The following is a 207,967-nucleotide window of genomic DNA, read 5'->3' as shown; positions in this document are numbered from 1 at the left end:
TGCTTTTACGGAGATCATAGCGCAGACGGAATGAGAGCGATGACTCGCTACCTTTGGGGACGGTAACCCATACATCGGATGCAGGCCTGAGCCAGACATGATCTTCGGTGCCCTCAAAGACCTCCACCTGACGACGAATTTCCCGCTCGGCAGGTCTTTTGGTGACAAAGTGGTTGAAACCGAAACGCAGCAGCGTGCGGGTCTCCTGTGCGCGGGCACGGTCGGACTTGGTGCCGAATACAGCAGCTACAAAGCGGGTGTTCGCTTTTTCTGCTGATCCGACCAGACAGTAGCCGGCCTCCTGGGTATGTCCGGTTTTAATGCCATCGGCCTCGGACATGGTCCACAGCAGGCGATTGCGGTTGGGCTGGGTGCGTCCGTCATAGGTGAAATCTCTTTCGTCGAACAGCTTGTAGCGTTCGGGGAAATCGCGCCACAGGGCTGCACCCAGAATGGCCATATCTCCGGCTGATGAGTAATGCCCTTCAGTTGGGAAGCCGGTGGCATTGACAAAGTGGCTGTGCAACATGCCCAGTTCCCTGGCTTTGGCATTCATGCGTTCGGCAAACGTACTTTCGCTGCCCTCCATATGTTCGGCCAGTGCAATGCAGGCATCATTGCCGGAGTAGGTGGCGATGCCGTGTATCAACTGGCCCACAGTCGGATGCATGCGGGGGTCAAGAAACATCGTGCTGCCACCGATTTTCCATGCTTTCTGGCTGACTGAAACAGGCGTGTCCAGCGACAGTCGCCCCTGTTTCAACGCTTCAAATGCCAGATAGAGGGTCATCATTTTGGTCAGACTGGCCGGTGGCAGTTGTTCATCGGCGTTGTGGCTGGCGATGATCTGACCGGAGCGGGCGTCGATCATGGCCCATGCTTTTGCATCCAGTCTGGGGGATTCCGGCCAGGCGGCAGCGTGTACTGCGAGCGGCATCATCAACAACAGCACGGCCAGTGCGTGCAAGAGCTGTTTTGCCGGTTTGCCGGTTCGGATTGTCATTACCATTGCCAGTTCTCCTCAGGGGGTTGATTCCATTGTTTTGTTTCCGGCAGGGCCGGTGGCCTGATGCACAGGCTAACAGCATGCAGCATCAGACGCGGGTGAGGTTTGCCGCCATAGCGGCTGTCACCAAGAATGGGACACCCTAATGCAGAAAGGTGTACACGCAATTGGTGACTTCGCCCGGTATGCGGGACAAGTTCCACCAGGGCCCGGTTATCGCGCCGCTCGACTACGTGCGCCTCACTGTCGCAGGCGCGCCCGTCGGGCGAGAGATGATATCGGCCATGGGCATCACGATTGCGATCTATGGCCAGGCGGATGCGCTGATCATCCCAGTCCGGTGCCGGTGATACGACAGCCAGATAACGTTTTTCGACAGCATCATGCCAGTGGGCCTGCAGGTGTTGCAACATTGCAGCGCTGGCGGAAAACAGCATCAGGCCGGAGGTGTCACGATCCAGCCGGTGCACAGGCCGCAACTCACTGGCCTGTGCAGGGGTCAGTTCAAGGTGGCGCGCCAGCTCATCCGGCAGCGTGCCACGGCTGCGATGCAATGCTTCCTGAGCATATTGCCCGCTTTTCTTATGTATCAGATACAACGGCGGTTGTTGCCAGACCAGTTGCGCCGGAGTGAATGGGATTAGCCGTTCACCTTCGAGCATGACGACCCGGATGTTGTCATGGCAACTGAGTTTCCGGCCGGCTGTCCGACAGCGCTTGCCGTTGAGGTAAACGCCGCCCTCATCAATGGCGCGACGGCTGCGTCGGCGCGAGAGCGTGAAAACCTCTGCCAACCCCTGATCCAGCCGTTGTCCGGCCAGAGCAGTCGTGACGCGACCCTTGAGGTCGATAAATTCACCCGGTTTACTCATGCGAACCCGAGAGCGCCTGCAGTACCTCGGCATGCGAATGGCATATCCGTATGCTGTCGAATGCCCGGTCGGCGGAGAGAATCAGTTGCTCACGCAAAATCTCGACTACCGGCTCCCACATCCCACCGTAGAGCAGTAGCGGGCGCGGTTCCAGTACGCGAATGGCAATCAAATCCCAGGTCATGGCCAGCTCCGCCAGTGTGCCCAGTCCACCGGGCAGCACCAGCCATGCATCCGATTGCTCGATCATGCGTCCCATGCGGTCAAAAAAATCGGCTGCGCGCACCTCCTCGCTGAAGGTGTTATTCGGCGGAGTGGGAAAGCGCTCCAGTGTAATGCCGCGAATGTGACCGCCGCCGGCGTGAATGCCTTCGGAAAAAGCAGCCATCATGCCCTGATGTCCGCCGGTCATCCCGTTCCAGCCGGATTGGGCAATGCTTTTGGAGAGAGCGGCTACATCCCTGTAGACCGGGTCACCCTCTCCGATGCGCGATGAGCCGAAGGCGGCCAGACGAGGTCGTGCGGTGCTCTCTGTTTTCATTCAATAATGACCATGGGCTTGGAGAAACCCTCCTGTTGCAGTGTGACTACGGTTTTTTCGACCTGACTTACCTGACTGAACGGGCCGATACGCACCCGATAGAGTAGCAGGCCATCAATATGTACCGTTACCAGATGGGCATCGGGGTGATGCGGCAGCAGTTGTGTCTGTTGTCTGAGTGCATTCTGTTGCGAACGGAATGCGCCCAGCTGAACAAACAGATGGCCGCCGGCGGTCGGTGTGGCGGCAGGTGCATACGGGGGCTTAACGTTGACCATGCTCGTCTGAACCGGCGCCCTGATTGCTTCTGCGACCGTTGGAGTGGTATTGGCAGGTACTTCATCAAGTGTCTGTACGCGTACGTGTGCCGTGCCCTGATTGGCATAGCCCAGTTCTTTGGCGGCGGCGTAGGAGAGATCGATCAGGCGCTCCTTAACGAACGGGCCACGATCGTTAACCCGCACGATGACCGCACGCCCGTTGTCCAGGTTGGTGACCCGAACCAGTGTCGGCAGTGGCAGTGTCTTGTGAGCGGCAGAGAGTGCATGCATATCGTAGCGTTCGCCATTGGCCGTGCGTTTGCCGTGAAAATCCTTGCCATACCATGATGCAATGCCGGTTTTGTCATAGTGCGTTGCAAACGGCATCGGAGTGTACCAACGCCCGGCTATCTTATAGGGGTTGCCTGTTTTTCGGACGCCATCCTTGCCATCGGGTAGTTGCGGATGATCCGCAGGCAGATGCGTTGTTACCGGTCTGGCGCAGGCGCTCAGCAGCAGTGCGATCAGTAGCCCCGCATTCAGGAGACGGCGAATATCTTGCCTCCGAGCATGGCGGCCACTTCACTGGCTGCCATCGCATAATTATAAGAGCGATTCCAGCGCGTAATGACATAGAAGTTATAATGCACCAGTGCAAACCGTCGTCCCTGAGCCGGTTGCATGTCGATAATGGCAACCTTGTCATCATCATGCCAGCTGGAGGGAAGAGGCGGCAGTTGTTGCCTGATCTCTGCCAGTTCTCCCCACTCTCTGAAGCCGGCTTTGGCACGGGCAGCCAGAGCCGGTGTGACCGGTAACCAGTGAGCGCATGGCCGCCCGGCTTCCCATCCATGCCGGTGAAAATAGTTGCCGACGCTGGCAATAATGTCGCTGGGGGAGTCCCACACATTGCGCCGGCCATCGCCATCGGCATCCACGGCATAGGCGCGGAACGATGAGGGGATAAACTGGGTGGTGCCGAAGGCACCGGCATAGGAGCCCAGTGCAGTGGTCGCATCGAGTTTCTCCTCCCGGGCCATTAACAGGAATTCGCCAAGTTCATGACGAAAGAAGTCGGCACGGCGCGGGAAACCGGTGGAGAGGGTGTACAGGGCATCAATGATGCGGTCGCTACCACGGTGGCGGCCATAGCGGGTCTCCATCCCCAGAATAGCGGCAATCAACTCAGCCTCGACCTGATACTCTTTCTCCACAGTCTTGAATATTGTTGCTTGCTCGCTCAGGTAGCGTTTTCCCGCCTGTTGCATGCTGTCGGTCAGAAACAGTGGTCTGTATTCGGCATACGGGCGCGACTCATAGGGTGTGGTGATGCGTGTGATGATGCTGGGTATAAAACGGGCGCCTTTTAGCGTCTGTGCAATCTGTTTTTCCGGCAGGCCGGTTTCAGCAGCAATCAACTGTGCCAGGTAGGCCTTGCTGAAGTGTTGCTTCGGATGTTTGATGACGGCTGCGAGCAGAGATGGCGACAAACAGAGTGACAGGCCGGCCAGGCCGATGCCGCGTAACAGAGTGCGCCGTAAGGGGCTGGCAGGTGATCTGTTATCCGCTGAGAGATCAGTGGCATCGGATGGCGGGTGATTCAATGGGTAGCGCAAAGGCATGTGCGGTATGCTAGCGGCGAATATCACTGACTGGTAGGGGCTATTCTACCACCTTTTTGCGCAGCACCTTGATATGACCACGTTTGCTCTTGTTCTCCGGACGTTGCTTGATGGAGCCACATGATTTGCGGTCGGTTTTACGCTTTCTTGTGACGGCCATGGCTGGGGATATCAGGCGGGGTGAACGATTGAGCAGGTTGCTTACTTTAGCGCATCATTGTCGGCATCAATACCGAAATAAAAGGCTCTGTCAGCCATGCGTCGGGCGCGTTGGGCTTCGCGCGCCTGTTGTGCGGCTCTGGCAACGGCCGGAGTAAGCAAGGGGGGATGCCACCTGCCAGCCGGCACCTGATCGATAGTAATCCATAGTGGCGCACGCATGCTGAGCGGGCCGGGTATGGATGTGGTGGTCACCGGTAGAGTTTCTGATCCGTTAGTATAAGGCTGAACCTGCCAGGGCAGGGTGTTAAAAAAGAGCAGGCGGGGCGCAACCGGCTCTGCATCTGTCATTGCTGTCTGAGCCAGCAGCACAGGCAGGACGAAGAGCAGTGTGTAATATCGCAGTGGACGATTCATCAGGGCTGCGCCTTTGTCAGCTCAACGGATGCGCGGCATCGTTAAAAGATGAACTGACGTTTCTCCGGCAACCCTTCCATATCCAGCAGCAGCGTCTCGAAGAGGCCTATCTGCTGCCATGTTTGGCCGTTTTTTGTTTTCAGAATCAATGAAACAACGGGGTTCTGACCGACAAAGGCGATGAGTTTGCCGCCATTGGTGAGCATAGCTTCGATATGGGCGGGAATCTCCCGAAGGGCAGCCGCGAGAACAATGACATCAAAGGGTTGCTGCATCTCAGGGCAGGCGGCTACGGCGGCGGGATCCATGGCATTGATGGTGACTACCTGTGCATTGGTGATGCCATGTTGTTGCAGGTGCCCGCGCGCCGATTCGGCCAGCGGTTCATGGATTTCGCAGCTGACGACTTCACCACTCTGCATGGCCAGCATGGTGGTGAGAAAACCGGTGCCGGTGCCGATTTCCAGCACACGTTCACTGCCTGTCAGAGCCAGGTGTGAGATAATCGTTGCTTCCTGAAGCGGGCTGAGCATCTCCTGGTTGCAGGGCAGGGGCACATGCCCTTCCATATAGGCCAGGCTCTTGACATGCTCGGGTACGAAATTTTCTCTGGGCATGGATTCAACCAGATCCAGTGTTGAGGCATCCAGCACCTTGCAGCAGCGAATCTGTTGATCCACCATGTTTTTACGCGCAAATTGAAAGTCGGTAACAGTCATGTGAATGGCTCCCTCTCCAAAGGTGATTCTGCAAAAACGTCGTGCATGCAACGGCCGTCAGATGCCCGTTCATCTGATGCGGCGACACGGCTTGAAACAGTGTTGATTTCAAGGCACAGCAATATGCAGAGGTTGCTGTGAAATTGCAAGCCTGAGCCTGCGGCTGTACAGTGGGGCTACTACTGGCCCCGGTTACTGCTGATGCGCTGATCCCGCAATACTTTTTTGCCTGCGCCCAGGCTGCCGGTATCAGCCAGCAACTTGCCATCTACCAGGATGCGCAGGGACGGGGCGTTGCCGCAGGTGATCCATAGTGCATCAACCGGCTGTTTCAGGCTGATGTGATGCCCCTGCTGCAATAGCGCTTCCTTGATTAGTCGACCCTTGCCGTCGCCGGCAGGGTTCGGCATGGATATCTGGATCCAGACCGAGGAACCGACAGCTTCGAAACGATAGGTGTGGGTTGTCGGTGGCTGTGGCGTAACGGTTTTTCTTGCCGGTTTCGGGATGGCCTGCGTTGTACTCCGGGTTGTGGCGACGGTCGGAGCAGTCTGCGTCGTCTGTTCTGTGACGATGCCGACGGTTTCGCCCGGAGTCTTGTCATCAGGCTTTGAGGCAGGTTCTGCAGGGGGCGAGATCGGTGCGGTCGTCTGAGCCGGAGGTGAGCTTTCGACAACAGGGGCTTCGGCTGTGTTCGGTGCACTCATCGTCACGACAGCCGGCGAGTGGTTTTCCGGCGCCTGCTGATAGAGGACATTGAATGCGATCAGCAGAATGATGAACAGGGCGGATGCGATCCAGGCCCATTGCCGTGACGGGGCTACCGGCGGATCCGGGAAAGTAAGCGGGCGTGTGAGTGTGTAGGCGCTGTTTTTCAGCCGTTCAACCTCATCGGTCAGATCCAGTCGGAGATAGGCACTGTACTGCCGCAGAAAGCCCATGGCATACACATCGTCCGGCATCGAGTCCCAATTGCCGGACTCAAGTGCTTCCAGATGTTTGCGGCGCAACTTCAGTTTTCGGGCCGGTTCGTCCAGTCCCTCCTGCAGTGCCAGACGCGCTGCGGTAAGTTTATTGCCGATATCCGTGAGTAATGTCTGTCGCACATCGGGGTTGCCGGCAGGCTGCGTCACCTGATCTGCCTCATTGTGCTCGTCAGTCATTTCGTCGGCAGGCTGATGACTCATGGCTGCTGCCCCGCCTTCTCCATGGTGCTGATTGCCCAGGCACGATCAGTGTCGGATGATGTCACCCGGCTAAAGGCGCTGAGTGCATTACGTGCAGCGTTGGGTCGATGTTGCTGGATAAGTACCCTGACCAGTCCCTCTACAGCAGCACGGTTTTGCGGTTGTGAGCTGATAATGTTTTCGTAGAGAGCCTGTGCCTGTAACGGTTTTCCTGAGAGGGCATAGGTGTCAGCCAGCCTGAGTGCGGCCAGTGTATTGTCGGGATTGAACGTACGTGCCTGCTGAAAAGCTTGAATAGCGGCGGTATATTTTTTCTGTCCTGACAGGGCATTGCCGAGGTTGATGAAGGCGAGATCCTGATTGGGATAACGGGGATCATTCAGGGATGCGCGGGCTGCTTTTTCGGCTTCCGGATATCGCTGCATACGGTTGAGCAGGTTGGCGTAATTGTTCTGTGTCGCCGCGCCTGCACCGTTACGCAACGCTCTGAGATAGAAGGTCTCGGATTTTTTCAGGTCGCCGCGTAATAGCCAGGCGTAGCCCAGTGCATCGAGTACCGCCGGCTGATCGGGAACCATGCTATCTGACTCCATCAGCTCCTCGAATGCTTTGGGTAGCATGTTTTTGCCCAGCGCATCCACGCCAATCTGATAGTGCAGGCTGGCCAGCTTGTGCTGACGTTCAACCTCTTTGCTGTTGTTCGTGGCGCAGGCTGACAGGGTCAGCAGGATGGCAATGGCCAGCAGAAGGGGAGGGCGCGATCGCATAATAATCACAGCAGCCGTTCTACCAGTGCATGGACAGGAAGGATGGCACTGTCATCGGCTGTTTTAAGGTCGGCGAAAATACCCTGCTCAAGCGCCTGACGGCAGCCGCTGCTGCATGCGGCGTCATGCCCGCTGGCGAAGAATGCCTGCAGCATACGCTGAGTATTGGCGACATTGGCCTGCATAACCTCAAGAATTGACTGTACAGAAACGTCCTCTTCCTGTCCGTGCCAGCAGTCGTAATCGGTGCACATGGCTACCGTTGCATAGCAAATTTCCGCCTCACGGGCGAGTTTGGCTTCGGGCATATTGGTCATGCCGATGACATCCATGCCCCAGCTGCGATAGAGCTCGGATTCGGCGCGGGAGGAGAACTGTGGTCCCTGCATCACCAGATAGCGGCCACCGTTATGGGTGGTGATGCCCGATGCCAGACAAGCCTGTTCCAGAGCGCTTCTCAGTTGATTACATACCGGGTCTGCGATTGAAACATGCGCGACGATCGGCCCGTCGAAGAAGGTGTTTTCCCGGCTGTGAGTGCGATCAACAAACTGATCGACCAGCACGAACTCGCCGGGGTGAATATGTTTGCGCAGCGAACCGACAGCGGAAATTGAAATGATGCGATTTACACCGGCCAGTTTCATGGCATAGACATTGGCACGATAGTTTATTTTGTGCGGCGGGATGCTGTGGTTGCGCCCATGTCTGGGTAGGAAGACTACTTCCTGATCTCCGATGCGGGCCAGCACCAGCTCATCCGAGGGCGCTCCGTAGGGGGTGTCGATCGTCAGGGTGTCGATGATTTCGACACCGGCAATATTGTAGAGGCCGCTGCCGCCGATAATGCCGGTACGTTGATGGGTGAGCTGACTCATGAAACCCCTTTTGTGTCTGCCTTGAGTTGTCCGCATGCGGCCATGATATCCTGTCCGCGCGAGCGCCTTACCGTGGCACGAATACCTTTTGAAATCAAGTGTTGCGCAAATTGATTCATGCTCTCCTTTGCTGTTCCCCGGTATGAAGTGCCGGGATAGGGGTTGAACTGGATCAGGTTAACCCACTCCCGTTCAGGGTTCACAAAGCGAGCCAGTGCAGCCAGATCCTCGGCCTGATCATTGACGCCATCGAGCAGTACATATTCCAGTGTGATATGACGCTGCGTCGCCAGCGGGTAGGCATCCAGACACTCGCGCAACTGTGCCAGTGGGTGTTTACGATTAATCGGCACCAGCAGATCGCGTTTCTCATCGATGGCCGAATGCAGCGAGATGGCCAGATTGACCGGGTGGACCGCACCCAGTCGCTCGATCTGCGGTGTCAGGCCGGAGGTGGAGACCGTGATGCGGCGGCGTGAAAGCTTCAAGCCATCCTCATCCATCAATATGGCCAGACTGCCATGGACTCCCTCTTCATTGGCCAGTGGCTCGCCCATACCCATGTAGACAATATGAGTAACATCGTTGTGCAGATCATCTGTCATCGGCTCATGGCGCAGGTCGGCCTTGATCGCCAGTACCTGGGCGACAATTTCGCCGGCGCTGAGGTTGCCTTCAAACCCTTGTGTGCCGGTATGACAGAAGGGGCAATCCAGCACGCAGCCGACCTGTGATGAGATGCAGACGGTTCCGCGTTTTTCCTCGGGAATAAAGACAGCCTCGATCATCTTGCCTGCCAGACGCGGACGGTTGAGGGCAAATACATATTTGCGCGTGCCATCAGTCGAGCATTCCCGCCGAATCAGACGCAGCGGTTCGCACATCAGCGATGTGAGGAGGCGATCACGCAGCGCATCCGGTATGTTTTTCATCAGTGCCGGGTTCAATATGCCCTTGTTACACCAGTCGAGCACCTGTTTGGCGCGGAATTTCGGTTGCATCCATGCTTCCATCAATCCTTGCAGATCGCTGAGATTGAGCGCGCTGAGCTGGGCAAGATCTGCTGTGGCGGTTTTTCTTGTCTGTGTCATGCGCGGTATTGTGACAGGGCATATGCATCCGGCAAGCGGAGGGGCAACCGGTCGCCCGGAGGATGACTGGTAGCGTTGTCCATGTGATTGTGATGATGGAAATCGCGACGGCAGTGCGTAAACTGTGATCTAAGCATATACGATGTGGAGTGCTACGGAGGAGGGGGTGATGGAGATCAGTCTGACAACAGAGGAGCTGGCACTGTTATTGCGACTGGCCTGTATAGGGGAATGGGTCAAACACGGCCATCTCGAGGGCGATGAGCGCAATGATGCGGATGTGCAGGCGCACAGGCATGTGCTGCGCAAGCTGCTGGCTGCCGCGTACAAGGCGAAAATGACCGCTCTGGTCGAATATGATGGAAAAGTGGATGAATACTTTGAGACAAAGGCGTTCGAAGCCGATTATCTTCAATGTATTGATGAGTATGTGGAAGAGGCTTTCTGGGAAGAGTTGGCAGACCGGCTTGCCGCGCGCGACCTTATCAATGAACTGGGAGAAGCAGGCTTTGAGGCGCTGCCGCAAGTCGAGAGAATCGAAAAAATTACAGACCTGACCGAGTGGTACCTCCATGAATGGGCGACACACGGTATCCGGCGGCTGAAAGTGGAGGCCATGCCGGGCGATTTAACAGCGGAAACGCTAAACTGACTATTATGGAAGATTCGATTGCATTTACCAGCTGGACAAGCTGTCGCGTGTCCATCGTTATCCGGCTCCTGCTGACGACCATCTCGTGTGCCTGGCCTTTGAAATGAAAAATGCAATTGATAACAGGGTTCGAACCTGCGTCATTCACCGCCAGGTAATATTATGCCGTGAGCATGTATGTAATCGGAGTCTTATTGATTGATGCCCGGCCCGGCGCCAGACCGTGAAGGTGCTGACCTGACCTCTTGCAGGCAGGTTGATCGGATGGGGATATGCTCCGTCCTGCATCGCAGGCAAGAGGAGTGTAGGTATTGTTGCATACTTGTTAGTGCGTGTGTGATTAAATAATAATCAGTTGGCCACTCTGATTGGGATAAAACAGGGCTTATCCAGCTGTAATCGGGGCGGCTCTGAAGTGGCAGTAAATGTGCTAGCTGAATTCTGATGATACAAACGGGCCAACAAGAGAAGTCAGGGGAAAGGGTTTGCTGAGCAAGCCAGCGACATCCCTGTTGCGCCGACTGATCGGCTGGACGGTCGTTATCGCCCTGTCCGGGTTTCTCATCTCCCGTCTGAACCCTGACTGGCGCTGGGAGCAGGTTCCGTTTCACTCGCTGATTGAGGGTGTCGGCGGTTTTGTTGCCCTGGTTGTTGCATATTTGCTGCTGAAATCACCAGTGCTATCCCGGAGCTTGCCCGAATATATATGGGTGGCTTGTGCGTTGGTAGGCATGGGGACGCTTGACCTGTTTCATGCCGGCCTCTACCCCGGACGTCAATTTATCTGGTTTCATAGCCTGTCAAACTTTGTCGGCGGTCTGCTCTTTGCACTGGTCTGGCTTCCAGCGCGCTTTAGCAATATAGCTGTTACCATCCGGTTGCCGCTGGTTGTGTTTTGCGGGGCGGCTGCTATTGCAATATTTACCCTGTCGCTACCGCAAGCGCTACCGGCTATGAAGGATAGCGTAGACTTTAGCGATATTGCCCGGTTTCTTAATGTGACCGGAGGCGTCGGTTTTATTGTTGCTGCGATCCATTTTATGCGCGTGGCGACCAGCAATACATTTCGGTTTGCCCCGGTACTTGCCAACCACTGCCTGTTGTTCGGTCTTTCGGGGTTATTGTTTGAATTCTCGGTGCTATGGGACGCAGTATGGTGGGAGTGGCATCTGCTCCGTCTGGCCGCGTACGGTTTTATCCTCTACTTTTTTTACCTCTCTTATATCTGCGAGCGCAATCGTTATGAGGGTGAATTGAGAAAATTATCGCAGGCGGTAGAGGCTAATGGCGAAGGCGTGATGATTACCGATATGAATGGCACCATCGAATATGTGAATCCGGCATTTACCGATATTACTGGATATTCGGTGGCAGAGCTGATCGGCAATAATCCGCGTCTGCTCAAAAGCGATGCACAGGATCCGAAGTTTTACGAGCAGCTGTGGAGTACCATCAGTAGCGGCAGGATGTGGAACGGTCTGCTGATCGACCGCAAAAAGGACGGCTCCTTCTATCCGGCTCGAATAGCTATTTCGCCGATTACGGGCGAATCTGGTGAGATTACTCATTACGTTGCCATGCAAAGCGATATGACCGAATACCGCAAACTGGAAGATCAGTTCAGGCAGGCGCAGAAGATGGAATCGCTTGGTACGCTGGTTGGCGGTATCGCCCATGACTTTAACAATATGCTCGCTGCGATCGACGGCAATCTCTTCCTGGCATCACGGTATGTGGAAGATCCTGTGGCTCTGCAGGATCGATTGAGCAATATTCAACAACTCAGTGGCAAGGCTGCGAATATGGTGCAGCAATTGCTGACCTATGCACGCAAGGATGTTGTACGGATGCAGCCGGTGTCACTCAGGGATGTTTTGCAAAGCGGCAGCAAGTTGGCCGACAGCCTGATTCCGGACAATATTGTTTACGATTTTCAGGTGTGTACGGAGGAGTTGGTAGTCAATGCCGATGCAACACAACTGCAACAGTTGTTTATTAACCTGATCAATAATGCCTGCCATGCCGTAAGCAGGGTTGCAGAACCAAAGCTGGTCTGTTCGCTGGAGTCAGTTACGGCCGATGAAGTATGGCTGTCCAAGCACCCGAATTTGCAAACCAGGCAGCTGGCTCATTTCTCAATTGAAGATAACGGTTGTGGTATCAGTCGGTCAAATCTGGATAAAATTATCGAGCCATTTTTCACCACCAAAAGTGCTGGAGAGGGAACCGGCCTGGGATTGTCGATGGTCTACGGGTCGGTGCAGCGGCACGGGGGTGTTTTTGAGGTGGAGAGTGAGCAGGGGGCGGGTTCTACGTTTCATGTTTATCTGCCGTTAATGGCGGTCCCGGTATCAGGTCAGGGAGAAGATGAGGCGGCGGTGCTGTCGGATGTGTGCGGGAATGGAGAGCTTATCCTGCTGGTGGATGATCAGGAAGAGCTGCTGGAGACCAACGCATATGTGCTGGAGAGTATGAACTATAGGGTATTGACGGCCCGTAATGGCGAAGAGGCATTGCAATGCTATTGCCGGGAGAAAGATCGTATTGCATTGGTGCTGACCGATATCGTTATGCCGAAGATGAGTGGCGTCAAGCTGATGGAGGCCATTTGGGAGATGGATAACCGCGTGCCTGCCATTTTAGTGTCCGGCTATGACAAATTGAATGATCCGTTGCCAATGGGGCAACAGGCCCGGGTACGGGTGATCGGTAAAACCAATATGGTCATGGAGTTGGGAGGGGTGATACATATACTGCTGGCCGACGGGAAGTATGATAAGCCTTTATAGGCCATTGATGAGGGGATGAAGCCGGTTATCTCTCTATAAACCCCATTTCTTTTTGCTCAGGGAGAAGAGGAACTGCCGGCGTTTGTTTGTCGGCATGCTGCGCAGTGCCGCTACGTAGACAGCTTCATCTTCCGGCAACGATTCGGCCAGCGTTAATGCTTCTCTCTGTACGTCGGCAGAGAGGGTGTTGAACAGCCTCAGCGCCTGGGCACTCATGTTTTCAGGATTCAATGCTCTGCCTTATCATTCGCATGCGACGAACTATCCGGATAACTACAGCAGGGTCTATGGTTATGTCATGCGGTTGTCACGAGGGACAATCAGTCTGCAGGTGAGTTGATCTGGCGCCCGTGTTGTTCTGCTGTCAGGGTGGTACGGATGTCAGCGATGTTTTGCCCCTGTGCGGTGAGCGAATGGCAGTGGATCAGTGAGGAAAGGCGTATGCGCTATGAAGTGATGGATACGATTATTGAGCCGTATGGCCGTTTGGAGGTACTCTCCAAGCTGGAGGTCGTCCAGTTACTGAATAACAGCTCGGGCGGCTTGTACCAGTTATTTCGCAGCTGCTCACTGGCGGTGCTTAATTGTGATGCGGATCTGGATGACGGTCGGCTGCTGCTGGAGCGTTACAGGGATTTCGAGATTCATGTGCGTCAGGTGGAGCGCGGTATCAAGCTGGAGTTGCTCAATGCGCCTGCCGGCGCGTTTGTCGACGGGCAGATGATCAGGGGTATTCACGAACATCTGTTTTCGGTACTCAGGGATATTGTGTTTACCCATGATGAAATCAATCACAACCCGAATATAGATCTGGAGAGCTCCGGCGGCATTACCAATGCGGTGTTTTACATCCTGCGTAATGCCAAGGTGCTCGATCTGATTCGGGAGCCCCGAATGGTGGTGTGCTGGGGCGGCCATGCAATCAGCCGAAATGAATATGATTACAGTAAGCAGGTTGGCTATGAAATGGGCCTGCGCGGGCTGGATATCTGTACCGGCTGCGGACCGGGCGCGATGAAGGGGCCGATGAAAGGGGCCACGATCGGCCATGCCAAACAGCGTAATCATAACGGCCTCTACCTCGGCATTACCGAGCCCGGTATTATTGCGGCCGAGGCGCCCAATCCGATTGTGAATAACCTGACGATTTTTCCCGACATCGAAAAACGGCTGGAGGCCTTCGTGCGTGCCGGGCACGGTGTTGTGGTCTTTGCCGGCGGCGTCGGTACAGCCGAAGAGATATTGTATCTGCTGGGTATTCTGCTGCATCCGGATAACAGTGAGATGCCGTTTCCCCTTGTAATGACAGGTCCGGAATCAGCCAGAGCCTATTTTGCCCAGATTGACGACTTTATCGGCAAAACACTGGGTGTTGAGGCGCAACAGAAATATCAGGTGATCATTAATGACCCGGTGCTGGTGGCGCAAAGGATGCGGGCGGGCGTGAAGCAGGTGAAAGAGCATCGTAAACAACTGGGCGATGCCTATTATTTTAACTGGTCGCTAACCATTGCGCACGCCTTCCAGCAGCCGTTTGCGCCTGTGCATGAGAATGTACGGAATCTGGCCCTGCATAAAAACCAGCAGCCCTGGCTGTTGGCCGCAAACCTGCGTCGTGTGTTTTCGGCTCTGGTGGCAGGCAATGTGAAAGACGAAGGTATCCGTGCTATAGAAGAGTATGGCGATTTTGAGATCCATGGTGATGCTGAGATTATGGAGCCGGTTGATGCGCTGTTGACGGCATTTGTAGCCCAGGGGCGGATGAAGATGAGCGCCGAGAGCTACAGGCCCTGTTACAGAATCGTGTGAGCTTCGGTTATGGTTGTGACACTCCCGCCCGGCATGATTGTGTTTCGTGCCTTTTGCCATGGTTTGAGTTATACTGCGCCGCCAGAGGGGGCTGCACATGGCGTGTGGCCCTTTATCTTTAGGTAAACAGGGTTCATCAAACACCCTGTTGAACAGGTGTGTAATGACGACAGATGTACTGTTTAATGAGCTGGGCTTATCCGAGCCGGTTCTCAAATCAATTAAAGACCAGGGCTATGAAAACGCTACGCCGATTCAGGCGGCAACCATTCCGCTGCTGCTGGAGGGTCGCGACGTACTCGGCCAGGCGCAGACGGGAACGGGCAAGACCGCAGCCTTCGCGCTGCCGTTGCTGTCCATGATCGATATCGATCAGCGTGATCCGCAGGTGCTGGTGCTGGCGCCGACGCGTGAGCTGGCGATTCAGGTGGCCGAGGCATTCCAGCAATATGCCCACCATATCAAGGGATTCCATGTGCTGCCGATTTACGGCGGTCAGTCCTACGACATCCAGTTGCGCCAGCTTAAAAGAGGCGCGCATGTCGTGGTCGGCACACCCGGGCGTGTGATGGATCATATCCGCCGCAAGACATTGAACCTGTCCGGGTTGAAGACCCTGGTTCTGGACGAAGCCGACGAAATGTTGCGCATGGGTTTTATTGATGATGTGAAATGGGTGCTCGAGCAGCTGCCTGAGCAGCGTCAGATTGCCCTGTTCTCGGCAACCATGCCTGCGGTAATCCGCAAGATCGCGCAATCGCATCTGAAAAATCCGCAGCATGTGACAATCAAGGATAAAACCACGACAGCGCCTACCATTCGTCAGCGTTTCTGGATGGTTAGCGGCCGTAATAAGATTGATGCACTGACTCGCATTCTCGAATTTGAACCGTTTGACGGCATGATCATCTTTGTGCGCACCAAAACGGCAACCGATGAAGTGGCAGAGCGCCTGGAAGCGCGCGGTTATGCCGCATCAGCGCTGAATGGCGATGTTAAACAGTCGCAGCGAGAACAGATCGTCAACCGACTGAAGAGCGGCAAGATTGATATTGTCGTGGCCACCGATGTGGCGGCACGCGGGCTGGATGTGGAGCGCATTTCACATGTGATCAACTACGATATCCCGCATGATACCGAATCCTATGTCCATCGTATCGGTCGTACCGGCCGTGCAGGCCGCAAGGGCGATGCGATCCTGTTTGTGGCGCCGCGCGAAAAGCGCATGCTCTACTCGATTGAGAAGGCCACCAACCAGCGCGTTGAGCAGCTGGAGATGCCGACCACCGAGGATATCAACAACCTGCGTATTGCCGACTTCAAGCAGCGCATCAGTGATACGCTGGCAGCCGATGGTCTGGAGCTGTTTGCCGGTATCGTCGAGCAGTATGAGCAGGAGCATAATGTGCCGGCTCAGGAGATAGCTGCAGCGCTGGCCTTTCTGGCACAGGGCGACAAGCCGTTGCTGATCAAGGATGTACCGGGTACCCGGCCTCAGCGCGAGGCGCGTCCGGCCCGTTTTGAAGAGCCGGAAGACAAGCGCCGCAGCATGCGCAACCTGCGCAGTGAACGCGTTGAGGATTTCACCGCCGCTGATGATAAACCGCGTCGCGAGAAACCGCGTCGTGAAATCGGAGCGCCGGAGCGCGGCAAGGATCGTTACCGTCTGGAAGTAGGCAGTAACCATGGTGCCGAGGCGCGCAATATCGTTGGTGCGATTGCCAATGAAGTCGGTCTGGAATCGGAATTTATCGGCCAGATTCATATTGCGGATACCTATAGTACCGTTGATCTGCCTGAAGGGATGCCCAGCGCTATTTTTCAGCAGCTCAAGCAACTTTATGTCTGTGGTCAGCAGCTTAATGCTTCCCTGGAAGAGACAGGCGGTGCAGGTTTTAAACGACCGGTCAAACGCAAGCAGTTCCGTCCCGGCGATGCCGACAGAGGCGCTAAACGTGGTCCGGCGGGTGGCAAACGTGCCGGCGGACATGCAGGACCTCATAAGCGTACGGACGGCGGTTCCAGAAAGCCGGTGCGCAAAAAAAAGTAATAGGTTCTCTCAGATAAAGTAGTATAGTGTGAGCGAAAGAATAATAATAATGTCACAAGCAATACAGGGAGCTCGCCCGCCGGGCTCCCTTTACTGGATTACAGCTGCTTTGTAATGCTGCACCGGCAACACTTATGGAGTTGGTTGTATCTGACAGTCAATGAGGATATGTCATGACTTCTCCTGAACACACAGAACTGCAACCATGGTTGAACTTTAAAGGTACTCAATGGCAAGATCGCATTGATGTCCGGGATTTTATTCAGCAAAATTATTCTCCCTACACAGGCGGTGACGGTTTTCTCGCTGCCGCCACTACGCGCACCAAAGAGCTGTGGGTGGAGATATCAAAACTGATCGAGCAGGAGCGTATCAAGGGTGTGCTGGATGTATCCAGCGATATCGGCTCTTCGATTACCGCGCATGAACCGGGTTATATTAACAGACAGCTTGAACTGATTGTCGGTTTACAGACCGATGCACCGCTTAAGCGCGCGATTGTTCCGAACGGCGGCCTGCGTATGGTTGAAGCCGGTCTGCAAGCTTACGGTTTTGAGCTTGATCCGGTCGTTAAACAGGCCTACCAACTCTACCGCAAGGATCACAATCAGGGTGTGTTTGACGTATACAGTCCGGATATCCTGGCTTGCCGTCGCTCCGGTATTATCACCGGCCTGCCCGATGCCTATGGTCGTGGCCGCATTGTCGGTGATTATCGTCGCGTGGCACTCTACGGTGTCGACTTCCTGATTACCGATAAGAAACGTGAAAAAACCGAGCTGGACAACGTGGTATTCAGCGAAGAGATCCTGCGTACCCGCGAAGAGCTCTCCGAGCAGATCAGGGCACTCGATGAGCTCAAGCAGATGGCAGCCGCCTACGGCTTCGATATCAGCCGTCCTGCGGCGACGGCGCAAGAGGCCGTGCAATGGACCTACTTCGGTTATCTGGCTGCAATCAAGGAGCAGAATGGCGCAGCCATGTCGATCGGTCGCATCTCCACATTTTTGGATATCTATATCCAGCGCGATATTGATGCGGGTCTGCTGGATGAGTCTGCAGCACAGGAATTGATTGATGATCTGGTGATGAAGCTGCGTATCGTGCGCTTTCTGCGTACGCCGGAATATGATCTGCTCTTCTCGGGTGATCCTGCCTGGGTGACTGAAGCCATCGGCGGCATGGGTGAAGACGGGCGTACGCTGGTAACCAGAAGCAGCTTCCGCTTCCTGCACTCACTGTACAATCTCGGCCCGGCGCCTGAGCCCAATCTGACGGTACTCTGGTCGAATGCGATGCCCAGAGGATTCAAGGAGTTCTGTTCACGTATCTCAATTGAAACCAGCGCCATCCAGTATGAGTCGGATGATCTGATGCGCGAGCACTGGGGTGATGATTATGCCATTGCCTGCTGTGTTTCGGCCATGCGTATTGGCAAGCAGATGCAGTTTTTCGGTGCACGCTGCAATCTGGCCAAAACCATGCTCTATGCGATCAATGGTGGCGTGGACGAAAAAACCGGCGTGAAGATTGTCGACGGTTTTGAGCCCATTACCGCTGAATACCTCGATTATGACGAGGTTGTGACGAAGCTTGAGCAGATGATGGAGTGGTTGGCCACGACCTATATCAAGGCACTCAATGCCATCCATTTCATGCACGATAAATATCATTACGAGCGTATTGAGATGGCGCTGCACGATCGCGATGTGCTGCGCACGATGGCATGTGGTATAGCCGGCCTGTCGGTTGCTGCTGACTCGCTCTCTGCGATCAAATACGCCAAGGTACGTGTGCTGCGGAATGAGCAGGGCATCGCTACCGACTTTGCCATTGAAGGCGCATATCCGGCGTATGGTAACAACGATGACCGCGTGGATCAGATTGCAGTATGGCTGGTCGAAACATTTATGGAGAAGATTCGTAAACACAAGACCTATCGCGACAGCACTCCTACCCAGTCCGTGCTAACGATCACCTCCAATGTCGTTTACGGCAAGAAGACCGGCAATACGCCGGATGGCCGTCGTGCAGGTGAGCCGTTTGCGCCCGGAGCCAATGCGATGAACGGACGCGATACAAAAGGTTTTATCGCCTCCGGAGCATCGGTCGCCAAGCTGCCTTACCATGCGGCACTCGACGGTATTTCATGGACGGCAACCTGTACCGAAAGCGCGTTGGGGCACACATTGGCAGATCAGGTGAATAATCTGAGCAACTGTGTTGATGTCTTCTGCAATGCCAGCGGCTTTCACGTGAATGTGAATGTACTCAATCGGGATACGCTGCTTGATGCGATGGAGCACCCGGAGAACTATCCGCAGCTGACGCTGCGCGTTTCGGGTTATGCGGTGAACTTCATCAAACTGACCCGTGAGCAGCAGCTCGACGTGATCAACCGTACCTTCCACCTCCATTTTTGATACTGCGTGCTGCCTTGTCGTTATGGCAGGGCGGCCATCCACAGGACCTGCTGATTAATGACAGAGAATAGCGAGGGTAAACCGCCGGGGGTGATAGCACCTGCCTGTATCGATGAGCGGGGCAGACTTTGCGGCTTTGTGCACTCCAGCGAAATGGGTAGCGCTGTGGACGGGCCGGGCATGCGTTTTGTGTTGTTTGTCTCAGGCTGCCAGTTCCGTTGTCTCTATTGCCATAATCCGGATACGATCAAGATGCATAACGGTACGTTGAGAACCGTCGATCACGTGCTCGAAGAGATCGCCGAATTCGCAGCCTTTCTGCGCTTTGCCGGCGGCCTGACGATCAGCGGTGGTGAGCCGTTGATGCAGGCGGATTTTGTCCGTGAGGTCTTTTATCTGGCCAAACATGATTATCATCTGCACACAGCGCTCGATACGCAGGGTTTTCTGGCCGCTCATCTGGAGGATGAATGGTTCGACGATATCGATCTGGTACTGCTTGATATCAAGCATATTGATCCGGATAAATATCTGGCGCTGACCTCACAACCGCTGCAGCCGACGCTTGATTTTGCCCGGCGCCTCTCCGATATGGGCAAGAAGATGTGGATTCGTTATGTACTGGTGCCGGGTTACACCGATGACTTCGATGACGTCGAGGCTCTGGCCGACTTCGTGTTGACGCTCGATGGCGTTGAGCGGGTGGAGGTGCTGCCATTCCACAAGATGGGTGAGCATAAATGGGAAGAGCTGGGGTTTCCCTACCATTTGAAAGATGTTCGAGCCCCATCGGTTGAGCTGGTTAAACGTGTCATCACCCAGTTCCGCACGCGTGGGCTGACTGCCTGCTAGGGGGCCTATAATCATTCCGGTCAAACGGGCGGGCAGGGGAGAAGGTGCGCAAAACGAGCTCTCTCCCTAATCGTTATGCCTCTGTTTGTACCACGTCTTGAATGAGGCTGCATCCAGTGGTCGGCTGTAGAAGTAACCCTGCACTATTTCGCAGTTCATCTCTTTTAACATGAGCATCACATCCTCTGTCTCCACGCCTTCGGCAACGATGGATAGCTTCAGGTCATGGGCCAGGTCAATCACACCACGAGCCAGGCGTTCGTCTCTGCTGTCACTGCATATATTGGCCACAAAACTCTGATCCAGTTTTAATTCATGGGCCGGAATGTTTTTCAGGTATGAGAGCGATGAATAACCGGTACCAAAATCATCGAGTGAGATCCGGAATCCGGCATCACGTAATACCTGTAGCCGTTCGATGGCCAGTTCAGGATGTGCCATTACCGAACTTTCCGTTACCTCGATCGTAATAGATGATGGATCCAGTTTGTGCTCACGACATGTGTCCACAAATAACTCGATCAGCTGGGAATCATGGAGGTCTCTGGCCGAGATATTGACGGCAATATTGATTTTAATGCCATCAGATTCCCATAGTTTGCACTGTTCCACAGCCTCTTTGATCACCCATGTCGTGATTTTGCCGATTAATCCCTGTGATTCGGCAATGGGAATAAACTCGGCAGGCGATAAGCCATCTTCACCCAACCAGCGAATCAGTGCCTCAACAGCACAGACCCTGTTTGTCTCCAGACTGACCTTGGGCTGATAAAATAGTGTGAACCGGTTTGAGGCAATGGCTTGCCTGATGCGCGAAGAGATCTCAATGCGCCGTGATGCGGCAGAGCTTCTCGCCTCTTTGTAAGTGACCGATGATAGTTGCTCCTGCTTGGCTGTTTCGAGTGCCGCATTCGCACATCGGAGAAGTTCCTCAGCGTTATCTGCATGATCAGGATAAATCGCAATACCGGTGGTGCTGATAATATTGATCGTAACGCCACCAACCTCAAAAGGAGTATCTGCTGCCTGACGAATCTTCTTTTCTACAACCTTGCTGCCTGCCATGTCGGTATGGGCAGCCAGTATGGCAAAGCGATCTCCGTTCAGGCGGGCCACTGAACTTTCATTCAGAGAGGCGATCATATCAGAATCCCTGCATACACCCTGTATTGCCTTGGCGATATGAACCAGTACATCGTCACCAACCTGAAAGCCCATCTCCTGATTAATATCGGAAATGCCCTGAGGGTCGATCACAATGAGGCTGATACGACTTAAATCGCGGATCGCTTCGTGTATCTCATGATTGATTACCTCGTGAAAGAGGGGGCCGCAGGGCAGCCCTGTGAGATTGTCATGCAGCAACAGGCGATCTTCCTGTTCAATGATAGTCTGCCTGCGCACAGGTTGAATCAAAAGGTAATAGAACGTCGGCAGAATTAGCAGTCCAAGCAGCAGGCCATCTGTGATCGCCATACCAATATTACCGAGATTCGGATGAGGGATGTAGAGAAAGAACAGCATGATAGCAATCTCTGCAATCACAGAGATTGCTATTACCTTTATTGCAATCAGCCAGAGGTTGACAGGTCTGCGTGCTGTTATTTTGCCACCTCGATTCATTAACAGTGCCTCTTCTGAACCTGAAAAAGTATACCGATATTAATATGATAGCGGCAACCCCGGCATTCTTCAACGCGAGCAGTCCAAATACCCTGTTTATATTCTAACCGGGCCTCGTGCGCATGACTACCTGTCAGGTACTGATTTGACCAAAAAGATATAGTCTGTAGAGAATTTTGTGTTTCTGTTAACGGTGATTATTTTACAATAACCTTGTTGCGTCCTGATTCTTTGGCCAAATAGAGGGCTTCATCGGCGCACTTGACCAGATCCTGTTCACCTGCCACTTCGAGCTCAGGGTAAGAGGTGACCCCTATACTGATGGTGACGTGGATGACCTGATCACCGTCTGTTACCGACGTTTCCTCCACCATATGACGCATCCGCTCTCCGATATCGCGGGAGTTCTCCTTTGAAGCGACGGGGAGGATAACCAGAAACTCCTCGCCGCCGTAGCGCATCAGGATGTCGCCCTCGCGAAGGGCCGCACGCGCTGTTTTCGTGACTTGAATGAGAACCCGGTCTCCCACCAGGTGGCCATAGGTATCGTTTACCTTCTTGAAATGATCGATATCGAACATCATCACACCGAGGTGCCCGGTCGTTCTGACCGCACGGCTGAACTCCTCATTGAGTCTCGCCAGTCCAAAACGACGGTTGTAGATAGCGGTCAAAGGGTCAAGGGCTGCGAGCTTTTGCAGTCTGTCGTGCGTAAGGGCGTTATTCATCGCAAGCGCCATGCCCTGGCCGAACAGGTCCAGGCTTGACCTGACTTTGTCAGTAAATCCGACAGCACTGGCCAGAATGATGACGCCGAGCGGAACGCCCTTGTAGAGCACCGGATCTACAATCACCTCGCGCGGACGAAAATCCGTCAGCACGCCTTCAACAGCTACGTCCTCGGGCAGCATCACACTCATACGTTTCTGGCTTTGCAGGGCTCGCCGGATGTGGTCGCTGTCTGTCAGGGCGTCAGCAGAGCGAATCCCCTGGGATGCGACTGTTTTCATCTGACCTTCTGTTGCGATCAATATAGCGCCGGCATTCGCATCGGTATGCTGCAGCAGCTGCTGAAGGGCTTCCTCCACCAGCAGGTCCAGATCCAGTTGACTTGCCAGCATCGCGCTGAAGGCGCGGACATCGGCATCACTCTTATGCGAGGCAGCCAGGGCCTCGACAAGGTAATTGAAGGCCTTTCCGCTTTCGCCTATCTCGTCCTCTGAATCTACCGTAATGAAACAGGCTTCAGGCGTGCATTTATTCATATCCCCGGTCTGGGACATCTCTCTCAGATTGGTTTCAACGAATCTCATCCGGTCAGCCAGCATGTGCAGTCTGCTGCCGACGATGGTGCGGGCCAGCCAGATGTTGGCCCCGCCAACAATGAAGCCTGCGGCCATCGTCGCCGCAAAAAACGAGGGGGTCAGCACAGCATCTGCCGGCAGACCCATCATCACTACAAAAAATGGAAAAACCAGCCCCATAACAAGGCCGAGGCCTGTCATCCAGATGGCTAGATCGGTAAATACTTTACGCGTCAGACGAACCATGGAATTCCTCCTGTTGAACGGAACTTTTAAGGCAAAGGTCACCTTGCTCTTCAGATGCGCTCCACTTATAGATCAATGGGCTATTCACCGATATCCTCGTTCCATAGTGCGTGGTTGGCGGCGATGAATTGTGCCATCAGCTCGCGGCATTCGGCGTCATCGACGACAACCACCTCCACACCGCGCGAGCGCACGTAACCTTCCGGCCCCTGGAAGGTGCTGTTTTCGCCGACGACAACACGGGGGATGCCGTAGAGCAGTACAGCACCGCTGCACATATCACACGGGGAAAGCGTGGAATAAAGTGTGGCGCGGCGGTAATCGGCGGCGGTTAAGCGTCCCGCCTGTTCCAGACAATCCATCTCGGCGTGCAGCACGGCGCTGCCCTGTTGCACGCGCCTGTTATGGCCGCGCCCGACGATTTCGCCGTCGATAACCAGTACCGAACCGATCGGGATGCCGCCCTCGGCCATGCCCTGTCGTGCCTCATCGATTGCCGCTCGCAGAAATTTGTCCATGTTTCTCTCCATGTTAGATGCAAAGTAAGGTTGAAGGTCACTTCACCTTCTGTAGTGCGTGTGGTTCCGGAGCATACGGAAACCAAGGGGCTGAAAAACTGTTTCGGTATTGCATCTGTCTGCTTCGTTGGCGTATCCGGCCAAGAGTTCTCATGACGCTGCTGCCTGCTTATGGGCTTTGAAATAATCACGATACTTCATATCTTCCGTGATCAGATGCTCCACCAGAAGCTGTTTCACTTTCAGTCCGGCCTCTATCCATTCGGATTCCGTGTGTTTGTCTGAAAGTCTGGCCATAATCTCCTGGAATGCCGCAGTTGCCTGACGATGATATTTGGCATGCTCATCGGCATCGGGATAGTGCCATGCAGCAAAAAGGGCTTCCTCGTGAGCGAAATGCTGTGCCGCGTCGTCCAGGATCAGCTGCATGCGACGTCTTATCTCGCTTATATCCATGCGGTCGAGAATGGCCCGGTTCAGACCGTTGATCAGTTCGATGAAATGCCGGTGTTCGACATCGATGTCGTCAATGCCGACGCTCAGTTTGTCATTCCACTCCAGTTGCCATACCTGGTCTTGCATAGTCCACCTCCTTTAATTTGGCATTTTGTAATCATGTTCGCGAAACAGACGGGTGCAGGCATCCACCGCTGCGGGGTCGAACAGCGTGCCGCGTTTGTCGTTGATCTCCGCCAGTGCCGCTTCCAACCCGAGACTCGGACGGAAGGGACGATGCGATGAAATGGCCTCGACCACATCGGCCACACAGAGGATGCGTGCCTCAAGCAGGATGGCATCGCCTTTTAGTCCGTGCGGGTAACCCGAGCCATCCAGTTTTTCGTGATGCTGGAGAATGATGTCGGCGATCGGCCATGGGAATATCACATCTTTCAGAATGTCGTATCCGGATTGTGGGTGCTGTTTGATGAATTGGTACTCCAGTTCGGTGAGTTTGCCCGGCTTGGCAAGGATTTCTGCCGGAATCTGGATTTTTCCCAGATCGTGAATGGAGGCCGCAAGATGGATGCCTTGGGTTTGATCTTTCGTCAAGCCCATCTCACCGGCGATGGCCGTTGCCAGTTCGGCAACGCGCCGCTGATGGCCGGAAGTGTAGGGGTCGCGGGCGGCTACGGTATCAGCAATGGCCTGGATAGATTGTTCCAGACTCTCATGGAGCAGTCTTGTGTGTTGTTCGTGTGCAACCTGAGTGCGCTGGGCGTTGATGCCAAAACCAAGGTCCCCGGCGATCTCCTCCAGCAAGGCGATCTCATCGACATTGAAGGCGTCGGCTTCTGCAGCATAGATGGTCAGGACGCCGAAGACTTGGCCCCTGTCGAACAGGGGCAGTGCGATACTGGCCTGATATCCGTAGGCCAGTGCTTTCTTACACCATGGATGCATGGTCGCATCATGTGCAATGTTCTGAGCATACTGTGCTTTGCCACTACGCAGTGCAGTGCCAATCGGCCCCCGGCCTTCCGGCACATCCGCCCAACTCACCTGAATGCTTTCGACATAGCCGGGCTTGACCGCATAGGAGGCCATCGGTTTGACGCTCCTGACCTCGTCCTGCTGCATATAGCCAACCCATGCCAGCAGATATTGACCTTGCTCGACAATGGCCCGGCACACCTGCTGCCACAATTGCTCTTCGCTTTCGGCATGCACCAGAGCCCGGTTGCATGCCGAAAGCGATAGCAGTGCCCGGTTAAGACGGCGCAGCGAATCCTGCGCCCGTTTCTCATCGGTGATGTCCTCGTAGAGCCCAAGAATGCCGATGACCTCATTGTCCGCATCTCGCAGAGGTACCTTGGAGGTGCGCAGCCAGATCGTGTTGCCATCCGGCGTGGTCTGCGGCTCTTCAAAACCCAATTGGGGTTTGCCCGACTCCATCACGGCGTGGTCTGCGGCACGGTATAACTCGGCCTGATCCTTCCAGCCCATGTCGAAATCTGTTTTACCTGTTAATTCGTCCGGAGAGGAGAGACCGGCATCCTGAGCGAAACGATTGTTGCAGCCCAGATAGCACAGCTCTTTATCCTTCCAGAAGATGCGGACCGGAGCGGTTTCCACGACGGACTGGAGCAGATCCCTGGACGTTTTGAGCGACTTCTCGCTCTGTTTGCGTTCGGTAATGTCCTCGCCTGAAGAGATGATGCCTGTGGGTACGCCTTCGTCGATAACAGGCGCATTGTGAAACGCAATAGTGCGCTCCGTGCCGCTTTTGGTAAGGACTACGTTTTCATGATATTCAACAACTTCGATATTTCCGGCCATGATCTGATGGAATACATCCTGAACCTCTTGCCGCATATCTTCGCGGATACACAACTCGAACCAGTTCCGGCCAATCATCTCCTGTTCTGTATAGCCCAGAGTCTGGCAGCCTTTCTTGTTGATAAGCGTGATATGTCCCTTTGTATCAAGCACAACCATCATGACTTCGGCAATATCAAAATATTGTTGGGCCTGTCTTTTCTCTTTCAGAAGCTCTTTCTCGGTCTGCTTGCGTTCGGTGATGTCGGTGCCAATGCCAATAATACTCGGCCCGTGCGGGGTTTCGATCCGGAAACCGTTAAAATCATAAAGTCGAACACCTTCCTTCAAGAGCAAACGTGCCTCGACCGAGGCATGACCTGTTTCTAAAGCTTCTCTGATCTTGCTGACGATCAGCGGCTTGTCCTCTTCATGGGTGAAATCCAGTGCGCTGGCTGAAGCCATCTCTTCTGCAGTGCGGCCACTCAACTCCATCAGGTTCCGGTTCCACCGTATAAGGCTGCCTTGCTGATCCAGCAGAAAGAAGACACCCGGCATGCTACGAATCAGCATGTCGGAAAAATGCTGTTCATCGCGGATGACCTGTTCGGTCTGCTTGCGACTGCGGATGGCTTTCTCCTCGGATAACGCATGTTCGATCGCGGGTGCAAGTCGAACCAGTCCGCTCTTGAGCACATAGTCCCTTGCCCCAAGCTTGAGTAGTTCCACGGCTGCTTCATCGCCCACCGCCCCGGTCACGATAATCACGGGAGTCTGAGGCTGTGTGCTGCGCACATATTTCAGCGCTTCACGGCCGCTATAGGTCGGCAGGCTGTAGTCGGTGAGAACAACATCGGGCTTGAAGGCATCGAGCGCCTGCTCAAAGTCCGCACGGTTATCGACCCGTAGCGTGGTGCATGCCATGCCGGTGTTGCGTAACATATTCTCTGCCAGCTCCGCATCGGATGGGAGATCCTCAAGCATCAGTATGCGCAGTGGTTCGTTCGTCTTATCCATGCTTGTGTGTCCTCAGTTGGCGGTAAAAAGGCAACAGACCCGTATTACTGCACTGCTCGGCAGCTGTTGTTGCGCAGTTTTCCCGGCAAGAGTCCTTTTTCATGACTGTTGGAGAATAGCCGAACTAATCCCCGGATGAAAGGAAGGGGGTATTTACAGTGCAACACTGCTCAGTGGTAAATTTGTCGTTTCTCATGATTTAGAGGATTTAGAGCAATATTGAAGACCTGCTATACTGGCCGCATGATAGAGGGCAGAGGAGGACAGGGATGCGTGGTGAATGTATTTGCGGGGCGATAGTTTTTGAAGTTACAGGCAGCCTGCCCGGACTCTATCAGTGCCACTGCTCAATCTGCCGCAAACAGGGCGGTAGCGCCTCCAATACCGGTATGATTGTAGCCAAAGGTAACTTTTCCTGGTTAAGCGGGCAGAAAAATATCTCTTCCTACGTGAAAGAGTCAGGTTTTCGTTCCGACTTCTGTTCGGTGTGCGGTGCGGTTGTTCCCAACCGGTTCAGGGATCGGCCCTACGTCTGGGTGCCGGCCGGTGCACTGGATGATTCCGAACCGCTGGAGATCATTGCCCATATATGTGTCGGCTCGAAAGCATCGTGGGATAAACTGATCCCTAAAGAACTCGCACAATATGATTCCATGCCAACCCTGACCGAACTCATAGACTTGGTGCATCTAAATACCGGCAGCTGACAACGTTGCGGGCGTTATTCAAGAGGCGGACGGGGACAAAGGTTTGGCACCATCTCCAGCGCAGTTCTCCGGCGGCTACTCAGTCACTGATAAATCCGCATGCCGTGAATGTGGACTAGCGGGGTCAATCTGCGCAGGCTTGGGGCCATTCTGAACCCGGAGCGTGATGTGCCGCAGTTTTTGGCCCGAAATGATGTCTGATCCACTGATTCACATACTCTCGCCACAGGTGGCGAACCAGATTGCCGCCGGTGAAGTGGTCGAGCGGCCGGCATCGGCCATGAAAGAGCTGATCGAAAACAGTATCGATGCCGGTGCCACGCGCGTTGTCGTGCGTATTGCCGGTGCCGGCAAGAAGCGCATTGAGGTGGATGATAACGGCTACGGCATGAGTGCGGCCGATGCCGAACTCTCCCTGCAGCGCCATGCCACCAGCAAGATCGCATCATCGGAAGATCTGCACCGGATCGCCAGCCATGGTTTTCGTGGTGAGGCGCTGCCATCAATCGCCTCGGTATCCCGCTTCCGCATGCAGACTGCAAGCGATGGCGAGGGGGTTGAGGTGCGTGTGGACGGCGGTGGGGAAACGGTGGTGAAGCCTGCCGCTCCGCGCAAGGGCACGCGCATTGAAGTGCTGGACCTGTTCCTCAATACCCCGGCCCGATTGCATTTCATGCGCACCGATAAGACCGAAGAATCAGCCATTGTTGATACGTTCCGTGAGCTGGCACTGGCCAATCCGGGTGTTGCCATGCGACTGGAGCTGGACGCACGCACGCGCTTTGAGTTTGCCCTGCAGGATGAGCAGGCGCGGGTGCAGGCGGTGATGGGGCAGGGCTTTGCCGATAACAGTGTCGAACAGCGTATCGAACATGAGGGGATGCAGATTAGCGCCTGGCTGGGGCTGCCGACCTTTCATCATCGCGATTCAACCCGCATGATGTTTCTGGTCAATGGCCGGGTGATCCGCGACAAACAGCTGATTGCCGCATTGCGAGCCGGCTACCGGGATGTCATGTTCCACGACCGCTATCCGGTGGCTGTGGTGCGGCTGGAGATCGATCCGGCCGATGTCGATGTGAATGTGCATCCTGCCAAGCGCGAGGTCCGCTTCAAATCGCCGCAAACCGTGCGTGCAGGCATTGTGGCCTGTGTACGTGCCGGTATTGAGCGCATGGGTCATTCGGTGTCATCTACGACAGGAGAGCCTGCCCTGCAGGCCATGCAACGCTCAACGGGTCTGCCCGCTTTTAACGGCGGACAGGATGGCGGCGGTATGCCGCGTTTTTCTTCCGGCGACTATCGGGCAACAGGTCAGCAGCGGATGCCTGCGGAAATGACGCGCATGTTGTTTTCTCCGCCTGAGGTGCGTGAGTCCGGGCAGGTTTATGATGCAACAGCACGGCTCGATCTGGGGTATCCGCTGGCCCAGATTCACCGCTGTTATATTCTCGCCCAGACCGATAGCGGTGTGGTGCTGATTGATCAGCATGCAGCGCATGAGCGGATGACCTATGAAAAACTGAAGGCGCAGTTGGCCGGTGGCGATATCGCCACACAGATGCTGCTGACGCCTGAGGCGCTGACGCTGGACGGCGAGGCTGCTGCCTGGCTGCATGACCATGCCGTTGCCCTGCACCATTTTGGCGTGGATATTGAGGCGGCGGGTGATCAATCGTTTCTGATTCGTTCGGTGCCGGCCATGCTGGGGGGCGAGGCGCTGGTAGAGATGGTAACCGAACTCGTCGAGAGTTGCAGACTGATCGGTGTCGATCATGAGGCAGGCAGTAGTGGCGGAGCGCGGGTACTGGAGCGCTGGCTGGGTAATCGTGCCTGCAAGGGCTCGATCAAGTCCGGCCGCCGGCTCTCGCATGAGGAGCAGCTGTCGCTGCTGAGAGAGATGGAGCGCACACCCAATATTGCCCAGTGTAACCACGGACGACCGACCTATGTGCGGCTCTCGCTCAATGAGCTGGACCGTCTGTTCGGCAGGCAGGATTGATGGTTTGGGTATGAACTCGGTGCTGCTGGCCCTGGTCGCCGTGATCGGTTGCGCGCTGTTGTTTGCTTTTGTGCTGCGCTCGTTACGTATTCCGGCTGCCGTGGCCTATATCATCACCGGTATTATTGCCGGTCCTTCCGGCTTCGGGCTGATCAGCGACCGCACATTGCTGACCCATATGGGCGAGCTGGGTGTGATCATGTTGCTCTTCTTTGTCGGAATGGAGGTATCACTGCCGCGGCTGATTGCCGGCTGGCGCATAGCCGTACTTGGCACGCTTGCCCAGATTATGCTCAGTGTGGGCGTCTGCATGGCGGTGGCATGGCTGTTCGGCTGGTCGTGGAAGGCCGGGCTGTTGTTCGGATTTCTGATCAGTATGAGCTCCACTGCTGTGGTGCTGACCCTGCTCAAGGATGCCGATGAGCTGGAGATGCCCTTCGGCCAGAATGCGCTGGGTATTCTGCTGGTGCAGGATATGGCGATTGTGCCGATGATGATTGTGCTCGGTATAGTCGGCGGGGAAGAGCAGTTTAACCCGATGCATGTCGGTATTCAGGTGACCGGTGGCGTGCTGTTGCTGGCGCTGGTGGTCTGGCTGATGCGCAGACCCAAGCTGCGCTTTCCGGTGGCATTGAAGCAGTCGCTGGACAAGAAGATCATGCTCGGCCTGCTGCTCTGTTTTTCCGGTGCCGCGCTGACCGCCGAGATCGGCCTGTCGGCGCCATTCGGCGCTTTTCTGGCCGGCATGATCCTGCATGCATCCGAACAATCCGAATGGGTTGAGGAGCATCTTCGCTCGCTTTATGTCGTGTTTGTTGCTATCTTTTTTATGTCGGTCGGTATGCTGGTCAGCCTGGATTTTGTCGGTGACCATCTCGGTCTTTTGGTGATGATGACGCTGGTGGTGTTTATCGTTAACTCCGGTATCAATGCCGTGATTCTGCGTATGCTGGGCGAAACATGGGCCATGGCCCTGTTGACCGGTGGTCTGCTTAGCCAGATTGGTGAGTTCTCCTTTCTGCTCGCCTCGATGGGACTGGGACTGGGGCTGTTGGACTCGGAAGGACATCAGATGGCGATGGCCGTGATTGCCATGAGTCTGATGTTCAGTCCGTTGTGGATGCTGGCCGTACGGCTGTTGCTGCATAATGAGACACGAATCATGGAGGATGCGGGCCAGGAGGAAACGATGCGCGAGATGCTGTTGCAGGCGCAACTGGAGAGGGAGATGGGGCGACAGCGGGAAATAAACAGCGACGGGCCGCGTCAGTCATGAGTGGTTTGCATGCCGTCGCCCTGATGGGCGCAACCGGCACGGGTAAATCGGCGCTGGCACTATCGCTGGCTGCAGAGCATGACTGCATGATTATCTCCTGTGACTCCATGCAGGTCTATCGCGGTCTGGATATCGGTACAGCCAAACCGACTGCGGCCGAGATGGCCATGGTGCCGCACGCCATGCTCAACTGCTGCGATCTGCCCGATCACTATTCGGCCGCCCGCTGGGCTCGGGAAACGGCAGACTGCATCCGTGAGCAGAACGCGACGGGTAAAACGCCGCTGATAGTCGGTGGGACCGGATTATACCTGCGTGCGTTACTGGAAGGTTTCGCGGATATTCCGCCGGAAGATCCGCTGGTGCGCGCCCGCTTCGAATCACTGCAGCGGGAAGCGGGAACGGCGGTACTGTACCAGTTGCTGCTGCACAAGGATCCGGCCATTGCCGCTGTACTCAAACCGGGTGACAGCCAGCGCATCATGCGTGCACTGTGTGTTAACGAGAGTACCGGAACTCCGCTGAGCGTCTGGCAGCAACGACCCTCCGGCGTGGAGTCGGTTGCTTGCCCGGTCTTTGTGCTGGATGTGGAACGTGAGCGTTTGCGCCAGCGCATTGGCGATCGCTTTCAGAGCATGATGGATATGGGTTGGCTGGATGAAGTTCGCTGGTTGGCATCGCTGGAGTTGCCTGATACGCACCCGGCCATGCGGGCGGTTGGTTATCGCCAGCTGCTTAACCACCTTCAGGGCGACTGCTCGCTGGAAGAAGCGGTGCAACAGGGGATTACTGCCACGCGTCGTTATGCCAAGCGACAGGTAACATGGTTTTCCCATCAGACGGCAACGGCCGTGCATGCCGATGCGGCATCGATGGCGCCGCTGTTGCGGCAGGCGTTGCAGTCGTGATGGATGCGGGCAATCGGATGGTGACAAGTATGGATGTTGAGAGCACAAACAGAAGCAGGGCGGCGCAATGAGTGGCGAATGGGAGCTGGCGGAAGAGCCGGATCGGGTGATCAGCGTGCATCCGGAGCTGGTCAGTCGCAGGCTTGGTGAACAGTTGTGGAAGGCCCGCGCGGAAGAGTTCGACCTGCTGGTAGGTGCGGCAGCCTGTGAGATTGTCGCCTCACAGCGGCTCTCTGTGCGTAAAGCCGCCGCTGCGACCCTGCTGGGTCAGGGGCAGGTCGAGGAGATTGCGCGGCAGGTCGAGATACTTGAGGCGGATGTGGTGTTTGTTGACCACCCGTTGTCACCTGTGCAGCAGCGTAATCTGGAAACGGCATGGAATGCCAAGGTGGTCGATCGGACCGGCTTGATTCTGGAGATATTCGCGGCGCGTGCCCGCACTCGTGAAGGTGTGCTGCAGGTGGAGTTAGCCAGCCTGAACTATCAACTGGGACGACTGGTGCGCAGCTGGACGCATCTGGAGCGGCAGCGTGGTGGCTTCGGTTTTATGGGCGGTCCGGGCGAGCGCCAGATCGAACTGGATCGGCGCATGATCCGCAACAGTATCGGCGCACTGGAACGGGACCTGGCGAAAGTGAAGCGTATGCGCGCCACGCAGCGATCGGGCAGGCAGCGCAAGGATATTCCGACCGTGGCGCTGGTCGGCTATACCAATGCAGGTAAATCGACGCTGTTTAACCGGCTGACCACCTCCGATGTTTTTGTGGCGAATCAGTTGTTTGCCACGCTTGATCCGACGCTGCGTTTGCTGGAGCTGCCGGGGGGACTGCGTCTGATGCTCTCTGATACCGTGGGTTTTGTGCAGGAGTTGCCGCATGAGCTGGTGGATGCTTTCCGGGCGACACTGGAAGAGGTGATAGAGGCTGATCTGATACTGCATGTTCGGGATGCATCCGATCCGATGCAGGCGGAACATGCCAAAGTAGTACATGACACATTACAACAGCTCGGTGTGGTGGGTGATGGGGCGCCACAGGTGGTTGAGATTCTGAACAAAAAAGACCGTGTGCCGGAGCTTGCCTCGTTCCATGGCGAGGGCATCACGACATCAAGACTGGCCATATCGGCACTGACCGGTGAAGGGTTGGATGAGCTGACTGATTTGCTCGGCTCCTGGCTGCAGCGGGATATGCATGAGCTGCATTTGCGGCTGGCGATCAGTGATGGACGCTCTCTGGCCTACTGTCATGCGCATGGTTCTATTCTGTCGAGCCGGGCCGATGATGATGTACTTGATCTGGTTGTACGTATGGGGCCTGCCGATGCATCCCGCTTTAACATAGAGAGTGATGTACACTTTTTGAACTAAATGGCAGATCATGGATGACGCGGGCATCTGCTTTCGACATAATGCGCACCTCCGATGACCGGTAAAGGCCGGCGGAGTATAGAGTGGGATTGAAAAAGCTATCCATTCCCGTTTTTTTATCGTTTTTTCAGGAGAATCCATGTCCGATCGCAGTCAATTTTTTAATGCACCATTGAGTGATACTGTCGTAGCTGAGGCGATTGATGCCGAGCTGGGCCGTCAACAGCATACGCTGGAGCTGATTGCCAGTGAAAATATCGTATCCAAAGCCGTGATGCAGGCTCAGGGATCGGTGATGACAAACAAGTATGCCGAGGGTTATCCCGGACGCCGTTATTACGGTGGTTGTGAGCATGTGGACAAGGTGGAGCGCCTGGCGCAGGAGCGCGCATGTGAGCTCTTCGGCGTGAAGCATGCCAATGTCCAGCCGCATTCCGGTTCACAGGCCAATATGGCTGTGTTTATGGCTACACTGAAGACCGGTGACACGATCATGGGAATGGACCTGGCGCACGGCGGTCATTTGACGCACGGCTCACCAGTGAATTTTTCCGGTCGCTTGTATGAGGTTGTGGCTTACGGTGTACGCAAGGATAATGAACAGATCGATTATGATGTGATGCAGAAGCAGGCTGAAATTCAGCGGCCGAAGCTGATTATCGGCGGTGCTTCCGCCTATGAACGTCCGATCGATTTTGCTCGCATGCGCAAGATTGCCGATTCTGTCGGTGCTCTGCTGATGGTGGATATGGCGCACTATGCGGGCCTGATCGCTGCCGGTTCCTATCCGTCGCCGGTTGGCCACGCGCATGTGATCACCACGACCACTCACAAAACGTTGCGCGGACCGCGTGGCGGCATGATTCTCACCGACGATGATGAGCTGGCCAAGAAGATCAACTCGCGCATCTTCCCCGGCATTCAGGGCGGTCCGCTGATGCATGTGATTGCAGCCAAGGCTGTTGCCTTTGGCGAGGCTCTGGGCGATCAGTTCAAGGCGGATCAGAAACAGGTGGTTGTCAATGCACGGGCTCTGGCGGAAACGTTGGCGGCCGGCGGACTGAGAATTGTATCCGGCGGTACCGATTGCCATATGTTCCGTGTTGATGTGCGCCCGCAGGGCATCACCGGCAAGCAAGCTGAAGAGGCTCTGGAAGCGGCAGGCATTACCGTCAACAAGAATACGATTCCGTTTGATCCTGAATCACCGTTTGTGACTTCCGGCGTGCGTATCGGCGCGTCGGTGATCACTTCACGCGGAATGATGGAAGCAGAATCCAGGCAGATTGGTGAGATGATTCTTAATGTGTTGAAAGCACCGGAAGATGCCTCGGTGCATCAGGCTGTTGCCGCTGAAGTGCGTGAACTGACGGACCGTTTTCCGATCTACGAAAGCTGATAAGGGCTTTCGATGTACTGTCCCTTTTGCACCAATGACGATACGCGCGTGGTTGACTCCCGCGTGGTCGAAGAGGGGACGGCTGTGCGTCGCCGGCGCGAATGCGAAGGCTGCGGCAAGCGCTTTTCAACTTATGAGCGGGCCGAACTGAGACTGCCGCTGGTGGTAAAAAAGGACGGTACACGTCAGTCCTTTGATCTGGAAAAGATTCGTTCAGGCATGCAAAAAGCGCTGGAAAAACGGCCTGTTTCAGTAGCAAGTTTAGAACATGGTTTAAATGCAGTGGTGCGTGCCGTGCAGGAAACGGGCGTGGCCGAAATTGCAGCGGATAAGCTCGGTGAATTTGTCATGGAGCAGTTGCGCGATCTCGATGGCGTGGCCTATGTGCGTTTTGCCTCGGTCTATCGTGAGTTCAAGGATGTGGATGATTTTTTGACAGCGGTCAGGGCTGCTGTCGGCAAGAAGGAGTAGTTATGGCTGTCAGTATTGCGGTATTACCAGGTGATGGCATCGGGCCTGAAATTGTGCGCGAAGCCGTCAAGGTGCTTGAGGTGTTAAACAAGCGCTTTGATCTGGACGCAACATGGAAGGAGGCCGGAATCGGCGGAGCAGGCTTTGATGCGTCGGGCGACCCGTATCCGAAAGCGACGCGTGAGCTCGTGCATGCATCTGATGCCGTGTTGCTTGGCGCTGTCGGCGGGCCACAGTGGGAAGCGCTGGACAAGCCACTGCGTCCGGAAGCGGGGCTGCTGGGCATCCGTGCCGATCTCGGTCTGTTTGCCAACTATCGTCCGACCAAGGTGCACTCGCAGTTGCTTGATGCGTCCACGCTGAAACCGGATGTGATCGATGGTGTTGATATTCTGGTGGTGCGTGAGCTGGTTTCCGGCATCTATTTCGGTCAGCCGCGCGGAATTGAAACGGTGGACGGCGAGCGTCGTGGTTATAACACGATGGCCTACCGCGAGAGCGAGGTGCGCCGGATTGCTCGCAAGGCATTCGAGGCTGCCCGTCTGCGCTCCAACAAGGTATGCAGCGTCGAAAAAGCCAATGTGCTGGAGGTCTCCGAGCTCTGGCGCAGTGTGGTTATTGAGCTGCATCAGGCGGAATTTTCCGATGTGGAACTCTCACACATGTATGTTGATAACGCCGCGATGCAGTTAATCCGTAATCCGAAACAGTTTGATGTGATTGTCACCGGTAATCTGTTTGGTGATATACTCTCCGATGAGGCATCGATGCTGACCGGCTCGATCGGCATGCTGCCGTCTGCCTCTATTGGTGAGCAGTTTGCCATGTATGAACCGATTCACGGTTCCGCACCCGATATTGCAGGCAAGGATATGGCCAATCCGCTGGCGACGATTCTCTCTGTGGCCATGATGCTGCGTTTTTCACTGAACAGAATCGATCTGGCCGAAAAGGTGGAGCAGGCTGTGGAACATACGCTGGATGCCGGTATACGTACGACGGATCTGGCTTATGCCGGTGAGCAGGCAGTCAGTTGTTCGGCCATGGGTGATGCAGTTTGTAGTGCGCTGGAGGCGCTGGCATGATGAATGAGAGATTTTTGCCCGAGAAAAAAGAGGGTTATGTTGTTGCCGTTGTTGGTGCAACCGGCGCTGTCGGGCAAACCATGCTCGAAATTCTGGCCGAGCGCGACTTTCCTGTCGCCACATTGATTCCGCTGGCTTCCAGTCGCAGTGCCGGTTCTGCAGTCACCTTTAAGGGTAGCGAATACATTGTTCAGGATCTGGAGCAGTTTGACCCGAGCGGTGTGGATATCGCACTCTTCTCAGCCGGTGGTGATACATCGCTCAGGCATGCCCCGCGCTTTGCCGAGGCCGGTTGCTATGTGGTGGATAACTCCAGTGCATGGCGTATGGATCCGGAGGTTGCGCTGGTGGTTCCGGAAGTGAATCCGGAAGCTCTCGAGATGGCCAGGCACAATCGTATTATTGCCAACCCGAATTGTTCGACCATTCAGATGGTTGTTGCACTCAAGCCGTTGCATGATGCCGTGCCGATTCAACGTGTGGTCGTTTCCACCTATCAGGCTGTATCCGGCGCAGGCGCTCGTGCGATCAATGAGCTGGCCAAGCAAACCGGGCAACTGCTCAGCTCTCAGGATGCGACAGTGGAAGTGTTCTCATCCCGAATCGCGTTCAATGTGATTCCGCATATCGATCTGTTCATGGATGACGGCTATACCAAAGAAGAGCGCAAGATGATCAATGAAACGGTCAAGATTATGGGGGCGGATATTGCCGTAACGGCAACAACCGTGCGCGTACCTGTCTTCTACGGTCATTCTGAATCGGTGAATATTACCTTCAGCGCTCCGCTTGATGCTGAGAGGGCACGTTCACTCTTGTCCGAGGCAGAAGGGGTCTGCGTAGTGGATGATCCGTCCACAGAAGATTACCCTATGCCAAGTGAAGCAGCGGGCAGCGACCCTGTCTGGGTGGGGCGTATCCGTAACGATCTCTCCTGTCCGAATTCGCTGCACCTGTGGGTGGTTGCCGACAATATACGTAAAGGGGCTGCGCTAAATGCTGTGCAGATAGCGGAAATTTTGATTTCCTGAAAATATTCACTTATGCTGCGCAGCATGGATGATGGAGGGTTTTCATGAGAGATAGGCTGAAGCGTGCCGTGTTTACTGCTTGTCTGGGTATGCTGTCGCTGCTGATTGCAGACAGCGCCTGCGCAGCATCTCTCGGAAAGATAGAGGTGGCCAGTCATATTGGCGAGCCGTTTTATGCGGAAGTGCCACTTACACTGGATTCTGATGAGCTGATTTCCCAGGTTTTTGTCCAGATCGCAGATAAGGGCGATTACAGGATTTTTGAGGTTTACCGTGATCCGGTGTTGAGCGCAATTCGTGCCGATCTGGTCAGTGACAAGCGCGGTGCGCGTGTCCAACTCTCATCCCGCACAACTATCTCAACCCCTTATTTCAATCTGGTGCTGAAAATACGCACAGGTCGTGTCTCCTATTTCCGTAAATACCCGGTATTTCTGGATGCAGGTAAAGCTATGCAGGCGGCTGCCAGCAAAAAACCGCAACCTACCGTTAAAGCCGTTTCCGACAGCGCTAACGACGCAGCTACAACCCCTGTTACAAACACATCCGGTCAGGTTGTTGCACCGACGAAGGCGCCTGTAGCTGCTGCTCAGGATGATAACTGGGCCAGAACCGATAAGTATGGGCCGATTGTGCGAGGAGACAGCCTTTCCACGATAGCCAGACGCTTGCGTGTTGATCATCGCTACAGTCTGAACCAGACGATGGTTGCCCTGTTTGACAAGAATCGGGACAGCTTTGACAAGCAGAATATGAATCTGCTCAAGGCCGGCAGCGTATTAAAAGTGCCGAGTGCGGCTGAAGTGGAAGTTCACTCGAAGCAGGAAGCCTTGCAGATCATGCGCCAGCATCAGCAGGCGTGGAAAAAACTGACCGAGCAGCCGCATTATGCGGCTGTGGCTGAAGCGCAGCGTAGCCGTTACGCCCCTCGCGTCAGTGTCGGTAGACAGGCTGATGTGGAAGCGGTGCATGCGCCGGCTACAACTCAGATGACAGTGGCAGAGAGCAAGTCTGCAGCAGCGCCAGCTGAGCCGACTGTGAGCGCGATCTCGCCATCAGGCGAAGGTCAGGCTACAGCGCCTTCAGAGCAAGCTGCTCAGAGCGCAGCAAACAACGCAGTTCTGGCCGAGACCAATAAGTTGCTGGCCAGTATGCAGCAAAAAAATGAGCAGTTGCAGGAGCAGCTGGGCCAAAATAGCCAAACGATGAAAGCGCTACAGGACAAAATCGATACGCTGGCCATTGAATCATCCAAAGCGCGTATTGATAAGCTGGAAATCCTGATTGCCCGCCTGCAGGATCAGCAGGAGAAGGAGCGTCGCCAACAAACATCTGTCGGGCAGGTCGCGGCTACTGCTGACTGGATTGTCTGGCTGTTGACCGCCCTTGTACTGGTGCTGATTGCTGTTGTGGTTATCCTGCTACGCAGGGAGCCGGCTCATCCGGGCGCATCTGTTAATCTGGATATTGAACAACCGGTCACCGCACCTGTTGCGCCTGCCAAGGCTGCACCGGTTGAGTCTGCACCGGTTGAGCCTGCCGAAGCCGCTGTTCCGTCAGCCTCAGATGCACTGGCTGAGACTATCGAAAGTGAAGTTTCCGAGATCGAAGAGAGTGTCGACAGTGATCATCAGGGGACGGATAACCTTGTTGATGCATTGAGTGATACTGCTACAGCTGAACTCGAACCTTTTGACTCCACAGCCGCGGCACTGGACCCTGAGATTGATTATGTATCGGAAGCCGATGTGTACATACGTTACGGTATGTATGAAGAGGCACTACAGCAGCTGGAGATGGCGCTGCGCCTGCAGCCGGATAATGTCCAGGCCCATATCAAGAAAGCTGAAATCCTGTTGAATAAGAGTGATGCCAAGGGCTTCGATGAAACCATTGCCGTTGCTACAATGGCGCTGGCACCGACTGATCTGGCCCGATTCAGGGCCTCGGTTACCGAGCTTGGCGGGGACGTGGATGAGAAGGCCCCCCTGGTGGCAGACGAAGAACCCGTTATCGGGGAAGCTGTGGGCAGTGGCGACACCCTGCAGATTGATGAAGAAGACCTCGATGAACTGAATTTTAAACTGACCGACTTCGTTAACGAGAAGAAGAAGGACGAAGAAGCTCCGCAGCCTGAGCAGCAGAATGACCAGGCGGCCGGGGAGCTGGACTGGTTGTTTGATGATGCGTTTGATAACGAAGAAGAATCTGCTGATACCGACCAGAAGGATACTTCTGCCGATCATGCCGCAACGGTTGATCAGGTGGGTGATCAGGAAGCTGGCGCCACCCAGGAGCTGGATAATCTGTTGCAGGAGTTTTCCGAAGAGCGCTCAGTCGAAGCGACAGATAAGCAGGATTCTCCTTCACAGCCTGAGACATCGGCAACGCAGGCGGATTCGATGCAGCAGACCGGCGAAGTCGCCTCGACCGATGCCGATATGGGTGCAACCATGCGCCTGGATCAACTCTTCGGCGAATTTTATGGCGATGATGATGAAGAGCCGATCAACTTTGAAAGCCATGATACTGAAGCAGCTAAACCAGCAGAAAAGAGTCCGGTAGTCGCTGATTCCGAAGCGGATGTGGCCGACAGCAGTAACGATGATGCAAGTGCAACTACGCGCCTGGATCAGTTGCTCGGTGAGTTCGATAACGATGATGATTTCATCAACTTTGATGATGCTGGCGAGCTCGGCAAATCGGTGTTTGACGTGCCTGCGAAAGAGCGTTCACTCTCCGGTTCGGCTGCGGATATCGACCATGGTGCGACGCAGGAGCTGGACTCTCTGCTGGGTGCATTTGCCGATAATGATGATGAGAGCAGCCAGGCTTCTGATGAGCTTGACGCCTCCTTCTTCGAGTCCGGCGAGGCAGATCGGCAAGATGATGAGATGGATGCATTTGATATCGATCATGGTGCAACCCAGGAGCTGGATGTCCTGCTGGGCGCATTTGCCGATGATGATGCATCGTTCAACATGGATGAGAGCACTGATTCTCAGGGTATCGATGGCATCGACAAGGCCCGGAGAGAAGATGACGATAATATCTCTGATGAAGGGGCAACCCAGGTGCTCGGTCATCTGCTGGATGAATTCACCAAGCCGGATAAAGACGAAAACAAGAGTTGATTTCCGGCTTGCTGGCTCCTTCCTGCACAGCAGCGTTGGTGCCACCCCGGATGAACTACCTTGCTGTCGTCTGTTGTTGTATACCTGAATGAACGCCGCATTTCTGTTTGAGTGTCACCCGATGGCCCGCTTTCTGGCGGGCAGCGGTTTGATTGGTATGGCAATCGGCAGCCGGAGTATCCTGTTGAGCCTGTTTCTGGCCGCATTGGCAGCACTCCTTATCCGTTTTATTGAATCCAACTGGTTGACCATGTTGCGCCTGTCGAAATTGCTGGTCTGGTTTATTGTCCCGATCCTGATATTGCACGCGCTGTTTTCTCCCGGTCAGTTGCTGCTTCCCGGTACAGGTATTCCGGTGACTGAGGAGGGGTTGCATCTGGGTCTGCTTCTCAGTGCGCGGCTGGCGGCGATGTTTACGGCTGCCATGCTGATGTTTCGTATGCTCTCTCAGGCTGAGTGGATGCACGTCATAGTTGCTGTTCCTATGATCGGTAAGCGGATGCTGCCTTTTGTCTGGATGATTCGACCCATGCAGCAGCAGGTCGGTTTTCGTCTACGCTTGATTCAGCGACAGTACGGTTTGCGCCGGCACTGGCGCATGCTGCCGCAAGTGCTGCTCAGTGCTTGTGCTCAGGCGCTTGCCACAGCCACACCTGTCTCCCGGACCTTGTGGCTGCGCTGGCCGGCGCAGGTGGAATTGCATTCAGCATACAGATATACAGGTATGCCTGCACGGCTCTCCAGTCTGCTGCTTGGCATCATCGGATTAACCTGCATGATGCTGGCATGGATATGAGCACAGGTATGGATCATCAGCGTATTGCACTGGCACTGGAGTTCGACGGGCGTCCGTTTCACGGCTGGCAACAACAGGAGAATGCGACCTCGGTTCAGGCCTGCCTGCAGGATGCGTTGCAGGCTGTTGAGGGCGAGCCGCTTACGGTGGTGGCGGCAGGGCGTACGGATGCCGGTGTGCATGCCGAAGCACTGCTGGTACATGCGGATGTCTCTGCAGCCCGCTGGCAGCGCTCACCGCGGGCTTATCTGCATGGTTGTAACAGCCATTTGCCCGATGAGATACGGGTGGTCGGCGTACGGGCTGTGGCAGCCGATTTTCATGCCCGTTTTGCCTGTCGGGGCAGGTCATACCGTTATCAGATATGGAACCGTAATACCGCCTCGGCCCTGCAGCGTTGGCGTCACTGGTGGATGCCCAGAAGTCTGAATATTGAGGCGATGCAGGGGGCGGCCGTGCATTGTCTGGGCCGTCATGACTTCAGCGCGTTGCGCGCTGCAGGCTGTCAGGCGGCGCATGCGGAGAAGCATATCCGCTCACTGGAAATCGTGCAGCATGGCCACTGTATCCATATTCATGTGTCTGCCGATGCTTTTCTCTATCATATGGTGCGCAACCTGGTGGGTAATCTGGTTGAAGTGGGGGCAGGCAAGCGTAGTCCGGATGATTTCGCTGCCCTGCTGGCCAGTCGCGACCGCCAGCTGGGTGCAGCGACCGCACCGGCTCACGGTCTCTACTTTACCGATGCATGGTATGATGATTTTTACTCACGGGATCTGATTGGCACCTGTTAACGCGCCGTTGCCCGGCGGTATATAAATTCACAACTGCGATTTATCGGTGTACGGTAGCATATGTAATGCCTGTTCAGGTACCGCGATAAATGAGGCGAAGACCGTTCACGCGATCAGGCCGGGTATTTTTTGCAGCTCATTTTGGCAAGAGCGTAGCAACCTTGCTATATATAAGCCATGGCTGAATCGTGACCGGGGGGGGCGTAATGGTAGCATTTCAGTGGGACAGTAATTTTATTACCGGCGTGGCTGATGTGGATCAGCAGCATATGCATCTGGTGGATCTGATTAACAGGCTGGGAGAGCACCTGGCCGGCAACGATATCGCGCTGGATTATATCGAGGAGATATACCAGGAGCTTGCTGCCTATGCACATTACCATTTTCAATGTGAAGAAGAGTTGATGCAGGAGGTGGGGCTGGATCAACGTCATCAGGATTTCCACCGTAAAGAGCACCTCGACTTCCTGCATGAAGTAACCTCAATGCATGATGGTATCTCTGCCGACAGCCCTGATACAAGCTCTTACCTGATGGAGTTTCTGACCCACTGGCTTGCCTACCATATCCTCGGCGCAGATCAGAATATGGCGCGCCAGATGAAGGCTGTTGCATCCGGTTTAACGCCTGCCGATGCCTACAGGGCGGAGGAGCGCAAGAGTGACAGTGCGACCGAGCCGTTGCTTGCCGCACTCAACGGTCTGTTTCGTCAGGTTTCAGCCCGAAACAAGCAGCTGGTTCAACTGAATCAGTCGCTTGAAGCACGGGTTGCCGAGCGCACCCGCGCCCTGTCTGAAGCCAATCTGCAGCTTGAAAAACTATCACTTTCGGATGTGCTGACCGGCCTGCCCAACCGGCGGCATGCCATGCGCACCCTGGCTGCCCTGTGGGATGAATCACTGCAGTCGGACAAGCCGCTGGCCTGCATGATGGTTGATGCCGACCATTTTAAAGTGGTGAATGATACCTACGGCCACGATGCCGGTGATCTGGTACTGTGCGAGTTGGCAAATACACTCCAGAAAGCGGCGCGAAGTGGTGATATTGTCTGCCGTCTGGGGGGTGATGAGTTCTTTATTATCTGTCCGGATACAGATCGGGATGCAGGCCTCTCTATTGCAGAGTCGGTGCGAAAAAAAGTGTCTGAACTGAGTGTGCCAACAGGTGACGGGGCCTGGCATGGGAGCGTCAGCATTGGTCTGAGTGCACGCAGTGTGGATATGGCCGATTATGAAGCATTGATAAAATGTGCTGATCTGGCTGTCTATGAAGCCAAGCGTGCCGGAAAAAATTGTGTAAGAACAGCGGCAGCGGAAGCTGCTGCATAATCAGCGTCAGCGCACATGTATCATTGCCTTGCCCCGGAAACAGGGTTGACGATTTTCGCTGTGCCTCATCATCCCGTTGTAGGCTGCATCACATGAATGGCGAGGCAGGCTCTTTATCATCACGATCTTCAGGCCCGGCGTTAGTGATAGCCGGCCTGAATAAAGGAGAATGTATGAAAAGATGTCTGAATAATGTCATGGTCTCGTTGATGGCTACGCTCATGATGGTTATGAGTATTCAGTTGCCGTATGCGCATGCTGCAATGGTCTCCACGGAACAGATTCTGGAGAAGCAGCAGACAGACCGGCAGCGTGATACGGTAATCGCTTTTCTCAATCGAGCCGAAGTGCAGCAAGAGCTGCAACAGCAGGGGGTTTCACCCGATGAAGCGAAGCTGCGTGTTGCCAGCCTCAACAATGATGAGGTAGAGATGCTGGCAGGGAAGATCGATGCATTACCCGCCGGTGGCTTCGTAGGCACGCTGATCGGTGCGGCTGTTTTTCTGTTTGTAGTGTTGCTGATTACCGATATCCTCGGATTTACCGACGTCTTTCCGTTTGTTCATCCTGCCCGTTAACAGATGGAGAGAGGGCTGCATCTCGGCAGCCCTCTCTCTTGTTGTTCTGCTCTCTGGCGGCTGTGCAGCCATGCAAACTGCCAGCCTGATGCAGACAAAGCCCATGGATATAAGCGAGTCAGCCCATGTCGAAGGGGTGCCGTTTTTTCCGCAACAGGATCACCAGTGCGGCCCGGCATCTCTTGCTATGGCTCTCAACCATGCCGGAGCGTCACTTTCGCCGGATCTGTTACGCTCCGGACTGTTTGTTCCCGGCAGGGAAGGGAGCCTGCAGGTTGAGATGCTGGCGCTGCCACGCCGATACGGATATGTAGCCTACCCGCTGATTCCACAGCTGGGCAGTATCCTGCGAGCGGTAGAAGCGGGTCATCCTGTGGTTGTGCTGCAGAATCTTGGTTTGAGTGTTGCACCGCAATGGCATTATGCGGTGGTTACCGGTTTTGATCTTGCAAAGGGGAGCATAAGGCTGCACTCCGGTGAAACTCCGGACTATCAGCTTGCCTTGAGCACATTTGAGCGTACCTGGAAGCGTGCCGGCTCCTGGGCGATGGTGGCCCATCGTGCAGGCGAGTTGCCGGTCGCGGTCACAGAGAACGCATATTTTCGCGCGGTGACAGTACTGGAGCATAGCCGGAAAAGAGAGGCGCTGCTTGCCTATGTGGCGGCAACCAGACGCTGGCCAAGAAGTCTTGCTGCATGGATGGGTGTCGGTAACAGCCGTTATGCTCTGGCTGATCTCAAGGGGGCAGCCGAAGCTTTTATCAAGGCAAGCAAAGCTGACCCACTTGCTGCCGAACCGCTGAATAATCTTGCCCAAATTCGAATGGAACAGGGCGATCTGGATGCAGCTATGGCGCTGGCAGACCAGGCGATAGAGCGGGATAAGCAGAGCGTGTTATACCTGCAGACTCGGGATGAGGTGATACGGGCAAGGGCGAATGCAGCACGCTCCGGTTTGCATTAGCCGATTGTTTTGCTCCCGGCGAAGGGGAAGCTTTTCGATCGTTGATTGCGCTGCGGGGCTGCCTGACTCAGGCTTGGGAGTATAGATCAACCCGTTGTGAGGACTCGTGAAAAAAACATTTCAGTTAAGCCATCCGAAAATCAAGCCCGCCAGACTGATTGATGCTGTCAGGTCCGATGTTAAAAAGTACCTGAAGCGGGAGAGACGCAGAGAGCTGCCGGAAGGCGCTGCATTCTGGAGCTTCGACTGCAAATTCGGTCCTACGGCTGAAGAGGCGAAGGTGGTTCACGTGGCGGACATCGGCAAATGCATTGATGCGGCCGAAGCGCAGCAGCTGGATTCATTCTACGTGGAAATTCTGGCCAGACCGGATTATCGGGCGACAACGACGAATTAGGTCATATCGTTTGTCCGTAGACTCTGTTAGGTGAAGGCGTTAAACGCTCTTTACCTGTTACCGCCCAACCTTTGACGTACAACCTGCAAGCGGGCAAGACTGACTTCCAGTGCCAGCATGGTGCGCTCGGTATGGCCCGTAGTTTGCGCCTCACTTTGTGCCTGATGTAGTGCTTTTTGGGCGCGTGCCTCATCAATATCATGGGCTCGCTCGATAGCATCGGCCAATATTGTGACGTTATTGGCATGTACCTCCAAAAATCCGCCGATAACGACGACATGCAGACACCGCTGCTCCTGCTTTTCATGGCAACAATCAATGCGTAAAACGCCGGCCCGTATGGTTGCCAGCAACGGCGCATGATTGGGGAGAATGGCGAGTGAACCGGCAGTGCCGGGTGCGACCACCCTCAGCGCATCGCCCCGATAGACCTCTTCCTCGGCAGTTGCGACAAGCACATGCATCATGTGTCTGTTAACAATATTTCCGTTATCGAGTGTACTCATGGTTTACGTCGTATGAGCATGGTTTTTACTGAGATATATGCGTCGTCCATGATCCATCCCTTGATTGCGTCGTGCGTTGCAATGGCTCAGATGAACAGTGTAGTTCCCGATTCGCCTGCTTCGCCCAGGAATGCTGCTACACCACCGATTTCCACGCCGTCGATCAACTCTTCGGCCTGAATGCCCATCACATCCATCGACATCTGGCAGGCGATCAGTTGTGCGCCGCCATCGACCAAACTCTGCAGCAGGTGGCCCGGCGTTTCCACACCCTTGTCGTGCATCACCTTGCGAATCATTTTGGCACCGAGTCCGTGCATATCCATTTTTGAAATCGTATTGAGGTGATCCGCATCAGAAGGCAACATGGTGCTGAACATGCGATCCATCATCGGTTTGTTCAAATGCGGTGCATCTACCCGGCGGATGACATCCAGTCCCCAGAAGGTAAAGAACAGACTGACCGGTTTACCCATGGAGAGCGCGCCGTTGGCAATGATCATGCTGGCCATCACCTTGTCGAGGTCATCGGAGAAGACAACCAGCGTCAACTTGTCGAGGCTCTCTGCTGCTGCCGGAGCAGCTACAGCCGCCACCTTACGCAGCAGGACTGTTACCAGCCCTTTCTCGGCTTTGACCGATAAGACATCGTTACCGGTTTTTTTGGCCCATGCGCGGATATCGCGACCAAAAGCGGGATCGGAAGCGGTGACTTCAAGCAGCTCTCCGTCATCCAGTGCCTGCATGGCTTTATAGGTTTTCATGATCGGCCCGGGGCACTGCAGACCGACGGCGCTGAGTGTATGCAACTCACCCGTGCTGCCGGAGGCGATCAGGGCAGCACTGACAGCACAGCTGCCGCTGCGTTCAGCCTCAATCTCTTCCGGATCGCGTCGTTTGATATCTTCGTAGTCGAAAATATCCGGATTGGCCTGTTTATCGACAGCCCAGGCATAGCTCTTGTAACCGCCGGAGAGGTTTCTCACCTGAGTAAAGCCATGCTGTGTGAGTATTCTATAGGCCAGATAACCGCGCAGGCCGATCTGGCAGAAGAGGACGACCGGTTTGTTCACATCCAGTTCATCCAGATGTTCCCTGAGCTGATTGACATCGATATTGCGTGCGGTCGGGATCGAGCCGAAACCGAACTCTTCAGCCGTGCGTACATCAATCAGCTGCATATCGGATTCTTTGGTCTCCAGAGCAGCACGCAGCTCTTTCCACTCAATCAACTCGTGCGATTTATTGAGCACATTGGTGGCCACATAGCCGGCAATATTGACCGGATCCTTGGCCGAGCCGTAGGGCGGCGCATAGGCCAGCTCCAGCTCGGTCAGGTCCTCGACATTGAGTTTGCCGTGAATGGCTGTGGCAATCACATCAATACGTTTATCGGCACCATCAGCACCGACAGCCTGAGCGCCGAGAATCTCCCCTTTATCGGTGAACAGCAGTTTAAGGCTGATCTGTTTGGCACCCGGATAGTAACTGGCATGCGAGCCGCTGTGTGTGATGCAGCTTAAGAACGGAATGTCGGCAGCAACCAGTTGCTTCTCATTCAGGCCGGTAGTGGCGGCAGCCAGATCGAAAGCCTTGAGTATCGATGTGCCCTGTGTACCGCGATAGGTTTTGCTGTTGCCGAACACCATGTTATCGGCAGCCATGCGTCCCTGACGGTTAGCCGGGCCTGCCAGTGGAATCAGTACCTGTTGACCACTGATGGTCTGGGTTACTTCGATAGCGTCGCCGACTGCATAAATATCCGGGTCGGAGGTCTGCAGATGGCTGTTGACCCGTATGCCGCCAGTAGAGCCCAGATCGATACCGGCTGCGCGGGCCAGCGTGGTTTCCGGACGCACGCCGATGGCCAGTACCACCAGATCCGCTTGCAGACGGCGTCCGCTGCTCAGGTAAACCACGGTATGACTATCCTTGTCTTCAAACTGTTCTACCTTGTCTTCCAGATAGAGCTCAATGTTCTTGTCACGCATGTGGGAATGAACGATGGCGGCCATCTCATAGTCGAGCGGGGTCAGTATCTGGTCGCATCCCTCCACGATGGTAGTGAAAACAGCTTTTTCATGCAGATTTTCCGCCACTTCAATGCCGATAAAACCGCCACCGATGACAACGGCGCGGCGCGGATTGTGCTGCGCCAGGTGCGTCATGATACGATCCATATCGGCGATGTTGCGCAGTCCGAAGACACGCGGGGAGTCTATACCGGGCAGCTTCGGACGTACCGGCTCAGCCCCCGGAGAGAGCAGCAGTTTGTCATAGGATTCATCGTATTCATCACCGCTGGTCACGTTCCGTAACCGCACAACCTTGTTTTTCCGGTCAATAGCGATGGCTTCAGTATGGCTGCGTACATCAACCCGATAACGCTCTGTGAATGCCGGCTCCGAGGTGACCAGCAACTGCTCACGCTCTTCGATCATGCCGGAAATATGGTAGGGCAGGCCGCAGTTGGCGAAGCTGATATATTGACCGCGTTCAATCATGAGGATTTCTGCTGTTTCATCGTTGCGCCTGATGCGTGCAGCTGCAGTGGCTCCGCCGGCGACGCCACCGACTATAATGATTTTCATTGTATCTCCATTTAAATGCCGTTTTGGACTACATAACGGCCTGTGAAACGTATATTAGAATATACTAATTGAGATGGCAATATTTATATTGGGCGGTAAAGATGAAGCCCCATGTTCAGGTGCTCAAATCGTTGAAGTTGGCTGTAACGGGCGCATGGTCCGAGAACCATGCATCGGTGAATACGCTCACTTCGCAGGCTGTTGCCGCTGTTTTTTGCGTGCACAGATGATAATCGATACGCCAGCCAACATTGTTGGCGCGTGCCTGACCACGGTTGGACCACCAGCTGTATTGTTCCCGTTCAGGATATAGCTGGCGAAACAGGTCAACGAAGCCGGCGTTCAGACACTGATCAAACCAGGCACGCTCTTCCGGCAGAAAACCGGAATTCTTACGATTACCGCGCCAGTTCTTCAAATCGATGTTCCGGTGCGCGATATTGATATCACCGCAGATGATCAGTTCGCGCCCCTGATCCTTCAGTCGTGTGATCAGCGGCAGAAACTGCTCGAGAAATACCATCTTGCCAGCCTGACGCTCCGGCGTACCGGAGCCGGATGGGAAGTAGGCGGAAATGACGGAGAGGGTGCCGAAATCGGTCATGACAAAACGGCCCTCTGCATCAAAGCGCGACCAGTCGGTAGCAGGATCGATTGAGCCCAGGCCGACATGCACCGTATCCGGTTGCTTGCGGCTATATAGCGCGACACCGGAGTAGCCGGGTTTTTGCGCAAAGTGATAGTGGCGGTGATAATCCTTAAGCAGTGATTCCGGTGGCAGCTGATGTATGTGTGCCTTCAACTCCTGCAGGCAGAGGATGTCGGCATCCTGTGCGGCGAACCACTCCCAGAAGCCTTTACGGGTAGCCGATCGAATACCGTTGAGATTTGCGGTGATAATTTTCATCCGGCCATTATGCAGCCGGTCGAAACAAGTGCAAAAATTATAACTGCCAAACAGTCACTGCGATTCGGTTTTGACTGGTCTATAATCTCTGCGGCGATGGGAGTTGAAAATCGAGCAAGGAGAGATGTATGAGTATTACCCGACATGGCCTTTTCATTGGCATCGAAAGAGTGGGCGGTGATTTTTTTCTGTCGCTGAAAGCTGTAGGGAAACTGACGCATGAGGATTATGAAAAAATCAATCCGATGATTGATTCGGCACTGGAGGGCGTTACAGATCCGAAGGTAAAAGTCTTTATCGACGGATCAGAGCTGGAAGGGTGGGAGCTCCGGGCGGCATGGGATGATTTCAGGCTCGGTCTGAAGCATGGCAGTGAATTCGACAGGATCGCTATTTTCGGCAATAAAAAATGGCAATCGTATGCCGCCAAAATGGGTTCGTGGTTTATTGCCGGTGAAGTGAAATATTTTGAAGATGCCAATGCAGCCATAGGCTGGCTTCAAACATGAGTATCGCAATGCATGATCGGTTTAAGCCGCCGATATGCGGGTGCTTCTTGATCCCCGGTAAGCGATAGATGCATTTAAAGCTACATACTACTCTGCTAAAGCAGAGCATCCCCCTTTCTTTTGCGGCACAAAAAGGCAGGAGCCGTTTGGACGAGCTTTAGCTTGCCCGCAGGGTGAGGCACATGGATGTGCTGAATCACAAAAAGGCAGGAGCCGTTTGGACGAGCTCTAGCTCGCCCGGAGGGTGAAAGCCATGAGGCTTGAATCAAAAAAAGGGGTGAAAGACAAATCTGCAGGAGAGCTGATTTGGACGAGCTAAAAGCTCGCCCGCAAGGGTGAGACACATGGATGTGCCGAATCACAGCGTCCAACTTATAGCCTATCGCGCGGCGGGGTAACGCCGCTTGCTCCTCATACGAGCCATTCACTACAGCCGCTGCATCCGCAGCTATTTCCTGTAGTGAATAACTCTATTCGGCAAATCTATAAGGGGGAATCCAAAGCAATCACTTTTCAACTATCGCGCGGCAGGACAGTGCCGCTTGCTTTCCCCGCTAGCAGTCTGCCGAGACCAATATTCAAAATCGGATAAGAGTGGCGGAGCCGTGGCCGATTTTGAGTATGCAGGATCGGGAACCCGTATAGGGCAGGCTGCTTTTCGGGGCGTTTTCTTGGTTCGTTCTTGTACGCACAAGAATGAACAAATATCTGTCACGCAAGGATAATTATTTGACGTAAGTGTTTACTAGTGCTCGTGCTGCCAGTGATGGATGGCGTCGAGATAGTCGGACTCTTCCTTGAGCTTTTCAATATCCGGTACAAAGACATTCATATTCGATGATTTCAGATGATCCAGCCAGCCGCCGAGGAACTGGCGCCACGTATTGTCCATCAGCACCTCATTGGTGACGGCCTGCGGGCCGACATAGTCGGGGCTGGAGGCAATTTCACCCCGCACGGCAATATCAAGATTACCGATGATAGGTTCATGCTCGCTATCGAGAGAGCGGAAGCGTGCATCCGGATCCAGATAGAGCAGCCACGGTGTGCCCGGAGTCTGGGCTGCGATGCATGCTTCCATGTCGCTACGCTCAGGCAGCGGTGTTTCCTGCAGGTGATGGATAACCGCATGGGCAAAGATGCCGCGCATCAGGAAATCGAATCTGCCGGCCTTTTGCTGAGGCATCAGCATGCCCTGTTTGTCTTTTTTCAGGCGCCGGCCTACCCAGTATTCAGCTTTTGCATTATCGGTGATGCGGGCATCGTGGGGTTGCAACGCTTCGCCATAGGTGCACGGACGCCAGCTCTCGTCATCCTGCAAACGCCAGGCCTTGTCGCCGGAGACCGACAGGGCATCAACGGAGTAGCAGCGGATCACTGCGCCTGCTCATAGGGGGAGATTTCAGGCATCCCTGTCTGACTGTTCAGGTGCAGGCAGATTTCTCCGCGCAGCAAACGGATCAGATCATGACCGACCAGCTCATAACGCCAGCCATGCAGGCAGGCAACCTCGGGGGGCTCCCCCTTGCAGCGGTAACCCCAGGAGGCCAGGGCGGAGAGGTCCGATTTGCTGGCCAGAATGGTGCCTGATATCTCACCCTCTTCAGCCTTCAGGCGAACCAGCGTATCAAGCATCTCCAGACGCAGATCGGTGCCGTGCGTATTACTTCTGCGCGCCTCCATCGATGGCCATGATTCTTCAGTCCTCTCCATACCACGCTGCCAGCAGGCGATGATTTCATCACCGAAGCGTTTGATAAAACCGGCATTGATGCCCCGGATACGCTGCATGGTTTCAATGTCCAGCAGATCCCTGCGTGCCAGCTCCAGTAACGGCTCGTCGGCGATCATGCGCCGCCGTGGGATATCCCTCTGCTGGGCGCTGCGTTCCCGCCATGCCGCCATCTCCTGCAATACCGCCAGATGCCGGCCCTTGAGACGGTTAAAGCCTTTAACGCGCCAGAAGGCATCCGCATCGTTCGGCTGATAGGTCTCGGGCGAGCAGAGCGTCTGCTGCTCCTCCTGCAGCCACTGCGTACGTTTTGCCGCCTCCAGTCGCTCTTTCAGATGTTGGAATACCGGCATCAGCCATATGACATCGTCAGCCGCATAGGCCATCTGTTTTTTTGTTAACGGACGCGCTTTCCAGTCGGTAAAGGATTCACCCTTGGGCAACAGCTTTTTGGTGATGCGCTGAACCAGATTGCCGAAGCCGACCTGCTGGCCATAGCCGAGCAGGGCTGCGGCGACTTGGGTATCAAACAGCGGCAGCGGCAGGCCGCCTGCTTCGTTGAAGATGATTTCAATATCCTGACGGGCAGCATGGAAGACCTTCAGAATGGCCGGATTGAGCATAATATCCCAGACAGGTGCCAGATCCTTGATCGTGATCGGGTCGATGACCCAGCATTGTCCGTTGCCATAGATCTGCAGTAGTGCAAATTCCGGATAAAAGGTGGATTCACGATGAAATTCGGTATCCACGCACAGTACCTGACATTCCGCCATGGTTGCTGCCGCTTGCCGGAGTTGATCCGGTGTGTTGATAAATTCAATAGGAGTAGTTGACATGGCGCCAGACTATCAATCTGATGCAAAGAGTGCATGAGAAAATCAACAACGACAGCTGACAGATTGACGAACATCATAACAGTGTGGTCGGTTTATTGAACATTGACCCATCGCAGACCACCTATAGAGTGCCCACGCACTCCGGCAGAGGCGTGCAAATTCTTTTTCGGAGTCGCTTTTTGATTAAACAGTTCCTGCTCTCTCCCGGCTCCACTGCAGCTCCTGAACGTGTCATGTTGCGCAGGCACACCCGATGATCCGTCATCGTACGTCGCACTTTCCCGCCATTGTTGTTAAAATCAGGCGTGTCGCCTTTGTCTCTGGTGCAGAATGTGCAGGCCAGTTGTTTTTCCAATGCCTGCCTGATTTTATGTGCAAATGCAGATCCGTCTGTGCAAGTCTGGCAAGTCTGTATCTGGTTTGTTGCCCGGCTGTCTCCGGTTTCAGCCGCGTTTGATATTTTCTGGTTAAGGGGGGTGTGATGCCCAAGGTTTGGATTGCAGATAAGATGAGTGGGCGCGCCATTGAGGTGTTCAAGGCACACGGCATTGAGGTGGATTACCGGCCCGGATTGTCCGATGAGGAGAAGCTGGCCATTGCTGCTGATTACGACGGTATTGCCGTACGCTCATCGACCACGCTGAAAGGGCCGCTGCTGGATGCAGCCAAACGGGTCAAGGTGATCGGTCGGGCCGGCATCGGTGTGGATAATGTCGATGTCGAAACCTGTTCACGTCGCGGCACGGTGGTAATGAATACGCCGTTCGGTAACACGATCACCACGGCCGAACTGGCGGTGGCGCATATTGTGGCTGCAGCCCGCATGATTCCTCAGGCCTCCGCCTCGACACGGGCAGGGCTCTGGGAAAAGAACCGATTCATGGGTATGGAGCTGACCGGCAAGAAGGCGGGCGTCATCGGCGCCGGCAATATCGGCGCGATTGTCTGTGACCGGTTGAAGGGTTTGCATATGTCAGTCCACGTTTACGATCCGTTTATCTCCGATGAGCGAGCGGCAGCGATGGGCGTGACCAAGGTGGCGACCGTGGCGGAGCTTGCCGCACTTGTGGATGTGCTGACTATTCACGTGCCGTTGTTGCCTGCCACGCGTAACCTGATTGATGCCGATATTCTGGCTGCCATGACACCCGGTTCGATCGTGGTGAACTGTGCCCGTGGCGGTATTATCGATGAGAAAGCGCTTTATGATGCCTGCAAGTCCGGCCATTTGAGGGCAGCGGCACTGGATGTGTATGAGCAGGAGCCGGCGCGGGAAAATCCGCTGTTCGAGCTGGATAATGTCAGTTTTACACCGCATATCGGCGCATCAACCGATGAGGCGCAGGAGAATGTAGCGGTACAGATTGCCGAGCAGATGAGCGCCTACCTGCTTACCGGCGTGGTGACCAATGCGGTTAATGTGCCGTCGCTGTCGGTTGAGGAGCAGCGCCTGCTGGCTCCGTATCTGCTGCTGGCTGAGCGTATGGGCAGTTTCCTCGGTCAGACCATGCGACCGGGCTATTCACGCATGACCGTGCATCTGGAAGGGCATGCCGCATCGATCAATCGCAAGCCGCTGATCAATGCCATGCTGCAGGGCTTGTTGTCGCAGAGCATGGAAGAGGTTAATGCGGTCAATGCCGGTATGCTGGCGCGCGAGCGCGGTATCGAACTGGTGGAGTCCGCCCGTGAAAATGCTGACAATTTTGCTACACTGATCCGTTTGCAGGTGGAAGGTGATGAGGGAATGCGCTGCGTTTCCGGTACGCTGTTCGATGAGAAGCGGGCGCGTCTGGTCAGTTTTGATACCTGTGATGTCGAGGTTGCGCCGGCCGGTAATCTGATCTTCCTGCAGAATGAGGACAGGCCGGGCGTCATTGCTGCAATTGGTGCAATTCTGGCAGCGGCCAATATCAACATCGGTGATTTCCGGCTGGGGCGTCGCGAGGATACCAGCAATGCAGTGGCCCTGATTCAGGTAGATACGGCGCCGGATGAAACGGTACTGGCTGAGCTTGCCAAATTGCCGAATGTACTGATGGTTCGATTTGCCGGTCTGGGGGATATCTGATGACTGCACGCCCGATTATTGGTCTGGATGACGCTTTTGGTGCGCGAGCGCGTGAGTTGCGTGAGCTGCAGAGACGCCTGCTGGATCTGTTTGCCGAAGCCGATTATGAAGAGGTGATTCCGCCGATTGTGGAGCGTCCGGATGCGTTAAAATCCGGCGCAGGTCGTTTTCTGGCCGATCAGACCGTTGTATTTACCGATCCGGCAGGTGCCGGGCTTCTGGCATTGCGCTCGGATATGACGCCGCAAATTGCACGCATTGCCGCCACGCGGTTGCTCAGCGAAAAGGTGCTTAAACTTAGTTATTCCGGTACGATCATGATGGCGCGTCCGGAGCTGCGCGGCGGCTCTCGTCAACAGTGGCAGACCGGCATTGAGTGTCTGGGCATAGCCGGGGCGCACGGGGATGCCGAAGTGATGCATCTGGCCGCGCGCAGCATGCTGGCTGCAGGCTTCACCAATCCGGTGTTGCAGGTTGGCCATATCGGCCTGTTAAAAGCGCTGGTTGCAGGCAGCTCCATGCCACTGGACAAATGGACGGCGCTGGTCAACCGGCGTTCGCCCGATGATCTGAAGCATGCGATGCGGGAAGAGACGCTGAGCGAGCCTGTGCGCAAGGCACTGCTGGAGTTAACGGGCGGCATGGCCGACCGGAACTGGATCGAGGCGAACAGACAGGCATTCGGTGCCGATTTTGAGCGTGCGGCGGATGAGTTACTGGTGCTGGTTGCAGAAGTGGGCGAGCGCATGGAAGGGGATGTACATGTTTACGCCGATGCCGGCGTGATGCCGCGCTTCCTCTATCATAGCGGCATCCTGTTTGCCGGTTATGCTGAAGGTGTTGCACATGCGCTACTGCACGGCGGTCGCTATGATGCGATGATGGCGGCGCATGGACGCGATATGCCGGCCACCGGTTTTTCATGCGACTTGTGGGCATGGCTGGACGCAGTTTAAGGTAGAATATTCACCACAGAGGACGCAAAGGAAACCCAGAACAGCCGGTTTTCTATCGTGCAACGGGAGTGCCGTTGCTTGCTTCTTCGTGGTTTAAACGTTTGGGGATTAATATGACAAATACTATAGCAATCGGAATCCAGTGGGGCGATGAAGGCAAGGGCAAGATCGTTGATCTGCTCGCACCGGATGTCGATGTGGTGGCGCGCTTTCAGGGCGGGCCGAATGCCGGCCATACGCTGGTGCTCGGTGACAAAAAGACCGTATTGAATCATATCCCGTCCGGTATCCTGCATGAGGATACGCTCTGCCTGATCGGCAACGGGACGGTCGTGGATCCGAAGCGTTTGGTGGAAGAGATGGATATGCTGCTGGCAGCGGGCATTCCCGTTCCCGAGCGGCTGAAGATTGCCGAGCGCTGTCAGTTGATCCTGCCGTATCATCGTAGCCTTGATGCCGCGCGTGAAGTGGCCAAAGGTAAAGGCAAAATCGGCACGACCGGCAAGGGCATCGGTCCCTGTTATGAAGACAAGACTGCCCGTCGTGGTATCCGCCTGGTGGATCTGACTTCGGACGATCTGGATGAGCGCATTGATGCCAACCTTGAATATGTTAATTTCATGCTGGTCGAATATCTGAAGGCTGCACCTGTCTCCCGTGCGGAAGTGGATGAGATGCTGGATCTGGCCCGTGAACGTTTGCTGCCGCTGGCAGCCGATGTGCCGTTGATACTGCAACGTCGTATCAAGGCCGGTGACAGTATTCTTTACGAAGGCGCGCAGGGCTCGATGCTGGATGTGGATCACGGCACTTACCCGTTTGTCACCTCCTCGAATACCGTTGCCGGTGCAGCACTGGCGGGTCTCGGTGTCGGTCCCGGTCAGGTGGATGCCGTGCTCGGCATCTGCAAGGCCTATACAACCCGTGTTGGCGCAGGTCCGTTTCCGACCGAGCTGTACAATGCAGAGGGTATGGATTGTCCTTCCGGCAAGCATATGGCGGAGAAGGGCAACGAATTCGGTTCGACCACGGGTCGCCCGCGCCGTACCGGCTGGTTTGACGGCGTTGTTGTACAGCATGCTGTACGCATCAACGGTGTGACCGGGCTGGCGATCACCAAGATGGATGTGCTCGACGGCCTCGAAGAGGTCAAACTGTGTGTGGCATATGAACTCGACGGTCAACGTCTGGAATCGGTACCTGCCTGCTGCAAGCAGCTGGGAGCCGTTAAACCGGTTTATGAGACGCTCCCCGGCTGGTCGGAAAACACCTTTGGCGCTACGTCAATGGATCAGCTGCCGGCCAATGCCAGAGCGTTGCTCAAGCGTATTGAGGAAGTGTGCGACTGCCCGGTGACAATGCTCTCTACCGGCCCTGATCGTAAGCACATCATCCACCTGTAATGCTCGCCGCAGCTCCACCGCTTATTCCGGCTTTACAGATGCGGGGTTCGGCAGATTGCTAGCGGGGGTCAATACCCCTGCAGAAATCGGCTTGGTCGTAAAACCCGGAGTTATCCTGATTGATGACCTTAAGCGCTATGAATGAACGCTCTATGTCGATGGTGGGGAGGGCGCTTATGATTCCTTGTGTTCATCCACGCAAATATTCTTCTTCTGTTTCCGCTGACTGGTTTTGGACGGGGCGATCCGGCTGGCATTTTTAGGCTTCTTGCGCTTGGCTACAAAAGCAGTCTGCTTTTTGTGATGGCGCGACTCCTTCTGGATCTTTAAATAATTCCTGTAGTGATCGGCATTGAGCTTCCCATCGGCCAGTGCCGCCTGTATGGCGCAGTCCGGCTCGTTGTTGTGGCTGCAATCGGAGAAACGACAGGTTGCTGCCAGCTCCAGAATATCTGCAAAGCTGCCCTCGATACCTTCACTGACCTCGGCGACGGCCAGCTCACGCATGCCGGGCATATCAATCAGCATGCCGCCGTGATCAAGCAGAATCAGGTGACGTCTAACGGTGGTATGGCGCCCTTGACCTGAGGTGCTGACGGTCTGCGTTTCAAAGATGTCGCTGCCGATGAGCCGGTTCATCAGCGAGCTTTTACCGACACCGGATGAGCCGAGCATGCAGTAGGTTTTCCGCGGCTCTATGAGCCTGCGAACCTGCTCCACGCCTTCGCCGGTAATGTTGCTCAGGGCCAGAATTTTGATATCGATACCAGCAGCCCGGATATCGTCAATCAACAGTTGCAGTGCTTCGGGGGTAATCAGATCGCTCTTGGTAAACAGCAGCACCGGTTCGATATGGGCTTCGTGAATCATGACCAGGAATCGTTCCAGCTTGCTGACGTGGAAATCGTAATGACATGACATGACAATAAACGCGACATCAATATTGGATGCCAGCATCTGAAACTCTTCGTCATATCCGACCGTTTTCCGCTTGAGCAGTGTTTTTCTCGGCAGGACGGTGTGGATGCTGGCAAATTGCTCGGAGTCGTGATGCTCCAGGCAGACCCAGTCGCCGACACAGGGGAATCTGGCCGCCGATTCAGCCGCATAAAAAAACTTGCCCAACAGCTCGGCCGATAATTCGTTGTTTCCGTCATGGACCAGGTAGCGGCCCCGATCGATGGCCACCACGCGGGCAATGCTCTGCTCCGGGCCGCAGAGCTCGCGCACATGATTGTCAAACCAGCTGTCTAAACCAAGCTCATCTAATGCCATCTTCTGTTTATTACCCCTGTGGAATGAACACTAGTAGCTGTTCCCCGTGGAGGCCAGACAAGCAGCTACATCGGTAAAAAACCGGTGTATCCGGAAATAATAGGTGCCATGGCGGTGTCGGTGGTGTCGTTCAGCTTGAGTTCAGCTACCCGCATTATGATTACGGGCATATGGCTCGGCTCACCGGTCGGCCAAACGATAGACGGAGGTTCCAATGAAAACAGTGATACTCGCAGCTGCAGCTGCCATGATGTTTAGCGGCATTGCCGTGAGCGAAGCAACGGCTGGCGCGGAAGCCAAGTGTAAGGCATGTCATACCTTTGAGCAGGGTGGCAAGAACAAGATGGGGCCTAACCTGTTTGGAATCGTGGGTCGACCGGCCGGTTCGCTGGAAAACTACAAGTATGGCACTTATCTGGCGAATGCTGATTTCGTCTGGGATGAAGCGAGATTAAAGGCGTGGATGTCGGATTCCAAAGGTGTCGCCAAAGCAGCCGGAAAGAAAACAAAAATGCCGGCCCAGCACGTGGATGGCGCCAAAGCCGATGAGGTGTTCGCTTTCCTGAAGGGATTGAAGTAATCCGGCTTTTGATCATGGCTTGACTTAAACGGGGCCGGGCATGCCCGGCTCCGTAATAGCAGTTTTTTCAACGCATTTTTAAACTAGTCTGTTCAGAGCCAGCGCCTGACGCGGGCTTTGTAATTCAGGTAGTCATCGCCGAACAGGCTCTCCAGAGCCTGTTCTTCCGCTGCAATCTGGAAATAATTGATATAGAAAATAAATCCGGCAATGATAATCAGCCCGGGGCAGGCATTAAGCCAGAGAGTCAGCGCCGTAAGCAAGCATACCAGGCTCAGATACATCGGATTACGTGTAAAGCGATAGATGCCGGTTGCAACCATGGCTGTGGTTTTATGCGGATAGCGCGGATCGATCGTCGTCTGCGCACCCCGAAAGCTGAACAGCGCCTGAATATCGATGCAGGCGGCGATGGCGAACAATATCAGCGCGATTGTCCGGCGGCTGCCTTGATCGATAGCCGGGATGGGTGCTACATCAGCTAACTTCCAGATCAGCAGCGCACAGATCAGTGCCACGACCGGTGGCGGAATTTTCAGTTTCAGTTTTTTATACATGCCACATATAAGCCATTATGTCATCATATTGTGGCTGATCATCGGCGCAAGTGTTGGCGCGATGGATTTGCTTTATCCTGATAGATGCTACTATCAGCCCATGATCAATGACGGCAAACCGGTGGATAAGCAGAGCGGCGTGTGCCTCTATTATATTCACGATCCGATGTGCAGCTGGTGCTGGGCCTTCCAGCCGGCATGGAAAGCGTTGCGCAGCCTCCTGCCGGGGAGTATCCCTGTACGTTACCTGCTCGGGGGTCTGGCTCCGGACAGCGATACCCCGATGCCCGACGCGATGCAGCAGACCATACGGGCACACTGGCGTAGAATTGAGCAGGTCGTACCCGGCACACTGTTTAACTATGATTTCTGGGAACAGTGTACGCCCAGACGCTCCACATGGCCTGCTTGCAGGGCTGTCATTGCCGCCAGAGCGCAGGATGTGCAAGCGGAGGAGGGGATGATCTGCCGTATCGGCGAAGCCTATTACCGCGATGCCCGTAACCCGTCCGATGCTGCGGTATTGATCGATTGTGCGCTTGCTCTGGGGCTGGATGGTGAGCGGTTCCGCCATGACCTGAATGCGCCGGAAACCCGGCTTCAACTGACTGCCGAAACAGAGCTGGCCCGTAAGATGGGCGTTACCGGGTTTCCATCGCTAATACTCAGACGCGATAGCGGCCTGATGGCCGTGCCGGTGGACTATCGTGATGCAGGTACGATGCAGGCTGCCATTTTGAGAGGTTGATGGTGCGGGTTTGACATCGCACGGGCTGGTGTAGTCGTCAAACGGGCAGGGGAATGACGCGATATTCGGTTGCCACGGGGCCCGTGCCGCTTACTATTGATCGATTCCACGGAGGTATGCCTTTGAAGCGTCTGTTTATTGCCCTGTTTTTTATACTGCCTCTGTTTGTGAACGGTTGCAGCATCTATGACGCCTCCAATCAGGTGGAAGCAGATCAGCTTGTTAGCCAATATCACGACGCGCTTAAGGCAAATAATCTGGATGCGGTACTCGCCCTCTATGGTCCTGAGTTTTTCAAGGATCACTCCAGCACCGGGTGGCGACATACACTTGCCGCTCTTCATGAGCGCTACGGCAGCCTGAAGCAGGCGCGTAAGTCTTTCATGCAGAAGGACCCCCGATATCGCGGCGACTATTATATTTATGGTTATACGCTGGTGTTTGAAAATGGCACGATCAGCGAAGTCATTACGGTATTCAAGGGTATTGAAAACGACAAACTGACGATTGCCGGACACGTATTTAAGGCCAGAGCGGCCGGTTAAGAACAGGCTGATTCCCGGCGGGAGTCAGTATCTCCCGGTTCAGGCATCTTTAGCCCTGTCTGGTTGCGGTCAGAATCGCGCGCAGCGGGGCGGGGTAGCCTTCAACAGTGCGGGTCGGATCGGTCGGGTCGAGGTAATCGGCCAGTGATTCAAAACGCATCCAGTCGGTGGAGCGCTGCTCTTTAGTCGTTGTCGGGCTGAGATCCACCTGCCGGATGTTGGTAAAGCCGCTGCGGCCGAGCCATATTTTCAGCATCGCTACCGATGGCAGAAACCACGTATTGCGCATCTTGGCGTACCGGCCGGCAGGTATCAGGCATCTCTGTTCATCGCCCTCCACCACCAGTGTTTCCAGTACCAGCTCGCCACCACCTCGCAGCAGTCCTTTAAGTTGCAGCAGGTGATCGAGCGGCGAGCGACGATGATAAAGGATGCCCATCGAGAACACCGTATCGAAGCAGGCCATCTGAGGCGGTAGCTCATCAATGCCGATCGGCCAGAACTGTACGGCGTTATCCCGGATATAGTTCTGAGCGGCGCGAAACTGCATCAGAAACAGGATGGTCGGGTCAATGCCTGCCACATAGGCGGCACCGGCTCCGCGTATGCGCCAGCAGTGATAGCCCGAGCCGCAACCGATATCGAGTACGCAACGACCGTCCAGCGGAGTAATGGCATCTTTCAGACGATTCCATTTCCAGTCCGAGCGCCACTCGGTATCAATGTGAATGCCGAAAAAATCGAACGGACCCTTGCGCCACGGATGGAAGGTGCGCAGGGCGGTGAGTAGCTGCGCATGCTCGGCATCGGTGCAGTCTGAGGCACGGCCGATGCATACGCTGTCGCTATCAAGCGCCACCAGAGAGGGGATCACGGCCGGCAGTGCTGTCAGCGCCTGCTGCCAGCGCGGATAATCGCCATGTTGTGCCGCCTGCGCGAAGGCGCGGGTAACAACCTCCTCTATGGCATCGCTATGGGGTTGCAGCGGTGATGCGGGCAGCCACTGCGCTAACCCGTCGAATGGTTCTATCTGTTTGTGCATACTCATTTCCAGGCGATAATCGAGGCAAAGTTGAAACACTGAAACCAGGTGGATGCAGCAGAAAAGCCGGCATCACCCAGGCGCTGATGATGTGTGGTCAGCGTTTCCGGAATCAGCACGTTTTCCAGTGCCGTGCGTTTGCGGCTGACCTCCAGCTCGGAGTAGCCGTGGGCGCGCTTGAATGCCTCATGCAGTTCGATCTGGCGTTTGTTCTCCTCCGCATCGGTAAAGGCGATCTTTTCCGACAGAATCAGGATGCCGCCGGGGCGCAGTCCCCGGTGAATATGCTCCAGCAGTATCTGCCGCTGTTGCACATCAATAAACTGCAGCACGAAATTCAGCACAACTACCGATGCATTATCGATCTCGGTATCGAGAATATCCTGACAACGAATCTCTACAGCTTCGTCGCAGAGCATCTGCCGACAACGGCTGACCATGGCAGGGGAGTTGTCCACGCCGATAACACGGCATGCACGACCGGCCGATCCCCGGCTTAAGGCCATGGTGGCGGCACCGAGCGAGCAGCCGAGATCGAACAGGTTTGAATCCTGCTGTGCATAGCGGTGCGCCAGCAGCTCGACCATCTGCAATGTTTGCGCATAGCCGGGGACAGAGCGGCTGATCATATCGGCAAAGACCGAAACAACCTTGTCGTCAAAGGTGAACCCCTGATCGTGAATCGCTTCTGTGTAAATGGCATCGTGCTTCATGGCGGCAAATCTGAAGTAAAACCGGCCAGCGGGAAACCATCATGATGTTTTTTGTTTGGCGTGCAGTGGTAAGAGTCGATGCAGCCGTCGTACGAAGCCCGGCTCACGTTGCAATCGGTGATGCCATCGGCTATACCAACCAGAGTGAATATTTCAGGGAGGGAATGCTTCAGAGGTTTGCCCACCCGGTCTGTCGCCGGAGCGCCCGCACCTGACAGGAGGAGAATATGTCGCTGAAAGACGCGTTGAAGAAACTGGATGATACATTAGAGGACCTCTCGTCGCTGGAGGTGCATACTTACGTCGGTGACATTGAAGTGAACACTGAAGGGCAGCTTGGCGATTTTGAGGCATACATCAAGAAGCATGGAGTGGCGAACGGCAAGATTAAACTGGTGGCCGTCACCAAAATGATGTGTGATGGCGACGCGGTAAACCTGATCCCTGAAAAGGCGTTTCCCGACCATATCCAGCGAGTGCATGACGCTGCGGTGAAAGCGGGTATTGAGACACGTCATGGATTGCTGTCCCTGTTCGGCGGCATGGCAGGGTTGACCACGAAACAGTGACTGGGCAGGTGAATCTGGCCGCCGGGCCGGAGAGTTTTCGTCGATCGATAGCAGCAGGTCGCAAGCGCATGCCGCCGCTGCTGTCGAAACCGGTGCTGGAGCAGTACGGTTTGTTGGCCGAAGCCATGGATCAGGCGAGTCGGGATCATATTATCACGCCTTTACCTGCGACCAGACCCGAATCTGCCAGTGAGTACTCCAGGTCCCGCTTAAGGACCATACGCAACAGGCTTTTTTTACTGGGTTATCTTGAGCGGGACAGTGGTCGGGCAGCGTTGGGACCACAACTGATGTCTGCGATTACGGCATTTCAGCAGGATGCCCGATTGAGCGTTGCATCATTCGTTGTTGATGGCTGGGTGGGGGAGCAGACATGGGCTGCGCTGCAGGAGCTGGTCAGCTTCGAGCAGCCTTTAGATATGGAACGTTGGTTCGCGGGCGATGTGGCTTGCCCGGCGCTGGTACGCGCAGTCGGCTTGCGCCTGTTTGCGCTCGGGCTGGCGAGGGATCATCTATCGGTCATCTCGGAGAGAGCCTGCCTTGAAGCTGCACTGAATGGATTTGTCGGAGTATGTAGCTTACTGGGTGTGAACAATGGCACACTCAAGCCGGAGCTGTGTCCGGAAACGTTGGAGCTGCTTTTTGATCAGGATGCATTGGTGTCTATGCTGGCGCTCAGCAAGCCACCGGATCTGTATGTAGATAAAGTCAGCATCAAACCGTTTGTTCTGGGAATGGCCAAGATTGAGTTGTGGCTGCTCGGTTACGATATCACACCGGATGGATATGCAGGTGGTGAGGTGATTGTATCTGACGTCAGGGCACTGGATCTGAAGAAAACCAGATTGCGAAATGCGCTGACGCAGTACTGGATCGACAGTGGCATGACGCGCTTTCAGGCTGAGCTGAAGGCTGTCAAGCTGGTGAAGAGAACTTACCCTGCCCTGTTCTCCAGCCTGCATGCCGATGCTGCCGATGCAGAAGCGGGTACGGAGAGTGCGATTCTGTTTTCCCGTCTGGAGGAGGAGATAACAGATAAGCCTGCTCTGATGCAGCAGGTGTGGAATCAGTTGCATGTGATCGGCTCCCGAATATGGGATGGTATCCGGCGTACATGGCGCTGGTTCAGAGCGATGCTTAAAAGGGTGGCGGGCAGAGCTGTGGCATGGCTGGGGAATATCGCACGACTGGCATATCACTATATCATCAACGCCTATGAGGCTATGCAGATGGTCATTCGAGGAGTGGACGAATCCATCCGTTTTTTCTCGCAACCGGTTATGCGCTTTTATGCGCCGGGCCATACAGAGGCTCCGATCGCTTCGCTGATGATTCACGACCGGGACTTTGATTTCAGACTGCTGCTCGATCACTCGGATAGTTCAGAGCTTGCCAACGCGATGGCAGGCCGGCTGCGTAAACGCTCAGCAATGTTCGCCATCTCCTGCCGTTGTCTGGCCGAGTTGCTCGATATCCTTGTCGGCTTGTTGAGGCAGGGCCTGCTTACCGGTTGGGTTGCTCTGTTAATGGCGCTGCTAAAACTCTATCAAAGTATCCATTATTGGGCGCCTCGCCTGCTGGCAGCACAACAAGAATAAGCGGTGCATTCGTGCCGATCAGGCGCTACCATCTGTGTGGCGGTATGAGATCGATGAAGTGGAGGCTATGTTGAGTTGGCAGATATTTACCGGATTGGCGGGTGGTGTCGGGCTGTTTCTGCTGGGAATGCAGTTAATGACCGATGGTCTTAAGCAGTCTGCCGGAAAATCATTGCAGCTGATACTCAGTCGTTCGACCAGTACGCCTCTGCGCGGCATTGTTGCCGGTGCACTGATTACCTCTCTGGTGCAGTCATCCAGTGCCGTGACAGTGGCTTCTATCGGTTTTGTTAATGCCGGCCTGATGAAACTCAAGCAAGCCGTGCGCGTAACCTATGGCAGCAATCTGGGAACGACGATGACCGGTTGGCTGGTGGCCATCATCGGTTTTCATGTCGAGATTAAAATATTTGCGCTGCCGGCTATCGGCATCGGCATGTTGATGACGATGCTGATGAAGCAGGGCCGTTACGCTGCGATTGGCAAGGTGCTCGCCGGTTTCGGTCTGTTCTTTCTCGGTATTGATCTGATGAAAGCGGGTTTCTCCGGTCTGGAAGGCGCATTTTCACTGGCTGCGCTCGATGAGGGAGGCTTGCTTGGTATGATTGTATTTGTCGGCGTCGGCTTTCTGATGACGCTGGTGATGCAATCCTCCAGTGCCTCGATTGCCATGACACTGACGGCCGCCGCCAGCGGCGTTATTGCACTGCCGGCAGCTGCATGCATGGTGATTGGCGCCAATGTCGGTACAACATCTACGGCTGTGCTGGCGGCGATCGGAGCTACGCCGAATGCCAAACGTATGGCCGCAGCGCATGTGATTTTCAATATCGCGACAGCGGTTGTTGCAGTGATTATTCTGCCATTGCTGCTGTTTCTGGTTGGTCAGTTACAGCATAAATGGATCATTGATGGCGGTGCTGCCACATCCCTGGCCCTGTTCCATACCATTTTCAATCTGCTGGGCGTACTGTTGATGCTGCCATTTACCAACCATCTGGTCAGTTTTCTTAAAACCCGTTTTCGTGCAGCTGAAGAGGATGAGAGCCGGCCCCAATTTCTTGATGATACACTGATTGATACACCGGAGCTTGCGCACGGTGCGCTGGTTCGCGAGCTGCAGCGGATTGAGCGAATCAGTATCAAGGTTGCAGAAGATGCGATCAATACCGAGGGCAGCCTCAGCCCGCGTATCAGCGCTGACCGGTTTGTGCTGGATAATCTGAGTAATGCAGTGGGTAAATTTACATCCAAGTTGCGACGAGGCAACCTGCCGGAAGATATCGCCGAGGCTCTGCCTAAGGCACTGGCGGCTACACGCTATTTTGTCGAAATGGCTGAACTGGCTGCTGAAGTCGATCAGCAGCAGAGCCAGGAGGCAGAGGTATCCGATGAACTGGCGTTGGCACTGGCCGATATGCGCAAGTTTGCGATCGGGGTGTTGAACACCGACAAGGCGAAGGTCGTAACCGAGAGCGATATTTCAGACAGGCAGATGCTGGAAAGACATTATGAAACAAGCAAGTCACTGTTGCTGCGTGCCGGTGCATCAGGCCAGTTAAGCGGGCGTCAAATGGTAACCCTGATTGAGTTGATGAAAACGATAGAACGACTGGTTAAACATGCGATCAAGGGGCAGGCCGCCCTGCGTGACTTTTCCGAGGCTGTTCACCCGGTGAGTGAGCCACTGCCGGATGCGCAGCAGGTTGAGGTGCCATAAAGCAGTCGGGGGGCAGGCGCTCAATAGGCCGGAAACTGCAGTAGCGAGCGGGATTCACTGACGGCAAAATCCCTGAATACCTTCTGGATAGCGGCAAAACGTTTGTTGTTGCGATGAACGATATACCAGTGGCGCATGATGGGGAAATCCTCCACCTTCAGTATAACCAGCCGCTTCAGGGTGAGCTCCATCTCAATGGTGTGCAGCGATACAATGCCCAGTCCCAGTTCAGCCATGACCGCCTGCTTGATGGCCTCGGAACGGTTCATCTCCATGCCCGGCGTCAGGCTCAGGCGATGCTCGGAAAAATAGCGTTCGGTGGCCATACGGGTGCCTGAGGCCGCCTCCCGGACGATAAAAGATTCATCCGCCACGTCCGAGAGGGGAATGGAGTCGCTGCAAGCCAGCGGGTGCTCCGGCCATGCAATAACCACCAGCGGGTTGTCGAGAAAGGGGATGCCTGTCAACGCATGACCCTCCGGAGGACGTCCCATAATGGCCATATCGGTCGTATTATTGTCCAGTGCATCAAGCAGGCCGGAACGATTGGTGACATCCAGTGTGACCTTGACGCCGGGATACTGATGGTGAAATGCCGCGAGTAAACGCGGCGCAAAATAGCTGGCAGTTGATGCCATGGTCAGATGCAGTTTGCCGCGTTTCAACCCCTTGAGCTCTTCCAGTACGGTTTTGGCCTCTTCCATTTGCTGACGGATATTGCGGGCGTAGTGTAACAACTCCTTCCCGGCCTCGGTGGCTTTGATCTGTTTGCCACTGCGTTCAAACAGTTGCAGGCCGAGCTGTCCCTCTATCTGTTTGATCTGCATGGAAACCGCCGGCTGGGTCATGTACAGTGCTTTGGCGGCTTCAGTGTAGCTGTTATAGTCGACTACGGCTTCGATGATTTTGAATTGTTTGAGTGAGATGTGCATAAAAACCACCCGCATAAGATTTATTTATATCAAAAATCATAACCATTGATTTTACATTATGAAAGCTATTTATAGACTTCCCATCGTCGGGTGAAAGGCATATGATGCCTGACCGCGAAGGTGGGGGGCGGAAGCTTCCTTGTAACAAACTAAACTTGGAGGGTACATTCTAATGGACCAATCGAATCGTTACGCCGATCTTAGTCTGAACGAAGCAGACCTGATCGCAGGCGGCAAGCATCTGCTTGTTGCTTATAAACTAATTCCGGCCAAGGGCTATGGTTTTCTGGAAGTAGCTGCGCACATTGCGGCTGAGTCCTCAACCGGTACCAATGTAGAGGTATCCACGACCGATGATTTCACTCGTGGTGTTGACGCACTGGTCTATGACATCGACGAGACCGCATTTGGTGACGAAGGCGTCACAGGCGGCGGTTTGATGAAGGTCGCATACCCTGTTGAACTGTTCGACCCGAACCTGATCGACGGTCATTACAATGTTTCCCATATGTGGTCCCTGATACTGGGTAATAACCAGGGCATGGGCGATCATGAAGGTCTGCGTATGCTCGACTTCATGGTGCCTGAGTGCATGATCAGAAAGTTTGACGGTCCAAGTGCAGGCATTGCCGACTTGTGGAAAGTACTGGGTCGCCCTGAAGTGGATGGCGGCTACATCTCTGGTACCATCATCAAGCCAAAACTGGGTCTGCGTCCTGAGCCGTTTGCCAAGGCATGTCTTGATTTCTGGCTGGGTGGCGACTTCATCAAGAACGATGAGCCGCAGGCTAATCAGCCGTTCTGCCCGATGAAGGTAGTTATTCCCAAGGTTGCAGAAGCCATGGATCGTGCCCAGCAGGAAACGGGTCAGGCCAAGCTGTTCTCCGCCAATGCTACCGCCGATTACCACGGCGAGTGTGTTGCCCGTGGTGAGTATATCCTGAGCGAGTTCGCCAAGTACGGTAACGAAAAGCATGTTGCATTCCTGATCGACGGCTTCGTGACCGGCCCTGCCGGTGTGACGACTGCACGTCGTGCATTCCCTGATACATTCCTGCACTTCCACCGTGCCGGCCACGGTGCGGTAACTTCTTACAAGTCCCCTATGGGTATGGATCCTCTGTGCTACATGAAGCTCGCCCGTCTGCAGGGTGCTTCCGGTATCCACACAGGTACCATGGGTTATGGCAAGATGGAAGGTCATGGCAAGGAAACCGTGCTGGCATATATGCTGGAACGTGATGAGTGCATGGGTCACTACTTCAACCAGAAGTGGTATGGCATGAAGCCGACTGCTCCGATCATCTCAGGTGGCATGAATGCACTGCGTCTGCCGGGCTTCTTTGAGAACCTCGGTCACGGCAACGTCATCAATACCTGTGGCGGCGGCTCCTTCGGCCACATCGACAGCCCGGCTGCCGGTGGTAAATCGCTGGATCAGGCTTATGACTGCTGGAAGTCGGGTACAGATCCGATCGAATACGCCAAGACTCACGGTGAGTTTGCCCGCGCATTTGAATCCTTCCCAGGTGATGCAGACAAGCTCTACCCAGGCTGGCGCGACAAACTGGGCGTACATAAGTAAGTCCAGGCTAAACAGGCGACAACAAAAAGGCCTCCACTTCGGTGGGGGCCTTTTTTAGTTCATCGAGGGTTTCCGGCAGACTGCTAGCGGGGGGCAGGGCCTTTCTTCCCGCTGATCAGCGAAGAACCATTTTCATGGCGAATTATCCGGAAGGGCGCGATCACGTCACCTGCACAGGTTTTTAAATATATCTATGGATACCCTGGCATTTTTATAAGCGGGGCTGATGAATTATATAAGCGTTTATAAACATGCATTTTTTTATGTAGCGATTAGCATAAGCACATATCTTTTCCGGAGGGAATACAATGACGACCGATAAAGAGCAGTACAAAGTACACGCAGAGCCATTCTATCAACCGCAGGGTGATGAAGTGGAACTCTACGAGGCAGCCTATGCTGCGCGTCTCCCGGTTATGGTAAAAGGTCCGACCGGCTGCGGTAAATCCCGTTTTGTTGAGCATATGGCGTGGAAGCTGGGCAAGCCTTTGATTACTGTGGCTTGTAACGAAGATATGACTGCGTCGGATCTGGTTGGTCGTTATCTGCTCGATGCCAATGGTACGCGCTGGCTGGATGGTCCTCTGACCACGGCGGCCCGTATCGGCGCTATCTGCTATCTCGATGAGGTGGTTGAGGCGCGTCAGGATACCACTGTCGTGATTCATCCGCTGACCGATCATCGTCGCACATTGCCTTTGGATAAGAAGGGTGAATTGATTGAAGCGCATGCCGACTTCCAGTTGGTGATCTCCTATAACCCCGGTTATCAGAGCCTGATGAAAGATTTGAAACAGTCGACCAAACAGCGTTTTGCCGCCTTTGAATTTGATTATCCGCTGCCGGAAGTGGAAACCTCTATTGTTGCCAAAGAGACCGGTATTGATACGGAGCTGGCAGCCAAGCTTGTGACGATTGGTGGTGCGGCTCGTAATCTGAAAGGTCATGGCCTGGATGAAGGTATTTCGACACGTTTGCTGACTTATGCAGCAGCCCTGATCAAGGGCGGTGTGGAAGCAAAAGCTGCCTGCCGCATGGCACTTGTTCGACCGATTACGGATGATGTGGATATTCGTGATACGCTGGATCACGCTATCGATGCAACTTTCTCTTAAGATGATGTCGGTCCGGGTTGCTTGCCCGGTTCTGTATACAGATCGCGGAGATAACCATGAGTGAAGCAATCGCAAGAAGCATGAATGTTGAAATGTACTGGCAGAAGCTGGGCTGTAATTTTGCTCAGGTTGACAGGATTTTCGATGAATGCATGAAAGAAGCCATGGCACTGCTTTCCAAAGAGGGCGTCAATGCCTATATCGAGAATGCACGTTTTCTGGGCAAGATGGGGCGTGGGCCGGAGCCGTTGCTGGTTTATCTGGAAGAGGCTCCGGGTGTTGCTGCGCAGATTGGTGAAGAGGCTCTGGTTGATCTGCGTGAGTTTGCCCACTACATGTCCACGCACACCAATTTCAAGGCTATGGTGCCGTTTCTGCAGACCAGTGGCTCCGTAGCACGCCGTTTGCACAGCTATGATGTATTCAAACAGTATGTCGAAGTGATCCGTGACATGATGGATCGCACCTCCGGCTCCGTTCACGGGCATCACACCACATTCCCGAGTCCCGGCTTGCCTGACCTGCTCAAACAGGCACCACATCTGTTGAGTGCGCTATCGCTGGAAGGCTTTCGTAACTGGGTTGAATACGGCATTACCTATTACAATACTCATCCTGAACGTCAGGTAGATTATTTCACTTTGCAATCAGCCGACGCACATGCAGTGATGCAGCGCGAGCGTCATGGTACCTTGCTGATAGATAACGAGCGCAAACTCGACAGCTATATGCGGGCGCTGTGGAGCGATCATGATCGCCTGATTCCATATTCGCTGGCCTTTGATGAATTGCGTAAGCCGATGCCGTATTTCGATGAGATCGGTATCCGTCTGCCTGATGTCTACGATGATCAGCATGGTGTCTCGGGGATTGATCGCTACCGCGCATCACTGGCCCATATGGCAGCGCATCGCCGCTGGAGCCAGAAGATGGTCGTGGATAACTGGAGCCCGTTCCAGCGCATTGCGGTCGAAGTCTTCGAGGACTCGCGCGTTGAGTATCTGGCCATGCAACGCTACCCGGGCCTGCGCAAACTGTTTCTTGCCCTGCATCCGATCCCCAATGAGGCGGACCTGCAGCTGCAGGACAGATCCCTGATTAACCTGCGCCTTGCTATGGTTTCCAGAGCGATTCTGGACCCCGATTACAGTTATGAAAATGCCGATGTGCGTGAGTTTGTCGGCCGCTTTTTTGCCGAAATGGAGAAGGGTGAGTCCAGCAGTTCGGCCATCGCCTCGATTGCACTCTCCTTCATTGCCCGTACCCGCAGGCAGACCGATGCCTCGCCGAATACCTATTTCGAAAACACGGAAGTCGATTATCGGGACGATAATCGTCATTTGTGGATTTTTATCGAGAATAGCGATGAAGAGGAGTCGTACGAAAAAGAGCCCAAGGTGCAGGAAGAGGAAGAGCTCAAGGGTTTGCCACCGCGTCACTATCATGAGTGGGATTACAATACTCAGCAATACCGCCCGGATTGGGTCAGCGTTTATGAGGCGATGCATCCCAGTGGTAATTCCACGAAGATTGATAACCTGTTAGCCAAACATGCGGGCCTTGCCAAGCGTCTGAAACAGATGCTTGAGATGCTCAAACCTCAGGACAAGGTGCGTATCCGCTATCAGGAAGAGGGCTCGGAGCTGGATCTGGATGTGGCTATACGCTCCCTGATCGATTTCAAGGGCGGGTGTGCACCGGATCCGCGCATCAATATGTCGCATCGTACTGACGGTCGAGATGTGGCTGTTACGCTGTTACTCGACCTTTCACAATCGCTTAGCGAAAAAGCGTCAGGTTGTGATCAGACTATTCTGGAATTGAGTCAGGAAGCGGTATCGCTGCTGTCGTGGGCCATTGAGCAGGTGGGGGATTCGTTCGCTATTGCCGGTTTCCACTCTAATACCCGTCATGATGTCCGTTATTATCATATCAAGGGCTTTTCAGAGCGCTGGGGTGATGAAGTGAAATCACGACTGGCGGAGATGGAGGCGGGCTTCTCCACCCGTATGGGCGGGGCCATGCGCCATGCCGCTCACTACCTCAAAGCGCAGCAGGCAGACAAGAAGCTGATGCTGATTCTTACCGACGGCGAGCCCTCCGATATTGATGTGGATGACGAGCAGCTGCTGATTGCCGATGCCAGACAGGCGGTGAATGAACTGGATAGGGATGGTATTTACAGTTACTGCATCAACCTCGATCCGAAGGCCGATGAGTATGTGGCCGATATTTTCGGTCGGCAGTATACCATTATCGATCACGTGGATCGTCTGCCGGAACGCCTGCCTGAGTTGTTTATCTCGCTGACCAAGTAATCATATTGCGGCGAATGGCTTACCATTCGGGTGAGGGGACTGGTTCCAGCGATGGCGACTCATTTCTGGCATCAAGCCTCTCCGGTGACTGGCACATAAGTAAAGCCGGAAAAAGGACTTCAGCTGTGTTTCACCACTCAGGGCGAACCTCTCTTATTCAGGAGTGGGACCCGGCTGGCCTTCCAGCATGTAATGCTTCTCGCGAAAGAGCTTGAGGCAAGCGTCCACCACCTTTGCCTCATATGTTTTTCCACGGTTGCCTTCGATCTCCGCCAGTGCCACATCTATACCCAGTCCCGCACGATAGGGGCGGTGCGAGGACATCGCTTCTACCACATCGGCCACGGCCATGATTTTTGCTTCAAGCAGGATCTGCTCACCTCTGAGGCCTTGCGGGTAGCCCGAACCGTCCAGTCTTTCGTGGTGCTGCCGGATGATGTCCGCAATCGGCCAGGGAAATTTCACGCCTTTCATGATGTCGTATCCCGATTGCGGGTGTTCCCGAATGATCTGATATTCGATATCGCTGAGCCTGCCGGGTTTGGAAAGAACTTCTGCAGGAATTCTGATCTTTCCCAGGTCGTGAATCGTCCCGGCAAGGTGGATGCCCTTGATCATCTCCTCCGGCAAGCCCATTTCCCGCGCGATGTCCACGGCCAGAATGGCGACTCGTCGCTGGTGACCGGCCGTATAGGGATCACGCATTTCCACGGTCGTGGCAACGGCCTGCACCGTCGCTTCCAATCCTTCACTGAGTTGCTCAAGCGTGTGCTGTTGCTCGACACGGGAGAGGTCGCGCTCGATGCCGGTACGCAGCATGTGGATGCCGTAGCCCAGATCCCCGGCCATCTCCTCCAGCAGGGCAACCTCTTTGTTGTTGAAGGCATTCGGTTCCGCCGCATAGATGGTCAGCACCCCGAAGGGTTTGCCGTTTTCAAATAGCGGCAGTGCGATACAGGCCTTGTAGCCGTAGGCCAGCGCATTTTCCTGCCACGGTGCCATGGCCGGGTCATGGCCAATATCCTGGATATATCGTGACTTTCCGGTACGTATCGCCATGCCGGTCGGGCCGCGACCCTCGGGCACATCGGCCCAACTGATCCGGATGCCGTTGGTATAGCCGGGCTTGACCGCATGCGAGGCCATCACCCTGACCGATTTCGTCTCGTTTTCCTCGGCATAGCCGATCCAGGCCAGCAGGTAGCCACCCTCCTCGACAGCTGCCCGGCATACCCCCTGCCACAGTTGTTCTTCGTCCTGTGCATGCACCAGCGTATGGTTGACGGAGCTCAGGGTTTTCAGGGCCCGGTTGAGGTGGCGCAACGATTCCTCCGCCTGCTTGCGCTGGGTGATATCCACATGGGTGCCGACCAGGCGTACCGGCTTGCCATCCAACTCCCGATTCACCTTGATGGCTCGGGAGAGCACGATCACATCATGGCCATCCCGATGCTTCATGCGTATTTCCATCTCCACATCATCGGCACGGCCTTCGAGATAATCCTGCACGCGTTGCAGAGCCCTCTCCTTGTCATCCGGATAAACAAGACGCGACCAGGTATCCAGCACGGGAGGAAAGGCATCCGCCTCATAGCCGAGCATCGAAAACCAACGCGGTGAGTAGTAGACCTCATCGGTCAACAGGTTCCAGTCCCACAGGCCGTCGTTGGCACCCTCCATGGCTAGCTGGAATCGCTGCTCGCTCTCCTTCAGTGCTTCCCGGTCCTTGATTCTGTCCGTCACATCAAGACCGATGGCGATCAGGCCCATGGTCTGCCCGGTAACATCTTTAAGCGTCTTGTCGTACCATTCAATCGTTTTCTCTTCGCCATCCTTCGTCAGGAGGGGCGTGATATTTCCATGGGTTTCGGTGTCGTGAATGGCACGCAGAAACAGTTCCCGTGTTGGCTCACGAATTGATTCGGGCAAAAACAGATCGAACCACTCTTTTCTCTCAACCTCGCTCAGGCTGTAACCAGAAAGGTTCTCCATATAACGGTTGAAACTTACGATCCGACCCTGCGGGTCCAGGGTCAGAATGATGACTGGCGCCACGTCCACCAGCCGCTTGTTGAAATCGCGCTCGCGCTTCAGTGATTGCTCGGCCAGCTGGCGCTCGGTGATGTCGCGGGCGATCGCTACGATGTAGTCGTTCCCTTCTAGGGATATGTGCTTGACGCTAATCTCTACCGGGAAGTTGCTGCCATCCTTTCGCCTGAATTCGTCCTCCAGAAGCGTGGTCCCGGTCTTTTTTACCCTCTGGACATGATCACTCCATGCGGCGAAATCTGTCATCCTGGCGCCGAATTCCATGACGCTCATACGAAGCAACTCGTCACGGGGGTATCCCAGCGAGGTGCATGCCCGTTTGTTGATGTCCACGATGCGTGCGGTAACGGAATCGACGACAAACACACTGTCATTCGAATCATCAAGAAGATCGCGGAACTGCTGCAGTTGCGACATGGCCCGATCCCGCTCCTCTTCCGCCCGCTTACGCGCACTGATATCCCGCGCATTGACGGAAGCACCGACAACCTTGCCGGTATTATCAAGCATGGGCGATGCCTTGACCGATACCTCGACCGGGGTTCCATTTTTGTGCAGCCGCACGGTGTCCGTGTACCGAGTGGGCTTGCCGAGCCGGATGGCCGCAAGTTCCGCCTTCACCTCATCGAAATGCTCGGGGGGGACAATCAGGGACTCGATGGGTTGTCCGATCGCTTCCCTGGCGGTGTAGCCGTAGAGCATTTCGGCTGCCCGGTTCCAGCTTTCCACGACACCGTCGAGTGTAACGGAGATGATGGCATCGTCAGAGGATTCGACAATCAGCGCCAGCCGCAACCGTACCGCCGTGGCGGCGGCGACCTCGGTCAGGTCAGTGACTACGACGGAGATCGCTTTGCCTCCGCTATCCGACAGGGGAAAGATGGAGAGATGGACGGGTATCCAGGTGTCATCGCATGCCTGTAGCGCCAGTTCTCCGTGCACGGCCTTTTTCATCCCGCCAGCCAGCATCGTGGTGAAACGCTTCCGGTCCTGTTCGGCGATCATGCCATGGAATGACATCCCGACGATTTTCTTGAACGAAATCCCGGCCATTTCGGCAAAGCGGGCGTTGCTATAGAGGATGGTCCCGTCGCCGGAGAGGGAGACCGCCCCATCGCCCATGGCACGCAAGGTCTCTTCGGCTTCATCCAGCCGGGCGCGCAGCGTTTCGTTTTCTGCAACGAGTTGTTCGACTGTGGGGTTGGGCTGGTTCGGCATCACTGTTTATTTCGTATATCCAGTCCCACCAGCACGCGCTTGGTACCCGACAGGTCGCCGATGATGCGCTTCAATGGTCCCGGGAGTTGCCTGATGATTATTGGCCGCCCCTGCGGTAGGCCGCCAAGAGTAACCTCATCCAGACCGTTGATGCCGGTCGGGCACTTCTTCAGCCCTGTGATCGGGTTTGTTTGAGAGTGGTGTTTCTTCGCTTTGACCATGATGTCTCCCCACATAGAAGAGTGGCTGAACGGTCAGTATAGTCCCTATTTCCAATTTATCCAAATTACCGGATATGTCGCGTACCAATTACTCCGGCACACAGCATCTTCATCGATGATGCAGTGTGCCGGAGCTGTCCTTTCACTGACCAAAATATACTTGTGCAAGGATGAACTCCGTAAGAGGGGGGCTCAGCTGGCTTGTCCGTTTGTGATCCGGCCGGGGCGGGCGCAACGCTGATTGCGTCAGGGTGCCTGCCTGAGGGTGCCTGTATTATAAGAGTTGAATGCTTATTAATTCATCACTATTCGCGGTGAAATCGTTGTAAACATAGATAAATCAACATATCTGCTAGTGGCATTATCATTGCTAATTCAATGCTAATAATTTCTATACAAGAACTGGAGAACAGACATGAGCGGAAATGAATCACGGCTGCAAGCCATTCATCAAATTACAAACTGTAGCGCTACGGCTGTAGCGCAACCGGAGCCACTGAGTGAAATTTGGGCAAGCGATGTGTTCAATTTGGCGACCATGGAGCAGTGTCTTTCCAAGAGCGCTTTCAAGGCCATCAAGAAAACGGTTCAGACAGGCGCACCGCTGGATGCGGCTACCGCCGAGGTTGTGGCTGCGGCCATGAAAGAGTGGGCGATGGGCAAGGGTGCCAAGTTCTTCTCGCATATCTTCTATCCGATGACCAATGTCTCTGCCGAAAAGCATGACGGTTTTATCGTGACAAACTCCGATGGCAATGCCATCACCGAATTCAGCGGCAGCCTGTTGATCAAGGGTGAGCCGGACGGCTCATCATTCCCGAATGGCAGCATTCGCATGACCAATGCCGCGCGCGGTTATACCGCGTGGGACCCAACCAGCCCTGCCTATATTATGCAGACAGAGAATGGTGCAACCCTGACGATTCCAAGCGTATTCATGTCGTGGACCGGTGAAGCACTGGATAAGAAAATTCCGCTGCTGCGTTCCAATGCAGCGATGAACAAGGCTGCACAGAAAGTACTCTCCCTGATGGGGGAGACCGAGATTGCTCCGTTGAACTCGAGCTGCGGTGCCGAACAGGAATATTTCCTTGTTGATGCCAACTTTGCTGCGGCCCGTCCTGATCTGTTGCTTGCCGGCCGCACCCTTTTTGGCGCTCCCTCAGCCAAAGGCCAGCAATTTGATGATCACTATTTCGGAGCAATTCCACAGCGTGTTCAGGTTTTCATGCAGGATCTTGAAGAGCAGCTGTACAAACTCGGCATTCCTGCCAAAACGCATCACAATGAAGTTGCGCCGGGGCAGTTTGAAATTGCACCCTATTTTGAAGCTGCAAACGTTGCTGCCGATCACCAGCAGCTGTTGATGACGGTGTTGAAAAACAGCGCGAAGAAACATGGTTTCCTCTGCCTGCTGCATGAAAAGCCGTTTGCAGGCATCAATGGTTCAGGTAAACATGTGAACTGGTCGGTCGGCAATGCAACACAGGGTAACCTGCTTGATCCGGGTGATACACCCCATGACAATCTGAACTTCCTGCTCTTTTGTGGTGCAGTAATTCGTGGTGTTCATCTGTTCGGGCCGCTGTTGCGCGCGGCTATTGCCACAGCCTCCAATGATCACAGGCTCGGTGCCAATGAGGCGCCACCGGCAATCATGTCCGTCTATCTGGGTGATCAGCTGGAGAAATTGTTCAAGGATATCAAGGACGGCAAACTCACTGTAACCGAAGCCGGTGGTGAGATGAATCTTGGTCTGTCTCAAATCCTCAACTTCAAACGTGATCCGGGTGATCGCAACAGAACATCTCCTTTTGCATTTACCGGCAACCGCTTTGAGTTCCGCGCCGTAGGTTCAGGGCAGTCGGTTTCCGGTCCTCTGGTTGTTATGAATACCATGCTGGCTGACTCGCTTGCATGGATTGCTGAAAAGCTTGAAGCTGAACTGGTCACGGCCAGCTGCAAGGCAGATGCAGTGATTAGTGTGCTTAAGCAGCTTATCACAGAGCACGGCAATGCCGTCTTCGGTGGTGATGGTTACTCCAGCGACTGGCATACCATGGCTGTTGAAGAGCGTGGTCTGAAAAATATTCCGACCACAGCCGATGCACTGCCTGCACTACGCGAGGAGTCGGTCAAAAAGTTGTTTGCAACTACCGGCGTACTGTCACCTGTTGAGCTGGAGAGTCGTTTTGAGGTCTATTCGGAGCAGTATATTCTGGCCATTGAGCTGGAAGCAAAACTGGTCGTGGAGATGGCTAAATCCATGATTTACCCTGCTGCTGTTACCTATCTTTCCGAGCTTGCCGCAGCAGGTGCAAACATGGCTGAGCTGAATATCAAACTGGATCATGGTGTTGCAGAAACAGTTGCAGCAGAAACCAATGCCATGATGGCTGCTGTAACAAAACTCAGTGCTGCGCTGGAGACGCACGATTTTGATTCCACCGAGGCGCACATGCAGTATATGGCCAAAGATATTCGCGCTCTGATGGATGAAGTCCGCCTGCATGCGGATGCTCTGGAGGCGGAAGTGGCTGATGAGTTATGGCAGCTGCCAAAATATCGTGAGATGCTGTTTATCAAATAGAGCAGCATGTTCGTTGAAAAAGGCCGCCTCAGGGCGGCCTTTTTTTGTGCCAGAGCGGACCGCTGCCTGCCGGCTTCGGGCACTGTTTTTGTTGATTACGCGCGTCGGTGAATGTTTGCTGCTATAATGGCTCCGGTAACAAGAGGAGAGATGATATGACATTCCACCTGTTCGGGCATAAGACGGAAAAACTCAGTGCTGAAGCGCTGCAGGACCTTGTTTTAAAACTGTTGCTGCAGATGGCGTGGGTTGACGGCAAGGCGGATGCAAAAGAGCTCGGAGGCGTTATCCATACCATCGAACGCGTTTATAGGCTTGATCCGGCCACTGTGCGCAGCAAACTCATTGCTTTCGATCAGCAGTCTGTGGAGGATATTGATACTCTGGCCGGCAAGTTGCGCGATAATCTGCCGGTGCGTGAGCGGGTGCAGTTGCTCAGGGATATCTGGGCTGTTGCCCGGACAAATGGCAAAACAGACCGGGATGAGCAAGCCTTCTTTTACCGGGTGGCCGAGCTGCTGGATATCAAAGACAACGAATTCTTCGAGAAGTGCATCAAGGTCGACAGCCACTGATTATCGTTTCCTCCTGGCGGGAGAGGGGATGCTGTTTACTCCCGGTGAATCCAGTCTGCACCCAGTGTGCCGTTGAGCCGTTCCAGATAGGCGCTGCCTGACACCTTGCCGATCATTCTGTCCGCCTCTGTGATGCGTTCGCTCAGATGCAGGCGTCTGTCCGACTCGTCTTCATCAAGCTCTTGCAGCTGGCTGCTCAGATATTCTCTGTGCGAAAGCCAGAGTTGAGTATCTCTGGACTGTTTGATGCTCAGCCGTTCTTTGTACCAGTCGCTCTCAATCAGATATTCGCGGGTGAAGAGATGACGGATCGATGGATCATCCACGCTCATGCCTTCGTATGTGCCATGTGCCATGATGTGGAGCAGTGCCTTGAGTGGCGGGCAGGCATCATCAATGGAGCCATCGAGAAAATAGTCGTTTGCCACGCGTTGCTGGGCTTCGCAGATGTTATTGATGCCATCGACAAAGTCCGCCATGCCCTGGGTTTCAGGCTTGAGCATGGCTTCATCGAAGACGGCCATCGGTCTGTCGAATAACTTGCCGAAATGATCCTGGATAAAGCGCTCTGTCATACGATAACCAAGTCGGCTGGCGAGCACGGTCTTGCCCTCAAATTCAAAGTCTTCAAGCTTTTCCAGATAGCCCTGTTCGATCATGAAAGCAGGCTTCTGCACTCTGGCCGGCAGGCGACACCAGATTTCCGGAATCAGCATGCTGATATCATGATCAATGCGCCGGTCTGCTCCGATATGACCGGCCGCGGTGGAGAAGCCGTCGTAGCCGCACAGGATGAAGGATACCAGTGCACTGTTCAGATCAGCCGTGGCTGAGAGCGAGTTGAAAGGCCCCTTGGTCAGTGCGCCTTCGGAACCGGCACCGGTTGTCGATGGTGATTTTCCGGTCAGGCTGCAGATAAAGTCCATGAACAATTCCGGCAGTTCCTGATAGTGAATCGGATTATAGACCGCCAGCGACCTGGCTCCCGGCCCCGGCGGATTGTTTCGCCGTCCTGTGAGTACGGCATTGACCGGAAAATGCACCGGCTGCTCCGATCTCAAACCGCGCTTTAAGCGAGTGCTGATTTCCGCGAGATAGGCGGAGTGTGGATCAGCCAGATCAGGTCTGTCCTGCAGGTAGCGCACATTCTGGCTGGGCTTGCCGTCCACCAGACGCGGATGCGCCGAGGAGACGAAATAGAGCGAGTCATCCATGCCGGCGGCATTGTGTATCAGACCCTGCATCGGTGGGCTAAATTTCTCAAAGTGCACCACATCCTCGACCATCTCCTGTGCATCGTCGCGCTGCATCGGTTCGAAGTTGGAGATAAAGCTGTTGCCTGAAGAGAGGTCGGATTCGGTCTGCAGATCCGCACCTCTGTTGATCGCCTCGTCAGGCCGTTGAAACAGGCGCAGTTCGCAGTTATCCGTCAGTTTGATGCTCGGGTGGTCGAATTCGGGATTCAGCCCCTCTACATAGCTAACTGGAATCACGGTCGAAGCGGTGATGTCATCCTCCATCTGCAGTTTGTCGGATGCGATATAGTCCTGCCGCAGCTTGAACAGGCGCCAGCTGCCGTCGGTGCCGAATCCGACACGCAGGTAGCTTGCCATCAGTTTGCGGCCGTGATGGCGCAGTTCATGACCCGGATGACCATTCACCTTGTCCACGGAAAAGTGCTGATCCCAGTCGCGCCCCCATGCGGTTCTGTAGAAACGCTTGATCATGAATACCAGTGCCAGGATGTGTTGCGGGATGCTCTCCAGCCACTGATTGTACTCATCGGTATAGTCGTTGAGAGATGGCGTTAACAGCTTGATCACCGAACCCAGACTGCGCTCTCTGCTCAACAGGCTGCGTGTATCCGGTTTGTTTGATCCCGGGTTGCGGAAGCGGGTGGAGTAGTCGCGTTCGAATACAGCCCTGACCTGGTCCATATCCTGCTCAAAATCTCCCACATAGGTTGGCCCGGAGAGGATTGCACCTGCAATGGACTTGGAGATTTCCGACTTGCCTCCACCGGATACCGTACTCGGTTTATGGCAGAATGTGCCTTCACCGATGGTGCCGATCAGCCGCCAGCTTGGCGCATCGGGGTGGCGCTCCAGATGTACCCTGAAGCCGCTCGGGTAGATAAAGGTATTTTTTACCAGTAACTTGATATGTTGCGGGCCATTCTTTCCCTGCCAGCTTACCTTCAGGTCATGCAGGTTGATCTGCGTGTCTTCCGGCACATAGATGATTTCGGGGAAACGCTTGTCGAGGGCATAGCCTTCGGCCTGCAGCTCAACCCTGTCACCAAGCCGTTCGCACAGGTCGGCAAAGGTATGGCTGTCAACCATGTCACTGGAGCGCGGCAGATAGATCTCACCGAGATTGTAGCGCGGGAAGGCGAGCGCGCCGCCGGCATGCTCCTCCTCGCAGCCGCCGAACAGGTTGGCCGAGTAGCTGATATGCGATTTGATCTCTTTCTTGCTGTAACCGAAATAGTTGTCGGCAATGATGGTGACAATCACACCGCGCATATCGCGGCATACGAGCTTGAAGGCATTGCCCTCGTTGTATAATTCATCCTCACTCTGCCAGCACATACCGTCGCGGCGCTGACGTTCGCTGGCATCAGCAAAGCAGGGCAGGCCAAGATCCTTTTTCTTTAAGCCCACCAGATGCGGAGCGAGAATGATGCAGCCGGTTTGACCGGTCCAGTGCTCGATATCGAGTGCTGCATCGTTTTCCGGCAGGAACGGATCACCGCCATTGCCGAAGATGGACTCCACGAAATCAAGATTGGAGACCAGTCCACCGGGAGCGAACATGCGTACTTCAAGGCTCTTGGCAGGCAATACGCCTTTAACTTCAGGGCGCACCGTCGGGCGCAGCAGCAGGGAGACCCAGAGTCTGGCTTTTTCAGGCTCCTCACAGGTTGCGGGCAGCTCAAGCAGCCACTCGGGCGGGTTAAATGCTTCTTTCAGCAAGGCGCCGAACACGGCGGCAGGCACCTCTTTCTTGTCGGCAGGCACAGGCAGGTTGCCGGCAGCGATGTGGAATACACCCTTGGTGGTGCGGCGATCATTTTTCGGGTTGTGCAGTGCACCTTGCAGCAAGCGGTAAGAGTCAACGATGTCCGAGTGGAAGTGATTGCCGTTCACCGGCAGAGACATCTCGCGCGCCATGCCGGGCTTATCCACAATCAGGGTCGTGCCGGGAATTTCGACCGTCTGATCCACACCATGTTCAGACAGATATGCATGAAGGAAACCCTGAATACGCTGGTCGACAGGGCAGCGGTAGGCGGAGAGCAAGCGCCTTAGCCGGGCATAGCGTTTGAGCACGCTGTCGGCCATCGCAAGATAGGTGTAATCACCCTCTTTCAGGTGACAGGTAGGCATACCAAGCGCTGCCAGCTTCAGATTGATCAGCTGATGCCATACATGCGGTGGGGCAGTATTCTGTTCCTTGTTGTGGGTGATTACAGTTTCAGTCATAACATACATCCAGTGTGTGGCGTTTTTTCTACATGGCACCCGGCAGACTCATGCTGCCAGCATGCAACAGCGATGCAAACGGGCATCAAACAGATCCGGGTTAGAGTCTTTGCGGATCTGTTTTTCTGCTAACGTGAAAACACATCAGTAATATTGAGCAATCGGTGGGCCAAGTCGAAGTGCCTTGTTTTTCAACGATTGCTCTTTCAAGGTATCGCTTGATATGGTGAATAAATTTGCATGGCTGCTTGTTCAACAGGCATTTATATTTCTGCTCTGCACTATCGACGCGGGATCGCGGGCTTGCCGACTTATGCAAAGCAGCAGCCTCATCACAACTGACCGTGCTTCAGGTATCACTACATCGGGTGTCACGATGAGAGTCTCCACCTGCGCTGTTAATACAGGCCGACACCCTCCTGACCGCCGCCAACGATCTTTCTCCCGGAGCATGCAGGAGATCTCATCAATTCAACAACATACCTGCATAAGCAGGTAAACGCGATCAACAGGTGAGACCCTATTGATTCTCTTCGATGAAGGAGAACACCTGACCGATAGCATCCTGACAGCTGATCAGTGATGCGATGCCGGGGATGGTCAGCTTCTGACGGACGATGCTGCCGCCACCCTCAAGGAATTGTTCCGCAACATCGTCCACGGAAGCTACCTTGTTCAGTTTGCCGTGGCTGGCAATGTGTACGGTGTGAAAACTGAACGGTGCATTGATAGTTTCAATTTCCCAGTCGGGGTGGGACTGTTGCTTCTCCATTCGACTGGTGGGCTGATATTGATAGTGCAGACCGGATACATTTACTCTTAACATAGTCAGACCTCTCAATGGGGTATTCTGATCAGTGCAAGCTCTCCATATACACAATTATCGTGGTTAACAGGTTCCGAGATTAGTGTGTAAACAGATTAGATCAAGCAAATCATCAAAGCAGGGTGCATGGGGTTGCTCCACTCGCCTGCCGGAAGGCTCGGGGAAAGCACACGCGCACAACCCAGGCTGCCTGTTTGGAGAAGGGGGGTAAAAAATTGCAAGCCGGTGCTGACAAGAGTAACCTGTATTGGGTTGTCGATGCGGGGGTGGTGAGGGCCACTCCCCTCCGGGCAAGTGTTGAGTCGGGGAAATAAAAACGGAGTGGAGCAGGGCGTATGTCGGAACCACAGGTTGAGTTGGCGCATCTTTCCAAATGGATGATCTTTGTCATACTGCTATGGACAGCCATTGTTATAGCTTCATTGTACTGGAATGTTGCTGTTGAAAAAGAGCATACGCTGAGGGAAGCCGTTACCGAGGCCCGCGCCAATTTTGACAAAAATAAAACTTTCAGGTTGTGGGCTGCCTCGCACGGTGGTGTCTATGTGCCTGTTAATAAAGATAATCAGCCCAACCCCGGCATGGCATCAATGCCGGAACGGGATCTGACAACGCTCTCTGGTATGCGACTGACGCTGATGAACCCGTCGGCAATAATTCGCCAGATGAAGAGCGGGGGCACCGGCCGGTATGCCGTAAAAGAAAAGTTAACCACATTCGAGGATAAGCTGCTTGATCCGAAGAATAAGCCGGACAGCTGGGAGGCGAAGTCGTTGAAGGCTCTGAAGCAGGGAGCGGCAGAGGTGAAAGAAATCACCCAGATCGACGGTGTTACTTATATGCGTCTGATGCGACCGTTGTTTATAGAGCAGGGCTGTTTGAAGTGCCATGGCAATCAGGGTTATCAGGTCGGAGATTTTAGTGGCGGGCTGGATGTGGCTGTACCCATGGCAACTTATCTGAAACACGTATCTGATGTAACAGTCTTATTGTGGAAATCATATGGCCTGATCTGGCTGGTTGGTTTATCGGGAATTGTTTATGCATTCAGGCATAACAGGGCAATAGTATCCGAGCGCCTGAAACTGATAAGCGAGCTTCAGGAGATGAATGATAAACTGGAGAGATATTCCTATCAGGATGGCCTGACCAGAGTAGCCAACAGGCGCATGTTTGATACCCTGCTGGATAGGGAGTGGGCGGCAGCCAGGCGCGGAGGAGGGCGGCAGTTGGCATTGGTTATGATCGATATCGATTATTTCAAACTGTATAACGATACTTACGGGCACTTGGCTGGTGACGATTGCCTCAAGCGTATCGCCGCGGCTCTTAGTCGGGTCTCCAAGCGTACAACCGACCTGATAGCTCGCTATGGGGGTGAAGAGTTCGTGCTGCTGCTGCCCAATACCGGGCGGGAACAGGCCCATAGTCTGGCTGAACAGTGTCTGCGTGATATCGCAGCATTGCAAATTCCCCACAGCCAATCCGAAGCAGCAGAGGTCGTTACGATCAGTGTTGGCGTGACGACAATGGCTCCTGATGCAACCATGCAGGCGGCCATGCTGATTGAGATGGCTGATCGGGCGCTCTACCGGGCCAAGGAGAGCGGGCGTAACAGGGTGGAGGTTGCCTGATCCTGCACGCTTCGGTTGTCCTTTCGCCGGGCCCATGTTCTGATACTATCCGCTGGTATGAAAAAAGAACAACGCAAACGTATCGTCGACCGGCACCGGGACAGTCTGACCAGGCACGGTTATCATCCCAATGCCCTCTACTGGAGCAGCCGGGAGATTCAGGAGATCCGCTTCCGGGTTCTGGCGGAAATCGGCATTGAGTCAGGCGATTCGGTGCTGGATGTGGGCTGCGGCTTTGCTGATTTCAGGCAGTGGATAGCAGGGCAGGGCAAGGCTGTCAGTTTTACCGGCATTGATCTCTCGCCGGATCTGATTCGCGTAGCAAGCCAAAGACATCCGGATGCCGCATTGTTGTGCGGTGAGTTGGCGGACTTTGATTTTGCCTCAGGCTCATTTGACTGGGTGATCCTCTCCGGTGCAATGAATGAGCAGTTGCATGATGAGGGCGCTTATGCACGCGGCATGATCGCCCGCATGTTTGACCTGTGTCGCAAGGGTGTAGCCTTTAATATGCTCGATGCACGCCATCTCAAGGCGCACGATTTGCAGAGTGTCGATCCGCATCTGATGCTCGATTATTGCCGTACGATCTGTCCGGATGCTGAGCTTCGCGACGATTATCTGGCCAATGATTTTACCATCTATATGCGCCGGATAGAGAGCGGAGCGGCTTAACTATCGGGCTGCTTGATAGTGGACCATGGTGAGTTGTTCTTGCGCTCTTTTTCTTCCAGCATTTCCAGATAGAGATTTTCCACTTTACTGCGTGCCCACGGTGTCTTGCGCAGGAATTGCAGGCTGGATTTAACCGACGGGTTGGAATTGAAACAGCGGATTTTGACATGAATACCCAGTTCGCCCCAGCCATAATAGGCAACCAGGCTGTTGACGATGGCCTCCAGTGTGATGCCGTGCAGCGGGTTGTTCGGTTGTTCCTGACTCATGCGTTTGAATTCCTTCAGGTGGCCGGCTTAGCGAACGCCGATCCAGATTGTATGCCGGTTGCCGCGCTGTGCCGCGTGCGCTCGCACGCGTTTCTCATCCGTTTTGAAGCCGGTTTTCTTCATGCGTCTGGTAAACGCGGCATCGGGAGAGGCCGACCAGACCGTTAATACACCGCCGGGCTTCAGCGCGTTATAGGCATCTTTTAGCCCGCGCTCGCTGTAGAGCGCGCTGTTGTCATCGCGGGTGAAACCGTCCGGCCCGTTATCGACATCGAGCATGATGGCATCAAAGCTGTTGTGTTGCCCGCGCATGAGTTTGCCGACATCCTGAATCGCTACCTCAACACGGGCATCACGTAGCGGGTAGTCGGCCAGTATGCCCAGGTATTCGCGATTCCAGCGCACCACTGCCGGCATCAACTCGGCAACAACGATGCTTGAAGCGGGGCCGGCATGGCGCAGTGCCGCAGCCAGCGTAAAGCCGAGTCCGAGACCGCCGATGAGCATGCGGCTATCAGCCTTACCGGAGATATGGGCGCAGGCCAGATCTGCCAGCAGATCTTCCGAGTGGTGCAGGCGGGAGTTCATCAATTCGCCGGCCTTGTCCACGCGGATAGCAAACTCATCACCGCGCTGATACAGACGCAGTGTGCCGCCATGATCGGTGGCGGTATCGAGTAGTGTATAGGGCTTCATGACCGGGTAAAACTGCGGGCCACAAGGCTACAGGGGTAGCGCATGCATGACCCCTGTGGCCCGGTGGTGAATGCAGAGATGCGAATCAATAGCCCAGATTCGGAGCCAGCCAGCGCTCTGCCTTTTCGATGCTCCAACCCTTGCGACGGGCATAATCCCTGACCTGATCGCGATTGATTTTACCAACGGTGAAGTAGCGCGCTTCAGGATTGGCAAAATAGAGACCCGATACGGCTGCTGTCGGCAGCATGGCGAAGGATTCAGTCAGCTGCATGCCGATGTTGTTCTCCACATCAAGCAGTTTCCATAGCGTCTCTTTCTCGCTGTGTTCGGGACAGGCGGGATAACCGGCCGCAGGGCGGATGCCCTGATATTTTTCACCGATCATCTCGTCCATGGAGAGCTTCTCATCAGCAGCATAACCCCAGTAGCGCTTGCGTACATCGGCATGCAGCATTTCAGCCAGTGCCTCAGCCAGACGATCGGCCAGCACCTTGATCATGATGGCGTTGTAGTCGTCGTTTTCCGCCTCAAAGGCTTTGGCACGCTCCTCGGCTCCGAAAATACCGACGGCAAAACCGCCCAGATGGTCATGCTGCTCGCGGGAGATAAAATCGGCCAGGCAGAGGTTTGCACGGCTATCCTTCTTGTCCAGCTGCTGACGGACAAAATGGAAGCGGGCGAGCTCATCGTTGTGTGCCTCATCCTTCCAGACAATGACAGAGTCATCATCCGTTGCCCGGGCAGGGAAGAGTCCGAATACGGCGCGCGCGCTGAACCAGTTCTCGTTGATAATGGTATCCAGACGTTGCTGCGCATCGTCAAACAGCTTTTGCGCCTCTTTACCCTTATGCGGGTCGTTGAGGATGCGCGGATAGGCGCCGTTGAGCTCCCATGCGGAGAAGAACGGGGTCCAGTCGATAAATTCGCGAATCTCGGCAAGCGGGATATCCTGCAGGACGCGGATGCCGGGTTCTGCAGGCGCTGCTGCCAGAGTCTCGGAGGCAAGTCCAGTGCTGTTGGCTCGTGCAGCTTCCAGACTCAGCCAGTCCGTCTGCTGCTGACGACCCAGATAACGCTCTCTTACCTCTTTATACTCCTTGCGAATGCCCGCAACAAAGCTGTCGCGGTTGAGTGCCGAGATCAGATTCTGCGCCACACCTACGGCACGCGAGGCATCCTTGACCCATACCAGCGGGTGGGCATATTCAGGCTCGATTTTCACCGCTGCATGTGCTTTGGAGGTGGTCGCACCGCCGATCATGATCGGGATGGTAAGTCCCAGTCGAGTCATCTCTTTGGCGATATGAACCATCTCATCCAGCGACGGGGTAATCAGGCCGGAGAGGCCGATGATATCCACGTCATGTTTGACGGCTTCATCCAGTATCGTTTTGGCCGGCACCATGACGCCCAGGTCAATCACTTCAAAGTTGTTACACTGCAGTACCACGCCGACGATGTTCTTGCCGATATCGTGCACATCGCCCTTGACGGTGGCCATCAGTACCTTGCCGTTGGATGAGTTGCTGCCGACAGCTTTGCCGGCCTCAATATAGGGCATCAGCCAGGCAACTGCCTTTTTCATCACACGCGCCGATTTGACCACCTGAGGCAGGAACATCTTGCCATCGCCGAACAGATCACCGACGACATTCATGCCATCCATCAGCGGCCCTTCGATTACCTCAATCGGGGTGGCGAAGGCAAGGCGCGCCTCCTCCGTATCCTCATCGACAAAGGTATCGATGCCCTTGACCAGCGCATGCGCCAGTCGCTCGGCTACCGGCAGTTTGCGCCACTCATCATCGGCCTTTTTGACCTCGATACCGTCACCACGGTATTTCTCAGCAATATCGAGCAGGCGCTCGGTGCTATCCTCACGCCGGTTGAGCACAACATCCTCAACGCGCTCGCGCAGCTCTTCGGAGAGATCGTCGTAAACTGCCAGCTGACCGGCATTGACGATGCCCATGTCCATGCCCTGTTTGATCGCATGGTAGAGGAATACCGAGTGAATCGCCTCACGTACCGGATTATTACCGCGGAAGGAGAAGGATACATTCGATACGCCGCCGGAGACCATGGCATAGGGCAGGTGCTGCTTGATCCAGCCGGTCGCCTCAATGAAGTCCACCGCGTAGTTGTTATGCTCTTCAATGCCGGTGGCGATAGCAAAGATATTGGGGTCGAAAATAATATCTTCCGGCGGGAAGTCGCACACTTCGGTCAGTATCTTGTAGGAGCGTGCACAGATTTCGGTTTTGCGTGCAAAGGTGTCTGCCTGACCTGCCTCATCGAAGGCCATGACCACCGCGGCAGCGCCGTAGCGGCGGAGCAGGCGGGCATGATGGATGAAGGCCTCTTCGCCCTCTTTCAGCGAGATTGAGTTAACCACTCCCTTGCCCTGTATGCATTTCAGACCGGCCTCGATAATCGACCACTTTGAGGAGTCGAGCATGATCGGCACTCTGGAGATATCGGGTTCCGAGGCGATCAGGTTCAGGAAGGTAACCATCGCCTTTTCGCCGTCGAGCATCGCTTCATCCATATTGATGTCGATGATCTGGGCGCCGTTCTCCACCTGCTCGCGGCAGATGTTCAGTGCTGTATTATAATCGCCGGCCATGATCAGGCGCTTGAATACGGCAGAGCCGGTAACATTGGCGCGTTCGCCGACATTGACGAATAGTGAGCTCTCATCGATATGCAGAGGCTCCAGTCCCGAGAGACGACACTGCACCGGCAGGGTCTCGCCGCGTACCGGTAACGGGCGCGGAGCGATGCCCTCAACCGCTTCGGCCATGGCGCGGATATGTGCAGGGCCCGTACCGCAACAGCCGCCAATGATGTTGAGAAAGCCGGATTCGGCCCACTCCCTGATTTGGGCAGCCATATCTTCGGCTGTCTCGTCATAACCGCCAAAGGCATTGGGCAGACCGGCATTCGGATGAGCATTGATGCGACAGGCGACGGTGCCGGACAACTCTTCGATATACTGGCGTAACTCACCGGCACCGAGTGCGCAGTTCAGGCCGATGGAGATCGGTTTGGCATGCGCAAGGGAGTTGTAGAAGGCTGTTGCTGTCTGACCGGAGAGGGTACGGCCGGATGCATCGGTAATGGTGCCGGAGATCATGATCGGCAGCTCAACCCCGGACTCTTCAAAATAGCTCTGCACGGCAAAGACCGCAGCCTTGGCATTGAGCGTATCGAATACGGTTTCGATCAGGATGATATCGGCGCCGCCATCGATCAGGCCGCGTGTGGCATCCTTGTAGGTGGTAACCAGCTCATCGAAATGCACATTGCGAAAACCGGGATCATTCACATCCGGTGAAATCGAGCAGGTGCGCGACGTCGGGCCGAGCACACCGGCGACAAAACGCGGTTTATCTGCCGTGGCGTAAGCGTCGGCGGCTTTGCGCGCCAGCGCGGCACCGGCGACATTGAGCTCATAAACCAACTCCTCCATGTGATAATCGGCCATCGACGGGGTATTGGAGTTGAATGTATTGGTTTCAAGGATATCGGCACCGGCATCCAGGTAGGCCTGATGAATACCCTGGATAATATCCGGCTGGGTCAGGTTGAGCAGGTCGTTGTTGCCCTTGAGCTCACTTGCCCAGTCGGCAAAGCGTTCACCGCGGTAATCGGCTTCCTCCAGCTGGTGACGCTGTATCATCGTGCCCATGGCACCATCGAGAATCAGGATGCGGCGATCAAGTTGTTGTTTGAGAATGTCTGTTTGTGTCATGGCCGGGACCCTACCAGTACCGGTCTATGTGAGAAATAGTGTCATGTGTGCCATGCATCAGCCGCCATTAGCCATTACCGTGCAATTCGGCCATGATTCGGCTGCAATCTGACCGGAAGGGTGGCCAAGCAGTGCATACTGAGGATAAGAGAAAAAGCAGCAATGTTGTATGGCACGAGGCCACGGTTACCCGTACGCGCCGTGAAGCGGCCAACGGGCATCGCTCTGTTATTTTGTGGTTTACCGGCCTCTCGGGCGCAGGCAAATCTACGCTGGCGCATGCACTGGAAGAGCAGCTCCACTGCATGGGGATGCGTACGTTTGTCTTTGATGGCGATAATGTCAGACACGGTCTCTGCTCTGATCTGGGCTTTTCCCCTGCTGACCGTGAAGAGAATATTCGCCGGATCGGGGAGATGGCAAAGTTGTTTATCCAGGCAGGCGTGATCGCATTAACCGCTTTTATTTCGCCGTTTCGCTCTGATCGCGACCGTGTGCGCGCACTGGTTCCCGAAGGCGATTTTATTGAAGTGTACTGTCGTGCTTCGCTGGATGACTGTGAGGCACGTGATGTGAAGGGGTTATATGCCAAAGCGCGTAAAGGCGAGATCAAGGACTTTACCGGCATATCTTCACCCTATGAGGAGCCGGATGCACCGGAGTTGATTGTGGATACCGGCTCTCAGCCGCTGGATCTCTGTGTCGAACAGGTGATTCGCTATCTGACGGACTGCGGTATTATTAAAGCGAAGCTGTAAAATGCCGATGGCCCTGATGTGAATCAGTAAATATTGAAGCGGGAGGATAGATGAAAGGTATTCAAGGAGAGGCTGAATTATGAAGGGCATTATTCCGGCAGGCGGCTCCGGCACGCGTCTGCACCCGTTGACACTCTCCGTCAGCAAACAGCTGATGCCGGTTTATGACAAATGGGCAGGAGCCCATTTGGACGACCTGTCCAGGTCGCCCCGAAGGGGACGAGTACAAGATGTACGAGTTCACAAATCAGCAGGAGCCCATTTGGACGACCTGTCCAGGTCGCCCCGCAGGGGTGGAGCACAAGATGTACGAGTTCACAAATCAGCAGGAGCCCATTTTACTGTAGTCACAGAGCAGGAGTCACAATGAAAGGCATTATTCTGGCCGGTGGTTCCGGCACGCGTCTGCATCCGTTGACCCTCTCCGTCAGTAAACAACTGATGCCGGTTTATGACAAACCGATGATCTACTACCCATTATCCACGCTGATGCTGGCCGGTATTCGGGATATCCTGATTATCTCTACACCAGCCGACCTGCCGCTGTTCGAGCGTCTGCTGGGCGATGGTTCGCAGTGGGGCATCAACCTTACCTATGCCAGTCAACCTCACCCCGAAGGATTGCCGCAGGCGTTTACCATTGGTCGGGATTTTATCGGCACCGATAGTTGCGCACTGATTCTCGGCGACAATGTGTTTTATGGACAGGGTATGGTAAAGCAGATGCAGCAGGCTGCCGCGCACGCTTCCGGCGCAACGGTTTTCGCCTATCGCGTACAGGATCCCGAACGCTATGGGGTGGTCGAATTCGAGTCGGACTTCAGGGTTGTGTCCATGGAAGAAAAACCGGAAAACCCGAAAAGTAACTGGGCTGTAACAGGCCTCTACTTTTATGATAACGATGTCGTGGATATTGCAGCCGGACTCAAACCGTCGGCTCGCGGAGAGCTGGAGATTACCGATGTAAACCTGACCTACCTCAGGCGTGGGGAGCTGCGGGTGGAAACTCTCGGGCGCGGCGTAGCCTGGCTGGATACGGGCACGCATGAGTCGTTGCTGGATGCGGCACTCTATGTCGAGGTGATTGAGAAACGGCAGGGGCTGAAAGTGGCCTGCCCGGAAGAGATCGCCTGGGAAGAGGGGTATATTAATGACGCGCAACTGGAAGTGCTGGCCCGCGCGCTGGAAAAGAATGCTTACGGCCAGTACCTGTTGCGTCGATTGCGTGAGGGAAGGCACAGTTTTGCAGTGCAAAAGAGCGAGAGTTGAGGCTCAGAGGGAGAGTGATGAGACCCAGGTTTATAAAGGAATCGAAATATGAGTGACTATCGTCCCGTCAATATGCTGGTGACTGGCGGTGCCGGGTTTATCGGCTGTAATTTCGTGCGCTATATGCTGGCCAGTGATGCAGATGTGCGCGTCATTAATCTGGACAAGCTGACCTATGCAGGATCAACGGATAACCTGAAAGAGCTGCCGGACCAGAGTCGCCATATATTTGTGGAAGGCGATATTTGTGATCGCCCGTTGATTGATCGACTGCTGCGTGAGCATCATATCGACACGATTGTCCATTTTGCCGCTGAGTCGCATGTGGATAACTCGATTGCCGGTCCCGAAGTGTTTGTGCAGACTAATGTGATGGGCACTTTTACGCTGCTGGAGGCTGCACGCCAGTATTGGATGGGTGGAGCGTCAGATGCTGGATGCGAGACGACAGATGGGAGGCCAGATGCAGTCACCAGTCACCAGTCACCAGTTACTAGTCACGATGCGCCAGCGTCCTTCCGCTTCCACCATATTTCGACCGATGAAGTGTATGGTACGCTGAGTCAGGGTGATCCCGCCTTTAGTGAAGCCACAGCTTATGCGCCTAATTCACCCTATTCGGCATCCAAGGCCGGTTCCGATCATCTGGTACGGGCATGGTTCCACACCTACGGCCTGCCGGTAACAACCACCAACTGCTCGAATAATTACGGTCCGTATCAGCACGGGGAAAAATTTATTCCGACAGTGATTCGATCCTGCCTGGAGGGTAAGCCGATCCCTGTTTATGGCGACGGCTCCAATATCCGCGACTGGCTCTATGTGGAGGATCACTGCGCCGGCATTGATGCGGTGATTCGCCGGGGCGTGCCGGGTGAGGTATATAATATAGGCGGCATTAACGAGTGGACGAATCTGAATATATGCAAGCTAATCTGCCGGTTAATGGATGAGTTTCACCCACCAGCAACTCATCACCAATCACCAATGACAAGTTACGAATCACTGATCACCTTTGTCAAAGATCGTCCCGGCCACGACTGGCGCTATGCCATCGATGCCGCGAAGATGGGCAACACACTGGGCTGGCAACCGGCAGAGACGTTTGAGAGCGGTATCAGAAAAACGGTGCGTTGGTATCTGGATGTCTGATAAACAGTGGTTCGCCATACGCGTAAAACCGCGCCAGGAGTCGCTTGCAGCGGCGAATCTGGAGAGGCAGGGCTTTGAAGTTTATCTGCCGATGATCAATACCCGCATCAGTCATGCCGGTAAGGTCAGCTGGCAGCCGCGCCCGTTTTTCGCCGGTTACCTGTTTGTGCACCTCTCAATAGATGAGCAGCGCTGGACGACGATTCGCAGTACGGTCGGTGTGTTGGCTCCTGTTGCCTTCGGTACCTTCTATCCGCCGCTTAGTGATCAGGTGATCGCGTTATTACAGGCGCGTCATGATGAAAATGGTTTGATCGCGGTCTCATCTACGCCTGAATCGCCGTTCAGAGCAGGGGAGAAGGTGCGCATGCTCGACGGCGCGATGAAGGGTCTGGAAGGTGTCTTTATTGAAATGCGCGGTCAGGACAGGGCTTTGATTCTGCTCGACTGGATGAAAAAATCGATGCGTGTCGTGGCAGATACCGCAGTTCTTGCGTCAGGCAGGCGCTAGGCACGCGATAAAAATATCGGCTTCATTGGCCGTTATGAGCTGCATCGGAAGATGGATAACCATCACTCGAAAAAAGCCATTGACGCCGATGCACTTATGCCTAAAATGCCGGCCTCCAAGGCGCTTTAGCTCAGTTGGTTAGAGCAGCGGAATCATAATCCGCGTGTCCGGGGTTCGAGTCCCTGAAGCGCCACCAAACAAAGCAAGTAAAATCAACAACTTACAGAGGGTGGGCGGAAGCCCACCCTTTCTTTTCTTTGATTTCGGTGTGTGTGCGGTGTGTGAAAGTGGTTGCGCAATGAAATGCGCATGCTGCTTCAGAATCGATGGTTACCGTATCTTTGAGCCATCTGATCCACTGGGGTGAGCTTCTTTTCTCGCTGGTACTGAAGGCTGGAGGGGCGCGACGTGGTCATCATTACAGTCGCCCCCATGCCAGCCTCGATTATAGCTCTCCATCTCTCGGGGAATTGATAACTGTGGATAACCTGGTGGGTTTACACAATCAGGACAATCTGAATGGTGTCAGCACATCGGCCAATCTGACCATGGCCGCCTCATGCCTATACCAGGTCGTATCGCTCTGTTCTTCTTTCCTTCCCATGATCAAGGGGATTCTTGGAGTTGCAATGCTTTTCTGGCCTCATCACTTTCTGTTAGCCAATGCACTAAGTCATCACTGGCTAGGGGCTTGCTAATAAGGTAGCCCTGCCCGAGATTGCATCCAAGGTTTTGCAAATGTCTCCAGCCATCTTCTGTTTCAAGCCCTTCGGCAGTTGTTGTAAGCCCCAGACTATGAGCTAGGCTGATAGTGCTCTGAACAATGAGCGCTTGTTTCTCATCAGTCGAGATATTGGAGATGAAAGATTGGTCTATCTTGAGTTCATCTATGGGAAGGTCTTTCAAATAGGCGAGGGATGAGTGTCCTGTACCAAAATCGTCAATGGATAGCTTTACTCCCATTGAGTGTAATTGGTTCAATGTTGTACGAGCTAGTTCTGGATTTGTCATTAAGCTGCTTTCTGTGATTTCCAACACAAGATTTGAAGGAGGGATACCATGTGTTTTTAATGTTTCGCCAAGGTGTTCAACCAAGCGTTCATCTTGAAGGTTGTAGACTGATAGGTTGATGGACATCAACAACTCAATCCCCTGTTCTCGCCAGAGTTTAGCTTGATTAAGAGCTTCGTTGATTACCCAGTAGGTCAAAGAGTGGATGAGTCCAGTTTTTTCCGCTATCGGGATGAAGATGCCTGGCGACATAAATCCTTTGTCAGGATGTTGCCAGCGTATTAAAGCTTCCACACCAATGGCACAAGCGGTGTTCATGTCGATCTTGGGCTAATAGTGAAGAACAAGCTGATTCTGTTTAATTGCATGACGGAGTTCTCCGACTAACTGCAAGTGATCCAGCGAATCTTTTTGCATTTCCGGGGCGAATGTGGAAAAATGTTGATGGGTGGACTTGGCAAATTGCATGGCAGTTTCTGCGCACACAGTCAATGAATTGGCATCTTTTCCATGTAACGGATATATGGCGATGCCGATGCTCAGTTCGATGTTGATTGCATTACCGGCAATGGATATTGGTAAGGCAAAGGTGTCTATTATTTTTTCGGCAAGGCTTGTGTAGTTTTCTGATTTCTTTTGCGACGGAAGAAGGATAGCAAAAATATCGCCCCCAAGGCGTGAAATATGCTGCTGGTCATCAACAAACAGCTGAAGCCGATGTGCCACGGCTTTCAACGCCATGTCTCCGGCCGGATACCCCAGGGTCTCATTGATTGCTTTAAAATGATCTAGACCTATAGACAAAACGGCAAATGAATCGTTGAGGGAGGCGATTCTTTGATGCAATATTTTCTGGAAAAAAAGCCGGTTCGGCAAGGCTGTCAATGTGTCATAAAATGCCATGTGTTCTAAGTCTTCTTCTGCTTTTGTTTGCTTGGTTATATCCCTAAGAATTGCAGTGAAGTATGTTTCATTGGCTATGGTCGTCATGGATATATTCGCCTCAATAGGAAACTCTTCCCCGTTTTTGCGCCGAGCGAATATTTTCGAAGATGCGACCTTCATCTGTCTGGATTTGTCTGGATGGATGGGGAATTCGTCAATATATTTTCGATGTTTCTCCACAAAACGCGGGGGTATGAGAACCTCTTGCTTTTCTCCAATGATTTCGTCTTCATCGTAGCCAAATATGCGCTCTGCACCTTTATTAAAAGTTACAATTCTTTGACTTTTATCTACCGTAATGATTGCGTCGAAGGCATTGTTAACGATACCAGCCAAGCGTGACTCGAGTTTATATTTGGAAGCTAAAGATTGATTGTGCTCCATGATGGTTTCTTTCAGGTAATATAAAGCAATGAAAGCTAGAACGCTTACTATTAATCCTGGTAGTTCTTGCATCGTTTCCATCTGCAATTTGAGCGTGAAAGAATCACTATGATCAATCAGGGTTAAGGTTTGTCTCAATGCCATTAGGGCCAGCATGGCTGAGAGGAAAAGTACGCGGCGGTCATTAAGGCTTCTGAATATCTTGATTGACCATATGAATGCAGCAAGACGTAAAAGTATTGAAACAGTAAGGATGATACTCACATTAGGGTCCCTTGTGTGATGATATTATTCTGTTGACCCCGTATCCGACATTAATTTTGGCACAGGAAGCAAAAGCCCCGCTGGGATGGTGAGCTTGTAAGGGTTCAAGCCATAATCACCAGCGGGGTAAAGCGATGCTGAAGCAAACAGTTATACAATTCAAGCTTGAGACGATGGCTTGGGGCGACGGAAGAGATTCTGACCGTGCATGGCGGGCTGGCACTGTTTGGCGAGTTCTGCGCTGCGATGAAGTTGGGGCAGGAAGTCAATCGCCACCTTCCTGCCCCTGGTAGCGCGAAGGGCTTTCGTCCCGGCGTGTATGTACAGGCACTGGCGCTGATACTGCATGGTGGCGACGTTCGCTGGAGGATATACGGATGCTGGCAGATGATGACGGACTAAAGCCATTGCTGGGCATGCGTGTTCCGAGCCGATGCGCGGGGCAACTGGTTGCGCCGCATGAACATAAACAGCGGCCGATAGCCGAATTCGCCATTGTAGGCCCAGTCCGCATGCCCTTTCTTCTCTCCATGCTGCTCTAACACCGAGTCGTCCAACATGGATCGGGATAAGGCCGGTGGGGTCGGCAAGCGGCTTCATGAATCGCAAGGGGTGCAACGTCAGCCGCTTCAGGGATGCGATGTGCTCCGGACCGCATCTGTCAGGGGCCTCTCGCAACATAAACGAATCTGGCGTAATGAAATTACCCGAACAAGTGGGCTTTATAACTATATTTCTGTTACTGTAACCATTTTTCTCTGGTGGCCGGAAGTGGTAAAGCACGGCTTCATGTAATCATTTTTCTTGGATTGCTCCATAATATAATTATAATTCTCTTGTTGTAATGATTTTTCCGGAGAAAGCCATGACTGAAAACGTTCGGGACAGGTTGACTGAGAGACCCGCAGGGTATGCGGCACTTGTCGAGCGATATCATCTCGATGTAATCCCGAATTGGCACAGGTCCCTGGTGGCTACCCGTGGAATCCACCGGGTCGACTCGAGTGGCGGGATCGTTGAGGAGGTGTATCCGCCCAAATATTGGCCGGGAGATACGCTGGGCGATCATCTTGAATTCGCGCTCAAGTATGATGGCACGAATCTCGCGATACTCGCCAGCCTGTTTCAGGAAGTCGCAGAGGAGGACTTTCTCGAGTACGTCCGCTCCAAGCCAACCGGCAAATACGCGAGAAGGCTGTGGTATCTGTACGAGTTTCTGACCGGGAAAATGCTTCCGATCGACGATGTCAAACAAGGCAACTACATTGATCTGCTCGATCCGGATGAATACTACACGGTCAGCCTAGCCCGCCGGGTTCGTCGTCAGCGAATCAACGACAATTTGCTGGGTGACCCACGGTTTTGCCCAATAGTTCGTCGCACGAGAACCCTGCGCGACTTCGAAACAGCCGATCTTCCCAAGCGATGCCGCAGGGTGGTATCCAGTTATTCCCCTGAATTGCTGAAGAGGGCGCTCGGCTATCTGTACACCAGGGAGACAAAATCATCTTTTGAGATCGAACATATTAAGCCCACATCGACCAGAACCGAACGATTTGTAGCGCTGCTTCAACTGGCAGAGCAGGAAGACTTTTGCGAAAAGCCGCGTTTGATCGAACTTCAGAATCGCATTGTCGATCCACGATTTCGCGATTCCGACTACCGAACGAGCCAGAACTATGTCGGAGAGACAATCTCCTGGCAGGCGGAAAGGATACATTTCACATGTCCGAAGCCTGAGAATTTGGCCGACCTGATGGAGGGTCTGATAACTGCCCATAAGCGCATGGACGAGGGGCGTGTGTCTCCCGTGGTCCACGCTGCCGTTATTGCCTATGGGTTCGTTTTTTTGCACCCGTTTGAAGACGGTAATGGTCGAATCCACCGTTTTCTGATCCACAATATTCTTGCCCGTCGAGGATTTACGCCTAAAGGCATCATGTTTCCCATATCGGCATCCATGCTGAAGAACCCTTCCGACTATGACGCCTCTCTGGAAGCGTTCTCACGGCATCTTATGGCCTTGGTAGAATACTCGCTCGATGAAGATGGCCGCATGACCGTTCACAATGATACGGCCAGGTGGTATCGCTATATCGATATGACACCCCAGGTGGAGGCACTCTTCAAATTCATCGACCAGACCATTGAGATGGAACTCGCCCGGGAATTGGCGTTTCTGGCCAACTACGATGAGACAAAGAAAGCCATCCAGGCGATCGTGGATATGCCCGACCGGAAGATCGACTTCATCATTCGCTTCTGCCTGCAAAACAATGGCAGACTTTCGGCGCGGAAACGCTCGAGTCACTTCGATTTTCTGTCGGATGAGGAGGTCGCCCGTATGGAACAGGCGGTTCTGGCAGCCTACGGAAGCAGAATCTTGAACGATTGATTGATATACAAATTACTACACCATATTGGCTCCAAAATGGTGTCATTCGCGCGTTAATATGGTTTCATCAAGAAGCTCGGCAAGAGTACCGGAGAAAACTTGGGATTTTGTTCTTGAGGCGGCTGACGCTCTGGGAGTCATCGTGTCCGATTTCATTGCCATTGCCGCCCTCCACGAGGCTCATAAGGTTCTTGAGAGAGAAAGAACAGTGACTGTCACTCGGGAATATGCGTCGGCTTTCCTGTCCGCACTGGACAACCCGTCCGCGCCGAACCATGCGTTGCTGACAGCGGCCAAACGATCCTGAGTTGGAAATCATTATTGAGCCGCTTGCCAGGAAACATAACAAACGAGGTTTCCGGTGTGGCAACGATCAGCTTAATTTTTATATCGGGAAAATTGCTGCCCAGCATATCAAGAATGGGGTATACAGAATATTTGTGCTGGCGCCGAAAGCAAACCCGACTGTAATCATTGGTTATTATTCCATCACAACCTGTGATGTGCGCGTGGAAAGTTTCCAGCCATCGGATAGAAAAAAGCTCCCCAAGAGTCATCCGCTGCCTGCCGGAAGATTGGCCAGACTGGCGGTGACCACGAAGCACCAAGGGCAAGACTTTGGAGAAAAACTGCTCATCCATGCGATGAGAAACTTTCTCTCTGCGCAGGAGGCCGTCGGCATGTGCGCGTTATTCGTGGACGCCAAAGACGAAAGCGCAGGGAACTTCTATAGGAAATACGGCTTTATTCAGAGTTCTGACGATCCTTTGCAATTCTACTTGCCTACTGCGACGATCAGGAAGGCATTGAATCCGATTTGACACTGACACCCTGCGAGCTCTGTTGCATCTGTTTGTCGGGTCGGTCAAACAGCGTGGAAGGGTGGTTTATTTTCATGGTCAGATGCATACCTATGCTATGCATGGTAAGCATCTGGCAAACTGGCATCATGAGGCTTGGCTTTGCTTTTCCCTTCCTTAAAAGTATTTCTTGAAATAGCCAATGGTGAATCGGACGGTCACCGCAAAGAGGATGACGAAGGGAAAGATTACCGCGCGGGGATCCATGCTGACCGGAATGATGAACCAGACTGTCCACAGCAGCACGATGGTAAGAAACACGCTCCGCTTCAACCGATGGTACAGGAAGGCCGACTCCCGACCACCGTGGGCGCGTCTGAGCCAGCGACCTGCCCAGCCATCGCTTACCGCGATGAGTGTGGCAACCAGAAACAGCGGCAGGGTGAGAAACAGCACGGCCATTCTCTCGCCAAGAATCTGCACCGAATACATCGCCGCCTGGATCTCCGGCCAGAAATGCACCACCAGCTTGCGCACTTCGGTATCCGGAGGGTTCACGCCCGCTGGTTGCGAGAAGGCTCTGATCATGCCGTTGAATCCCGTCTCCTCGAACATCCACCGGTATGCCCCGGAGGCCCAGTGGGCGGCCAGCGGTCCGGCCTTGTCGATTGTCTCCAACGCCTGGATTCGGGACATGTCCTGGGCAAGCACGCCTTTCAAATGCAAATGCCCGTCCGGCCAGATCCATGATGCCATCATGACGTGGACAAACATGGCGGTCAGCAGAATGAGTGGAAGTCTCCAGGCAAGATACCATACGCCGGTGCGGATCGGCCGGGTTGGTGTGTCAGCCATCGTGTCCACCTGTCGCGACACCATCCGGATACAGCCATTCCACCATCTCGCCGAAATCCCGTGGCATCATGGGATCCGGGCCCGTGTGCGGCAGAGGAATCCTCAGCTTCCACAGCCTGGCACCGCCTAGCAGCGCGAACGCCTGCCCCTTGGGCAGTTGCACGATGTCCGCCGGCTCGATCATCGGCGCTTCTTTCTCCGTCAGCCGGTCCTCGTTGCGCGAGGCAAACTCCGTGGGGCTGGAAGCATCCGCCACATCGGTCACGCCGGACACGGCCGTCTTGGAGACCAGCTGCACCTTCGGCAGCTGATCGGTCAGGATCTCGGCTGTTCTCACATTCTTCACGCGCAGCATGATCAGCGCATTGAAGTTGCCCCCGATCTGTTCCGCCTTGGCTCGGTTGCCGATCCGCGCCTCCACATCGGCCCATGTCTGGGTATAGGCGGTGACCTGGAACCCGGCTCCGCCAGCCTTGTTGAGCAGCGGGATGAACTCATCGCCGATCAGCTCGTTGAACTCGTCCGCGTGCACCGAAATCGCAGGAGGTGCCTTTGATGAGCCAAGATCCGGCAATCCATAATCCAGGCCGAACTTGTACAGCTGCCCCGCGATGGAGGTCAGGTCGGCGAACATGGAATTGCCGACCGCGGCGGCCACCTCCGCGTCGCTTAACGCGTCCAGTCCGACATAGACGATGCCGCGCCGGCGGATGATCTGCATCCAGTCGATGATCGGGCGGGGGTCGTCCATATCGGTGTAATCGGGGCTCAGCAGTTCGGACACCTTGCCCGTCGTCAGCTTTTCCAGAAGCGGCAGCAGGGATGCGACGATCTTGTCGAAATAGGTCTTGTCGTATTCGAAGGCGGAACGGAGTCCGTCCGCCACCGGGTCGTACAGATCGCGCTGCTTGATGTAGCGGACGATGGCAACGGAGTGGATTCCCCGGTCACGCAAATGCTGGGGCAGAGATTCAGGCTTGATGCTTTCCTCGATGCCCTTGACCGAATCCCGCCAACCGGCGGGACCTGAGCGATCCAACCACCACGAACAGTATTCCACCAGCAGCGGTTCGATGTTGCGCACATACTTGGCGATGGTCTCGTAATCAGGCGTTTGCCCCAGCGCCACCAGCGCGCGGGCGATGATGTTCGTAAAGCGCCAGGCGAACTCCCTGAATGCGGCCGAATCGCCTTCGCCCGAGAGCTGGCCCGATATGCGGCCGGCCACCTCCGTGATGCGGGTGAAATTCGCCACGGCATTGTAGCGGGCGGAAATCTCCGGGTGTCCAAGATGGAAGATATGGAGATCTTCCAGGCGGCCAGCGCGCTTCGCCTCGGCGAACATGCGTTTCATCAGCTCCTTGTCTCCCTTGGGATCGAACACAATCACCACGTCGCCCCGGTGGATGTCCTGCGTGACCAGAAGCTCTTCGAGCCTCGTTTTGCCCACGCGCGTGGTTCCAAGTACCAGCGTGTGCCCGACGCGCTCGCCGATGTCGGAGTATACGGGGCGCTCATCCTCCATGCCGACGCCGTGCAGCGCCGGATTGCCGCCGACCGGGGGAAACGGCCTGACCGGGTTCCACCAGGCCGGCGCGCCCGTGATTTTCGGAATGAAGGCGAAGGCCCTGGATTTCTCCAGCCGGAATTCGAGATCCCTGGCCGCGCGGTATGCGCGTCCCGGTTCAAGGTATTTCGCATTCTCAGGCAATCGGGTGTCGAACAACCGCTGCGAATGCCTCTGCGTCCATTCAAAGCCCATGCCCCAGAACAGTTTCAGTTTCGATACCGGAACCGCATCCGGTTTCAGCACATAACGGGGCAGGCGCCTCAGGTGGGAGCGGTACCTGATCACCCCAAGCCCCTGATGAGCGCGCAGAATGGCCAGGGCGGCACAGCAGCCCGCGGCTCCTTTCGCGAGCGCTCCCGGCATCAGGAACAATGACGGGCTGGTGACCAGTGCCAGGGCCGATATGCCGGCCGCCGTGGCGGGGACGAACTCGACGGCGGCGCGCAGACGGCTTTCCACCGCATGCGCCATCAGATTGCCTCCTCCAGGGCCGTATTCACATACGGCGGCGAGTCGAACAACAGGGATACATTGGCAATCAGAACTCCACGAACGAAGGCGCCATCTCTGTCCCGCACGTTCCAGCAGCGCATGGGACTGCCATCACGGGCAACGTGGATCTCCATGGCCAACAGGTCGTCTAGCACCGCTTGCCAGTGGATGGCATCAAACTCCTTGAAGGCGCCCGGGCTGACGATCAGCACGCCATCCTCGACCACATGCACCTTCGCGCCCGGCACATTGACAGCTATCTCCCCTGACTTGATGCCTTCGCGGAGCCATTCGATAAACATTTCTCCCGGCCGTGCCGACTCATGCTCCTGCCGCGCGGCCGGCGTGCACATCTCCGTGGCGCATGCGCGAGCGATCAATTCCGCAATCACGCCGGTAGGCGGTTCAGCCAACGCCAGCCTCATGCTTCTGGCACATTCCGCATCGGCCTCAATCCAGGCCATGCCCATGGGTGGCACACACGCCACATCCATGCCCGCGCCTCGCAGGGCTGTTACCAGCACCGCGTAGGTCCATACATCGCGCAGGCGGTAGATGTCCTCGGCCGATGCGCCGGGCGGCAAGTAGACGCCTTGCCGGAGTGTGAGAACCCGCCGGGCAAGCTCCAGCGCATGTTCAGGCGCTGTTTCCATCATCGGTGCGCAAAGCGCTTGCCAGTGCCTTTCGGGAAAACCGACAAGCTTCCGGATCCCGGTTACAATAGGCTTTCCAGCCATTTCCTTACTACGCCCGGCTTTGGATAGGGGCTCTCTTCCTGCCAGACCTCAATATCGCCGGATCGGGCGAACACACTGAAACTTTCCCTGGTTACGTCCCAAAGCCGCCTGCCGTTGCTGAACCTGTAGAACAGGAAGGGCGCAACGGAAAGCTGCTGAATGAAGGCGGCACGTCCTCCATGCCGCACCGCCTGGGCAGCCGCAAGCCGCATCCATGCTTCCGGGTGTTCATCCTCGCACTCGATCCATGCCTCCACCCCGCAGGCGTTCGCGCGCAGCGCGGCCACCACTTCTTCGACACCCAGTCGTTCATCAATCGTTTCCATGTCGCAACGCTGGCATGGCGGGAGGAGTTGAGCTCAAAACATTCCCGGGATTCGCCGATGGTTTCGCCTCATGCGCTTAAAGACAGACGCAGACTTCCGGCATGGCGCGCTTCGGCAAGGGATCGGGCAAGGATATCGCCTCTCAGGCCAGGGCATTCGTTCGTTCGCAAACGGGTATCGGCCAGGCGCGCCACCGTGATGACAGCGGCAGGATACACAGCATCAGAACCGCGCAGGAGATGGCCCGTGCATTGATCCGCGCCGGAAATGCTATCCGGGAACGGCACGGTATTTCGAGGCTGCGCGACATCACGCCGGAAATGGCGCGGGAATACCTTGCCGACCGGGCGGAGCGCATTGGCCAGAAGGGGCTGGACAACGAACGCCGGGCCTTGCAGCTGCTAAGCCAGCCCGGATTCGCCATGGAAGGCGTCCGACTGGAGCGAACCAAATCCGAGGCCGGCGAAGCGCGCTATCCATCGGGTCGAGCCTACACGCCGGAGCAGGTCTCCATGATCGCGACCGCCCAGCGGGAACACAACGCGCTGGCCACGCGAATCGCCCACGCCGCAGGGCTCAGGCAACATGAACTCTACACGTTACGGCCGGCGCACGAGCAGCCGGCGAGTCCGCATCGCAACTGGTCGCCAGACCGCTTCACCGGCCGGGAAGGCGCCCTGTACACCGTCCAGGGCAAGGGCGGCCTGATACGTGAGGTGCTCATTCTCCGCGATCTGGCCGACAGGCTTGAATCACGGCGCCTCGCCGAACCTGTCAGCGTGCGGGATCAGGGTGTTCGTTATGAAAAACATTATGCCATCGGGGCAGGACGAGCCTGGGCGTCATCGTTCCGGACCGCGGCTGAACGCGCCATCGGCTGGCATGAGGGGGCGCATGGCGTCCGGCACGCCTACGCGCAGGAGCGGATGCGGGAGCTGCAATCATCCGGGTTCCCGTACAGGAAAGCGCTGGCCGTGGTCAGCCAGGAACTGGGCCACTTCCGACCGGACATCACGGAAGTGTATTTGAGGTGAGTGGCAGTATCTTCGATCGCATCAAGCTGATTCCACGACCATTCGATCCCGCAATATCCTGAAAACCCATCGCTGATCCCCGGAAGGTTTTCTGACAGCTGCATTGCAACGCCGACAATGCCCCGTCATTCCAATGACAGGAGGCAGCTTATGGATGTCATGTGGTCGGTGGATGATCTGGCCGAATACCTGCGAGTAAGCCGAAAGACCATTCTCAACCGCCTCTGGCGACGCGAGGAACTCCCCCCATTCATCAAGACAGGCAGGACCATTCTGTTTCGCGAGGAAGACGTGAGGCGGTGGCTGGAAAGCAAGGTCCAGCAAGTCGAGCGGCCTGCGCCCAAGAGGCGTGGTCGGCCACGCATGAAGCCAGCAATGAAATCCGGTTAGATCCAGTGCGTGCGAAACACGGCATATCGTATGTGGGATTGTCCATCACCTTGCTTTTGCATGCTGGCCGGCCAGCAAATTTCTTGTTTTTCAGCAGGAATACTGACCGGAAACATCAAAAATGAACAAAAAAGGAGAAACAGACCAAGGAGGGACCATGACCTGCATTGCGATAGCGAATACCAAAGGGGGCAGCGGTAAAACGACGCTGGCAGCCAATCTGGGAGCATATCTGGCCGACTGCGGCTGGCGGGTGCTGCTGATCGACGCGGATATCCAGCCGACGCTTTCCAACTATTTCCCCATCGAGGCAAACCAATCCGGATTGACCTCAATGATGACGGAACTGAACACCGACATGTCTGTCAGTCGGATTCCCGCCCAGGAGATGGACATCGTCTACTCGGACGATCCGGACGGAAGGCTACATGAATGGATCATGCGACAGCCGGACGGCCGGTTGCGCATGCGGGCGGCGGTGAACGATTTCCGGAAGCATTATGACATCGTCCTGATTGATACCCAGGGCGCGGCCAGCCCATTGCTGGAAGCGGCGGTGGTGGCCGCGGATATGATCGTCAGTCCCGTGCCATCGGAAATTCTTTCAGCACGGGAATTCATGCGCGGCATGCGCTTCGTTCTGGAGAAGATCAACCCCATGCTGGGCTTTATCGGCGCCACACCGCCGCCGTTGAAAGCTGTGCTGTACCGGATGGATCGCACGCGCGACGCTAGACGCATCGCGGAGCAGTTCCGTATGGCCGACTTCCAGGATGAGTCCGGTTTTTCGCTTCTGAAGACTTGGGTGCCGGCCGCCAAGGCGTACCGCGAGTCGGCGACCCGGCAAATTCCGGTGCATCGACTGGATGTCGGGCGCAGAGGAGCGTCGCCCTGCGGCGCGGAAGTGATGGAGGGGCTGGCCGGGGAGCTGCTGGGCGGTGACGCTCCGGATTCACTTCAACCCGATCCCGCGGTTGCTTCGATCTGAGGAAAATCGGGGATGGAGGTTGATGTAAGAAGCAGCCTGCAAACCGGTTATTTCAAGCCGCCCGAAACCGACCGGATTGCATCGGCTGCACCGCTTCTTCCTGTGCAGATCATGCTGACACTGGATCAAATCCGCCCTTACGAGCGCAATCCCAGACAGACCGACCATCCCCGTTACGAGGAATTGAAGGCGTCCATCGCGGCGGTCGGTATCCGTAATCCGTTCACGGTCACCCAGCGTCCGGGCGATGACCATTACATCATCGAATCCGGCGGCAACACGCGCCTGCACATTCTGAACGAACTCTGGAGAGAAACGGGTGATGAACGATTCTGGCGCGTGCAGGTGTTGTTCAAGCCGTGGCCGGGCGATGCCAGTGTCTTGTCGGCGCATATCGCCGAGAACGAGTTGCGCGGGGAGATGTGCTTCGCGGACAAGGCGCAAGCCATCCATTCATTGAAGAAAGTCGTGGAAGAGGAATGCGGCGAAAGCCTTTCCTGGCGCGAGTTCGAGCGCATGCTGCCGGAACGGGGATTGACGTTCTCGCACGCCCAGCTGGCGAGGATGAAGGATCTTGTCGAGATTCTGGCCGACCTGATGCCCGACGGACTGTTGCGATCGCTTGGTCCGCACCATGTGCAAACGATCAAAAGCGCCTTCTCCGAATGGGCGTCATATGCCGGAGAAAAACTGAGTCTGTTCCTGCGCAAGCATGAAGATGCGATCCGGGAAGGCTTCATGTCGTGCGACGATGATCCTTCGAAGATCGTTTCGGCCCTTCAGCGCATTCGGAAGGAGATCCCGGTTCAGCCTGAACCGGATGAAGCGAGCGCCGCATCCCAGCCCGCGGGAAACGTCACCGGCAAAGCCTCGTCTTTCAACACGGGCGATGACGGCCAGACCAGCCGGCCCACGCCGGAGCCCATACGTCTTCTGCAACGCATCATCATGCTTCGTCCCAGGAATTACGAGCTGGCCATGGCGCTGGCCGATGGCCGGGCGAATGTCAGGCCTTACGACAGCGGATTCGGATTCGAACTGGGCGAGGGCGACGCCGCGCGTCTTGGTGACAAGGGGTTCCTGGCCGCCATATCGGCCTTCCAGACGGGAAGGGACAGCAGTATTTCTCTGTCGGTGTGGTGCGGGCTCAATGACGAGGATGCCGACCGTTTGCTGGAACTGCTACGCAACGTCCGGCATATTGTACAGGCGACCCTGCGCACCAGGAACGAAACGGGCGTTTCCGATCCGTTTGCCCTGGACAATGTGCTGATCATGGAAACGCAGAACCGGCTTGATTCCGGAGCCGGCGCATGAACGGAGAGAGCATGTTTCACCTGTTCCGGGTCGTGATGAGCCAGGAAGACTCGGACATATCTCCCGATATGCGGCGGAAGCTGCAGGCGCTGACGATGCAGGACATGGAGCTTCTGGCCGGATGTCGGTGCAGAATTTTCTCGATTTCGCTGCACGAGGACGAACTCAATCGGGCGCTGCGGCGGGTTGACCTGGTGAAGAAGGATCGTCAGCTCATCCATGAATATATCCGGCACGGAGCATCGACCGCGATGATGAAATCGCTCTTCGGCATGAACCGTGAGGATACCACCCGCCTGCGCGGTGAGCTTGGCGTACCCAATCAGGGTGGCAGGCCGTGCAAGCCGCTGCCCTACGAATCGTCACGGATATGGGATATGTGGCTTTCCTGTCGGCAAATGGAGGAAAGGGAGCGCTTCCTGCATATCGCCAAGCGCATGGAGATGCCGCTGCCCGTCATCTGGAACGAGATCAAGAGTCGCACCCTGGGGGAGAACAGGCATGGGAATGGCGACGCCGGCCGGAAGGCCATCCCCCGTGACGCAGACTGAGAAAGGCTGGCGCATTCAAGGGGGCATCCAGCGCATGCTGGCCTACCGCAAGGATCGGCATGCGGGGAAGGATCAGGAGCATGTCGTCTATACAGGGAGCTGGCACGATTCGATTCCACGCCGGTTGATTCTCGACCCGCTGCTGAATCCGACCGAAAAGCTGGTGTGGCAGGTCATTCGCACGCATATCGGCCAACCGGGCGAGGACGGCGCGTGGCCCAGCATCTCCCGCCTGGCGCGACTTGTCCGGGTAAGTCGACCCACGATCCAGAACGCGATTGATGTGCTCCAGGCGACCCGCTGGCTGCACGCCGTGCGCCGGGTTCGGGATGAACACGGCAATGTGATCGGCAACTACTACCTGCTGCACGCCTTACCCTTGCCCGTATCCGAAACCATGCTGCTCGCGCCGGATTACCTGGCCATGCTCAGGCGCATGGCGCAGCAAGCCGGACCATCAAAGAAGCGGGTGAGCGAAGTCGCGACCCTTGTCCTGAAACGCCTGATGCGCCGCAGCGAGGATGGGGACGACGACCTGCTTGCCGGGATACGCAGGAATCTTAATGAAAACGCCATGCCGCCGAAGACAGGGCTGGTGCCGTTGCTGGACGCCGCCTCCCGCGTGGACCAGACGCTGGTTCAGTCTGAACCGCCCGAGGGCGTCAATGTTCAATACACATGGCCGGATGCCCTGCGGGGCATGGAAAAGCATGCGGAGGCGATTCTGAGAGCCGCTCCCTCCTCATTGCGCCAACCTCTCCTGGACGCACTGGCCGGCGCCAGCAATGTGCGCAACCCGCTGGGCTATCTTGCAAGACTGGTGGAACGTGCGCGAAAGGGGCTGTTTGTAGATGTCGAGGCACAAGAGCGCAAGCGGTCCAAAGAGATCAAGGCATTGTCCGACGCGCTGGAGGCTGCGCGCACCGCGCTGGCGGCAGGCAGGCGCGTCACGATTCGAGGTCATGTGATCGAGGATATCGTGGCCGGTCTCGTCAAACGACGCGGTGGAGACGGCTACGCCCAAGCCTTCGCCATCGGGATCAGGCCGGAGGATATCGAGATTCAAGAAGAGTAATAGCTCCGCGAGTTCACTTCGGGGCTTCGGTATCCATGCCCATGAAATAGGCACTCCCTTTTCCAATCGAAGGTTGGTCGCGAATCGCGGCTGAAATTCCTGTGGATAATCCGCGCCGACCCGACCATGCCCGCCAAGTAAAGATTCTTTACACCCCCGTGTAAAGCCCATTGAATCAGTCAGATTTACACGAATACCCATAGACCAGAACAAATTAACAATACAACAACAACGATGGCGCACCGGTTCAGGCTGAACCACCGGAACATGGATCGGCCGCTGCGTTGTTGTATTGAAATGAGAAACCGCACCCGCCAGCCGGCGGGTTTCCTGCGCTGCCGATCCTTCCGCCTAGCTTTTCGTCATCTACAAAACGAGGAGGTCATCATGGCGGATCTGCAAATGCCGGGCTCCCTGGCCGGCGCTGCCAGCATCGAGATTCATACCAGGCAGGGTTGGCGGCTGGTGTACAGCCGCAGGTCGGATGGTAGTCCGTCGCCGATGACGGGGCTGCTACGCTTCGCGGCGCGCATGAACAGCATCTGGGCCGCTGCCCAGGCGGACGACCCGTTCGCCGACTGGTTCCTTGAGAAAACGTACCACGCCATCGAAACAGCGAGGATGGAGATCGGCGATATGCACCGCATGCTCGCCACCCATTTCCAGCATGGGAAGAAGGGTGTGAACGTGGAGATGGCGGCATCCAGCACTCCGGTCAGTGTGCCACTGCAATTCTCCACACCCTACGGCTTCATGGGCGCCTATCTCGTATCCGAGTGCGATGCATTGATCCGCGCCTGCTACACCTGCCGCCATGTCGGCCTGATCTCCAATGCGAAAAACGAACAGAACATCCGCCGCTCCATGCGCATGGTGCTGCGCGCCTTCGAACTCCAGCGCGAATACAGGTTCCATGGCGTCACACGTGAGGACGCGCGCGCCGCGAACGCGAAGTGGAACCGGGCCGTGGAGGAGATGGGCAGCCCGCCGCCCGAGATTGTCGCCGGCCGCAGGCCCAGGGTATCGCCGTACATCGGCGATGACGCAAGTGAAGCGGAAAGAGTGGAGGAAGCAGAGGCAACAGCCGATTGATCCGGAAAACGACCATCTCGGATTTTCCTCCGCCGATAGCCGACAGCCTCCGAATCAACAGCCAAGCTTTCCGCGTTCCAATCAAGCGCCCCAGCAGGCCATCGGTCCAAATCGGCAAAGATCGTTTGACTTCATTCATCATGTTCACATAGTTCCCGTATACCGTCCGGGAGAGGCATCGCCGGTTTTGCATGCCTGAAAGGAGACTGAACATGGCCGCAATGGAAAATCGCTGGTTGTCAGATAAACCCGGAATAGTGGGCGATACAATTTGGCGGCATGGAAGAAAGTCATAACCATCTGGAAATATGATTTGTATGGATGATTGTGATTGCGCAGCCTCAGTTTTTACAATGGTAATCATTTTAATAACCAATACGCCTATCCCGACAGCCCCGGCGGGTGCATGAAGCAATGCGATTGATCCAGAATAGTGGGGCGAGCCGGGTGATTGATGAGGTCGGTGAGGCGCTGTCTCCTGGCGATTGTATCGCTGTATTGACCCCCAAAATATCGCTGTTTGCCATGTGGCGCCTAGTGGAAACAGTACAAGGTGAGTTAACAGCCCGAATCGTCTCTTCATCTGAAGAAGGTTTGGAATTGTTGGGTAACGAGGCTGCACGTTCTTTTCGCAATCAACTACAAAACCATTGGCATGCCAGGCAATGTGAATCCTGGATTGCGTCATGCGCGGAGGTTCGCCAGATATCGGGGGGAATGCCGCAAGGAATGATTGTGGTCCAAAGCAAGGATTGTGCAGCAAAAAAGGCATTGGTGGGGGCAGTCGCTCTGACGACCGATGGACTTGGCCTGACACCGGGCAACCCCCTTGGACTGATTCAGGCTACGGAATCGGAGGATGAGGCAGCACAACTATCTGCCTGGTTTGAACAACAATGGCAAATGCTTCCTCCGGTTAAGGTTCGAGACTCAGTTCTGGTGCACGCCCTTCGGGAAATATCCGCGGATCGGGCACCCTATGACATCTACGCCTTGATATTGTACAGCCTGTTCAAGGACCGTGATGGTTCACTGGATGAAGACCAGGTTATCAAAGCAGCTACAGGTATCCATCAAACCAAGGTATGGAAAAAACTGTATAAGTTCCAAAAAGATGCAGTCATTGGCGCAATTGACAAACTCAACAGATTTGGAGGTTGCATCATCGCGGACAGCGTCGGCTTGGGCAAAACCTTCGAAGCGCTTGCAGTCATCAAGTATCACGAGCTTCGAAATGACCGAGTGCTGGTACTAGCGCCCAAACGCCTGCGTGACAACTGGACCCTGTATCGTGCCAATGACCGGCGCAATCCTCTTGCGGATGACCGGTTCAATTACGATGTGCTCAATCACACCGATTTATCCCGTGACCAGGGGATGTCAGGCGACATCGACCTGACCCATATCAACTGGGGCAACTATGACCTGGTTGTGATCGACGAATCCCATAACTTCCGTAACAAGGCCAGTTATAAGGACCGTGAGAGTCGCTATGACCGCCTTATGCGGCGCATCATCCGTGAAGGCGTGAAAACGCGGGTGCTGATGCTCTCGGCAACCCCCGTCAACAACCGGCTTGCCGATCTCAAGAACCAAATCGCCTTCATTACGGAAGGGGAGGATGACGCTTTGTGGGATCACGGTATCAGGAGCATTGATGCCACCACGCGCCATGCCCAGAAACAGTTCAATCGCTGGCTTGATCAGCCAGCAGCCGAACGCACGCCTGCGCGCCTGATGGAAATGTTGGGCTTTGACTACTTCAAACTGCTGGATTTATTGACCATCGCCCGCTCGCGCAAACACATTGAAAAATATTACGGCATCGCCGAAACGGGCCAGTTTCCTGAGCGCCTCAAACCAATCAACGTCAAGCCCGACGTTGATACCCAAGGCAAATTTCCTCCCATTGAACAAATCAATCGTGAGATTCGTCGGCTGAGTCTGGCAGCCTATGCACCCCTGCGCTACGTACTGGAAAGCAAACGTGCTGAGTACGACGCCAAGTACAGCACCCGAATTCGTGGCGGCGAATCCATATTCCGACAAGCCGATCGGGAAGAAAGCTTGGTTCAGCTCATGCGTGTCAACCTGCTCAAGCGCATGGAGAGCTCCGTCCACGCCTTTGCATTGACGTTGGAACGACAGTTGGCGGATGTGGAACGCCTGCTGGAAAAGATCGAGGCCGTGGAGACTCAAGAGGTGAGTGAGATCGATATCAGTGATGTGGATATCGAGGATCCCACCTTCGAAAGCTTGCTGGTTGGAAGAAAAGTTAAGGTACTGCTGCAAGATGTTGATCGTATCCGCTGGCGTCAAGACCTTCGTGAGGATCGTAACCGCCTCAAGATGCTACTGGCCGCTGCACGGGCAGTCTCTCCGGAGAAAGATGCCAAGCTACAAGCCATCAAAACGATTATTGCCCGTAAAATCGAGCAACCGATCAATCCGAACAATCGCAAGGTGATCGTTTTTTCTGCCTTCGCAGACACCGCCCGTTATCTGTATGATCAACTTGCAAACTGGGCCAAGGCTCAGCACGGTATCCACACGGCGCTGGTTACTGGCACGGGGGGAATTCAAACGACTTTGCCAGGAATCCGCCGAGATATGGCATCAACCCTCAGCGCCTTTGCGCCCCGCGCCAAGGAACGCCCGATCGAGCTTGCCGGCGAAGGCGAGATAGATCTGCTCATCGCTACCGACTGCATCTCCGAAGGGCAAAACCTGCAAGACTGCGACTGGCTCATCAATTACGACATTCACTGGAACCCGGTGCGCATCATTCAGCGCTTTGGCCGTATTGATCGTATCGGATCGCCCAATACCCGAATCCAGCTGGTCAACTTCTGGCCCAACATGGAACTGGATGAATACATCAACCTGGAAGCCCGGGTGAGTGGCCGCATGGTGCTGTTGGATATTTCTGCGACCGGCGAGGAGAACCTGATCGAGGCCCAATCGGGCGACCCCATGAATGATCTCGAATACCGCCGCAAGCAGCTGCTCAAATTGCAGGAGACGGTGATCGATCTGGAGGATCTATCCACCGGAATCTCCATCACCGACCTCACCCTGTCCGATTTCCGCATGGATCTGGCCCGCTACCTCAAAGAGAATCCAGATACCCTGGAGCGCCTGCCGCTTGGGGTCTTTGCCGTGACAACAGCAAGCGACGCAGATATCCCACCGGGTATCCTGTTTTGCCTGCAAGTGACAGGTAAAGCCGCCGAGCGGGTATTTGAGCCCGGCTACCCGTTGGCCCCCTATGCCTTGGTTCATGTGACCGAAGACGGCGCCATCCACCTGCCCTATACCCAGGCCAAGAAGAGCCTGGACCTGCTCAAACGCACCTGCATGGGCAAAGAGATACCCGACTCAAATGCCATCAGTCGCTGGAACCGCCAAACCAAAAACGGCGCCGACATGCGCAAGGCGCAGAAGCTGCTCGCAGAGGCCGCCGCCTCTATTGCCGGGAAAAGCCAAGAGCGGGCCATTGAGAGCCTGTTCAGCCCGGGCGGTACGCATGCACTCAAGGGTGAGTTTGCTGGACAAGACGATGTGGAAGTCATCGCCTGGCTGGTGATTTTGCCGGAGGAAGCGCAATGAACGCCCTGCAGTTGAGCGAAGCACTCGCGCTACCGATGAGTAGCCACGTAGATCAGAAAGTCCCCAAAACAGTACTCAGCGAACAGGCGGCCACCACCGCCACCGACCGGCGGGCAATCAAGGAAGGCATTGAAGGGCTTTGGTGGCTGGCTTCTCTCAAGCCCAATACCATCGGCGTGCCGGCCTTTGCCGACGAACAGCGCGAATACCTGGAAATTGCCGTGCTCCAGCTGCAACTGCGCAACACCTTAAAGTCAGGGACCAAGGCAACCCGCCTGATTGAACTGCTCCACCGTGCCATTCCCTATCCTGTATTGCTAATCATCGAGCAGGAAGATGCGCTATCGCTGTCGCTTGCGTACAAGCGCTGGGCGCAAAACGAAAAAGACAAAATGGTTTTGGAGGATAGCTACCCTCATATCACGCCTGTTCTTGACGACGCCCCGGATGCCTTTTTTCACGATTTGGCATTGAACAACCAGCCGCAAAATCACCTCTTTGCTTTATATCAGGGTTGGCTTGCCTGCCTGCTGGCCTTGGAAACCTGGCACGAAGCAGGACAATACCGCTCGCCACAAAGCATTGACCGATTGCCGGAACAACGGCAACAGCTGCACAAGGCGCGCGAACTCGCTAACGAAATCGCTCGTCTTCGTAAACAGGCGGCCAGAGAACGCCAAATGGCACGGCAGGTGGAACTGAATTTACAAATCAAACAGCTCGAGGCGCTACGCAGCGCTCTGCTGGAACAATTAACCTAAGGAGTCCCGTCCATGACCATGGAAAAAATCACCCCTGATCATTCTCAAGCCCAATCGGCCAATTTGATTGCCGAAAATATCGAAACCCTCAAAAGCCTATTTCCGGAACTGATTACCGAAGGCCCGGAAGGCCTTTCGGTCAATGTGGATGTGCTTAAAGCTTTGGTAGGCGACCAAACCGTTACTGACTGCGACGAAAAATACGGCCTCAACTGGTTCGGCAAGCGCCGCGCCCGCCAACTGGCCTTGACGCCTTCCACCGGAACCCTTCGCCCGGCGCCGGAAGAGAGCGAAAACTGGGACACCACCCAAAACCTCTTTATCGAAGGCGACAACCTGGAGGTACTCAAACTTTTGCAAAAGAGCTATGCCGGCAAGGTGAAGCTCATCTATATCGACCCGCCGTATAACACCGGGAAGGATTTCGTGTACAAGGACGACTTTCGGGACAATATCAAGAACTATAAAAAGTTGACCGGCCAGGTGGACGAGGCAGGTTCGCCGCTGACTACTAACACCGAGGCCAGCGGGCGGTTTCATACAGATTGGCTGAATATGATGTATCCGCGGCTAAAGTTGGCAAGGAATTTATTACGAGAAGACGGATTGATTTTTATTAGTATCGACGACGCGGAAGTTTCGAATTTAAAAAGCATTCTTAATGAAATTTACGGAGAAGAGAATTTTGAGGGTCACATACATTGGCGTCGCAGGCACAATCAACCAAATGACAAGAACAAAATGCTTGCATTGGTAGCAGAGCATATTTTGTGTTACGCAAAAAACAAGGAGGCTTATAAGGCCGCTGGCGTCGGGAAAGTCGAGGTTACGGGGAATTTTTCTAACCCTGATAATGACCCTCGGGGTGAATGGGCCTCGAAGCCTTGGAAAGTGGGAAGTGGTCAATCTGGCTCAAGGTATAAGATTACAACGCCAACGGGGAAAGTGTATGATGAAGAATGGATGGGCGATGAAGGGACCTTTCAGAAACTACTCAAAGATAACAGGATAATATTCCCAAATGGAGGCAACGGCGCTCCGAGAAAAAAGTATTTCAGAATGGAGAGAGAAGCAGAGGGCCAATGTGCAACAAACTGGTGGCCACATGACAGATTTGGCCACAATCAAGCGGCTACTTCCCTTGTCGAGACCCTATTTGGAGAGAAGAAAGTTTTTGAGGCTGTAAATTGAACTGTGTAAATGCTTTACTCAGCAAGAACTGAGGAAGGAGCATTTATGAAGAAGAATGAGAAACGAAACGAGCTTGAAGCGATTGCCCGTGAGCTGGCGAAGCACGTCAAGACCGAAGAAGATTTGTCTAATCTGAGCCGAGACCTGGTGAAGATGACAGTTGAGGCGGCGCTTGGTGGAGAAATGGAAGCACATCTGGGCTATGCCCCGAGCGAGCGCAGCGATTCATCTAACAGCCGCAATGGTTATTCAACCAAGCGCCTGATTGGTGGGCACGGTGAAGTCGAGATTGAGGTCCCCCGGGATCGTCATTCGAGCTTTGAGCCTCGTATTGTGGAGAAGGGCCAGAGTCGTCTGACGCAATTTGATGATCAGATTCTGGCCTTATATGCCAAGGGCATGAGTACACGGGACATTGTGGCCGCATTTAAGGAGATGTACGGCGCCGATGTTTCTGCCGGATTGATTTCCAAGGTAACCGAATCTGTACTGGAACGGGTTGTTGAGTGGCAGAACCGTCCACTGGATACTCTGTATCCGATTCTGTATCTGGACTGCATCGTGGTGAAGATTCGCCAGGATAAGCGGGTTCTGAACAAGGCCATCTATATTGCCTTGGGCATCAATCTTGAGGGCGAGAAGGAAGTTCTCGGTCTTTGGCTGTCCGAGAACGAGGGTGCGAAGTTCTGGCTTTCAGTGCTGACGGAGCTGAAGAACCGGGGTATGCAAGATGCCTTTATCGCCTGTGTGGACGGCCTGACGGGCTTTCCGGACGCCATCAACGCGGTGTTCCCGCAAACGAAGGTGCAGCTATGCATCGTGCACATGGTGCGCAACGCCTTGCGCTTTGTTGCCTGGAAGGATCGCAAGCACGTGGCTACGGATTTGCGTAGGATTTACCAGTCGGTCACTGTGGAAGAAGCTGAACGGGAGTTGGATATCTTTGCTGAGAAATGGGATGGAAAATATCCGTCCATCAGCATCATGTGGCGCAGGCATTGGCCAAATCTGATCACGATTTTTGAATATCCTGATGAGATCCGCAAGGTCATTTACACGACCAATGCGATCGAATCGCTCAACAGCGTGATTCGCAAGGCCATCAAGAATCGCAAGGTATTCCCAAACGATCAGGCGGCCATGAAGGTCGTCTGGCTGGCCATCGAGGCTGCGGCCAAAAAATGGACCATGCCCATTCGCGACTGGAAAGCCGCACTGAACCGCTTTATGATCGAGTTTCCGGATCGAATGCCGGAGAGAATCTGAGATGGCTATTTACACAGATAGATTTACAGGCTCAAGTTTTTGACAATCCAAAGCCTATTGAATTGATACAAAGCATAATCTCTGTTTCAAACACTCTAGACAATGATATAGTTCTCGACTTCTTCGCAGGCTCCGGCACAACAGGTCACGCAGTGATGGCGCAAAACGCCAAGGACGGCGGCAACCGCCGCTACATCCTCGTCCAGCTCCCCGAGCCGCTAGATCCGGAAAAGAAAGAACAGAAAACGGCTGCCGAGTACTGCGACAAGCTGGGCAAGCCCCGCACCATTGCCGAGCTCACCAAGGAACGCCTACGCCGCGCAGCCAAGAAGATCAAAGAAGAACACCCAGACTGGAACGGCGACACAGGCTTCCGCGTCTTCAAGCTGGACAGCTCCAATATCAAGGCATGGAATCCCAGAACCAACGACCTGGAAGCCGATCTGGTGGATCATATGGACCACATCCTGCCCGACCGTACTGAGGCGGATCTGCTCTATGAACTGCTGCTGAAATTGGGGCTGGATCTATGTGTACCCATCGAAGAAAAGACCCTTGTCGGTAAAACTGTCCATGCCATTGGCGGCGGCGTACTAATGGCCTGCCTGGCCGAGAAAATCACAACCGATGAAGTAGAAGCCCTGGGCCAGGGCATTGTAACGTGGCACAAGGCACTCGCGCCGGCCGGGGATACCACCTGCGTCTTCCGCGACAGCGCCTTTGAAAACGACGTCGCCAAAACCAACCTGGCCGCCATTCTGGAACAGGCTGGCATTGTGAATGTGCGTAGCATCTAAGGAGGGCGGCCATGAAACTGCATTTTGAACCTAATCTCGACTTTCAATTACAGGCCATCGAATCTGTCTGCGACTTATTTCGGGGTCAGGAAATGTGCCGAACCGAGTTTACCGTTATGCAAGGTGCGGTAGATGGCCAGTTGGCGCTGGCATATCAAGAGGAAGCGTTTGGGATAGGCAACCGGTTGACCTTGCTAGATGATGAGATTCTAAAAAACCTGCAAGCGGTGCAGCTGCGTAACGGCCTGCCCATCGACTCCGCATTGCGCTCCGGCGACTTCACCGTGGAGATGGAGACCGGCACCGGCAAGACCTATGTCTATCTGCGCACCATTTTCGAGCTCAATAAACACTACGGTTTTACCAAGTTTGTGATTGTGGTGCCATCGGTAGCCATCAAGGAAGGGGTGTACAAAACCTTACAGATGACTGAAGAGCATTTTAAAAGCCTCTATGCCGGTGTGCCATTTGAATACTTTATCTATGACGGTTCCAAGCCGGGATCCGTGCAAAATTTTGCCACCAGTTCCACTATCCAGATCATGGTGGTCACTGTTGGTGCCATCAACAAAAAAGACGTTAACAACCTTTACAAGGATAACGAAAAGACCGGAGGCGAGAAGCCCATCGATCTAATTCGGGCCACCCGACCGATCCTGATCGTGGACGAGCCACAAAGCGTAGACGGGGGCCTCAAGGGCAAGGGCAAAGAGGCGCTGGAAGCGATGAATCCGCTTTGTACCCTGCGCTATTCAGCCACCCATATACACAAACATCACATGGTTTATCGCCTGGATGCCGTTGACGCTTACGAGCGCAAGTTGGTCAAGCAAATCGAGGTGGCCTCGGCTACCGTAGAGGCAGGTCACAACAAGCCCTATGTTCGGCTGGTCAAGGTGCAAAGCAAGCGTAATGTGATTTCGGCCGTGGTGGAGCTGGATATCCAGACACGATCTGGCGTCAAACGCAAGGAGATTACCGTCTATGATGGCGAAGATCTGGAGCAAACCACTGGTCGTGACCTTTATGCCAACCACTCCATTGGTGAAATATCCGTAGCCAAGGGTAACCAGTACATGGAACTGCGTTATCCTGGCGGGGAAGTCTTCTTACAGCCTGGCCAGGCCTATGGTGATATTGATAAAAATGCGCTAGCCCGCCAGATGATCCGCCGCACCATCAAGGAGCATCTGGACAAGGAGCTTCGCCTGCGGGAACGCGGCATCAAGGTGCTGTCGCTGTTTTTTATCGACGAGGTCGCCAAGTATCGTCGGTATGATGAGGAAGGCAATCCCGTCAAGGGCGACTATGCCAGGATTTTTGAAGAGGAGTTTGTTCGCGTAGCTAGACTGCCGAAGTACAAGGAGCTGTTCGAAAACGAAGCCGTTGAATACCTTGCTGAACAAGTCCACAACGGCTATTTCTCCATCGACCGCAAAAAGGTGGGCGGCAAAACGGTAGAGATGTTCAAGGATACCCGAGGCGACAGCAAGGTAGATGAAGACACCTATAACCTGATTATGCGGGAGAAGGAAAAGCTGCTGGACCTGAACGAGCCTCTGAAGTTCATTTTCTCCCACTCAGCGCTGCGTGAAGGCTGGGACAATCCTAATGTCTTCCAGATTTGTACCCTGCGGGATATCCGTACGGAACGAGAACGGCGCCAGTCGATCGGACGCGGGCTGCGCTTATGCGTGGATCAATCAGGCCATCGAGTACACGGTCACGAAATCAATACGCTAACTGTAGTAGCTAACGAGAGCTATGAAGACTTTGCCAAGAATCTGCAGAGAGAGATTGAGGAAGATACCGGCATTCGCTTTGGCGTGGTGGAAAAACACCAGTTTGCAGCCATCCCCATATCGGCGGACGATGGTTCGGAACAGCCCTTAGGCGCGGAGCAGTCAGAGACGCTTTGGACTTTTCTCAAAGACAAGGGCTATCTGGATAGCAAGGAGCGTGTGCAAGATTTGCTCCGCACCGCGCTCAAAGAGAACACGCTGGAACTGCCGCCGGAGTTTGAACCACAGAGAGAGGCCATTACCGCCATCCTGAAGAAAGCGGCCGGGCGCCTTGAAGTCAAAAATGCCGATGAGCGCCGCCAGGTCAAACTGCGTAAGGAAGTTTTCTTGAGCGAAGATTTCAAGGCGCTTTGGGATCGCATCAAACACAAAACCACCTATCGCGTCGCCTTTGACAATGACAAACTGATTGCCGATTGCGTTAAGTCGATTCAGGAGGCGCCACAGATCAGCAAGACTCGCTTGCAATGGCGCAAGGCCGATATTGCCATTGGCAAGGCAGGCGTAGAAGTGGAAGAAAAAGACGGTGCGGCAACCATTACTCTGGATGAACAGGATATCGAGCTGCCGGACTTGCTCACCGAGCTCCAGGATCGCACCCACCTTACCCGCCGCACTTTGTTAAGGATTGTCAAGGAGAGCGGTCGGTTGGGCGATTTCAAGCGAAACCCGCAAGCCTTTATCGATCTAGCAGCTGATGCCATCAACAAAGCCAAGCAACTGGCGTTAGTAGACGGCATCAAATACCAGCAATTGGGCGAATACTATGCCCAGGAGCTGTTCGAACAAGAGGAGCTTTCCGGCTACCTGAAGAACATGCTGGAGAACACGAGTAAATCGGTGTTTGAGCACGTGGTATACGACTCTGATACCGAACGAGAATTCGCCGAGCAGATGGAAAAGTTTGATGCCGTCAAGCTCTACGCCAAACTGCCTGGCTGGTTCAAAGTGCCTACGCCGCTCGGCAGCTACAATCCCGACTGGGCTGTCTTGGTGGATACAGATGAAGGCGAAAAGCTGTATTTTGTAATAGAAACCAAAGGATCAGTTCATGCTAATGACCTGCGGCACAAGGAAGGTGCCAAGATTGCCTGCGGAAGAAAGCATTTTGAGGCGATTGCCAGTCTACATGCAGATCCAGCCAAATATGTGGTCGCCAAGCAGTGGAGCGATGTGCCGGTAGGAGGCTAATGCCATTCAGTTTAGTTGGAAAAGGAGCATGAATAATGCGTGTGCGGCGTCTGACGATAGAGAATTTTCGTGGGGTTAGATCTGGGCAGGTCGATTTTCGTGGCCACACGCTATTGGTTGGCGGGAACAACATTGGCAAATCGACTGTCTGTGAGGCGCTTGATCTCGTGCTTGGACCGGAACGTTTATTCCGCAGACCCGTAATTGACGAGCATGACTTTTACAAGGGGAAGTATCTATCTGCGGATAATAAGCCAGTAGAGATCATCATTCGAGCACTGTTAACCGACCTTTCTGAGGAAGCGGAGAGGCGTTTTCATCGTCACTTGCGGCGCTGGAACGACATTGACGGTCAGTTTGTCGATGAATCCGGCGACGGTCCGGAAGCGGCAGATGCTGAAGGTACGGTTTGGGCGCTGCCTGTTGTCTTCATTGGTCGCTACGAGGCTGATGAGGATGATTTTATCGGTAACACTTTCTTCGATCATCCGGTCGATGAGATGGATGAGGAAGAGCCGGCTGAGCAGCAACTTGGCGGCGGTCGCAAGATATTTGGGCGGGAGCAAAAACGGCTATGCGGCTTTATTTTCCTCCGCACCTTGCGAACGGGCTCACGCGCATTGAGCCTGCAACGCGGCTCGTTGCTCGATACAGTCCTTCGTTTAGATGGATCTGGTCTCACAGAGATGTGGGAGAAAACACTGGCGGGATTGCGTGGTCTTGATCCAGCTATCGGAGAGATCGAGCAGCTCAAGACGATCCGGGATGAAATTCGGAAGCGGTTGGCACGTTTCGTAAATTTATCGGAAGACGATGACGCGACCGGGTTCTTTGCGTCCGATCTGACTCGAGACCATTTACGAGACGTAGTCCGTCTGTTTCTTGCCGCCCAGCCAGCCCCGCATCAAGTACCATTTCAGAAGTTGGGGACAGGTTCGATCAACCTGCTTGTGTTCGCGCTTCTGACGTTTATCGCGGACCTGAAAGGTAATCGCTCCGTGATATTCGCCATGGAGGAGCCCGAAATTGCGTTGCCACCCCACACGCAGCGGAGGGTGATCCGTTTTATCCTTTCAGAAATGGGGCAGGCGATTGTTACCTCTCACTCACCTTACATCATTGAGCAGTTTGAGCCGACCCAAATCGTCGTCCTCGACCGAAATAGCGATGCGGTGTTGTCGAGTCGAACCGTCGAGTTGGGTGACATCAAGCTAAAGAAATACCGCCGAGAGCGGCGTCAGATGGCCGAGGCCATTCTGAGTCGCGCTGTTATTGTTGTCGAAGGCGCGACAGAGGCAGCCCTGTTCCCTGTTGCTTCGGAAGTGATGGAGTCCGCTCTTGGAGAGGAGTATGAGCATCTTGATCTAGCTGGCGTGACGGTTTTCAATGCCGGCAGCGATAAGGAAGTGCCAATATTTGGGCCATTCTTTAAGGCGTTGGGTAAACCTGCGTTTGCCTTCTACGACAAACAAGATGTAGCGCCAGATGCGGCGACCGCCGCGAAGCTGGCCGATTACACCCAAGTTTGGGAGTCCCCTGAGAAGGGGATCGAGTCCGTGCTCGTAAGTGAGATGCCAGTCGCGACGATGCGTCGGTTTCTTAACTCCGTGAAAGACCGAGACGACTACCCGGCTGATAAGAGAATTATTGACGATAACATGAGCGATGCCGATGTAGAAGCACTTACCAAAGCAGTGCTGAAGATAAGAAAAGGCGATAACCAGCCTTACGCGGCGCTTCTGATCAGTGAATGCGAAAATGAAACGGAGCTTCCTGTCACCATTAGAACGATTCTGGAGTCGGTTCATGCTACACTTCAATCCCTTGTAATGGACACAGAATCAGAAGATGAACCAAACCAGGGTAATGAGGCGGCAGCTACCGACATATCTGAGGCCGAAGCATTAGAGCCTACTGTACCTGACTCACGGGAAGGCGATGAGGGTTAGAGGTATCGATCAAGCTGGACGAAAAACGACGGGCCATTCTCAACGCCGAGGGTCACATTCTTGTTCTGGGCGGCCCCGGTGCGGGGAAAACAACCATCGCGCTGCTAAAGGCCAAAACCCTGTTTCCAACGCTGTTGCCGGGTCAGAAGCTTCTGTTTCTTAGTTTTTCCCGAGCAGCCGTTCGTCAGGTGCTCAAAGGCTGCCAAGAGATTCTCACGGCGGAAGAGCGGCGCGCCATAGAAGTCAGAACCTATCACGCATTCTGTATGGAGTTTCTGGAGAGCCACGGCAAATTGCTCTCCGGCAAAGCTGTATCGATAATGTATCCTACCCAGGAGCGACTTGAGAAGGCTAAGTTCGATGGCGACTGGAAGGAAGAACGAGCACGACTAGCGAACGACGAAGCACGATATTGCTTTGATCTTTTTGCTTCCGGCGTTGCGGAATTGCTGGAACGTTCCACGGCTTTGAAGGAGCTTCTGGCTAATTGTTATCCAACTGTCATCGTTGATGAGTTCCAGGATACGGACGATGAGCAATGGCGTATCGTGAAGGCTCTAGCGTCTGTTACGAGAGTATTTTGCCTGGCTGACCGGGATCAACGCATATTCGACTATCGGGACGATATCGACCCGCGGCGGATCGAGAGCCTCTGTGATGCGGTGGCACCGCAAACTTTTGATCTAGGAGGAGAAAACCATCGAAGCCCGCGCGGTGGGATATTGGGATTCGCTGATGCCGTTCTGAGAAACATATCTCCACTTCCAGAGGTTAATGACGTCAAAGTTGTATACTACAGATCGAACAGGTTTCCAGCGACTGTTCATGCAGCAGTGATATGGACCTTGAGCAAACTTCGCAAGGAAGGTATAGAAGATCCCTGTGTGGCGATCTTGGCACGCAGCAATCGCCTTGTCGCCCAGATATCTGGAATACTGAGCGAGACAAATGAATATAACGGGACGCAGTTGTCGCCGATTGACCATAGCGTAGTCTGGGATGCTGAGCTTTCTGCTGCTGCAGGGGCTGTCGTTGCCTCGATTATGGAATGGTCGAATGAAAGCGCAGAAGCTCCTGTTGCGGTTACGTTGGAAGCAATCGCTCATTTTTATGAGTTGAAGAACGCAACGTCACCGTCAAAGGATGCTTTCGAAAAGGTCAGAAAATTCCGTGCGGATGGCGAGAAAGTACGCAAATCGGAGAATCCGCGCATAAACGCTGCAAAAGGTCTGCTTGCCGCCTTTGATGAAGGCGTTGAGTTTATCGGCGATCCGTTGGTCGATTGGCGGACGGCGAGAAGTCTGCTGAATGACATTCGTCCGCTGAATGAGCTGTATCGCGAAGCTCGGATGGTGCGGCTGTTTCGAGCTACCGATACGTTAGGTGCAGGACTTGCAGAGTTGTGGTTGGAGACCGGGCATTACCAAGGGGCAGCTTCACTGGTTACCGACACGCTCGAATATGAGCGTCTGATCGCGGCCGATCAAGAACCTATAGGCTGCGTATTGATGTCCATGCACAAATCAAAGGGCAAGGAATTCGATGGGGTTGTGATCGTTGAAGGTCCTTATTCCGGTTTCTTCTTTGATATGACCCGAGAGCAGCCGCCGTTTGAAAGGAGTCGCCGCTTGCTTCGCGTTGCAATCACAAGGGCGAGAACGCATGTGACCATTGTTCGCTCAGACGGCGCTCGTGCTCTCGTTGACTAGTAGTATCTGGAGCCAGTTTGAGGAGAGCCTTCTCATCCTCCAAGTATACATCCCACCACCGCTGTTCCATAGCGGTTATTTTTCTTGCGGTTATTTTTCTTGCCAGCGTCGTAATCGATAGTGGATGGCGGTTCTGGTAATGCGCATGCGCTTGTAGCGGCGCAGCCACAGGCGGATGTCCTCCAGTGACGCTCCCTTGCGCCTCAGTTCTTCAATCTCGGCGCGATAGCGGTCCAGGCGGCTGGCCCGGTAGGACTTGCGCCGGGCCCGCTTTCTCGTGCGCCGTATCTCCTGCAACTCGGACTGCAAATCCATGTCGACCTCCCGGGAAACCCGGAGAAGACTAGGATCGGTGGCGGCCGGCGTCGGCAAACCACTGTCAAACGTCGGCCGGTTTTTTGCGGGAATCGTTGTTCAACGGAAGTTGTCAAGCGTGTTGCGCCCATCCCCGCGCTAGTGCTGGCAAAAGCGAGCGCAGCGAGAGCCTTGCACTAGCGCGGGGATGCCTCGTCGGTTGCTGAACAGCGTGGCTTTGCACTCACCCCGTGCAGGCGGGGGGCCGGGGGGACCCGCCTGCACGGACTCCCCGATGTCGGGGTCGGGGGTAGATGTGAACGAGGCCCGATTGAACGGGGGAGCAGTCCCGGCGACCGGAAAGTGAAATCGAGCCGGAGCAGGCATCGGCTGGCGAATCCGTGGAGCCAGACGCAGCGCCCATGGTTTGCCGGGGGAAAAGTCGACCGCGAGGGAGACTTGCCGGATAGGCAATGGGCGCGCCTGCGGGGACTTTGAAACTTGAGCCTGCTTGTCCATCAGGGTCGTCCAAGCCGGTTCTCCGTGGCATCGTCACGGGAAGACATGGCGTCGGGGCCGTCCACATGAGGAAATGCAGGGATAGGCCATATTTACCCTGCCCGATTGTGGGCGGGGCTGTGGGCGAACCAGGCGCAGCCCGGGAGTGTGGGCAAGCAGGCGCCGCCAACGCGCCGGCTGGCAACGGATGTATGGTCTGCAATGCACTGACTTCAGGCGCTCCTTCAGCCACCGAATCCCTACAAACCCTGTGGAAGATTTCCGCAGGTTTCCTGACAGGCGGGACGTATCCGGTCTATAACCGCGCCATTATTTGCGCCCGCTTCGGGATTCGGTTACGGCTGAATCCGGTGCAATCTCCGCTACGGTGGAACTGAAGCAACTTCAAATCGTCTGATGGCATTTCCAAATCGCAAATCCCGGCCACGGCCGGTTTCCCTGCACATTTCAATTCCCAAAGGGATGACACGCATCCCTTCGGGGCGGTTGTCATGTCCCTTTGGCATTCAAAGGAGTACGACATGCTGCAACTGCGCCTGTTTCCAATCTACGTCTTGCTGAGCCAGGTGATCGCCCTGGCCGTGGTGTTCGGCCTCTGAATATACGGCAGACATCACGCATCGGCAGGCCCAATCCAAACATGCGCCGATCTTCGGATGTTCAATCCGGGATCCGGCGCGCCCGGTTCGCGAAGGGAAAAATTCCATCGCGGAAATTCAAGAACGAAAAGGAGCATTCAAATGAACCAGAATCAGGTCATCATCGAAGGCAACATTGCCAACATCAAGGTCAACGATGAGGGAACGTTCGCGTCCTTCAGCCTGGCCTACAACCGGAGCTACAGGGACGAAGGTGACGAGGTGACCCAGGAGACGCACTGGTTCCGGGTGGTCGGCTTCACGCATACCGCAGGGTATATCAGCCGCAACCTGGTCCAGGGTGACAAGGTCCTGGTCTTCGGACACCTGAACACCAGCCAGTTCAAGGGTGATGAGGGCGATGTCAGGCTGACCCAGATCGTGGCGGATTCCATCCGCATTCTTTACAGGAAGGGTGAGCAGTCCAATCAAGGGGCGACGAAAACCCAGGCCGCCTGATATTCAACCGGAAAAGGGTGTCTTTCGGACACCCTTTTCGTTCATGGCCGGTTCAGTCTGAACCGGCAACAACCCCGAGGGGGAAGCGATTCCCCTGCGGGGCGCTTCCCCCTTTTTATTTCAAAAGGAGGAAGCCATGAAAAACATCTACGAGGATGTGACCAACCGCATCATCGCGGAACTTGAAAAGGGATGCGCGCCGTGGGTCAAGCCATGGTCCGCATCAAACGGCGTGCCGATGAACGCCGTAAGCCAGCGACCCTACAGCGGCGTAAATGTCCTGCTGTTGTGGCTGGCGATGGAAAAGAACGGCTATCAGTTCAGCCGCTGGCTGACGTTCAAGCAGGCCAAGGGCGCCGGTCTCTCCATTCGCAAGGGGGAGAAAGGCGTCCGCGTGGTTTTCGTGAAGACGGTCGAGCGCAGGACGGATGACGATGATGAGGAAAACATATCCGATATCATCCATATCATGCGCTCCTTCGTCGTGTTCAATATCGAGCAATGCGAAGGTGACGAGGCCGTGTTGAAGAAGCTGCACCACCCCGGACTGGACAAGCCTCGGTGGGATGGAGGCGACCAGTACGAGTTGGCGTGGCATATCTTCACAAGCAGCGGGGCGAAAAAGGTTTTCGGGCCGAGGGCCTGCTACATGCCGAAGGAAGACGGGATCGTGATGCCGCCCTTGCGCGCGTTCACGGACAAGACGGGGGAGGAAGGCCGCGATGCCTACTTTGCCACCCTGTTCCACGAGCTGACGCACTGGACCGGCCATGAGTCACGGCTGAACCGCGATCTATCCGGTCGCTTTGGCGACGCCAGCTACGCGGCGGAAGAACTGGTCGCGGAACTGGGCTCGGCCTTCCTTTGCGCTCATGCCGGCATTGCCGGGCAATTGCAGCACGCGTCGTATATCGACAGCTGGCTGGAACTGCTTAAGTCGGATTCCCGCGCCATTTTCACGGCGGCGTCCAGAGCGCAACAGGCTTGCGACTTTCTGCTCTCCATGCGGGAAGAACAAAAGCAGGCAGCGTAATTCAAAACCAGGCCCCCGTTTCCGGGGGCCTTTTTTCAGGCGTTTTGGGCTGAATCGGCATTCAGAACTGGTATCGCATTCGCGTTTCTCTTGATCTGGATTTGACTCTTCTTAAGGCTTAGGTTACTTGCCCATGTCAAATTGGATGCGGATAGAGGAGCGCGTATAAGATGATCATGCCACCCCCCCCCCCAACATTTCTGATCGAGTATGTCAAGGATTTGTTCATGAGGGTGGCGTTACAATTGCTCGCTGTGATCGTCAGTGCGGAAGTGAGCATTATGCTCCTGTTTTCCTGGTTGGGCATCGACGATGTATTGTCTCCTCTCCCGCTCGCAATCGCTGACGCCTTTCTGCTTTCCGCTGTTATCGCCTTTCCCCTTTATTACTGGTTTATCCGTCCGTTAAAGTCCACCATAAGAACATCGCAGGCGAAACTCGGCATGCTGGCCAGCGCCGTCGAGAATGCCGGAGATGGTATTATCATCACCAGACGCGATGGCGCCATTGAATATGTGAATCAGGCGTTCCGGGAAATGTCCGGCTATAGCGACGATGAACTCATCGGCAAACAGGTGGCCTCAATCGAAGATTATATGGCAACCACGGAGTGGAAGGAGCAGTTTCTGCGTTCGATTCGGCATTTTGGCGTCTGGAAGGGGGAGCAATGGGAAAAAAGAAGGAACGGAGAGAAATATCTGGCCGAAATCACCGTCACGCCCATCGATCTGACTTCATCAGAAAAAATCACCCATTTTGTGACCATTAAACAGGACAACACGAAACGCCATGAACTGGAAAGTCAGTTGCGCCATGCGCAGAAAATGGAAGCGGTTGGCACCCTTGTAGGCGGGATCGCACATGACTTCAACAACATGCTGAGCGGTCTGACGGGGCAGCTTTATCTGGCAAAGGGCAAAATCAAGGATAATGAAGAGGTCTATGAGCGCTTGACCAAAATGGAGGCGCTGACTTTTCGTGCCGCAGACATGGTGAACCAGTTGCTGACGTTTGCGAGAAAGGGTGCCGTCAATAAAACCAGCCTGGTTATCAACAGTTTCATCAAGGAGGCATCCAAGCTCGCGCAGGTCGGACTTCCCGAGAATATCGAGTTTCATTGCGACATAACCGATGAACGCATGGTCGCTTACGCGGATGCCACCCAATTGCAACAGGTCATGATGAACCTGATCAACAATGCCCGGGATGCCGTGGACGGCAGGGAACATCCAGTCATCCAGGTCACACTTGATGGCGCAACCCCTGAGCATCCATCCTTGAGCCAGTTCAAGCCCACGGAATCCAGATACGCTGAATTGTGTGTCATGGATAATGGTTGCGGCATCAGGAAAGAACACCTCTCCAGAATCATGGAGCCGTTCTTCACCACGAAAGAACAGGGCAAGGGGACCGGACTTGGTTTGGCCATGGTCCATGGTGTGGTGCAGTCTCATCACGGGTTTGTAGCTGTGGAAAGTGAAGAAGGAGGCGGCACGGCCTTCAGGTTTTTTCTTCCCCTGGTGGAAGCTGCTTCCGATGAAACAGGCGAGATGGAGGTTATCCATCAAGGTCATGGCGAATTTGTTTTGTTGGTGGATGATGACGTGATTGTCCGGGAAACCGGGAGAGAAGTGCTTGAACAGCTCGGATACAACGTTTTTGTGGCAGAAGACGGAGACAGGGCGGTTCGTCTGTGCCGCGAATACGCGAACCATATTTCGGCTGTCATCATGGATGTTGTCATGCCTCATGTTCAAGGTGGGGAGGCAGCAATTCAAATCAAGAAAATCTGCCCCGGTCTTCCGATTGTCCTGGCGACCGGTTATGACCAGAGCCACGTTGTCGACGAAAGTGTTTTATCCGTTATTGAAGGCATCATTTCCAAGCCATATAGCCCCGAACGATTGAGCTCTGTTTTGCACGAACTGCTGAGAGGAAATGTCACATGACAAAAAACATGTCAGAGGCGAACGTAGTCAAATTATTGCATGACAACCTGACGGGGCTGCCTTCGAGGTTGCTGTTGCACGACATGATTGAGTTGGAATTGGCGCATGCAAGACGAAACGGCACCCAGGTTTCGCTATTTCATCTCGATCCCTTTCCCATGTCAGATATTGATCATCTGTTTGGCTACAAAATTGGCGATGAGGTGCTGAAGCAGATTGCAAAGCGCCTTGTGGCCAGCGTCCGGGAATCCGATACAGTCGTCCGAATGGACGCAGATGAATTCGCGGTCTTGATGCCAACGGTTGGCGACGACGAAGCATCAATAGTCATTGAGAAAGTGACAAACGCACTGGAAGCCCCCATCGAGGTCGGCGAGCTTTGTATCAATATTGGTGTCATGATTGGAGTCGCATCGTATCCAACCCACTGTAATAATGCGGAGGAGTTGATCAGAGGGGCTCTGAAAGCGGTCAAGCAGGCAAAGGCAGAGCATATTCCGGTTGTGTATCATGACGGAGTTGCGGATCGCTCCGCATCATTTCATATGGAGGTATTTGGGCGTTTACGGCACGCGGTTCGCAATGGTGAGCTCACACTGAACTATCAGCCAAAAGTAGATTTACAATCAGGGGAAATCCGAAGTGTTGAGGCGTTATTGCGCTGGCCTGATTCCGGCATTACCCCTGATGTGTTTATCCCCATTGCAGAAAAAACCGGCTTAATCTGTGAAATCACTCGTTGGGTAGTTACAGAAGTTGCTCGTCAAATGCTTGAATGGCGACATCAGGGCATCCAGGTAAAAGTGGCAATAAATATTTCAACACGTGATCTGCTGGATAAATCAATCGCGGCTTTCATTGTAGACGCTTTTGATTCCCGAAAAGTCGACAAGAGCCAGGTTATCATAGAAGTGACGGAAAGCGCCGTGATGAAACACGCAACACTGGCCATTGAGAGGTTAAGCTTTCTTCGCGATCAGGGCTTTGGTGTGGCGATTGATGATTTTGGTACTGGTTATTCCTCGATGGCGTATTTGAGTGATTTACCCGCGACCGAGCTAAAAATTGATCGCAGGTTCATTGGCGAAATTCTGAAAAGCAAACGCGACAAAAAACTTGTTAAAGCAATGATCGCGCTTGCTCATGAGTTCGATTTACTCGTCGTAGCTGAAGGTGTGGAGCATCAGCAACAGGCGGATCTACTGAAAACATTTGGCTGTGAAATGATCCAGGGATATTTGTTTAGCCAACCTGTAGAGGCAGACAGACTGGCCTATCTATTACGTTAGGGTCCCAATGAGTATCTGGGATCAACCTAGCCACGCATTACTGGTTGTTATTCTCGTCATGCTGTCCTAAAGTATCGGCACTTACTATCAAAGGCCAAGGTTATGGGACGAACAAAAAGTGGTCAGACAGCTACAGAACGAATTCTATCGCTACTTAAAGAGCGCGGTATGATTCGCCCTCGTGATCTTGATGCGTACAACATTCCACGCCGTTATCTGAGTCGCCTTTATGAACGTGGAATCCTCCTTCGCTCTTCTCGGGGCATATATATGGCGGCCAATGCAGAGCTTTCAGAGAAACAGACTGTCGTAGAGGTCTGCAAGCGGATTCCCAAGGGTACGGTATGTTTGCTTTCTGCACTGGCCATGCATGAGCTGACGACACAGGCACCCTTTGAAGTCTGGCTGGCGATTGATCGGAAAGATTGGCTGCCACAGGTAAAAGATCTTCCGATCCGGATCGTACGGTTCTCAGGAGACGCCCTTAAGAGCGGCATCGAACATCGCGTGATCGATGGAGTTTCCATTCCTGTTTATAATCCTGCAAAGACGGTTGCCGACTGTTTCAAATACAGAAACAAGATCGGCCTGGATGTGGCCATCGAGGCTCTGAAGGATGGCTGGAAGGCAAGGAAATTCACAATGGACGAAATTCAGAAGTATGCTGTCATTTGCCGCGTTCAGAATGTCATGCGGCCATACCTTGAGACGCTCATCGCATGAGCGGCAAAGGCACAAATACGGCAGCCTCAATTCGGCAACGACTGCTGAATATCTCGCGTGAGCAGAAGGTCAATTTCAACCGTATTCTGACCGACTATGGCTTACAGCGACTACTGTATCGATTGTCCGTCTCCCGGTATCGGGATGAATTCGTTCTGAAAGGTGCGATGCTTTTCTCGTACTGGAGTGGTGATGCATTCAGGGCTACGAAAGACGCTGATTTCCTCAAGTCCGGAGAAGCATCGATGGATTACCTCAGAGAAGTGTTTACCAATCTATGCAATCAGTCTGTAGAACCGGATGACGGGCTGATATTTGATCCTGCGTCCGTGAGCGCAGAAGAGATCAGAGAAGAAGATGCCTATGGTGGCATTCGGATCACGATGACAGCAAAGCTATCAGGTGCCCGTATCTCGATTCAGGCGGACATAGGTATCGGCGACGTGATTACGCCAGCGGCACAGGAAATCGAGTATCCGGTTCTTCTCGACATGCCAGCACCAAAGCTGAAAGCCTATCCGGTCGAGACCGTCATCGCGGAGAAGTTTGAGGCCATGGTTCACCTGGGGTTTGCCAATAGCAGGATGAAAGATTTCTATGACATTTGGGCATTATCGAAGTTCATGAAACCGGATTGCGACACGCTGGCCATGGCGATAGCCAATACATTCAGGAGGCGTGGCACTGCGCTTCCATCAGATACGCCGGTCGCTCTGACCGGTGAGTTTTCAAGGGATGATATGAAGCAGAAGCAATGGGCTGCATTTATAAGACGTGCCGCTGTTGGAAACAGTGCAAAAGCGACGCTACATGAAACAGTCGAAGAAATCAGGCCTATGTTGATGAGTATGGTGGACATTGCGAGAAATGGTAATGGATGATGAATTCCAACTGGTTAGGTCGCCACTGTGCGAGGAGAGCACTAGCGATGGAGAGACTGCCAAGGTCGAGATATATCGTGGTGCAGATGATAAGAGCTGAAATGGAATCAGGAGACGCAGCAGGTCAGATGGCTCGGTTACATGCTGACTCCAACCTGTCGCCATATTGCTTGCCTGCCATTGCCCCCTGAAAAGTAGTACGGGGGTAGTTTAAGAGGGGGCGATAGAAACCCTCACCGTTTCCCGGAAGGTTTTATGCCAACCATCGATGCATGACCAAGACTTGCCGCCATGCGATGGATTCTGCCTCTTATTCTTGGAACAGCCCTGATCTCGGGATGCGCTACGGATACTCCATATCCGCAACAAAACAAGGCGGATGCATCCTCAAAGCCCGTGGCGGTCTATGGCATCGCGCAGGAAACGGCGAACGGAAAAGAGCGCTTCGTCTGGTGCGGTGCTTGCCCATCCCTGACACCCAAGACCGCGGAGACTGGCGAATCACCGCATAAGGAGCCCACCCCACCCAGGAAGGCAAACGCAGTAGTAAAGCAGTGGAAGCCCGCTGCCATTATTCATTTCGATTTCAACAGCGCGACAATCAAGCCCAACGAGAAGACAAAACTAGCAGGCCTGTTCAAGGACATCGGCCGGAACACCACGATCATCCTTCGCGGTTACACCGACGCGGCAGGAGGCATGGCGTACAACCAGCACCTGGCATGGCGAAGGGCCCAGGCTGTGCGCCGCTGGCTGTCCGAGCACCTGGAGCGCCAACCTGGATATGAAATCCGCGCATTCGGCAAGTGCTGCTATGCGCGGCAACCCGGACTCCGTCCTGAAAACAGGCGAGTGGAAATCTACATCAGAAAGGAGAGTAAACGATGAAACAGATGCAAAAAATGCTGCCCATGATGGGCATGATGGCGGTCATGCTGATTGTGACCACGACAGAGGCCTACGCCGGCACCACAGGTCTGGTCTTCCAGACTGCTTACAATACGCTGGTTGGATGGGTGCAAGGCTACGGTGGCAAGATCTTCGCGGTGCTTAGCTTTTTCATTGGATTGGGCGTGGCCGCATGGACCAAGAGCCTGCTGCCGCCGCTGCTCGGCATCGGCATTGCGTTTTTGGTCGCCTACGGCGTGGCGATTATCCAGGGCGTGGCCACGGCGACGATCTGATTCCATGGGCGGTATGGACTCGCAAGAACGCCTGGGCTTACGGATGCCGCGTCATCTGGACGACCCGGAGAAATTCCTGTGGTGGGACTTTGATCAGGCCCTGATCGTCGTCGCCATCATCGGTTTCTCCATCGTGGTCAACATGGTTATCGCCGGCGCCATCCTCGGAGTGATTGCCGGCATGGCCATCGGCCGCCTCAAGTCCGGTCGCGGACGTGGCTATCTGGTCCATACCGCCTACTGGTATCTGCCGGTGGACATGGGACTGAAGCGTACGCCGCCATCGTATGTGACGAGGTTCGTCGGATGAGACGGGAACGTCTGGCGGACGGAATCGAGCGACTCGCCAGCGAGGTGCGTTTCCTGCGCGCCGCCTTGCTTGGTTCCATCGCCGTCGCCTTGCTTATGCTGGTTCGATTGCTGACGGCGCCCACGGATATTCGGATGGAGGTGGCGGCTCCGCCGACGGTGGCGAAGGACTTCTGGGTTTCAACATCGGATTTCAGTCCGTCCTATCTGGAACAGATGGGCACATTCATCGCCTACATGATGCTCAATGCCACGCCGGCAAGCCTGAAGTTTCAGGCAGAGCAACTGAAACCGTATCTAATCCCGGAGGCTTACGGGGAGCTTCAGTCCGAACTGGAAGCGAAGCGGGAACGCTTCGATCGCTACCAGATGTCCACGATGTTTTATCCGAATCAAATCTACCTGTCGAAAAGCCGCTGCCGCATCCAGGTGGAGGGCGAGCTGAAGACCTTCATCGGCGGGAAGCTCGGATCATCGAAGACAAGAAAGCTGGATATCGGCTGCAAGAACATTAACGGGAGGTTTTATGTCACGAGTATTGCGCTTGTTGGCGGCAATGATTCTGACGGCAGCGCCGACTAGCGCGTTCGCCATCCAGATTCTGGATGCGGCCGATTCTGACTCCCTGGTCGCCCGCATCTCCGACCACGATCCGAACCGCATCCGCATCGCCGGAGGTTTTATCACGATGGCGGTAGGCCCGCGAAGCGGCCGCATCGCCATCGAGACGGACGACAAGCGGGGACAGATATTTGTCCGAGTGAACGAGAACGTGCCGGACAAACACAAGGCATTCACCCTGTTTCTCACCGACGCCGAGGGCCGGGACTATACCCTGTTGCTGAAGCCCGCGCGCATTTCCGGACAAAGCCTGGTCATTCGCCCCCGAAGGCAGCGGCCGCAGGTAAGCAATCCCGCAGGTGTCGAGAAGCGGGAGGCGAGGATCAAACGCCTGGTGCGCGCCATGGCCCTGGGCGATGTGCCTCGCCATTGTGAGATCTCCGAAACGGACAAGCGCGTACCGCTCTGGAAGGGAACGAATTTCCATCTGAACCGCGTCATGCGCTGCGGAGATTTCAACGTGGAGCGCTATCGGCTTGCCAATAGCGGCGACAAGGTGATCCGCATGGCCGAGCAGGAGCTGTATTCGAATGGCGTCGCCGCCGTCTCGGTGGAGCGCATGCATCTGAATGCGGAAGGAGCGGTCAGCATTCCTCCCGGCAATGCCACGATGGTCATCATCGTCCGGGAAGTGGGCCATGAGTGACACGCCGGAACGGAACCCCGGAACCATCAAGGGCTGGCTTCTCGGGTTGTTCAACCTGAACAACAAGCATCAGCTTCCCGGCGACCTGGCGGAGCAGGGCAGCCGGCGTGGGCAGCAATGGCTGCTGGCTGGCGGCATTGTGCTGGTGTTGCTGGTTCTGGCTGTGATCAGCGTCTCTTTGAGCGAACGTTCCGAAGAAAGTGCGGACATGCAGCCGGTCGATGCGCCGGGCGATGTCGAGGTGCATTCGATTACCGCGCCAGGTGCTGGCGTGTCGGACAAGGATATCTGGATCACCAAGTCCGAATCGGACATGCGGAACATGCAACAGGAGATCCGTGAACTGAGGCAGGAGATCGATCGCCTGCGCCAGGAGCGCGCGGATGCGGGCGTGGGGGAGAGCCATTTCAATGTGGAGGATGGTGGCTCATTGCTCAATCCGACGCTTCCCTCCCTGCCGCCGCAACCGATGAACGCGCCGGCATCCATACCGGCCATCGGCCCCAATACCGCGCCGACCGGAACGACCATTGCCCCGATTACGCCTCAGCCGATCAATTTGCCCAGCGGCCAGGCTCCAGCTACCACCGGCATGCCACCGGCGCAAAATCCCTCCCCTCCGCAAAGTGGCGGCATGCTGGTGGTACACATGAGTCCTCCCGTCGATGAGCCCGCGAAGGAGAACGATGACAGGAGCGCATGGCTGGCCATCAGCTTCACGCCCGCGCGTCTGCTGAATGGCCTGGACGCGGCCACCGGCGGTCAGGCGCAGCAGAACCCGCAGCCGGTGCTCCTGGAAGTGACGGACATGACGCAGATGCCAAACCGTTACCGGGAGAATTTCCGGGAGTGTTTCATCACGGCCGCGGGCTACGGCGACATATCGAGTGAGCGCGCCTATCTCCGGCTGGAGAAGCTCGCCTGCATCGACGATGACGGCCACGCCATCGAGGAGGCGATTGATGGCTATGTGACGGGCGAGGACGGCAAGGTCGGCATGCGCGGCCGGCTGGTGAGCAAGCAGGGGCAGGTGTTGGCCAAGGCATTGCTCGCCGGAATCGCCTCGGGGATTGGCGACGCCTTCACGCAGTCGCTTTCTACACAGTCGGTCTCACCGCTGGGCGTGACTTCGACGATCCAGCCGGGCGCCGCCGCACGCGCCGGCATCTATTCCGGCGTCGGCAAGGCGCTCAACAAGCTGGCGGATTTCTACATCCAGCAGGCGAACAAGCTCTATCCGGTGATCGAGGTGGACGCGGGACGCGCCGTGGATGTCATCATCAACCGGGGCGTGCGTTTGCCCCGGTGGCACAAGGAGAAACAACCATGACAATGAAACAGGCCATCATGATTGCAGCCCTTTCCGTTGCGGACGGGGGCGCGGCGTTCGCACAAGGCGGGAAGTGCCCGGAATGCAAGGATGTGCGCCAGGCGGTCATGGCCACGCTGCCCGGCACCACGGTGACGGCAGTCAACCGTTCGCCCATTGCCGGCGTCTATGAGGTCGTCATGGGCAGAAACATCGCCTACACCGACAAGCGCGGGAAACTGTTCCTGATGGGCCATATCTATGATCCCGCTACGCGCCGGGATCTGACCGCCAACCGGCTGGCGGATATCAACCGGGTGAGTTGGAAGGATCTGCCGCTTCGTGATGCCATCGCTTCGGGGCCAAAGGATGGCATGAGGCTCGCCGTCTTCACCGACCCGGAGTGCCCGTACTGCAAGCATCTGGAGAAAATCATGAAGGAGATGCCAAAGGTGCGGGTCTATACCTTTCTGTTTCCGCTTGAGTCCATTCATCCGGATGCCCGCGCCAAGGCGGAATCCATATGGTGTGCGAAAGATCGTCACAAGGCACTGCTGGACGTAATGCTGAACGGCAAGCAGCTGAAAAGAGGCGCTTGCGCAACCCCCATCGACCGCAACATCCAGTTGGCAGCGAAGCTTGGCATCAACGGCACGCCGGGACTGATTGCGCCCGATGGGCGCATCATGCAGGGCGCGCCGGACTCCGCGGCATCGCTTGCGGCGTGGCTGCGCGGCCCGGGCAAGGGGCAATGAAAATGTTCAGGCTGAACAAGCATTCCATTCGATCCATGTTGATGGTGTCGAGCGTGGCCGTGCTTCTCATGGGGTGTGCCACCCCGAAATTTTCCTGCACGGATGACATGACAGGGCCGGGGTGCCGGTCAGTGTCCCAGGTTTATGCCAACGCGCACCGGCAGCATGTGGGGTCACCGGACTCTCCCACGGGCATGCCGGCGATCATCCGCCCGGGAGATCCAATCCGGTCCGGGGAGCGTGTGCTGCGTGTATGGATGGCGCCATGGGTGGACGTGGACGGCGATTACCACGATCAGACCTACGTTTATCTGGTGCTGGATCATGGCCGATGGTATATCGACAGGGCGCGGGGGAGCATCCGGAAGCATTTCGTGCCGCGTGTGATTCCGCCCGCGAAGAACTCCGGGCAACAGGCCTCGCGGGCAGCCGCATCCGCCAAGCCGGAGGCGCATCAATGATGCGTGCATTGCGCCGGCTGATCGAACCCGACGCTCTGGACCCGGCGTCACACCAGGCGCCGCGCTTCTCCCACTGGTTGCCGTATCTGGCCGCCGATGCAGCGGATTGCGTCTATGAAAACGAGAACTCGCACGGGTTCGTGATGGAGTGCATGCCACAGGTTGGCGCGGACATGGAGATGGCGCGTATCCTGACGAGCCTTCTGACTCTCGGCTGGCCGCCCGACACGGGTATCCAGGTGCACATGTACGCATCTCCGAACATCCGTTCAATGTTGGCCGGTTGGGCTTCGATCCGGATAAGCGAGACATCGGACAGCCAACGTGCAAGCGGCATCTACCGGACATTGGCCCGACGCCGTGTGGAATACATCCTGAGCGGCGCGAGAGCATCCCTGTTCAACAGCGCGCCGTATCTTATTCGTGACTTCAGGGTGTTTGTCTCCGTGACATTGCCAGGGCGGATGAGTGAGGAGAATCGCGCGCGGCTTATCGAGCTGCGCCGGGGAGCAAAGGCCGTGCTTGCCGGCGCGCATCTGCCGGCATGGGATATGAGTCCGTCCGCGCTCATCACCTGGCTGGCCGAGATGCTGAATCAGGAGGACTACGACCGGGACATCGCCTATGACCCCGGCAGGCTGATTCGCAATCAGATCCTGAATTATGGCACGACACTGGATGTGAAGCCCGACCACATCCTGATCAATGGGCGCACTGAGGTGCGCATGATGTCGGTCAAGAATTACCCCGAGGAATTTCCACTGTGGGGAATGTCCGGCCTTGTCGGCGATTTCTACCAGGCCAATCTCCAGTATCCGTGTCCGTTCCTGTTCACGCTGGGCGTTCACCTTCCTGATCTGGAGTCGGCCAAGGCGGGCGCGCAGATGAAGGCGGCCCGAGCCACGCATGATGCCGAAACGCCGATGGCAAAGTTCCTGCCCGATTTCGCGCTCAAGAAACGGGACTGGGACATCGTGATGCATGCCCTGGCCGAGGGACACAGCATGGTGCAGCTCTACCACCAGTTGGTGCTGTTTGCGCCCAGGGGGCGGGGTGTTCAGGCTGAACAGGCTGCCCGTGCCGTGCTTCGCGGGAAGAGCTGGGAATCGTGCCTCGACCGCTTCATGCAGACGCAGGGCCTGCTCGCGGCGTTGCCGATGACGCTGTCAAAAGAGATGTGGTCGGACATCAAGCGCATGGAGCGATACTCGACCAAGACTACCGGCAACGCGATGCACATGGCACCGCTGCTCGCCGACTGGAAAGGCACCGGCACACCGACGCTGATGCTCTACTCCAGGCGCGGTCAGGTGATGCACTTCGATCTGTTCGATAACAAGGAGGGCAACTACAACGTGGCCGTCGCCGCGGCCAGCGGATCGGAGAAGTCGTTCCTGCTCAATGAAATCACACTTTCCTATCTCGGCATCGGCGGGCGCGTCTGGATCATCGATGTTGGGAGAAGCTACGAGAAGCTCTGCCGCCTGCTGGAAGGGGAATTCATCGAGTTCGCGCCGGATAGCAACATCTGCATCAACCCCTTCACGCATGTGCGCGATCTGGATGAGGAGATGGCGCTGCTCAAGCCATTGCTTGCCCGCATGGCCGCTGCATCCAGAGAAACGGACGACCTGGAAAACGCAATGCTGGAGGAGGCCATCCGCCGATCCTGGGAGTCCAGGGGCAACACCATGACCGTGACCGATGTGGCGGACTGGCTCGCCGCCCAGGATGACGACCGCGCCCGTGACCTCGCGCGCATGCTGCTGCCATACACGGCGCGCGGCATGTACGCCCGTTATTTCGAGGGGCGCAATACGCTGGATTTCGACAACCGCTTCGTCGTGCTGGAGCTGGAGGAACTGAAGGCTAAAAAGGACTTGCAGGCCGTGGTGCTGATGATTGTGATGTATCAGATCCAGCAGGCCATGTATCTGGGCGAACGCGGTCAGCGCAAAATCTGCATCATCGACGAGGCCTGGGATCTGATGAGCGGGGCGGGCGAGTTCATCGAGACCGGATACCGCCGCGTGCGCAAGTATGGCGGTGCATTCATCACCGCGACACAGTCCATCGGCGACTATTACAAGTACGACGCATCGCTCGCCGCCTTCGAGAATTCCGACTGGCTGCTCCTGCTCCGCCAGAAAAAGGAGAGCGTCGAGCAACTGACCGAATCCGGCAGGCTCAAGGTGGACGATTCCATGAAGCGGATGCTGATGAGCCTGAAAACCTCGCATGGAGAGTTCTCCGAGGTGTTCATCTACTCGGCAGCGGGCATGGGCATCGGGCGTCTTGTCGTGGATCCATATTCCACACTGCTTGTATTCGAGCAAGGCCGAGGACTTCGCTCGCATCAAGGAACTGACCCGTGAAGGCATGGATATCACATCAGCCATTGAACAGGTGCTCAGGGAGCGGGCATGACGCGGTGGACGATCGTGCTGACGGTGGCTTGCGTTCTGGCGCTGGGCATGTCCGGAGTGCTCTGGTGGCACCAACTGCAGCAACCCCGGATCGTCACGGTTGATCTTACAGGCCTCGCCGACGAAGCGAGAAGCCGTCTGCATGACACATCCAGAATCGGGACGTTTGCCCGGAAGTTGCAAGGGGAGCTTGTTCGCATCTCCCGCGATGAACACCTGGTGATCCTGCCCAGACAGGCCGTGGCAGCCGGCGCGCCGGACATCACGGAGCGGTTGCGTCGGAGGCTGTTGCCGTGATTGCCGCCATGTCATCGTTCATGGATCGTATTCGGCCATCCGACCGCATCATTCGGTGGCTGCTGCGCATGCTTTATGCCATGGGCGTTGTGGCGCTTGCCGTTGCGCTCTGTCGTCCATTTTTCACTATCGGCATCAACCTGGATCATTCTCTGCCCGGTCATGTGTTCCTGATTCACAAGAGAGAGATGCCCGAAAGGGGGCAGCTCGTAGCCTTTCGCTTCCAGGGATTTCCGCCGTACTTTCCGGCCGGAGCCACGTTCGTGAAAATCCTGGCCGGCATGCCGGGCGACGAAGTGCGCGCCGAGGATGCCGGTTGCATCGAGTACCGCGCACATACGCGAACTTTTGTCATGGTCATTGGATGTGCGAAGGCGAAAACCCGTGATGGCCATCCGCTGAATCTTGGACCGGTCGGAGAAATCCCCCAAGGCAGATACGCCGTTGCCGGCACGCATCCGGACAGTCTGGATTCCCGCTATGCGGCTGTGGGGTGGATCAGACGGAATCAAATCATCGGTCGCGCCTACAGAATATTCTGATGGCATTCAGGTTGAACGCACCAGCATGGCTGAAGCACGGCGTCAGCATTCGTGCCGCCTATGTGATTCTGGGCCTCACCATGGTGGTTCCGATGGCGATTCTCGCCTCTGTGCAGAATGATAGAGGCGATTTGGGTGTGATCGGTCCAACCTACCCCATACGCGAAAGGGACTTTCTGGAATACATCCAGAAGCGACTGTCCGCCATGCAGAAGTCTGGCGAGCTGCAGCGCTTGCAGGAACGGGAAGCGGCTATAGCAAAAAAGCGCATCGAACGACCCAAACCGGTTTCCGGCATCACGCGCACGGAGAAAACGCGTGTGTTTCATATCGATCCGACGCTCACGCTGGATCACGCCATCCGCGACGCCAAGGGGCGCATCCTCTACATGCCCGGTACGAAGGTGAATCCGTTCGACCATCTGGCGATGAGCAAGCATTTGCTGTTTATCGATGGCGATGACAAGGAGCAGGTGGCGTGGGCGCTAACGATGGCCAAACACTATGACGGCCAGGTCAAAACGATACTCGTGAAAGGATCGCCGACTGAGCTGATGAAGCAGTGGAAGCGGCGCGTGTATTTCGATCAGCAAGGCGTGCTTACACGGAAACTTCATATCCGGCATGTGCCGGCCATCGTCAGCCAGGATGGAAAGCGTCTCCGTGTAGCGGAGATGGCGCCATAAAGTCAGGCTGAAATATGAACTGGAAACTTACGTGAGCCGTGCGAGTTTACGAGCGTCGGCTCCAAGGGCTGGTTATGCTCTCGACAGTCAGCCATTAAACTTCGCCAATGCACTACGAAGTACTGTCTCGTAGTATTTGAGCCCAAGACTTGCAACATATATGGGAGATGTGTTCCCGATTGGTTGCCCAAGATGGCTGCTAGGTGGATCGAACCTCTGCTTATGCTTCTTGTTTTCTATAACTGGTAGCAGCGGCTTTCCTGGTTCATGGACCAGTTTCACTTGGTTGTGGGCTTTCCCCAATGGATTGGTCTCCACTTCAAAACTACCGTCCTGAAAGATTTTCATATTTCTTATATGCCCGAAGTATCCAGGCGCGATTGCAATTGCACCCTCCTGCCATTTGAGAGGGATTCTTCCATGCTGGCTTTGATGCCTTGCTTGAATTAGATACTGAAGAAGAGGGTCGTCCTTCCGTTCTTTTCTAAACTTACCGGCCCAGGGCTGGAAAGAGGAGAACTTTTCCTTTCCTTCATCAAAAAAGCTTGTCCAGAACTCTTCAAGAGAGTCCACAAACCGAATCCATCCTGCTTCAAACGCAACTCGATCCGAAGCAGAATCCATTTGCTGGATTCCAGCTTTCGCTTCCACAAGCTTCTCAAAGGCATAATTCCAGAGACCCCTATTAACGGGCACCAATGATCCTGGTTTGTCTTCGATCTTACCCTTTTGTTTCATCTCTCTGTTATCGCGGCATAGTGATCAAGCTGTGCTGCGCAAACGAAGCACAGCGTAGTTTGCGTCCGAACGTGCTCCTTGTTAGACAGCGCGTCATCACATACCTCTTCACTGCCCTGACGGCCATAGCAAACGCTTTCCCCCCCACCGAAACAGGCTGAACAGCCTTTGCAGCAAGCTCCGGCAGGCTGCCATACTCACTTCCATGGATTGGGGTGAAACCCAAATCAATTTCGGTGATTACAGAACAAAATCCGTCGGCGTTGAAATGGTCTTTCAGACCTTCCAACCCATGCGTCTGGAAGCGGCGCTTGTGCTCGTAAAACTGCGAACGGAAGATGTCCCGCCGGTGGCAGGTCTTCAACATATTCTCCAACACCTCCGCCAACTGCAGCGCGGTCAAACGCTGCCGCGCAAGTCTCTTCGATACCGGAGCAGTTGCTCATCTCAAAGGCTTCCTTCCTCTCTCAACCATACACACGGTTGCAATGTGTGGAAAGAATGTTGGTTATATAGAAGGCCTCAAAGGCCTTCTTTACCAATAAAGATGCCCTTGTCTACCTTCGAAAAGAATTTCTGGTAAAATTGTTCATCTACGATTTGCTCAACAGACATAGCTTCATTTCTATTATTTAGTTTCTTTTTTAAGAAATTAACCCGGACCTTAGTTACTTCTCCAAATGGAGTGATATAAGCAGTGGCTTCAATAATTGTTTCTTTCTCCTACCGGGCATCATTTCCGTGACCTCCAAGCGCTGCTGATAATGCACTGAGACCAGCCATAACCTTATCGGTCGTATCTATTTCTTTTTTGGCTGTTAGCAGCCCCAAATCCACATTTGCTTGTTGGATGATGTATCCATCATCCTGTAAAGTATTTAAAACAGCCTTCATTACCATCTTGTAATCATTCGTATCATACGTTCTCGTTTGGAATTCTCTAATTTGCAACTGAGTTTTTTCTGGAATAGGCTGTTGCGTGGCACATCCCATTAAGCTGGCAATTAGAAGCAACACACCTGCAACACCAAAATACTTTATCCCCTTCATGGCCCCCTCCTTTTTTGTAGTAATATAGTAATTAGAATTTACTACTGTGATAGCTAAATTCTTCTACGGCATTATCTTTGAATTTAATAATTACTGTCAGCGTTTTCTGGGTTTGTGAGATTGCGCCACTTGCCCTAGGGCCAATTAGGATTGATGCTAAACCTTCTTTTGAGGCCGAGTAGGACACCTCCGTGGCGATCTTGTCGTATATCCAGGTTTCAAGCCCGTTCTTATCCTTTGAAACAATGTTGGGTGAACCTAAAACTGAAGCTACCTCAGCTTGCGACATTCCTTTCGTAATCTCTTTTTGAACTAATCCAACTGTAGTCTCTCGCTCAGTGCTCGACTGAAGCGCTTTTGAATGTTCTGCCGCTGAAGGCATGCATGCAGACAAAATACTCGTGATAGCCAATAATGTTATTAGCGTTTTCACATCCCCCCCCACTAATAAGATTTCATTTCTCGCCAGCCCACATGGGTTGTTAATTCACAATTAGTGGTTATCCATATTCTTGGTATGGCAATTCCACCGCTGATCTATTGATGTTTTCGCCATGCCTCTGCTGTGCGAGCAAAAGTATGGTGCGAGCAAAAGTATGGTGCGAGCAGCGAAGGCGGTCAAGCATGATGCGTGCTTAGCACTTAGCATCGCTAACTGCTCATGCAAACCTTGGGTCGATTTTTGAAACCCGCAATTGGATCCAGCGGGTTTTCTGCGCGTGCGGGGATGGAGCAGTAACGTGCATCGCATGAAGAGGATGGCGTTTCTCCTGGTCGCTGGCATCGTGCTGTCGCATGCTCCCGGCATTGCCAATGCCGCCTGTTCCGGCAGGTTCATCGATCCGATTGCCGATATCAACTGGAAGAATCTGTTCCCAATCAGAATAGGCGGTTATGTGGTGGCCAAGGCACCGCCATCTCTGCCCGATACCCGACGCGATAGCGGCAAGAAACTGCTGTGCCATTGTCCGTTATCTGTTCCGCCGTATGTTCGAATCGGCATTCCCATCGCCTTTTGGGAGCCGCTTCGTCTGGGCGAGGTGGTGAGAAAGCCGCTGTGTTTTCCTTCCCTGGGAGGGTTGGATTTAGGGTCATCCATCGGGATGACATTGCCGCATGGCGCACGCAAGGCAGACAAAGATGGTGGCAAGGCATCGTTTTACCATGTGCATTGGTTGGCCAACCCCTTGTTGTTCATTCTGAACATCATCACGGATGTCGTCTGCCTGCAGAAGGAATCGTTCGACATTCTCTATGTCACCGAACTGGATCCGCTGTGGTCCGACGACGAGCTGGCTCTCATCCTCAATCCGGAAGCCTTGCTGTTCGGCAATCCGATTGCCCAGGCCGCGTGTGCGGCGGATTGCGCCGCCGCTACCGCCGATCTGCCGTTGAATCCGTTGTTCTGGTGTGCGGGATGCCAGGGTGGGCTGTATCCGTTCACTGGCACGGTGACGGATCATGTCGGTGGTGTCATGGCCTCGCTCCTGCTCGTGGAACGCTTCCAGGCCAAGATGCACCGGGAATTGCTCGCGGATTTCTCAAGTGCGCGCGTTGGACAATGCCAACCCTATCCATTTCCCATCGTCGTGAAGGACCAGTATCGCTATCAGCTGGTTTTGCCCATACGGCAAAGCACCGTGCCATCACTCCCATTCGGGCGGACTGAGACCATCGTTTCGCCGGGCAAGGAGTTCCCCGTCAAAGGTGAGGATTTCGTTTGGCAATCCTGGCGGAAAAGGGACTGTTGTGCGTTTTAGTCGGGCGGGAGTGGTCGTGGCGCTGCTGGCTGTGCATGCGGCGTGGGCCGCGGATGCGCCGCCGTTCCCGTCAGATATGGCAATGAAAAAGACGCAGCAGGCCGGGTCAGACCTGCCATCCGCGGACGATGTGCGTGACGCCGCGCGCCGCGCACGCGGGAAGTTGTTCCAATTCAATCCGGACCGCGTGGCTGTTCCGTCATTTCCATCCCTGACAAGGCAGCCCTCCGTGCATGCGGATTTCAATGAAGTGGTTCGCAACGCCCAAAAGGCGGGGCTTGGGCGAGACGCGCAGCGCGCATCCCCCGGCCTTCTGGTGTTCGTGTCGTTTTCCATGCCGGCGGAAAGCCTGAAGCGCCTTGTCCGCCAGGCTGAGCAGGCCCACGCAGCCATACTGCTGCGCGGATTGGTATCGGACTCAAGTGGCAGACCATCGTTTCGCGCCACCGCTGATGCCGTTCGCCGATCGGGGGTCGATGGTGTCTCCATCAATCCTGTCGCTTTTGAACGATTCCATGTATCAAATGTTCCGAGTTTTGTTCTGCTGCTGGAGGACGAGTGCCCGTCATGCGGTGACGGTTTCATCCCGAGGCACCTGAAGATTTCCGGCGATGTGAGCATGGACTACGCCCTGCGCGCCATGAAGACGCGCAGGCCGGAGGCCCAATCCCGCGCGGATGCATATCTGGACCGGCTCAAGACCGGGTTTTTCGCGCGGGGCAGGGAAAGCAGGCGATGAGCCATCTGAATGGTCGGGGGAAAATGCCCATCTCCGGATGGGCGATCATCGGCTTGGTCTGCGCGCTCATGGCATGGCTGATGGCCAGCGCCCATGCCGGACCTTTCCAGGACGCGCAGGCATTTGGGCATGCGCAGATGAACAGGGCAACATCATCCGCACGAGCGCAGCCGACAAACGCCAGTGTACCCGGCTTCAGCACGGCCAATCCATCGCAGACATCCCTCTACCGCAACCCCGCCGCGCTCTCCAATGCCGGAACCGGAAGCACGGCCGTGACGTCGGATAAAACCGGTGCGGGCGTATTTATCCAGCATTCGGCCGCAACACGCCCCCAGTTCAATATCACCGCAAAGGATCCCCTGATCCGGGGCGCGCAATCCATCCAGAAGAACGCGCAAGCTATCGCCGGGGTCAATCCGGGAGCAACCGGCGCCTGCCGCAACGTGACCACGACCACGCCGGATACCTACGGCACGTTCACCTGTACCAAAAGCCGCTCCGTAACCAGCAACACATGCGATCGGGTTCTCACCGTGACGGCCAGGAGCAGGCCGTTTTGCGCCATTGGCACTCCGCTCGCATCCACCACCATTTCCGGGATCACCGTGCCGTATCAATATGGGTGGTATTCAGGACATATAATGTTCCAGGCCATCTGTTCGGCTCCCGGTCAGGCGACGCGGATCAAGGTCAGCGGTTCCGATGGTCTTGGAAACTGCGACTGGTTCAAATGGTACCGCAATCTCGGCCATTTTTTCACTCGCGCGCAACCTTGGGCGACAGGCTGGAAAAACATCGGTTCCATCTATTATGTTGGATGGTCGGGGTACTTCTATTGCTTTGCCGCGCCCCCGATTCTGATGAAGAGCAACGGCTGCAATGGGAATCGGTGTTCCGTGAAATTCCGCGTAAACATGGGCACGACGCACACGGCATGCTCGGATGGCGGCCCGGGCGCCTCTTACCGTTACAGACGCGGCCGACAGTGGCGTACGGGATATTGCTGCGGATCAGTGATGTGGGGTTCCATGTGTCAACCTCGGTGCAGCCGATGGGGCTATGGTTGGCACAGGCAGGGACGGTGGTGGCGATACGGCCGATACTGCATCCAACCCGTTCAAGCTGTTCAGGTTCCCGACTATCGATATGCAACACTGAAATTTACGCGTAATCACGATGCGGTGACATTCCGCGATCAGTGGGTGAACCAGCCATGCCGATAATCGTTGTGGGACTGTTCCTTGTGCTTGCGTGCGTTTCGGAAGCGCAGGCTGCAATCAATCCTCGCACGGATCCCAATTGCGTGCGGAAAACGCATGTTTGCGTGGACAAGACCCCTCGATTCATTGCCGGGCAAAAGGTGCTGCGTCCATGCTGGCGCTGGCGCGACAGATACCAATGCCCTGGCGCGATGGTGGACACTTGCAAGCCGCTGATTGCCAAAGGGTGTCAGCAGGTATCCAGCGCGTGCATCAGCAGGCAACCGGATGGCTCATGCGCCACCTTTCAAAACACCTACCAGTGCATCATCAAGAAGGGAACGACAGTGACAAGACAAGTGTGCGGCAACGCCGCCATGTGCGTGGCCGGCACCTGTTTCAAGACCAACACGCCGCCGGCCAACGATTTCGCCTATGTCGTGTCGCGGTTTGCGGCGGCGGCCGCGGCTGGCGCCTCGGCCAGCGCCTCCGGCGGGATCAGTATCTTCAAGGGAGGCCCCGAACATTGCAACCGCACCATCCTCGGAGCGAAGAACTGCTGCACGGCATCACCTTCCGGCTGGGGTAAAAATATCATCAAGGGGTGCCCGGCAAGCGCGAAAAAGCTGGCCCAGGCCAGGCAGGCGGCTACGGGGCACTTCATCGGTTCTTTCTGCGCCGCCAAAGGACTTTTCGGTATTTGTCTGCGCATACAGGAAGTCTGGTGTGTTTTCCCGTCCAAACTGGCGCGCATCATACAGGAGCAGGGACGCCCTCAGCTGGGCATCGGCTGGGGCGCCGCTCAAGCCCCCAATTGTCGCGGATTCACACCGCAAGAATTTCAGCGCCTGGACTTTTCGAAGATGAACCTGTCCGAATTCTATTCGGACATCATGAACCGAATGACGCCGATGAATGGAACCAAGCTCGGCAATCGTATCCAGACGCGCATGCGTAATTACTACAACTCCGGCGCGCCGAACGGCGGCAGGATCGCTCCATGAACCGGACTGTGTGGCAGATGCAATGGATTGTACTGGTGTTCGCCATTCTCTTTCCGCCATGCGCGATTCACGCGAAGACCACAGATGCATCGTTTTTTTTCGATCATGAACGCGGCTGGTTTTGGTATGAGAGGCCGCCGAAGCAGGAGAAACGGCAGCGGGAAGAATCGTATGCGTTTCCACCAAAGACCATCGAGGAGGCCCGCAGGCAGTTGAAGTCGCTGAAGGAGAGGGCCGTCATGCATCCCACTGATAGGAACATGGTGGCCTACATTCGCCTGCAAAACTGGGTGAACGACAAGTCCGATGCCTTCGCCAATGCGTGGCAAAGGGTTCTCTGGACTCATCCCGGGCTGGACTATTCCATCGATCATCCGATCGACGGACGCGCGTTGTTGATCCGGCGCGAGGAGAAAGACGCACACTACAGGCAACGTCTGAACGAGATCGCCGGGCGTTACGGGATGATCTTCATGTTTCGCTCCACCTGCCCGTATTGCCATGCAGAGGCTCCCATGCTCCGCCACTTCGCCGCAAAGCACGGCTTCAGCGTGATTCCTGTCAGTCAGGACGGCATCGGTTTGCCGGACTATCCGCGGCCCGAGATGGATCACGGCATATCTTCGCAGTTTGGCGTACAGAGCGTTCCAGCGTTGTTCCTGGTGAATCCACGCCGCCGCGAGGTGTTTCCCGTCGCATTCGGGATGATCAGCGAGTCGGAGCTTGCGCGCCGGATCGTCTCCATCGTCAACGCCCGCGAAGATGGAGGTGGGAAATGAAGCGGATCCTTTGCGCCCTGTTGGCAGTGGCTTGCCTGGCCACGGAGGCAAGCGCCGGAATCAATCAGGACATGCGAAACTTCTACTCCAGTCTGGGCATGAGCGGCAACGTCACGCCTGCGGGCGTCTACCAGTCCCAGGCCGGTGGCTATTTCACCGGTGGCGGCATGTTCATCAAGGCGCCGGTGCGCAGCTACCAGTTGCTGTCCATCACGCCTCCCTCGATCAGCGAGGGATGCGGCGGCATCGATCTCTATCTTGGCGGCTTCTCCTTCATCAACAAAGCCCAGTTTACGCAGATGCTGCGCAACATCGGGAACAACGCCGTCGGCTACGCATTCAATCTGGCACTGCAAACCTTCGCACCCCAGATCTACAGCACCATGCAGGATTTGCAAAAGGTCATTCAGAAGATCAACCAGGCCTCCATCAATTCCTGTCATGCGGCGCAGACCGCTGTGAACGGACTGGTCGGCGTGCTCACAGAGAACAGCGCCAAGGGCTGCCAGGCGATCGCCATGGCCAGGGGTATCGTTTCCGACTACAAGGATGCGGAGCGTTATTGCCAGAGCGGCGGCGCCCGGCGGAACATCTACTACGGAATGCCATTGACGCCGCAGGAAAAGGAGCAACAGATGGCCCGCAAGAACCTGCTCTGGACGGGCATGAAGAAACAGACCTACACGGGCCTTTCCGCCTCGATGAAGGAGTTTCTGATGTCTCTGGTCGGCACGTACGTGATCGAGACTGCCGCGGGAGGCCAGCCGGATGTTCGTTATCTGGCTCCCACCGCGTTGAAGTTGGAGCAACTGGTCAACGGCACGGGCGGAGTCGCCGCGGCCGAGGTCTACAAGTGCGACACTGCTACGGATTGCCTGAAACCGGCGAAGGTGAAGATTCCTCTGGATGGTTATCGCAAGCAGGTGCAGGCGGCGCTGGATGAGATCCGCACCAAGCTGTCCTCCGAGCGATTCGGCGCACCGGCGCAGCTCACCGCCAACACGCGCAAGCTGATCGGCATCAGCAGACTGCCCGTGCTGAAGATGATGACTACGGCCGTGGCGCTTGGGCCCTCGGTCGCGCTTCAGGTGGAAAACGAGCTGGTGGAACCGGTGGCGTTCGACATGGTCGCCACATATCTCGACTGGGCTTACAAGGCTGCGGTGGACTCTGCCAGACAGGTTGCGGCTACGGCTCCAAAGGAGCTGTGGGGAGCGCTGATGGCGAGCGTGGATTCCAGGAACAGGGAGTTCCGGGAAATCACGAAGAACAGGAATTTCATGGCGGCTACGGAGATTCTGCAAAAGGCCAGGTTCCTGGATCAGGTGCTCATCAGCAATCTGACGCCGCATTTTCAGGAGGTCTTCCAGTATGCGCGCGCCCATTGATGCCGGCATGACATGACTTCCTACACGGTATACACCTACGGCGGCGGCGAGGCGCTCTACGAGGTCTTCAATGCAATCGCGTCCTTGATGGGCGGAGGAGACTATCTGACGTTGATTCGTCTGTTCGGCATATTGTCTCTGTTCTGGGTGGTGATCGAGATGGGCGTGTTGCGGCGCACCATCAACTGGCACTGGTTCGTCATGTTCATGCTGATGTTCAACATCTTCTTCGTGCCGAAGATGAACGTGGTCATCATGGACCGGTTGAATCCGGCTGCAACCCGAGTGGTGGCCAATGTTCCGTTCGGTCTGGCCGCGCCGGCCTGGCTGTTCTCCACCATCGGAGACGGGTTGACGACGATGACCGAGGCGGTATTCACGCCGCCGAACGACATGCTGTATCACAACACCGGCATGGTCTTCGGCTCCAAACTGGTGTTGGCTATCAACAACGCCATGTTTGACGATCCATTGCTGAACAAGAACCTGACCGAGTACGCCCGGCAGTGCGTTTACTACAACGTCGCCTATGGCTTCTATTCCATGAAGGATATCTACTATTCATCGAATCTTCTGTCCCTGATCCTGTCGCCGGCCCTCAATTCGGGCATTCGCGGAATGTTCTACGATCCTGGCAACGGAGCCTCGACATTTCTGACCTGCAAGCAGGCGGCAACGCGTCTGAAAACGGACATCACGCCCGTGGTGGACAGCATGATCGGAAGGTTCGCAAACGCTTTGTTCGGGAACACTGGCCAGGCGCCAGCCGTAATGCGCGCGCGTCTGCTTTCCGCGCTGCCCGCCACTTACGGTTATCTGGCGAATATCTCTACGACGGCCAGTCAGATGGTGACACAGTCCGCGCTGGCAAACTTCTTCCGTGATTCCTACGGCCAGGTGGCTTCGATGGCAAACGCCACGGCCGCCGCGACGGCTTGGGCCGTGACCGTCACGGAACGCCAGCAACGGAGCGCCTACCGAACCATGGGCGAGATTGCCGCCCGGGCGCTGCCGATCATGCAGACGGTTTTCCAGGTCATTATCTATGGCACATTCTTTGTTGTGTTCCTGGCGTTGCTACTGCCGGTCACCGTGTCCGGCAAGGCGCTGGCCACATACCTCAAGATGATGATCTGGATTCAGCTATGGCCCGTGCTGTACGCCATACTGAACATGGTGGTGTCGCTCTACGACAAGTCCGCCACGCGAAGCATCGCAGACGGCGTTCTGTCGCCCGCGAGCATGGCGGGCTTGCAAGGCATGACTCAGGTGAATTCGGACATGGTGATCATCGCGGGATACCTCGCACTGTCTATTCCGCTTTTGGCCTGGGGACTTGTGACGGCAGGCGGATTCGCCTTCTCGCAACTGGCGCAGCAGCTGTTCATGCCAGCCACCCAGGCGGCTAACCAGATGGGTGGCGAAATGGCACGCGGCAATATCAGCACCGGCAATCTGCAAGCCGGCAACCAGTCCGTCATGCAGCAGCAGATGGCGCCGAACATGAATCTGGGCGCGCAATACTCCAACGGCGCCTTTACGGACCACTTCAGCCCTGGCGGGCGTGTGGCCAGCCAGCTGATCAACAGCGACCTCGGCGTGGGAGTATCGAGCAGGCAGGCGCTGATGCACAATGTTTCCAATGCCCGAAATCATGCCGAGGCGGTGGAGCGAACGCATGCGAAGAACGTTATGGTAGCACAAACCGCGCAGAGCGCGGCTGCGGAGCAACTTGTGGAGACCGCCCGGTACAGTGAGAGCAGCGCGCTACGCAAAGAGGTGAGCAGTATTGTCGGCGATACGAAGAGCTTCCAGAGTAGCCGTGAAATTGCCCACAACTTTGCCAGGGAGCATGGCCTGACCGATGAACAGGCTGCCCGGATTCTGGCCAACGCCAGCGCATCCATGAGTGGTGGCTTCGAGTTGTTTGGAACGGGCGGGAAGGTAAGCGCACAGGCAAGAATTGAGGGCGTTTCAGATTCCAAGCTTCAAGAAGCCTACAAGGATGCCACGACCGGCAAGATAGCGCAGACATTCACGCACGCCCAACAGGTGGAAAACCGCTTGGCCGAGGCGGCAAGCCGCGATACATCGTCCATGCACAGCACGGACGCTGGAAAGAGCCTTGTGGATACGCACACGCGTCTTTCTCAGGAGCAGGAGCAATACAGCGCCGCCCATCGACGAACAGAAGAATTGCGCCAGGCCGAGGAATTCGGGAAAGCACATTCACGCGATATCCAAGCGACAGCCAACGATTATCTGGAGCAGTTTGCCGCATCGAAGGGTATCGATGTGCATGACACGGCAAACCGCGGCAAGATCGAGCAATTGGCCGCAAGCGAGGAGTTCTCCGAATATGTCATGCACCGAAGCGGTATGGACATCGACATTGATGGCGATGGCAGGGTGGCCGGCTGGGAAGCGGAGATGCAGGAGGCGACCGGGACTCTCGAGCCCGGACACCGTGTTTCAGATCCGACGGGCACCGTCGATCACAAGCAGCGGGAGGCTGATTTGGATCCCTCGAAGCAACCAGCCTTGCCGCACGTGGATCAGAAGATAAGTGACGCTGAACGTAGGAGCCAAGCCAATCAGACGGCCGTTGAACACGGTCAGTCTGAGGTATCCGGAAAGTTGCAGAGCCTCAAAGACGATGTGGACGGGCAATCTACCCACTTAGGGGGACGTGTTGCTGCCAACACCTGGCAAAACATCAAGGATCAGTTGCCTGAGGCGGCCGGAGGATTCATCGCCGGGATGTCAGATGGCAATGGCGTGACGCTGAAAGACCATCATGTACCGGGCACGCCATTGTTTGAAACGCCGGATGTGACCCGCGATGTAGGCGTGCTCAAGGGAAGTCCGGGTCGGCTTGGCGGCGAGGAGCCGGGCGTGCATGTCGAGCCGCCAGAGAAAAAGGATGAAAAGGGCTAATCAGTCCGGGCACCGCGATTTTCATAGATGTATTCGGAATTGCATTCCGGGCAATGGGGAAATCCGCTCATGGGTTCTCCTCGGATGATATGCCTCGATAACAGGATATGGAATATATCGTGCATTGTCCGCCATTTGCGATCGAAATCATTGTCCTCCGCAACCTGCACCGGCGGCAGCGAACACATTGCCCGGTAATGTGTCCGATCGCTGATCTGGGAGAAGGGGTGATCGAAATAATTGACAGTAGATTAGAATAGTGAATAATACCGCCGCATGCAAAACATCGGGGGTACAATCAGATCGCTCAGAGAGCAACAGGGCCTTTCCCAGCGCGCGCTGGCGGAGGCCGCCGGTATCAGCGCGGCGGCCCTGTCGCAACTGGAGGCCGGGCAAACCTCGCCGTCGGTGGCCACGCTGGAAAAGCTGGCCGATGGGTTGGGCATTGCCATCGCCGCCTTCTTTCTGGATTCAGGCAATCCTGCCGACATTGAAATTTTCGATCTGAATGAGCGACCATCGGTACCGCTCGGCCAAGGCGGACGCTTTGTGCCGCTGACGGCCATGCATCAACCGGCCGGGTTCGAGCCGATGCTGGTGCAACTGGATCCCGGCGGCTGTTTCGATGAAAACAAATACGGCATCAAGAGTCCACATGCCTTCGTATGGATGCGCAAGGGCAGGGCGGTGCTGGAATATGATGAACGCAGCTATGAGTTGTGTGAAATGCAATCAGTCTATTACGATGCGCGTAAGCCGCACAACTGGCGGAATATCTCCGATACGCGCTGTGAAATCCTTATGGTGCGTTCCCGATGACAGCGATGGCACTTGCCATCACCGCCTGTGGAACACCTCTGTTGGCCTCAGCTATAGCTCCCGCATTGGGAGGAGATGCACGGCGTAGCATACTTTGTCTTTTGCTGGCCATCAGCGGCTTATCAGCCATGATTGGCGGCATTCAAGGGCTACTGACTGAACCAACCTCGTTGATTCTTCCCCTCGGCCTGCCCTGGCTGCCAATGCATTTCCGCGTAGATGGGCTAAGTGCCTTCTTTCTGCTGGTCATTGGCACTCTGTTGCTGCCAGTGGCCATTTATTCACAAGGCTATCTTAAAGGAGAGAAACGGCTGGGCGCGCTGGCCGTGTTCCTGCCGCTGTTCGTGCTCGGCATGCTGGGTGTGGTAATCGCCGATGATGCCTTCACCTTCATGCTGTTCTGGGAGATGATGAGCGTGTCGTCCTATTTCCTCGTCACGTTTGAGCATGAGCGTCTTGAGAACCGCAAGGCAGGCTTCATCTATTTGCTGATGGCGCATCTGGCCGGGCTGCTGATTCTCGGCGGCTTCGCAGTGCTCTACGCGGCCAGCGGTTCATTCGAGTTTTCCGTCATGCGTGCAGCACACCTCTTCCCGTTCTGGGCCACGGCCGCGTTTCTGCTTGTGGCCTTTGGTTTTGGCACGAAGGCCGGTGTGGTGCCGATGCACGGCTGGCTGCCCGATGCCCATCCGGTCGCGCCCAGCAATGTTTCCGCGCTGATGAGCGGCATCATGCTCAAAGTGGCCGTCTTCGGTTTTCTCCGCGTGGTCTGGGATCTGATCGGCCCGGGCGATTTCCAGTGGTGGTGGGGTGCGCTGGTGCTCACCGCCGGTTCCGCCTCTGCGGTATCCGGCGTGCTTTTCGCGCTGCAACAACACGATCTGAAGCGGCTTTTGGCCTACCACTCGATCGAGAACATCGGCATCATTCTGATCGGACTGGGGCTGGGCATGCTGCTCGCGCATTTCGGTCACCCGTTGCTCGCGGCGCTCGGACTGATCGCCGGGCTTTATCACACGATCAATCATGCCCTGTTCAAGGGTCTCCTGTTCATGGGGGCGGGCGCCGTGCTGCATGTCACCGGCACGCGCGACATGGAAACCATGGGAGGATTGATCCATCGCATGCCCGCCACCGCGTTGTTCTTCCTCGTTGCCTGTGTCTCGATCTCGGCCTTGCCACCGTTCAATGGTTTCGTGTCGGAATGGCTGACCTTCCAGACCGCGCTGATGGCGCCGCAACTGGGTGGTGCGCTGCTTACCGCCATCGTTCCGTTTTCCGCCGCCATGCTGGCCTTGGCGGGAGCCTTGGCCGCAGCCTGTTTCGTCAAGGTATTCGGCGTGGTCTTTTTGGGGCATGCACGCAGTGAACATGTGGCCGGAGCGCACGAAGTGGATGGCTGGATGAAACTCGGCATGGCGATTCCCGCGCTGCTTTGTCTGCTGCTCGGCCTACTGCCGGTGATGTTCATTCCGCTCATGGATGCCATTCCGGCTTCCCTGCTCCATGTCTCGCTGGGCGCGCATCTGTACGAGCACGGTTGGCTCTGGCTGACTCCGGTCGATGCGACGCATGCTTCCTATTCGGCGCCTGTGGCGCTGGCCGGCATGCTGGGCGTCGGTGGTCTGGTTTACTGGTGGTTGCACCCGAAGGGTTGCCGCATTCGGCGTGGCGCATTGTGGAGCTGCGGCAATCCGCATATCCATGCCCGCATGCAGTACAACGCGACCGCTTTTTCGCAACCGTTGCGCCGCATCTTCGCCGGCGTGTTGCGGCCCGAGGAGCATATCCATGTCGAGCGCCCGGCGCACAAGCTTCTCACGCGCAGGGTTCGTTATACCGTGCACGTTGGCGATCCGGCCGTCAGACATCTCTATCAGCCGCTGGCTCGGCTAACGCTGGGCCTTGCCAAACGGGTTCGGCATGAACATCAGCGCGGAATCCATGCCTATCTCGCCTGGACCTTTGCCACGATCCTCTTCCTGCTGGTGGCGTTCGCATGAACGCATTTCTCATCCAATTCCTGCAGGCAGTACTGCTGATCGTACTGGCACCACTTGCCGCAGGCTTCGTGGCCACATGCAAGGCCAGGCTGCAGAACCGCCGCGGCGGGGGCGTAATGCAGCCATGGCGGAACCTGCGCAAGCTGATCGCCAAAGAAGTGGTCATGGCGGAACATGCCTCGTGGATTTTCCGCTTCGCTCCCTATGTGGTCTTCACGGCCACGGTCATGGCGGCCAGCTGCGTGCCAGCCGTGCTGGTCAACACCCCCTTGTCGCTCACTGCCGATGTTATTGCGCTGGTGGCACTTCTGGCGCTGGCCCGTTTCTTCCTTGCATTGGCCGGCATGGACATCGGTACGGCATTCGGCGGCATGGGTGCCAGCCGCGAAATGACGTTTTCAGCGCTAGCCGAGCCGGCCATGCTGATGAGCGTATTCGTACTCTCACTTTCCGCGCACAGCACCAACCTGACGACAATGATCAATCACGCGCTAAATGCGCCGTTGGTCTTGCAACCGTCGCTGGCATTCGCGCTGGCGGCGATGGTGATGATCGCCATCGCCGAGAACGGACGCATCCCGATCGACAATCCGACCACGCATCTGGAACTGACGATGATCCACGAAGCCATGATCCTGGAATATTCCGGGCGTCACCTAGCGCTGATGGAGTGGGCCGCGATGATTAAACTACTGCTGTTCGCCACACTGCTCATCGATCTGTTCCTGCCTTGGGGCATGGCAACCGATGCCGGCATCTTAGCGCTGACATTGGCGTTGGCGCTGTGGGTTGCCAAGCTCTTCGGTTTGTTGCTTATGCTGGCACTGGCAGAAACGGGGCTGGCAAAAATGCGTCTATTCGAGGCGCCGGAATACCTCTCAGGCGCGTTTGTCATCGCTTTTCTGGGGCTGCTCACACACTACATGCTGGAGGTCGGCGCATGAGCGGCGCATTTCTCCAACAACTGGTCGACAGTTTGGCTGCCTTGATGCTGTTAGTCTCCTTTGCGCTGCTGGCGCAACACCGCATGCTCTCGGTGCTCAACTGGTTCGCGGCGCAGGGCGTGCTGCTGGCGGTGACTGCCGTTGTGGTCGCCTATGGCACCGACAATCATGAACTTTATATCTCAGCGGTGATGACCTTTCTGCTCAAGGGACTGCTGCTGCCATGGCTATTGTGGCGCGTCATCAAGGAACTGCATGTCCACCGTGAGGTCGAACCACTGATGAATATGCCGCTGACCATGCTCATTGCGCTGGCCGTCACGCTCTTCTCGTTTCACATTATTCAACCCATCGAAAAAATTTCGGAGCTTTTGACACGCGACTCGATGGCCATCGCCACCGCCTGCGTACTACTGGGCATGCTGATGATGATCACGCGCAGAAAGGCCATCACCCAGGTGATCGGTTTCCTGGCCGTCGAGAACGCACTGTTCTTCGCCGCCATCGGTTCGACCAACGGCATGCCACTGGTGGTGGAGATTGGTATCGCCTTCGATGTACTCATTGCCGCGTTGATCTTCGGCCTATTCTTTTTTCAGATCAGAGAAACTTTCGACTCTCTGGAAGTGGATATCATGCAGTCGCACCTGATCCAGGAGGATGAGAACGAATGAATCTGTTTCTCATCGTGCTGTTCACCCCGCTACTCGGCGGCCTTCTACTCGCCGGGATCCGCCACCCTCGATGGGCCGCTCGCGCCAATATCGCCATCGGCATGGTCACATTCACGTTCAGCCTGGGGCTTGCCATGCAGGTGCTCAATGCGCGTGGTTTCAACACTCTGGATGGCTGGTTCCATCTGGATGCCTACAATGCTTTTCTGGTTGCACTGACCGCATTCGTCGGCATGACCACAGCCATCTTTTCCGCCCCCTATATGCGACACGAATTCGACGCCGGCCGTGTCAATGCTCGCCAAATGAGGCTATACCACAGCATGTTCCAACTCTTCCAGTTCGGCATGTTGCTCGGCTTTACCACGAACAATATCGGCGTGCTATGGGTTTCGCTGGAGCTGGCCACATTAGCGACGGTACTGCTGGTTTCTCTATATCGAACACCAGCCTCAATCGCCGCTGCGTGGAAGTACTTTATTCTCTGCGGCATGGGCATCGCACTGGCGCTGTTCGGGACAGTACTGGTATTTTTCACTTCCTCCAGTGTGCTCGGACACGGTAATGAAGCGCTGACCTGGACGCTGTTGCATGAGCATGCCGGCGCGCTCGATCCCTTCGTCATGACGATTGCCTTCTGCTTTTTGATGGTCGGCTACGGCACTAAGGTGGGGCTTGCGCCGATGCATGCCTGGCTGCCGGATGCCCACGGCGAGGGGCCGACACCGGTCTCAGCCGTGCTTTCCGGACTCTTGCTTAATCTTGCACTATATGCGCTGGTGCGGCTGAAAATGCTGGTAGATGGCGCAACCGGAACCGGTCTGGCCGGACATATGATGATGGCATTCGGCATACTGTCACTGTTCGTGGCCGCGTTCTCCCTGCACAGGCAGCGGGACATCAAGCGCATGTTCTCTTTCTCCTCGATCGAGCACATGGGGCTGATGACCTTCGCCTTCGGCCTCGGCACCCAGCTGGCCGGTGTTGCCGCATTGCTGCACATGACCGTCCATTCACTGGTCAAGTCCGGCATCTTTTTCACAGTCGGCCATGCTGCGCAAGCCATGCGCACGCAGAAGATGTCTGAAATACGCGGGTTGATTCGCCATCATCCCGGCATCGGCTGGGGGCTTATGATTGGCACAGTGGCCATTGCCGGTTTCCCGCCGTTCGGCGTGTTCACCAGCGAGTTCCTGCTGTTCACCGCCGCGCTCGAATCAAACCCATGGACAACGATTCCACTACTGCTGGGTCTGCTGATCGCGATGGCTGGTCTGCTGCGCTTCGTGCAACCGATGGTCTATGGTGAAACCGCAGAGCAGGCGGTTTCGGTGCAGGTCAACATGCTGCCGGTTTATATCCATCTGGCATTGGCATTGGTGCTTGGTCTGTCGATCCCGGGCTTTCTGGCCGGCTGGTATGAGCAGGCGGCGACCCTGATCGCGGCGGTTTCCGCAGGAGGCGGCGTATGACGCAACCGATCAATACCTGGTTTGTCGAACACCTCGGCGACTGCGACATTCACTCGATCTGGCTGAACGACCACCGCCCGGAGCACATGCCGTGCCTGGAGATCCGCCGACTGGACTGGGCGCACGCAGCCTGCGAGGCGCGCCGGCTCGGCATGCGGCTGGTCGCACTCTGGGGCGCCGAAGCGGGATGCCACGATCGGGACGCCCATGCTATGTATGCCTACATGGCGTTCGCGCACCCCGAACACCGGCACACGCTGCTGCGCACGCCGCTGGCGGCGGAGAATCCCGAGCTGCCGAGCATCAGCGGGCACTACATCGCCGCCTGCCGCATGGAGCGACACATGCAGGACATGTTCGGGATCCACATCACCGATATCCCCGATCCGCGCCCGTGGATCAAGCATGAGCACTGGCCGCGCGAGGCGTATCCGTTGCGCGTGGATTTCGACGCGCGCCCCCCCCTGCTGGCGGAGGCGCATGGCGATTACGACTATGTGCGCTCGGGCAGCGAGGGCGTTTACGAAATTCCGGTCGGGCCGGTGCATGCCGGCATCATTGAGCCTGGACATTTCCGTTTTCTGGCCGTCGGCGAACATATCCTGAACATGGAGGAGCGGCTAGGCTACGTGCACAAGGGCATCGAGCGCGCCATGCAAAGCAAGTCGGCGGAAGAAGGGCTCAAGGTTGCTTCGCGCATCTCCGGCGACAGCACGGTGGCGCATGCATGGGCCTTCGCCCAGGCCTGCGAATACGCCGGCCAGATCGATGTGCCTCGCCGCGCCAGCTTCATCCGCGCCATCCTTTGCGAGCGGGAACGTATCGCCAACCATATCGGCGATATCGGCGCCGTCTGCAACGATGCCGCGTTCGCCTTCATGCTCCATCAGATGCACCGTCTGCGCGAGGACATGGCGCGCCTGCATCTGGAGCTATTCGGTCATCGCCTGCTGATGAACACGCTGATCCCGGGCGGCGTTCTCGTCGACCTCGGTGAGCGGGCAATCGGCCTGCTTCGGGAGCAGACACTTGCCATTGCCAACGAGGTCGAACATCTGCGTGCCATCTATGCCGACCACCCCTCGATTCAGGGGCGTGTGATTGGCTCGGGCATGGTGCCGGTCGAGGATGCACAGGACATCGGATTGCTCGGCTATGTCGGCCGGGCGTCTGGCCACTACCCGGATGAACGCATCGAGGAAGCCTATGCCCCCTATGACGAACTCGAAGTCAATGTACCACAAGGCAAGCTCGGCGACGTCGCCACGCGGGTCTGGGTGCGCTTCGAGGAGATTGCCGAGTCCTCGCGCCTGATTTCGGAGTTGCTGGAGAAGATGCCCGAAGGTCCGATCGTTGCGAACTGGCTACCGCCGGAGCCCGGCGTGTCCGGCTTTGCCGCCATCGAGGGTTGGCGTGGCGAGATCGCCGCATGGGTGCGCTTCGGCGAAGGCGGGCAGATCGACCGCTGTTTCGTACGCGATCCCTCGGTGATCAACTGGCTGGGACTGGAGCTGGCCGTGCGGGAGGTGCCGGTGCCCGACTTTCCGCTGAACAACAAATCCTTCAACTGTTCGTATTCGGGCAACGATCTGTAGGGAGACAAGTATGCTGGGAATCCTCAGGCAGATCACCAGAATCGGTACCATCACCGAACCGCTGGCGGCAAGCGATCAGTTCAAAGTGATGGGTAAACGACTTGAGTCGGTCATTCGCAATCATTTTGCGGGCTCGCTGACTATCCGGGCCGTGGATGCCGGCTCCTGTAACGGCTGCGAGCTGGAAATCCATGCCACGAACAATGCTTATTACGATATCGAGCGCTTCGGTATTCATTTCACCGCCTCTCCGCGTTTCGCCGATATGCTGCTGGTGACCGGCCCGGTTTCGGTGAATATGAGGAAGGCGCTTGAGATGACCTATAATGCCACGTCCGATCCGAAGCTGGTGGTGGCCATGGGCGACTGCGCGGTCAACTGCGGCGTATTCGGAAGGGACAACTACGCGATCGCCGGCGCGGTATCGGATATCATTCCCGTAGATGTTGTCATTCACGGCTGCCCACCGACACCGACGGACATCATCCGGGGCATCCTGGCCGCCGCTGAAATGCGATAAGGTAACGGCCCAACAATGTCCATCAGCATCCAATGTCGAGCCGCCAGAGAAAAAGGATGAAAAGGGCTAATCAGTCCGGGCGAGTGTATTCAAGTCCCAAGTCCAGAGAGTGACCACACCCCAGCTCGTCTTCCTCCGACTTGGCTATCTTCCGCATTTCATTTTCGGGCACCGATCCTTTCGACAGGAAAGCACCGATGACGAAAAAGGCAATCACGCCAAGAAGGCTATGGGTTACCCAGCCGACGGCGATTGCGGCCAGCAAGGCGATAGCCATTTCCTTGATGTATGACTGTTTCATGTTCCAAATGATAGACGGCACAACCAATAAACGCTACGCGGGAAAGGAACCGGTTTCCTGCGTAGGGCAGAAAGAAAGTCTATAAAACGCTTGTTGATTGCATCCGCCCCGAACTGTGGCCACGGCCATGGTGATGCATTGTCTCCACGGAGGCACGGGGCATTCTTTCAAATGCGCGAACGCGCACCAGCATATTAAAACAACCACCATTCAAAACAGGCATGCGTACAAATCGGACTCCGCTACGGCGGTTCCGGTTCGTTTTGCTTGCCGCATTTCAAGGAGGATACGATGAAAGAATTGCAAATACTGGTCCGCGGAGGCCTGGTGCAGGCCGCTCTTTCCGGTGCGCCAGAGGACTTCAAGGACATCAAGGTCGTAATTGTGGATTACGATGTTAGCGACACATCCGCAACCGAGCTTACGCCAGTTGGTGACGGGGATTCGGTGGCTTACGCGAATGTGTATGAAGAAAAGGTCGGCCAGTCCAATATCACGATAGGCTGATCGTTATCCGGTCCCGCATTGGGGCACGGTGAAACATGGTGGAGGTGTGATCGTCTCCACTCCATTCCAACCAAAGGAGGTGTTCAAAATGAAACGCATGAATCAACACGATCCTCCGTAACGGAGGGTCCATTTTTGCTGGCGCTCCGCCAGTTAAATCAGGGAGCAGCCGCCATGAACTGTGATCCATGGCAAAGGTGGTCTTCAACCGCCAGATCAAGTTGAAGCGCGTGATCAGTCCCGGCGATACGGGGGCGAATCGTGAGCCTAGAGCTTGCGTGGCCTTGCTGATACGGCAGCAGGGTTTTTCTTACGCGGAAAAATGTGGAAAGTAGGGCGGATACTACCGCCCAAGTCCAAATGGATACTGGAGGAATAATCAGATTGCCAAACCTAGTCCAGCAGGGCCACTAGATCCTCAGCACGGAGGTGGGTGTAGCGTTTGAGCATCTGGAGTGTTTTATGTCCAGTAATTGAGGCAACTTGCATTGGGTTTAACCCTCGTTCGAATAAGCGGCTGGTCGCTTCGTGCCTCAAATCATGAAAACGCAGATCTACAATCCCAGCATGCTTGCAAACGCGTGAGAACGCCTGCGAGATCCCGTTTGGCGCAATGCCGAATACCCGCTTATCATTCAATGATCGTACCTTTGCCCGGCGATGAATGATTTCACGCGCGCGACTAGACAATGGAACATCCCGGCGTTCGCCATTCTTCGTGTCATGTAGTCTTGCGATGTTGCCATGGATGTCCTCCCATCGGAGACTGGCAATTTCTGCGCGCCTCATGGCTGTTTCTAAAGCGAACATCACAATGTCGCCGATCACACCGCCGTATTCTTTGCAAGCTTGCATCAGCTGATCTTCTTCACCGGGTTGTAGGCGCCGATCCCTTGCAGTCTGCTTGACCGATGGCATCACACCACGGGCGACGGGGTTGCTCAGGTAGTTCATGCCCCAGTCTCTGGATGCAACGGTGAATAAGTGGGAAATAACTGCCAGTTCCAAACGAACAGAGTTCGGACCAACTTCTTTCAGTCGGCTATCACGATATTTGATGATATCTGGCGTTCTGATTTTCGACAAAGGGAGGCGAACCAGTGACGAGCGGGACAGCGTGCGCACTCGAGACATCTCTTGTCTTGCTCCCTTTTTCCTCGGAACGATATTCTCTGCATATCGTTCCAACGCTTCACCGAACAGCGTTCGTTCAGCCAGACGAGTATCCACGAAGTCGCCCCTTTGCAGCTTCGTTTTCACCTCGGCTTCGAACAGTTGCGCATCCCGACGAAAATCAAAAGTCGCGTCAGCTACTACCTTTCCGCGATGATACACTTGGACACGGTAAGTTGTTCGCCCGTTCTTCCATTTTCTTTTCTGGATCGCCATCCCACGCTCTCCTGCGGTGTGTGTGCGGTGTGTGAAGCTGCAGAATAACAGGGATCGAGCGGGAATCAACGGGAACAAAATTCCTTTATTATTAATATGATAGATGAGCGTGCATTGATATTGTTGAGCCCGAAGAAGGGATCATAATCCGCGTGCCCGGGGTTCGAGTCCCTGAAGCGCCACCAACAAGAAAGAGCCGCGTGACTTAATGTCATGCGGCTCTTTCGCGTTAGGCTCCTCCCGACTTAACCGTTCACGCAGAATAGATATTTGAATATTTGTGCTATAATCGCCAGTCATTGTATTTGAGGGAGTGGGGATGGCAGCGAGACGGCGTAAAAAGAAGGCAAACTTTATTGATGATATGGCTGAACTACCCTGGCAGGTAAACGCCGTTGTCATGGTTGTAGCGTTCTTTGGTATTAAATATATTCCCCCCTTAATTGATGCGCAGTCCATAGTAATGCGTGGGCTTTTGACTGCAGCTCCCAATTTTGCACCGCTTGTAGCTTTTATATTTTTAGTCCCGACCGTAATGTCTGCGACAAGTGCATACAAAGCGAGAAAGAGCTATCCGCCAGTATATCCGGTATCTATGAAGGTGAAGAAACCTTCCGGCAGGTCAGGGCCGCCAGATCCATGGGCGCAACAGCAACCGGTTGGAAAAGAGCTAGTGTTTCCGGCTGACGAGAGGCAATTGTCGCCGGGAACCAGTGATGGTTTGCAAGAGCTTGAGTCGTTGCGAGAGGCTGAGGGTTATCATGAGCCGCAGAAGCCCCAATCAATCAGCCTTGATTTGATATGGAAAATTGAATGGAAGCGTTTTGAAGAGTTGTGTCGTGCCTATCTTGAGGTAAAGGGAGGAAGGGCTGAAACAACCAAGATCGGCCCGGACGGTGGTGTTGATATAAACCTTTTTAAAGATAAGTCAGACAAGCCTTTTGCAATTGTTCAGTGCAAGGCATGGAATGCGTATAAGGTCGGCGTAAAGCCCGTGCGGGAGTTGTTCGGGGTTATGGCGGCCGAAGGTGTTTCTACAGGGATATTCATGAACACAGGCTCTTATACCCGAGAAGCAGTGGCTTTTGCCAAAGGCAAAAAGCTTTTGCTGATTTCAGGGGAAGATCTGGTTAAGTCGATATTGGAGATGCCTGACGAGATACAGAGCAAACTATTACAAGTCGCTACAGAGGGCGACTATACAACGCCGACTTGTCCCCGGTGCGACACTAAGCTGACTCTGAAGAAAGTTAGCTCGGGTAAAAATGCAGGCAATGAATTTTGGGGCTGCCGGAGTTATCCAAGGTGCAGAGTCACTTTAAAGTATAAGCCTGAAATGGCGTGAGAGAGTTGGTTTAACTTGCCAAATGATGGAGCCAGGCAATTGTCGATTGCCGACTCGTAATTGGTATTGGTTCTGATTGATGGGCGAAAAATATCGCAAGTCACCCGAAGGTATCGGTTGTTATTTCCCTGACTATACTGCGAGCCGGAGGTGTGAAAATCTATGAAATTAATTTCGACTTCAGCATTGGCGAAAGAGCTTGGAGCTACAACCCGAGAATTGTTTGCCATCCTGGTTGCAAACGGTTGGATTGTAGAAAATGGCGGTGAAAGAAAGCTGACTGATGCCGGTAAGCAATTAGGCGGGGATTATAAAAGCGATAAGCGGTTCGGAACCTATATCGTCTGGCCCAGTGAAATAAAAAGTAAAATAAGCATTGGTTCAAATGTCGCTTCGCCCAAGCAGGCGAGCAATATTCTTACAGCAACGTCCCTGGGTAAGACTTTTGATGTCTCTAATCAGAAGATAAACCTGATTTTTTCTGAACTAGGTTGGATCAAGAAAGGACTGAAAGGCTGGGAACTCACAAAACAAGGTGAAAAGGTCGGAGGTATTCAGCTTGAAAATAACAGGTCTGGTGTACCTTATGTTTCATGGCCTGAATCAATTGTGACGAACAAGACGCTTCTGGATTCTATTAAGCAAACACAGGGTCAGGAAAGCGAAGGTTCCACTACAGAGTTGCAGGAAAAGAGCTCCAATGTATCCGGTTTCAGAGATAAGTTCGAGGCAAAATTCCGTAGTACAGATGGCCATTATGTCAGGTCAAAGGCAGAGATGTTAATTGATAATTGGCTATATATGGCTGAAATTGTCCATGCCTACGAAAGGAAGTTACCTGTAGAAGAGGAAGTATATTGCGACTTCTATTTGCCCGGCGGGAAAGTGTATATCGAATACTGGGGGTACGAGAATGACTCTAAGTATTTACACAGAAAGAAAACCAAAATCGAAATATATGAGAAGTATGATTTTAAACTTATTCAATTGAATGATGCTGATGTAATTAATCTGGATGACGTATTGCCAAGGCTCCTGTTAAAACATGGTATCCAATCGTATTAATAATCATTATGGTGGAAGGGTTACAGAAATGTGGGTAGTCCAGTATGAATCGCCACTAATTTACTAGGCGCGTCCAAGGGGCTTCTGTATGAAGGAGGGGATCGTGAATAAGTTGGGATTGGCATCGGCTGTGATTGTTGGCGTTTTCGCGTCATGCATCGGTTTTCCGGTTACGAAGGCTGACGAAATGTATCAATGCAAGGGGCCGGGGAAATTTGATACGCCTGTCTGGCAGGATATCCCATGCAAGGCCGGTGAGGAAGTGGAGCACCGAAAGTTGCATGACTACTCAAAAGAGGATGCATCAACAGTTGGTCATGGCCAGTTTACGGCCGCTCAGGCAAGCGAGTTTATAAGATTCAGAAAAGTCGCTGTAGGTATGAGCAAACAGGATGTGCTCAAGTCCTGGGGAGAACCGGGCAAAACAAATATAACCTTGTCCGGAACAGGCAAGTCGGAGCAACTGGTTTATGATCAGTATAAGGATACGCCTGTTATTAATATGGATGAGAAAGGGATTGTCTCTTCTATCAACTATTCTACCGCGAAAGAATCTGAGGCCAAGCCGGGGAAAAGTTTAGGGACAGTTCGGACCAGCGGATTCGGGCAATATAACAGCTTGTAAATCATACCCATGGCCATGACTGTGTAACCGGCCAGAAATCACTCCTTAAATAACAGAAGAGCCGGCTAACCCGGCCGAACCGAATGCCCCTGCATCAATAGCTGGCGGCGTCATCTGATCTCTATCAGTATCAAGGGCTCCCGGCGGGTTTAAGCTGCGGATCACAGGAGCAGGTATGAAGCAGAAGATCGTGGCGGCGGGAATGCTTGTGGCGGGGTTGTTGCTGATGGCTGCGTCCATAGATCCCGGCCTGCCGAAGGGTTACTGGCATAAGCCGGCGGCTACAGCCGGATCACCGCCGGCACGCTGGTCGGAGCTGGAGGCGAATCTGCATCCGGAAGCCTGCGGCCAGTGCCATGAGGCACAGTTCGATGCGTGGAAGGATAGTCTGCACGCACATGCCTATTCACCCGGTATGATCGGCCAATTTCCCGCTATGGGATATCAGAAGGCTAACGGCTGTCTTGCCTGCCATGCGCTGCTGGCCGAACAGGCGTATCCCGATGATAAATCGATGCGGCACTCGCTGAAGCTGCGTCTGAAACATGACTCCGGTTTTGACCGGGAGGCGGATATTGATAAGGCGACACTGCCGCTGCGTCATGCCGGCGTGACATGTGCAGCCTGTCATGTGCGGGGGTGGCAACGTTTCGGGCCACCGCCTAAAGGCGGCAGTGCTACCGGTCATCTGGATGCAGCGGCCCATGGCGGCTTTGTCGCCACCAGTGCCTTTGAGCGATCAGGCTTTTGCGCCTCCTGTCATCAGTTTCCGCAATCGAAAGCTATTAATGGAAAACCTCTGGAAAATACACTAACTGAATGGAAAAACAGTAGTTTTGGTGAAAAAGGCATTACCTGTCAGCAGTGTCATATGCCGGATCGCAGGCATGAGTTTCGCGGTATTCATGATCCGGAGATGGTGCGCAAGGGGCTGGATATTACCCTGCTCAGGCAGGCGGACGGCGTGCGGCTTCGCATGACTTCGAAGTGGATCGGCCACGCCTTTCCGACCTATGTGACGCCGGAAATCATTGTGCGTGCCGAGGCGCTGAATGCGGCCGGTAAGGTGCTGCAAAACTGGCAGTGGAAGGTGGGGCGTGAGGTTGCCTATGACCGGGGCTGGAAGGAGTTGCGCGATACGCGCCTGATGCCGGGTGAGAAGCGCGACTTCACTGCTTCGCCGTTACCGGCCGCCACAACCCGCGTGCACTACCGCATTACCGTGGTGCCGGATAAGTTCTATCAGGGTGTCTACCGCAGGCTGCTCTCTGCTGATATGACGTCGCAGGCACAGGCGCATATCAAACGCGCGGCCAGGCGGGCGGCTAAGGGCGACTACCTGCTCTTCGACGGATTTATCACCATCTGAACAGGTAGTTACGAACAGATACTTGAGAGATTTCTTGCCGGATCGGGGCTAAAACTTGCGCAGTTTGCCGCCAGCTTCTAAGCTGCATCCATTCATGGCTGCATGCCAGATGGGAGGGGCTGATGTTCAGGTTTTGTGCTGTATTGCTGGCGATGATGTCTGTTGTCGGAGTGTCATGGGCCGCAGATACGATGACCGAACCGACAACAGGGATGACGTTCGTGCGCGTGCCTGCCGGATGTTTTCAGTTTGCCGCACTCTCCACTGCCGCCGCCGGGAACAAGGCGCCCTCCGGCAAGGGTGATATTTGCCTGCCATCCGATATCTGGATGGGGGCTTATGAAGTCACGCAGGCCGAATACAGCAAGATCATGGGTACCAATCCCTCCGGTTTCAAAAAAGGCGGTCGCTATCCGGTGGAGCGCGTACGCTGGTTTGATGCCATCCAGTTTATCCGCAAGTTGAACAAGGCCTCGGGCAAGCATTTTCGCCTGCCGAGCGAGGCGGAGTGGGAATATGCCGCACGCAGCGGCGGTAAAACGCAGCGCTATGGTGCCGCAGGCAAACCGGATCAGGTTGCCTGGTATATGGCCAACAGCAAATACACGTCCCACCCTGTGGGTGAAAAGAAGCCTAATGCGTTGGGCCTGTATGACATGAGCGGCAATGTATGGGAGTGGATGCAGGACTGCTGGAACGAGCATCTCGAAGCCGCACCGAAAGATGCTTCAGCGCAGACAGAAGGGCAGTGTACGGCCAGAGTGCTGCGCGGCGGCTCCTGGTATGATGCAGCGGAAATGATTACCACCAGCAGCCGATTGTGGAATGATGCGGATAAATTCGACAATAACAGTGGTTTCCGGCTGATTCTCGAACCTTAATCTGTTTTGCTCATCATTAATGCAGGCGTTTTCCACACCTGCACACCGGCGGACCAACTGATATGCAAGTACGTAAAGCGGCAATAGAGAGCCTGGCGGATATCCTTGTCCGGCAGCGCAAGGCGGAGCAGGCCATGGAGCGCTATGGTGTGCGCCTGGATGCGCGCGGGCGCGGTCTGTTGCATGAGCTGGTCTACGGGGTATTGCGCCGTTTTTACTCGCTGGAGGCCGATTATTCGCGCTTTTGTCGCAGCAAGCCGGATGATACGGCGCGTATGGCGCTGCTGATTGGCACCTACCAGCTGCGCTATATGCGTGTACCCGCCCATGCAGCACTCTCCGAAACGGTTGCGGCTGTTATGCAGTCGAATCCCAAGGCCGGTGGATTCGTCAATGCCGTGTTGCGCCGGGTGAGTGAGCATGAACCGCCGCAAAAACTCAAACCCAATCAGCGGGCCGAATTGCCTCGCTGGATCTATGCCGGTTGGCGCGATGCGTTCGGTGCCGAACAGGTCACTGCATGCAGTGAAGCGCTGAAAACGGTGCCGCAACTCTCGCTGGCGCTGTTTACCGACAGGGATAAGTGGCTGGAGCAGGTGACGGGTATGGGTATCGATGCGGTTGCCGGTGAGCTTACCCCCTGTGCCGTACTGCTGCCTGCCGGCACCGATGTCACGACTCTTCCCGGTTATGAAGAGGGTGCGTTTACCGTCATCGATCAGGCGGCACAGGCGGCGGTCATGGCGCTGGAACCTGTGTGCCGAAACGGCGTGATTCTGGATATATGCGCGGCTCCCGGCGGCAAGACCGCTATGCTGTCGCACCGCTTTCCCGAAGCGACGATTCTGGCGATAGAGCTCAATGCACGTCGTATTCCGCGCCTGAACGAAAATCTGCAACGGCTGGGCTGTAGCAATGTGCAGGTGATTCAGGCCGACGGTTTAAATCTGCCTCTGCCATCTTTAAGCGTGGATGCACTGCTGCTCGATGCCCCCTGTTCGGCTTCGGGCATTTTGCGCCGCCATCCGGATGCGAAGTTTTTGCATGATGAGCAGGCGGTTGAGACGCTGGCCGCGCTGCAACGCCGTTTGTTGAGCGAGTCACTGCGCGTACTCAAGCCCGATGCGGCCATGGTCTATGCAGTCTGTTCCATTCATCCGCAGGAAAATGAACAGGTGCTGGCAGAGAGCGGGGCACTGTGGGATATGCAGCGGCGCTTTCCCGATATCGCGTGCGACGGATTTTTTCATGCCGTGCGTTGCCGGGACGGAGCCTGATCATGGGTGAGTTTGACCTGATCGATCGCTGTTTTGCCGGCAGGGGCGGGCAACCGCGCACATTTACCCGTCTGGGCATTGGCGATGATGCATCGGTTCATCAGCCGGCTGCGGGGATGGAGCTGGTGGTCAGTACCGATACGTCGCTTGCCGGCGTACACTGGCCGACGGATTTACCGCTGGCTGTTGCCGCTGATCGTGCTGTCTGTGCAGCCCTCTCCGATCTTGCCGCGATGGGGGCAGAGGCGCTCTGCTGCTGGCTCAATGTCATGGCTGAGGATGCCGGGGCGGTGGCGCAGATGGGAGATGGCGCTACGGCGGCGCTGGCACGTTTTGATGTGGAGCTGGTCGGCGGCGATACCACGCGCTCATCCTGTAATGCGCTGGCCGTAACGGTGGCAGGTCAGTTGCCTGCGGGGAGTGCCATGCGCCGGAGCGGGGCGCAGGCGGGTGATAATATCTGGTTGTGCGGCTGTGTCGGCTTTCATGCATCAGGTTTAAAGCAGTGGATAAATGACTGTAAAGACGGCAGTTTTGTTGAATACTTTACAGGTGTTGTGCCGATGTTGAAACAAGGTGTGCGCCTGCGCGAGCAGGGGGTGCAATGCTGTATGGATATCTCCGACGGGCTGTTGCAGGACGCGACTCATCTGGCTTGCGCTTCAGATGTGGGCATGGAGATCGAGTTATCGCTGCTGCCTGACTGGCCGCAGCTGGTGGACGAAATCGGCGAGGCGCAGGCGCTGCAGAATGCGGCTCATGGCGGCGAGGATTATGCGCTGCTGTTCACAGCCCCCGCTTCGATGCGCTTTACCGATGCCTGTATGATCGGCCGTTGCCGGGAGCTGCCGGGTGTCAGCCTGATGCTGGGCGGGCAGCCTGTTTCGGTAGAGAAGGGGGGGTATGACCATTTCCAATAGATCATACGGCCCGGGGGGCTGGGTTGCAGCAGGTTTCGGCAGCGGCTGGTTGCCGAAAGCGCCCGGCACATGGGGCTCACTGGCTGCATTGCCGCCGGCATGGTTGTTGTTGCACTTCTCGGGCTCTGCCGGCCTGCTGGTTGCATCGCTGCTGGCCTGGGTGATCGGTTGTCTGGTCTGCGCGTCGGTGCTGCCCCGGATGACGGACAAGGATCCGGGCTGGATTGTCATTGATGAGTGGGCCGGACAGTGGTTATGTCTGGCTCTGATCTCCTTCCGGATGGGGGATGGAGTCGTTGCTTTTGTGCTGGCATTTGTGGCTTTTCGCGCGCTGGATATTCTGAAGCCCTGGCCTGTATCACTGGCTGAGCGGGTCGGTCCGCCTTGGTGGTCGATTATGGCCGATGACATGCTCGCAGGTCTGATTGGTGGTGGTGTTATCGTTGCCGGCGTCATGATGACAGGTTGGGTGGTATGACCATTCGCGCCCGCTGGGTGATCAGCGAATGCGGCCTGCAGAGCCTCTCCGGCGCGGGTATAACGACCGGCTGGTTGCGGGCCTGGCTGCATACGGCAGGTGCCGATGAAGTGACTCTCAGCCTGCTGGAGGCCGGTGACTGGCAGCATGAAAATGATGACTGGCAGCTGTTTTTTGCCACAGAGAGCGAGCTGGAGAGCGTGCGAGACAGCCTGCCGTCGACGGCAACGCAGACTTCCTTTAAGCTGGATAACCCGCTCCGTCGCGGTAATTGCTTTCGTCACGGGGGCGTGATTAGCGTGCTGATGCCGCCGGGCGATATCGCTTTTCAGCGCCAGATATATCTGAATTTACTCAATGATAACAAGCCAATGCGGCCGTTATATGTATGTGCTGATGAAACTCAGGGTCTGCCGCTTGAGACCGGACTTTCAGCAACGCTTGAGCCGACGACTTCACCGGCTTTGGTCAATCACTCCGGTCTGCTGATCGAGGAGCAGGTGATTGCGCTGCTGCGTGAGCATGCGCTTTCACTGCGCACGGTTGAGTCCTGCACGGGAGGACTGATTGCCGCGCGCCTGTGTCGGGTGCCGGGTGCATCGGATGTGGTGGATCGCGGCTGGGTGACCTATACCAATGCGGCAAAACAGGATATGGCCGGCGTACCGGAGTCGTTGATCCGGCAACATGGCGCGGTCAGTGAGCAGGTGGTGCGGGCGATGGCTGAAGGCTGTGCAGCTTTAGGTTGCGTCAGTGTGGCGGTCAGCGGTATTGCAGGTCCCGGCGGTGGTTCGCCGGGCAAGCCGGTCGGCACGGTATGGATTGCCGTTTCAATGGCCGGGTGTGATAGTGTCAGTCGCTGTCTGCAGTTGAGCGGGGCACGCCATGAAATTCAGGCGAAGACAGTTGTAGCTGCGCTGTTACTACTCACCGAGGCGGTTGAAACATAGCAGGTGCGATGCACCCCAAGTGGATTGCGCGGCAATGGCCCGGGCAAAGAGCCGGATGAGAAATCAGTGGATGGTTTTGCACGCTGTGTTGACAGGTAATCATCATATACTAATGTATGAGTTTGTGGATTATGTGAAAAAATAACGTTTTATTTGTGTCAAAATAGATGCCCTTGTGTGAATAGGGGGTGCATTGGTCTGATGAACTGATACACTCCGCCGCGTTTTTGACTTTCGGAGGTCATGCATGCCCTGGAGTAACCAGAATGGTTCCAACAACGACAACCAGAACCCGTGGGGGAAACCCCCTGGCGGTGGAGGCGGTAACCAGACACCGCCTGATCTGGATGAGGTGATCCGCAGATTGCAGGAGCGCTTCGGCAGCCTGTTTGGCGGCCGCGGTGGTCACGGCGGCAACAGGGGCAATGGTGGCCCTGAGCTCAGCAAAGGTATGATTACCGGCTTTCTGGCCCTTGTGATGCTGGTCTGGGGTGTATCCGGTTTTTATAAGGTCGCTGCCGATGAAGAGGCGATTGTGCTGCGCTTTGGCCAGCATGTGGCAACCAAGGGGCCGGGCCTGAATTGGCATATCCCGTATCCGGTAGAGACGGTTCAGAAGCTGCCTGTGACCAGTATTCAGCGTCAGGAGATCGGTTTCCGTCACTTTGCCGATGGCACGCTGCGCAAGCGCACCAACGAATCACTGATGCTGACCAAGGATGAGAATATCGTCGATATCTCGTTTATTGTGCAGTACAAGATCAAGAGTGCCGAAGATTATCTGTTCAACATCGATAATCCTGAAAAGACCGTGCGTGATGCCGCCGAATCGGCGATTCGCGAAGTGATCGGCCGTACGTTGATCGATGATGTACTGACAACGAAGAAGGCCGAGGTGGAAGTGGAGACCGAGCAGCTGATCCAGTCTATTCTGGACTCCTATTCGGCCGGTATTTCGGTGACGACGGTCAAGCTGCAGGATGTACAGCCGCCTGAGCGTGTGATCAAGGAGTTCAAGGACGTAGCCAGTGCGCGTGAAGACAAGGAGCGCGCCAAGAACGAGGCTCAGGCCTATGCCAATGATATTACGCCGAAATCCCGTGGTGAGGCCAAAAAGATAGTGCTTGAGGCTCAGGGTTATGCCAAGGAAGTGGTGGAGAAAGCCAAGGGTGAGGCATCCCGCTTTGACAGTCTGCTGGCAGCTTACAGGCAGGCCCCGGAAGTGACGCGCAAGCGCCTCTATCTGGACACCATGCAGGAAGTGATGACCAACGCGGACAAGGTGATTGTTGATGGCTCCGTGGCAAAAAACGTGCTGCCTTATCTGCCACTAGATAAACAGCCAGCCAAGGCGGAGGTGACTAAATGAGTCCCAAACAGGCTATGATTGCAATTATTCTGGTTGTTGCGGCTGCTCTGGTCGGCACAAGCGCATTTGTTGTTGACCAGCGTGAGCAGGTGCTGGTGCTGCAGTTCGGTAATCCGAAGGATGTGGTGAAAAAAGCGGGTCTGCATTTCAAATGGCCATGGGAGAGTGTGAAGACTTTTGACCATCGTCTGCTGGAGTCCGATGCGCAACCGAATGAAGTGATTACGATGGACAAGAAATCGATCATGGTGGATAACTATACCCGCTGGAAGATTGCCGATCCGTTGAAAGTCTATCAGGTGGCACGTACGCAGGTAGGTGTGGAATCCCGCATGGAAGATGTGGTACGCGGCAAGGTGCGCGAGGTGTTGGGTCAGCACACCCTCTATGAGATCGTCTCCGGTGGTGACGATGCCACGCTGCGTATCAAATTGATGCAGAGTATTCGGGATCGGGCCGACAAGGAAGTTCGCGATCTGGGTCTGCGAATTATAGATGTACGCATCAAACGTGCCGACCTGCCGCTGGAAAACTCAGAGGCTGTATTCCAGCGCATGAAGGCCGAGCGTAACCGGATTGCCAAGGAGTATCGTTCCGAGGGTGAGGAAGCTGCCAAGGAGATTCGTGCCGAGGCAGAAAAGCAGCGTAAGGTGATTTTGGCTGATGCTTACAGGCAGTCGGAGATCCTGCGTGGTCATGCCGATGCCGAATCAACCGCCATCTATGCCAAGGCGTACAAGAAAGATCCGGATTTCTATGCATTTACCCGTTCATTGCAGGCCTATCGCGCCTCAATCAACAAGGGTTCGCGCCTGGTGATTTCTCCGGATACGGAGTTTTTCCACTTCTTCCAGCAATCACATCGCTGATCGAAATATCTGATGGATGATTTGCTGGCGGCGCTGGGACTGGTGCTCGTGCTGGAAGGTGCTTTCTATGCGCTATTCCCGCAGGGGATGATCAATATGATGAGGCGCATACCAGATATACCACCGGCCTCATTGCGGCTGATGGGTATTGTAGCCGTTGCTATCGGTTGGGTGATCGTCAAGGTAGTACGCAACTAAAGATAAAGGGCCGGTTCTTAAACAAGAACCGGCCCTTTTTTTATTCATCGCATATGAGTGAGTGATACGACAAGAGCATAAATCAGTGTTTTTCGGGTCACCGGGACGTCATTTGCAATTTGAGTTTCTACCCCTAGGGTCACCGTCAATGCTTACCGGAACCTGTAAGGCAACCAGTAATGCAGGCCGTTTGTCTTTTCGTAAACCTGTTACGTCTGATGAATCCGGTTTTTTATGCGCTTGTGGAACAGAGCAAGCCGCCGGATCTCAACTCTCGGTACTGTTATCTGATTTATGCGAACACCTCTCTTTCATCTCTCTGGTGGCAGAGTGTGAAGTAGCGTCTGCCTTCATGGCTGCCTGTCCTCCGCAATCCGAAGTAACAGTTTAACACCATGGCAATGATCAGCTTTATCGTCTGCCTGTTGCTGTTTGCTGTAATCGGTGCCTTATCGATGCTCAAGCGTCAGCCTACTACCAGCGATTATCTGATTGCCGGACGCAATGTGCCGCCGTGGCTGGCCGGACTGTCGGCCGTTGCCACCAACAACAGTGGTTACATGTTTATCGGCATGATCGGTTTGACCTATAGCACGGGTCTCTCCTCGGTCTGGTTGATGATCGGCTGGATTATCGGTGACCTGACTGCTTCTTTGTTGATCATGAAAAAACTGAGGGATACCGCTGAAGCAGAGCATGTGCACTCATTCGGTGGCCTGCTTGCGCAGTGGCATGGCACCGACTACAACATGCTGCGCCGGGTCTCCGGCGTGCTCACAATACTGTTTCTTGGTGCCTACGCCGCAGCCCAGTTCACCGCAGGCAGCAAGGCACTGCATGTGCTGTTCGGGTGGGATGCATCCACCGGCGCAATCATCGGTGCCGGATTGGTGCTGCTGTATAGTTATAGCGGTGGTATCCGCGCTTCGATCTGGACGGATGCCGCGCAGTCCTTTGTCATGCTCGGGGCCATGTGTGCCCTGATGTGGACGGCGGCGGCAAGCCTGGGCTCAGGCAGCGAGATCTCCGAGCAGCTGATCGCTGTTTCGCCACAATTCATGCACTGGTTTCCCGACACGTCATGGCTGGGCGTGCTGCTGTTTATTGCCGGGTGGGTATTTGCCGGATTTGGCGTAGCCGGTCAGCCGCATATTGTGATCCGCTACATGGCGCTCGATCACTCGGAAAATCTGGGCCGCTTTCGTGTTTACTACTACACCTGGTTCACGTTGTTTTATGCAGCCACGATCGTGGTGGGGCTGCTTGCACGGCTGGTTCTCCCTGATGCAGGCAGTTTCGATGCCGAGCTGGCGCTGCCGATGATGTCGATGCAACTGCTGCCGGAAATCTGGGTCGGGCTGGTGCTGGCCGGTCTGTTTGCCGCAACGATGTCCACAGCCGATTCGCTGGTGCTTTCATGTTCCGCCTCACTCACCCGTGATCTGTTACCCGAGCACAAGGCCAGCTATACAGTCACCAAAGTGGCTACGGCTGTGATTGTGCTGGTGGGACTGGGTTTGTCGCTCTCCGGTAATCAGAGTGTCTTTGCGCTGGTGCTCATCGCCTGGGGGTTGCTCGCCACAGCTTTCGTGCCATTGCTCACCGTCTATGCCCTGGGAGGGCGGCCGTCGGAGAGGGTTGCGCTGATCATGCTGGGAGGCGGAGTGGCCGTATTTCTACTGTGGCGCTGGTACGGGCTCTCGCAGATGGTTTATGAAGTGCTGCCCGGTATGCTGGCAGGATTGCTACTCTTTGTGATTTTCAGGGGTAGAGGTAAGAGAGCTGCTCACCTGGCGTAAGTAAGCGATGCGATCAGGGTCCGACCTGACCGTGCATTGCCATGAAAGGGATCAGCTTCCGATATGGGCGATACACCACAAGCGGGCGCCCTGTGCATCATTAAATTCACCGTTAAGCTGGGCCTGATAGGCCTTGGCAAGCATCTCTCCCAAGACCGGCCCGGGCTCAATCCCCAGCTGCATCAACATATCGCCATCGACAATGCGGGCTGCAGCCTGCCGGTGCTGCTGCATCGACTGCGCCAGCTGCAACCAGGGTAGCGCCGGGCGCGAGGGGGGAGCCGGCGCACGACCGGAAGCATCGGCTTCAACCAGCATCTCCCACAGCTCAATATGAGCTGGCTGCAGACGCCAGGCCAGCCGGCGCACCGCGCGCGCAGTCGGATCGCCGAATAAATGGGTGATGTGCTCCTGTACCAGTGGCACTACTATTTTACCGATAGCGCCGGGCGCATGCATCCGCTGTAGTAGCCGGCGAGTCAGCGGTACGCCCGCTTTGCTATGGCCGGGGGAGCCGATACGTCCGTCCGGCTGTTGTACCGTTGTTTCAGGCTTGCCCAAATCATGGCACAGGGCGGCAAAGAGCAGGTGCTCACGATCAGGCCTGCTCAGGTGATGTTTTTTCGCCATCTCAGCCGCCTGATCCACGACTTGCAGGGTATGCACCCAGACATCGCCTTCCGGATGCCAGCGTGGATCCTGCGGGCACTGCTGCAGGGCCTGTAGTTCGGGGTAGCATGCCAGCCAGCCGCTGTCATGCAGTGCGATCAGTCCACAGGATGGAGAGCGGGCATGGCTCCATTTCTGCCATTCGATCCAGATGCGGGAGGCCGGCAGGGTGTCGGCTTCGGCTACCAGTGTCCGGCACATGGCGGCAGTTTCAGGCGCCAGATGAAACCTGAAGCGTGCAGCAAACTGCATGGCGCGCAGCGGACGCAGCGGATCTTCGGCAAAGGCCGGGCTGACATGACGCAGGATGCCTTCATCCAGATCGGACTGTCCGCCGTGCAAATCGAGCAGCCTGTGTTGCAACGGGTCATACATCATGGCATTGATCGTGAAATCCCTGCGCAGTGTGGCGATCTCCGGTGTCAGGTGCGGGTCGGTATGGACAACAAAACCGCGGTGGCCGCTGCCGGACTTGGACTCCGTGCGCGGCAGCGCCACATCGATCTCCATCTGCCGGAACCACAGCTTGTGCACGCCGAACTGTTTGCCGACCATTTCACAGCGGCCGAGTTGCTGCAGAGCGTCGCTAAGTGCAGCCTCAGTCAGGCCGTAAACCTCCAGATCATAATCCTTGGGATTGATATGCAGCATCAGATCGCGCACGCAACCGCCGACCAGCCAGGCATCGCCGCCTGCAGTGGCAAGGTGTCGACAGAGAAACAGGATCTCCGGCGGCAGCAGGTCCGGGTCTATGGCACCGGCGGGGTGAGTGGGGTTTGAGTGTTGCACAGGGCTATTTCACGGCGATATGCCGAGAATTGCAACTGCCGGCGTGTACGGCGGGGCTTATAATGCCGGAGGTGATGAAAATAAAACGACCTGTCGTATTACGCAGCTGTTACAGCTTTCTGCGCTACGCTGCTCCCGTTTCAGTTTGAGTTCAGTTTTTGGCATCATGATTCGCAAGGCTGTATGTTGACGGGCAGTGATGAGATAGAGCGCCCGGTCATGGGCAGGTATCTCCTGCAAACCGGCACCAGGATACGGACTTTAAGGGAGTAGCGGTATTCGGCCGTTCAGACAGCCATGCAATATGCAGCAACTCTGCTGCATTGACAGGCGTGTCCGGGACCGGTCGCACCGACAGATATGATGAGTCATAAGAAGAGAATATTTTCCGGACGCATGCGCTACCCGGCGCTACTGATCATGCTGATTACGGCAGCAGCATCTGCGCATGCCGATGAGCAACGGCCCAAGCCTGCGTGGGAAGTGGGTGTCGGTGCGGGCGTGGTATCACTGCCGCAATATATGGGTAGTGACGAGCGTTATACGCTGGCGATTCCGATTCCGTATCTGGTTTATCGTGGTAAACGGGTAAAGGTGGATCGCAATGGTATCCGGGCCGAGCTGTTCGGGCTGAAGCAGTTGACGCTCGATGCCTCGTTCGGGGCGGGTTTGCCGGTGCGTAACTCCAACCGTGCCCGCGCCGGCATGCCGGAGTTGAAATTCAACTTTCAGGCGGGTCCGCGCCTGAACTGGCATATGATTGAAACCGACCATGCCGATGTGAAGTTACGGCTGCCATGGCGCGGTATCATCGATGTCTCCGGTAGCACACTGGGCTGGCTGATTGAGCCGGATGTGCAGTGGCGCTGGCGGCCGACAGATCGTTTGAACCTGCGCTTTAATGCAGGAGCACTGTATGCCTCGCGCCGGTATAATGAGACCTATTATTCGGTTGCCCCGCAGTATGTCACGCCGACCAGGGCGGCCTACAGGGCCGGCGGCGGTCTTCACTCATTATCTGCGGCGGCAACGATGAGTTACGGCATCACGGATCATCTGCGGCTGTTCGGCACGCTGCGTTATCGCAATCTCAGCCCGGGTGTGATTGCTGCAAGTCCTTTGGTACGCGACCGCAATTACCTGATTATCGCAGCCGGTTTTACATGGAGTATCTGGCAGTCGGAGCAGGATGCTCACCCGTCATCGCGCGAGGAATAAGCGCACTTGCCTCTGCTGCTACCCATCAGTGATGATTCCTTATGGTAACAGCTGCTGTTACGCTAGGCTTGCGGCGGGTTGTGACAGCCGCATAACCGGCGCCTGAACGGGCTGAATGGAGAGGGATCGATGCAGGAAAGAATTGCCGTAGTCTTTGATTTTGACGATACGCTGGGACCGGACAGCACCTCGGGCTTTCTCGCTCATGCAGGCATTACCGATATTGAAGGCTTCTGGAAAGAGGTCGGTGGTATGATGGCGGAGGGGTGGGACCCGGTGCCTGCCTATCTGCATCACATGATCCATGCCTCCCGCAGCGGCCGGATTAAACCGATGACGTGTGATGCGCTGATGGCCTGGGGGAAAACGCTGCCGTTGTTTGAGGGGGTTGAGCAGGTCTTCTCACAATTGCGCGATGTGGTGGCGGATGCCAATCCGCGTGTGTCGCTGGAATTTTATCTGATCAGCTCCGGTATCGGCGATGTGCTGCGCCAGATGAGTATCGCGGACGAGTTTACCGATATCTGGGCTTCCGAGTTTCACTACGACGAGCAGGGGCATGCGGTAGCGCCGAAGCGGATTATCAGCTTTACCGACAAGACACGTTATCTGTTCCAGATCCAGAAGGGCGTGATAGGCCCGGCTTCCCGTGCCAAACCGTTTGCCGTGAACATGAAGGTGCCGTCGGATCAGCTGCGTATACCGCTGAATCAGATGATCTTTGTCGGAGACGGATATACCGATATCCCCTGTTTTTCGCTGATCAAGAAAGAGGGCGGTATCCCGATCGCCGTCTATGATCAGCGGCATGTGGAGAAGTGGGGCAATGCCTTCCAGTTCGTCGCCGACGGACGCGTATCCAATCTGCACTCGGCCAACTATCAGGCGGGTTCGGATCTGACCAACTTTCTCTCCATGGCTGTTCGCAGTCTGGCCCAGCACATCGCGGTATCTGCCAGTACCTATCAGGGATAAAGTGACTGCGTTGTGCCGCATGAGGCTATTTGTTTAACTCGGAATCCGTCACTTCGTATACCACAACAGGCTTCGTTTTTCCTTTGACTGTGACCTCATCCAGCCGCGTTACCCGGATATGTCCCAAACCGCCTGACACCGGTTTTTGGCCCTGCACGGGCAGCAGGTGTTCTATTTTCTGTAATGTGTATTCGGTCATCATAAAATGGACATTATAGTTGCGTGTCAGTGCTTCGACTCTGGCACCCAGATTCACGGCATCGCCGATGATGGTATAATCGAGTTTTTTTGTTTCAGAACCGATATTACCAACTATAACTTCACCTGTATTTAAGCCGATACCAATATCCAGTATCTCCTTTCCTTCCATCTGCCACTTGTGTTGTAGCTCTCCGAGACGTTGCAACATGTGCAGCGAGCATTGTGTTGCCAGTTCAGCATGGTTTTGCTGATTTCCCGGAGCGCCCCAGAAGGCCATGATTTCATCTCCGACAAACTTATCCAGTGTGCCGTCCCAATGCATGATCACATCGGTCATGGCTGATAATAACTCATTGAGTGCCGAGACAACTTCCTCCGGTGTGTGGTGTTCCGAATAGGTCGTAAAGCTCCTCACATCCGAGAAAAGTACGGTTACTTCACGCCGGATGCCGCCAAGTCTGGCCAGCTCCGGATGTTCCAACAGTTCGTTGACTACTTTTTCAGTAGTATAGTGAGAAAACATGGATTTTATTTCTCTGGCGTGTCGTTCCTCTGTCAGGAATCGATAAGCTGTCATGGCTGAATAGAGCACGAATACCGAGCCTGTAGGAATCAGCAGGTCAACCCACCAGCGGTAGCTGACAAACAGGTATTGCGTCACCAGCAGATAAACCAGTATGAAGCCGCTCGCAAGCAGGGCTCCTCCGAATGCCTTTAGCCGGGGCAGGGCAACAACTGCAACCAGGCAGAACAACAGGACAAAGGAAAAATTGAGCAGTTTGATCAACTCTTCCCTGGTGAAGAACTGCTGATGAATGATGTTCTCGCACGGCTGTCCGGTTAAGGAATCCGGAGGGATAAAAAAAGGTCTGAATTCCCAAGGGATATGGTAGATTTATTGTGATTGAGACAGCAAATCTACGCCCCGGAGAATTCAGACCATGAAGCATGCTAACACGGTTTTTCATCAATTGCTCAGAGTGATTCCGCGTCACCGTTTTGAGGAGGTTGTCAGGCGTTATGATGGTGACAGGCGTATCCGCAGTTTGTCCTGCTGGACGCAGTTTTGCGTCATGCTCTATGCGCAGCTTTGCTCCCGGCAGTCTCTGCGGGATGTGGTTTCGGCATGGGAAAGTCACGCCAGCAGGCACTATCACCTGGGAGCAGGCTCGGTGAGGCGTTCCACGCTTGCTGATGCCAATGTGAAGCGCTCTGCGGGCATGTATCTGGAGCTGTTTTACTGGCTTTTGCATCAGTTTCGCGGCAAGGGCATCCACCGCAAGGATGCCGTTCGGCTGATTGACTCCACGACGATTGACCTGTGCAAGCATCAGTTTGAATGGGCGAGCTTCCGCACCGGCAAATCGGGCGTGAAGGTGCATACGGTGTATGACCCTGATGCGCAGGTTCCCACCTTCTTTTCCATCACCGCAGCCAAAAAGCATGACAAGAAGGCTGCGGAGCACATGCCCCTGTTGCCCGGCGCCACTTATGTGTTCGACAGGGCCTACAACGATTACGCATGGTTCCATGACCTGACACAAAGGGATATCCGCTTCGTCAGCCGCATGAAGCGCAACGCGGAATTCGAGGTAGTGGCAACGCTCCCTGTATCAGATGACGGTGTATTGGAAGACCAGCATATCCGTCTGTCATCGGCCAAAGGCAGGAAGGAATGTCCGACCATCCTGCGCCGCATCTGCTTCGTGCATGAGGAAGATGGCAAGAAGCTTGTCTTTATCACCAATGACCTGAAGCGCTCCGCCGGAGCCATCGCAGCCCTGTACAAACAGCGCTGGCAAATTGAACTGTTCTTCAGGTGGATTAAACAGAACCTGAAGATCAAACGCTTCATCGGCACATCCGAGAACGCTGTCAAAATCCAGATTATCATTGCCATGATCGCCTATCTGCTGCTGCACATGGCAAGAAGGATCCTGCCTGCAAGCCGATCCATGCAACAACTGGCGAGACTCGTTTCCGTCAACCTCATGCAGCGACGAAACTTGCTCGAATTGCTGGCTGATTCCCCACCGCCGCCAAAGCGACGATTCGCCATAAATCAGCGACAAATGTGCCTCATCAATGCTTAACCGGACAACAGTGATGTTCTCGATAACGTTGGCCTGCTTTTCTATGCCGGAAAGTTGCGCAAAGGGAGTGATATGGGTATCGGATGTACCCAGTGCGGTTGTGCCGATCAGGACGATTTTACCCCGCAGTGCCGATGCCTTCACTTCTCCATCCAGCACATGCAGGGCCGAGACGGCAGGAAAGGTGTGGCCTTTGCCTGCGTAATTGATCAGTACCCTGCCAGAAGCATCGGTGCTGATGATCTGTTTACCCATGACAATACCTTCTCCCGCCACGAGCTGTACATCCTCTCTGGCAAGGCCCAGATAGTTCCTGGCTATCTCAAGTCCGAAACTGGGAAAATAATATTGTTCAAGTTGTATGGATAAAGGTTCCCAGCGGATAGCGCCATCCCTGTCGTACTGGGTATAGGCGCTGCCCAGTGACCAGGCTGCCTGCGTCAGTGCCTGAATCGGAAGTAATACGCTATTGGCGATAATCGGGCGCCTGAAGGGTTTCTCCTTGACGACCATGAAGGGGTAAAAAAAAAGTTCTTCGGGGATATTGGCTGAATCCGTTGTATGCTCACCTGTCATCGGAACCTGTACGGCAAAGGGCAGAATTACATTGCCTGCAGCGGCAATGGATTGGGCCAGTTTTGCATCGCCACTGGTTTCATTGGCCCTGTTTTTCAGATAAGAGAGAAATCCGTTGTCGGTATGACTGCTCCGCAGATACTGCTGCAAAATATCGTTTACCACTGCATTGCCATGATCTTTTTCGGGTTCGGTAAAGAGTATGTCCACGCCGATGGTTTTGGCTCCGGCTTCGGCACACTTGCTAATCAGCTCCGCGATCTTCTCTCTTGGCCACGGCCATCGACCTACGCCGGCAATACTCTCTTCATCAATGCCGACAATAACGATTTCATTGCCGACGGGACGCTCACCGCGCAACAAAAAACGGAAGTCGAAGGTTTTGTTTTCCATGAACTGGACAAAAAGAGGAGGCTGAATGATAAACAAGGTTGCAACAAGGAGAACTGCCCCGGCGATAATTAGATAAGGCAGGCGTTTATGGGCAGTTTTCACGAGCCGGGAATCCATCCCTCCACCGTTTACGCGTAGCCGCGCTGAAATGGACTGTTACGAGCCGCATTAAGCTTGTCGTATGCAGCACATCGAACCAGTGCCGGCATCGAAACATTAACACCCACTGGAACAATCCGAATTTGAGCCGGGTGGTGCGGGTGGTGCGGGTGGCGTGCGTGAGGCATTCAGCAGTGCGGGTGCCGTCTGGGTTACCGCGGGCTGTACCACGGGTAACCCGCTTCCAACGGGCATGCCACGCATAGAGCCAGACCTGCCGAACATCAAGCCGGACATAAAGCGCATGGTGTGCAAATCAACCATCTGTGGTGGCGGCGGGACAGGCGCGATCTCGGCGATGCTCGCAAGCCTGTGCTGGTCGGGCGAATGAACGTTTTCCGGTTTGGTTTCATTGATCAGAAGCTGGGCATATGCCGGTGGGGTAAATGTCGGTGCTGCTGGCGGTTTGCCCCATGCAACAAGCGTACGTTGTCCGGCCTGCAGCAGAATATGGCCGTGGACTGTGCGATCAATATTTCTGACTTCGACAACGCCCTCCAGTACCACCACCTCAGTTACCAGCGAGGACAATATATTCACGATGAAATCAGTTCCGCGAGCCGCCGCGATGGCTGTCGGTGTTTCTACTTCAAAGCGTGAATTTGCATTATCTCCTGCCTTCGCAACGATAGCCCGCATCTTCCCCCGCAGGGAGTGCAGCACGCCGCTGCGTACTTTCCTGTCGGCATCGAAGATGTACTCCTTTATTTCGAGCATATAGTCCGGCCCCATGTTGAGCATGCTGTCATCAATAAATCTGAGTTGGGTACGGGAGCGGTGTTTGGTGCGGATGATATCTCGCATAAAGGAGCCCATACCGACATATGCCGGTACCGGCGCTGCGGCCACCTGCCTCAGGGTATCGACCGAGCCGCTGACAGCTGTAAATCTGCCGATCTCGCCGGCATGCGTTGCGAAACCCGTTAGCAAGCTCGCAAATGCAACGATAGCGAATAATAAGCGAGGTGCTCTAATAAGCGTATTCAAAGCCCATCCCCGTGATATTTCTGGCATACTGATAGACACGTAGATTCGAATGCGCCTGAACGTGCGTATACTGGAGCAGCAGTTTCGCCTCATGCGTCAGGTTATATCTTAGTATGGGGGCCAGAGTGAATATACTGTCCCGCCGTTTCTGGCCGAAAACAGTATGAATATTTGAGTAGTTCTGGCGATAATATTCACCGTTGAAACGCAAGGTGAAATCATTGTTGAAGAAATACAGAGCCGAGAGGGAGAGCCGATGGCCCAGGTAGTCCCAGTTGTCGCCACGGGCGTTATCTGTATCAAAGGTGTAATCAACAGAGAGGTAGGCACGCTTGTCGTCGCTGTAGATATAATGCGTATAGCCGACTGATCCGTTCACAGCATCGCGGTCTTCAAATATATTGAGTGGCTGTTGCAGGAACTGTTTGCTTTGATAGCCCGCATGAACGATGCCGTGATACGTTGCGTTTATGGAGAAACTGAAGCTCGGATTTATACCGATAATGTTCAGGTAACGTTTGCGGCCAATCCAGTAATAATCTGTCCGTCCCTCGACCAGCAGGGTGCCCGCGCCAGTCTTCATATAGGGTGTCAGTGACATACTGGCCCCGTCCACATCCATGGCGGAGAGTTTGTTGTGGATGCTTTTATAATACCAGCCATCGGCGCGAAAACCGGATGTGCCACCGGATTCCGGCATATATCCGGCATGCATGGAAAGCACATGCACGAAGTCCCGTTGCCCCGACGGGAAGACGGCTGAAACCGTCGGTCCCGGTTTAAGTACCACGTTATCATCGTAATGCAGTCCATAGGCTATATCCAGATGCAGCGGACGAGCTGCTTGTTTATCCAGCAATTGCTGCAGGCTCAGGTCGGAATAAACCCCGGCAGGTGATCCCGCATCCATAGCGATTGCATTTCTGAACGTCTCCTCCGCAGCCAGCGGATCTTTCTGTCTGCTGTAGGCCACACCGATAGAATAGGTGACCTTCTGGGTGAATTCCGGGTCGAGCGACTGCGCCTGTTGTAAAGCATCAATGGCGGCCGGATAGTCTGCCAGCTCTATAAGAACCAGACCCTTCATATAGGCGGTGTACGCCGGTTGCGCGCCCTTGCTTGCACCAGACTCCAGTGCTGTCAGGGCTTCGGGATATCGCCCCAGCCTGTATAGCATCTCACCCAGATGTGTATAGACATCTCCTCTGGATGGATCCAGCTCTGCTGATCTGGAAAAGGCTGTTACTGCTTCCGGATATCTGAGCATTCCCTGATAGGTCAGTCCCAGTTGATAGTAAAGCGGGGCACTTTTGGGATTATCAGCTATCAGCTTCCGCAGTTGTGACAGCGCTTCTTCAAAATCACCCTTGTTATAGCTGTCATGCGCCTGAATAACTCCGGATGCACTCTCACCCTGAGGTGCATAGTCATGCCGCTCATCCGCTGTGTTCGGTTGCGATTTCCCGGGAGGATGATCCAGATCAAATATCACGACTACCTGAGCTTCGGCAGCAGCCGGATTTAGCGCCAGAGTTATGCCCGGGCCGGATAGAGTCAGCATGAAGATCAACCCCTGCCGTATGAATATTCCGGATTTCCTCATTGCTGAAAGCCGGGGATATTTGATTCATCTACATGATCAATCTGCTCGGGCTTCAAATACTTTTGGACGTATTCTTCGTATACCTTGTCGCGAATAAATATGTCGAACAGTTCCGGATCAATATGGTTGTCGAGCTTCATATAGCCAAGCACCTTCAATGCTGTAGAGAGCGTCATGGCTTTTTTGTAAGGCCGATTACCTGTCAGTGCTTCAAATATGTCTGCAATGGCCATGATACGCGCTTGCATCGGCAGCTGATCTGCGCTCAGGCCTTTGGGGTAGCCCTTGCCATCCATACGTTCGTGGTGCCCACCCGCAAACTCAGGTACTTTCTTTAAATATTCCGGAAAGGGGAGCTCCTCGAGCATTTTGATTGTCATGACAGCATGGTTATTGATGACCTCTCGTTCGGACGAGGTTAACGTGCCTTTGGCAATGGTCAGGTTTTCAACTTCATCGCTGTTGAGCAAAGGAATAATCTCTCCGTTTGCATCCCGGCATGTCTGCAAGGCGATCTGACGGACCCTTTGCTGATCCTCTTCTTGCATAAACTCGCCGCCTGTATTGATGTGATGCAGGAAAGCCCTGTCGTCTTCGAGTTGTTGAATGGTTTGATGGAAAATATTTTCTGCCGCCGCTATTGCGCTCTCATCGGGAGTTGCCTGTTTTCTGGCGAATTCATATTTCAGTTCGGCTTCGCGTCGAAGCAGGGCAAACCGGCCATCAATAATATGGATGCGATCAAAAATGGTTTCCAGTTTGGTCGCCTTATCAACAATATACTCCGGCGTTGTAACCTTGCCGCAGTCATGCAGCCAGGCCGCGATTTCCAGCTCATAACGGCTTTGTTCATCCAGGGTAAAATGTTCCAGCTGTTTGTCTGCTGCCATAGCCAGCAACATTGTGAGGACAGGTACCCGGTTACAGTGACCGCCGGTATAAGGTGATTTTGCGTCAATAGCGGTAGCAATCAATTTGATTAGCGATTCAAAAAGATGCTTCATCTCATCCAGCAACTGTTTGTTTGTCAGAGCTACTGCGGCCTGTGAGGCCAGCGATTCGGCAAGCATCTCATCATCCTCTGAAAAGGGGATGGTCATGTGGCTATCAGGGTCTGTTGCATTGATCAGTTCAAGGACGCCGATAATCTTGTTTTCGTGGTTTTTCATCGGTACGGTCAAAAATGAGGTTGAGCGATAGCCGGTTTTTGCATCGAACGCACGGGTGCCGGAAAAATCGAATGTTGTTGCCGAATAGGCATCGGGAATATTGATGGTTTTGCCACTGAGTACGGTGTTGGCGGCCACATGTTTCAGATTCGGATTGCCCTGTACATCATATAAAGGCAGTGCTTCAAACGGAATAGGCTCCCCGCTGGTGCCGCCCATGGCGAAATTCAGGCTATCTGTGCGCATGACTTCAAAACGTAATCTGTTGTCATCAGTAACCATAAACAGTGTTCCTGCATCAGCGCAGGTTAGTTCTTTGGCCTTGATTAATATCAGCTCCAGCAGGTGGGGCATATCCTTGTCTCTGGACAGGGCAATGCCGAGTTCATTCAGGTCATTGATGCACTTGAGCATTTTTTTCTTATTCATTTTCATGAAACCCTCCAGGCCCTGACCGATGTGCGGAATAACCGGTGAAGCTGGTTCCACTATCATAGCACAAATTGCAGCGTTATATATGACTGACTGCATGTGGAATAAATGGCGTAGCGTATGTTTAGGACGGCATAATCCTGATGTGGCGGACGCACGGCGTTGAATGACGACATGCTTGTTGTAAGGAGCATGTGCTTGGGAACGGGACGGTATCCAACCTGCACTCGGCCAACTATCAGGCGGGTTCGGATCTGACCAACTTTCTCTCCATGGCCGTGCGCAGTCTGGCCCAGCAGATCGCGGTATCCGCTAGTACCTATCAGGGATAATCAGCGCAGCGTCTGCCAGAGGGACTCCAGTTTTTTCAGCGATACAGGAATCGACGTTTTCAGGTCCTGCGCAAACAGCGAGACACGCAGCTCTTCGATCTGCCAGCGGAAATCGTCGATGGCCGAGGTATCGGCCTGCTGATGCTCAAGATCGGCACGGCGGGCGACATAGAGTGACCAGAGGCGGGAAAGCGCTTCGCGGTGCAGCTGATCCTGTTTGAGGTTGCGGCCGGCCTTGCCCAGTCGAATGGTTGCAGCCTGTATAAAGCGGGGATAATGGGCCAGCCACTCGGCCGGGGTATCGGCGATAAAGCCCGCAGAGACAAGCCGCTCTATCTGCTCGCGGATATCATCAACGACCGGCTTTAACGGGGCTGCACGGCTGTTTTCCAGCGCTGTAATCAGCTCTGTGTGGGCGGTGAGTGCTGCAGTGATATGGCCGGCCAGCTCTGCGGCACGGGCAACAATGCGGGATCGTCCCTGCTCCAGTCGCTGGTTAAATGCCGACTCGCTGCGCGGCAGCGGCTCATGCATAAACTGGGCGGTAAAGGCTGCTGTGATCAGGTCATCCTTTAAGGTGGATGGATCACCAATCAATGCATAGCGCATCGACATCTGCTGCAGCTGCGGCGTGCTCTTCTTCAGCATCTGCACCTGTTGATGCAGGTGCAGCATAAATAGTCTGAGCAGGCCCTTGCGGGTGATTGTATCGGCTTCATGACGGCTTTCGAATACCCGTATGGAGACTTTATCACCATCGTCCTGCAGGGCGGGAAAGAGCTGCAGCTGCATACCTCTGCGCAGTGTGCTGACGACAGTCGGCAGCTCACCGAAATCCCAGCGGGTGATGCCGGAGCGCTCAAGCGCTTGTACGGCATCGACCGCCTGCAGGCTGCGGCGGGAGTGGCCTGCATACTTATGTTGCAGCGCACGCAGATCGCGACTGCTCTCCACCTCTTTACCCTGCTCATCGAGCAGGCAGAACTGCATACGCATATGGGCAGGCAGGTTATCACTATGCCAGTCGGTGTGATGAGGCGTGACCCCGGTCATGCGGCCGAGCTCGCGGGCCAGCATATCAATCAGGCGGCCCTGGCCGAAGGGCATATTTTCAGCTGCCGCACGGGCGAAGTCGGGGGCCGGGACAAAGTGGCGGCGCATCGCTTTGGGCAGGCTTTTAATCAGCAGTAACAACTTCTCCTGCAGCATGCCGGGCACCAGCCACTCGAAACGCTCGGCATCGAGTTGTCCGAGTACCGGCAACGGCACAAGCAGCGTAATGCCGTCGGCCTTGTGCGCCGGATCGAAGTGATAACGGTATTTCAGTTTCAGCAGACCATCGATGAATGTGTCGGGGAAGGCGGCCGCATCGATTTGAGCGGCATCGCTATGCAGCAGCTCCTGTTGCTGCAGGTAGAGCAGTTTCGGCTGCTTTTTCTCCGCCTGCAGGCGCCACTGCTCGAAGAGTTTGCCGGTGAATACGTGGGCGGGAATAATCGCATCGAAGAAATCGAAAACCACCTGCTCTTCGGCCAGCAGATCGCGTCGGCGCTGCTTGGCCTCCAGCCTCTCCAGCTCGCTGATCAGCCGCCGGTTATGCAGGATCGCTTTGGCATGCGTATGGAACTCGTGCTGGACCAGCGCATGGCGGATAAACAGCTCGCGCGCCACGACCGGGTCGACAGGCCCGTAATGGATCAGCCGGCTGGCTATGATCGGTATGCCGTAGAGACTCAGTTTTTCATAAGCGGCGACCTGGGCGCGTTTGCGCGACCAGTGCGGCTCACTGTAGCTGCGATTAACCAGATGCGGCGCCAGCTCCTCCAACCATGCCGGATTGATCACTGCAGCAGTGCGACCGAACAGACGGGAGGTCTCGACCAGCTCTCCGCAGATCACCCATTTCGGCGGTTTTTTGCATAGTGCCGAGCCGGGAAAGAGTGAGAAGCGCAGATTACGTGCACCCAGATACTGCTTCTTCTTCTCATCATAGAGGCCGACATGGCTGAGCAGGCCGGCAAGCAGGGCACGATGGATCGCATCGGCCGTGGCCGGTTGTTTGTTCGGCGTCATCTTCATTTCGCGCACGACAGCCAGCAGCTGGCTATGCAGATCATGCCATTCGCGCAGCCTGATATAGGAGAGGAAGCGATCATGGCAGAGCTTGCGCAGTTTGGAGCGGGAGAGGTGGCGTGCCTGTTCGTGATACCAATCCCACAGTTTCAGCCAGACCAGGAAATCGGATGCCGGATCGGCAAACAGGCGGTGCTTTTCATCGGCCTGCTGCTGCATATCCATCGGCCTTGTGCGCGGGTCCTGCACGGAGAGGGCGGAGGCGATAATCAGCACCTCGTGTAGTGAGCGCTCGCTATCGGCCTGCAACAACATGCGGCCGATGCGCGGGTCAACCGGCAGGCGTACCAGTTTTTTACCGATCAATGTCAGCTCTCTCTTGCTATCGACCGCCTGTAACTCCTCCAGCAGCAGATAGCCGTCGCGGATGGCCGGCTTCTCCGGTGCATCCATGAACGGGAAAGCGGCGACATCACCGAGTCCCAGATTACTCATCTGCAGAATGACGCTGGCAAGGTTGGTGCGGCGAATTTCCGGATCGGTCTGCTCGGGCCGGTTATCAAAGCTCTCCTCGGAGTAGAGACGGATACAGATACCGGCAGCGACACGGCCGCAACGACCGGCCCGCTGGTTGGCGGAGGCCTGAGAGACCGGCTCGATCGGCAGGCGCTGCACTTTGGTGCGTGTGCTATAGCGGCTGATACGGGCCAGCCCCGAATCGATGACGAAACGAATGCCGGGCACGGTCAGGGATGTTTCCGCCACATTGGTGGCCAGCACGATGCGGCGTCCGGTATGTTTCTGAAATACCCGATCCTGCTCGGCAGGTGAGAGGCGTGAGAGCAGCGGGATGACCTCGGTTTGCGTCATCTTGTGCTGGTGCAGCGCCTCCGTTACCGCGCGGATCTCCCGCTCGCCCGGCAGGAAGATCAGAATATCGCCAAATCTGTCGATCAGGGCCGCTTCATCGACCGCATCCATAATCGCCTGCGGCAGATCGCGATCACGATCGTCATCGTCTCCCTGCAACGGGCGGTAGCGTATCTCGACCGGATGGGTGCGACCGGAGACCTCGATGACCGGCGCCTCGTTAAAAAAGGCGGAGAAGCGCCCGGTATTGATTGTGGCCGATGTGATGATGATTTTCAGATCGCGTCGTTTCGGCAGCAGTTGCTTGAGGTAACCGAGCAGGAAATCGATATTGAGGCTGCGCTCGTGCGCTTCATCAATGATGATGGTGTCATAGGCCAGCAGTAGCGGGTCGGACTGAATCTCGGCCAGCAGGATGCCGTCGGTCATCAACTTGATATAGGCATCTGTGCCGGTGTGATCGGAGAAACGCACCTTGTAACCGACATGCTCGCCGATCGGGCTGCCCATCTCTTCGGCAATACGGGTTGCTACCGAGCGGGCGGCGATACGGCGCGGCTGGGTATGACCGATCAGGCCTGCCATGCCGCGGCCCAGCTCCAGACATATCTTCGGGATCTGGGTGGTTTTGCCCGAGCCGGTCTCACCGGCGATGATCACCACCTGGTGCTTGGCAATGGCTGCGGCAATCGTCTCCCGCTTTTCCGACACCGGCAGCTCTGCCGGATAGCTGACTGCCGGGCAGGCCTGACGCCGCCTGGCATGGCAGGCTGATGATGCCGCAATCTCAGCGGTCAGCGCTGCCAGGGCGCGGTCCACCGGTTTTTTCTGTTGCAGGCGACGGCGCAATCCGTGCAGCCGCTTGCTCAGCTTACGTCGCTCGGCAATCATGCATTCGGCCAGTTGGCCGGATAGCTCATCGATCATGTGTGTGTGGTCGCTCATCGGAGCGGGGCACTCTATAGTAACCCCGCGCCAATTGTCCGCTCCGTTGTTGATTCAACTCGGGCACAATTTACAGGTTGCTGGTTCCCGACTCACAGGTATGGCAATAATTGTGTGACTCTGTCACCTCAGATGGGGAGGGCGAGCAAGGTTGCAGGGATAGATGACCGGCAGAAATTGGGTAGCAGCGGTCACTTGTTCTAGTTCTGTTTGGGGAGCCGTGTCTGGACGGTAGCAGGCATGAAGTGTCCTGATAATCACCAGTAATGCACATAACTCACATATTTACGCTATAGAGAAACCTTCGAAAGGTTTGGGGTCATGTATCCGTAGGCTCCCGTGTTACTTCTGCTCTGCCACTGGCTGAACATTGCAGGTTGCCGTGCGAGTGGTACCGCCGATGACTATCGGCTTGCAAGCAATGCGAATTTAGAAGAGCACCAGAAACAGTCGAAATCTCAATAACCTGAACTTATGGAAGTCCATTGAACGTACCCATCACATCGCCCGATACTTGAGGGATAGTCCGTCTTTATTGTTGATCGCATTTTACGTCTTTAACTTTTTCGCGCACCTTGTCACCTAATTCTCTTGGAATTAATCGGCTCCATCCACCTGAATATACCCTGTTGTCTGATTCTCGAGCGATATGTTGCCATGTAATGCTTCCATTTGTATCGAACTGCAGTAAACGTCCGCTGTTTGTTTCTTCAACAAAAAGTTCATTTTCTCCTACCAGGTCGGATCGACCTCTTGTTTCCGTATGTATATCCAATTTATTAAAAACATCTTTAAACGGCTTGCTAAGTGTTTTTGTTTGAAAATTATATAGGTCTATTTGACTGGATCCTTTGACACGACCACCTGGAATGCCAGTTGATATGTGATTGTTATCAAAAACTTCAATCACATGATCATTAACAATATCAACATCATGCTGATGAAGCCAAGGCCCTTGTTGATACCAAAGTACTTTATTTGTTGATGGTCTATAAAGCATTAACATTGATTGATTCCGCATACTTAAAAATACATCACCTTTTTTCCAATAAGGGCCATCTTCCAATACAGGCTGAATATCATTTAAATGGATCGGATCATCATTTTCTACTTCACCAAAAACCAGTGCTTCCATATCATTATCTTTAAAGATCTGCACTACCGATTTTTCAAAAAGTATGCTGCCATCAGGAGCAATCTGTGTAATTGCATCGTCATGAAAATTAACCGTTCCTAGTTCTACGGTTTTTGGTTCTATTACTTTAGGCACCCATAAGTTACCATCATCATCCATTTCAATAGAGTGGTGGTACAAATCATCATCTTTAAATATTGTCAAATTCGAGCAAAGGTCACTCTTTAACAGCGGGGTATACCCTTGCCCGCGTAAAATTAAATTACCATTCTCCAATAAAATATCATGCATTGGAATAAATCGTTTAGTATTATTATTCGTTTTTAAATCATTCAAATTAGTTTTTATATCAGTCTGTTCCCATAGTGGGTCCACATCAAAATGCCACTGATGTATTAGTTCCTGTGTATTCAGGTCAATCAACTCCGACACACCCATTGCTAAATCGCGATCATAACGATTTAGCAATAGATACCCGAGATCAGGACGTGTCCCTGGCATGTAATTAAACGTAAAACCTTTTTCCCCCTCAAATCGTTGCTCTTTGGTTCGTAGTCCAACACTAGGGTCTATTATTTCGGCATCATGGAAATGAAAAATAATCTGTTTTATATTGTCTACAACTAGACTGACCCTGTTTCTATAGTGGTTAGCAAACAAAATTGTGCCAATAATTAAAAATATTGCCCCGAGCGATACAATCCAAATTGGGATTTTTTTATATAAAAATTCTTCCACTAAAATCCTTGCTAAACAAAAAAATCATGTACAATATAAATGATTGGTTTATACGACTTTATTTATTTTAGAGCGTAGTGGATAATAATGAGGTATATACCAGCTGTCTATGCCGCTATAAGAGGAATCCAGCATTCCAGCCTTTCGTCACCAGAGAGCCCCCTGATTCAGGCATGTTGAATAGCCATCGATTTATAGACACATTGAGTATACATGCTCGGCCGAAAGCAATCGCTCAGGATAATCTGATACCCTCACTCCAATGGTGCCCAGTTTTGTCCTGTCCGGGGAGCCAAACAGGACTCGAACAAGTGACCGTAGTTGGCTAATTCAGGACAATGGCTGAATCTAATCGCCATGCCGGGTATTATCCATGTGGGCGCGCAGGGTCAGGTAGAGCACAGCGCCGTTGAACAGATGCCAGAACAGGTGCGTACCCATCGGCAGGGCGGCACAAACAGCGTTATCAATACTGCGCAGGATCAGCGACACCAGGAACAGGGCGGCAGCGCCAAGCAGCAGCCAGGGACCGTTTTTTCGGCTGCGATAATGATAGATGCCCATGCCGGAGAGAAAGAGCAGCGACGGCAGATATCCGGCCGAGCCGTTGATCAGCTGCGGATAGTGGGATGCCGCAATACTGGCCGAGAGAAAAACGGCCAGCAGTGCCGACAGTGGTAGCAGGGAAAGACCGGCGACGCGGCGCAGGTAGAGGGTGATAAAGGCAAGCTGGAATAGCGTGATCGGGATGACGTCGAGCCATTCGCTCCAGGCATTGGCGAACATATGGAACAGCGTCGAGCCTGTACCGATGGCAAGCAGCAGTACCAGCAGCAGGCCGAGCGATGCATCCACGCGGTCATTGCGGCGGGCCTGCCGCCAGATGGTCCAGGCGGCGATGAAAAAAGCGATATTGCTCAGGGTATTGAGCGGTTCCCCCCACAGGCCGGTGACCGTTCGTTCGCAGTACAGGTCAATCATTGTGCACCTCAGCTTAATACGCTGGTAAAGAAGTGGCCCAGCCCGGAAGTGAAAATCGCGATGCCGTAGAGCGAATGTTCAATCCAGACCGGCAGCAGACGTCCACTTTGCAGATAGGATCTGGCGAACAGGATGCCGCCCAGCATCGACAGGAATACGGCAACCATATTGCCGTACATGATATGCGCGAATGAGAACATCGCGATGTTGCTCAGCAGTAGCAGGACGGAGTTCGGAAACAGCGCGCTGTAGCGCCAGAAATAAAAGCGCCGGTAGACAAACTCCTGCGGCAGCACGGAAATCAGCGGGTAGAAGAGCAGGATCATCAACCAGATCTTGGCATGCAGTGCCGGTATGCTGAGAAAATGATTCGGAAAGGCCAGGCGGGAAAACAGGAAGATCGAGGCGGTGACCAGCACGATGCGCAGGGCTGTTTGTTGTGTGAGAGGTTGGCCGGTGACTGTAAAATCGGGTTTGCAGGCCAGGATGACGGAGAGCGCATAGAGTGCAGCCAGACTCAGGTAGACGAATTTACTAAACGGCAGCAGGTTCAGAAACAGCAACAGCGGCAGGCAGAGGAACAGCAGGCACCACTCCAACCATCGCAATCTCATTGCATTCTCCCGAAAAAGCCGGCCCGGCAAAGTCGATACAGTGTTGGCTTCGGTAATCCGCCGGAGTGCATAGGGCGGCAGTATAACCCGGATAAGGGGTGATCCTCCAGCGCTTCTGTGTTCGGGCAGCCTTCTGCTGCGCCTGCAGTCCGGCAAATATTGCAGTGGCGCCGGCAGCTTGTCAGGCTCGCTGACCATTAACGGGCGGGCGATTGTAAGGCCGATATAAGAAACGACAATAAAGACAGAGTAAAAAGCAGGTGAGATGGATATCGATATTTGGCAGATGATGGGCTCAATGGCGGCGCTGGCGTTTACCGTCGGTTTCGTGGATCAGCTGCGCATCACCTACAAGACCCGTGATGTGGAGGGGTTATCGCTGCTGCAGTGGGTGGTGTTTGCCGCCGCATCGGCCACATTTGCCGCCTATTATGTGCATCTGGAGCAGTGGATGATGGTTACCGTATCGGTTTTCGGAACCCTCTGCTGCTTAACGATTATCGCCATGATTTTCAGCTTCAGGCAGAAAATAGCATGACGATGCAGCCGCTGAATATAGCGCAGTGCCAGACGCCGGTAGCAGACGCTCTGCAGGCAGGTGCGCTGCTGCTGACAGCCTCCTCATCGCTGGCCGGGGATTGGAAACGTCGGCTTGTAACGGCTTCGGGATGCGCTGTTACCGCCACGCCTGCGGTGGAGAGTTGGCAGCGCTGGTTAAACGGCATGGCCCGCACAGAGCCGGAGATACCGGTTGCCTATAATCAGTTGCAGGCCATTGAGCTGTGGGAGCAGATTATTCGCGCCGATCTGCCGCAGGGCGCGGCTTCCGCTTCGCTGCGCGGCCTGGCGGTGCATGCCGATAGTGCTTATGCGCTGATGTGCGAATACCGGATGGATGTGAACGGGCTTGCCGGTGCAGGAGAGGAGGCCGAAGCATTCGGTCGCTGGCAGCAGCAGATGCAACAGCAGTGCCGCAAAAACGGGCGTATGCTTGTGGCCGATACGGCCGCAGCACTACTGCCGGGGATTGCATCTGCCGCTGCCTGCTCCCATATCCTGCTCGACGGCTTTGATGGCTATACGCCGATGCAGCAGGCGTTGCTGCTTGCCCTGCAGCAGGCGGGTGTGAACATTGAATCGGTGCAGACTACGCGGTGTGAAGAGCCGTTGATGCAGCTGGTTTGCTGTCGCGATGCGGAGGCTGAATACCGTCATCTGGCCGGCGCTGTCAAAACGATGCTGGCTGAGAATCCGAACCGGCGCATCGCTATTGTTACCGCCTCGCGACGGGTGGACGAGGCAAAGCTGGGCAGGATACTCGATGAAACGCTGTTGCAGCAGCAGGCGTTGCCGGTGGGTGCCTGTCTGCAGGCGGTGCATATGCCGGGGCCTGCGCTGTCATCGATGCCGTTAATCAGCCAGTTGCTGCACCTGTTGTCGCTGGCCGGTCGTAGCGGCGCGGGCTTCACCGATTTCTCCAGACTGCTGTTCTCGCCCGGTCTTAAAGGGTATCAGGATGAGCGGCTGGCGCGGGCCGGGCTGGATGCTCTACTGCGCAAACACAACCGCCATTATGTCTCGTTTAAATCACTTCTGGCATCCGAGCAGCTTCATGAGCTCAAAGCATTCGCCGATATACTCAAGCAGCTGCTGCTGTGGAAAACAGGGCGCCAGACAGCGGGCGAGTGGGTGAGAGCGGTGCATGGCCTGATGCAGACATGCGGCTTTTTACAATCTGATCCGACAGAAGCGCGCTCCGCGATAGAGGTGCGTCAGCTCAATGCTTTCAGGGATTGTCTGAGCTCGCTGGTGTCGATGGAGTGCGTCTGCAAGACACTTGAGTGGTCCCGCTTTTTATCCCTGCTCAGGCAGGTCAGCAGTGAGACGCAGCTGCCGCTGCCGGCAGAGCTGCCGCAGGTGAGTGTGATGCCGCTCTCCGCCATTGCAGGTATGCGCTATGATGCCGCATTTGCCATTGGTATGGATGATGAGGCGCTGCCTGAGCCTGCAATGGTGCAACCGCTGCTGCCGCTGAGTATGCAGCGCAAATACAATCTGCCCGGTGCAACGGCTGAATCGGCATTTGCCGCCTCAACTTTTCTCTGGCAGCAGTTGCAGCACGCAGCTCCGATTCTCTGCCTGAGCTATGCCTGCGAGGGTGAGCAGCGGGAGCTGTCGGTTTCACCTTTGCTGGCCGGATTGTCCGAGTCGATTGCTACAGTTGAGCCGGTTGAAACGGAGCTTGCGGAGACGGAGAGTTATACCGACACGCCGGCAGTTCCGCTCGAGCAGAACGAATCGGTCTACGGCGGTGCTTCCATCATCAAAAATCAGTCGGCCTGCCCGTTCCGCGCCTTTGCCACGCACAGGCTGGCCATCGTGCCGCTGGATGAAACAGAGCCAGGTATTGATGCGGCCGAGAAGGGATCATTGATTCACCGGGCGCTGGAATTTATCTGGCGGAAACTGGGCTCGCAGCAGGCGTTGCTGGCGCTGGATCAGGCGGGGAGAGAGACTCTGATCGCAGCGGCAGTCGAAGCGGCATTTGCATCCGACCGGACGAGCGTGAGCGGTGCTGCACGCGGCTTTGAGCAGCAACGTATGGCCGGTGTGCTGGCCGAATGGCTGGAGATCGAACAGCGCAGGCCGCCATTCACCGTAGTCAAATGTGAGCAGCCCTATCGCTTGCAGCTGCCGCAAGCAGCGGCCACTCAGTTCAGTGTCAATATCAAGGCCGACCGAATCGATAAGGATGCAGAGGGGCATCAGATCCTTATCGATTACAAGACCGGGCAGGGGCAGAGCATCGGCAAATGGATGGGAGAGCGCATGAGTGAGCCGCAGCTGCCGCTCTATGCCGTGGCAGCCGGACTCGGCGAGCATGATGCGGTGGCATTTGCGCGCGTGCGCAGCGGCGATATGGACTTTGAGGGGCTCTCCGGCGAGAACACCGGCATCCACGGAATCGCCGTCTGCGACGGCAAGAGCCGGCGACCGGAGGATTGGCTGCAGGTACTGGAGACGTGGCAGAATGATATCAATGCGCTGGCGGCGGAGTTTGTCAGCGGGCGAAGTGAAGTGGCACCGGTGGATGCATCAGCCTGTCAATATTGCGCTCTGGAAGCGGTGTGCCGGATCGATGAGACCGGGTTCGACAGCGATGCGGGAGCGGATATATGAGTGCCAAAGTCAGGCTACAGGCGCGTAATCCGGCAGCATCATTTCTGGTGCAGGCTCCGGCCGGCTCCGGCAAGACCGAGCTGTTAACTCAGCGCATTCTGCGATTGCTGGCCGTGGTCGATGCGCCGGAGGAGATACTGGCGCTGACCTTTACCCGCAAAGCGGCAGCCGAGATGCGCGGGCGCGTACTTGAAGCTCTGGCAATGACTGAGCCGGTGGACCCGGCTTCGCACAAGATGGATACATGGCGTCTGGCGCAGGCGGCGCTGGCCCGATCGAATGCCTGCGGCTGGCACCTGGAAAAGCATCCCTCCCGCTTGCGAATGATGACGCTCGACAGCTTTACGCATGCGCTGGCAAGCCAGATGCCGCTGCTCTCCGGTTTCGGCCGTATGCCTGCAGCCTGTAATTATCCGCTGCCGCTCTACCGGGAAGCTGCGGAGCTGGCGGTGGAGAAGATGATACTGCGCTCGCCTGATCGGGCAGCCGTGCTGCTGTTGCATCAGGATCATAACAGTGTCGCGCTGATCAATCTGGTTGCGGCGATGCTGGGACGACGCGATCAGTGGCTCAGGGATGTACAGCTGCATGCCGGAGATACGCATGCGCTGCGTGCCGTGCTGGAGGATTCCCTCTTTGCGATTATGGATGAGCGCCTGCAACAGTGCGATGCACTGATGCCTGCCGGCGCGAAACAGGAGCTGCCGGCACTGCTCGCTTTTGCCGGCAGCAATCGCGGCGATGATGATCTGGCTGCACTGTCATCATGGCCTGCAGCCAGGATCACGAATTTGCCGCAATGGCAGCGTCTGCTGCCGGAACTGATGACGGCAAATGGACTGAGAAAGCCCGGCGGCATCAATGTCAGGCGCGGTTTCCCCGCCACTAAAGAGCATGCGGCGACAAAACAGCAGTTTCAGCAGTGGCTGGAGCAACTGGCGCAGATTGACGGCCTGGAGGAGAGCTTTGCGGCTCTGATGACGCTGCCTGCAGAACCCCGTTTCGCCGAGAGCCAGTGGCAGGTGCTGGAATCGCTCTTCTCGCTGCTGCTGGCAGCGGATACCCGGTTGCAGCGACTCTTCGAGCAGCGCGGTGAGGCGGACTTTATCGAGATTGCGTTACGGGCGATGCGGGCACTGGAAGATGAGGCGGGCAATCCGACCGATTTGCTGCTAAAGCTGGATTATCGCATTCATCATATTCTGGTGGACGAGTTCCAGGACACTTCACTGCTGCAGATCCGGCTGCTGCAGAGCCTGACCGCCGGCTGGCAGGCGGCGGACGGATATGATCGCAGCCTGTTCATGGTCGGCGATCCGATGCAGTCGATCTATCGCTTCCGCAAGGCGGAGGTGGGACTGTTCCTACTGGCATCGGCAAACCGGGCGGGTCTGCCCGAGGTGGAGAAGCTGACACTGGAGCGCAATTTCCGCTCGGCTCCGGCGATTGTCGACTGGGTAAACCGTGCGTTTGCAACGATCTTTCCGGATGAGCCGGATATACTGCTTGGCGCTGTCGAGCATGCGGCGGCGGATGCTGCACTGGATCATGCGGGTGTTGTGCGACTCTCCCTGCAGCAGGATGATGAGCAGGAGGCAGCGGCCGTGGTTGAAGCTGTGCGGCAGGAGCTGGGAAAGAGAACACCGGCCGGCAAGCCGCAGCGGATTGCCATTCTGGCCCGCTCACGCAAGCACCTGCACAGTATTATGCCGGCGCTGACTGCCGCTTCGATTGCTTATAAGGCCATCGATATTCTGCCGCTGAACAGGCGTCCGGAGATCCGGCAGATGCGGGCTCTGTTACGGGCGCTGCTGCATGCGGCCGATCGGGAGTCGTGGGCAGCACTGTTGCGCGGTCCCTGTTGCGGGCTCTCCACGCAAGCGCTGCACGGACTGCTCTCCGGCGATGCGAGGCCGGTGCTATCGACCCTCTCTGATGAAACGCGTCTGGCCGGAATCGATGCGGATGCGAGAGATCGCGTCCGCTTCCTTATCCGGGCGCTTGCGCCGTCGCTGCAGGCTGCCGGCCGCGTACCTCTGCGCGGCCTGCTGACATGCGCCTGGCAGCGCATGGGTATGCCGGGGCTGCTAAGCCCTGAGGCGACAGGCAATATCGATGCGATGCTTGCGCTGATTGATGAGCTGGAAGAGGGGGGCTCTATTGTCTTCAGCCTGCTTGATGAACGACTGGAAAAGCTCTATGCGGAGCCATCCCTCTTAGCAGGGGGTGACGAATCTCCCCGTGTCGAATTGCTGACCATGCACGGTGCAAAGGGATTGCAGTGGGATGTGGTGATTCTGCCAGGGCTGGGTAAAAAGGGGAGCAATAGTGATACACCGGTGCTCGCATTTGCCGATGTGCCGGTACAGGAGGGCGTGCATCCGCTGATTGCCGTACGTGCTGCCGTGCGTAGCAGCGATGCCGTTTACGACCTGGTTCGTGATGTTGAAAAGAAACGTGAAAACAATGAGTTGGCACGATTGCTTTATGTGGCATGTACGCGTGCTGAAACCACGCTGCTGATGTTCGGAGAGGTCTCGGAGAAGAGCGGGCAGGCGGCTGCCGGTTCACTACTGAAGCTGCTGTTACCTGATGGTATTGAAGACGACTGTTTTGGTGCCGACAGGGTTGAGGCGACACAGAGTGAGGCGACAACACTCTCCGCCAAAACACCACTGCTGCGCATGTGCAGCCTGCCGCTGTTGCCCGATGATCTGCCTGTCACGGCAGAGAGTGAGACCGAATACTTCTGGGCCGGTGCGGAGGCGGCACCGGTCGGCAATGCCATGCATGCAGCCCTGCAGCATGTGGCTGAGCGCGGTATCGAGCGCTGGCAGGCAGCCGACAGCGCGGCCGAAGTCGCACAGATATCGAGACTGCTCATGGCCGAGGGCTTATCCGGTCGTACGCTATCCGATGCCACCGCGCGCTGCGAGGCGGCACTGACACGTGTGTTGGCCAGCAATCACGCAAAGCGGATTCTCTCCGGAGAGCAGAGCGATGCGCATTGCGAGTGGGCACTGAGTTCGCACCATGGCGGTTTTATCTCCCATCACGTGATTGACCGCAGTTTTATCGATGCCGATGGCGTGCGCTGGATTATTGATTATAAAACGGCCTCGCACGAAGGCGGCGACCTGCAGGGCTTCCTTGCCGAGGAGTCGACACGCCATGCGCCGCAGTTACAGCGCTATGCCGCGATTCTGGGCGAGCTGGAACCGCAGCGGGAGATCCGCGCGGCACTCTATTTTCCGATGCTCGATGCCCTGTGCGAAGTGCCATCTGCTCCGGCCATTGAAGGCGAATCTGCGTGAATTTCAGGTAACAGGGTTCGGGGAGACTGGATCAACGGGTTAAAATGTGATCTGCGGCACATAAATCGACATGTGCATAACTACATTCGCATGCAAAACATCGGGGGATTTCATGAATAAAACAGATTTGATTGATCACGTAGCCTCATCAGCAGGCATGAGTAAAACAGCAGCTGGCGACGCTGTTGATGCCGTACTTTCCGGCATTACCGCCTCGTTATCCGGCGGCGGCTCAGTTAGTTTGGTGGGATTCGGTACATTTTCTGTGACAGCGAGAGCCGCGCGGACCGCACGCAATCCACGCACAGGTGAAGCGATAGCAGTGGCTGCATCGAATGCGCCAAAATTCAAGCCGGGCAAAGCCTTGAAGGATGCTGTTAACTAGGTAGGGCCACCCGCAAGGGTGTGTGTCCTGTACATACTAAAAGCTGGCGCACGGGCTGTTTATAGCCCGTGCGCATCTGTTTGCAGGATGGGAGTGTCAGGCTTTGTCGCCTTGAGCACCCGCAGACTATCGGCTGCCCAGTAGTCGCAGGAAGAAGCCGGTGCCGATGCCCCATGCACCATTAACCAGAAAGGCGGTGAGCAGCAGGGGAGGGTGCCAGCCACCACCCATCGGCAGGCCTTTCATCGGCATGACCACCATCAGGGCAACCAGTGATGGTGCGATAGCACCGAACAGGAAAGCGGCCAGCCAGTAGCCGCTGCCTGACGGGAACGATTTGTGGATGAGGATATACAGTATCCCCCAAATGCCACCCCAGAAAGCCAGCGACAGCACTGCCGGAACCCCGAAGGGTCTGGTCGGATGCACATTGAATGCTCCGAACGGCGCAATATGTAGCTGTCCTAATCCGTACACCGCCGCCTGATGAAATATCAGCGTGGCAAAGAATCCTGCAATAAAGCCAAACAACAACCTTCGCATGTGAACCCTCCCGTAATCAGAAAGCCGGTACTCTCCGGTATTGGCTGCTTATTGTGCAATGGCTTTTAATTTTGCGACATCCCTGCTCGACGGATGGTGAGCAATACCGAGCAGGATCGTGGCCAGCTCTTTTTCAGATGCCGGAGTGGCATCATTGTTCGCCAGCTTGCGTAATGCATCGGCATCGGCTCCTTCAACGCGGTGGCGCATGCGCATCAGCGCTCCGGCAATGATCTTGTCGCCGGCCGTGGCTTGCGGGTCGGCGGCAATCTCTGCCAGTGCCTTTTTATCATCCGCTGTCGGATAATGGTTCAGATGTATGATGATTGAGACCATTTCGGACAGGGCTCCGTGAGCCGATGCCGCCATCGGTGCTGAGATAAACAGTAAAGTGGTCAATATAGCTATAAACAGGGTTTTCATCACTGATCTCCTTCTGCCCGCAGCTGCGGGAGCATTATATCTGACTATAATGCTCGGATATTATAGACCTCTTTTTACGTGGCTGTAAAATGGTAATTTCTGCAAAGAAACCCTTGGGGAAAACGTTGTGCCACATGGTGTACAACGCTATGTCCTGTCTGGTTTTAATCGGCCTTCCACCTGCAATGCCCTCTGCATAGCACGCCCCGAAGCCGGTAAGTTACCGGGGGTGGATGGATACGGATCGGCTTGCGCTACTGGCGTCATGTAAACCTCAATTTACCACGGAAAGCGGATGAGTATTGAGTTTTCGGAGCATTCTGCTATAACAATGATCCATCAAAAATGGATGGGAAATGACGCTATGGTGGAGGTGTCTATGATTACCTGTCCGTTTAAATGTGGTCAGTACTATTCACAATATGAGCTATTGATCTGTCGACCGCATGGCAAGCTGACCAGTGATTTGATGAATGACGTCGCCATTTGCCGGGAATGTATCCAGCAGTCAGGGCTGATTCAGGTTAACCGATTTCACGACTTGAGAGATATTACCTCCATTGAACTGGGCTTTCGGGAGGTTGTTCAATTGTGCGAAAGCGAAGGGGTGATGCGCGAAGGACAATCGACAGCGATCCATGCCTGCTATCTGGTGCCTAACGCGTTGTTGTACGGAACCATCCGCATGTATCAAAGCCTGATTGAAGGCTCTGGTGTCATGGTGCATGTCAGCTACGATCTGAATGATTTGGCAGAAATACTGGGGGTGGAGGCATCGCTGCTCGCAGACGGTAGTGCATCTATTGCTGATAAACGGCACCTGTGAGCAGATCACTGTTCGCTCTCGCAAATTTCGTATCAGTCCGGATGTTTAACCCTATAACATAATTCAACGTTTTCTTGCTGAGTGAAAGTGTCGCACAAGGTTGGGATGATTATTCCGGCGCAGGATATTTCTTTGATTGCACAAAACTGGCAGTATCGGAGCTGTATTCGTTACAGGAGTGGAGGACATGTCATGGCAGTACAGAGTGAGCAGATACTGATTTCCTCATTGATGGAAGAGAGCGGTGTTAAATTCGGTACCAGCGGCGCACGCGGTCTGGCAACAGATATGACCGACCGGGTCTGTTATGCCTATACCACCGCTTTTCTTCATTATCTGGAATCAAAGGGCGACATCAGGCGCGGTGATGAGGTGGCCATTGCAGGCGACTATCGACCCAGTTCACCTCGCATTATGAATGCCGTTGCTTTGGCAGTACGCGATGGCGGCTTTTTGCCCGTTAACTGCGGTTTTATTCCAACGCCGGCCGTAGCTTGTTATGCGATGGCGCGCGGCCAGGCCAGTATCATGGTGACCGGCAGCCATATCCCGGATGATCGTAACGGTATCAAGTTCTACAAGCCGACTGGCGAAGTGCTCAAGCCTGATGAGGAGGCCATCAGCCGCAGTGAGGTGAAACTGCCGGCACGTTTCGGCGTTGCAGGAGAGGTGTTGGCATCCTGCTTCGATGATGATGGAGAGATATTGCCGGATAGCATGGAGGGTGGGTGCGAGGCGCTGCCGCATGTAAACACGGCGGCTGAAACCGAATATATTCAACGTTATCTGGACTTTTTTCCCGCAGGCTGCCTGCAGGGGCGAAAGGTGGGTGTCTATCAGCATTCGAGCGTGGACCGTGATATTATGGTGGCAGTCTTTGAAGGGTTAGGGGCCAGTGTCACGGCACTGGGACGCTCACTCTCATTTATTCCGGTCGATACCGAAGCGATACGTCCGGAAGATGTGCAGTTAGCATCAGTATGGGCGGAGAAGGGTGATTTTGATTGTCTGGTATCGGCCGATGGTGATGGAGATCGTCCGCTGATCAGTGATGAGCACGGCAACTGGCTGCGCGGCGATGTGGCGGGGATACTATGCGCCCGTTATCTCGAGGCTACGCATGTGGTCACGCCGGTTAGCAGTAATTCAGCGGTGGAAAAATCCAACTGGTTCAAGCAGGTGGCACGTACCCGTATAGGATCACCTTACGTAATTGAAGCGATGGATATGGCTGTGGCCGACGGTGCTTCGAGCGTGGTCGGCTATGAAGCCAATGGCGGCTTCCTGATTGCTACCGATATCGAGCTGCACGGCAAAACACTGACTGCATTGCCAACGCGCGATGCCGTGATTGTACCTGTGGCCATATTGCTGCTGGCGATTGAGGGCGGCGTTTCGGTTGGCGGTCTGTTGGATAGCCTGCCGCAGCGATTTAGCTGTAGTGATCGCCTGAAAGCCTTTCCGACGGACATCGCTCAGGCACGCATTAAAGCCCTGAGTAGCGGCGATATAGCGACTGACAAGGCGGCAATCGAAGCGCTGTTCGGCGAGCAGTTCGGCACGGTGGCATCCATTAACGATACTGACGGGTTGCGCATTACCTTTGCCAGCGAAGAGGTCGTACACCTGCGCCCGAGTGGTAATGCACCGGAATTGCGTTGCTATAACGAGGCCGCAACCGAGGCGCGTGCAGCTGAAATGAACCGGATCTGCATGGCTATCATGGATGGATGGCGTTAAAACCGGTTTTTGCATAGCCCTGAAGCACAAGGTGCGAAGGCGCAAAAAGAGAGCGACACTGATGCGTGCCGGCAGCTTGCGCCGGCAAACAGGTGTTTATTAACAACACAGGGCGCTAGCTTCGCGACATGACCACATCAAACCCACCCAAAAGCAACGCCAACCACTTTTTTGCCATTACACCACCGGGCATGGAGGCCATTGCTGCGGCAGAGCTTGCGGCACTCTCCGCGCATGAGATCAATCCGATTGCCGGCGGCGTCGAGTTCACGGCATCGATGGATACGATGATGCGGATTAACCTGCGCGCCCGTTGTATCACACGCGTGCTGCTCAGGCTGGCCTCCTTTAAGGCGCTCTCATTTCCCGAGTTGTACAACAAGAGCAAGCGCATCGACTGGCAACGCTATCTGGCTGAAGGGAGTGCGGTTGCGCTGCGCGCCTCCTGCCACGGATCACGTTTGCTGCATTCAGGCAGGGTGGAGCAGGCGGTATTCGATGCTATTCGCGATGGCTCTATTCAGGTAACGGCAGGCGAAGATGAGGGCGGGCAGCAGATTCTGGTGCGCGTGGACAAAGACCAGTGCACCATCAGTATCGATTGTAGTGGTGAGCGGCTGGATCGGCGGGGTTACCGTTTGCACAGCGGTATGGCGCCGCTGCGTGAAACCATTGCTGCCGCGATCCTGCAGTGGATCGACTGGCAGCCGGAAGAGGTCTTGCTGACACCGATGTGCGGCTCCGGCACCTTTGCCATTGAAGCTGCGCTGATGGCAGCAAAAAAGGCAGCGGGATCGACGCATGATTTTGCTTTTCTGCACTGGCCATGCCTGAAAGAGAAGCGCTGGCAGCGTGTAAAGGAGAAGTCGGAAGCAATGGTAGTGGGGCAGCCAAAGGTACAGATTCTGGCTTCCGATCTGGACGGCCGAATGCTGGCGCAGGCGCGGCAAAATGCGAACGATGCGGGCGTGGCCGGGCTGATCGATTATTCCGTACTGGATATCGCAAAGCTGATGCCGACAGCCGCGAATGGACTGATTCTGGTGAATCCGCCCTATGGCGGTCGCATTGAAGCCGATGCCAGAGCCGTCTATGCGCAGCTGGGCAAGTTGTTCAGGGAGCGTTTTAGCGGCTGGCGCATGGTCGTGGTTGTACCGGATCAGGGTTGCGAGCGCGCACTCGCTATGCCTGTGAAGAGGCGTTTGAAGGTGAAACATGGCGGTCACTGGGTGCACGTACTGCATCTGGAGCATGAGTAAGGATGCAGGCGAAGGTCGGAGATATGTGGATACAGAAGTCATTGAAACTGCAGCCCAGAAGCAGGGGGTTTCATCTGATTACACGGGAGCTGACGGAGCAGCTGCCGGAGCTTGCGCAGATAGATGTCGGCCTGGCACATATTTTTATTCGACATAGCAGCGCCAGTCTGACGATCAACGAAAACGCCGACCCTGATGTGCGGACGGATATGGAATCACACTTCAAACATTTTGTGCCGGAGAACCAGAGCTACTATCTCCATACGCTGGAGGGAGCCGATGACATGAAGTTTTTCTTACAATCACATTGATTCAGAAAGATAAAATACTTAGTTTTTATATAGGTTTTCCTACATTTAGTCCTATTTGAACCCATCAAAAAGGTACGTGGCTATTAGCTAAGGTGAACGTTGTTGTATTGCTATCAAGCTAGTAACTGTCTCAATCCGGCCTATTCTGTTGAAAAACTCTGATTGGGGTGAAATTTATCCTATTTCATGGGGTCATTTATCCTTACCCTATGACGAAAAATCGATTGTAGAGGATTTGGTGAGGTCGCCTTTTTGGACGGAGACTAGATAAATAGTTTTTCAACAGAATAGGCCAATAGTGGACATTCAGATGGCTAAAATCTAATGGATTCAAAACAATCATGGTGACGATTTAGGGACGCGCCACCAGTGGCCTAAATCCTATTGAAACATAAGAGAAAATTTCGCTGAGCCGCTAAAAATAATGCACCTTGGTAACTGAGCAAACTCCCCCTTCGGTGCGTTTCGGTGGGTGGTGGGTGCACTCCTTTCATTATCATAAATTAGGTCTATCCTGTGATCATCAGGGGGGTGGACCTATGATTGAGGATATTTCCATATGTAATGTAGCAAGCTATGGCAGTGCTCCAGTTACGATGTCCGGTTTAACGAAGCACAACTTTATTTATGGCCCGAATGGCTCTGGGAAAACCACAATAGCTCGCGTCATAGCTGATGAAAGGGCGTATCCGAGTTGTACCATTTCTTGGCGAGGGGGAAGCCCTCTTGAAACGATGGTCTATAACCGTGATT

General features: G+C 55.0%; 177 protein-coding genes, 1 tRNA gene and 5 pseudogenes (1 of these 183 cut by a window edge). 124 read left to right on the top strand and 59 right to left on the bottom strand.

The window, feature by feature from the left end:
• From SPV1_RS11335 to rlmN, 11 genes are all read right to left on the bottom strand, one after another.
• Window positions 1-1,009 (bottom strand): D-alanyl-D-alanine carboxypeptidase family protein (locus SPV1_RS11335; RefSeq protein ID WP_081442001.1); only part of this gene is annotated, 1,009 nt, incomplete at its 3' end.
• A complete protein-coding gene (locus SPV1_RS11330) occupies window positions 1,003-1,878 on the bottom strand; it encodes an RluA family pseudouridine synthase (RefSeq protein ID WP_009851349.1) in 876 nt (291 codons plus the stop codon). The genes SPV1_RS11330 and SPV1_RS11335, both read right to left, overlap by 7 nt.
• Window positions 1,871-2,419 (bottom strand): LOG family protein, encoded by a 549-nt coding sequence (locus SPV1_RS11325; protein WP_009851348.1) that lies wholly within the window; start codon window positions 2,417-2,419, stop codon window positions 1,871-1,873. The genes SPV1_RS11330 and SPV1_RS11325 overlap by 8 nt, the downstream gene beginning before the upstream one ends.
• Window positions 2,416-3,066, bottom strand: a complete 651-nt coding sequence (locus SPV1_RS14735) for a septal ring lytic transglycosylase RlpA family protein (protein WP_009851347.1) — start codon at window positions 3,064-3,066, stop codon at window positions 2,416-2,418. Before SPV1_RS14735 ends, SPV1_RS11325 begins: the two co-directional genes overlap by 4 nt.
• 152 nt (window positions 3,067-3,218) lie before the next feature.
• Complete coding sequence (locus tag SPV1_RS11315; RefSeq protein ID WP_009851346.1) at window positions 3,219-4,301, bottom strand: lytic murein transglycosylase; 1,083 nt, start codon at window positions 4,299-4,301, stop codon at window positions 3,219-3,221.
• A 201-nt stretch (window positions 4,302-4,502) separates the two neighbouring features.
• Window positions 4,503-4,877, bottom strand: coding sequence for a hypothetical protein (locus SPV1_RS11310; RefSeq protein ID WP_009851344.1), 375 nt, complete (start codon window positions 4,875-4,877; stop codon window positions 4,503-4,505).
• 41 nt (window positions 4,878-4,918) lie between these two features.
• On the bottom strand, window positions 4,919-5,596 hold the full coding sequence (locus SPV1_RS11305) for a protein-L-isoaspartate O-methyltransferase family protein (protein ID WP_009851343.1): 678 nt from the start codon (window positions 5,594-5,596) through the stop codon (window positions 4,919-4,921).
• Window positions 5,597-5,775: 179 nt separating this feature from the next.
• Entirely contained in the window at window positions 5,776-6,783 is a 1,008-nt protein-coding gene (locus SPV1_RS11300) for a helix-turn-helix domain-containing protein (protein WP_009851342.1), read from the bottom strand.
• Entirely contained in the window at window positions 6,780-7,550 is a 771-nt protein-coding gene (locus SPV1_RS11295) for a tetratricopeptide repeat protein (RefSeq protein WP_040881853.1), read from the bottom strand. The genes SPV1_RS11300 and SPV1_RS11295 overlap by 4 nt, the downstream gene beginning before the upstream one ends.
• A gap of 5 nt (window positions 7,551-7,555) precedes the next feature.
• Window positions 7,556-8,428 carry an S-methyl-5'-thioadenosine phosphorylase gene (gene mtnP / locus SPV1_RS11290; RefSeq protein ID WP_009851340.1) on the bottom strand — a complete coding sequence of 291 codons (873 nt, stop codon included), beginning with the start codon at window positions 8,426-8,428 and terminating at the stop codon, window positions 7,556-7,558.
• Window positions 8,425-9,519: a 23S rRNA (adenine(2503)-C(2))-methyltransferase RlmN gene (gene rlmN, locus SPV1_RS11285; protein WP_009851339.1), complete on the bottom strand. Its 1,095-nt coding sequence runs from the start codon at window positions 9,517-9,519 to the stop codon at window positions 8,425-8,427. Before rlmN ends, mtnP begins: the two co-directional genes overlap by 4 nt.
• Before the next feature lie 169 nt (window positions 9,520-9,688).
• Here rlmN and SPV1_RS11280 point away from each other — a divergent pair, with 169 nt between their 5' ends.
• Window positions 9,689-10,171 (top strand): hypothetical protein, encoded by a 483-nt coding sequence (locus tag SPV1_RS11280; protein ID WP_009851337.1) that lies wholly within the window; start codon window positions 9,689-9,691, stop codon window positions 10,169-10,171.
• Window positions 10,172-10,656: 485 nt separating this feature from the next.
• Window positions 10,657-12,960: an ATP-binding protein gene (locus tag SPV1_RS11275; RefSeq protein ID WP_009851336.1), complete on the top strand. Its 2,304-nt coding sequence runs from the start codon at window positions 10,657-10,659 to the stop codon at window positions 12,958-12,960.
• 33 nt (window positions 12,961-12,993) lie between these two features.
• On the opposite strand, the gene SPV1_RS11270 is transcribed toward SPV1_RS11275, so the two are convergent.
• On the bottom strand, window positions 12,994-13,176 hold the full coding sequence (locus SPV1_RS11270) for a hypothetical protein (RefSeq protein ID WP_009851335.1): 183 nt from the start codon (window positions 13,174-13,176) through the stop codon (window positions 12,994-12,996).
• 225 nt (window positions 13,177-13,401) lie between these two features.
• Here SPV1_RS11270 and ppnN point away from each other — a divergent pair, with 225 nt between their 5' ends.
• From ppnN to pflA, 4 genes are all read left to right on the top strand, one after another.
• The gene (gene ppnN, locus SPV1_RS11265; protein WP_018294141.1) at window positions 13,402-14,769 is read left to right on the top strand and encodes a nucleotide 5'-monophosphate nucleosidase PpnN; all 1,368 of its coding nucleotides are present in this window, start codon (window positions 13,402-13,404) and stop codon (window positions 14,767-14,769) included.
• Window positions 14,770-14,932: 163 nt separating this feature from the next.
• On the top strand, window positions 14,933-16,819 hold the full coding sequence (locus tag SPV1_RS11260) for a DEAD/DEAH box helicase (protein WP_009851333.1): 1,887 nt from the start codon (window positions 14,933-14,935) through the stop codon (window positions 16,817-16,819).
• 173 nt (window positions 16,820-16,992) lie between these two features.
• Entirely contained in the window at window positions 16,993-19,242 is a 2,250-nt protein-coding gene (pflB, locus tag SPV1_RS11255; RefSeq protein ID WP_009851332.1) for a formate C-acetyltransferase, read from the top strand.
• 57 nt (window positions 19,243-19,299) lie between these two features.
• Window positions 19,300-20,094: a pyruvate formate-lyase-activating protein gene (gene pflA / locus SPV1_RS11250; RefSeq protein WP_009851331.1), complete on the top strand. Its 795-nt coding sequence runs from the start codon at window positions 19,300-19,302 to the stop codon at window positions 20,092-20,094.
• A 66-nt stretch (window positions 20,095-20,160) separates the two neighbouring features.
• Here the strand turns inward: pflA and SPV1_RS11245 are convergent, their stop codons facing one another.
• From SPV1_RS11245 to SPV1_RS11225, 5 genes are all read right to left on the bottom strand, one after another.
• On the bottom strand, window positions 20,161-21,717 hold the full coding sequence (locus SPV1_RS11245; protein WP_009851330.1) for a putative bifunctional diguanylate cyclase/phosphodiesterase: 1,557 nt from the start codon (window positions 21,715-21,717) through the stop codon (window positions 20,161-20,163).
• A 197-nt stretch (window positions 21,718-21,914) separates the two neighbouring features.
• The gene (locus SPV1_RS11240) at window positions 21,915-23,267 is read right to left on the bottom strand and encodes a sensor domain-containing diguanylate cyclase (protein WP_009851329.1); all 1,353 of its coding nucleotides are present in this window, start codon (window positions 23,265-23,267) and stop codon (window positions 21,915-21,917) included.
• Between the two features lie 80 nt (window positions 23,268-23,347).
• The gene (locus SPV1_RS11235; protein WP_009851328.1) at window positions 23,348-23,785 is read right to left on the bottom strand and encodes a nucleoside deaminase; all 438 of its coding nucleotides are present in this window, start codon (window positions 23,783-23,785) and stop codon (window positions 23,348-23,350) included.
• A 150-nt stretch (window positions 23,786-23,935) separates the two neighbouring features.
• Window positions 23,936-24,367 carry a bacteriohemerythrin gene (locus SPV1_RS11230; protein WP_009851326.1) on the bottom strand — a complete coding sequence of 144 codons (432 nt, stop codon included), beginning with the start codon at window positions 24,365-24,367 and terminating at the stop codon, window positions 23,936-23,938.
• A gap of 12 nt (window positions 24,368-24,379) precedes the next feature.
• The gene (locus SPV1_RS11225) at window positions 24,380-27,058 is read right to left on the bottom strand and encodes a PAS domain S-box protein (RefSeq protein WP_009851325.1); all 2,679 of its coding nucleotides are present in this window, start codon (window positions 27,056-27,058) and stop codon (window positions 24,380-24,382) included.
• Between the two features lie 269 nt (window positions 27,059-27,327).
• Here SPV1_RS11225 and SPV1_RS11220 point away from each other — a divergent pair, with 269 nt between their 5' ends.
• The 16 genes from SPV1_RS11220 to SPV1_RS11145 all read left to right on the top strand — a co-directional run bounded on the left by SPV1_RS11220 (window position 27,328) and on the right by SPV1_RS11145 (window position 45,297).
• Window positions 27,328-27,765 carry a GFA family protein gene (locus SPV1_RS11220; protein WP_009851324.1) on the top strand — a complete coding sequence of 146 codons (438 nt, stop codon included), beginning with the start codon at window positions 27,328-27,330 and terminating at the stop codon, window positions 27,763-27,765.
• A gap of 166 nt (window positions 27,766-27,931) precedes the next feature.
• Window positions 27,932-29,767 carry a DNA mismatch repair endonuclease MutL gene (gene mutL, locus SPV1_RS11215; protein WP_009851323.1) on the top strand — a complete coding sequence of 612 codons (1,836 nt, stop codon included), beginning with the start codon at window positions 27,932-27,934 and terminating at the stop codon, window positions 29,765-29,767.
• A gap of 10 nt (window positions 29,768-29,777) precedes the next feature.
• Complete coding sequence (locus SPV1_RS11210; RefSeq protein ID WP_018294131.1) at window positions 29,778-31,043, top strand: cation:proton antiporter; 1,266 nt, start codon at window positions 29,778-29,780, stop codon at window positions 31,041-31,043.
• Complete coding sequence (gene miaA, locus SPV1_RS11205) at window positions 31,040-31,951, top strand: tRNA (adenosine(37)-N6)-dimethylallyltransferase MiaA (protein WP_009851321.1); 912 nt, start codon at window positions 31,040-31,042, stop codon at window positions 31,949-31,951. Before SPV1_RS11210 ends, miaA begins: the two co-directional genes overlap by 4 nt.
• Before the next feature lie 67 nt (window positions 31,952-32,018).
• Window positions 32,019-33,320: a GTPase HflX gene (gene hflX / locus SPV1_RS11200; RefSeq protein ID WP_009851320.1), complete on the top strand. Its 1,302-nt coding sequence runs from the start codon at window positions 32,019-32,021 to the stop codon at window positions 33,318-33,320.
• A gap of 139 nt (window positions 33,321-33,459) precedes the next feature.
• Window positions 33,460-34,719 carry a serine hydroxymethyltransferase gene (gene glyA / locus SPV1_RS11195; protein WP_009851319.1) on the top strand — a complete coding sequence of 420 codons (1,260 nt, stop codon included), beginning with the start codon at window positions 33,460-33,462 and terminating at the stop codon, window positions 34,717-34,719.
• A 12-nt stretch (window positions 34,720-34,731) separates the two neighbouring features.
• Entirely contained in the window at window positions 34,732-35,190 is a 459-nt protein-coding gene (gene nrdR, locus SPV1_RS11190) for a transcriptional regulator NrdR (protein ID WP_009851318.1), read from the top strand.
• 2 nt (window positions 35,191-35,192) lie between these two features.
• Window positions 35,193-36,275: a 3-isopropylmalate dehydrogenase gene (gene leuB, locus SPV1_RS11185; RefSeq protein WP_009851317.1), complete on the top strand. Its 1,083-nt coding sequence runs from the start codon at window positions 35,193-35,195 to the stop codon at window positions 36,273-36,275.
• The gene (locus SPV1_RS11180; protein WP_009851316.1) at window positions 36,272-37,306 is read left to right on the top strand and encodes an aspartate-semialdehyde dehydrogenase; all 1,035 of its coding nucleotides are present in this window, start codon (window positions 36,272-36,274) and stop codon (window positions 37,304-37,306) included. Before leuB ends, SPV1_RS11180 begins: the two co-directional genes overlap by 4 nt.
• A 44-nt stretch (window positions 37,307-37,350) precedes the next feature.
• On the top strand, window positions 37,351-40,440 hold the full coding sequence (locus SPV1_RS11175) for a FimV/HubP family polar landmark protein (protein WP_009851315.1): 3,090 nt from the start codon (window positions 37,351-37,353) through the stop codon (window positions 40,438-40,440).
• An 88-nt stretch (window positions 40,441-40,528) separates the two neighbouring features.
• Window positions 40,529-41,236 (top strand): hypothetical protein, encoded by a 708-nt coding sequence (locus tag SPV1_RS11170; RefSeq protein WP_009851314.1) that lies wholly within the window; start codon window positions 40,529-40,531, stop codon window positions 41,234-41,236.
• A complete protein-coding gene (truA, locus tag SPV1_RS11165) occupies window positions 41,227-42,030 on the top strand; it encodes a tRNA pseudouridine(38-40) synthase TruA (RefSeq protein ID WP_009851313.1) in 804 nt (267 codons plus the stop codon). The genes SPV1_RS11170 and truA overlap by 10 nt, the downstream gene beginning before the upstream one ends.
• A 206-nt stretch (window positions 42,031-42,236) precedes the next feature.
• Window positions 42,237-43,358 carry a GGDEF domain-containing protein gene (locus tag SPV1_RS11160; protein WP_009851312.1) on the top strand — a complete coding sequence of 374 codons (1,122 nt, stop codon included), beginning with the start codon at window positions 42,237-42,239 and terminating at the stop codon, window positions 43,356-43,358.
• A 173-nt stretch (window positions 43,359-43,531) separates the two neighbouring features.
• Window positions 43,532-43,936 carry a PA2779 family protein gene (locus tag SPV1_RS11155; RefSeq protein ID WP_009851311.1) on the top strand — a complete coding sequence of 135 codons (405 nt, stop codon included), beginning with the start codon at window positions 43,532-43,534 and terminating at the stop codon, window positions 43,934-43,936.
• An 88-nt stretch (window positions 43,937-44,024) separates the two neighbouring features.
• Window positions 44,025-44,900, top strand: a complete 876-nt coding sequence (locus tag SPV1_RS11150; protein WP_231288385.1) for a PA2778 family cysteine peptidase — start codon at window positions 44,025-44,027, stop codon at window positions 44,898-44,900.
• A gap of 106 nt (window positions 44,901-45,006) precedes the next feature.
• The gene (locus SPV1_RS11145) at window positions 45,007-45,297 is read left to right on the top strand and encodes a DUF6172 family protein (RefSeq protein WP_009851309.1); all 291 of its coding nucleotides are present in this window, start codon (window positions 45,007-45,009) and stop codon (window positions 45,295-45,297) included.
• A 50-nt stretch (window positions 45,298-45,347) separates the two neighbouring features.
• Here the strand turns inward: SPV1_RS11145 and atpC are convergent, their stop codons facing one another.
• From atpC to SPV1_RS11130, 3 genes are all read right to left on the bottom strand, one after another.
• Window positions 45,348-45,803 (bottom strand): ATP synthase F1 subunit epsilon, encoded by a 456-nt coding sequence (gene atpC / locus SPV1_RS11140; protein WP_009851308.1) that lies wholly within the window; start codon window positions 45,801-45,803, stop codon window positions 45,348-45,350.
• Between the two features lie 86 nt (window positions 45,804-45,889).
• Window positions 45,890-48,394 (bottom strand): FAD-dependent oxidoreductase, encoded by a 2,505-nt coding sequence (locus SPV1_RS11135; protein WP_009851307.1) that lies wholly within the window; start codon window positions 48,392-48,394, stop codon window positions 45,890-45,892.
• 115 nt (window positions 48,395-48,509) lie between these two features.
• On the bottom strand, window positions 48,510-49,301 hold the full coding sequence (locus SPV1_RS11130; protein ID WP_009851306.1) for an exodeoxyribonuclease III: 792 nt from the start codon (window positions 49,299-49,301) through the stop codon (window positions 48,510-48,512).
• A gap of 128 nt (window positions 49,302-49,429) precedes the next feature.
• On the opposite strand from SPV1_RS11130, the gene SPV1_RS11125 reads away from it, so the two are divergent.
• Window positions 49,430-49,810, top strand: coding sequence for a SpoIIAA family protein (locus tag SPV1_RS11125; RefSeq protein ID WP_009851305.1), 381 nt, complete (start codon window positions 49,430-49,432; stop codon window positions 49,808-49,810).
• 745 nt (window positions 49,811-50,555) lie between these two features.
• Here the strand turns inward: SPV1_RS11125 and SPV1_RS11120 are convergent.
• Together SPV1_RS11120 and rnd are read right to left on the bottom strand one after the other, a co-directional pair.
• Window positions 50,556-51,188: a hypothetical protein gene (locus SPV1_RS11120; protein WP_009851304.1), complete on the bottom strand. Its 633-nt coding sequence runs from the start codon at window positions 51,186-51,188 to the stop codon at window positions 50,556-50,558.
• Complete coding sequence (gene rnd / locus SPV1_RS11115) at window positions 51,185-52,381, bottom strand: ribonuclease D (protein WP_009851303.1); 1,197 nt, start codon at window positions 52,379-52,381, stop codon at window positions 51,185-51,187. The genes SPV1_RS11120 and rnd overlap by 4 nt, the downstream gene beginning before the upstream one ends.
• Window positions 52,382-52,862: 481 nt before the next feature.
• Here rnd and serA point away from each other — a divergent pair, with 481 nt between their 5' ends.
• From serA to SPV1_RS11100, 3 genes are all read left to right on the top strand, one after another.
• A complete protein-coding gene (gene serA, locus SPV1_RS11110) occupies window positions 52,863-54,452 on the top strand; it encodes a phosphoglycerate dehydrogenase (protein WP_009851301.1) in 1,590 nt (529 codons plus the stop codon).
• Window positions 54,452-55,408, top strand: a complete 957-nt coding sequence (locus tag SPV1_RS11105) for an ATP phosphoribosyltransferase regulatory subunit (protein WP_009851300.1) — start codon at window positions 54,452-54,454, stop codon at window positions 55,406-55,408. The genes serA and SPV1_RS11105 overlap by 1 nt, the downstream gene beginning before the upstream one ends.
• Window positions 55,409-55,521: 113 nt before the next feature.
• Window positions 55,522-56,811, top strand: coding sequence for an adenylosuccinate synthase (locus SPV1_RS11100; RefSeq protein WP_009851299.1), 1,290 nt, complete (start codon window positions 55,522-55,524; stop codon window positions 56,809-56,811).
• 174 nt (window positions 56,812-56,985) lie between these two features.
• Here SPV1_RS11100 and rsgA read toward each other — a convergent pair whose 3' ends face one another.
• Window positions 56,986-58,086 carry a ribosome small subunit-dependent GTPase A gene (rsgA, locus tag SPV1_RS11095; RefSeq protein WP_009851298.1) on the bottom strand — a complete coding sequence of 367 codons (1,101 nt, stop codon included), beginning with the start codon at window positions 58,084-58,086 and terminating at the stop codon, window positions 56,986-56,988.
• A gap of 214 nt (window positions 58,087-58,300) precedes the next feature.
• Here rsgA and SPV1_RS11090 point away from each other — a divergent pair, with 214 nt between their 5' ends.
• Complete coding sequence (locus SPV1_RS11090; RefSeq protein ID WP_009851297.1) at window positions 58,301-58,666, top strand: c-type cytochrome; 366 nt, start codon at window positions 58,301-58,303, stop codon at window positions 58,664-58,666.
• Between the two features lie 92 nt (window positions 58,667-58,758).
• Here the strand turns inward: SPV1_RS11090 and SPV1_RS11085 are convergent, their stop codons facing one another.
• Window positions 58,759-59,223 (bottom strand): methyltransferase family protein, encoded by a 465-nt coding sequence (locus SPV1_RS11085; protein ID WP_009851296.1) that lies wholly within the window; start codon window positions 59,221-59,223, stop codon window positions 58,759-58,761.
• Here SPV1_RS11085 and SPV1_RS11080 point away from each other — a divergent pair.
• Together SPV1_RS11080 and SPV1_RS11075 are read left to right on the top strand one after the other, a co-directional pair.
• Window positions 59,222-59,971: a DsbA family protein gene (locus SPV1_RS11080; protein ID WP_009851295.1), complete on the top strand. Its 750-nt coding sequence runs from the start codon at window positions 59,222-59,224 to the stop codon at window positions 59,969-59,971. The genes SPV1_RS11085 and SPV1_RS11080 overlap by 2 nt on opposite strands.
• A 116-nt stretch (window positions 59,972-60,087) precedes the next feature.
• On the top strand, window positions 60,088-60,516 hold the full coding sequence (locus tag SPV1_RS11075; protein ID WP_009851294.1) for a nuclear transport factor 2 family protein: 429 nt from the start codon (window positions 60,088-60,090) through the stop codon (window positions 60,514-60,516).
• Window positions 60,517-60,565: 49 nt separating this feature from the next.
• On the opposite strand, the gene cmoB is transcribed toward SPV1_RS11075, so the two are convergent.
• Together cmoB and cmoA are read right to left on the bottom strand one after the other, a co-directional pair.
• Window positions 60,566-61,546: a tRNA 5-methoxyuridine(34)/uridine 5-oxyacetic acid(34) synthase CmoB gene (gene cmoB / locus SPV1_RS11070; RefSeq protein WP_050754755.1), complete on the bottom strand. Its 981-nt coding sequence runs from the start codon at window positions 61,544-61,546 to the stop codon at window positions 60,566-60,568.
• A gap of 14 nt (window positions 61,547-61,560) precedes the next feature.
• Entirely contained in the window at window positions 61,561-62,271 is a 711-nt protein-coding gene (gene cmoA / locus SPV1_RS11065) for a carboxy-S-adenosyl-L-methionine synthase CmoA (protein ID WP_009851292.1), read from the bottom strand.
• Window positions 62,272-62,312: 41 nt separating this feature from the next.
• On the opposite strand from cmoA, the gene SPV1_RS14380 reads away from it, so the two are divergent.
• The 4 genes from SPV1_RS14380 (at window position 62,313) to SPV1_RS11050 (ending at window position 66,158) form a co-directional block, all read left to right on the top strand.
• The gene (locus SPV1_RS14380; protein WP_155806669.1) at window positions 62,313-62,486 is read left to right on the top strand and encodes a hypothetical protein; all 174 of its coding nucleotides are present in this window, start codon (window positions 62,313-62,315) and stop codon (window positions 62,484-62,486) included.
• 12 nt (window positions 62,487-62,498) lie between these two features.
• Complete coding sequence (locus SPV1_RS11060; RefSeq protein WP_009851291.1) at window positions 62,499-62,840, top strand: hypothetical protein; 342 nt, start codon at window positions 62,499-62,501, stop codon at window positions 62,838-62,840.
• Window positions 62,837-64,438, top strand: a complete 1,602-nt coding sequence (locus SPV1_RS11055; protein ID WP_009851290.1) for a peptidoglycan-binding protein — start codon at window positions 62,837-62,839, stop codon at window positions 64,436-64,438. Before SPV1_RS11060 ends, SPV1_RS11055 begins: the two co-directional genes overlap by 4 nt.
• A gap of 67 nt (window positions 64,439-64,505) precedes the next feature.
• Window positions 64,506-66,158 (top strand): Na/Pi cotransporter family protein, encoded by a 1,653-nt coding sequence (locus SPV1_RS11050; protein ID WP_231288421.1) that lies wholly within the window; start codon window positions 64,506-64,508, stop codon window positions 66,156-66,158.
• 20 nt (window positions 66,159-66,178) lie between these two features.
• On the opposite strand, the gene SPV1_RS11045 is transcribed toward SPV1_RS11050, so the two are convergent.
• The gene (locus SPV1_RS11045; RefSeq protein ID WP_040881851.1) at window positions 66,179-67,090 is read right to left on the bottom strand and encodes a LysR family transcriptional regulator; all 912 of its coding nucleotides are present in this window, start codon (window positions 67,088-67,090) and stop codon (window positions 66,179-66,181) included.
• Between the two features lie 172 nt (window positions 67,091-67,262).
• Here SPV1_RS11045 and SPV1_RS11040 point away from each other — a divergent pair, with 172 nt between their 5' ends.
• The 3 genes from SPV1_RS11040 to SPV1_RS11030 all read left to right on the top strand — a co-directional run bounded on the left by SPV1_RS11040 (window position 67,263) and on the right by SPV1_RS11030 (window position 72,108).
• A complete protein-coding gene (locus tag SPV1_RS11040) occupies window positions 67,263-68,675 on the top strand; it encodes a ribulose-bisphosphate carboxylase (RefSeq protein WP_009851287.1) in 1,413 nt (470 codons plus the stop codon).
• Window positions 68,676-68,983: 308 nt separating this feature from the next.
• The gene (locus SPV1_RS11035) at window positions 68,984-69,790 is read left to right on the top strand and encodes a CbbQ/NirQ/NorQ/GpvN family protein (RefSeq protein ID WP_009851286.1); all 807 of its coding nucleotides are present in this window, start codon (window positions 68,984-68,986) and stop codon (window positions 69,788-69,790) included.
• A gap of 56 nt (window positions 69,791-69,846) precedes the next feature.
• Window positions 69,847-72,108, top strand: a complete 2,262-nt coding sequence (locus SPV1_RS11030) for a nitric oxide reductase activation protein NorD (protein ID WP_040881850.1) — start codon at window positions 69,847-69,849, stop codon at window positions 72,106-72,108.
• 153 nt (window positions 72,109-72,261) lie between these two features.
• Here the strand turns inward: SPV1_RS11030 and SPV1_RS14010 are convergent, their stop codons facing one another.
• Together SPV1_RS14010 and SPV1_RS14815 are read right to left on the bottom strand one after the other, a co-directional pair.
• Window positions 72,262-75,375 (bottom strand): PAS domain S-box protein, encoded by a 3,114-nt coding sequence (locus SPV1_RS14010; RefSeq protein ID WP_009851284.1) that lies wholly within the window; start codon window positions 75,373-75,375, stop codon window positions 72,262-72,264.
• Window positions 75,375-75,479, bottom strand: a pseudogene (locus SPV1_RS14815) (circadian clock protein KaiB); the annotation flags it as partial. The gene SPV1_RS14010 and the pseudogene SPV1_RS14815, both read right to left, overlap by 1 nt.
• A 532-nt stretch (window positions 75,480-76,011) precedes the next feature.
• Between SPV1_RS14815 and SPV1_RS11015 the strand changes: the two are divergent.
• Window positions 76,012-78,186 carry a glutamine synthetase III family protein gene (locus tag SPV1_RS11015; RefSeq protein WP_009851282.1) on the top strand — a complete coding sequence of 725 codons (2,175 nt, stop codon included), beginning with the start codon at window positions 76,012-76,014 and terminating at the stop codon, window positions 78,184-78,186.
• A 155-nt stretch (window positions 78,187-78,341) separates the two neighbouring features.
• Window positions 78,342-78,761: a TerB family tellurite resistance protein gene (locus SPV1_RS11010; RefSeq protein WP_009851281.1), complete on the top strand. Its 420-nt coding sequence runs from the start codon at window positions 78,342-78,344 to the stop codon at window positions 78,759-78,761.
• Window positions 78,762-78,796: 35 nt separating this feature from the next.
• Here the strand turns inward: SPV1_RS11010 and SPV1_RS11005 are convergent, their stop codons facing one another.
• Together SPV1_RS11005 and SPV1_RS11000 are read right to left on the bottom strand one after the other, a co-directional pair.
• A complete protein-coding gene (locus SPV1_RS11005; RefSeq protein ID WP_152909286.1) occupies window positions 78,797-82,246 on the bottom strand; it encodes a hypothetical protein in 3,450 nt (1,149 codons plus the stop codon).
• Between the two features lie 520 nt (window positions 82,247-82,766).
• Entirely contained in the window at window positions 82,767-83,072 is a 306-nt protein-coding gene (locus SPV1_RS11000) for a hypothetical protein (RefSeq protein ID WP_018294638.1), read from the bottom strand.
• A gap of 335 nt (window positions 83,073-83,407) precedes the next feature.
• On the opposite strand from SPV1_RS11000, the gene SPV1_RS10995 reads away from it, so the two are divergent.
• A complete protein-coding gene (locus SPV1_RS10995; protein WP_009851278.1) occupies window positions 83,408-84,706 on the top strand; it encodes a diguanylate cyclase in 1,299 nt (432 codons plus the stop codon).
• A 57-nt stretch (window positions 84,707-84,763) separates the two neighbouring features.
• Window positions 84,764-85,381, top strand: coding sequence for a class I SAM-dependent methyltransferase (locus SPV1_RS10990; RefSeq protein ID WP_009851277.1), 618 nt, complete (start codon window positions 84,764-84,766; stop codon window positions 85,379-85,381).
• On the opposite strand, the gene SPV1_RS10985 is transcribed toward SPV1_RS10990, so the two are convergent.
• From SPV1_RS10985 to metH, 3 genes are all read right to left on the bottom strand, one after another.
• Window positions 85,378-85,650, bottom strand: a complete 273-nt coding sequence (locus tag SPV1_RS10985; RefSeq protein ID WP_009851276.1) for a VF530 family protein — start codon at window positions 85,648-85,650, stop codon at window positions 85,378-85,380. The genes SPV1_RS10990 and SPV1_RS10985 overlap by 4 nt on opposite strands.
• Window positions 85,651-85,677: 27 nt before the next feature.
• A complete protein-coding gene (locus SPV1_RS10980; RefSeq protein ID WP_009851275.1) occupies window positions 85,678-86,346 on the bottom strand; it encodes a spermidine synthase in 669 nt (222 codons plus the stop codon).
• Between the two features lie 85 nt (window positions 86,347-86,431).
• Complete coding sequence (metH, locus tag SPV1_RS10975; protein ID WP_009851274.1) at window positions 86,432-90,103, bottom strand: methionine synthase; 3,672 nt, start codon at window positions 90,101-90,103, stop codon at window positions 86,432-86,434.
• Between the two features lie 92 nt (window positions 90,104-90,195).
• Between metH and cysC the strand changes: the two genes are divergently transcribed.
• The 6 genes and pseudogenes from cysC (at window position 90,196) to SPV1_RS10945 (ending at window position 93,989) form a co-directional block, all read left to right on the top strand.
• On the top strand, window positions 90,196-90,861 hold the full coding sequence (gene cysC / locus SPV1_RS10970) for an adenylyl-sulfate kinase (RefSeq protein ID WP_009851273.1): 666 nt from the start codon (window positions 90,196-90,198) through the stop codon (window positions 90,859-90,861).
• A gap of 79 nt (window positions 90,862-90,940) precedes the next feature.
• A pseudogene (locus SPV1_RS14375) lies at window positions 90,941-91,033 on the top strand (sugar phosphate nucleotidyltransferase); the annotation flags it as partial.
• Between the two features lie 194 nt (window positions 91,034-91,227).
• Entirely contained in the window at window positions 91,228-92,130 is a 903-nt protein-coding gene (gene rfbA / locus SPV1_RS10960; protein WP_009851271.1) for a glucose-1-phosphate thymidylyltransferase RfbA, read from the top strand.
• A gap of 48 nt (window positions 92,131-92,178) precedes the next feature.
• Window positions 92,179-93,282, top strand: coding sequence for a dTDP-glucose 4,6-dehydratase (gene rfbB, locus SPV1_RS10955; protein WP_009851270.1), 1,104 nt, complete (start codon window positions 92,179-92,181; stop codon window positions 93,280-93,282).
• Complete coding sequence (locus SPV1_RS10950; protein ID WP_009851269.1) at window positions 93,275-93,793, top strand: transcriptional activator RfaH; 519 nt, start codon at window positions 93,275-93,277, stop codon at window positions 93,791-93,793. Before rfbB ends, SPV1_RS10950 begins: the two co-directional genes overlap by 8 nt.
• 119 nt (window positions 93,794-93,912) lie before the next feature.
• Window positions 93,913-93,989: transfer RNA gene (locus tag SPV1_RS10945), tRNA-Met, on the top strand.
• Window positions 93,990-94,399: 410 nt separating this feature from the next.
• On the opposite strand, the gene SPV1_RS14005 is transcribed toward SPV1_RS10945, so the two are convergent.
• Both SPV1_RS14005 and SPV1_RS14000 read right to left on the bottom strand, forming a co-directional pair.
• A complete protein-coding gene (locus SPV1_RS14005) occupies window positions 94,400-95,122 on the bottom strand; it encodes a putative bifunctional diguanylate cyclase/phosphodiesterase (RefSeq protein ID WP_009851267.1) in 723 nt (240 codons plus the stop codon).
• Between the two features lie 12 nt (window positions 95,123-95,134).
• Window positions 95,135-96,397, bottom strand: a complete 1,263-nt coding sequence (locus tag SPV1_RS14000; RefSeq protein WP_050754738.1) for a diguanylate cyclase domain-containing protein — start codon at window positions 96,395-96,397, stop codon at window positions 95,135-95,137.
• 165 nt (window positions 96,398-96,562) lie between these two features.
• On the opposite strand from SPV1_RS14000, the gene SPV1_RS10935 reads away from it, so the two are divergent.
• The 4 genes from SPV1_RS10935 (at window position 96,563) to SPV1_RS10920 (ending at window position 99,613) form a co-directional block, all read left to right on the top strand.
• Window positions 96,563-96,799, top strand: a complete 237-nt coding sequence (locus SPV1_RS10935; protein ID WP_009851265.1) for a hypothetical protein — start codon at window positions 96,563-96,565, stop codon at window positions 96,797-96,799.
• Between the two features lie 463 nt (window positions 96,800-97,262).
• A complete protein-coding gene (locus tag SPV1_RS10930) occupies window positions 97,263-98,792 on the top strand; it encodes a Fic family protein (protein ID WP_040881848.1) in 1,530 nt (509 codons plus the stop codon).
• 58 nt (window positions 98,793-98,850) lie between these two features.
• Window positions 98,851-99,099: a type II toxin-antitoxin system TacA family antitoxin gene (locus SPV1_RS14810; RefSeq protein WP_009851261.1), complete on the top strand. Its 249-nt coding sequence runs from the start codon at window positions 98,851-98,853 to the stop codon at window positions 99,097-99,099.
• 1 nt (window position 99,100) lies between these two features.
• Window positions 99,101-99,613 (top strand): GNAT family N-acetyltransferase, encoded by a 513-nt coding sequence (locus SPV1_RS10920; RefSeq protein WP_009851260.1) that lies wholly within the window; start codon window positions 99,101-99,103, stop codon window positions 99,611-99,613.
• Window positions 99,614-99,769: 156 nt separating this feature from the next.
• On the opposite strand, the gene SPV1_RS10915 is transcribed toward SPV1_RS10920, so the two are convergent.
• From SPV1_RS10915 to SPV1_RS10900, 4 genes are read right to left on the bottom strand one after another with little or no spacing between them, the layout of a single operon-like run.
• On the bottom strand, window positions 99,770-100,447 hold the full coding sequence (locus SPV1_RS10915) for a DUF4400 domain-containing protein (protein ID WP_009851259.1): 678 nt from the start codon (window positions 100,445-100,447) through the stop codon (window positions 99,770-99,772).
• Window positions 100,440-102,488 carry a type IV conjugative transfer system coupling protein TraD gene (traD, locus tag SPV1_RS10910; RefSeq protein ID WP_009851258.1) on the bottom strand — a complete coding sequence of 683 codons (2,049 nt, stop codon included), beginning with the start codon at window positions 102,486-102,488 and terminating at the stop codon, window positions 100,440-100,442. Before traD ends, SPV1_RS10915 begins: the two co-directional genes overlap by 8 nt.
• Window positions 102,488-103,246 (bottom strand): conjugal transfer nickase/helicase domain-containing protein, encoded by a 759-nt coding sequence (locus SPV1_RS10905; RefSeq protein WP_040881847.1) that lies wholly within the window; start codon window positions 103,244-103,246, stop codon window positions 102,488-102,490. The genes traD and SPV1_RS10905 overlap by 1 nt, the downstream gene beginning before the upstream one ends.
• Complete coding sequence (locus SPV1_RS10900) at window positions 103,225-103,572, bottom strand: hypothetical protein (protein WP_009851256.1); 348 nt, start codon at window positions 103,570-103,572, stop codon at window positions 103,225-103,227. The genes SPV1_RS10905 and SPV1_RS10900 overlap by 22 nt, the downstream gene beginning before the upstream one ends.
• A 101-nt stretch (window positions 103,573-103,673) precedes the next feature.
• On the opposite strand from SPV1_RS10900, the gene SPV1_RS10895 reads away from it, so the two are divergent.
• The 15 genes and pseudogenes from SPV1_RS10895 to SPV1_RS10825 all read left to right on the top strand — a co-directional run bounded on the left by SPV1_RS10895 (window position 103,674) and on the right by SPV1_RS10825 (window position 124,294).
• On the top strand, window positions 103,674-104,606 hold the full coding sequence (locus tag SPV1_RS10895) for a hypothetical protein (protein WP_009851255.1): 933 nt from the start codon (window positions 103,674-103,676) through the stop codon (window positions 104,604-104,606).
• 150 nt (window positions 104,607-104,756) lie between these two features.
• The gene (locus SPV1_RS10890; RefSeq protein WP_040881846.1) at window positions 104,757-104,996 is read left to right on the top strand and encodes a helix-turn-helix domain-containing protein; all 240 of its coding nucleotides are present in this window, start codon (window positions 104,757-104,759) and stop codon (window positions 104,994-104,996) included.
• A gap of 157 nt (window positions 104,997-105,153) precedes the next feature.
• Window positions 105,154-105,984, top strand: coding sequence for a ParA family protein (locus SPV1_RS10885; protein ID WP_009851252.1), 831 nt, complete (start codon window positions 105,154-105,156; stop codon window positions 105,982-105,984).
• A 12-nt stretch (window positions 105,985-105,996) separates the two neighbouring features.
• The gene (locus tag SPV1_RS13995; protein WP_009851251.1) at window positions 105,997-107,301 is read left to right on the top strand and encodes a ParB family protein; all 1,305 of its coding nucleotides are present in this window, start codon (window positions 105,997-105,999) and stop codon (window positions 107,299-107,301) included.
• Window positions 107,298-107,852 (top strand): STY4526/YPO1902 family pathogenicity island replication protein, encoded by a 555-nt coding sequence (locus SPV1_RS10875; RefSeq protein WP_009851250.1) that lies wholly within the window; start codon window positions 107,298-107,300, stop codon window positions 107,850-107,852. Before SPV1_RS13995 ends, SPV1_RS10875 begins: the two co-directional genes overlap by 4 nt.
• The gene (locus SPV1_RS10870; RefSeq protein WP_081441999.1) at window positions 107,803-108,927 is read left to right on the top strand and encodes a helix-turn-helix domain-containing protein; all 1,125 of its coding nucleotides are present in this window, start codon (window positions 107,803-107,805) and stop codon (window positions 108,925-108,927) included. Before SPV1_RS10875 ends, SPV1_RS10870 begins: the two co-directional genes overlap by 50 nt.
• A gap of 387 nt (window positions 108,928-109,314) precedes the next feature.
• A complete protein-coding gene (locus tag SPV1_RS10865) occupies window positions 109,315-110,019 on the top strand; it encodes a PFL_4669 family integrating conjugative element protein (RefSeq protein WP_050754737.1) in 705 nt (234 codons plus the stop codon).
• 414 nt (window positions 110,020-110,433) lie between these two features.
• A complete protein-coding gene (locus SPV1_RS10860) occupies window positions 110,434-113,628 on the top strand; it encodes a helicase-related protein (RefSeq protein WP_040881845.1) in 3,195 nt (1,064 codons plus the stop codon).
• A complete protein-coding gene (locus SPV1_RS10855; protein ID WP_009851246.1) occupies window positions 113,625-114,389 on the top strand; it encodes a DUF4391 domain-containing protein in 765 nt (254 codons plus the stop codon). The genes SPV1_RS10860 and SPV1_RS10855 overlap by 4 nt, the downstream gene beginning before the upstream one ends.
• A 12-nt stretch (window positions 114,390-114,401) precedes the next feature.
• Window positions 114,402-115,580, top strand: a complete 1,179-nt coding sequence (locus SPV1_RS10850; RefSeq protein ID WP_009851245.1) for a site-specific DNA-methyltransferase — start codon at window positions 114,402-114,404, stop codon at window positions 115,578-115,580.
• A 45-nt stretch (window positions 115,581-115,625) separates the two neighbouring features.
• A complete protein-coding gene (locus SPV1_RS10845; protein WP_009849464.1) occupies window positions 115,626-116,846 on the top strand; it encodes an IS256 family transposase in 1,221 nt (406 codons plus the stop codon).
• Between the two features lie 23 nt (window positions 116,847-116,869).
• A pseudogene (locus SPV1_RS10840) lies at window positions 116,870-117,643 on the top strand (DNA methyltransferase); the annotation flags it as partial.
• Window positions 117,644-117,654: 11 nt separating this feature from the next.
• Complete coding sequence (locus SPV1_RS10835; RefSeq protein ID WP_009851243.1) at window positions 117,655-120,636, top strand: type III restriction-modification system endonuclease; 2,982 nt, start codon at window positions 117,655-117,657, stop codon at window positions 120,634-120,636.
• Between the two features lie 35 nt (window positions 120,637-120,671).
• The gene (locus tag SPV1_RS10830) at window positions 120,672-122,585 is read left to right on the top strand and encodes an ATP-dependent nuclease (protein WP_009851242.1); all 1,914 of its coding nucleotides are present in this window, start codon (window positions 120,672-120,674) and stop codon (window positions 122,583-122,585) included.
• Window positions 122,586-122,593: 8 nt separating this feature from the next.
• A complete protein-coding gene (locus tag SPV1_RS10825) occupies window positions 122,594-124,294 on the top strand; it encodes a UvrD-helicase domain-containing protein (RefSeq protein ID WP_040881844.1) in 1,701 nt (566 codons plus the stop codon).
• A 90-nt stretch (window positions 124,295-124,384) separates the two neighbouring features.
• On the opposite strand, the gene SPV1_RS10820 is transcribed toward SPV1_RS10825, so the two are convergent.
• Window positions 124,385-124,609 carry a hypothetical protein gene (locus tag SPV1_RS10820; RefSeq protein ID WP_009851240.1) on the bottom strand — a complete coding sequence of 75 codons (225 nt, stop codon included), beginning with the start codon at window positions 124,607-124,609 and terminating at the stop codon, window positions 124,385-124,387.
• Between the two features lie 1,238 nt (window positions 124,610-125,847).
• On the opposite strand from SPV1_RS10820, the gene SPV1_RS10815 reads away from it, so the two are divergent.
• The 18 genes from SPV1_RS10815 to traW all read left to right on the top strand — a co-directional run bounded on the left by SPV1_RS10815 (window position 125,848) and on the right by traW (window position 141,315).
• Window positions 125,848-126,204 carry a single-stranded DNA-binding protein gene (locus SPV1_RS10815; protein WP_009851238.1) on the top strand — a complete coding sequence of 119 codons (357 nt, stop codon included), beginning with the start codon at window positions 125,848-125,850 and terminating at the stop codon, window positions 126,202-126,204.
• Between the two features lie 136 nt (window positions 126,205-126,340).
• Window positions 126,341-127,237, top strand: coding sequence for an ArdC family protein (locus SPV1_RS10810; RefSeq protein ID WP_009851237.1), 897 nt, complete (start codon window positions 126,341-126,343; stop codon window positions 127,235-127,237).
• Between the two features lie 170 nt (window positions 127,238-127,407).
• Window positions 127,408-129,186 (top strand): hybrid sensor histidine kinase/response regulator, encoded by a 1,779-nt coding sequence (locus SPV1_RS10805; RefSeq protein ID WP_009851236.1) that lies wholly within the window; start codon window positions 127,408-127,410, stop codon window positions 129,184-129,186.
• Complete coding sequence (locus tag SPV1_RS10800) at window positions 129,183-130,475, top strand: putative bifunctional diguanylate cyclase/phosphodiesterase (protein WP_009851235.1); 1,293 nt, start codon at window positions 129,183-129,185, stop codon at window positions 130,473-130,475. The genes SPV1_RS10805 and SPV1_RS10800 overlap by 4 nt, the downstream gene beginning before the upstream one ends.
• 102 nt (window positions 130,476-130,577) lie before the next feature.
• Window positions 130,578-131,198, top strand: coding sequence for a type IV toxin-antitoxin system AbiEi family antitoxin domain-containing protein (locus SPV1_RS10795; RefSeq protein ID WP_040881841.1), 621 nt, complete (start codon window positions 130,578-130,580; stop codon window positions 131,196-131,198).
• Complete coding sequence (locus SPV1_RS10790; protein WP_009851233.1) at window positions 131,195-132,079, top strand: nucleotidyl transferase AbiEii/AbiGii toxin family protein; 885 nt, start codon at window positions 131,195-131,197, stop codon at window positions 132,077-132,079. Before SPV1_RS10795 ends, SPV1_RS10790 begins: the two co-directional genes overlap by 4 nt.
• Window positions 132,080-132,370: 291 nt before the next feature.
• Window positions 132,371-132,967 carry an OmpA family protein gene (locus tag SPV1_RS13990; protein WP_009851231.1) on the top strand — a complete coding sequence of 199 codons (597 nt, stop codon included), beginning with the start codon at window positions 132,371-132,373 and terminating at the stop codon, window positions 132,965-132,967.
• A complete protein-coding gene (gene traA, locus SPV1_RS10780; protein WP_009851230.1) occupies window positions 132,964-133,263 on the top strand; it encodes a TraA family conjugative transfer protein in 300 nt (99 codons plus the stop codon). The genes SPV1_RS13990 and traA overlap by 4 nt, the downstream gene beginning before the upstream one ends.
• 13 nt (window positions 133,264-133,276) lie before the next feature.
• Window positions 133,277-133,573 carry a type IV conjugative transfer system protein TraL gene (gene traL / locus SPV1_RS10775; RefSeq protein WP_196795127.1) on the top strand — a complete coding sequence of 99 codons (297 nt, stop codon included), beginning with the start codon at window positions 133,277-133,279 and terminating at the stop codon, window positions 133,571-133,573.
• On the top strand, window positions 133,570-134,154 hold the full coding sequence (locus SPV1_RS10770) for a plasmid-like conjugative transfer protein TraE (RefSeq protein ID WP_009851228.1): 585 nt from the start codon (window positions 133,570-133,572) through the stop codon (window positions 134,152-134,154). The genes traL and SPV1_RS10770 overlap by 4 nt, the downstream gene beginning before the upstream one ends.
• Entirely contained in the window at window positions 134,099-134,839 is a 741-nt protein-coding gene (locus SPV1_RS10765) for a type-F conjugative transfer system secretin TraK (RefSeq protein ID WP_081441995.1), read from the top strand. Before SPV1_RS10770 ends, SPV1_RS10765 begins: the two co-directional genes overlap by 56 nt.
• Entirely contained in the window at window positions 134,832-136,169 is a 1,338-nt protein-coding gene (locus tag SPV1_RS10760; protein ID WP_009851226.1) for a TraB/VirB10 family protein, read from the top strand. The genes SPV1_RS10765 and SPV1_RS10760 overlap by 8 nt, the downstream gene beginning before the upstream one ends.
• On the top strand, window positions 136,166-136,903 hold the full coding sequence (locus SPV1_RS10755) for a DsbC family protein (RefSeq protein ID WP_009851225.1): 738 nt from the start codon (window positions 136,166-136,168) through the stop codon (window positions 136,901-136,903). Before SPV1_RS10760 ends, SPV1_RS10755 begins: the two co-directional genes overlap by 4 nt.
• Window positions 136,900-137,364, top strand: a complete 465-nt coding sequence (gene traV, locus SPV1_RS14755; RefSeq protein ID WP_009851224.1) for a type IV conjugative transfer system lipoprotein TraV — start codon at window positions 136,900-136,902, stop codon at window positions 137,362-137,364. Before SPV1_RS10755 ends, traV begins: the two co-directional genes overlap by 4 nt.
• Window positions 137,361-139,739, top strand: coding sequence for a type IV secretion system protein TraC (gene traC / locus SPV1_RS10745; protein ID WP_009851223.1), 2,379 nt, complete (start codon window positions 137,361-137,363; stop codon window positions 139,737-139,739). The genes traV and traC overlap by 4 nt, the downstream gene beginning before the upstream one ends.
• A 48-nt stretch (window positions 139,740-139,787) precedes the next feature.
• Window positions 139,788-140,087: a TrbI F-type domain-containing protein gene (locus tag SPV1_RS10740; RefSeq protein ID WP_009851222.1), complete on the top strand. Its 300-nt coding sequence runs from the start codon at window positions 139,788-139,790 to the stop codon at window positions 140,085-140,087.
• Complete coding sequence (locus SPV1_RS10735; RefSeq protein ID WP_009851221.1) at window positions 140,084-140,629, top strand: S26 family signal peptidase; 546 nt, start codon at window positions 140,084-140,086, stop codon at window positions 140,627-140,629. Before SPV1_RS10740 ends, SPV1_RS10735 begins: the two co-directional genes overlap by 4 nt.
• On the top strand, window positions 140,629-141,315 hold the full coding sequence (gene traW, locus SPV1_RS10730; RefSeq protein WP_009851220.1) for a type-F conjugative transfer system protein TraW: 687 nt from the start codon (window positions 140,629-140,631) through the stop codon (window positions 141,313-141,315). The genes SPV1_RS10735 and traW overlap by 1 nt, the downstream gene beginning before the upstream one ends.
• 87 nt (window positions 141,316-141,402) lie before the next feature.
• On the opposite strand, the gene SPV1_RS10725 is transcribed toward traW, so the two are convergent.
• The 4 genes from SPV1_RS10725 to SPV1_RS10710 form a co-directional block, all read right to left on the bottom strand.
• Window positions 141,403-142,053, bottom strand: a complete 651-nt coding sequence (locus SPV1_RS10725; protein WP_009851219.1) for a hypothetical protein — start codon at window positions 142,051-142,053, stop codon at window positions 141,403-141,405.
• 7 nt (window positions 142,054-142,060) lie between these two features.
• Window positions 142,061-142,456, bottom strand: coding sequence for a hypothetical protein (locus SPV1_RS10720; RefSeq protein WP_009851218.1), 396 nt, complete (start codon window positions 142,454-142,456; stop codon window positions 142,061-142,063).
• A 320-nt stretch (window positions 142,457-142,776) separates the two neighbouring features.
• Entirely contained in the window at window positions 142,777-143,103 is a 327-nt protein-coding gene (locus SPV1_RS10715) for a hypothetical protein (RefSeq protein ID WP_009851216.1), read from the bottom strand.
• A 31-nt stretch (window positions 143,104-143,134) separates the two neighbouring features.
• Window positions 143,135-143,536 carry a hypothetical protein gene (locus tag SPV1_RS10710; protein ID WP_196795126.1) on the bottom strand — a complete coding sequence of 134 codons (402 nt, stop codon included), beginning with the start codon at window positions 143,534-143,536 and terminating at the stop codon, window positions 143,135-143,137.
• Window positions 143,537-143,861: 325 nt separating this feature from the next.
• Here SPV1_RS10710 and SPV1_RS10705 point away from each other — a divergent pair, with 325 nt between their 5' ends.
• The 14 genes from SPV1_RS10705 to SPV1_RS10635 all read left to right on the top strand — a co-directional run bounded on the left by SPV1_RS10705 (window position 143,862) and on the right by SPV1_RS10635 (window position 160,939).
• Entirely contained in the window at window positions 143,862-144,863 is a 1,002-nt protein-coding gene (locus SPV1_RS10705; RefSeq protein ID WP_009851214.1) for a TraU family protein, read from the top strand.
• Between the two features lie 16 nt (window positions 144,864-144,879).
• Window positions 144,880-145,602 carry a type-F conjugative transfer system pilin assembly protein TrbC gene (gene trbC / locus SPV1_RS13985; RefSeq protein ID WP_050754735.1) on the top strand — a complete coding sequence of 241 codons (723 nt, stop codon included), beginning with the start codon at window positions 144,880-144,882 and terminating at the stop codon, window positions 145,600-145,602.
• The gene (locus tag SPV1_RS10695) at window positions 145,599-146,828 is read left to right on the top strand and encodes a hypothetical protein (RefSeq protein WP_040881839.1); all 1,230 of its coding nucleotides are present in this window, start codon (window positions 145,599-145,601) and stop codon (window positions 146,826-146,828) included. The genes trbC and SPV1_RS10695 overlap by 4 nt, the downstream gene beginning before the upstream one ends.
• Window positions 146,819-147,808, top strand: a complete 990-nt coding sequence (gene traN / locus SPV1_RS10690; protein ID WP_081441992.1) for a conjugal transfer protein TraN — start codon at window positions 146,819-146,821, stop codon at window positions 147,806-147,808. The genes SPV1_RS10695 and traN overlap by 10 nt, the downstream gene beginning before the upstream one ends.
• On the top strand, window positions 147,805-148,587 hold the full coding sequence (locus SPV1_RS10685; RefSeq protein ID WP_009851211.1) for a conjugal transfer protein TraF: 783 nt from the start codon (window positions 147,805-147,807) through the stop codon (window positions 148,585-148,587). Before traN ends, SPV1_RS10685 begins: the two co-directional genes overlap by 4 nt.
• Window positions 148,584-149,975, top strand: a complete 1,392-nt coding sequence (locus tag SPV1_RS10680) for a conjugal transfer protein TraH (protein ID WP_009851210.1) — start codon at window positions 148,584-148,586, stop codon at window positions 149,973-149,975. The genes SPV1_RS10685 and SPV1_RS10680 overlap by 4 nt, the downstream gene beginning before the upstream one ends.
• A 12-nt stretch (window positions 149,976-149,987) precedes the next feature.
• Complete coding sequence (locus tag SPV1_RS10675) at window positions 149,988-152,912, top strand: conjugal transfer protein TraG N-terminal domain-containing protein (RefSeq protein WP_009851209.1); 2,925 nt, start codon at window positions 149,988-149,990, stop codon at window positions 152,910-152,912.
• Window positions 152,913-153,188: 276 nt separating this feature from the next.
• On the top strand, window positions 153,189-153,731 hold the full coding sequence (locus SPV1_RS10665; RefSeq protein WP_009851207.1) for a helix-turn-helix domain-containing protein: 543 nt from the start codon (window positions 153,189-153,191) through the stop codon (window positions 153,729-153,731).
• Between the two features lie 101 nt (window positions 153,732-153,832).
• Complete coding sequence (hyfB, locus tag SPV1_RS10660) at window positions 153,833-155,734, top strand: hydrogenase 4 subunit B (RefSeq protein ID WP_009851206.1); 1,902 nt, start codon at window positions 153,833-153,835, stop codon at window positions 155,732-155,734.
• Window positions 155,731-156,678 carry a respiratory chain complex I subunit 1 family protein gene (locus SPV1_RS10655; protein ID WP_009851205.1) on the top strand — a complete coding sequence of 316 codons (948 nt, stop codon included), beginning with the start codon at window positions 155,731-155,733 and terminating at the stop codon, window positions 156,676-156,678. The genes hyfB and SPV1_RS10655 overlap by 4 nt, the downstream gene beginning before the upstream one ends.
• Entirely contained in the window at window positions 156,675-157,352 is a 678-nt protein-coding gene (locus SPV1_RS10650) for a formate hydrogenlyase (protein ID WP_009851204.1), read from the top strand. The genes SPV1_RS10655 and SPV1_RS10650 overlap by 4 nt, the downstream gene beginning before the upstream one ends.
• Complete coding sequence (locus tag SPV1_RS10645) at window positions 157,349-158,824, top strand: hydrogenase 4 subunit F (RefSeq protein ID WP_009851203.1); 1,476 nt, start codon at window positions 157,349-157,351, stop codon at window positions 158,822-158,824. The genes SPV1_RS10650 and SPV1_RS10645 overlap by 4 nt, the downstream gene beginning before the upstream one ends.
• Window positions 158,821-160,419 carry a hydrogenase large subunit gene (locus tag SPV1_RS10640; RefSeq protein ID WP_009851202.1) on the top strand — a complete coding sequence of 533 codons (1,599 nt, stop codon included), beginning with the start codon at window positions 158,821-158,823 and terminating at the stop codon, window positions 160,417-160,419. The genes SPV1_RS10645 and SPV1_RS10640 overlap by 4 nt, the downstream gene beginning before the upstream one ends.
• Window positions 160,420-160,429: 10 nt before the next feature.
• On the top strand, window positions 160,430-160,939 hold the full coding sequence (locus SPV1_RS10635; RefSeq protein ID WP_009851201.1) for an NADH-quinone oxidoreductase subunit B family protein: 510 nt from the start codon (window positions 160,430-160,432) through the stop codon (window positions 160,937-160,939).
• A gap of 70 nt (window positions 160,940-161,009) precedes the next feature.
• Here the strand turns inward: SPV1_RS10635 and SPV1_RS10630 are convergent, their stop codons facing one another.
• A complete protein-coding gene (locus SPV1_RS10630) occupies window positions 161,010-161,240 on the bottom strand; it encodes a hypothetical protein (RefSeq protein ID WP_009851200.1) in 231 nt (76 codons plus the stop codon).
• Between the two features lie 291 nt (window positions 161,241-161,531).
• On the opposite strand from SPV1_RS10630, the gene SPV1_RS10625 reads away from it, so the two are divergent.
• Window positions 161,532-161,747, top strand: a complete 216-nt coding sequence (locus SPV1_RS10625; RefSeq protein WP_009851199.1) for a hypothetical protein — start codon at window positions 161,532-161,534, stop codon at window positions 161,745-161,747.
• Between the two features lie 393 nt (window positions 161,748-162,140).
• Here SPV1_RS10625 and SPV1_RS10620 read toward each other — a convergent pair whose 3' ends face one another.
• Entirely contained in the window at window positions 162,141-163,136 is a 996-nt protein-coding gene (locus SPV1_RS10620; protein ID WP_009851197.1) for an integrase, read from the bottom strand.
• Window positions 163,137-163,455: 319 nt separating this feature from the next.
• Here SPV1_RS10620 and SPV1_RS10615 point away from each other — a divergent pair, with 319 nt between their 5' ends.
• From SPV1_RS10615 to SPV1_RS10555, 13 genes are all read left to right on the top strand, one after another.
• Window positions 163,456-164,481, top strand: coding sequence for a restriction endonuclease (locus tag SPV1_RS10615; protein WP_009851196.1), 1,026 nt, complete (start codon window positions 163,456-163,458; stop codon window positions 164,479-164,481).
• Between the two features lie 162 nt (window positions 164,482-164,643).
• The gene (locus SPV1_RS10610) at window positions 164,644-165,546 is read left to right on the top strand and encodes a hypothetical protein (RefSeq protein WP_009851195.1); all 903 of its coding nucleotides are present in this window, start codon (window positions 164,644-164,646) and stop codon (window positions 165,544-165,546) included.
• A 103-nt stretch (window positions 165,547-165,649) separates the two neighbouring features.
• Window positions 165,650-166,171: a hypothetical protein gene (locus SPV1_RS10605; RefSeq protein WP_152909357.1), complete on the top strand. Its 522-nt coding sequence runs from the start codon at window positions 165,650-165,652 to the stop codon at window positions 166,169-166,171.
• Between the two features lie 175 nt (window positions 166,172-166,346).
• The gene (locus SPV1_RS10600; protein ID WP_009851193.1) at window positions 166,347-167,540 is read left to right on the top strand and encodes a multiheme c-type cytochrome; all 1,194 of its coding nucleotides are present in this window, start codon (window positions 166,347-166,349) and stop codon (window positions 167,538-167,540) included.
• A 122-nt stretch (window positions 167,541-167,662) separates the two neighbouring features.
• Window positions 167,663-168,421 (top strand): formylglycine-generating enzyme family protein, encoded by a 759-nt coding sequence (locus tag SPV1_RS10595; protein ID WP_009851192.1) that lies wholly within the window; start codon window positions 167,663-167,665, stop codon window positions 168,419-168,421.
• 62 nt (window positions 168,422-168,483) lie between these two features.
• Entirely contained in the window at window positions 168,484-169,698 is a 1,215-nt protein-coding gene (locus SPV1_RS10590) for a transcription antitermination factor NusB (protein WP_009851191.1), read from the top strand.
• Window positions 169,699-169,700: 2 nt separating this feature from the next.
• Entirely contained in the window at window positions 169,701-170,618 is a 918-nt protein-coding gene (thiL, locus tag SPV1_RS10585) for a thiamine-phosphate kinase (RefSeq protein ID WP_009851190.1), read from the top strand.
• Complete coding sequence (locus SPV1_RS10580) at window positions 170,602-171,096, top strand: phosphatidylglycerophosphatase A family protein (RefSeq protein WP_009851189.1); 495 nt, start codon at window positions 170,602-170,604, stop codon at window positions 171,094-171,096. The genes thiL and SPV1_RS10580 overlap by 17 nt, the downstream gene beginning before the upstream one ends.
• Window positions 171,093-172,046, top strand: a complete 954-nt coding sequence (locus tag SPV1_RS10575; protein WP_009851188.1) for a CinA family protein — start codon at window positions 171,093-171,095, stop codon at window positions 172,044-172,046. The genes SPV1_RS10580 and SPV1_RS10575 overlap by 4 nt, the downstream gene beginning before the upstream one ends.
• 247 nt (window positions 172,047-172,293) lie before the next feature.
• On the top strand, window positions 172,294-173,415 hold the full coding sequence (gene hflK, locus SPV1_RS10570) for an FtsH protease activity modulator HflK (protein ID WP_009851187.1): 1,122 nt from the start codon (window positions 172,294-172,296) through the stop codon (window positions 173,413-173,415).
• Complete coding sequence (gene hflC, locus SPV1_RS10565) at window positions 173,412-174,284, top strand: protease modulator HflC (protein ID WP_009851186.1); 873 nt, start codon at window positions 173,412-173,414, stop codon at window positions 174,282-174,284. Before hflK ends, hflC begins: the two co-directional genes overlap by 4 nt.
• Window positions 174,285-174,296: 12 nt before the next feature.
• Complete coding sequence (locus SPV1_RS10560) at window positions 174,297-174,482, top strand: DUF2065 domain-containing protein (protein WP_009851185.1); 186 nt, start codon at window positions 174,297-174,299, stop codon at window positions 174,480-174,482.
• 395 nt (window positions 174,483-174,877) lie between these two features.
• Window positions 174,878-176,281, top strand: coding sequence for a sodium/proline symporter (locus SPV1_RS10555; protein ID WP_009851184.1), 1,404 nt, complete (start codon window positions 174,878-174,880; stop codon window positions 176,279-176,281).
• A gap of 51 nt (window positions 176,282-176,332) precedes the next feature.
• Here the strand turns inward: SPV1_RS10555 and SPV1_RS10550 are convergent, their stop codons facing one another.
• On the bottom strand, window positions 176,333-177,739 hold the full coding sequence (locus SPV1_RS10550) for a CCA tRNA nucleotidyltransferase (protein ID WP_009851183.1): 1,407 nt from the start codon (window positions 177,737-177,739) through the stop codon (window positions 176,333-176,335).
• 363 nt (window positions 177,740-178,102) lie between these two features.
• Here SPV1_RS10550 and SPV1_RS10545 point away from each other — a divergent pair, with 363 nt between their 5' ends.
• Together SPV1_RS10545 and SPV1_RS10540 are read left to right on the top strand one after the other, a co-directional pair.
• Window positions 178,103-178,957: a MipA/OmpV family protein gene (locus SPV1_RS10545; RefSeq protein ID WP_040881940.1), complete on the top strand. Its 855-nt coding sequence runs from the start codon at window positions 178,103-178,105 to the stop codon at window positions 178,955-178,957.
• Window positions 178,958-179,086: 129 nt separating this feature from the next.
• Window positions 179,087-179,932, top strand: a complete 846-nt coding sequence (locus SPV1_RS10540; RefSeq protein WP_009851180.1) for an HAD family hydrolase — start codon at window positions 179,087-179,089, stop codon at window positions 179,930-179,932.
• Window positions 179,933-179,957: 25 nt separating this feature from the next.
• On the opposite strand, the gene SPV1_RS10535 is transcribed toward SPV1_RS10540, so the two are convergent.
• Window positions 179,958-180,920 (bottom strand): adenylate/guanylate cyclase domain-containing protein, encoded by a 963-nt coding sequence (locus SPV1_RS10535; RefSeq protein ID WP_009851179.1) that lies wholly within the window; start codon window positions 180,918-180,920, stop codon window positions 179,958-179,960.
• A 154-nt stretch (window positions 180,921-181,074) separates the two neighbouring features.
• Between SPV1_RS10535 and SPV1_RS10530 the strand changes: the two genes are divergently transcribed.
• Window positions 181,075-182,226 (top strand): IS4 family transposase, encoded by a 1,152-nt coding sequence (locus SPV1_RS10530; RefSeq protein ID WP_009849287.1) that lies wholly within the window; start codon window positions 181,075-181,077, stop codon window positions 182,224-182,226.
• 69 nt (window positions 182,227-182,295) lie between these two features.
• Here the strand turns inward: SPV1_RS10530 and SPV1_RS14805 are convergent.
• From SPV1_RS14805 to SPV1_RS10505, 4 genes and pseudogenes are all read right to left on the bottom strand, one after another.
• Window positions 182,296-183,195, bottom strand: a pseudogene (locus SPV1_RS14805) (CHASE2 domain-containing protein); the annotation flags it as partial.
• Between the two features lie 216 nt (window positions 183,196-183,411).
• The gene (locus SPV1_RS13980; RefSeq protein WP_009851177.1) at window positions 183,412-184,284 is read right to left on the bottom strand and encodes a FecR family protein; all 873 of its coding nucleotides are present in this window, start codon (window positions 184,282-184,284) and stop codon (window positions 183,412-183,414) included.
• A gap of 40 nt (window positions 184,285-184,324) precedes the next feature.
• On the bottom strand, window positions 184,325-185,902 hold the full coding sequence (locus SPV1_RS10510) for a tetratricopeptide repeat protein (protein ID WP_040881831.1): 1,578 nt from the start codon (window positions 185,900-185,902) through the stop codon (window positions 184,325-184,327).
• Between the two features lie 38 nt (window positions 185,903-185,940).
• Entirely contained in the window at window positions 185,941-187,548 is a 1,608-nt protein-coding gene (locus SPV1_RS10505) for an HD family phosphohydrolase (protein WP_196795125.1), read from the bottom strand.
• A 191-nt stretch (window positions 187,549-187,739) separates the two neighbouring features.
• On the opposite strand from SPV1_RS10505, the gene SPV1_RS14365 reads away from it, so the two are divergent.
• On the top strand, window positions 187,740-187,877 hold the full coding sequence (locus SPV1_RS14365) for a hypothetical protein (protein ID WP_009851174.1): 138 nt from the start codon (window positions 187,740-187,742) through the stop codon (window positions 187,875-187,877).
• Here SPV1_RS14365 and hrpA read toward each other — a convergent pair whose 3' ends face one another.
• The 4 genes from hrpA to SPV1_RS10485 form a co-directional block, all read right to left on the bottom strand.
• Window positions 187,878-191,747, bottom strand: a complete 3,870-nt coding sequence (gene hrpA, locus SPV1_RS10500) for an ATP-dependent RNA helicase HrpA (RefSeq protein ID WP_009851173.1) — start codon at window positions 191,745-191,747, stop codon at window positions 187,878-187,880. It abuts the gene before it with no gap.
• Window positions 191,748-192,297: 550 nt separating this feature from the next.
• Window positions 192,298-193,638 (bottom strand): arylsulfotransferase family protein, encoded by a 1,341-nt coding sequence (locus tag SPV1_RS10495; RefSeq protein WP_009851172.1) that lies wholly within the window; start codon window positions 193,636-193,638, stop codon window positions 192,298-192,300.
• Window positions 193,639-193,986: 348 nt separating this feature from the next.
• Window positions 193,987-194,619: a ceramidase domain-containing protein gene (locus tag SPV1_RS10490; protein ID WP_009851171.1), complete on the bottom strand. Its 633-nt coding sequence runs from the start codon at window positions 194,617-194,619 to the stop codon at window positions 193,987-193,989.
• A gap of 8 nt (window positions 194,620-194,627) precedes the next feature.
• On the bottom strand, window positions 194,628-195,233 hold the full coding sequence (locus SPV1_RS10485; RefSeq protein ID WP_040881830.1) for a CPBP family glutamic-type intramembrane protease: 606 nt from the start codon (window positions 195,231-195,233) through the stop codon (window positions 194,628-194,630).
• A 265-nt stretch (window positions 195,234-195,498) separates the two neighbouring features.
• On the opposite strand from SPV1_RS10485, the gene SPV1_RS10480 reads away from it, so the two are divergent.
• The 4 genes from SPV1_RS10480 (at window position 195,499) to SPV1_RS10465 (ending at window position 202,112) form a co-directional block, all read left to right on the top strand.
• Window positions 195,499-195,771, top strand: coding sequence for a hypothetical protein (locus SPV1_RS10480; protein WP_009851169.1), 273 nt, complete (start codon window positions 195,499-195,501; stop codon window positions 195,769-195,771).
• Window positions 195,768-198,413, top strand: a complete 2,646-nt coding sequence (locus tag SPV1_RS10475) for a PD-(D/E)XK nuclease family protein (RefSeq protein WP_009851168.1) — start codon at window positions 195,768-195,770, stop codon at window positions 198,411-198,413. Before SPV1_RS10480 ends, SPV1_RS10475 begins: the two co-directional genes overlap by 4 nt.
• Window positions 198,410-201,727, top strand: a complete 3,318-nt coding sequence (locus SPV1_RS10470) for a UvrD-helicase domain-containing protein (RefSeq protein ID WP_009851167.1) — start codon at window positions 198,410-198,412, stop codon at window positions 201,725-201,727. Before SPV1_RS10475 ends, SPV1_RS10470 begins: the two co-directional genes overlap by 4 nt.
• 112 nt (window positions 201,728-201,839) lie before the next feature.
• Window positions 201,840-202,112: an HU family DNA-binding protein gene (locus SPV1_RS10465; protein ID WP_009851165.1), complete on the top strand. Its 273-nt coding sequence runs from the start codon at window positions 201,840-201,842 to the stop codon at window positions 202,110-202,112.
• 126 nt (window positions 202,113-202,238) lie between these two features.
• On the opposite strand, the gene SPV1_RS10460 is transcribed toward SPV1_RS10465, so the two are convergent.
• Window positions 202,239-202,655, bottom strand: coding sequence for a hypothetical protein (locus SPV1_RS10460; protein ID WP_009851164.1), 417 nt, complete (start codon window positions 202,653-202,655; stop codon window positions 202,239-202,241).
• A 48-nt stretch (window positions 202,656-202,703) separates the two neighbouring features.
• Complete coding sequence (locus tag SPV1_RS10455) at window positions 202,704-203,078, bottom strand: hypothetical protein (protein WP_009851163.1); 375 nt, start codon at window positions 203,076-203,078, stop codon at window positions 202,704-202,706.
• 349 nt (window positions 203,079-203,427) lie between these two features.
• Between SPV1_RS10455 and SPV1_RS10450 the strand changes: the two genes are divergently transcribed.
• The 5 genes and pseudogenes from SPV1_RS10450 to SPV1_RS10430 form a co-directional block, all read left to right on the top strand.
• A complete protein-coding gene (locus SPV1_RS10450; protein WP_231288382.1) occupies window positions 203,428-203,904 on the top strand; it encodes a hypothetical protein in 477 nt (158 codons plus the stop codon).
• Window positions 203,905-204,096: 192 nt separating this feature from the next.
• A complete protein-coding gene (locus SPV1_RS10445; RefSeq protein WP_040881829.1) occupies window positions 204,097-205,644 on the top strand; it encodes a phosphomannomutase in 1,548 nt (515 codons plus the stop codon).
• A 128-nt stretch (window positions 205,645-205,772) separates the two neighbouring features.
• Window positions 205,773-206,903, top strand: a complete 1,131-nt coding sequence (locus SPV1_RS10440) for a THUMP domain-containing class I SAM-dependent RNA methyltransferase (protein WP_009851159.1) — start codon at window positions 205,773-205,775, stop codon at window positions 206,901-206,903.
• Between the two features lie 23 nt (window positions 206,904-206,926).
• Window positions 206,927-207,208: pseudogene (locus SPV1_RS10435) on the top strand (secondary thiamine-phosphate synthase enzyme YjbQ); the annotation flags it as partial.
• Between the two features lie 545 nt (window positions 207,209-207,753).
• Window positions 207,754-207,967, top strand: the 5' end (the start) of a protein-coding gene (locus SPV1_RS10430; protein WP_050754733.1) for an AAA family ATPase. 2,048 nt of this gene lie beyond the right edge of the window; 214 of the gene's 2,262 nt are visible here — the first part of the coding sequence; it begins with the start codon at window positions 207,754-207,756; its stop codon lies off the right edge, out of view.

Source organism: Mariprofundus ferrooxydans PV-1 (assembly GCF_000153765.1).
Classification (GTDB): Bacteria; Pseudomonadota; Zetaproteobacteria; order Mariprofundales; family Mariprofundaceae; genus Mariprofundus; species Mariprofundus ferrooxydans.
This window is presented reverse-complemented; position numbering and strand designations above follow the sequence as displayed.

Excerpts from the sequence above, each read along its gene's own strand:
- SPV1_RS11330 (WP_009851349.1), bottom strand. The coding sequence starts at position 1,878 with ATGAGTAAACCGGGTGAATTTATCGACCTCAAGGGTCGCGTCACGACT.
- SPV1_RS11325 (WP_009851348.1), bottom strand. The coding sequence starts at position 2,419 with ATGAAAACAGAGAGCACCGCACGACCTCGTCTGGCCGCCTTCGGCTCA.
- SPV1_RS14735 (WP_009851347.1), bottom strand. The coding sequence starts at position 3,066 with ATGCCGTTTGCAACGCACTATGACAAAACCGGCATTGCATCATGGTAT.
- SPV1_RS11315 (WP_009851346.1), bottom strand. The coding sequence starts at position 4,301 with ATGCCTTTGCGCTACCCATTGAATCACCCGCCATCCGATGCCACTGAT.
- SPV1_RS11310 (WP_009851344.1), bottom strand. The coding sequence starts at position 4,877 with ATGAATCGTCCACTGCGATATTACACACTGCTCTTCGTCCTGCCTGTG.
- SPV1_RS11305 (WP_009851343.1), bottom strand. The coding sequence starts at position 5,596 with ATGACTGTTACCGACTTTCAATTTGCGCGTAAAAACATGGTGGATCAA.
- SPV1_RS11300 (WP_009851342.1), bottom strand. The coding sequence starts at position 6,783 with ATGAGTCATCAGCCTGCCGACGAAATGACTGACGAGCACAATGAGGCA.
- SPV1_RS11295 (WP_040881853.1), bottom strand. The coding sequence starts at position 7,550 with ATGCGATCGCGCCCTCCCCTTCTGCTGGCCATTGCCATCCTGCTGACC.
- mtnP (WP_009851340.1), bottom strand. The coding sequence starts at position 8,428 with ATGAGTCAGCTCACCCATCAACGTACCGGCATTATCGGCGGCAGCGGC.
- rlmN (WP_009851339.1), bottom strand. The coding sequence starts at position 9,519 with ATGACACAGACAAGAAAAACCGCCACAGCAGATCTTGCCCAGCTCAGC.
- SPV1_RS11280 (WP_009851337.1), top strand. The coding sequence starts at position 9,689 with ATGGAGATCAGTCTGACAACAGAGGAGCTGGCACTGTTATTGCGACTG.
- SPV1_RS11270 (WP_009851335.1), bottom strand. The coding sequence starts at position 13,176 with ATGAGTGCCCAGGCGCTGAGGCTGTTCAACACCCTCTCTGCCGACGTA.
- ppnN (WP_018294141.1), top strand. The coding sequence starts at position 13,402 with ATGCGCTATGAAGTGATGGATACGATTATTGAGCCGTATGGCCGTTTG.
- SPV1_RS11260 (WP_009851333.1), top strand. The coding sequence starts at position 14,933 with ATGACGACAGATGTACTGTTTAATGAGCTGGGCTTATCCGAGCCGGTT.
- pflB (WP_009851332.1), top strand. The coding sequence starts at position 16,993 with ATGACTTCTCCTGAACACACAGAACTGCAACCATGGTTGAACTTTAAA.
- pflA (WP_009851331.1), top strand. The coding sequence starts at position 19,300 with ATGACAGAGAATAGCGAGGGTAAACCGCCGGGGGTGATAGCACCTGCC.
- SPV1_RS11245 (WP_009851330.1), bottom strand. The coding sequence starts at position 21,717 with ATGAATCGAGGTGGCAAAATAACAGCACGCAGACCTGTCAACCTCTGG.
- SPV1_RS11240 (WP_009851329.1), bottom strand. The coding sequence starts at position 23,267 with ATGGTTCGTCTGACGCGTAAAGTATTTACCGATCTAGCCATCTGGATG.
- SPV1_RS11235 (WP_009851328.1), bottom strand. The coding sequence starts at position 23,785 with ATGGACAAATTTCTGCGAGCGGCAATCGATGAGGCACGACAGGGCATG.
- SPV1_RS11230 (WP_009851326.1), bottom strand. The coding sequence starts at position 24,367 with ATGCAAGACCAGGTATGGCAACTGGAGTGGAATGACAAACTGAGCGTC.
- SPV1_RS11225 (WP_009851325.1), bottom strand. The coding sequence starts at position 27,058 with ATGGATAAGACGAACGAACCACTGCGCATACTGATGCTTGAGGATCTC.
- SPV1_RS11220 (WP_009851324.1), top strand. The coding sequence starts at position 27,328 with ATGCGTGGTGAATGTATTTGCGGGGCGATAGTTTTTGAAGTTACAGGC.
- mutL (WP_009851323.1), top strand. The coding sequence starts at position 27,932 with ATGTGCCGCAGTTTTTGGCCCGAAATGATGTCTGATCCACTGATTCAC.
- SPV1_RS11210 (WP_018294131.1), top strand. The coding sequence starts at position 29,778 with ATGAACTCGGTGCTGCTGGCCCTGGTCGCCGTGATCGGTTGCGCGCTG.
- miaA (WP_009851321.1), top strand. The coding sequence starts at position 31,040 with ATGAGTGGTTTGCATGCCGTCGCCCTGATGGGCGCAACCGGCACGGGT.
- hflX (WP_009851320.1), top strand. The coding sequence starts at position 32,019 with ATGAGTGGCGAATGGGAGCTGGCGGAAGAGCCGGATCGGGTGATCAGC.
- glyA (WP_009851319.1), top strand. The coding sequence starts at position 33,460 with ATGTCCGATCGCAGTCAATTTTTTAATGCACCATTGAGTGATACTGTC.
- nrdR (WP_009851318.1), top strand. The coding sequence starts at position 34,732 with ATGTACTGTCCCTTTTGCACCAATGACGATACGCGCGTGGTTGACTCC.
- leuB (WP_009851317.1), top strand. The coding sequence starts at position 35,193 with ATGGCTGTCAGTATTGCGGTATTACCAGGTGATGGCATCGGGCCTGAA.
- SPV1_RS11180 (WP_009851316.1), top strand. The coding sequence starts at position 36,272 with ATGATGAATGAGAGATTTTTGCCCGAGAAAAAAGAGGGTTATGTTGTT.
- SPV1_RS11175 (WP_009851315.1), top strand. The coding sequence starts at position 37,351 with ATGAGAGATAGGCTGAAGCGTGCCGTGTTTACTGCTTGTCTGGGTATG.
- SPV1_RS11170 (WP_009851314.1), top strand. The coding sequence starts at position 40,529 with ATGAACGCCGCATTTCTGTTTGAGTGTCACCCGATGGCCCGCTTTCTG.
- truA (WP_009851313.1), top strand. The coding sequence starts at position 41,227 with ATGGATATGAGCACAGGTATGGATCATCAGCGTATTGCACTGGCACTG.
- SPV1_RS11160 (WP_009851312.1), top strand. The coding sequence starts at position 42,237 with ATGGTAGCATTTCAGTGGGACAGTAATTTTATTACCGGCGTGGCTGAT.
- SPV1_RS11155 (WP_009851311.1), top strand. The coding sequence starts at position 43,532 with ATGAAAAGATGTCTGAATAATGTCATGGTCTCGTTGATGGCTACGCTC.
- SPV1_RS11150 (WP_231288385.1), top strand. The coding sequence starts at position 44,025 with ATGCAGACAAAGCCCATGGATATAAGCGAGTCAGCCCATGTCGAAGGG.
- atpC (WP_009851308.1), bottom strand. The coding sequence starts at position 45,803 with ATGAGTACACTCGATAACGGAAATATTGTTAACAGACACATGATGCAT.
- SPV1_RS11135 (WP_009851307.1), bottom strand. The coding sequence starts at position 48,394 with ATGAAAATCATTATAGTCGGTGGCGTCGCCGGCGGAGCCACTGCAGCT.
- SPV1_RS11130 (WP_009851306.1), bottom strand. The coding sequence starts at position 49,301 with ATGAAAATTATCACCGCAAATCTCAACGGTATTCGATCGGCTACCCGT.
- SPV1_RS11125 (WP_009851305.1), top strand. The coding sequence starts at position 49,430 with ATGAGTATTACCCGACATGGCCTTTTCATTGGCATCGAAAGAGTGGGC.
- rnd (WP_009851303.1), bottom strand. The coding sequence starts at position 52,381 with ATGTCAACTACTCCTATTGAATTTATCAACACACCGGATCAACTCCGG.
- serA (WP_009851301.1), top strand. The coding sequence starts at position 52,863 with ATGCCCAAGGTTTGGATTGCAGATAAGATGAGTGGGCGCGCCATTGAG.
- SPV1_RS11105 (WP_009851300.1), top strand. The coding sequence starts at position 54,452 with ATGACTGCACGCCCGATTATTGGTCTGGATGACGCTTTTGGTGCGCGA.
- SPV1_RS11100 (WP_009851299.1), top strand. The coding sequence starts at position 55,522 with ATGACAAATACTATAGCAATCGGAATCCAGTGGGGCGATGAAGGCAAG.
- rsgA (WP_009851298.1), bottom strand. The coding sequence starts at position 58,086 with ATGGCATTAGATGAGCTTGGTTTAGACAGCTGGTTTGACAATCATGTG.
- SPV1_RS11090 (WP_009851297.1), top strand. The coding sequence starts at position 58,301 with ATGAAAACAGTGATACTCGCAGCTGCAGCTGCCATGATGTTTAGCGGC.
- SPV1_RS11080 (WP_009851295.1), top strand. The coding sequence starts at position 59,222 with ATGCCACATATAAGCCATTATGTCATCATATTGTGGCTGATCATCGGC.
- SPV1_RS11085 (WP_009851296.1), bottom strand. The coding sequence starts at position 59,223 with ATGTATAAAAAACTGAAACTGAAAATTCCGCCACCGGTCGTGGCACTG.
- SPV1_RS11075 (WP_009851294.1), top strand. The coding sequence starts at position 60,088 with ATGCCTTTGAAGCGTCTGTTTATTGCCCTGTTTTTTATACTGCCTCTG.
- cmoA (WP_009851292.1), bottom strand. The coding sequence starts at position 62,271 with ATGAAGCACGATGCCATTTACACAGAAGCGATTCACGATCAGGGGTTC.
- SPV1_RS14380 (WP_155806669.1), top strand. The coding sequence starts at position 62,313 with ATGATGTTTTTTGTTTGGCGTGCAGTGGTAAGAGTCGATGCAGCCGTC.
- SPV1_RS11060 (WP_009851291.1), top strand. The coding sequence starts at position 62,499 with ATGTCGCTGAAAGACGCGTTGAAGAAACTGGATGATACATTAGAGGAC.
- SPV1_RS11050 (WP_231288421.1), top strand. The coding sequence starts at position 64,506 with ATGTTGAGTTGGCAGATATTTACCGGATTGGCGGGTGGTGTCGGGCTG.
- SPV1_RS11045 (WP_040881851.1), bottom strand. The coding sequence starts at position 67,090 with ATGCACATCTCACTCAAACAATTCAAAATCATCGAAGCCGTAGTCGAC.
- SPV1_RS11040 (WP_009851287.1), top strand. The coding sequence starts at position 67,263 with ATGGACCAATCGAATCGTTACGCCGATCTTAGTCTGAACGAAGCAGAC.
- SPV1_RS11035 (WP_009851286.1), top strand. The coding sequence starts at position 68,984 with ATGACGACCGATAAAGAGCAGTACAAAGTACACGCAGAGCCATTCTAT.
- SPV1_RS11030 (WP_040881850.1), top strand. The coding sequence starts at position 69,847 with ATGAGTGAAGCAATCGCAAGAAGCATGAATGTTGAAATGTACTGGCAG.
- SPV1_RS14010 (WP_009851284.1), bottom strand. The coding sequence starts at position 75,375 with ATGCCGAACCAGCCCAACCCCACAGTCGAACAACTCGTTGCAGAAAAC.
- SPV1_RS11015 (WP_009851282.1), top strand. The coding sequence starts at position 76,012 with ATGAGCGGAAATGAATCACGGCTGCAAGCCATTCATCAAATTACAAAC.
- SPV1_RS11010 (WP_009851281.1), top strand. The coding sequence starts at position 78,342 with ATGACATTCCACCTGTTCGGGCATAAGACGGAAAAACTCAGTGCTGAA.
- SPV1_RS11005 (WP_152909286.1), bottom strand. The coding sequence starts at position 82,246 with ATGACTGAAACTGTAATCACCCACAACAAGGAACAGAATACTGCCCCA.
- SPV1_RS11000 (WP_018294638.1), bottom strand. The coding sequence starts at position 83,072 with ATGTTAAGAGTAAATGTATCCGGTCTGCACTATCAATATCAGCCCACC.
- SPV1_RS10995 (WP_009851278.1), top strand. The coding sequence starts at position 83,408 with ATGTCGGAACCACAGGTTGAGTTGGCGCATCTTTCCAAATGGATGATC.
- SPV1_RS10990 (WP_009851277.1), top strand. The coding sequence starts at position 84,764 with ATGAAAAAAGAACAACGCAAACGTATCGTCGACCGGCACCGGGACAGT.
- SPV1_RS10985 (WP_009851276.1), bottom strand. The coding sequence starts at position 85,650 with ATGAGTCAGGAACAACCGAACAACCCGCTGCACGGCATCACACTGGAG.
- SPV1_RS10980 (WP_009851275.1), bottom strand. The coding sequence starts at position 86,346 with ATGAAGCCCTATACACTACTCGATACCGCCACCGATCATGGCGGCACA.
- metH (WP_009851274.1), bottom strand. The coding sequence starts at position 90,103 with ATGACACAAACAGACATTCTCAAACAACAACTTGATCGCCGCATCCTG.
- cysC (WP_009851273.1), top strand. The coding sequence starts at position 90,196 with ATGATTCGGCTGCAATCTGACCGGAAGGGTGGCCAAGCAGTGCATACT.
- rfbA (WP_009851271.1), top strand. The coding sequence starts at position 91,228 with ATGAAAGGCATTATTCTGGCCGGTGGTTCCGGCACGCGTCTGCATCCG.
- rfbB (WP_009851270.1), top strand. The coding sequence starts at position 92,179 with ATGAGTGACTATCGTCCCGTCAATATGCTGGTGACTGGCGGTGCCGGG.
- SPV1_RS10950 (WP_009851269.1), top strand. The coding sequence starts at position 93,275 with ATGTCTGATAAACAGTGGTTCGCCATACGCGTAAAACCGCGCCAGGAG.
- SPV1_RS14005 (WP_009851267.1), bottom strand. The coding sequence starts at position 95,122 with ATGAACACCGCTTGTGCCATTGGTGTGGAAGCTTTAATACGCTGGCAA.
- SPV1_RS10930 (WP_040881848.1), top strand. The coding sequence starts at position 97,263 with ATGACTGAAAACGTTCGGGACAGGTTGACTGAGAGACCCGCAGGGTAT.
- SPV1_RS14810 (WP_009851261.1), top strand. The coding sequence starts at position 98,851 with ATGGTTTCATCAAGAAGCTCGGCAAGAGTACCGGAGAAAACTTGGGAT.
- SPV1_RS10915 (WP_009851259.1), bottom strand. The coding sequence starts at position 100,447 with ATGGCTGACACACCAACCCGGCCGATCCGCACCGGCGTATGGTATCTT.
- traD (WP_009851258.1), bottom strand. The coding sequence starts at position 102,488 with ATGGCGCATGCGGTGGAAAGCCGTCTGCGCGCCGCCGTCGAGTTCGTC.
- SPV1_RS10905 (WP_040881847.1), bottom strand. The coding sequence starts at position 103,246 with ATGGCTGGAAAGCCTATTGTAACCGGGATCCGGAAGCTTGTCGGTTTT.
- SPV1_RS10900 (WP_009851256.1), bottom strand. The coding sequence starts at position 103,572 with ATGGAAACGATTGATGAACGACTGGGTGTCGAAGAAGTGGTGGCCGCG.
- SPV1_RS10895 (WP_009851255.1), top strand. The coding sequence starts at position 103,674 with ATGGCGCGCTTCGGCAAGGGATCGGGCAAGGATATCGCCTCTCAGGCC.
- SPV1_RS10890 (WP_040881846.1), top strand. The coding sequence starts at position 104,757 with ATGGATGTCATGTGGTCGGTGGATGATCTGGCCGAATACCTGCGAGTA.
- SPV1_RS10885 (WP_009851252.1), top strand. The coding sequence starts at position 105,154 with ATGACCTGCATTGCGATAGCGAATACCAAAGGGGGCAGCGGTAAAACG.
- SPV1_RS13995 (WP_009851251.1), top strand. The coding sequence starts at position 105,997 with ATGGAGGTTGATGTAAGAAGCAGCCTGCAAACCGGTTATTTCAAGCCG.
- SPV1_RS10875 (WP_009851250.1), top strand. The coding sequence starts at position 107,298 with ATGAACGGAGAGAGCATGTTTCACCTGTTCCGGGTCGTGATGAGCCAG.
- SPV1_RS10870 (WP_081441999.1), top strand. The coding sequence starts at position 107,803 with ATGGGAATGGCGACGCCGGCCGGAAGGCCATCCCCCGTGACGCAGACT.
- SPV1_RS10865 (WP_050754737.1), top strand. The coding sequence starts at position 109,315 with ATGGCGGATCTGCAAATGCCGGGCTCCCTGGCCGGCGCTGCCAGCATC.
- SPV1_RS10860 (WP_040881845.1), top strand. The coding sequence starts at position 110,434 with ATGCGATTGATCCAGAATAGTGGGGCGAGCCGGGTGATTGATGAGGTC.
- SPV1_RS10855 (WP_009851246.1), top strand. The coding sequence starts at position 113,625 with ATGAACGCCCTGCAGTTGAGCGAAGCACTCGCGCTACCGATGAGTAGC.
- SPV1_RS10850 (WP_009851245.1), top strand. The coding sequence starts at position 114,402 with ATGACCATGGAAAAAATCACCCCTGATCATTCTCAAGCCCAATCGGCC.
- SPV1_RS10845 (WP_009849464.1), top strand. The coding sequence starts at position 115,626 with ATGAAGAAGAATGAGAAACGAAACGAGCTTGAAGCGATTGCCCGTGAG.
- SPV1_RS10835 (WP_009851243.1), top strand. The coding sequence starts at position 117,655 with ATGAAACTGCATTTTGAACCTAATCTCGACTTTCAATTACAGGCCATC.
- SPV1_RS10830 (WP_009851242.1), top strand. The coding sequence starts at position 120,672 with ATGCGTGTGCGGCGTCTGACGATAGAGAATTTTCGTGGGGTTAGATCT.
- SPV1_RS10820 (WP_009851240.1), bottom strand. The coding sequence starts at position 124,609 with ATGGATTTGCAGTCCGAGTTGCAGGAGATACGGCGCACGAGAAAGCGG.
- SPV1_RS10815 (WP_009851238.1), top strand. The coding sequence starts at position 125,848 with ATGAACCAGAATCAGGTCATCATCGAAGGCAACATTGCCAACATCAAG.
- SPV1_RS10810 (WP_009851237.1), top strand. The coding sequence starts at position 126,341 with ATGAAAAACATCTACGAGGATGTGACCAACCGCATCATCGCGGAACTT.
- SPV1_RS10805 (WP_009851236.1), top strand. The coding sequence starts at position 127,408 with ATGATCATGCCACCCCCCCCCCCAACATTTCTGATCGAGTATGTCAAG.
- SPV1_RS10800 (WP_009851235.1), top strand. The coding sequence starts at position 129,183 with ATGACAAAAAACATGTCAGAGGCGAACGTAGTCAAATTATTGCATGAC.
- SPV1_RS10795 (WP_040881841.1), top strand. The coding sequence starts at position 130,578 with ATGGGACGAACAAAAAGTGGTCAGACAGCTACAGAACGAATTCTATCG.
- SPV1_RS10790 (WP_009851233.1), top strand. The coding sequence starts at position 131,195 with ATGAGCGGCAAAGGCACAAATACGGCAGCCTCAATTCGGCAACGACTG.
- SPV1_RS13990 (WP_009851231.1), top strand. The coding sequence starts at position 132,371 with ATGCGATGGATTCTGCCTCTTATTCTTGGAACAGCCCTGATCTCGGGA.
- traA (WP_009851230.1), top strand. The coding sequence starts at position 132,964 with ATGAAACAGATGCAAAAAATGCTGCCCATGATGGGCATGATGGCGGTC.
- traL (WP_196795127.1), top strand. The coding sequence starts at position 133,277 with ATGGACTCGCAAGAACGCCTGGGCTTACGGATGCCGCGTCATCTGGAC.
- SPV1_RS10770 (WP_009851228.1), top strand. The coding sequence starts at position 133,570 with ATGAGACGGGAACGTCTGGCGGACGGAATCGAGCGACTCGCCAGCGAG.
- SPV1_RS10765 (WP_081441995.1), top strand. The coding sequence starts at position 134,099 with ATGTCACGAGTATTGCGCTTGTTGGCGGCAATGATTCTGACGGCAGCG.
- SPV1_RS10760 (WP_009851226.1), top strand. The coding sequence starts at position 134,832 with ATGAGTGACACGCCGGAACGGAACCCCGGAACCATCAAGGGCTGGCTT.
- SPV1_RS10755 (WP_009851225.1), top strand. The coding sequence starts at position 136,166 with ATGACAATGAAACAGGCCATCATGATTGCAGCCCTTTCCGTTGCGGAC.
- traV (WP_009851224.1), top strand. The coding sequence starts at position 136,900 with ATGAAAATGTTCAGGCTGAACAAGCATTCCATTCGATCCATGTTGATG.
- traC (WP_009851223.1), top strand. The coding sequence starts at position 137,361 with ATGATGCGTGCATTGCGCCGGCTGATCGAACCCGACGCTCTGGACCCG.
- SPV1_RS10740 (WP_009851222.1), top strand. The coding sequence starts at position 139,788 with ATGACGCGGTGGACGATCGTGCTGACGGTGGCTTGCGTTCTGGCGCTG.
- traW (WP_009851220.1), top strand. The coding sequence starts at position 140,629 with ATGGCATTCAGGTTGAACGCACCAGCATGGCTGAAGCACGGCGTCAGC.
- SPV1_RS10725 (WP_009851219.1), bottom strand. The coding sequence starts at position 142,053 with ATGAAACAAAAGGGTAAGATCGAAGACAAACCAGGATCATTGGTGCCC.
- SPV1_RS10715 (WP_009851216.1), bottom strand. The coding sequence starts at position 143,103 with ATGAAGGGGATAAAGTATTTTGGTGTTGCAGGTGTGTTGCTTCTAATT.
- SPV1_RS10705 (WP_009851214.1), top strand. The coding sequence starts at position 143,862 with ATGGCGTTTCTCCTGGTCGCTGGCATCGTGCTGTCGCATGCTCCCGGC.
- SPV1_RS10695 (WP_040881839.1), top strand. The coding sequence starts at position 145,599 with ATGAGCCATCTGAATGGTCGGGGGAAAATGCCCATCTCCGGATGGGCG.
- traN (WP_081441992.1), top strand. The coding sequence starts at position 146,819 with ATGCCGATAATCGTTGTGGGACTGTTCCTTGTGCTTGCGTGCGTTTCG.
- SPV1_RS10685 (WP_009851211.1), top strand. The coding sequence starts at position 147,805 with ATGAACCGGACTGTGTGGCAGATGCAATGGATTGTACTGGTGTTCGCC.
- SPV1_RS10680 (WP_009851210.1), top strand. The coding sequence starts at position 148,584 with ATGAAGCGGATCCTTTGCGCCCTGTTGGCAGTGGCTTGCCTGGCCACG.
- SPV1_RS10675 (WP_009851209.1), top strand. The coding sequence starts at position 149,988 with ATGACTTCCTACACGGTATACACCTACGGCGGCGGCGAGGCGCTCTAC.
- SPV1_RS10665 (WP_009851207.1), top strand. The coding sequence starts at position 153,189 with ATGCAAAACATCGGGGGTACAATCAGATCGCTCAGAGAGCAACAGGGC.
- SPV1_RS10655 (WP_009851205.1), top strand. The coding sequence starts at position 155,731 with ATGAACGCATTTCTCATCCAATTCCTGCAGGCAGTACTGCTGATCGTA.
- SPV1_RS10650 (WP_009851204.1), top strand. The coding sequence starts at position 156,675 with ATGAGCGGCGCATTTCTCCAACAACTGGTCGACAGTTTGGCTGCCTTG.
- SPV1_RS10645 (WP_009851203.1), top strand. The coding sequence starts at position 157,349 with ATGAATCTGTTTCTCATCGTGCTGTTCACCCCGCTACTCGGCGGCCTT.
- SPV1_RS10640 (WP_009851202.1), top strand. The coding sequence starts at position 158,821 with ATGACGCAACCGATCAATACCTGGTTTGTCGAACACCTCGGCGACTGC.
- SPV1_RS10635 (WP_009851201.1), top strand. The coding sequence starts at position 160,430 with ATGCTGGGAATCCTCAGGCAGATCACCAGAATCGGTACCATCACCGAA.
- SPV1_RS10630 (WP_009851200.1), bottom strand. The coding sequence starts at position 161,240 with ATGAAACAGTCATACATCAAGGAAATGGCTATCGCCTTGCTGGCCGCA.
- SPV1_RS10625 (WP_009851199.1), top strand. The coding sequence starts at position 161,532 with ATGAAAGAATTGCAAATACTGGTCCGCGGAGGCCTGGTGCAGGCCGCT.
- SPV1_RS10620 (WP_009851197.1), bottom strand. The coding sequence starts at position 163,136 with ATGGCGATCCAGAAAAGAAAATGGAAGAACGGGCGAACAACTTACCGT.
- SPV1_RS10615 (WP_009851196.1), top strand. The coding sequence starts at position 163,456 with ATGGCAGCGAGACGGCGTAAAAAGAAGGCAAACTTTATTGATGATATG.
- SPV1_RS10610 (WP_009851195.1), top strand. The coding sequence starts at position 164,644 with ATGAAATTAATTTCGACTTCAGCATTGGCGAAAGAGCTTGGAGCTACA.
- SPV1_RS10600 (WP_009851193.1), top strand. The coding sequence starts at position 166,347 with ATGAAGCAGAAGATCGTGGCGGCGGGAATGCTTGTGGCGGGGTTGTTG.
- SPV1_RS10595 (WP_009851192.1), top strand. The coding sequence starts at position 167,663 with ATGTTCAGGTTTTGTGCTGTATTGCTGGCGATGATGTCTGTTGTCGGA.
- SPV1_RS10590 (WP_009851191.1), top strand. The coding sequence starts at position 168,484 with ATGCAAGTACGTAAAGCGGCAATAGAGAGCCTGGCGGATATCCTTGTC.
- thiL (WP_009851190.1), top strand. The coding sequence starts at position 169,701 with ATGGGTGAGTTTGACCTGATCGATCGCTGTTTTGCCGGCAGGGGCGGG.
- SPV1_RS10580 (WP_009851189.1), top strand. The coding sequence starts at position 170,602 with ATGACCATTTCCAATAGATCATACGGCCCGGGGGGCTGGGTTGCAGCA.
- SPV1_RS10575 (WP_009851188.1), top strand. The coding sequence starts at position 171,093 with ATGACCATTCGCGCCCGCTGGGTGATCAGCGAATGCGGCCTGCAGAGC.
- hflK (WP_009851187.1), top strand. The coding sequence starts at position 172,294 with ATGCCCTGGAGTAACCAGAATGGTTCCAACAACGACAACCAGAACCCG.
- hflC (WP_009851186.1), top strand. The coding sequence starts at position 173,412 with ATGAGTCCCAAACAGGCTATGATTGCAATTATTCTGGTTGTTGCGGCT.
- SPV1_RS10560 (WP_009851185.1), top strand. The coding sequence starts at position 174,297 with ATGGATGATTTGCTGGCGGCGCTGGGACTGGTGCTCGTGCTGGAAGGT.
- SPV1_RS10555 (WP_009851184.1), top strand. The coding sequence starts at position 174,878 with ATGGCAATGATCAGCTTTATCGTCTGCCTGTTGCTGTTTGCTGTAATC.
- SPV1_RS10545 (WP_040881940.1), top strand. The coding sequence starts at position 178,103 with ATGAGTCATAAGAAGAGAATATTTTCCGGACGCATGCGCTACCCGGCG.
- SPV1_RS10540 (WP_009851180.1), top strand. The coding sequence starts at position 179,087 with ATGCAGGAAAGAATTGCCGTAGTCTTTGATTTTGACGATACGCTGGGA.
- SPV1_RS10530 (WP_009849287.1), top strand. The coding sequence starts at position 181,075 with ATGAAGCATGCTAACACGGTTTTTCATCAATTGCTCAGAGTGATTCCG.
- SPV1_RS10510 (WP_040881831.1), bottom strand. The coding sequence starts at position 185,902 with ATGCTGACTCTATCCGGCCCGGGCATAACTCTGGCGCTAAATCCGGCT.
- SPV1_RS10505 (WP_196795125.1), bottom strand. The coding sequence starts at position 187,548 with ATGAAAATGAATAAGAAAAAAATGCTCAAGTGCATCAATGACCTGAAT.
- hrpA (WP_009851173.1), bottom strand. The coding sequence starts at position 191,747 with ATGATCGATGAGCTATCCGGCCAACTGGCCGAATGCATGATTGCCGAG.
- SPV1_RS10490 (WP_009851171.1), bottom strand. The coding sequence starts at position 194,619 with ATGATTGACCTGTACTGCGAACGAACGGTCACCGGCCTGTGGGGGGAA.
- SPV1_RS10485 (WP_040881830.1), bottom strand. The coding sequence starts at position 195,233 with ATGAGATTGCGATGGTTGGAGTGGTGCCTGCTGTTCCTCTGCCTGCCG.
- SPV1_RS10480 (WP_009851169.1), top strand. The coding sequence starts at position 195,499 with ATGGATATCGATATTTGGCAGATGATGGGCTCAATGGCGGCGCTGGCG.
- SPV1_RS10475 (WP_009851168.1), top strand. The coding sequence starts at position 195,768 with ATGACGATGCAGCCGCTGAATATAGCGCAGTGCCAGACGCCGGTAGCA.
- SPV1_RS10470 (WP_009851167.1), top strand. The coding sequence starts at position 198,410 with ATGAGTGCCAAAGTCAGGCTACAGGCGCGTAATCCGGCAGCATCATTT.
- SPV1_RS10465 (WP_009851165.1), top strand. The coding sequence starts at position 201,840 with ATGAATAAAACAGATTTGATTGATCACGTAGCCTCATCAGCAGGCATG.
- SPV1_RS10460 (WP_009851164.1), bottom strand. The coding sequence starts at position 202,655 with ATGCGAAGGTTGTTGTTTGGCTTTATTGCAGGATTCTTTGCCACGCTG.
- SPV1_RS10455 (WP_009851163.1), bottom strand. The coding sequence starts at position 203,078 with ATGAAAACCCTGTTTATAGCTATATTGACCACTTTACTGTTTATCTCA.
- SPV1_RS10450 (WP_231288382.1), top strand. The coding sequence starts at position 203,428 with ATGGGAAATGACGCTATGGTGGAGGTGTCTATGATTACCTGTCCGTTT.
- SPV1_RS10445 (WP_040881829.1), top strand. The coding sequence starts at position 204,097 with ATGGCAGTACAGAGTGAGCAGATACTGATTTCCTCATTGATGGAAGAG.
- SPV1_RS10440 (WP_009851159.1), top strand. The coding sequence starts at position 205,773 with ATGACCACATCAAACCCACCCAAAAGCAACGCCAACCACTTTTTTGCC.